Origin of the sequence: Brachybacterium phenoliresistens, assembly GCF_039530785.1 — a bacterium.
GTDB classification, from domain to species: Bacteria; Actinomycetota; Actinomycetes; order Actinomycetales; family Dermabacteraceae; genus Brachybacterium; species Brachybacterium phenoliresistens.
In genome coordinates, this window is the sequence record NZ_BAAAOW010000003.1 from 55,011 (window position 1) to 277,393 (window position 222,383).

Consider the following 222,383-nt stretch of genomic DNA (forward strand, 5'->3'; position numbering starts at 1 on the left):
TCGGCCGGGAGCATCCGGACCAGGACTGATCGGAGCGCGCCGGGCCGGATGGGGGCGGCATCGCCCCTCGCGACATGGGCGAGCGGGCCCACGTCGCTGATCAGCGGATGTCGTGGCCGGGATGCCGGGCGTCATAGTCCTCGCGGGAGCGCGCGATGCCGTCGCGGTGCTCGAGCGACCAGTCCGCCAGAGCTCGGACGAGGTGGGTCAGGCTCGCTCCGGCCGCGGTGAGCCGGTAGTCGACCTGCGCGGGAACCGTCGGGTAGACGGTCCGCTCGACCAGGCCGTCACGTTCCAGGCGCCGCACCGTGAGGGTCAGCATCCGCTGGGAGATGCCGTCGATCGCCCGCTGGAGCTGCCGGAATCGTCGTGTGCCGTTCGCGAGCTCGACGATCACGAGCACCGACCACCTGTCCCCCACCCGATCGAGGACGTCCCGGATCCCGCAGTCGACGTGACCCTCCTGCCCGCATGGTTCCAGCTCCGCGACCTGGGCGGTTACCTCCGTGTGCGTCGCTGACATCGAACTGCCTCCTTGTGGGCCGACCATCACCGGTCAAGGATCTCAGGAGTCACGGACGAGGAACACAACGAGGAGAGTGAACGCGATGATCATGGTGAGCGGCGCGAACGGAGAGCTCGCGAGCCGAGTGCTCCAGGAGCTGGACGACCGCGGGATGCCTGCCGTCGGCGGCAGTCGGAACCCCGTGGACGGACAGCGGCTGCTCGACTTCGACGCCCCGGCCGGTCTGGATCTCACAGGGATCTCGACCCTCGTGCTCATCTCGGCCGGGTACGGAGAGGACGACGAGGTCATCGCCCGGCACCGGAACGTGATCGAGGCCGCTTCCCGCGACGGCGTCGGGCACGTCATCTACACCAGCCTCACCGGCGCCGGGAACCATCTCGGATTCGCACTCGCGCACCGCGCCACGGAAGCTCTGCTCACGGCCAGCGACCTGGAGTGGACGATCCTGCGCAACGGCCTCTACGCCGAGCTCTTCGGCGCGCTGATGACGTGGGCGGGCGATGCCCTGGAGTCACCCTTCGACCACGGCGCCCTCTCCGCCGTGGCACGGCAGGATCTGGCGGCCGCCGCAGCGGTCGTCGCCGGCGCGCCGACGGCACATTCCGGGAAGACCTATGAGCTCGTCGGCGCGCCGATCACCGCCGAGGATGTCGCCGAGCACCTCGGGACCGCCCACCGGAGCATCGGCCTGGGCGAGTACCGCGCCCGGCTCCTCGCCGATGACGCGCTCCTGCCGTTCCAACCGCCGATGCTCGCCTCGATCGCCTCCAGCACCCGGCACGGATTCCTCGAGGGCACCGGCCCCGACCTCGTCGAGCTCCTGGACCGACGGCCCGCGGACGCCGTGGCCGTCGCGGCGGCCACGGCGGCGGCGATGCGCGAGCCGTGACAGCGGCGAGAAGAAGCATGATCGTCCGCCCGGTGCCCACGCGATCACCTCGGCGGAGAGGGCTCCGGACCCGGGGGCTCGCCCGGCCCGCGGGTGCGGACGGGAGCTCGGCGGGGTCGGAGTCGTCATCGCGCCTCCCGCGCCCGTGCCCTCAGGACGTCGAACTCGCATCCGGGGGCGTCCGGATCGAAGCCGTGCTCGATCAGCCAGCGCGCCGCGGTGAGGCTGCGCAGGGACCACCAGGCTCGGATCACGTCGCGGTCCGCATCGTCCCCGTAGCCGGCGAGCAGATCCTCGAGGCGGTCCTCCTGGCCGAGGGTCAGCGTCGCGAGGTCCGCCATCGCGTCGCCGCGGGATGCCTCGGACCAGTCGATGATCCCGACCACCTCGTCGTGGTCGACGAACACATGCGAGATCTGCAGGTCGCCGTGGACGAAGGACAGCGGCCAGGGTCGCAGCGCGGCCGCAGCGATCTCCCGGTTGCGGTGGATGACATCGGCCGGGAGGACGGCATGGTCCAGCAGCCACCGGCACTCGCGGTCCAGATCGGCCGCGACCTCATCCGGATCAGGCCCCGACCAGGGCGGCAGCGGCGCGTCGTGCAGCGTCCGGATGGCCGCGCCTGCGGCCCTCCACGCGGCCGGCGATGCGCTCGAGGGTTCGCCGAGCTTCCCGAGCGCGCGGCCGGGGACGGCGGAGATCGCGAGGGCGGGCGCCTCCCGCCACAGGACGGTCGGCGTGGGCACGGGCGCGAGGCGCATGGCCTGCACCTCGACCTCGGCGTGCTCCCGGTCCCCGTCGACCTTCAGGAACACGTCCCCCACCCGCAGCGTCGCCCGCTGGGAATGCGCGACGATGACCTCCACGTCCTCCATGGCGCCCAGCGTGTCGGAGCAGAGGGCCGCTGTCACCGGAAATAGCGGCGCGGCCGGCGCCGCGACGGGGCGGGGCCCGCCCGTCGGCACCGGCCGCGCGCCGAGGAGGCTCAGCCCTCGCGGATGGTCATCCGGGTCAGCGTGTCGCCGTCGACCTCGAAGTCGAAGCGGGACCTGCCGTTGGCGTGCTGGGAGCGCCAGTCGCCGATCACGGTGATCGTGGTGCCGGAGACCTCGACCTCCTCGACGGCGAGGGTGCCGCGGGCGCCGATGAACTCGCCGTCGCTCCAGCCCTTGATCTGCTCGCGGCCGGTGAACACGCGGCCCCAGTCGTCGACGGCGCCGTCCTCGGCGAAGGCGTCGAGGAATGCGGCCTCGTCATGGCGGTTGACGGCGTCCAGGAAGGAGGCCACGGGTTCGGGAACGGTCTGGTCTGCCATCGTGATGCTCCTTCTCAGCGGGTGGTGTATCCGCCGTTGGCGAAGATCGTCTGTCCGGTGATCCACCAGCCCTCGGTGGCGAGGAACCGCACGATCGGGGCGATGTCCTCGATCCGGGTCAGCCGGCCGCCCATGGCCTGGGATTTGTGGAACTCTACGCGCTCGGGGGTCTCCTGGCCGTAGAAGAACGGGGTGTCCATGGGCCCCGGCGCGACCGCGGTGACGGAGATCCCGCGGTCCGCGAACTCCTTCGCCGCCGCGCGGGTGAAGTGCTCGACCGGGCTCTTGCCGCCGGCGTAGGTGGAGTAGCCGTCGGTGAACGCGGCCAGCAGCGAGGTGACGATCGTGATGATCCGGCCGCCGTCGGCGAGCCGCGTGCCGGCCTCGCGGAGGAAGAAGTACGCGGCCTTCGCGTTGACGTCGAACATCGCGTCGTACTCGTCCTCGGTGGTCTCGACGATCGGCTTGCGCAGCACCTTGCCGACCGTGTTGACGGCGACGTCGATCGTCCCGAGCGCGGCCTCGGCGTCGGCGAACAGACGCGCCACGTTCGCGGGGACGGTGAGGTCCCCCTGGAGGACGACTCCCGTGCCGCCTGCGTCCTGGACCGCGGCGAGCGTGGCCTCCGCATCGGCCCGGGACGGCTCGGAGTTGTAGTGGATCGCCACGTTCGCGCCGGCCTCGGCGGCCTGCCGGGCGATCAGGCCTCCCAGGTTCTTCGCCCCGCCGGCGATGAGGAGGTTCTTTCCCGTGAGCGTGTGCTCGGTCATGCGCAGCTCCTATATCGGTGAAACACTTCGTTGTAGCGGCGCTACATCCGGTAATGTAGCACCATGACAGGCTCGGCGACAGGCGATACACGGGAACGGCTGATCGTCGCGGCGGCCGATCTCATCGCCGCCTCCCCCGGAGAGGACTTCTCCCTGCGCGCGGTGTGCGACGCGGTCGGCGTGAAGATGCCGACGCTCTACCATTTCTTCGGCTCCAAGCAGGGACTCGTCGACGCCGTCATCGAACGGGGCTTCGACCTCTACCTCGGCGAGAAGTCCGCGATGGAGTCCTCCGGCGACCCGATCCAGGACATCCGCGCGGGCTGGGACGCGCACGTCGCCTTCGGCCTGGCCAACCCCGGGTTCTACACCCTGATGTACGGGAAGGTCAGCCCGGGCGTCTCGCCCGCGCCGCAGTCCCGCCCCAGCGCGATCCTGCTGTCGCTGACCACCCGGGCGGCCGAGCAGGGTCGCCTGGTCGTGCCCGCGGAGCAGGCGGCGGCGCACGTGCTCGTGACGAACATCGGCGTCACGCTGCGCCAGATCATCCTCGCGGCCGCGGATCCCGAGCTCTCGGCCGCCGTGCGCGAGGGGACGATCGCCGCGATCACCGGCACCGGGACGCGCCCGGACAACCCCCTGTCCGCGGCCGTCGAGATCGCCGCCTCCCATCCCGAGATCCTGGGCCGCGCCGAGACGCAGCTGCTGATCCAGTGGCTGACGCGGCTCGGGGACCGAGCGCCCGATGCCTCCGAGGAGCGCCGATGACCGTGCCCGCCGGCCTCAGCGCCTTCCCCCTCACCCCGCTGCGGGACGACGCGCTGGACGAGGGATCCTTCATCGGCCTGGTCCGCCGGCTCGCCGCCCACGCGGTGGACTCGATCACCGTGCTCGGCTCGACCGGCTCGTACGCCTATCTCACCGCCGCCGAGCGCTCGCGCGCCGCGCACCTGGCCGTCGAGGCCGCCGGCGAGGTCCCCGTGATCGTCGGGGTCGGGGCGCTGCGGACCAGCCAGGTCCTCGTGCACATCGCCGATGCGGAGGCGGCCGGGGCCCGCGGCGTGCTGCTGGCGCCGATGACCTACCAGCCCCTCGGCGACGACGAGATCCTGGACCTCTTCCGCGCCGCCGTCGAGAGCTCGCCGCTGCCGGTGATCGTCTACGACAACCCCCGCACCACCCACGTGACCTTCACCCGGGACCTGTACGCGCGGATCGCGGAGCTGCCGGGCATCGCCTCGATCAAGATCCCGGGGGTCCCGGCCGATCCGGCGGAGGCCGCCGCGCACGTCGCCGCGATCCGCTCCGTCATCCCGGCGCACGTGAGCATCGGTGTCTCCGGGGACGCCTCCGGGGCGGCCGGCCTGATCGCCGGCTGCGACGTCTGGTACTCCGTGATCGCCGGGACGCTGCCGCGGCCGGCCCTGGAGATCACCCGTGCGGCGCAGCAGGGCCGCGACGACCGGGCGAGCGAGCTCTCCGCGCGCCTCGAGCCGCTGTGGCAGCTGTTCGCGCAGCACGGCGGCAGCCTGCGGGTGGTCGCCGCGATCGCCGAGCAGAGGGGGCTGGCGGGACCGGACTGCCTGCCGCTGCCGGTGCACGGGCTGGCCGCACCGGACCGCGCCCGGGTCGCGGAGGTCGTGGCGCAGCTGGGCCTGGACCGGTAGGCCCCGGCGCCCCTCGGCCCCGGTGACCAGCGCGGCCCGGCGGTCCGATCAGGACGCGCCGAGCAGCTGCGTCATCCGGGCGTAGAACGGGGCGGGATCGCCGGCGAGGGATTCCTTGACCATCGCGGTCCAGTCGTCGACGATCACCTCGATCGAGCCGTCGGCGAGACCGTCCAGCGACCGGCGGGGCACCTCGCGGGGGTCGATCTTCGGGCCGTCGTAGTCCGCCGTGATATCGGTGTCCGCGGCCCCGAGCAGCACCCCCTGCACGAGAGTGCCCTGCGCGGCGAGCTCGAGGCGCACGCCGTTGGTCATGTTCCACTCGGCGGCCTTGGCGGCGGCGTAGGCGCCGGCCCGGGCGGTGGAGAACCAGGACAGCGCCGAGAGCACGGTCACGATGGCGCCGCCGCCGTTGCCGGCGAGGACGGGCGCGAACTCGCGGATCACGGAGAGGGTCCCCCAGAAGTGCGTGTCCATCTCGCGGCGCACCTCGGCCAGGTCCCCGGTGACCAGGGATGCGCCGGTGGAGATGCCTGCGTTGTTCACCAGCACGGTGACGTCCTGCGCGGCCCGGGCTGCGGCGCGCACGGAGTCCGCGTCGGTGAGGTCCAGGTGCAGCGGCACCACGCGCGGGTCGTCGACCGCGATGCTCTCGGGCCGGCGGGCCGTCGCGTACACGCGGCGCGCACCGCGCTCCAGGAGCTCCTGGACGAATTCGCGGCCGATGCCGCGGTTGGCTCCGGTGACGAGGGCGATCTGGTCGGTGATGTCCATGGTGTGGCTGCCTCCTGCTGTCTGTTCCCGCACTTCCGGCGTCGGGTCCGGCCGTCCGCCCTGCCATCGGGGCCGATGCCGAGTACGCTAGAACCTGACGTTGACGTCAAGGGCAAGTCGGGTGTGACGGAGAGGACAGCCATGCGGATCGGGGAGGTCGCGGAGCGCGCGGGAGTGAGCCCGCGGGCGCTGCGCTACTACGAGGAGCAGGGACTGCTGCACGCCGAGCGCGGGCCGGGCGGGCAGCGCGACTATCCGGCATCGGCCGTGGAGCGCGTCGGGTTGATCCAGCAGTTCTTCACCGCCGGGCTCTCCAGCCGCACGATCGCCCAGCTGCTGCCGTGCGTGGACAGCGGCCAGGGATCGCCGGAGGTCTTCGCGATGCTCGGCGCCGAGCGCGAACGCATCAGCGCCGCCATGGCGGACCTCGCCGCCGCCCGCGATGCGCTGGACCGCATCATCGACACGGCCCGTCACCCCACCCCGGAGCACTGCCCGGGCCTGCGCGAACCGGCCTGGTCGCAGTACCCGGGCCCCGGGGCGGCGCCCGCACCGGAGCGTGCCGGTGTCCCCGCCGGGGACTCGTGACCGCCCTCCCGCCCCCTGCCCGCGCCCGTCCTCGAGACGATCGAAGGCGTCGAGATCGCCACCTGCCGCCTCGGCCCGGAGGGACCGCACAGCGCCGGGGACGTCGTGCTCTGCCACGGGACGCCCTGGTCGGCGGCAGCCCGGCCGCCGAGGGCGACCCCGGGACCGGACCGCACGGTGGACTGCGGGGTCAGGAGATGCTGCGGGCGAAGGACCGGAGATCCGCGGCGAGCAGCTCCGGGACCTCCGCCGCCGGGAAGTGGCCGCCCCGGGCGAACTCGCTCCAGTGGCCGATCGCTCCCTGCGGGTCCAGCACCCGCCGCACGAGCGGATGCGCATCGAACACCGCCCATCCCGAAGGGACCTCGGCTGCCATGACGGGGGCGAGGCCGGAGTGCTCGAACTCGTAGGAGAACTGGGCGCTCGAGGCACCGCTGCGGGTGAACCAGTACAGGCTGACCGTCGACAGCAGCAGATCCCGGTCGATCGCGGGCGGGGCGAAGCCGTCCCCGGAGCGGGTCTTGTACTTCTCGGCGATCCACGCGAGCAGGCCGATGGGCGAATCCGTGAGGGACGGCCCGATCGTGTCCGGCCGATGGCTGTGCATGGCGCGGTACCCGCTCTCGGCCGCGCTGATCGCCTGCTGGGTCTCGAGCTCGCGGCGCTCCGGGCCCGCCAGCCCCTCGGGGGCGGGGAACAGATCCCCGGCCAGTCCGAGCACGGCGCGGTCCGCCCCGAGGTGCATGCCGATCACGCGCCGGGGGTGCACGCCGGCGAGCCGTCCGGCGATCCCCGTGCCCATGTCGGTGCCGTGGACGAGGAATCTCCGGTAGCCCAGCCTGGTCATGATCTCGGCGTAGGCGTCCGCGGTGCGCGCCAGCTCCCAGCCGGTCCCGGCCAGAGGGGTGGAGAAGCCGAACCCGGGCGGGGACGGGATGACGACATGGAACGCCTCGGTCAGCAGCGGGATGATCGTCCGGTACTCGAGGAACGAACCGGGCCAGCCGTGGAGCAGCAGCAGCGGCATCGCCTCCGGATCCTCCGATCGGACGTGGACGAGATGGAAGGTCTGGCCGTCCACGACCGTGGTCAGCTGGGGAAGCTCGGCGAGCCGTGCCTCCTGCTCCCTCCAGTCGAAGCCGTCGTGCCAGTGCTCGGCGAGCTCCGCCAGGTACGCCGGGGACATGCCGCGTCGGAAGTCGGGACGGTCTCCGCGTCCCGGCACGGGCAGCGGCCAGCGGGTCCGCGCGAGGCGGTGCCGGAGGTCGTCGAGATCCTCCGGGGAGATGGTGATGCGGAACGGGGCGCGAGCGATGTCCTGGGTCATGGGATCGAGGTTCCTCGCCGATGCGGAAAGGATGCTTCCGCATCGGCGAGGATGATCGGATCCATGCTCCAGACCTCTGCCCGTCTGCTCGACCTCCTCTCGCTGCTCCAGGTCCGGCGGGACTGGACGAGCTCGCAGCTCGCCGTCCGGCTCGCGGTGAGCACGAGGACCGTCCGCGCCGACGTCGCCCGCCTGCGGTCGCTCGGCTATCAGGTCGAGGCGCGACCGGGCGTCGCCGGCGGGTACCGGCTCGCGGCCGGGACGACGATGCCGCCCGTGCAGCTCGACGACGAGGAGGCCGTCGCGGTCGCCCTCGCCCTCGGATCGCTCGCGGCGGCGGGGACCGGGGGCGGGGAGACGGCGCTCTGCGCGCTCGCGAAGCTCGAGCAGGTGCTGCCGGCCCGCCTGCGCCCCCGCCTCGCCGCGGTGCGCGAGGCGACGAGCACGGTCCCCGGGGAGGGCTCCGCGCCGGATCTCCCCCTGCTGGGCGCGATCGCCGCCGCGATCCGAGGCCGGGAGCGGCTGCGCTGCGGGTACACGAAGCCCGGCGGCGAGGAGGAGACCCGCCGCCTCGAGCCGCAGCGCCTGGTGAGCTGGGGTCCGCTGTGGTACCTGCTCGCCTGGGACCTCGACCGCGGGGACTGGCGGGTGTTCCGCGTCGACCGCATCGGACGGGCGGCCGCGTCGGGAGCGCGGTTCCGTGCCCGCGCCGACCCGGCGGACGATGCGGTCGACTTCGTGGTGCGACGCGTCAGCATCGACGCCTGGACCTCCCACGCCCTCGTGCTCGTGCATGCACCCGCCGCGGAGGTCGTGGCGGCGCTCGGTGTCCCCGTGGACGTGGAGACGGTCGACGAGACGTCCTGCCGCGTCGCCGTGGGCTCCCGGGATCCCGACCGGCTCGCCCTGTGGCTCATCGGACTGGGCGTCGATCTCGAGGTCCTCGAGGGCCGCGAGCTCGCGGCCGCGTTCGAGCGCCTCGCCGCGAGGCTGCACCGCGCGACCAGGTGACGGGCGAGGGAGGATCCGTCCCCCGGCCGGTACGGTGGAGCCGTGTGGTGCGTCCCGGAGAACGATCTGCTGCGGGTGGCGCCGTTCGCCGTGGTCGCCGCCCTGTGCCTGTGGGGCCTGATCTCCCCGCGCACGAGCTGGCGGCTCCTGTGGGGCTGGCAGCAGCGGTACCGCCGTGTCGAGGAGCGCGACCGCCCGGCGCTGGTGCGGCGGCAGCTGCTGCTGCCGCTGATCCTGAGCGTGGTGCTCGGCCTCGTGATGTGGCTGTCGTGAGGGCGGCCTCCCATGACAGCGCACTTCAACCACACCATCATCGCGTCCACCGACCCCGCCGAGATGGCCGGGTTCTACCTCGACCTGCTCGAGGCCGACGAAGCCCCCGCCTGGGGCCCGTTCACGAACATCACTATCGGCGGCGGCGTGCTGCTGCAGTTCGCCGCTCCACCGATCGAGTTCCCGCCCCAGCACTACGCCTATCTGCTGGACGACGAGCATTTCGACCGCGCGCACGCGAAGATCCTCGATCGCGGGCAGGACCACTGGGCAGACCCTCAGCGGACGCGGCCCGGGCAGATCAACGCGGAGCACGGCGGGCGCGGGGTCTACCTGCTGGACCCCTCGGGCCACTACCTGGAGCTGATCACCCGCGGGTACCTCTGAGCCCGGCCCGTCGGACCGCCTCCGGGCACCGGGTCCGGGCATCGCGGCGCATACCGGACGGAACCTGTCCGGCATCCCGCGTACGGTCCGGAGCCGGGAGCACGGACGACTCCCGAGACCGCCCCGCCCCATCCGGAGGACCCTCATGCACCTGGCCGCCACCCGCATCCTCACCGACGACGTCGACACGCTCCTGGCCTTCTACGCGGATCTCACGGGGGTCGACGCCGTGCGCCGGCACCCCATGTTCGGCGAGATCCGCACGCCCACCGGCACGCTCGCGATCGCGAGCACCGCCACGATCCCGCTGCTGGGCGAGGGCGTGGCCGAGGCCCGGGCGAACCGCAGCATCATCCTGGACCTGCAGGTCGAGGACGTCGACGCCGTCAGCCGTGCGTTGCCGCGCGGGACCGGCACGGTCGCCGACGCGCCGCGGGACATGCCATGGGGGAACCGTTCGTTCCTGCTCCGCGACCCCGACGGGAACCTGGTGAACGTCTTCACCCCCCTCGGCCGGGCCGCGCAGAAGGGGGTCGACGAGGACGGGGACGCGCGGCCGGTCGAGTCCCGGCCGGTCTGACCCCGCCGTCGGAGCCCGGTCGCCGCAGCGCCGACGGCGGGCCGGGCGCCGCGGGCGGGATCAGCGGTCGACCATCGCCATCCCCGCGGCGTCGTAGCGGCCGCCCTGCACGCCCACGCGCCGGGCGAGGCCGTCGAGGTCGGCGCGCTCGTCGGCGGACAGCGCGACCTGCGCCGCCTCGGCGTTCTCCTGGATGCGGGCGGTGCGCCGGGTGCCGGGGATCGGCACGATCCACGGCTGCTGGGCGAGCAGCCAGGCGAGAGCGATCTGCCCGGGCGTGCACCCCTTGGCCGCGGCCAGCTGCCTCACATGCTCGACGAGGGCCTGGTTGGCCGCCAGGTTCTCGGGCTCGAACCGCGGCACCCGCGTGCGGATGTCCCCCTCCGCGAAGCTCGTGGAGGTGTCGACGGTCCCGGTGAGGAACCCCCTGCCCAGCGGGCTGAAGGGCACGAAGCCGATGCCCAGCTCCGCGAGCGCGGGCAGGACCTCCTGCTCGGGGTCGCGCGTCCACAGGGAGTACTCGCTCTGCACCGCGGTCACCGGCTGCACGGCGTGCGCGGCGCGGATGGTGGCGGCCGAGGCCTCCGAGAGCCCGAAGTGCCGCACCTTCCCCTCGGCGATGAGCTCGCCGACGGTCCCGGCGACCTCCTCGATCGGCACGGCCGGATCGACGCGATGCTGGTAGAGCAGGTCGATCACGTCGGTGCTCAGCCGCGTCAGGGACGCCTCGGCGACGCGGCGGATCTGCTCGGGCCGGCTGTCCAGACCGACCATCGCCCCGTCCCGGATGTCCCAGCCGAACTTGGTGGCGATGACGACCTGGTCGCGGACCGGCTCGAGGGCCTCGCCGACCAGCTCCTCGTTCACGTACGGGCCGTACACCTCGGCGGTGTCGATGAATGTGACCCCGTGCTCGAGAGCGCTGCGCAGCACCGCGATCATCTCGTCGCGGCTGCCGGGGTTGGGTCCGTAGCCCTGGGACATGCCCATCGCGCCGAGGCCGATGGCGGAGACCTCGAGGCCCTGTCCGAGCGTCCTGGTGTGCATGATCAGTCCTCCGGGGTGGTCGGGTGCCCCAGCAGGGGCGGGGTCGGTGCCGCGGTGGCGGCGAGGCTCCCCAGGAGCTTCAGGCGCTCCTCGGACGGGGTGCCGGGGTCTGCGGTGTACGCGAACATGTACCACTCCGGGGCCGCCAGCAGCTCCAGCGCCTCGTACGACAGCTCGAGGTCCCCGACGTCCGGGTGATGGATCCGTTTGATCCCGGTGCGGTGGTGCCGGACGTTGTGCACGGCCCACCGCCGGCGGAACGCGTCCGAGCGGGTGACGAGCTCCCCGATGAGGTCGGTGAGCTTCGTGTCGCGCGGGTTCTGCCCGGCATAGCCGCGCATCGTGGCGACGATGTCGTCGGCCCCCTGCTCCCAGTGCGGGAAGAACGTCCTGGCCGCAGGGCTCAGGAAGAGGAACCGTGCCGTGTTGCCCCGTCCCTCGGGATCCTCGATCACCGGTCGGTACAGCGCCCTTCCGAGCGCGTTGGCGGCGATGATGTCCATCCGCCGGTCCCGCACCCACACCGGTGCCCCGGTGATGGCGTCGAGGAACCGCTGCAGGCTGGGGCGCATGGTCGGCCCCGGCCGGGACCGGCGGCGCGGAGGGTGGGGGTTCGCCGCCGCGGCCAGGTTGTGCAGGTGGTCCGTCTCGGCCTCGTCCAGGCGCAGGGCCTGGACGAGGGCGTCGAGGATCTCCGGGGAGACGCCCTTGAGGTCGCCGCGCTCCATCTTCGCGTAGTAGTCCACGCTGATGTTCGCGAGCATGGCGACCTCCTCGCGGCGCAGGCCCGGGACCCGGCGGCGGCCGCCCCCGATGAGGCCCGCCTGCTCGGGCGTCACCCTGTCGCGTCGGCTGCGCAGGAACTCGCCGACCTCGTGCCGCTGATCCATGGCGACAACGCTAGGCCGGTCCGGAGGCTTCTGGGGCGTACGGGCAGTACACGGTTGCGCGATCCCTTCCTCGCGCGAGGAGGACGGGGTCCGATGGGGCCATGACCATCCCGGCTCCCGCCGCCGCGCCGGCGCCCGCGCGACTGCTCGTCCCCGCCTCCGCCCTGCTGTGGGGGCTCCAGGTCGCCCTGCTCAGCCCGGCGCTCGCGATCATCCTCGCGACGCTGTACGACGCCTCCACCGCGGACATCGGCTGGACGCTGGCGGTCTACCACGCCGGCGGGTTCCTCGCCGCGCTGCTCATCCCCGCGTGGGCCGACAGGAACCGCTCCTATCTGCAGATCCTGCTGGGCTGCGGCGTGCTGACCATCGCCCTGGCCGGCGCCCTCGCGACGGTGTCCTCCCTCCCGCCGGCGACCGTGGCCCTGGTGGTGCTGGGCGGTCCCGCGGGCCTGGGCACCACGATGCTCTTCGCGCATCTGCGCGACGCGGGGACGACCACCTCCCGGATCGTCGGCACGCGCGCGATCGTCTCCGTCGCCTGGGTGGGCGGGCCGCCGCTGGCGACGCTCATCATCGGCGCGGCCGGGGGTCGCGGCATCCTCGCGGCCCTGGTGGTCATCGCCGTCCTCAACATCGCCACCACCGCGGCGATGATGGCCCGTCGCCGGCGGCTCGACCGCGTCGCCGCGCCGGGCCCGGAGGCCCGGGCTCCCGCTGAGGCGCCCGTCCGGCCCGTCTCGGGCCGGGCCGCGACGATCCTCGTGGTGGCGGCATTCGTGCTCTTCCAGGGCTGCAACGCCACGGCCATGTCCTTCCTGACGCTCTACGTCTCCGGGACCGTCGGCCTGGCGATCCTCTGGGGCGGGATCACCCTCGGCGTCGCCGCCGCCCTCGAGGTCCCCGCTCTGCTCATCATCGGCCGGCTCAGCGACCGGATCCCCCACCTGAGGCTCGTGGCCCTCGGCGCGATCGCCGGGGTCGCCTACTACATCGGCCTCGCCGCGGTCACCGAGCCGATCCTGCTGCTGGCCCTGCAGCCGCTGAACGCGATCAGCGTCGCGGCGATCTCCGGGATCGGACTGGCGCTGTTCCAGGACCTCATCCCCGGCGCGGGCGCCGCGACCGGGCTGTACATGAACACCCGGCGCATCGGCGCCGTCGTCTCCGGGCCGATCATCGCGCTCGGCGCCCTGCCCCTGCTGGGCCAGCGCGGCATCTTCCTCGCCTGCGCGCTCCTCACCCTCGCCGGCCTGGGCCTCGTCCACGCCGCCCGCCGCGCCTCCCCGGCTCGGGCCTCCGTGCCCGCCGACGGCTGAGCAGGCGGGCGGCATCGCGCCCGCGACGGACCGTCCCCTCGCATTCATCCGCCCGCCACGAGACGGCCATGCGCGGGGAGTTCACTGGCCCGCATGGAACGCCCCTCCGCTCCGAACCGCCGTACCCTCCTCCAGGGCGCCGCCGCCGCGGCGCTCGCCACGACCCTGCCGGCCGCGGCCCCCGCCGTCGCCGCCCCGACCCGTCCCACCGGCCCGGTCGGCTCGCGCCTCACGCTTCCCTCCGGCATCCAGACCGGCGACGTCACCTCCTCCAGCGCGGTGCTGTGGTCCCGCGCCAGCGGCGTGGGACGGCTGCACGCCGTGCTGCACCCGCTCGACGCCGACGGCGAGCGCATCACCGGCCGCGGCAGGGGACGGGGCAGGGGGCCGATCACCCTGCGCGGCTCCTGGGCGAGCGCGGACACCGACCTCACGGCGCGGATCAGCGCGAAGGGCCTGCCCGCGGGCACCGCCTTCGAGACCGAGATCTTCTTCGAGGACGAGAACGGCCGCAGGGGCGAGATCGGCAGGGGGAGCTTCCGCACCGCCCCGGGCAGGCGCTCCGACGGCGCGCAGACCTTCGTCTGGACGGCGGACACCGCCGGTCAGGGCTACGGGATCAACCCCGATGTGGGCGGGATGTTCGGCTACGAGACGATGCGCTCGCTCGCCCCGGACTTCTTCCTCCACGCGGGGGACACGATCTACGCCGACGGCCCGATCGCCGAGACCCTCGAGGAGCCCGACGGCGCCATCTGGCGCAACGTCGTCACCGAGGAGGTCTCCAAGGTCGCCGAGACCCTGCAGGAGTTCCGCGGCCGCCACGCCTACAACCTGCTGGACGAGAACGTCCGCGCGATGTACGCGGAGGTCCCCGTCATCGCGACCTGGGACGACCACGAGACCACCAACAACTGGTGGCCCGGCGAGATCCTCGAGGACGAGCGCTACACCGTCCGCGACGTGGACACGCTCGCCGCCCGAGGCCGCCGCGCCTGGCAGGAGTACCAGCCCATCGCCGATCCGCGGGCGATGGGACGGGGCTCCGGCTTCGAGCCGGCGCGCATCTACCGCCGCATCGAGCGCGGACCGGACCTGGACGTCTTCGTCCTGGACATGCGCACCGCCAAGGGAGAGAACACCGCCGGCAGGGAGCAGCAGGCCACCTCGATCTTCGGCGAGGAGCAGCTGCAGTGGCTGTTGGAGGGGCTGCGCACCTCGACCGCGACCTGGAAGGTGATCCTCGCGGACCTCCCGCTGGGCGTCATCGTCCCCGACGGCGAGGGCCAGGAGTCGATCTCGAACGCGGAGGACGGCGCACCGCTGGGCCGCGAGCTGGAGCTGGCCCGCCTGCTGTCGGGGATCAAGCACCAGGGCACGCGGAACATCGTCTTCCTCACCGGCGACGTCCACTACTGCGCCGCCCACCACTACTCCCCCGAGCGCGCCGCGTTCACGGACTTCGACCCGTTCTGGGAGTTCGTGGCCGGCCCCATCAACGCCGGCTCCTTCGGCCCCAACGCGCTGGACGGGACCTTCGGCCCCGAGGTCGACTTCCAGAAGGCCGGTCCCCCGATGGGCTCCCCGCGCGACGGCACCGGCCAGTTCTTCGGCCGGGTCGAGGTGGCGCCGCAAGGCGAGGAGTTCACCGTCGAGCTGATCGACGCGAGTGGGGATGTGCAGTACACCCGGACGCTCACCCCGCAGCGATGAGGGTGCCGCCGGGAGGCGCTTACGGTTCTCCTCCCCCGGGACGTCGGGTCTGCCCCGCTGCGGTGCGGGCGCCGGGAGCATAGCGTGGAGGCCATGACACGCATCTTCGACACCCTGCACGGCCTCGGCTTCCGGCGCGGTCCCCGACGTCTCCTCGGCGGCATCGGCGGGGGCATCTCCGAGAAGCTGGGCTTGAACGTGTGGCTGGTCCGCGCGCTGCTGCTCGCCTCCTTCCTGCTCCCGGTGCTCGGGGTCGGCGCCTACCTGGTGGCGTGGATCCTGCTGCCCTGGCAGGACGGCTCCATCCCTGCGGAGCGCCTGCTGGGCGGGCGGTCCGCGCGCTTCTGAGCCGGCGACGACCGGCCCGGGGAACGGCGGCCGGACGTCGCGGGGGCCGAGCGGCACATCGCGTGGCGCTCCCGCGCCCGGGGGAACGGGGCGTCAGCCGATGACGCGCTCGACGAAGGCGATGATCTCCGCGGCGACCTCGTCGCGGATCTCCGGCTCGTTGTGCACCTCGTGGCGGAATCCTGCCCACACCCGGGTGCGGACGTCGGCATGCCCGTCGCGATGAGCCTGTTGGCGACGTGGTAGGCGCCCTCGCCGTAGCCGGTCACGGGGTCCTCGCTGCCGGCGAGGATGAGCACCGGCAGGTCCGAGGGGAGTCCGTCGTAGAAGCCGGGGCCGTTGGCGGCGTCGTACAGGGCCACGAAGCCGCGCAGGAAGCGCACGCTCATCGGGGCGCCGAAGTTGTTCAGCGGGTCGGCGGCATGATCGCGGACCACGTCCGCGCTGCGCGCGACCCAGTCGGTGGGACCGGCATCGGGGCCGTAGCGCTCGGTGAACCCCGCGAACATCTGCTGGACGAGGGCCTCGGGCGCCGGGGCCTCCGGGTCGGGCAGGGCGGCCAGGGCCGCGCGGTCCAGCCGCTGCTCGAGGCCGTCCATCCCGGCGGCGATCCCGCCCAGCACGAGGCCGTCGAGCGCCGTGCCGGGCTCGGCGGCGAGCGCCCGCGCGATCATCGACCCCCAGGAGTGGCCGAAGACGACGTACGGCAGGTCGGGGTGCCGCTCCGCCGCCCGGGCCCGCAGCGCCTGCTCGTCGGCGACGACGACGCGGTCCGCGTCCTCGCCCGCGTCGGCCCAGATGCCGGAGGTCATGGCGGTGCGCCCGTGGCCGGCATGGTCGTCCGCCACGACGACGAAGCCCTCGTCCAGCAGGCGCGCGATGAGGCGGAGGTAGCGCCGCGAATGCTCGCCGAGCCCGTGGACGAGGTGGACGACCGCCCGCGCCGGGACGACGGGCTCGTACATCCAGGCGCTGATCGTGTCCCGCCCGTTGCTCGAGGGGAGGTCCAGTTCGATCAGTGCCATGCCAGGGCTCCTTCGTGCGACGGCGGACGGAGAGATGCGCTGGTCCGCAACCTAGCATCCGCGTCAGGGCGGCCGATGAACCCTCCGGAGGGCTGCCTCGTGTCCTCGGTGAGGCCCGCGTCGCGGGCGCCCGTCACGAGGAAGTGAGCAGCCCATGAACACCATCGCCCGCATCGCCGCGGCCGCGGCCCTCTCGTTCTGCGCGATCGTCGGCGGTGCCGGCGCCGCGAGCGCCGCCCCGGCGATCCCCGTGAACAACGGGCAGGAGACGACCGGAGCCGAGGGCGGAGGCCACGGCAGGTTCCACTACACCATCGACGGCGACCGGTTCTGCTACACGCTCGAGGTCACCGGGCTCACCGCCGGCGCTGTGGCCGCGCACGTGCACGTCGGCGCGCGGGGCGTCGCCGGCCCCGTCCGGATCCCGCTCTCCGTGCCGGATGCGACATCCTTCGACGTCGAGGGCTGCACGACGGTCGACGACCCGGCGATCCTCGCCGGGATCCAGGAGGATCCGCGCGGCTGGTACGTCAACGTCCATACCCCCACCTACCCCGGCGGCGAGGTGCGCGGACAGCTCAAGTAGCCCGCGCCCCGTCGGTCCTCACGCCGCGGCGCGCTCCAGGCGGGCATCGGCCTGCTCGAGCACGGCCGTCAGCGCCTGCGGCGGCTGGCCCCAGAGGATCTCGCCGCGGGCGTTGTGCAGGGCGGGCCACAGGCTTGCGGCCCATGCCGCCTCCGTCTCCTCCCGCGTGAACGCGGCGCCGCGCGCGTCCTGGTAGGCCTCGAGGAACGCCGCGGAGCTCTCCAGCGGGGCGAGGGTCGGGGTCTCGGCGCTGGCGAACGCCCCGGAGGCGGCGCCGACCAGGGCGGCCTCCGGGAGCCAGGCCGTGCTGTCCCAGTCGTGCACGAGGAAGGGGGAGCTCCCGGCCCAGCGCAGGTTCTGCGCCTCCCAGTCCGCATGGCCCAGCACATGCGGCAGGGACGCGGCGGCCCGCAGCCGCCTGCGGGTGCGGGCGGCGACGGCGACCAGGTCCCCGCGCAGCGAGGCCGCGCCGGGGCGCTGGTCGTGGCGAGGGTTGGGCGGCCAGTGCCCCGGCCCGTCGTGATCCCAGCGCACCCACTCCGGGGCGGGCATCGGCGCGGGGTCACGGAGCCGTGAGGTCACCGCGGTGACGGCGGCGTACAGGCGTGCGGACCGCTCGGCCGCGACGGCGTCGGTGCCGCGATCGATCTCCCCGCCCGGCCGCCATTCCTCGGCGTGCACGGTCAGCTCCCCCGCCCGGCGTCCCTCGGTGAGCGGCCGCGCGCACGGCAGGCCGGCCTCCGCGACGGCCCGCTGGACGGCCAGGCACATGTCCACGCGACCGGTGGGGTCGGGCCGTGCCTTGACCACCACCTCCCGCCCGTCCTCGAGCCGGAGCGCTCGCACGTCGGACATCACGGAGGCCGCCAGCAGCAGCTCCACCGGCCTCGCCCCGAGCTCGCGCCGGCACCACTCGGAGAGCCACGGCTCGATGTCCACGGTTCCCTCATGCGCCATGGGGACACTGTGGCATCGGCGGCCGGGGGCGCGGAAGCGGATTTCCGTCCTGCCGCGGGCCGGGCCGGGCGCATCGGGACGGGCGGAGGGCCGTGCCGTGGGACCTCCCGGCGCCCTCGGTTCCCTCATCGCCGTCAGCGCGGGACACTGGTCGTGTCCCTCGGCGGACCCGCCGCCGGGGCGCCCGACCGGGCCACGGGGAGGCCGTCATGCCGTTCTTCGCACCGTCCACCCACGGGAACGAGCCTGCGGAGCTCGCGTCGTTCCTCGACCAGCAGTGCGCGCAGCTGCGCACGACCGTGCACGGACTCACCGATGAGCAGGTCCGTGCCGCACCGACCGTGAGCGGGCTCTCGCTCGCCGGCCTGCTCGCCCATGTCGCCCAGGTCGTCCACGCGAGCCTGTCCAGCGTGGCCATGGCGCCCCGCACGTTCGAGCTGTCCCAGTACGCGGAGCTCAACGAGCGGATCGGGCTCGACGGGATCTTCGGCGGGGCGGAGACCCCGGACCTGTCGCGGGACGAGCTCCTCGCCGTGTACGACCGGGGTACCGCCCTCATCCGGGATCCGACCGTCCGGGACGTCCCCCTCGACCGGGAGATCCCCCTCCCGGACGCACCGTGGGCCCCTCCGGACTTCCACATCGATGCGCGGTGGATGTGGCTGCACCTGTGCACGGAGGTCGCCCGGCACGTCGGGCACGCGGACATCATCCGGGAGACGATCGACGGGGCGACCTCCTTCGACCTCAACGACGCGGTCGATGCCGCGGAGCACACGGCCGAATAGGCACCCGGCCCGCGCGGGCCGCCCCCTCCTGACGCAGCGCCGCGGATCCGCCGGGCGCAGCCGCCGATCTCGAAACTCTCCGAAACCGCTTCCCTGGGCTTTCGTCACCGCACTAGGCTCGCCGCGGAGCGCAGAGATCGCGCTTCCTCGGCGCAGAGCCCGAAGGAGAGCTCATGACCACGACCTCGGCCACCGGCGACGCCCCTGCGGCGCCCGCGCCGCACGGGATGACCCCGATCGAGACCCCCGCCCAGCCCGAGGCGATCGAGCTCGACACGGGGCTGCCGCCGGACGTCTCGGCACCGGAGGCCTGGCACCGCGAGTACGGCAGCGTGTTCGCGCGCAACGTCAGCACCGCCACGCTCACGCCCTTCCTTCCCGACCCGGCGGCGGCCACGGGGACCGCCGTGATCGTGGCCCCGGGCGGTGGGTTCCTGTCCCTGTCCATGGAGAACGAGGGCTGGGACGTGGCGCGTGCGCTCGCGGACCGCGGCGTCGCCGCCTTCGTGCTGAAGTACCGCCTGCGGCCCACCCCGGAGGATCTCGACGGCTTCGCCGCGGCGATCCGGGAGATGCTGGCAGGCCCCCTCCCCTCGCACCGGCACGATCCGGAGGCCGAGCTGGGCGCCCTGGACCTGCAGGTCGCCGACGCCCGCGCGGCGTTCGCCCTCGTGCGCCGCCGCGCGTCGGAGTGGGCGGTCGATCCCGAGCGCATCGGCATGGTCGGGTTCTCCGCCGGCGCCATGCTCACGGTCGCCACCGCCCTCGTCGGCGAAGATGCGAGACCGGCCTTCCTCGGCGACATCTACGGCCCTCTCACCGCGTTCGAGGTCCCCGCGGACGCGCCGCCGCTGTTCATCGCCCTGGCCGCGGACGACGGCCTGATGGACGCGCGCGGGTTCCCCCTCGTCGAGAGCTGGCGCGATGCCGGGCGGCCCGTCGAGCTCCACTTCTACGAGCGGGGCGGGCACGGGTTCGGCATGTATCCGAAAGAGACCACCAGCACCGACTGGTTCGCCTCCTTCGTGAATTGGATGAGGATGCACGGCCTCCTCGACGGGACGGGAGGCGGGCGCGAGGGGTCCGATCCTGCGAGAGTGGGGGCATGACCGATCCGTCGCCGCTCGAGTCCGGCCCCTTCTTCCACGGCACGCGCGCGCAGCTCGCGCCCGGCGACCGCCTCACGCCCGGGCACGCCTCGAACTATCGGCCGGAGGTGATCATGCATCACGTCTACTTCACGGCTCTGCGCGACGGCGCCGGGCTGGCAGCGGAGATCGCGGCGATGCTCGGCCCCGAGGGCGCGCAGCCCCACGTGTACCGGGTGGAGCCGACCGGGCCCTTCGAGGATGATCCGAACGTCACCGACAAGAAGTTCCCCGGCAACCCCACCCGGTCCTTCCGGACGAGCTCGCCGATGCTCGTCCTCGAGGAGATCACGGACTGGACGCGTCAGACCCCGCAGGCCCTGGAGACATGGCGGGCGCGGATCGCGCAGATGCGCGAGAGCGCCGCCGAGATCATCAACTGACCGGCACGGCGGCGCGGCCGTCCACCACGTGCACGAGCTCGTCCAGACACTCGCGGTGCACGAGGTCGTGGGTCACCAGCAGGGTGGCCGTGCCCCGCTCCCGGGTGAGGCGGGCGATCAGCCGCATGATCTCGGCCCCGCGCTCCTGATCCAGGGCGCTGGTCGGTTCGTCGACCAGGAGCACATCGGGCTCGTGGACGAGGGCCCGCGCGATCGCGACCCTCTGGCGCTGCCCGCCGGAGAGCTGGTGGGGCCGCCTGCCGGCATGCTCGGAGAGCCCGACCGCGTGCAGGAGCTCCTCGACGCGGGCGTCGATGCGCGCCCGCCGGCTCGCGCCGCGCCGGCCTCCGAGACGGCCCATCACCTGCAGCTGCTCTCGGGCGGTGAGCGCCGGGAGCAGATGGGACTGCTGGAAGACGATGCCGATGCGCTCGCGCCGCAGCGTGGTCGCATCGCGGGCCGAGAGCTGCGCCGCGTCGATCGCGGACGGCCCGTCGCCGAGGAGGACGCGGCCGGAGTCCGGGCGGATCAGCGTGGCGGCGACGGCGAGGATGCTGGACTTCCCCGACCCGGACGGGCCGGTGATGCCGGTGACGACGCCGTTCTCGCCGCGCAGGCTGGCACGGTCCACGGCGGTGATGCGCCCGGCGCCGTCGGGGAAGGTCAGGGTGACGTCCTGCAGAGCGATCATCGGGTGCTCCCCAGGGCGGTGAGCGGGTCGGCGCGGGTGATCGAGCGCAGGGCCGATGCCGCACCGCACAGCCCGAGCGCGGCCATCACGGCGGCGGGGGCGAGGGTGGTCAGCGGGCTGAGGACGAACGGGAGCGCCCGGCCGGCCAGCGCGCCCAGGCCGAGGACGGCGAGGAGTCCCGTGCCGATCCCGCCGGCGAGGACGAGGAGCGCCTGGCCCAGGGAGTCGCGCACGAGGGACCCGGTGCTCGCGCCGATGGCCTTGAGCACGGCGACGTCCCCGGCGCGCTGCATCGTCCAGACCGTGAAGAACGCGCCGACGACGAGGGCGGAGATGCCGAAGAGCATGGCGATCATCATCCCGAGCGACCCGATCTCGGACCGGAACGCCTCCAGGGCGGTCAGGCTGGACGCCGGGCTCTTCGCGACGGTGCCGGTGCCGGCCCCGACCGCCTCCCAGTCGGGGTCGCCGGTGACGGCGAGGACGGTGGCCTCCCCCGTGCCGCCGAGCCGCATGCTCGCCTCGCGCCATGCCGCGGGGGTCATGGCGATCACGGGCATGTGGCTGTACCAGAGATCCTCCCCGGCCGCGACGACGGTGAGGTCGTGCCCCGCGATGGTGATCGTGTCGCCGGTGCGGACGTCGAGGGCCTCGGCCGCCCCCGCGGAGAGTCCGACCTCGTTGTCGCGGGAGGGCGCGAGGGCGAGCACCGAGCCGGAGGGCGTGCCCGAGGCGCCCTGCGGGAGTCCGAACAGCGCCACCCCGGAGGCGTCGTCGGAGCCTGCGGCCGAGGCCCGCGCCGGGGCGATCCCGACGGGCGTCACGGTCTGCACGCCGTCCGCCTCGGCCCACGCCGCCGCGACGTCCTCGCCGAGGGAGGAGGTCGCGAAGCGGGGCTCGCCGGCGCCGGGCTGCTGGAGCACGAGCCGGTCCCCGGGCAGCTGGAGGACCGCGGAGACGTTCTGCGCGGCGAGGCCCCCGGTGAGGCCCGAGAGGAAGCCGACGAGCAGGGTGATCAGGGCGACGACGGCCCCGATGAGGAGGAACCGGCCGCGGGCGTACCGCAGCTCTCTCCAGGCGACGAACACGATGATGCCTTTCCGCCGACGCACTCTGCGCCGGCTCCTGCCCCACTCTCGCGGCGGAGGGCGAGGCCCGGCATCGCCAGAACCGGCGGTCCGGCGATCGAACTTTCGATGGATGGGGCGGGCGGGCGGCTGGCATAGGCTGAGCCGGCCATGCCGCATTCGACCCTCGCTCCGGTGTTCCTCGGGCTCCGCCTCGGCCTGCACGTCCTCCTCATCGGACTCACGGCCTTCGCCGCCGGCCGCGCCCTCGCCACGCAGTCCCCGGACGCGCCGGCGATGCTGGCCGTCGGCGCCGCGTTCGTCGCGGTCTATCTCCTGGGGGCGCGCGCGGCCCGATCCGGGCGGGTCGTCGGCTCGGCGCCCCGCGCTCCGGTGCTCGCATGGGCTGCCGCCCTCACGGTCCTGTGGGCCGTGCTCGTGTGGCTCAGCCCCGAGGGCGCCTACCTGGTCTTCCCTCTGTTCTTCCTGTATCTCCACGTCATCCCCGGCCGCGGCGGCGTCGCGGCCGTGGTCGTCACCGCAGGCTTCGCGATCCTCGCCCTCGGGCTCCACCTCGGCTTCAGCGTGGGCGGCGTGGTCGGCCCTCTGGTCGCCGCCGCCGTGGCGCTCCTCATCGGCGCCGCGTCGAGAGCTCTGAGGCGGGAGGCCGCCGAGCGCGAGGAGCTGGTCGCGGAGCTCACGCGGACCCGGCAGCAGCTCGCGGAGACCGAGCGCCAGCAGGGGGCTCTGGCCGAGCGCGCCCGTCTGGCCCGCGACATCCACGACACCGTCGCCCAGGGCCTCTCGAGCATCCAGATGCTCCTGCGTGCTGCGGAGCGCGAGATCTCCGGTCCCGGTGCGGAGCATGTGGCGCTGGCCCGCGAGACCGCTGCCGACAGCCTCGCCGACACCCGCCAGATCATCCGCGAGCTCACCCCGGCACGTCTGGACGACGGCCTCGCGGCGGCGCTGCGACGGCTCGGCGAGGAGCACACCCGCCGCGGCCCGGTCCCGGTCGAGGTCTCCGCCACGGACGTCGATCTGGCGATGGGTCCCCAGACCGCGCTGCTGCGCATCGCCCAGGGCGCGCTGTCCAACGTCGCCCGGCACGCGCAGGCCTCGCACGTCGCCGTGGAGCTGACGGCCGACGGGGACGGGGCGACGCTGACGGTGCGCGACGACGGGCAGGGATTCGACGTGGCCACGGCCGTGTCCGACTCCCACGAGGCGGGCTCCTTCGGGCTCCAGGCCATGCGGGAGCGCGTCGAGCAGCTCGACGGCCGCCTCGACATCGCCTCGGCTCCGGGCCGAGGGGCGACCGTGACCGTCCGGCTGCCCCGCCGGCCCGGGCCGGGGAGCCGTCCATGATCCGGATCGTGCTGGCCGACGACCATCCCGTGGTGCGGGCCGGGCTGCGCGCCATGCTCGCGAGCGCCGCCGACCTGGAGGTCGTCGCGGACGCCACGACCCCGGATGACGCGGTCGCCCGCGCCGTCGACCTCGAGCCCGACGTCGTGCTGATGGACCTGCAGTTCGGCACCGAGCAGACCGGTGCCGACGCCACGCGCCGCATCCGCGCCCTCCCGGGGGCGCCGGCGGTGCTGGTTCTCACCAACTACGACACCGACACCGACATCCTCGGCGCGGTCGAGGCCGGCGCGAGCGGGTATCTGCTCAAGGACGCGCCCCCGGACGAGCTCGTCGCCGCAGTGCGCGCCGCCGCCGCCGGCGAGACGGCGCTCGCGCCGGCCATCGCCTGCCGGCTGCTCGCCCGGATGCGGTCCCCGCGGCCCGGGCTCAGCGCCCGGGAGACCGAGGTGCTGCAGCTCGTGGCCGTTGGGGCGTCGAACAGCGACATCGCACGCCGCCTCCACATCAGCGAGGCCACGGTGAAGTCGCACCTGGTGCATGTCTTCACCAAGCTGGGCGTCTCCTCGCGCACGGCCGCCGTCGCCGCGGCGCGGGATGCGGGGATCCTCCGCTAGGCTCCCCGCCGGTCATCGGGGGCGGATCCCGGCCCCGAGGACGGCGAGGACGGCCGCGGCGGCGAAGGCGATGGCCGGGCTCCTCCCGTCGGAGACGGCTCCGACCACGGGTGCGCCCACGGCCTGCCCGACGGCGATGAGGAGGAAGGCCAGCCCCACCCCCGCGGCTGGAGCCTGGGGATAGACCTCGGTCCCCCAGATCAGCAGCAGCCCGCTCAGGGCGATGTAGGAGGCGCCGAAGACGGCGGAGGCCAGCGGCGCCACAGCCAGGACGCCCGGGAGCACCGCGAGGACCACCGTCGAGGCCGCCAGGGCGAGCATCAGGGCCGACCAGCTCGCCCGGATGCCGAACCGTCGGATCAGGTCGCCGGCCGCGGCCCCAGGTGACGCCTTCGGCCTTGACGAGCGGTCCTGCATCGACTCCCCGGCTTGGTAGCGGTCGCCCCACCGCTTCACGGTGGGCCTGGAGACCTGGAATCGGGCGGCGACCTCACTGATCGGCCAGTCGTCATCGACGACGAGGCGGGCGACGATCAGGCGGTGGCGCGGGGTGAGCGCTGCGTTCGTGTGTGACATGCGGATCTCCTTGCGCGGATGGCTGGCCACCCCTCGGCGCTGGTCACTCTGGGTGCTGCCGCGCCGCGTAATGGTGCAGAGCCCGGCTCGCATACTTGGCGGCTTCGGCTCCGCCGAATGCGCGGTGGAAGTCGGGGTTGTTGAGGTAGGCGTCGGCCATGCCGTGGAGCATGTCTTGAGTGTTAACGGCGTCGCCAGAGTGAGCGGGGGTGCCTGGGACCTGCGCGAACCACGCGGCGTGCCTCGCGGCGTGCTCCTGGGCCGTAGTGTCGGACGGGTCGCCTCCCGCTTGCTGCAGGCGGCCCCAGACAGCGAGGAGCTCCTCGGCGTCTGCTTGGAACTGACGTTGCTGGTCGATGCTCTTGGCGTGCCACCACGCGTTGGACTGCTCGAACACGTCGCGGCCCCATCGGCGGGTGACTTCGTCCTCGTAGCGGTCGTTGAAGCCCTCGAGCATCATGTCCATCCGCGGCTGACGGCCCGCGCGGCGCATTTCCAGGGCGTGCTCGACCGCGGTGATGCGTCGCGCGAGGGCGTCGTGATCCCAGTGCAGCTGGGCAAGCTGTGCTTCGAGGGCCCCGACCTCGGAGGCTTGGTCGTCCTCTTCGGCCAGGGCATCGGCGATGGCAGGCAAGGACATCCCTGCCTCGCGCAGTAGCAGGATGCGCTGCAGGCGAGCAACAGCGGTGGGGCCGTAGTACCGGTAGCCGTTGCTCCCGATCCGATCCGGGGTCAAGAGGCCGATCTGGTGGTAGTGGCGCAGGGTCCGCGGGCTGATCCCTGCCCGGGCCGCGAGCTCGCGGACGGTCCACTCCACCATCTCGGTCCTCCTATCAGCCTTCGCCGCGCGTCAGGCTCAACTGTGGCAGAGCGACCTCCAGGATCTGGGCGGACGGCGTGGTTACGCACTCTGCGGCCGTACGGCCCGTCGCGTCCAGGTAGGTCCGGACGATGCGCGCTCCGGCCGCGTACCCGGCACCGGTGGGCAGCCCAACCGGTGTGGAGCCGAAGAGGCGGGCGCTCGTGTCCCCGAGCACCCACGCCGCGAAGTCCTGCATGCCCGTGACGTTCAGCCCCTCGGCGACCCGGCGCAGCACCTCGTCACTTTTGCGAGTCTCATCGGCGACGAAGTGCGTGTACCCGCGTCGCTCGTAGGTGCTCGCGGCGAACAGGTCGGCCAACCCTTCGGCGACGACGTGCTCGCCGACGGTCACGGTTTGCGGGTTCCACACGACACCGCCCGGTGAGTAGCGGACGTTGTGGTGCAGCTCGTGCAGCGCGATCGCCTCCAACCGCCCCAGAACCTCGTCGGTGGGCCAGATGGTGATGGCGATGTAGCTGCTCATCCCGCCGAAAGCCGACAGGCCCTTCACCTCGTCCATGAAGTGCGAGTTGGTCGGGTCGCCCAGCATGAGGAGCACCGTGAGGTCGGGAATCCTGACGTCAGGGCCGGCCGCGGCCAGGTCCCGCGCGCCCTCGGTAAGGGCCCGCTCGACGCGCTGCCAGGCGTCGGCCTGCTCTAGAGCCCGGAGGGCGTCCTCCACCTGCTCGCGTGGCGCGTTCTGGCCGAAGCCGAAGTTCTGGCCGTGGACAGCGACCAGGTCGGGGCCGCCGGGGATGAAGAAGTACATTCCGGCCATCGGTTCCCACAACTGCCGGACCGCCTGCGGCCACCGCCCAGGCCTGCTCGCCAACATTGCGCGCATTCCCGGCGCACTGTCGATCATCGTGATTGTCATGTCAGTGCACGGTAAAGATTGACGCTACGGCAAGGTCAACCCCGCCGTCTCGATCAACGTGTCTGGTCAGCGCAGCTAGCCGCACATGCGAGACCATCGCGACCTCTCGCCCGTCGGCCGGACCATAGGGCGCGGGCCGCTCAGCCGCGCGGAGCGGAGCCTCCCGCCGCGGCCGCGCGGGCGAGCCATGCCGGGGTGCGGCCGGGACGCTGCGGCGGGATGAGCTCGCCGGCCTCGCAGCAGGCGACCAGCTGGCGCGCCCGCCGCTCGCGCGTGGCCTGCTGCTTGGCGGACATGATCCAGTGCCGCACGGCCTTGCGGTACCCGGGGGTCGCCGCGGAGAGGAATGCGAGGGCGCCGGGCGAGGCGTCGAGGACGGCCTGGAGATCGGCGGCGAGCTCCGCCTCCGGGTTCTCGTGCGAGTAGGTGCCCGAGCGGGCGGCCGTGCGGCGCTCGAACGCGGCGATGCCGGCCGGGTGCATCCGCCCGGCCGCCGTCAGCCGCTCGACGTGCGCGATGTTGACGTTCGACCAGGTGCTGGCGGCCTTGCGCGGCGTCCAGCGCTGGCGGCGCGAGTCCGCGTCGATCTTCTGGGAGACCGAGTCGATCCACCCGAAGCACAGCGCCTCCAGGACGGCCTCGCCCCAGGTGAGCCCGCGGTCCGGGACGTGGGCGAGCTTCAGCCCCATCCACAGCTCCGTCTCGGTGGCGTGGTGGCGCTCGAGCCAGCTGCGGAACTCCGCGGCGTCGCGGAAGAAGATCGCGGGGCGCTCCGCGGTGCCGCCGGGGGTTCCGGGATCATCGGACATGCGCCCAGTCTACGAAGCGCCCGGCGCGCGGCGCCGTGCCGCGCAGCCGGCCGCCCCCTGGCCGCCGGCACGAGGAACTCAGCGCAGGACGCGGTAGCGGAGGTGGGTCTCGCTCGCATAGGCCGAGGTCTCGAGGCGCTCGAGCTCGATGTGCCGTCCCAGCCCGGCGAACAGCGGGATCCCCTCCCCCAGCAGGACCGGCGCGACGTCGAGGTGGATCTCGTCGACCAGCCCCAGCCGGAGGCACTGCCGCGCGATGCTCCCTCCGAGCAGGCTGACCCAGCCCTCGCCCGCCGCCTGCTCCGCCGCGGCGACCGCCTGCGCGATGTCGTCGACGACGAAGGTGTAGGTGATGCCGTCGCGCTCGATCGGTGCGTGCTCGGTGCGGGTCATGAGGAACACGGGCACCTTCAGCATGCCGCCGTACGGGATCTCGCCGTCCTCGATCGTCTGCGTCGCGTTCGCTCCCCCGACCACCGCGCCGATGCGTGCGAGGACCTTCTGGACGACCGCGTCGTCCTCGGGGGCGGACGGGCGACCGAACATCCAGTCGACCCCTCCGTCGGATTCCGCGATGTACCCGTCGAGGGTCATCGTCGCGTGGATGATCGTCCGAGCCATGATCGACTCCTGTCCCGTAGATGGTGAGTCACTCGACTCACCTCTCAGACGGTACCGGGCCACCAGTGGTGAGTCAACCGACTCACCTCATGGGATACTCGACCCGTGCCAGCCCAGCCCTCCCCGTACCACCAGGGGATCGCCGCGACGAACCGCGCCGCGATCCTCGACGCGGCGATGCGGCTGTTCCTCGAGTCCGGGTACGACCGCACGTCCCTGGCCCGGGTCGCCCGGGAGGCGGGCGTCTCCCGCGCGACCCTGTTCAAGCAGTTCCCGACGAAGGCCGAGCTGTTCGAGGCGACGGTGCTCGCCGCGGGCGGCTCGCCCGACGCCGAGGTCGTCGACCCTCCGACGGGAGATCTCCTCGGCGGCCTGGTGGAGCTGGGCCGCGCGTACACGGAGCTGCTGACCCGCCCGCGCATGATCTCCCTGATGCGCGCCGTGATCGCCGAGTCGCCGACCTTCCCGGAGCTGCGGGAGCGCACCTTCGACTTCGGGACCCTGCCGGTGCTCGCCGCCCTCGGGCGCTACCTCCGGGCGGAGCACGCGGCGGGGCGGGCCGACATCGAGGATCCGGACCTCATATCGGCCCAGTTCCTGGGGATGATCGCCTCCGCGGTGTTCTGGCCTCGCCTCGTGCACGGCACCTGGACGATCACGGAGGAGGAGCAGCGGCGCGTCGTCGAGGAGGCCGCGCGCACGATCGCCGCGCGCTGCGCCTCCCCCTGACGCGCGCCGCCACGCTCCGGGGCCGTGCCGTTCACCCCATGGTGACGACGATCTTGCCGGTGGTGCGGCCGGTGTCGCCGAGGCGGTGCCCCTCGGCGATCCTCTCGAGAGGGACGGTCTCGGCGATCATCGGCCGCAGCCGGCCCTGCTCGACGAGCTCCGTGATGGCCTGCAGGTCGGCGCGGGAGGAGTCGACGAGCATCCGCACGGCCCGGACGCCGCGCCGCTCGGCCTCCCGGAAGAGGTCCTCGGAGCCGACGGGGAGGATCGAGACGAGGGTTCCTCCCGGCCGCAGGGTGCGCAGGGACCGGGTGGAGGTCTCGCCGCCGATCGTGTCCAGCACGACGTCGACGCCGTCGACGGCCTCGGCGACGTCCTGGCTGGTGTAGTCGATCGCCTCGTCGACGCCCAGCTCGCGCAGGACGTCGTGCTTCGGGGCGCTCGCGGTGCCGATCACGTGCGCGCCGCGGGCCTTCGCGATCTGCACGGCCACGTGCCCGACCCCGCCGGCGGCGGCGTGGATCAGCACGCGCTGCCCGGGCCCCAGATCGGCGTTCTCGACCAGGGCCTGCCAGGCCGTCAGCGACACCAGGGGCAGCGCCGCCGCCTGGATGTGGTCCAGGGCGGCGGGCTTCGTCGCGAAGACCCGGGCGGGGGCGGCGACGTACTCGGCGTGCGCTCCGTGGCCGTACGGGTAGGGGAGCATCCCGAACACCTCGTCCCCCGGCCGGAAGCGGGCCACCCCGATGCCGACGGCCTCCACGACGCCGGAGAGGTCCCAGCCCAGGACGAAGGGCGGGTCCCCGAGGAAGCCGCCGCCGACGCGGTGCTTCCAGTCGGTGGGGTTCAGGCTCGCCGCGCGCACGCGGACGAGGATCTCGTTGGGACGGGGCTCCGGGCGGGAGACCTCGGCGATCTCGAGGACCTCGGGGCCTCCGAGGGAGTGCTGCGTGACGGCTCGCATGGTGTGTGACGTGGTCATGTCCTCCACGATGCCGTCTCCGGAGCGCCGCCGACATGGCAAGAAGGTCATCCTTCGATATGATCGTGCCATGGTCGCTCCGGGGCAGGTCCAGCAGGTGGCGGTGCTCGCGCTCGACGGGGTCTACCCCTTCGAGCTCGGCATCCCCAGCCGCATCCTCGAGGCCGCCCCGGGGCTGTACGAGGTCTCGACGTGCAGCGCCGACGGCGGGCCCGTCCGCACCGCCTCGGACTTCGTCATCGACGTCCCGCACGGGCCCGAGCTCCTGGACAGCGCGGACATCGTGGTCATCGCCTCGATCACGCCGGCGGAGATCCCCGCCGAGCTGCCCGGGGCGCTCACCGGCGCCCTGGCACGCATCCGCGCCGAGGCGCGGATCGTCTCGATCTGCACGGGCGCGTTCATCCTGGCCGCGGCGGGGATGCTGGACGGCCGCCGGGCGACCACGCACTGGAACCTGGCCGACCTCTTCCGCCGCCGGTTCCCGCGGGTCAACCTCGACCCCGACGTGCTCTTCGTCGACGAGGGGCGGATCCTCACCTCCGCCGGGGCGGCCTCCGGTGTGGACGCGTGCCTCCATCTCGTGCGCACGGACCACGGCAGCGAGATCGCCGCCGCGGTCGCACGCCGCTGCGTCGTCCCGCCCTACCGCGACGGCGGGCAGGCGCAGTACATCGAGCAGCCGGTCCCGGATCCCGGGAGCGCCGGCACCGCCCCCGCGCGCAGCTGGGCCCTCGAGCACCTGCGCGAGCCCCTCGACCTGGCCGCCCTCGCCCGCCGGGCGGGGATGAGCCCGCGGACCTTCTCGCGCCGCTTCACCGCCGAGGTCGGCGTGAGCCCCGGGGCGTGGATCATCGGCCAGCGGGTGGCCCGTGCCCGGCATCTGCTCGAGAGCAGCGACCTGCAGATCGACCGGGTCGCCGAGGAGGTCGGCTTCGCCACCGGCACCTCGCTGCGCCGGCACTTCCATGCCGCGATGGCCGTCACGCCCTCGGCGTACCGCCGGACGTTCCAGCGCTCCCGATAGGGTCTTCCGGTGCCCCCTTCTCGCCGCTCCAGCACCCGCCGTCGCCGCAGGTCCTCGCCCCGCACCGGGGCCGGCGGCACGCAGCGGCCGCTGCCGTTCGTCGGCCCCGGCGAGCGCCTGTGGGTGCTCGACGTCCCCTACGGGACCCAGGTCGAGGGGGCGTCCTGGCATCCGGCGGTCTCGATGCACGTGTTCGTCGGCCGCGCGCTGCCCGCGCATCTGGCGCCCTACGCTCCCGGACCGCACACCCTGGGCCGGTTCCTCGAGAACACCCTCAACCCCGACAGCCCCGCCCCGACCCCGGAGCCGGCCGAGGATCTCGAGCCCCGGCAGAACCAGTTCGAGGCGGCCGATGCGATCGCCGCGCACGCCCAGGCCGGCGGGCGGCAGTTCCTGCTGGCCGATGAGCCCGGCGTCGGCAAGACGATCTCCGCCGTGCTCGGGGCCACGGCCGTCGGCTCCCTCCGCGCGGCGCAGCGGGTGCTGGTCGTCGCCGACCGGCCCGCGGCGATCACCATCGGGCACTGGTGCCGCACCATCACGGCGCTGGGCGACGGCGGCCTGACCTGGGTGGTGATCACCTGGGACCGTCTGAAGAAGGTCGTCGAGCACGACTGGGACGTGATCATCGCCGATGAGGCGCATGCGCTGCGCCGCACCACCACGAAACGGTGGAAGCTCTGGGCGACGGTCTCCGGCCATGGTCGCCCGCACGAGGAGGCGCCGTTCGTCATCGCGACGACCGCGACGCCCGGTCATACGCCGCTCGAGCTGCCCTACCTCGCCCCCGCCTACGCGCAGGCCCACGGGGAGCCGATGGCGCGCTGGACCTCCACGAAGCAGCCCGGGGCCGATTTCGCCTCCGCGCTGGAGCGCCACGGGATCTCGCTGGAACGGGGCCGGTACGGCGCGACGTGGACCACCGATGCGACCCGCCGGGCGGAGGATCTCGCGCGGGTGCGCGGCTGGCTCGAGGACCAGCGGCCGACGGCGATGCTGCACCGCGCGGCGCCGTGGGGGCCGGTGCCGATCTCGGGGATGCCGGTGACGCTGACGCCGTCCGAGCGTGCGGCGTACGAGGCGGAATGGGGCGAGTTCTGCCGTGACATGGACATCGCCCGGCGCGGCCGGAGCACTGCCAAGGGCCGGGCGGCGCTGCTGCGCTTCCGCCAGAAGGCCGGGCTGATCCGCGTGGACTCCACCGTCGCCTGGATCGCCCAGCAGGTCGAGGCCGAACGGCAGGTGGCGTGCTCGGTCGAGTTCGTCGCCACCGCCGCCGACCCCATCGCCGAGCGGCTGCGCGACCTGGGCCTCGAGGTCGCCACCATCTACGGTCAGGACCGCTTCGACGTCGAGGCCGAGCGGCTGCGGTTCCAGACCGGGCAGGCGAAGGTCTGCGTGTTCACCACGGTCGCCTCGATCAGCCTGCACGCCGGCGAGACCCTTCCCGGCGGACGGCAGGCCAGCACCGAGCCGCGGGTGGGCCTGTTCCATCAGGCCCGCTTCTCCGGTATCGCGGGCCGGCAGGTCACCGGGCGCACCCACCGCGACCATCAGGTCTCCCCCTGGCACATCGCCTATGCCGAGGGCACCGTCGAGGAGCAGGTCTCCAAGGCGATGGTGGAGCGGATCGCCGCGGCCTCCGACACCGTCGGCGGCGACACCGCCGGCCTCACCGACCTGGCCCGGCTGCTCGGGGCCGACTGGCTTCCGCCCGCCTCGCTGACCGAGGGCGGCGGGTGAAACGAGGCATCTGTGCCTCGGCTCTGCCGGGCCGGCCGTCGAGTCCCCTCGACCGCTCACGGGGCGCGCGCCCGCTATCGTGAAGCCGCCCGGCCCGCGACATGCCCATCTCCTGGAAGCAGGGAAACCCATGGCCCGTCAGACGCCCGTCCCGTATCTCGACCGCGACGACGACGGGCTGTCGCCCGCCACCAGCCACCCGGCCTATGTCGCCGTCGCCCCGGACTGGTTCTGGAGCGAGGACGATCCCCGCGCCCCGTTCGGCACCGACGACGGCCACGACACGCTGAGCACCCTGCACGAGCACTTCGCGCAGGGAGGGACGGACGCGCACGTGCCCGGCTGCATCGCGGCCCTCATCGTCGACTGGGGCCTGGTGCCCGAGGCCGTCTGGGACAGCTCGCAGGAGGAGATCGTCGCCTGGCTCGATGCCCACGCCGACAACGCCCGGTTCCTGCACGGCGAGATCGACGCCTACATCGCGGCCGCGTGCGGGCAGTTCAAGATCTCCGGCTGGATCCACCCGACGCTGCGCTTCTGGGCAGAACGCGCCCTCATGATGCTCGAGCACGTCCTGGCCCCCTGGGAGCTCGCCGCCTCCGCGGTCGATGAGGAGCAGCTCGCCGTCACGCGCGCGGTGATCGCCGCGGCCCCCGAGCCACCGAAGGCGATGCAGCTGGCCCAGTACCGCCTGTGAGGGCCCGGACGAGTTCGCGGCCGCTCCGGGGACGAATCCTCCCCCGCGGAACGCGCCGCGTCCTCGGCAGCAGCACCGGCTGGCGGCCCATGTCCGGGCCGCGCGGCCCGGTCCCGACCGGTGCCGTCCTGCCGGCGCCGGACCGACCGTACCCCTGCTGACGCCCGGGCCCCGCAGACTCACGCGAGTACCGTAGGCTCACCGCCCTCCCGTCGGCGGGGGGCGAACCGAACATGGGAGCCGCCATGCGTCCGCTGATCCTCCGACACAGCCTGTCCCTCGACGGGTACTCCGCGCCGCCCCCGGGGATGCGCGAGGACCTCTTCCCGGAGTACGACGAGGACGAGGAGTTCATCGCCCACATGGCCGCCCTCCTGGGCTCGGCCGGCGTCCACGCGATGGGCGCCCGCACCTACCGCGACATGGCCGGGCACTGGCCCTTCCAGGAAGGGCCCGAGGCCGAGGCGATGAACTCGATCCCCAAGGTCGTCTTCTCGCGCTCGCCCCTCGACACCCCGTGGGAGAGGACCACCGTCTGCTCCGGGGACCTGGCCACCGAGGTCGCCCGGCTGAAGGCCGAGGACGGCGGACCGATCCTCGCGCACGGCGGCGTGCGGCTCGCCCAGGCCCTGGTCCGCGCGGACCTCGTCGACGAGTACCACCTGCTGGTGGGCCCCTTCGCCTACGGCGGCGGCAGCCCGCTGTTCCGCGAGGTCACGCGGCTGAAGCTGATCGACGTGCGGACGTTCCCGAAGGGCAATCTCGCGCTGACGTACTCGCGTCCGGACGCGGCCTCGTCCTGAGGCGGCGCGCCCTGCGGACGGCCGCCTCAGGCCCAGGAGTCGATCTCGGCGTCAAGACGGGGCTCCCTCGCCACCCAGAAGGCACAGTTCGGAGCGTTTACGTCGAAGCTCCACGCCCGTGACCGTGCTCAGCTCGTCATCGCAGCCTACGAGAACGACGACGCCGCCCATCGATAGCAGCTCGCATCTCCGAAGACGACGATGGCGGGGTGGACCTCGACAGACTTTCGTCGTAGACCGTTGCACCCATGGTGGGGCTCCCACTAGGACCGGGGTCCCAGGCCTCGGGGGGCCGCGGTACATGAGGACTTCGGGCGAGGCCCGAAGACGGGACCCAAGTACATGTCGGACCCGGACACCTCGTTTATAGGTTGACGTCGGGGGCGCTGACCAACGCGCCTCCTCCAGATGAGAACAGGGGTATTCAATGTCGAAGAAGTCGATGCTCGGACGGCGCGCGCTTATCGCAGCGTGCATTACGGTGCCTGCAGTGGCAGCCACCGGCGGAGCAGCTCTCGCGGATCCGGCGAAGTCGACGCTTCCCGCGGGGCAGCGGCGTGGGGCGGTCGTCGACACAGACGATGACGGCACGAAGGTCTATGAGGTGCTCGATCAGAAGGGGGAAGTGGTCGGATACACGCTCGACGACGACAAGCTCCGAGAGCTGTCGGCAGCGGGGGCTGCGCTCGATAAGCAGACATCGTCCGGCGCGGATGGTGCGCTCCAGGCCCAGGCCGCATCAGTCTCGGAGGTCGCGCTGTGCGCGGCGGCGATCTCAGGGTTCGTCGTGATGACCGTCTTTCCGGCCGCACGCGTCGCGAAGCTGGCATGGCGGCTCGGCAAGCTCACGGCGAAGTATGGGCCGAAGCTGGTCGCGCGAATCTTCAAAGGGGCGCGCGGCATCGCTGGCCGGACCGTCGAGAAGGAGATCATCGAGATCGGCAAGGAGCTGACGGGGGTCGCGGCGCTGCAGGCCTGCGGCCTGTGAGTCTCAGTGCTCTACGCTGGTTTCGTCGTTCATGAAAGGAGATCCCCGTGAGCTCTCGTGGCAGCCAGCCGCGTCGCTTCCTCGATGAGGCTTCGGACGTGATCTTCCTCGGCTTCGTCATGTTCATCCTGGGCACTTGGGTGCTCGCTGGCGACGTGACGCTGGGATCCATCACCCTCGAGCAGAGCAACTTCTTCGGCGGCGTCGCCCTGGCTGCGGGACTCCTGCTCCTCGTCGGCGGCTCGATGAAGGCTGTTCGATCCCGCAGGAAGAAGCTGCAGCGACGGCAGTGAGCCAGGCGCGTGAGAGGCCCTTCGGAGCATCAGCACCGAAGGGCCTCTTGGTTCGCATCAACCAGGGCGACCCGCCGTTCACCTGATTTGAAGGCTGGTCTTGTCAAGCAGGCAGGGTAAAGCGGGGCATCCGTCCGTCGGCGGCGTTCCCATGACCGTCCTGGGCGTGTGGATGCTCGTCGGCGGGGTGAGCGTCGGCGCGATCGTCATCGAGCGCGACCTGTTCTTCGGAGGCGTCACCCTCGCCGCCGGCGCGCTGAACCTTCTCGCCGCCGTCATGATCACCGTCCGCGAGGTCACGCGAAGGCGGCAATAGCGCCAGCCCCCCGGGGCCCTGCGAAGCATCAACGGCGAAGAGCTCCTACAGGTGCGACAGCCGGCCGCGGGACAGCCGGATTCCCACGGCGACGAGGACAGCGGCGGCTGCGGCCAGGGCGAGGCCCGCCGCGGTGATCGCCGCGTCGAAAGCTCCATGCTGGCGCGCGCCCCAGTCCCCGGCGGTCAGGGCGCCGGTGAACAGCGCGTTCAGGAGGGGGCCCGCGAGGGCGAGTCCGACCGAGGCGCCGACCTGTCCCGCAGTGTCGGCGAGGGCCGCGCCGATGGTGGTGCGGTCCTCGGGGAGGCCGCGCATGACATTCGTGCCGGCAACGACGCTGACGATCCGCATGCCGGCGGCGACGAGCGCGAGGGAGAGGGCGATCCAGACGTAGCCGTGCGTGCCGAGCACCCCGTACAGGGCGAGGCCCACGACGATCCCGGCCGAGGAGTACCGGGCGGCCCTCGTCATCCCGGTGCGGGCGATCAGGGGGCGGATCAGCGTGCCGCCGGCGATGAGCACGATGACCTGCGGCAGCATGCCCAGGGCGGCCTGCCCGGGCGTCCACCCGTAAGCGAGCTGCAGATGCAGCGTGACCAGGTAGCCCAGCGCCCCGATCGCCAGGGACCCGGCCGCCTTGAACAGGAGTCCGCTCGCGACCAGCGGGCGGGCGATGAGGTGCAGGTCGATCATCGGATGCCGGGCGCGGCGCTCGCGGATCACGAACAGCGCTGCGGCGATCGCGGCACAGGCCAGGGCCGCCCACGGCCCGACGGACGCGGCGCCGGTCCCGGCGAACAGCGTCGGGACGAGCAGCACGGCGAGGACGGCGATCGTTCCCAGCAGGGCTCCGGCGACATCGATCGGAGCACGGCGGAGGTCCTCCGGAGCGTCGGCGGGGATCCCGCCGAGGATGCCGATGGCGGCGACGAGCGCGATGGGCACGTTGATCGCCAGCAGCGCCTGCCAGGGGGCGACGGCGAGGAGGAAGCCGCCGGCGATCGGGCCGACGGCCATGCCGACCAGCCCGACCGTGGCGATGACGTTCATCGCCCTCACGCGCTGCTCGTCGGTGCCGTAGCGGCGGAAGGCCAGCGCCATGGAGCCCGGCGCGGTCATCGCCGCGGCGAAGCCGGTGATGGCACGGATCGCGATCAGCTGCCAGACCGCGGTGACCAGCACTGCCGCCAGGCCGGCCACGGCCAGGATCCCCAGGCCGAGGACCATGGTGCGGCGCCTGCCGACGCGGTCGGCCAGCGCGCCGAGCGGGATCATGAACCCGCCGAGGACCAGCGCGTACGAGAGCGTGATCCACTGCAGGGCGATACCCGAGGCATGCAGGTCGCGGCCGATGGTCGGCAGGGCCACGGTGAGGATCGAGGTGTCGAGCATCTCGATCAGGAACACGGCCGACAGACCGGCCAACGGCAGCCAGGACGCGCGCACGGGCGTCCGCCGCGACGACGGGGAGGACAGGATGGGACGGGGCGAGGACATGACACTCCTTCAGTCCGATGAAGGAGTGACGGCACCCTGCGTGTCGTGTCTGCGCGGTGCACGGTGCCGAGCGACTAACTCGCACGACCCGGTGCACTTTTCTACCCCGATGCTCGCAGTCTAGGCCGCGCGGAGACGGACCGCCACGGCGATCCGGTCACACCATCGGGCTGCACGGGCGGCGAGATCCGTTGCCCCGCCGGCCGTGCGCGAAACACCGGATCCCGCTCACGACGTGAGCCGGATCAGCCCCGCCGTCGTCGACCGGAACCCGCATGCCCCCAGGGAGAAGTCGGCGAGGTGTCGATGATCTGCTCGTCATGCAGATGCGCGGAGTCCGGCGACACCGTGCCTCCGTTCGCGACGAGATGGATCTGCACTGGCGCAGCTCCGAGCAGGAGTGGAGGTCTCTCTTTCCGTGCCGTGATCAGGTGACACCGGCGATCAGCTGCGGCAGGAGGGCGCGGGTGGCCTCATCTGCGGGGAAGAATGACTCGATCGCGAGTTCGTCCATGGTGATGTCGCGTGGTGCCCCGAAGACGGTCACTGCATAGAAGAGGGACAGCTCGCCGAGCGGGGTACGCAGCCGCATGGGCACGACCAGTTCGTCAGCCTCGATGTCCTGGTCGGCGGCGGGCGGGATCGGATAGTGCTCGATCTCGGCGATCAGAGCCTTCAGGCCGGAATCGGCGGTGTGTTCGTACTGTCGCCTGGCTCGACGCAGAGCGTTGTCGCGCCAGCGTCCCGGGTCATCCAGCTGGCCGAGCATTCCGTCGGGGTGGAGCGTGGCGCGAAGCATATTCACCGGCGGGCCGGCGACGGTCGCGGGAAGGCTCGACAGCATGGAGGACATGGCCCGGTTCGAGGCCAGGACGTCCCAACGGGCATTGACCGCTACCGCCGGGTTCGGATCATGCCCATCGAGAACCGCCTGGATCGCAGCGCGTGCGAGCCCCAGCTCCGACCAGGGGTGTTCGGTGTGCTCGGGGGCAAGCCCTGCTGCGAGCAGCAGCGTGTTCCGATCGCGGAGCGGGACGTCCAGTTCATCGCAGAGCCGGGCGATCATGGCGCGGCTGGGAGCTGCCTTCCCCGTCTCGAGGTAGCTCAGATGCCGGGTGGACACGTCCGCAGCGACAGCGAGGTCGAGCTGCGAGCGGCGTCGCCGCATCCTCCATCGCCGAAGGAGTGCGCCGACAGGAGCATGGACAGTACTCATGCGGGCAGTCTCGCAGCACCTGGGTGGCCGATCCATGACCTCGGAGGTCATCGACACCGCGCAGCATCTCCAGCGACTCTGGGGGCATCCGAGCCGAAGGAGAAGACAATGATCCTGATCGAGATCTCGTGCCCTGCCGGGCACTTCAGCGAAGCGGACCGCAGCAGGATCGTCGAGCACATCTGGACCATCGCGCTCAGCGATGACCACGCGCCCGCCGAGACGATGCGCCGGGCCCGGCAGATGGCCCATCTGGGTTTTCGGGAGCTTACCGATTGGCACACCGGTGATGGTCCGGTCGACAGCAAGGTTGCGCCGCCCGTGATCGCCTCCGTGTCCGTGCCTCAGGCCTGGCAGGACGAGACCGCTCGCCACATGATCGGAGTGATCAAGGCCGCCGTCCGTCGCGTCGACAACGAGCACGGCTGGTCACGTGCACCCGGCTCTCTGTGGGTGCTGATCAACGGCATCGTCGACGGCAGCATCGGCATGGACGGAAAGTCGTCGACCGCCGACGAGGTCCTGCAAGCAATGGTCGCCGACTATCAGGAAGCCGTGAAAGAAGGCCGCAGCGAACCGGTTCCCGACGGGATGTTGGTCGACCCCATGTGCGGCATGCTGGTCCGTCCAGGACCACGCGCGATCACGCTCGAACACGACGGCGAGACCATCGGATTCTGCGCCGTCGCCTGCCGCGATGCCTACCGGGCCCAGCACGCGCTGGTCTGACCTGACCGGTTCCCCGGCACATAACGCCTCCACGTTGAAGCGGAACTCCACCGAGTTCCCGCGCGGAGAACCATCACTCGGGCCGACGAGATCGACCCGTCATCGCGCACTGCGGAAGTCACGAAACGGCCGATTCCGGAAACGGCGTGCGGCGGCGTCAGAGCTGCGGCTCGCCGCTCACTGATCGCGCCATCTCGAGCAGCTCGAACAGGTCGACATGGGTGCCGACGATCTGCTCGTCAAACAGATGTGCGTTGTCCGGCGGCACCGTGACTCCGCTCGCGATGAGGTGGATCTGCTCTGCCGGATCCGGCAGGTGGCGCAGCCCCGACACGATGAGGCGGGTGACGTTCGCCTGGTCGCGGCCGAGATACGCATACCCCCACGCGCGAGTCCCCACGACCTCGGAAGCCTCGGGCCGACGAGCGAAGGTGCGCTCGTACAGCTCGATATGCGGATACGCGTTCGGACCATCGACGACGTGGACATGCCCGACCACCCAGCGCCTGCGCACCCGGATCGCGAGGAGATCGCCACCGCGGGTGAACGTGATGGTCTCCCGCGTGGTCGGCTTCCTGGTGAGCGGGGCCGGTGAGGACCGCAGCAGCGCGATCATGTCGTCGGTTCGGCGCAGGAAGTCCTCCCCCAGCCACACAGCGTCGTTCAGCTCGTGGATTCCGTCGACGGCCAGCTCCGTGAGCTCAGGATCGGTCAATCCGACCTCGTGCAATGCCGTGGCCAGGGCGATCGCGACCTTGTAGGCATTCATCCGCTCGCTCTCGGAGGCATCCACGCCCGGGCGGGCCGCGTCGAGCGCGAAGTGCCACCGCTCCTTGATAGCGGGCACGACGTCAGCGTGCTGAGCGCCTTCCAGCCCCTGGTGCCGTGCCGAGTAGAAGCTCTTCTGCGCCAGGATCCGCACTTCGTCCCTCGCGGTCGGAGCCACCGCTCCCACCGCGAGCTTGTCGAGGATCTGCTGGTGGCGCACCCGGACAGCCTAGCCAGGGCCGTCGACGTGCACGCCGATCACGGCGCTCCTCCGACCGGACGACGGTGCACGTCTGCGCACCGCTGCCAGGCCGGCCTGAGAACCGACACGTCGTCTCCGTCACTCAGCGCACGGAGACATCGCACCTCCACGACCGGTTGGGCATGGACATCGTCGTCGTCCCAGCGAGAGGAGAACCAGATCTCACTGCTCGGGCTATTGTTGTCCCCGCAGACTGCTGGAATACGTTAGAGCGCGAACCTCCACTCGACCACGTCACGTAGCAGATGAGCATTTCACGGAATTGATCGTCCATGATCGTCGTTGGGGCTTGGAAGTCCTCGACAGCGCAAGTTTGACCGGCGCTGAAGCTCAGTGTGAATGTGCGGCCGCTCGGCGTCCAGGGCGGTACGCTGAGCGTCGTTGACGGGGCGAGGCATCCATCGGACCAGACTGCCGCCCGGAGACGCGTCAGGCCGTTGCGAGGCGCGCCAAGGCCCGAACCCCTGCCGTGAACTGGTCCAGCTGGAGACGAACATGGCCGTTCTGAAGTCCCTGGCCACTCACTCCCAGTTCGTGCAACTTAAGCCCCATGAGCTCGTCTGGCACGAGCCGCGGCCTGGTCCGGTTGATCCACGGCCAGCGGTCAGCAGCCTCCGGGTCATGCTCAGTCGTCCAGACGAGGTAGTCCTCAGGCCGGTACTCGGGGTCGTAGGCGACTTCGACGACCGCGTAGCAGTCGTGGGTGTCCTTGGCGCAGACTACGACCAGGTCTCCCGCGCGGAAGCCCGGCCTGCCCTTCTTGGGACTGGCGAACCATGAGTCTTCTCGCCATCCGTCCAGCGCCGGCTCGCCGTACTCCAACTTCAACCAGAGTCCACGGCCAGGGTCACGCGCGTCGGCAAGCAGCTGCTCGGCAAGCTGAAGAGCCGTCGTCGCGTCGAGGTCGTCGTGCTGCCCGGCGGGCTGCCGCGTGAGTCTCTCGGACTTCGCTAGGAGGCCGACCAGGTCGGATTCGGTGACGACGCAGGCGGGCCACGCCTCGATGGCGTGCCTCGCGTCCTGCGCGTCGTCGGGTGAGAGCTCGACGCCGAGTTCCCTATTCGGGGACGCTGAGCTGCCCAGGCCCGCGCCAGTCAGGTTCGCGGATCCGAGCATGGCACGCGTGCCGACCAAGAAGCACTTTGCGTGGACTCTCTCGGCGTGGAGTACTTCGACGCCGGCTTCGAGTAGTCGTCCGAGGCCCTTGACGGACAGGTAGCCGTTGGCGACGGCACTCGGGTCCAGGGTGGTCAGCAGCACGAACGAGTGCGGGCTGCCCTGGGCCGCAGCCGCGACCTGCGCGCACACGTCGTAGGCCAGGTAGGGACTGGTCAGCAGCACCGGTCCGTCGACACTCGCCAGGGCGGTGCGAAACCAGTCTCGAGCGCTCTCGATAACGCCCTGCGAATCAAGCATGGACCAATAGTAACCAAGAGTGACCCAGTCGCCCCTGCGACAGTCCGGACCGCGCAACCCGCACAAATCCGCGTGGCATTGTCTCAGGCCCCCCTGCGCACGAGGCGCCACTGAGCCGCGCCTCCAAGGTGCGATTCAACACTCTTCGCTCTGTTCAAACGCTGGAGGTGGTCCGGCCGATCTGGCCAAAGTGGGATAGCGGCAGTGGATAGTAGAAGCATGGAGGAACAGCACACAGCCACTGGTAGGCCCCCACGGCAGCCGAAGCCGGTGCCGCCCGATAGCTCGGCGACGACCTTTCCGGACCTGTTGCCATCGCGGGAGCGACTGGACGCGCTCCGGAGGCAGCACCCCGACGTCGCCAACCTGGCTCTCTCCGTGGCAGAGGGCCAGGTGTTTCCGACCGACCTTCTGGTCATTGCGATGATCCAGCGCAGCTACGGCGTCGTCGATGCCTTGATCGACGCGGTCGACTCCTACAACATCCACGCCGCTGCTCCGCTGCTCCGACTCCAACTCGACACACTCTTTCGCGCACACTACGCCGCCAGCGGCAACTCCGACGAGCTAGCCATGAGGTTACTGGAGGGAAAGGAGTTCCGGCGGATGAAGGACTCCGAGGGCAAGACCCTCAACGACGGACGACTGAAGGATCTAGCAGCGGCAGCGCATCCTTGGGCCCCGGAGGTCTATGACAAGACCTCTGGGTGGGTCCACTTCTCCCTCAGCCACATGCTCGCGACCGTGCAGGTCTCCGGCAAGTCCGAGCTCTTCATGGGCGTGCCCCTGCAACCTCACGTCATCCCAGAGTCACTCTGGCAAGAAGTCTACGGGGCTTCGATCCGGGCCACTGAGGAGCTCTTCTTGTACGTGCGCGGATGGGCGGAGCGCAAGGGAATGCCACCGGGAGAGTTTCGAGAGTTGCCGGACTGACGACCAGGGACATGCGACGGCGCTCCGGATACGTCGTCGAGGCGGACCCGCGAAGAACGCGCAAGAACTAAGTGCGGGCAGATGCCCCCGGCGGGCCCTATCCGTCGAAGACGGCACAGCACATGCCGTAGAACGGACGCAACGCCTCTTCCCCGTCCTTCGCGGCGAACGAGTGGACGGCGAAGCGGATGACGCCGCCCAACGGTGGCCGAAGCTGGCTTGGAACCGCTCGGTGAGGACGAGGCTCGGAAAATAATCAACAGCGAGCTCAAGAACCGCGTGGTGTTCCTCTTGACATCTACGGCGAAGGATTCGTGAGGGAAGGCGGAGTGGTCCGATCTCAGAAGGGTACAGGCTGACGCGCCCCCGTAGGCAATCTCGTGCTTTCATGCGTCTTCTGCACGGACGAATTCTGCTACCTCGTCGCGCATTCCCTACAGCGCCTCAGAGGTGTGCAGCATGACCTCGGCGTCGCGGGAGAAGCTCGCCCGGAACCGCGACATCCGCTCAAGGACCTCTTCTTCAGACAGCTGCGCGAGCCACGCCGCGATCTGATCAGCCCCCGGGGACCTGTCCATCTGGTCGAGCGTCTCGACGAACTCGATTCGGACGTACGCCACGCCGAGCCGCTGCAGGTGGCGCCACTTGTCGCGACAACCGATCGAGACAGCTCGAGCGTCAGACCCTTGTGCGACACTCGGCCCATGCAAATGAAGCGACTCGAGTTTGGTGACAGCCTCAGCGGCTTGCTGATCGACGGTGTCGATGGAACTCCCTACGTTGGGGCCACCATTCTGATGACGGAGGAGCGAGGGATAACGGTCGAGGTCCCCTACCTGCCTGATCCGAGCATCGAGCAGTTCAACCACGTGCTCACGTGGTTCCGGGACCAATCGCCGCCGCGCAACATGCTCTTCGCCACCCGAGATGGGACCATTTCGCTCTTTGACATCGCGTGGAGTGGGCAAACTGAGACGTGGGGCGGAAGTCGAACATCCGTTGGCACCCTACGGCCGATGGTCACAGCATTCGGCGTGCGTCCTGGTCCTCTCGAACCTCCGCTGGTCATAGAGGAACTTCGTAGCCGACTGGATGGCTTGAATGAGTGGTCGAGGCTGTCGTGTGTAGAGCAGAAGAACGGTCTCAATGAGGCCAACAAGGTCCGCACTGTCGAAATGCACATCCAGCAAAACGATGGACTGACATGGCGACAGGGCGAAGTGACGATGGCCATCCGAGCAGGATGGCGCTACGCGACCAACGAGGACGGCTACAACCGCCACATTTCCCTGCAGGACTACGCATTTGTTGAGAGTTCTTTTAACTCAGGCCCAATGTCCTTCTTGGATCATTTCGCCGAGCAGCGCAAGGTCGCAAACCTGATGGTCTTCCTGTTCGGCCTACCACTGTCTTTCCGGGAACACAACCTGCGCGATGAACTCTTCGCAACAAGCGCCAGTAAGCGCCCGGAGATCGAAGTTGTAAGCAGTTACAGCTACCGAGAGCGCCGCAATGAGGTCCCCACTACGAAGAAGCTCGGGCACCCCCTTGCACACATGACCCAGATTGGGTCTGAGGGACTCGAGACCTGGTCGGAGAACTACGAGACCTGGAAGCGATTCATCCTGCCTAGCGCCGGCGCTCTGGGAAATCCTGCGAACTTTATTGAGGATCTCATCGTCTCGACGTCGATGAGCATCGAGGCCGCCGGTGGAATTATCGGGGAGCGACCAGGGGAGCGAGAAACATGGAGCAGGGCCCGAAATCCGAAGCCGACTACGGCTACGCATGCCTTCCGTTGCCTTGACGTGCTCGACGCCCGTTGGCCGGATCCCATTGCTGACCGGGTCAGCCTCGCTCGGGCCGTAGCCAACAACTACAACGACGTGAAGCACTTCGATCGCGGCGACTTCCCCCAGCACGACGAGTCTCATGTGGTGAGCGAGGTAAATCAGATGATCGTTCGTCTCCTCGCTATCCGTCTGACGGGCAAGGAGAAAGAACTCCTCGCCCCCTACCGACGAGACGGCGGCTTCCACGAGATTCAGCAGATGCTGGACGCATACACACTCTCCCTGGATAAAGGCGGGAAGTGGAAGCGCAGCTCTGACAAGCAACTCTGAATTGCCCTCCATGCGGACCCAGCCCTTGGCCTTGGCCTCGGCCATGGAGCCGGCCTCGAGGAGCTGGTCGAAGGAGACGATCTCGGCCTTGATGAAGCCGCGCTCGAAGTCGGTGTGGATGACGCCTGCGGCCTGCGGGATGGTCCAGGCGCGGGACTCCTTGGGGCCGGCGGTGAGGTAGGTCTGCAGGCTCAGGGTGTCGAAGCCGACGCGGGCCAGCTTGTCCAGGCCGGACCCCTCCTGGCCGGTCGACTCGAGCATCTCCTTGGCCTCGTCCTCGTCGAGCTCGACGAGCTCGGACTCGAACTTGGCGTCCAGGAAGATCGCCTCGGCCGGGGCACCGGCCTCCCGCAGCTGCTGCTGCATGGCGGTATCGGCCAGGCCGTCTCAGATTGCTCAACTCCAGTCCGGTTAAGCCCCTATCGAGCATGCGGATCGACAAGCAAAGCTTTCGTCTCCCGCTGAGTGAGCTTCGCCCGCCGCTCAGCTTGCGTTAGCGCTTCGCGGAGCTCTCCGACACTTTCGATGGGCAAGTCCCAGCGCTCCTTATCGAGCACCCGCCCAATTCTTTCGTCGAACCGACGCACCGAACCGAGGGCCGCCTTTGCTTCGTACGTTGCTTGAAAATGCCGAGAAAAGAACTCTTCCCGAGACCGCTTTTCGATTGGAGCCATGTCGTCCGGAGATATTCCTGGATACCCCAGACCGAGAGGGCCAGTACGGGTCGCGACCCAGCGCTCTAAAGCCGCACGTGCCTCTCTTAGAAGTCGACGATCTTCACGTCGCTCCGCGACCCAACCTCCAGTAAGTTGCGTAAGGTATCCGCCGAGCAAAGCTCCGGCAAGTGCCGACACGGGTACTACAAGGCTTATCCAGTCCATGCCGCGATCATATCGGCCCGAACGCTTCTCAAGCCATCGAGTGGTCCACCACCTGCCACCCAGTCGAGCTCGCTGAACATCTATCGATGACGTCACCTAGGCTAGACCGACGGACGAGTGCATCTATACGTTGAATCGGAACTCCACCACGTCGCCATCGACCATGACGTACTCCTTGCCCTCCATGCGGACCCAGCCCTTGGCCTTGGCCTCGGCCATGGAGCTGGCCTCGAGGAGCTGGTCGAAGGAGACGATCTCGGCCTTGATGAAGCCGCGCTCGAAGTCGGTGTGGATGACGCCGGCGGCCTGCGGGGCGGTCGCGCCCTGCGGGATGGTCCAGGCGCGGGACTCCTTGGGGCCGGCGGTGAGGTAGGTCTGCAGGCCCAGGGTGTCGAAGCCGACGCGGGCCAGCTTGTCCAGACCCGACTCCTCCTGGCCGGTCGACTCGAGCATCTCCTTGGCCTCGTCCTCGTCGAGCTCGACGAGCTCGGACTCGAACTTGGCGTCCAGGAAGATCGCCTCGGCCGGGGCGACGGCCTCGCGCAGCTGCTGCTGCATGGCGGCGTCGGCCAGGCCGTCCTCGTCGGTGTTGAAGACGTAGATGAACTGCTTCGCGGTCATGAGCTGCAGCTCGCGCAGCTCGGCGACGTCGATGCCGGCGGCCTTCGCGCCCTGGAACAGGGTCTTCCCGGTCTCCAGCAGGGCGGTCGCGGCGTCCATGGCCTCGAGCACGGAAGCCTCGGTGAGCTTGCGCTTGACCTCCTTCTCCACGCGCGGGCGCGCGTTCTCGAGGGTCTGGAGGTCGGCGAGGATCAGCTCGGTGGCGATGGTGTCCATGTCCCCGGCGGGATCCTCGCTGCCGGCCACGCGCATCACGTCGGGGTCGGAGAAGGCGCGGGTGACCTGGCAGATCGCATCGGCCTCGCGGATGTTGGCGAGGAACTTGTTGCCCAGGCCCTCGCCCTCGCTGGCGCCCTTGACGATGCCGGCGATGTCCACGAAGGACACGGTCGCCGGGACCAGGCGCTCACTGCCGAAGATCTCCGCCAGCTGCCCCAGGCGCGCGTCCGGCAGCGGGACGACCCCCACGTTGGGGTCGATGGTCGCGAACGGGTAGTTCGCCGCGAGGACCTCGGCGCGGGTCAGGGCGTTGAAGAGGGTGGACTTGCCGACGTTGGGCAGTCCGACGATTCCGATAGTAAGAGCCACGGGACGCGATTCTACGGGGCCGATGCTCCCGCCGTCCCCCATGGACGGGGAGGCACTGCGCACGTTCCCCTAGGCTGGACGCCATGGTCACGACATCCCCGTCCTCGCCGGGCCGCCGATCGCTGCCGTGGATCATCGGCGGATGCTCCTGCGCCCTCGTGCTCGTCCTCCTGATCGGGGCGGGCATCGGGGTCGCCGTGTTCTTCTCGACGCGCGCCGACCCGGAGGAGACGGCCGCCGACTACTACCTGGCGTGGGTCGAGGAGGACTGCGAGACCTTCCAGGCCGTGACCACCGAGGAGTTCCGGGCCGACGGCCTCGCGACCTGCGAGGACTTCATCGAGAGCGCGCAGAACGTCGATCTCCGCGCCGACGGCTTCACGATCACCGGGTCATGGGTGGACGGCGGCACCGCGATCGTCGCGCTGGAGGAGACCTACGGCGTCGACGGCGAGACGTGGGAAGGGGCCTTCGAGATACAGATGGTCCGCGACGGCGGCCGCTGGAAGGTCGATGCGGTCCAGGAGACCGAGGAGTACCAGCCCGTCTGAACGACGCTCCCCCCGGCGCTCGTCCCGCCGAGCTCTCCGCAGGCCGTCCCGGTCCTTCCCTCCGACCGGCCCGGTGAGCCCTGCCTGCGCTCGTCCGTCCCACCCCCGTGATGTGCTGGGCCCATGGATCCCACCGTGTCGCTCCTGATCGGCCTCCTCCTCGGCGCCGTGCTCGGCGCCGCGCTGACCGTCCTGCTGCTGCGGCGCCGCCCCGAGACTCCATCGGCGGCGCAGCCGCGGGCCTCGGAGGAGCTGCTCGACCTCGCCGATGAGCGCTTCGCGCGGGACGCCGCCCGGCGCGATGCCGCCGAGGCCGCGCGCGAGGCGGAGCTGCAGCGCACCCTCTCCCCCATCGTCGAGTCCCTCGGCCAGCTCGAGCGTGCCATGCACCGCACCGAGCACGCCCGGGTGCAGGCGGACGGCGCGCTGCAGCAGCACCTGCAGGACCTGGCCCGGCGGGCCCACGAGCTCGATCAGGGCACCAGCGCGCTCACCGCCGCGCTGCGCGCCCCCACGTCCCGCGGCCGATGGGGCGAGGTCCAGCTGCGGCGCATCGTCGAGGCCGCCGGAATGGTGGAGCACGTCGACTTCAGCGAGCAGCTCGCCGGCCAGCGCGTCTCCGGCGACGCCGCCCAGCGCCCGGACCTGGTGGTGCACCTGGCCGGGGACCGGCACGTGGTGATCGACGCGAAGGCGCCGATGGACGCCTACCTCGACGCCGTCGAGGAGACCGACCAGCGCCGCGCCCGCACCCGGCGACAGGCGCATGCCAAGGCCCTGCGTCATCACGTGGACCGTCTGGGCCAGAAGGCCTACTGGGCGGGGCTCGGCGACACTCCCGAGTTCACCGTGCTGTTCGTGCCGAGCGACGGCGTCCTCGCCGCGGCGCTCGAATCCGATCCGGGCCTGCTCGAGCACGCCTTCTCCCAGGAGGTCGTCGTCGCCTCCCCGGCGACGCTGGTGGCGCTGCTGCGCACCGTCGCCCACACCTGGCGCACCGACGCCCTGAACCGCGACGCCCGCGCGGTGCTGGACACGGGCCGGGAGCTGCATCACCGGCTGGGGACGATGACCTCGCACCTGGCGAAGCTGGGCCGCTCCCTCGACGGCGCCGTGGCCTCGTTCAACGAGACCGTCGGCTCCCTCCAGTCGCGGGTGATGGTCACCGCCCGCCGCTTCGAGGAGATGGAGCTGACGGCGGGCCGCATCGAGGACGTGGAGCAGCTCACCCGTCGCTCGCGGGCGCTGGACGAGGCGGAGATCGCCGAGCTCGCCCGCGGGCGCTCCGCGGGCGACGGAGAGGCGGGGCGCGGCGACGCGCAGGACGACCGGCAGGGACGCGCGGCCGGCTGAGAGGTCCGGCGCCCGCCGCGGCTATGGCGCCCGCCGGAGCTCCCGCGGCCGCCGGAGCTTCCGCTTCCGCCGCAGTTCCAGCGTCTACCGGCGGCGGATCACCGCGACGATCGCGATGACGACCCCCGCGAGCACGGCTCCGCCCGCCAGCCCGGCGGCGACGGGGAGCAGCATCCGCAGCAGCCCCGGCTGATCCTCCGGGCGCGGCTCGAGGTCCGCTCCGGGCGTCCCGGCGGCATCGCTGCGCCCGCCCTCGTCGCTCGCCCCGGCTCCGCCGGCGGTCCCGCCGGAGCCGCCAGCGGCAGCATCCGCCGGCACCTGCCCCGGGTCCTCGGCGAGCTGGTCCTCGCGCTCCGCCTCGCCCTGCCCGTCCAGCTCCGGTCCCTCGTCGACCTCGCCCACGACGTCCGCGTCCAGCACGAAGGGGACCTCGAACAGCCGGGCGGTGTCGTACGCATCGGGGATCAGCGCGAGCTGGATGTAGTAGTCGCCGGCGAGGAAGGAGGAGCGCGCCTCGGTCCCGCCCTCCTCCCGGTTGCGGAACTGGACCGGGACGGCCTGGTTCAGGTGCATCTGCAACCCGGACCGCGCCGGCGCCGAGGCACCGGACGGTGAGGCGTCCGTGGACGGCGGCGTGGCCGTGTACACCGGCTGACGCAGGGGCGAGATCATCGTGATCCGCGTGGTCAGGGACATGCCCTCGGGCACGGTGACGTCGCCGAGGCCCAGCGAGACCCGGGCCTGCTGGCCGTACTGGACCGGGATGCGGAAGAACTGCACCTCCCCCGGGATGATCGTCCCGCGGATCGGCCCGTCGCCCACCTCCGTGGCCGCCGCGAAGGCGAAGGCGGGAGTCGCGACCTCCCCATCGGCCGCCACCGGCAGCGGCTCCCGCTCGAGCATCCACGGCATGGCCGGCGGGAGGCCCTCCGTGTCGGTCTCCTGCTCGATGAAGATCTGCAGCTCCAGCGGCACCGACTCCTCCTGCGAGGGGGTGCCCGTGCGCTCGACGACGATGACCACCTCGCCGGCGGCATCGGCCCCGAAGCATGCGAGGTTCTGCGTCCGTCCCATCCGCGGCGTCGAGACCATCGCGGTCAGCGGGCCGTCGCCGAGCGCCGCCTCGGTGCGCGCGTTGGTGTCCCCGACCCGGCAGTCGGCCCCCTCGGGGTCCAGGACCCGCAGGGACAGCTGGGCCAGCTTGTTGTCCGCGCCGCCGGCCGCGGGGATCACCATCGTCGCCGCGACGTGCGCGATCTCCCCCTCCGCCAGCCGCAGGCGGTAGTAGCGCTCGGCGCCGTCGCCGTCGTCCGCGGCGGGGCTGCCGTGCTCGAGCACGTCGAGGTAGCTGCCGGGAGCGATCGGCACGGCCGTGGCCGCGTCGTCGCCGCCGGTGATCGCCTGCCCGCTGTCGTCGTAGCCCTGCAGGGCGCGGGTCATGCGCAGCAGCAGCTCCTCGCGGAGCATCTCGGCATCGGTCGCATCGGCGTAGGTGCCTCCGGTCGCCCGGGCGATGCATGCGAGCTCCTCGCGGGCGGCCTCGTCGGTGCGGAAGCCGATGGTGTGGATGCGCACCTCGGGGTGGGCGGCGGCGAGCTCCCCGGCGACCTGGCAGGGCGGGGTGGGGTCGCACTCCTCGATCCCGTCGGAGACCAGCACCACCGAGCGCATCTCCGCCTCCGGCAGGGCGTCCACGGCCACGCGCAGGGAGGCGCCGATCGGGGTGTAGCCGCGGGCGCTCACGCCGTCGACGCCGGCGGCGAGCGCGGCCCGGTCCAGTCCCGTCGGCTCGACCAGCACCGTGATGTCCTGGCAGGCGGCGGCCTTGGCCGCGGCGACCTGCTCGGTGCTGTTGCCGTAGGTCATGAGGCCGACCTGGGCGTCCTCGGGCAGCAGCGGGATCAGGGAGCCCACGGCCTCCTTCGCGACATCCATGCGGGCGCGGCCGTCCACATCGGTCTCCCGCATGGAGCCGCTGGCATCCAGCACCAGCATGGACGGCGCGGTGCGGCCCGTGTTCGTGTCCCCCGGCTCCGCGGCGGCCCGCGGCGCGGCCCACAGCCCGGCCACGACGAACCCGCTGAGGAGGGCGAACGTCGCGAGCAGGGTGAGGGGAGCTGCGATCGGTCGGGGGCGCACGGCCCCATCATGCCGCGTGAGTTCCAGCGGTCGTCGCATCATCCGAGGTGTGGGGATGCGATGCGCGGGAACATGGCGGTGCCGGCACCGCAGGCGGGAAGAAGCAGTCGCGGAGACGCGAGGCATGCTTCCAGCTCCTGAAGCAGGGGTGTAGCAGCCTCAGGTCCTGCCGGATGCTCGGGGTCGGTCACTCGGCGGTGACGGCGCTGATCGCGCCTGTCCGAGCCTCGGCCTCATGGTCGACGGGCTTCCGTGGACCCTTCCGGCGTCCGACGAGCACGAGCAGTGCGAGGAACGAGAGGACGACGCAGGAGACGGTGACGATGCCCAATGGCAGGACTGCCGTCGCGCCGCCGAGGCCGACCAGGGGTGCGGCGATGCCGCCGAGGCCGAAGCGGGCGAAGCCGAGGACCGACGAGGCAGTGCCAGCAAGCTCTGGGTAGTCGGCCAGCGCCAGGGAAGCAGCCGGGGGCGCGGCGAAGGCGACGCCGGAGGCGAGGACGAACAGGGAGACCAGCACGACCGGCAACGGTGCGCCCATCAGCCCGGTGTAGACCAGGCCGAGGGAGCCGAGGCCCGTGATGAGGACGCCGAGGCCGAGAGTTCCGCGCTCGGACCAGCGGTCAGCGGTGCGGCCGCCGATCCAGCCGAAGATCATGTAGCCGGCGGAGTTCGCGCCGAAGGCCATCGCGTACCCCTGCGGGGACAGTCCGTAGCCGTCCTGGAGGATGTAGGTCGCGCCCGCGAGGTAGGCGAACAGCGCCGCATGGGTGAGGCCGCAGATCAGCACCGCGCCGACGAAGAGCTTGTCGGAGAAGAGCGTGCGGAAGTCGCGCATCGACTGGGTCATGCCGGTGGTGCGCATCTCCTTCGGGAGCGTCTCCCGGTAGATTGCGAGGGTGGCGGCCATGATGAGCGCGCCCAGCAGCGCCAGGAAGATGCCGCGCCAGTCGGTGAAGCGTGCGAGCTGTCCGCCGAGGAAGGGACCGATGATCGCTGCGAGGCCGCCGAGGACGGTGACCTTGCCGTAGAAGCGGATCAGCGCGCTGCCGGAGTAGACGTCCCGTCCAGCGGCCTGCGAGATGACGATGCCCACCGCCCCGGCCAGACCTTGGATGAGGCGGGCAGCGATCAAGGTCTCGATCGACGGGCTGACCGCGCACAGCACCGAGGCTGCGATGTAGGCGACGAGACCGACCATGAGCGGGATCTTTCGCCCGAACCGGTCAGACAGCGGCCCCGCGATCATCTGGCCGACGGCCAGGCCGATCAGGCAGGCCGTCAGGGTGAACTGGGCCGCCGAGGTCGCTGTTCCGAGCTCGGCGGTCAGCGCCGGGAGGACGGGGAGGTAGAGGTCCATCGAGATGGGACCGAAGACGGTCAGCAGGAGCAGCAGCGTCGCGAGGGCGGGACCTGCCGTGCGGGCGGTGGTTGTGCCGGTCATGCGGAGGCTCTCCTGAGCATCGGGATCGGAATGGGGACAGGTGCGGGAAGGCAGGCGGGACCGGCCCCCCGGCGATGCGGCCGGGGGCCCGGTGCCAGCCGGGTCAGAGGGTGAGGAGGACCTTGGTGGCGCGGCGCTCGTCCATCGCCCGGTAGCCCTCAGCGGCCCGCTCGAGGGGCAGTTCGAGGTCGAAGACGATGCCCGGATCGATCTGGTCGGTCATGATGAGGTCGATCAGCTCGGGCAGGAACCGGCGCACGGGGGCGGGGCCGCCGAGCAGGCTGACGGTCGCGAAGAACAGGTCGAGCCCGTCGAGGGAGACCCCGTGGGACACGCCCACGTAGCCGACATGCCCGCCGGGGCGGGTGGAGCCGATCGCCTGGAGCATCGACTCCTGGGTGCCGACCGCTTCGATTGTCGAGTGCGCGCCGTAGCCGCCGGTGAGCTCCTTGACCTTCGCGATGCCCGCCTCGCCGCGCTCCTCGACGATGTCGGTCGCCCCGAACTGCTTCGCCAGGGCCTGGCGATCGGCGTGGCGGGAGAAGGCGATGATGCGTTCCGCTCCGAGGCGCTTGGCGGCGAGGATCCCGAGCAGACCGACGGCTCCGTCGCCGACGACGGCGACGGTCTTGCCCGGCCCGGCCTCAGCAGCAACAGCTGCGAACCAGCCGGTGCCGAGCACGTCAGATGCCGCGAGCAGGCTCTTGGCCTGTGCCACGGTGGGCTCGCCGGGGACCGTGACCAGAGTGCCGTCAGCCAGGGGGATGCGGGCCTTCTCGGCCTGGGTACCGATCGCTCCCATCATCACCTGGTCGCGACAGCGGGACTGGAAGCCGGCTTCGCAGATCTCGCAGGTGTTGTCGGATGCGACGAAGGATCCAACGACGTAGTCGCCGACCTGGATCTCCCGGACGTCGGGGCCGATCTGCTCGACGATCCCGACGTACTCGTGGCCCATCGGCGCGTCCTGGACAGGCTCCGCACCGCGATAGGGCCACAGGTCGGAACCGCAGATGCACGCAGCGGTGACGCGAATGATCGCATCCGTCGGCTCCTCGATGACCGGGTCCGGGCGTTCCTGGACGCGGACGTCTCCGGGGGCGTGCATGACGACTCCACGCATAGCTGCGTTCTCCTTCGTGCTGGTACGGGGCGATCTCGAGGATCGGACCGCCGGGCGGGTCGTGCGGCAGCAGCTGCACCGCCGCCGTACGCCGATGCTTCCTGCCTCGTCTCGCGCGCGGGAGCCCCTCTCGAGGGAGGTACCGCGAGGGCCTCCTTCGGCGCGCGCGGTTCGCCTAGCGTGGGCGCATGGACAATCGAGCAGAGGTGCGCGAGTTCCTCACATCCCGGCGCGCTCGGATAAGCCCGGACGAGGTGGGCCTGCCCGCTGGTGCGAACCGACGGGTCGAAGGGCTGCGCCGTACCGAGGTGGCGATCCTGGCCGGGGTGAGCGTGGAGTACTACACCAAGCTCGAGCGCGGCGCGATCAGCGGTGCGTCCCCGGAGGTCCTCGAGGCGATCTCGAAGGCCCTGCGGCTGGACGACGCCGAACGTGCGCACCTGTTCGACCTCGCGCACGCGGCCAGTCCCGTCGCGCGTCCGCGACGACGCCGCAGCGCGAAGTGCTGGCAGCCGCACGAGAGCCTGCAGTGGATGCTCGACGCCGTGACCGCAGGCCCGGCATTCGTGCGCAACGGCCGGATGGACATCCTGGCGGGCAACAGACTGGCGCGGGCGTTCTACAAGGACGTCCACGACATGCCGGGCCGGATCCCGGGCCAGCCGCCGAACATCGCCCGATTCACCTTCCTCGACGAGCGGGCCTCCGCGTTCTACCCGGACTACGACATGTTCGCCGATGTGACGGTGGCGATCCTGCGCACCGAGGCCGGCCGGGACCCGCACAACAAGGAGCTGCACGACCTCATCGGGGAGCTGTCCACCCTCAGCCCCGACTTCCGGACCCGGTGGGGTGCGCACGACGTCCGCCACCACGGCGCGGGCTTCAAGACCTTCCGCCACTCCGTCGTCGGGGAGATGACCCTGGCGTACGAGGGCATGGAGCTGGAGTCCGAGCCCGGCCTGACGATCACCCTCTACGCCGCCGAGCCCGGCTCGGACTCGGAGGAGAAGATGCAGCTGCTCGCCTCCTGGGCTGCCAGCGAATTCTCGACGACGGAGCACGAGCCGGCGCACGAGGAGACCCCAGGGCGCTGAGCGTGCGGTGCGCGGCGAGGAACCGCCCGCGAGCAGGGTCTGTGCCCCTCCTCCCCACCGCGAGGCTCTCCACACTCGGCCGGTCCGTGACCTCGCCTGTCCGCCGCGCATGCCACAGTGGTGCCATGACCGAGCAGACCCGAGCGCCGCTGGCCGCGACAGCCGCGCAGACCACGCCGGAGAACCCGTGGCCGCTGCGGCAGCTGTCGGTGAAGGTCGGGGAGTACGTGGCGCGCATGTCGCCGCTGTGGGTCGAGGGCGAGATGGTCCAGCTCAACCGCCGCCCCGGCAGCGGCCTGGCCTTCATGACCCTGCGCGACGTCGACGTGGACATGTCCTTCTCGGTGCCGATCCGCGAGCACGTGCTGCGTGCCCTCACCGTCGAGCTGGTGCCCGGGGCCCGGGTGGTCATCCACGCCAAGCCGACGTTCTGGACCAAGCGCGGCAGCCTGCAGCTCGAGGCCGACGAGATCCGCCCGGTGGGCCTGGGCGAGCTGCTGGCCCGGCTCGAGCATCTCAAGCGGGTCCTCGCCGCGGAGGGCCTGTTCGACTCCCGGCGCAAGAAGCCGCTGCCGTTCCTGCCGCGCCGCGTCGGGCTGATCTGCGGGCGGCAGTCCGCCGCGGAGCGCGACGTCGTCGTCAACGCCACCCGCCGCTGGCCCGCCGTCGTGTTCGACATCCGGGAGGTCGCCGTGCAGGGCGACAAGGCCGTGCGCGAGGTCTCCGCCGCGCTGCGCGAGCTCGATGCCGCCGAGGAGGTCGACGTCATCATCGTCTCCCGCGGCGGCGGCTCCCTCGAGGACCTCCTGCCGTTCTCCGACGAGCAGCTGGTGCGCCTGGTCGCCGCGGCGAGCACGCCGATCGTCTCCGCGATCGGGCACGAGGTCGACACCCCGCTGATGGACCTCGTGGCCGACGTCCGCGCCTCCACCCCGACCGATGCGGCCAAGCGCGTGGTCCCGGACATCCAGGCGGAGTCGGAGCAGCTCGCCCTGAACCGGTCCCGGCTGCGCACGGCCGTGCGCGGGCGGATCGAGCGCGAGCAGGCCGCCCTGGACGCCACCCGCTCCCGGCCGGTGCTCGACCAGCCGGCGACCATCCTCACCGGCCGCCGCGACGAGATCCGCTCGCGCGTCGCCCTCGCGCGGACCATCATCGGGTCCCGCCTGGACCGCGGCCAGGACGGCATCGACCACCTCGCACGGCAGGTGCGGGCGCTCAGCCCCCTGGCCACCCTCGAGCGCGGGTACGCGGTCGTCCAGACCGCGGACGGCGAGGTCGTCCGCTCCCCCGCGGCGACGCAGGCGGGCGATGCGCTGTCGATCCGCGTCGCCGGTGGCCGCTTCGGCGCCCGGCGCTGCGACGAGGACCCCTACACCCCACCCGCCCTGCAGGACATCCCCGATGCCCCGCACCGCACCGAGGAGGACGCATGACCGACCAGTCCCAGGACCAGCTCCAGGACGCCCGGACCGCTGCGGCGGCCGATGCTCCGCTCCAGCCCGCCGCCGAGGCCGACGAGCAGCCCCTGCCCGAGGACATCGCCGCCCTCAGCTACGAGGCCGCGCGCGACCAGCTCGTCGAGGTGGTGCGGCGGCTGGAGTCCGGGCAGGGCGGGCTCGAGGAGTCCATCTCCCTGTGGGAGCGCGGCGAGATGCTGGCGCGGCGCTGCCAGCAGTGGCTGGACGGCGCCCGGGAGCGCCTGGACCACGCGATGGCCGCCCGCGGCGAGCAGTAGCGCTGCGGCGGGGCCGGAGCGGCTCAGGCCTGGGCGTCGGCGATCGACGCCTCGGCGACCAGGCGCAGCTGGTCGAGGTCCTCGTCGCCGTGGACGAGGATCCCCCATCCTTCGCCCTGGCAGCTCAGCGCGCGCGTGCCCTCGGCCTCGCCGGAGCTGCGCAGCTGCTGGCACGGCACCCCGGAGACGGTGTACTCGTCCTCGACCGTCGGGCCGGGCACGGCCGAGGCGAGCAGGGCCGCATCCACGGTCTCCTGCTCGATCACCGTGACCAGCGCGCCCGAGGGGGCGGTGTACCGCAGCTCCCAGCGCGGGTCCGCGCCGCCGGTGTACTCCGCCAGCCGCGGCGTCCACTGCGCGCTCAGCTCCGGGACGATGACCGGGAACGGGGCGACCCCGGCGGCGCGCTCCGCGCTCGCGGTCACGTCCAGCCGCGAGCTCTCCGGGATCGACCGGTCGGGATCGTTGCCCACCCCGAAGAACAGCATCGCGAGCACGACGACGAACGCCATGATCACTGCGAGCGCCCACACGATGTTGCGCACCGAGGAGTTCTTCTTCGTCATCGCGTAGTGCGACGCCTGCGCCGGACGCTCCGCGTCCGTGCCGTCCGCGCCCTCGACCTCCGGCGAGGGGACGGCCGCCGCAGGGGCGTCGGGCTCCGCAGGGGACGGGGAGGCGGGGGTCGGGCTCATGACGCCCATTGTCGCGTCTGTTCGCCCCTCGACGCGAAAACTGCGATGATCGACGGGTGACCGCGACATACCTCACCGTCGGAGAAGCGCTGACGGACATCGTGACCCGTGCCGAGGACGGCACGTCCGTGGAGTACCCGGGCGGCTCGCCGCTCAACGTGGCCGTGGCCCTCGGCCGCCTGGGGCACACCTCCCACCTCCTCACCCAGATCGGCGGCGATGCCCGGGGTGAGCAGATCCGCCGCCACCTGGAGGAGTCGCATGTGCTCCTGACCGGCGGCAGCATCGGCTCCCATCGGACCTCGAGCGCTCTCGCGCAGCTCGATGCCGAGGGCACCGCCACCTACCAGTTCGACATCACCTGGGATCCCCGCGCCACCGATCTGCCCGAGCCCGTGGACGCCGTGCACACCTCCTCGATCGCCGCCGTCCTCGCACCGGGCGCGGCGACCGTGGTCGACGTGCTCGAGCGCTACCGTCCCACCACCACGATCAGCTACGACCCCAACGCCCGCCCCACCCTCATGGGCTCGGCCGAGGCCACCCGGGCGGCGGTCGAGGCGATCATCGCCCGCTCCGACCTGGTGAAGACCTCCGACGAGGACGTCGCCTGGATGTACGGCACCGACGACGTCGAGGACGTCGTCGCGTCCTGGCGCGAGCTCGGGCCGGCCTTCACCGTGATCACCCGCGGCGGCGAGGGCGCCATCGGCTTCGCCGCGTGCGGCCGCGTCGCCGTCCCGCCGGTGAAGGTCGAGGTCGCCGACACCGTGGGCGCCGGCGACACCTTCTCCGCCGGGCTGCTGGACGCGCTGGACTCCGCCGGCATGCTGCGCGCCGAGAACCGCGAGGCGCTGCGCGCGATCGACGAGGACCAGCTCGAGGCGGTGCTCTCCCGCGCCGCCGGGCTCGCGGCGATCACCGTGTCGCGGCCCGGCGCGAACCCGCCCTGGGCGCACGAGGCCACCGGCATCTGAGGTCCGGGGCGCGGGCGCTCCGCTCCCACGGCCCGACGCTCCCCGCGCTCCGCACCGACAGGTGCCGCCCGCCCCTCACGGCCGGTGCACCTCCGGCTCGCGCCACCACCAGCTCCCCCATCGCAGCGACGCACAGGAAGAGAATCCATGACTGAGACGAACCCCCAGGTCGAGTACCGCATCGAGCACGACACGATGGGCGAGGTCCGCGTCCCCGCGACCGCCCTGTACCGCGCCCAGACCCAGCGCGCCGTGGAGAACTTCCCGATCTCCGGCCAGGGCCTCGAGCCCGCCCACATCCATGCCCTCGCCGAGGTGAAGAAGGCCGCCGCCCGCGCCAACAAGGACCTCGGCGTGCTGGACGCGGCGATCGCCGACGCGATCGTCGCCGCGGCGGACGAGGTCATCTCCGGCGCGCACGACGCCCACTTCCCCGTGGACACGTACCAGACCGGCTCCGGCACCAGCTCGAACATGAACATGAACGAGGTGCTGGCCACCCTCGCCTCGAACGCATCGGGCCTGGACGTCCACCCCAACGACCACGTCAACGCCTCCCAGTCCTCCAACGACGTGTTCCCCACCTCCGTGCATGTCGCCGTGACCGGCGGGGTCGTCGGCCAGCTGCTGCCGGCGCTGGATCACCTGGCCGTCTCCCTCGAGAAGAAGGCCGAGCAGTGGAAGGGCGTCGTGAAGTCCGGGCGCACCCACCTCATGGATGCCACGCCCGTGACGCTGGGCCAGGAGTTCGGCGGCTACGCCGCGGCGATCCGCTACGGCATCGAGCGCGTCGAGTCGGCGCTGCCGCGCACCGCCGAGGTCCCCCAGGGCGGCACCGCCGTCGGCACCGGAATCAACACCCCCGCCGGCTTCCCGCAGAAGGTCATCGCCAACCTCGCCGAGCAGACCGGCCTGCCCCTCACCGAGGCCCGCAACCACTTCGAGGCGCAGTCCGCCCGCGACGGCCTGGTGGAGATGTCCGGCGCGCTGCGCACCATCGCCGTGTCGCTGACCAAGATCAACAACGACCTGCGCTGGATGGGCTCGGGCCCCAACACGGGCCTGGGCGAGATCGCGATCCCCGACCTGCAGCCCGGCTCGTCGATCATGCCCGGCAAGGTCAACCCCGTCATCCCGGAGGCCGTGCTCATGGTGTGCGCGCGGATCATCGGCAACGACGCCGCGATCGCCTGGGGCGGAGCGCAGGGCTCCTTCGAGCTGAACGTGCAGATCCCGCTGATGGGCACCAGCCTGCTCGAGTCGATCCGCCTGCTCGCCAACGCCTCGACCGTGCTCGCGGACAAGACCGTCGACGGCCTGGTCGCCAACGAGGAGAAGGCCCGCTTCTACGCCGAGGCCTCCCCCTCGATCGTCACCCCGCTGAACAAGATCATCGGCTACGAGTCCGCCGCCAAGATCGCCAAGCACGCCGTGGCCGAGCGCATCTCCGTGCGCGAGGCCGTGATCGCCCTCGGCTTCGTCGAGCGCGGCGAGCTGACCGAGGCCCAGCTGGACGAGGCCCTCGACGTCCTGTCGATGACCGCGCCGAAGGCCTGACAGATGCCCGGGACGCCGCCGCATCCCCTCGGACCGCGGCGTCCCGGGTGATGAGCCGATCCGCCGGTGCCCCGCCGTCCGGCGCTCCCGTGCATCCGCTGCCGATGCCGGCGGGGCTCGCGCTGCTGCGCGGGGCCTTCACCGTCTCCGGATGGACGATCCTGACCCTGCCGCTGCTGTCCCTCGCCATGCTCACCCTGACGGCGGTGGAGGCGCTGGCGGCCGTGCTCGACAGGACCGCGTTCTCGGAGACCGAGCGCGGGGACGCCCTCCTCTTCTCGCTGCTGGGCTCAGCGGCGCTCGTCTCCGCCGGTGCCCTCGTCCTGACCTGTGCCCTCTGGGTGGCGATCTCGGCCGCCGAGCTGCGCATCGCCGAGTCCGTCGCCGGCGGTGAGATGCTCTCCGCGCAGGACGCCCGGCGCCTCGGCCCGCCTTCGGGGCGCGTCTGCGTGCTCCTGTCCATCGCGGGCATCCCTGCGCTTCTGCTCGGCGGGATCGTCGCCCTGATCATGGTCATCGAGGACGATCCCGAGTTCGGAGGGTGGCAGGCGGCCCCCTGGATGCTGCTGCCCGGGGTGGTCCTCCTGGCTCTCGCGCTGACGCTGCGCCTCACCGCAGTCCCGGCCGAGATGGACCGTCTCGACGCGCTCCGGGACCGGTGGCCGCCCGCCGCATCCCGCCCCGAGCCGCTGGAGCGTATCGCGGTCCTCCGGCCGGAGGGAACGCCGCAGAAGGCGGACACGCCGCGTCGCGGTCGGCGCCGCGCCGAGTCACGTCGGCCGTTCCGCCTTCCCGCACGGAAGCAGATCCTCGTGGCGACCTTCGGCGCCGCGCTGGTCACGGCGATTCTCGTCGACGTCTTCCCTCTCGGCGAGACCTGGCTGGCGATCCCCCTGCTGCTGTTCGCCCTCGGCGGTCTCACGGCGACGGCCATGCTGCTCGAGGCGGCGGTGCGCGGGGCGCGCGCGTGGACTGCGCTCCAGGCGCTCGGAGTCCACGCGGCGATCCCTCGTGACTACGCCCGTCGCCATCCGGCCCGTGCGCTCGTCGCACTCACGGCGCTCGCGGCGGGAGCTGTCACGACCGCCATGCTGGTGCTGAGAGGGAGCTCGGAGCTCGTCGCCCCGTCCATCTCATCGGACGCCCCCTCCTGCTCGGTGGCCTCGGTGCCACGCTGTTCGTCGCGGCGACGATCCTGGGCGCGTACGAGCACCGGGCCACTCGTCGTTGGCGCGATCGCTACCTCACCGCGCACCCCGCACACGATCCGTGGTGGGAGATCGATCTGCACCACGACGGATTCGAGGAGATCCGCGGCTGGCTGAAAGGCTGAGTCACGGAACGAAACCTGGCATGCACCGATCTCGCCACCCCCCTCCGCCGTGGCCGAGCGCATCTCCGTGCGCGAGACCTTCATCGCCCTCGGCTTCGTCGAGCGCGGCGAGCTGACGGAGGCCCAGCTGGACGAGGCCCTCGACGTGCTGTCGATGACCGCGCCGAAGGCCTGAGGGCCGGCTCCGCATCGAGGGACGCCCCGGACCTGCGAGGGACGGGGCGTTCTCCTGCGTTCGGCGCCTGTGCCGCCCCTGCGCGCACTGCGGTTCTCCGCACCTGGTCGGGTGGCCGGCCGGAGTGGATCGCGCTGCCTGAAGCCCTAGCGTCGATGGCATGACACCGACACCCCCTCCTCTCAATTCCGTCGCGTCCTGGGCGGTCGATCTCATGGAGTCCCTCGGCGCGCCCGGCGCCGGGATCGCCATCGCCCTGGAGAACCTCTTCCCGCCCCTGCCCAGCGAGATCATCCTCCCGCTGGCGGGCTTCACCGCCAGCCGCGGCAGCTTCAGCCTGCTCGAGGCGCTGGTGTGGACCACCGCCGGATCCCTGGTCGGCGCGCTCGTGCTGTACGGGCTCGGCGCCTGGTTCGGCGCGGAGCGTCTCAAGCGCATCGCCGATCGGCTGCCGCTGGTCCGCGTCGCCGATGTCGAGCGGGCCGAGGCATGGTTCGCCCGCCACGGCGGGAAGGCGGTCCTCCTGGGGCGGATGATCCCGCTCTTCCGCAGCCTCATCTCGATCCCCGCGGGGGTGGAGCGGATGCCGCTGGGCCGGTTCACGCTGCTCACCGCCCTCGGCAGCGGCCTGTGGAACACGGTGTTCGTGCTGGCCGGCTATGGGCTCGGCGAGAACTGGCATCTGGTCGAGCAGTACGCTGACATCCTGCAGAAGCTGGTCATCCTCGCCTGCGCGGCCGCTCTCGCCGTGTTCCTCACGATCCGGATCCGTCAGGGCCTGCGGGCGCGGCCAGCACGATGAGCATGTCGACCACGAGGAGGGCCGGGCCGGTCATGGCTGCACCCCGGGTCGCGCATGCGGCACTGCGCCGTGCCGTCGAAGCGGTCGCGATCGTGGCCATGGTCCCTCTCCTGGTCGTCGCTCTGCTGGCACTGCCCGCGAGCTCCCGTCCCTCCCGCGGCGCGCTCGAGGCCGTGGACCGCCTCCATGCCTGGGCCGATGGACGCACCGTGACCGATGGGCTCCCCACGGAGCCGCCGCGACCGCTGCGACGGCCTACCGCGTTCCTCGGGGTGCAGCTCGGGCTCGGCCTCCTCGCTGCGACGATCTGGGCGCTGATCCTCCTGGGTCTGATCACCGGCGCGAGCATGGTGGTCGGCGCCGCGACCGGCGGGCCGGTGGCCGTGTTCGAGGCCCCTGCAGGCGCCGTGACCTGGGAGTCCGTCCTCTGGTTCGGGCCGCCCGGGCTGGTGCTGCTGTTCCTCGCGCTGTGCGGGCTCGCCGGGGCCTGCTGGCTGTCCCGACGCGCACGCACGGCCTTCTCCCGGCCGGCCGCCGAGGACCTGGAGCAGCAGGTCCGCTCGCTGTCCACCACGCTGGAGGACGTGGTCGCGGCGGTGGACGGCGAGCGCCGACGCATCGAACGCGATATCCACGACGGCGTCCAGCAGCGGGTCGTCGCCCTGTCCCTGCTCCTCGCACGAGCAGAACGCACCGTGCCCGGGCAGGATCAGGACATCCTCCTGGGCCGCGCCCGGGACGAGGTCCAGGCGATCCTCGACGATCTGCGGGAGGTGTCCTGGCGCCTGCACCCGGCGATGCTCGCGCGCGACGGCCTCGATGCCGCTCTCGAGGCGCTGCGGGATCGCACCACCCTGCCGGCCGTCCTCCACCTCGATCCCCGGCCGCGGTCCGCCTGTCCCACCGATCTCGCCACGGAGACCGCCGCCTTCTACGTCGCGAGCGAGGCCGTCTCCAACGCGCTCAAGCACTCCGACGCCGCGCGACTGGAGATCCGGCTGACCCGCGGGGTCGACATGCTGTCCGTGCGCGTTGTCGACGACGGCCGTGGGGGCGCGGATCCGAGCGGACCCGGGCTGAGCGGGATCCGCTCCCGCGTCGCAGCGCAGCGTGGAACCATGCAGGTGATCAGCCCTGACGGGGGCCCGACGATCGTGGAGGCACGCTTTCCATGCGCATAGTGCTCGCCGAGGACTCCCTCCTTCTCCGGGAAGGGGTCGCCCAGCTGCTCGCCCTCGAGGGGCATGAGATCGTCGCCGGCACGTCGAACGCCACCGAGCTGCTGCACGCCGTCGTCCGGCACGCACCGGATCTTGCGATCGTCGATGTGCGCATGCCGCCCGACTTCGTGGACGAAGGTGTGCATGCGGCCCTGCGGATCCGCCGCGAGAACCCCGGGACCGCCGTCCTGCTGCTGTCCCAGGTCGTCGAACGGCGCTACGCCCGCGAGCTGCTGGACGGCTCCGGCGGCGTCGGCTACCTGCTCAAGGAGAGGGTCTCCGACATCCGCCGGTTCCTCGACGCGATCGAGGAGGTAGCCAGCGGCGGCACGGCCTTCGATCCCGAGGTCATCCGACAGCTCCTCGCTGCGGGCTCCGGCCCCGATCCTCGGCTCGCCCGGCTGACGGATCGAGAACGGGACGTCCTGGCCCATCTGGCGCAGGGGTTGTCCAACACGTCGATCGCCCAGCGCCTCTACATCAGCCGCAGCGGCGTCGAGAAGCACATCAACACGATCTTCTCGAAGCTGGCCATACCCGTCGGCGGCGACGTGAACCGCCGCGTCCTCGCGGTGCTGCTCTACCTCGGCGCCGCCCCGGGGTGAGGCCGCTCCCGATCCCCCTGGCGGCTCTCAGGTCCGTTCCCGCGCTCCCGCGAGCGCCTCGAGGTCGCGGACGGCGTAGCGGTGGTGCTCCCATCCCTCGTTGAGGATCACGTGGAGGCAGGACCGCACCGTGACCTCGCGTCCGGGGTCCCAGGGACAGTTCCGCGGGGCGTCGAGCAGCTCCGCGGTCGCCTCGGCGAGGAAGGACCGGACCATCGCGAACCTCTCCGCGAGGACGGCGAGGACGTCGTCGAACGCGGGGATCCCGGGAGCGAACGCCGCCATGTCGTGTCCATCGGCCTCGTAGTCCGCATGCGGCTGGCCGATGGGGTGGAGGGCGTCCTCGCGGTGCAGGATCGCGCGGCCCAGCCAGATGTCGATCGCCATGACGAGGTGGCGGAGCGTCTGGGAGAAGGACCATTCTCCGTCGACCTTCGCGTCGACGCTCCCCTCCGGCATGGCCGCCGCCTGGTCGATCGTCCGCCGCCACGTCGTCTCGAGCGCGGTCCACGCCTCCCGCAGGCCATCCGGGTCCTCGGCACGGCGCAGCGCCCGTCCCGGCCATCTGCGGTCGAGCTCCGCCTGCAGATAGGGGACGACGTCCACGCCGTTGATCAGGAGGGTCCCGCCCTCGTCCTCGAGCAGCCACGGCGAGTCGATCTCCGCGCCGGTGACGTCGGCGCCCCGCATCGTGGCGCCGGCGAGGCTGGTGCGTATCAGCCGTGCTCCGGAGAGGTCCACGTCCATGAGCACGGCGCGTCGCAGGTCCTGGGGACCGTCGTAGATGACCATGCGCGGAAGCATGCCACGGGGGTCCCCCGCTCCCCCGCTATCTCGCGGCGCTCGCCGGGGCGGATTCCGACGCCGATTTCCTCGAGCCGGCCGCGCCCTGGCTGGGCATCGCGGAACCCCGGCCCACGACGCTGCGCTCTGCGATCGGGCACCAGATCGAGGAGCTCGCGCGTCATGCCGGGCACATCGACATCATCAGAGAGCAGATCGACGGGCTCAGCGTGCAGGCGCTCGTCCTCACCCGCGCCGGAGTGCCGGCGAACCCCTTCTTCGAGCCCTTCGAGCCCGCACCGGGGACGATCGACGCCTGATCAGGTCCTACGGCAGCGGCTCGTCCAGGACGTGGGTGACGAGCTCGGCGACCTTGGAGCGCTCGGAGCGCTGCAGGGTGATGTGGGCGAACAGCTCGTGGACCTTGAGCGCCTCGACGACGGAGGCGATGCCGTCGTAGCGGCCGATCCGCAGGTTGTCGCGCTGGGCGATGTCGTGGGTGAGGACCACGCGCGAGTTCTGCCCGATCCGCGAGAGCATGGTCAGCAGCACGTTGCGCTCGAGGGACTGCGCCTCGTCGACGATCACGAAGGCGTCGTGCAGGGAGCGCCCGCGGATGTGCGTCAGGGGCAGGACCTCGAGCATGCCGCGGGAGAGGACCTCGTCGATGATGTTCTGGGAGACCATCGAGCCGAGCGTGTCGAACACCGCCTGGCCCCAGGGGCCCATCTTCTCCTGCTGGTCCCCGGGGAGGTAGCCGAGCTCCTGGCCGCCCACCGCGTAGAGCGGGCGGAACACCATGATCTTGCGCTGGGTGCGACGTTCGAGCACGGCCTCCAGACCGGTACACAGGGCCAGGGCGCTCTTGCCGGTGCCGGCGCGCCCGCCCAGGGACACGATGCCGATCGAGTCGTCCAGGAGCAGGTCGATGGCGATCCGCTGCTCGGCGCTGCGCCCGGCGACGCCGAAGACGGTCTGGTCCCCGGGGACCAGCCGCACGGTGCCGTCGCGCGTGACCCGGCCCAGGGCCGATCCGCGGGCGCTGGTGATGGTCACGCCGGTGTGCACGGGCTGGTGCGCGACCTCGGGGATGTCGATGAGCTGGCCGTCGTACAGCGCGGACATCGTCTCGTCGTCCACGGCGGCCGTCACCAGGCCCGTGTAGCCGCGGTCGCGGGCGAGCTCGGCGCGGTACTCCTCGGCATGGATGCCGGAGGCGGAGGCCTTGATGCGCATCGGCAGGTCCTTGGAGACCAGCACCACGTTCTTGCCCTCGAGCTGCAGGTTCTTGGCGACCGCGAGGATGCGCGTGTCGTTGTCGCCCAGGCGGAAGCCGTCGGGCAGGGAGGCGACCGAGCCGTGGTTCAGCTCGACGTGCACATGGCCGCCGGAGCTGCCGATGGGCAGGGGCACGGAGAGGTTGCCGTGGCGGTCGCGCAGGTCGTCGAGGATGCGCAGCGCCTGCCGGGCGAAGTAGCCGAGGTCCGGGTGGTGCCGCTTGGCCTCCAGCTCGGTGACCACGACGATCGGCAGCACGATGTCGTGCTCGGCGAACCGGGTCAGGGACAGCGGGTCCGACAGCAGCACCGAGGTGTCCAGCACGTAGGTGATCAGACCGGTCTCGAGGTCCGGCAGGACGGTCTGCGCCGTGCCGGCTCGCAGGGAGGGGACCACGGGCACCTCCTGTCCGGATCCGATGCCTGCGCCGTCGAGGGCGCTGCGGTCGGTGGTGGTCTCATCCATGGGAGCCTCCGGTTCTCGCGCGGTTGACAGGGACGATATCCCGCCCCGCCAGGTGATCCCGACCACTCCGGCCCGCGCGCCGTGCGCGTTCACCGGATCGTCACCCGGATTTCGCGGTCCGGATCAGGCCCCGAAGCGGCGCTCGCGCTTGCAGAAGTCCCGCAGGGCGCGCAGGAAGTCGACCCGCCGGAAGCCGGGCCAGTAGGTCTCGCAGAACCAGAACTCGCTGTGCACGCTCTGCCACAGCAGGAAGCCGGACAGGCGCTGCTCGCCGGAGGTGCGGATGATCAGGTCCGGGTCGGGCTGGCCGCGCGTGTACAGGTGCTCGCCGATCGCCTCGATGGTGATCCCGTCGGCGATCTGCTCCGCGTCCAGACCGCGCTGGCCCATCTCCCGCACGAGCTCCTGGACGGCGACGACGATCTCCTCGCGGCCGCCGTAGCCGATCGCGAGGTTCACCGCGAGCTCGCGGGTGACCTGGGCGGTCTCCTGCCTGCGGCGGATCCGCTCCCGGACCTCGGCCGGGAGCACGTCGTCGTTCCCCGTCAGGCGGACCTCGTAGCCGGCGTCGGTGAGCTCCTCGAGGGTGTCGGTGATGATCCCGAACAGCGCCTCGAGCTCCTCGGCGGGGCGGCGCAGGTTGTCGTGGGAGAGCATCCACACGGTGACCAGGGGGATGGAGAGCTCCTCGCACCAGGTGAGGAACTCTGCGATCTTGGCCGCACCTTGACGGTGCCCCTCCTCGGTGCTCGCCCCGGAGGCCTTCGCCCAGCGGCGGTTGCCGTCGACGATCACCCCGAGGTGCTGCGGCAGCGGCACCGAGGCCAGCTCCCGCGCCAGGCGCCGCTCGTACACGCGGTAGAGCACACCATCGTCCGCCATGCGCGCCTCCCGAGCGTCCCGTTCCGTGTCGCTGCACCCCGCCCGATCCTCCGGCAACGCCGGCGCCGCGGGCAGGGCGACCTCCCCATTATCGGGCACGGGTCCCGATCGCGCGCACCGATCGGCCGCCCGCCCCGGGGATCCACACCGGATCGTCACAGGTGCCGCACCCGTAAGTTACGGCTTCGTAGGTTACGCTCGGCCGATGAGCTCCACGTCCTCCCCGACGGGCCCGCGGCCCGCAGCGCACGGCCCCCGGCCCGCTCCCCCGGGCCGGCATGTCACGCCCAGCGCCCGGCTGCACCCCTCGCTGGCCCTGCCCAAGCCGCGCCTGCGCGGGATGATCCACCTGATCACCTTCCCCACGGCCCTCATCGCCGGGCTGACCCTCGTCGCCCTCGGCGAGGACCTGGCCAGCCGCCTGGCGTGCATGGTCTTCATCGCCACGGCCGGGCTGCTGTTCGGCATCAGCGCGACCTACCATCGCGGAACCTGGAGCCCCGAGCACGCGATCATGCTGCGCCGCTTCGACCACGCGAACATCTTCCTCATCATCGCGGGGACGTACACGCCCATCGCCGTCGCGACCCTGCAGCCGCGCAGCGCCCTGACCCTGCTGGTCATCGCCTGGGCCGGGGCGATCATCGGGGTCGGATTCCGGGTCTTCTGGACCGGCGCCCCGCGCTGGCTGTACGTGCCGGCCTACGTCGCGCTCGGCTGGGTCGCGGTGTTCTACATGCCGCAGATCATCGCCGGCGGCGGCTGGGCCGTGGCCTGGCTGATCATCGCGGGCGGGCTCAGCTACACGGCCGGAGCCGTCGTCTACGGGATCAAGCGCCCGGATCCGTCCCCGGCCTGGTTCGGCTTCCACGAGATCTTCCACGCCTGCACGGTCGTGGGCTTCGCCTGCCACTTCATCGCGGTGGCGCTCGCCGTCATCTGACGGACGTCATCACAACCGTCCCCGGAGAGCCCGCCGACCCGCCATCGGGAGATCCACGGGACCAATACGGGGACACAGGCCCCAATACGGCCTGTGTCCCCGTATTAGTCCCGTGGTTCCGTGATCCCGTGGGCAGCCTGGGACGGGCGGCATGCCGGGCACGAACCCCCGGCACGGGCACGAGCGCGGGCTGGCGTAGTTCGAGACGCTCGGCGCCGATTCGCGCCTCGGCGCCGCGCTCAGTCCCGTCGATCCCCTGGATGTCCGGGGGCGGCATCGCCGTCATCTCCGTGGTGGCCAGCACGACCGCCGTCCGCCTCCAGGTCGACCTCTCCCCCGGGCCCTTCATGGTCGGGCACCTCGCCCGGCTCGTGGTCGGGCACCTCGCCCGGCTTCGCGGTGCCGGGCTCCTCCCCGTCGGACTCCGCGGCAACATCGTGCTCGGCCTGCGCGGCCTCCTCCTCCAGCCGATGGCGCTCGGCGACGCGCTCGCGCGCCTGGAGGCGACGGATCCGGCGGGTCATGTCGATCGCGAGCAGCACCACCACGGCGGCCAGCAGGAACATGGCGATGAAGCCGGGCAGGCCCGGGGAGACCGTGACGATGTTGAGCTCCCCTCCGTCGGAGGGCTCGGCCCAGATGATGCCGAAGGCGCTGCTGGTCGGATCCGTCACGGTGCTCCCTGGAGGTGGTGGTGGTGCGTTCTGCGGTGCGTGCGCGGCTGCCGACGCCGCGGGGCGGCCGATGCCGCCGCGGTCATCGGATGCCGGCGAACAGGTCGTGCTCGGGCAGCGTGACGCCCACGCGGCTAGTCCTCAGCTCGTAGTCGTCCGTCGGCCAGGCGGCGCGGAGGATCTCGTTGTCGATCGAGAAGAACAGGCCCTCGGGGTCGACCTGCGTCGCATGCGCGCGCAGCGCCTCGTCGCGCAGCTCCATGAAGTCCGCGATGTCGATGAACGTGGTGAGCATGCGGTCGCGCGTCTCGTCGAAGCGCAGGAGCATCTGCTCGATGTCCTCGCTGGGCTGATGGTGGGCGCGCAGATGCCGGGCGACGGCCGCGAACTTCTGCCGGGAGAAGCCGTTGATGTAGTACACCTTCAGCACCTCCCACGGCTCGCCGAGCTCCGGCGCGAACTGCGGGTCCGCGGCCAGCTCGTAGGCGGCCATCGAGACCCGATGGGTCTGGATGTGGTCGGGGTGCGGGTAGCCGCCGTTCTCGTCGTACGTCGTCATGACGTGCGGGCGCAGCCGCCGCAGGGCCTCGACGAGGGGCCGCGCGGCCGTCTCCACGTCGAGGGTCGCGAAGCTGCCCTCCGGCAGCGCCGGCAGCGGATCCCCCTCCGGCAGCCCGGAGTCCTCGAACCCCAGCCACTCGTGGTCCACGCCGAGGATCTCCTGGGCGCGGGCCATCTCGCGGCGCCGCACCGCGGGCAGGTCCCGCAGGGCCTCCTCGTCCTGGAGCATGCGGGGGTTGAGGATGTCGCCGCGCTCCCCGCCCGTGCAGGTGATGACGGTGACGCGCACGCCCTCGCGGACGTAGCGGGCCATGGTCGCCGCCCCCTTGCTCGACTCGTCGTCCGGGTGGGCGTGCACGGCGACCATGCGCAGGCCGTCGGCAGGGCGGGACTCGGGCTCGGTCACGACGCACCTTCCACAGGGTTCGGGCAGGGACCAGGCCCTGCGAGACGGGACCGGACCTGCTCTCGCCGATCCGGGACGCTTCTCGGGCGCGCTCGGCCCGGCGGGACCGGGTCCCGCGCTCGGGCGGGCGCACGCACGGCCGCCCGCGAGCGGCCGCGAAGGAAGCGTACGCCACCGGCCTGGGCACGGGCCCGCGCCGATCGGTCCGATCGGGATCCGCGGCGGATGATCTGCGTCCCACCCCGCGCCGCGCGGGCCCGAGCTCCCAGGCGGCGCCGCGCGCGCCCTGAGACACTGGGTGGCATGAACGAGGTCCCCGAGCATCTGCACGCCCGGTACGGCGGCCCCGTGGTGCCGCCCCGCACGGCCCGGATCCTGCTGATCGCGGCGATCGTCGTCTTCGGGGCCGTCGTGGTGTTCCTGGGCCTGCGCTTCGCCGATCAGCCCGTGCGGGTCGAGACGGTCTCCTACGACCATCTCGACGCCGAGCACACGCAGGTCACGTTCATCGTCACCAAGGACCCGGGCACCCGGGCCACGTGCACCGTGCAGGCGATGAACGCGGGCCGCGCCCAGGTGGGGTTCGTCGAGGTGGAGATCCCCGCCTCCGACGCCCGGCGCACCAGCCACACCGTCGAGATCGCGACGCAGGGGGATGCGGTCTCCGCCGAGGTCCTGGGGTGCGAGGAGGTCTGAGCCGCTGCCGGGGTACTCGGACGCCTCCGTGTACGATGGCTCGATACCGGCCGATCGGCCGGTCGATTTTTTTACCCGCACACGGGGCGCATGCGCACATGTGCCCCGTGTTCCTGTGTCGAGGCCGCCACCGGCGTCCTCGGCCCGATGAGACCGAGGAGTGACACCATGAGCAGCCAGCCGAATGGCGCCTGGCTCACCCAGGAAGCCTACGACCGCCTCACCCATGAGCTCGAGCAGCTCGAGGGCCCGGGCCGCTCGGAGATCGCCGAGCGCATCGCCGCCGCACGCGATGAGGGCGATCTCAAGGAGAACGGGGGCTACCACGCCGCCCGTGAGGAGCAGGGGAAGATGGAGGCGCGCATCAACGAGCTGAAGGTGCTCCTCAAGACGGCCGTCGTCGGCGCCTCGCCGAAGGACGACGGCGTCGTCGAGCCGGGGATGGTCGTGACCATCTCCATGGCCGGCCGGGAGCGCACCTTCCTGCTGGGCAATCGCGAGATCGCGGAGGACGGCGAGGAGCTCGAGGTCTACTCGACCGAGTCGCCGCTGGGGGCCGCGATCCACGGGTCGACCGTGGGACAGACCATCGACTACACCGCACCCAACGGGACGTCGCTCGCGATCGAGATCCTCAAGGCCACGCCCTACAAGGCCTGAGACCCGACCGCAGCCGAAGGGCCCCGCACCAGCCGGTGCGGGGCCCTTCGTCGATCGCGGCGGCGTCGCGGCGCGTCCTGCATGCGGCGCTCCGCCCGCGAGCAGCGCGCCGACGCTCCGCCCGCGAGCAGCGCGCCGACGCTCCGCCCGCGAGCGGCGCGCCGCTCGCGGAGCCGGTCAGCGCAGCGCGGCGCGCCGCTGGGCCTTGGCCTTCGCGACCTTCCGTCGGATCTCGGCGAAGTGCTCGCGGGCCAGGGCGTCGTGCCCCAGGTCGGGTGAGGGGTCCCGGCCGGTGACGTACAGCAGGGTCGCGTTGACGAAGGCGAGCAGCGGGATCGCGAACAGGGCGCCGGGGATGCCGGCGAGGGTCGCACCGGCCGCGACGCCGAGGAACACGGCCAGCGGGTGCAGCTCGACGGCCTTGCCCATCAGGAAGGGCTGCAGGAGGTTGCCCTCGATCTGCTGCACAGCCAGCACGATGCCCAGCATGATCAGGGCGAACACCCAGCTCTTGAGCACCAGCACCAGCAGCACCGCGATCGCCCCGGAGAGGATCGCGCCGACCAGCGGGATGAACGAGAACAGGAACACCAGCAGCCAGATCGGCACCGCGTAGGAGCCCAGGCCCAGGGCGATCATGCCGATGGAGATGCCGATCGCGTCGACCGCGGCGACGAGGATCTGCGTGCGCACGTAGGCCGACAGCGCCTTCCAACCGCGGCGGAACGCCTCATGGGTGGGGATCCGGGACTCCGGCGGCAGCAGGCCCACCACCCAGCGCCAGATCTCCGGCCCGCCGGCCAGCAGGAAGAACAGGGTGAACAGGGCGATGACCAGGCCCGTGAGGATCGACCCGACGACGGCCGCGGTGGACAGCGCGCCGCTGAGCAGCGACTCCGCGTTCTCCTGGATCTTCACCAGCAGCTCGTCCAGCGCCGAGTCGATCATCGGGCTGTCGATGTTGAAGGTCTGCGTCGCCCAGGTCATGACCGTCTGGAAGCCGGTGACGGCCTGCGCCTGGATGTCCACCCACTGCGAGATCAGCTGCCGCCCGGCGAGGGTGAACATGCCGATCACCACCACGACCAGACCGATCATCGCGACCGCGCTCGCGGCGGCCCGGCCCAGGAAGGTGTAGCGGGTCAGCAGGCGCACCAGCGGGGACAGCATCGCGGCCAGCAGGATCGCCACCAGCACCGCGATCACCAGATCGGACACGTAGGACAGCCCGCGCATCAGGATCAGCGCGGCGGCGACGATCACGATCAGCCGCCACGACCAGGCGGAGGCGCGGCGGATCCCGATGGGGATCTCCTCGACCTCCTGGGGCTGCGGAGCATGCCGTTCGCGGGCACGGGGCGTGATCATCTGATCTCCTCACATCGGCCGGATCGGGATGGTCGGCCGAACGTCACGAGCATGACTCTAGACCGACCGGGCCGAGGACGTCAGGTCGCGCCGCCGCAGGCGGGAAGCACCGACCAAAGTCGCATCCCGGGTGATCCCGGGGCGGGAGACCGCGCCGCGCCCCGGCCGATAGCCTCGCAGCATGTCGACCCACGATCAGCCCCCGCAGCCCCCGCAGACCGGCCCCGAGGCGGCCGGGGCCGCCACGCCGGTCCAGGTCCTCTCCCCCGCGGGCGAGGGCCTCACCCGCGACGCCGCCGCAGGCCGCGAGCCGGGCGCGCCCGGCACCGCCTCCGGCGAGGCCGGGGCGCGCACCTCCTCGGCGCCGCTCCCGGCCGATGCCCCCGTCCCCGCCGCGGAGGAGGCCGCCCTGTCGATCCGGGACCTCGCCAAGTCCTTCGACGGCGCCGAGGTCGTGCACGGCATCTCGATGGACGTGCCGCGCGGCTCCTTCTACGGCATCGTCGGCCCCAACGGCGCCGGCAAGACCACGACCCTGTCGATGGCGACCGGGCTGCTGCGCCCGGACCGCGGCACCTCCCACGTCCTCGGCGTGGACATGTGGGCCGCCCCCGAGGAGGCCAAGGCCCGCCTCGGCGTGCTCGCCGACGGGCTGCGCACCTTCGACCGGCTCACCGGCCGGGAGCTGCTGTCCTACGTCGGGCTGATCCGCGGGATGGACGCCGACGTCCTCGAGGACCGCATCGACTCGCTGCTGTCGGCGCTGGACCTCGCCGGGGAGGACGGCAAGCTCGTCGTCGACTACTCCGCCGGGATGACCAAGAAGATCCTCCTGGCCTGCGCCCTCATCCACGCGCCGAAGCTGCTGGTGCTCGACGAGCCGCTCGAGGCCGTCGATCCCGTCTCCGGCCAGGTGATCCGCCAGATCCTGCGCGCCTACGTCGCCGGCGGCGGCACGGTCGTCCTGTCCAGCCATGTCATGGAGCTGGTCGAGGAGCTGTGCTCGCACGTCGCGGTGATCGCCCAGGGGCGGATCCTCGCCGAGGGCACGCTGGACGAGGTCCGCGCCGGCGGCAGCCTGGTCCAGCGGTTCCTGGACCTCGTCGGGGGCGGCCACGTCGCCGAGGGGAGCCTGTCGTGGCTGCAGTCCTGAGCGGAGACCAGCGCCAGGCCGCGCGCATCGGCCACGTCGAGGCCGGGAGCATCGGCCCGCGGCGGCTCGCCGCCGGCCTGGTGCGCTTGAAGTGGACGCTGTGGAAGCGGTCCTACCGCAAGAACGTCGGCAAGCTCGTCGGAACCATCTTCGGCTCGCTCTACGGCGTGGGCGGGCTCGTGGGGGCGACCTTCGCGCTGATCGCGCTCGTGATCGCCGACGGCGACGGCACCTTCCTGGGCCCCTTCGTGCGCGGCGTCGGCATCGCCGCGACCCTGCTGTGGCTGATCCTGCCGGTCTTCGCCTTCGGGATCGACGACACGCTGGATCCACGAGCCTTCGCCCTGTACCCGCGCTCCCCGCGCGAGCTGCAGCCCGGCCTGTTCGCGGCGGCGGCGCTGAGCCTGCCCACCGTCTTCACCGTGGTCGCGATGCTGCTGTTCTCCGTCTTCGAGGGCATCTGGCTGGTCCTGCACGGGGCGGGGCCCGTCGCCGCGGGCCTGGGGCTGCTGCTCCTGCTGCCGGCGAACGTGGCCGGGGTGGCGCTGTGCGTGCTGCTGCCCCGCGCGATCCTCGCCCACGGGGCCGGTCGCTCGAGCTCCCGCCGCGGCCGCGAGCTCGGCTCCATCCTGGGGATGGTCGCGCTGATCGGCGGCATCTATGCCTTCTCCCTGGTGGCGCAGTCCATCGACGGCAGCACCGTCGAGCAGACCGCGGCCGCCCTGCGGCAGGCCGTCGCGATCCTCGCCTGGACGCCGCTGGGCGCCCTGTTCTCGGTCCCCCTGGACCTCGGGGCGGGCGCCTATCTCCCGGCCCTGGTGCGCGCGGTGATCGGGGCGGCGAGCATCGCCGCCCTCTGGCTCTGGTGGCGCCGATCCCTCGGGGCGGCGCTGACCTCCGCGCTGGTCGGCGACTCCTCCTCCGGCACCACCACCGAGAAGCCGCTGGTCCCCCGCCTGGCGCCGCGCACCGCGCTCGGCGCGTCGATGGGCCGGTCCCTGCGCTACTGGCGGCGCGACGCCCGCTACCTGGCGGCGATCGCGATCATGCCGCTCATGCTGGTCTTCTTCGTGGCCATGGGCATGCTGGGGCCCTCCGGCCCGATGATGGGGATCTTCGGCCTGGTCCTCGTCGCCGGGATGGGCGGGATCTCGCTGATGAACGAGATCGGCTTCGACGGGCCGGCCGGCTGGGTGAACATCACCGCCGGGCTGCCCTCGCGCCCCAACCTCACCGGCCGGGTGCTGGCGCTGGCCCTGCTCATGGCGCCGTTCATGGTGGTCGCCTCGCTGCTCGTGCCCGTCCTGCTGGGGCTGCCCGGCCTGATCCCGATGCTCGTCACCGGCACCCTGGGACTGCTGATGAGCAGCCTCGGCGTGTCCGCGATCATCACGGTGCTGCTGCCCTACCCGACCTCCGCCCCGGGCACCAACCCGATGAAGGACAAGTCCGCCTCGTCCTCCAACGCCATGATCGCCATGGCCGTCGCGATGGTCGTCATCTGGATCCCGCAGCTGCCCGCCTTCGGCGTCGCGATCTGGGGCAGCGTCACCGGTTCGGCGCTGCTGCAGACCCTGGGCGGCGTGATCGCCCTGGTCGTCGGGGCCGTCGTGGTCGTGGTCGGCCTCCGCGTCGCCGCGGGGATCCTGGACCGCCGCGCCGTGGACCTGTTCCAGAAGGTCCGCCACCACGTCTGAGCCGGCCGCGGCCGCGGTCAGGGCGCCAGGGCGCGCTCCATGACGATCGCGTCGATCCGGCGGGGGCCGATGCGGTAGTAGCCGCGGCGGCGGTCGATCGCGGTGTATCCCGCCTCCTCGTAGACGCGGCGGGCGCGGGTGTTGTCCTCGCGCACCTCGAGCAGCATGCGCTGGGCGCCGCCGGCCAGGGCCTGCGCCTCGCACCAGGCCAGCAGGGCCCGTCCGATGCCGCGGCCCGGCCGGGTGGTGCCGATGGTGTGCAGGTCCGCCGCGTCGCCCGCGATCATGATCCCGGCGTAGCCGATGATGGTGCGCTCGTCCCCGGCCAGCGCCACGACGTAGCGCCGCGAGGGGTGGGCGATCTCCTCGGCGAGCTGCCACGGCGTCCACGCCTCGTCGGGGAACAGGACGAGCTCCGCCGCCGCGATCTGCTCGACATCGGCCAGGGTCGCCGGGCGCAGGCGCGGTGCGGCGGCGGGATCGCCGTCGGGCGCCCGGGGATCCTGCCCGGGGATCACGGCGCGGAGGGACGGTCGCCCAGGCCGAGCGCGCTCTTGCGCACGGACGGCTTCGCGGCGTCGGGCTCGCGAAGGTACATCGGCTCCGTGTCGGAGAGGTCCTCGCCCTGCGCGGCCAGGCGCGCGGCGACGGCGACCAACGCGCCGGCATCGACGTGCGGGATCCGCGCCGTGGCCGGCAGCAGGTCCGGGTACAGCTCGGTGCCGGATCCGACGAGGAGATCCGCGGAGAACAGCGCCTCGCAGACCTCTGCGGGGGCGGAGACGGCAGGTCCCTCGACGCGGACCACGGCGCCCTCGGCATCGGCCCGGTACCGCGCCCAGTAGACCTCCCGGCGCCGCGCGTCCAGCGCCACGGCGATGCTGCGCCCCTCCGGCGCGGGGCCTGCGGCGGTGAGGGCCTGCAGCGCGAGCGCGTCCAGGGAGCACACGCCGTACAGGGGGATGTCGAGCGCGGCGGCGATGGTGCGGGCGACGACCAGGCCCACGCGCAGGCCGGTGAAGGGTCCGGGGCCGCGGCCGGCGACCACTCCGGTGAGATCGGTGCGGGCGGCGCCCGCCTCGGCGAGCACCTCGTCGACCAGGGTCAGCAGGACCTCGTCGTGGTGGCGGGCGCGCGCGTCGGAGCGGACCGCGAGCACCTCGGGCCCGGGGCTTCCGGCAACGGCCCCGGCGGCGGCCCCGGCGGCGGCCGCTGCCGCGGTCCCGAGGCCGGTGCCCTCGGCGCGCACCAGCGCCACGCTCACGGCGCCGGACGTGTCGATCCCCAGCAGCATCAGCTCTCCTCCTCGGTGCGGTCGCGGTCGGCGGGCGCCGCACCGGCACCGCTCCGGACTTCGGTTCCTGCGCGGGCCTGCAGGTCGGCATCGGCCGCGACGGCCGCGAGCTCCTGCGCGAGAGCGGCCACGGCGGCCTCGTCCCAGCGCGGCCCGGTCGCGGTCAGGGTGAGGGTGCGCGGCTCCTCGGGGTTCTCCGGATCCTCCGCGTCGCCCTCGTCGGGGCGCTGCAGCACCACGCGCAGATGCGAGTCGACCAGGTGCTCGACCCGGTCACGGCCCCATTCGACGACGGTGACGGCGTCGTCCATCTCGGTCTCGAGGTCGAGGTCGTCGATGTCGAACGCGCCGGCCAGACGGTACGCGTCCACGTGCACCAGCTGCGGGCCGCCCACCAGGCTCGGGTGGACGCGGGCGATGACGAAGGTCGGGGAGGCGACGGGACCGCGCACGCCCAGGCCCTCGCCGAGCCCCTGGGTGAAGGTCGTCTTCCCGGCGCCGAGCGGCCCGTCCAGCACCAGCAGGTCGCCGCGGCGCAGGTGCCCGGCGAGGGCGAGCGCGGCGCGGCGGGTCCCCTGGGCGGTGCCGGTGCGCACGACGATCTCGTGACCGGCGCTCATCCCTTCACCTGCCGCGGCACGGAGGCGGAGACGGAGGTGAGGACCTCGTAGGGGATCGTCCCGCCGGCCTCGGCCCAGTCCGCCGCGGTGGGGACGGTCAGGGCGCGCCCCTCCTCGTCGGGCAGCAGCCCGTCGAGCACCTCGCCGAACAGGACCACCTCGTCGCCGGCCTGGGCACGGGACTCGGGGCCGAGGTCGACCACGATCTGGTCCATGCTGATGCGGCCCACCTGCCGGGCGGCCTGGTAGCCGCTGCGGGTCCGCACGAGCACCTCGACCTTCCCGGAGGCGGCGCGGTGCAGGCCGTCGGCGTAGCCGATCGGCAGCAGGCCCAGCCGGGTGGGCTGGTCGGTGGTGTGGATGTGCCCGTAGCCGACGGTCGACCTGGCCGGGACCTCCTTGACCATCGCCACCCGCGTGGTGAGCGTGAGGGCGGGCCGCAGCCGCACCGGCGAGGGCACCGGCGGGTACCCGTACAGGCCGATCCCGATGCGCACCAGGTCGCGGTGCAGCTCGGGGCGGGTCAGGGTGGCCGCGGTCGCGGAGATGTGCTGCAGCGGGACCGGGCCGACCTCCTCGCACAGCTGCGCGAAGGCGGCGTCGAAGGTCTCGACCTGCTGATCGGTCATCGGATCGGAGGGGTCATCGGCCGCGGACAGGTGCGTCCACGCGGCGGCGATGGAGAGGTAGTCGTCGGAGGTCGCGGCGTGGCCCAGCTCGCGCACGCGGGAGGGGACCACTCCCCCGCGGCCCATGCCGGTGTCGATCTTGATGTGCACGCGGGCGCGGCGGTCCGCGGCGCGGGCGGCATCGGCCACCATGCGGAGCATCAGCTCGCTGCCCACCGACACGTCCACGCCCGCCTTGATCACCTCGGGCAGCACGACCTGCGCCGTGGAGGGCTCGAACAGCCAGGTCAGGATCGGCACGTCCAGCCCGGCGCGGCTCAGGGCCAGGGCCGATGCGGGATGCGCCGCCCCCAGCCAGGTCGCTCCCCCCTCCAGGGCCGCGCGGGCCGCGGTGAGCATGCCGTGCCCGTAGCCGTCGGCCTTGACGATCGCCATCAGGGCGGTCTGCTCCTCGAGCACACCGGTGATCTGACGGGTGTTGTAGGTGATGGCGGACGGATCGATCACGGCCCGGTTGGGCACGTGGCGCGGATCCTCCGCAGGAATCGGGACGGTCATCGTTCTCCTCGATCGGTGCCGGCCACGTCAGCGGGCCGTGCTCCCCGCTCGGCGACGACGATCGCCGTGGCGATGTCCCCGTCGTGCGAGAGCGAGAGGTGCAGGTGGGTCACGTCGAGCTGCTCGGCGGCGGCGAGCGCGGCGCCGCTGAGGACGAGATACGGACGCCGGTCGGGGGTCCGCTGCACCGTCACATCCTGCCAGGAGTAGTCGCCGGGTGCTCCCAGAGCCTTGCCGACGGCCTCCTTCGCGGCGACGCGGGCGGCGCGCGAGGCGGCCGGCAGATGCCGCTCGGACGGGGTGAGCAGGCGGTCCCGCAGCGCCGGGGTGCGCTCGAACATGGCGCTCAGGCGCGCCACCGAGACCACGTCGATCCCGACGCCCGCCAGGAGCGCCGAGCTCGCGGGCGGGAAGGCCCGGGCCGCGGGGTCGACGACGGCACGGGGCGCCGGCTCCTGTCCGTGCGCCCCGTGCTCGTCGATCTGTGTCACGCCGTTCACCCCGGCAGTATCACATCATTCGACGGTGACCGACTTCGCGAGGTTGCGCGGCTGGTCCACGTCCAGCCCCTTCGCGGTCGCCAGCTCGCAGGAGAAGATCTGCAGCGGGATGACCGTCAGCAGCGGGGCGAACAGCGCCCGCGTGCGGGGGTAGCGGATGACCTCGTCGGCGTACGGCAGGACCGCCTCGTCGCCCTCCTCCGCGATCACCAGGGTGCGGGCGCCCCGGGCCCTGACCTCCTGGATGTTCGAGACGACCTTCGAGTGCAGCGAGTCGCGCCCGCCCGGCGAGGGGACGATGACGAACACCGGCTGGCCCTCGTCCACGAGGGCGATCGGGCCGTGCTTGAGCTCGCCCGCGGCGAAGCCCTCGGCGTGGATGTAGGCGATCTCCTTGAGCTTGAGCGCGCCCTCCATGGCCGTGGGGTATCCCACGTGCCGGCCGAGGAACAGGACGCTGGTGGCGTCCTTCATCTCCAGCGCGAGGCGCTCGACCTGATCGGAGTTGTCGAGCACCTCCTGGATCTTCTCGGGGATGGCGGAGAGGTCCTCCATCTGCTGGGCGATCTCGTCGGGGTAGAGGTTCCCGCGCACCTGCGCGAGGAACAGCCCCAGCAGGAAGCAGGCGGCGATCTGGCCGAGGTACGCCTTGGTGGAGGCGACCGCGATCTCCGGGCCGACGTGCAGGTACAGCGCGGCGTCGGCCTCGCGCGGGATGGTCGAGCCGCGGGTGTTGCAGATCGCGACGACCTTCGCGCCCTGCTCCTGGGCGTGGCGCACGGCCATCAGGGTGTCCATGGTCTCGCCGGACTGCGAGATCGCCACGACCAGCGTCTTCTCGGTGACGACGGGGTCGCGGTAGCGGAACTCGTGGGCGAGCTCGACCTCGACGGGGATGCGGCACCAGTGCTCGATGGCGTACTTCACCACGGCGCCGGCGTTCGCGGCGGTGCCGCAGGCGACCACGACGATCTTGTCGATCGTGCGCAGCACGGCCTCGTCGATCTTCATCTCGTCCAGCTGCAGCTTGCCGTCCTCGATGCGGCCGCGCAGCGTATCGGCCACGGCCGATGCCTGCTCGTGGATCTCCTTGGCCATGAAGGAGGCGTAGCCGCCCTTCTGCGCGCCCTGGGCGTCCCACTCGATGGTGTAGCGCTTGGCGTCGGTGACCGGGGTCCCCTCGAAGTCGATGATGTCCACGCTGTCGGCGGTGACCGTGACGACCTGGTCCTGGCCCACTTCGAGCGCCTCCTTGGTGGCGTCGACGAAGGCGGCGACGTCCGAGCCCAGGAAGTTCTCCCCCTCGCCCAGGCCCACCACGAGCGGCGAGTTGCGGCGGGCGGCGACGACGGTGCCCGGCGCGGTGCGGTGCACGGCCAGCAGGGTGAAGGCACCCTCGAGGCGACCGGCGGTGCGGCGCATGGCCTCGGTGAGGTCGCCGGCGGTCTCCATCTCGCGGGCGACCAGGTGGGCGGCGACCTCGGAGTCAGTCTCGGACAGGAAGGGGTAGCCATCGGCCTCGAGCTCGGCGCGCAGCGCGGCGAAGTTCTCGATGATGCCGTTGTGGACGAGGGCCAGCTCCTGCTCGCGGCCGCCCAGATGGGGGTGGGCGTTGCCGTCGGTGGGGGCGCCGTGGGTCGCCCACCGGGTGTGGCCGATGGCCACCGCGGAGGGAGTCTCGCGCCGACTCTCGAGGGCCTCGCGGAGGTTGGCGAGCTTGCCGGCGCGCTTGTCGACGCGCACCTGGTCGCCGTCCAGCACGGCGACGCCCGCGGAGTCGTAGCCGCGGTACTCGAGTCGGGCGAGGCCCTGGAGGGCCACGTCGACGGGACGGGGGGACGGGGCGCCGCTGACGGGGCCTGCATATCCGACGATTCCACACATGGTGCTCACCGTAGCGGCGCGGACCCGGATTCCCATGCCTCTCCCGCCACGCGGTGAGAGGTCCTGCTCACTCTTGCCGGGGTCGCTGCGCGCCGCTGGCGGAGCTGTGCGCGGACCTGTCACAAACGCTCAGGGGCGCTCGGGGGCGGGCCCCGCGGCGACCGGCCGCAGCGGCGTGCCGCGACCCTTCCCCGAACCTGCAAGAATGTCGCCCCATGAAGCCTGCTTCGTCATCGGGGACGCCCTCTCCCTTCGACGAGATCCCCCGAGCCGACTGGGCCGGGCTGTCGGACCGCACCCCGCTGCCGCTGTCCGCCGCCGATGTCGATCATCTGCGCGGCCTCGGCGACCGGATCGACCTGCACGAGGTCGACGCCGTCTACCGCCCGATCTCCCGCCTGCTGAACATCCACGTCGCCGCCGCCCAGAACCTGCGCCGCTCCCGCAGCGCGTTCCTCTCCCAGAGCCAGGAGCGCACCCCGTACATCATCGGCGTGGCCGGGTCGGTCGCCGTCGGCAAGTCGACCACGGCCCGCCTGCTGCGGGAGCTGATGGCGCGCTGGCCCGACACCCCGCGCGTGCAGCTGGTGACGACCGACGGCTTCCTCCACCCCAACGCCGTGCTCGAGGAGCGCGGCATCATGCACCGCAAGGGCTTCCCCGAGAGCTTCGACCGGCGCGCCCTGCTGCGCTTCGTCGCCGATGTGAAGGCCGGCATGGAGCGGGTCGAGGCCCCCGTGTACTCCCACCTCGTCTACGACATCGTCCGCGACGAGCGCGTGGTCGTGGAGCGGCCGGACGTGCTGATCCTCGAGGGCCTCAACGTGCTGCAGCCCGCGCGCCCGCGCCTGGACGGACGGCTGGGCCTGGCGGTCTCGGACTACTTCGACTTCTCGGTCTACGTCGACGCCAAGCCAGAGGACGTGCGCCGCTGGTACATCGAGCGCTTCCTGCAGCTGCGCGAGACGGCCTTCACCGACCCGCGCTCCTACTTCCGCCGCTACGCCGAGCTCACCGACGAGCAGGCCCGCGCCACGGCGCAGCGCATCTGGCGCACCATCAACGGCCCCAACCTCGTCGAGAACGTCCTGCCGACCCGCGGCCGCGCCGACCTCGTCCTGCGCAAGGCCCCCGACCACCGCGTCCACAGCGTCCTCCTGCGCAAGGTCTGAGCCGGGCCCTCCTTCTGTCCCCCTCCCCCTTTCTCCTTCCCGACGCCCCGAGCCCGGCCCCGTCCCCTCCCCCTCCCGCGCGCCCCGAGCCCGCCCCAGTCCCCTCCCCCTTTCTCCTTCCCGACGCCCCGAGCCCGGCCCCGTCCCCTCCCCCTTCCCGACGCCCCGAGCCCGGCCCCGCATCCTCTCCCCGCCGGCTCGAGCCGCTCCAGATCCTCCTCCTGGGCGGCTGCCCCCGTACCTCGCCATCGAGCGGATTGACTCCGTCGCATCCCGACGAGGTAGCGACGGATTCACTCCGACCGTTCCCGTAGCGACGGATTCACTCCGATCGTTGTCGCCACGACGGACCTCCTCCGATCGTTCTCGTCGCGACCGACTTCCTCCGATCGGTGTCGCCACGACCGCTTCGCTCCGATCGGAGTCGCCGATCAGACGACTCGTCGATCGTTCCCGGTTGCGAGGCCTCCCCTGTCGATCGTTCCCCCCGAACGCGCCCCGAGTCCCCCGGTCGAGCGGGTCGGCTGCTGGTGTGGATATCGCTGTGACCTGCCCGGTGTGGATGACTTCAGGCCGGTCCGGCACGGGGATGGCACGGTCGTCCCATGCCGCGGCGTCCGAAGCCCCTCCCTCCTGGTCTCCGTCCGGGCGCCTTCACCGTCGCGCAGGCTGCCCGGCTCGGAGCGGGGCCCGAGCGCCTCCGGCGGGCCGATGCGGAGCGCATCGGCTACGGGGTCTATCGCCTCCGCGGCGCGACTACGACGGAGCTCGACCTCGCCGCCGCGCTGCTGGACGATCTGCCGGGCGCCGTCCTCTCCGGCCGCAGCGCGGCGCGGGCGCGGGGCTTCCCTCTGCCCCAGGACCTGCAGGGCTGGTCCGTGGGCGATCCGATCGAGGTGACCATCCCGCCCTGGTGCTCCCCGACGCACCGTGCCGACATCGTGACCCGTCGCGCCGAGATCCCGGAGGCGCATCGGCGGCGATTCCAGGGCGTCCCGATCACCTCGTGCGAGCGCACGTGGCTGGACCTGGCGGCCGATCTGGACCTGCCGGACCTGGTGAGCATCGGCGATCATCTGGTGCGCGTCCCCCGACCCGAGCTCGAAGGGCGGATCGAGCCCTTCAGCACCCCGGACCTCCTCGCCGCCGTCGTCGAGGACGGCGCCGGCCGGCCCGGCGTCCGTTCCGCCCGCGCTGCGCTCGGCCTCGTCCGCATCGGCGCCGACTCACCGCGGGAGACCGAGCTGCGCCTGGCCCTCGGCGAGGCGGGCGTCCCGGAGCCGCTGCTGAACGTGCCGATCGTCGGCCCCGGCGGCCGCCTGCTGCACGAGCCGGACCTCCAGTGGCCGCGGTTCCGCGTCGCCGCGGAGTACGAGGGCGAGCACCATCGCACCCCGGAGCAGATCGCCCGGGACATCGACCGTGCGGAGACCATCCGACGGATCGAGTGGCGCGAGGTCCGCATCGTCGCCCCGCACATGTCCCGGGGCGCCGACGAGGCCGTGCATCGGATCGTCGACGCCCTGGTCGACGGGGGCTGGCACGGACGCCCGTGACCTCGGCCCCAGGGCGCCCGCCGCGGCTGCGCCGGCGCGGTCGAGGTTTCCCCCTGGGCCGCGCTCAGCCTCTTGGGTGCATCTCGGAACGGATGGGAAGGAGTGACGCCCCAGGGCCACGAACGATCGGAGTGATTCCGTCGCTACGCGAACGACCGGAATGAAACCGTCGCTACCTCGTCAGGATGCGACGACTTCAGTCCGCTCGATGCACGGGGCAAGCGACGGGCCGGCGCCGCGGGTGCAGTGGACCCCCGCGACGTCGGCCCATGGAGCATCGGCGCGCCACCGCGGGGGCAGAGGGCCCCTGCGGCGCCGGCCCGTGGAGGATCGGCGCGCCAACCCGGGTGCAGAGAACCCCGCGACGCCGGCCCGTGGAGCATCGGCGCGGCATCGCGAGGGCAGAGAGCCCCCGATGCCCGCCCGTCGGCGGGCGATCGGCCATCGGCCGTGTCAGAGGGCGAGGCGCTCCTCGACGACGGCGGCGAGCCGGTCGGCGATGCGCTGGGCCTGCTCGGCGGTGCCGGCCTCGACCATCACGCGCACCACGGGCTCGGTGCCGGAGGGGCGCAGGAGCACGCGGCCGGACTCGCCGAGCTCGGCCTCCGCGGCCTCGACGGCGTCCCGGACTCCGTGGTCCACGCCGGCACGGGCCTTGTCGACGCCTTTGACGTTGATCATGACCTGCGGGAGGCGCTCGACGACGCTCGCGAGCTCCTGCAGGGTGCTGCCGGTGTCGATCATGCGCTGGAGGAGGTGGAGGGCCGTCAGCTCGCCGTCGCCGGTGGTGGCGTGACGGCTCATGACCACGTGCCCGGACTGCTCGCCGCCCAGCGGGTGGTCGCCGCGGTTCATCTCCTCGAGGACGTACCGGTCGCCCACGGCGGTCTGGATGAGGGCGATCCCGGCGTTGCGCATCGCGATCTTCAGGCCCAGGTTCGACATGACGGTCGCGACGAGGGTGCGGTCGGGCAGCTCGCCGCGGGCGTCGAGGGCGAGGGCGAGGATGCCCATGATCTGGTCTCCGTCCACGACGTTGCCCTCGTGGTCCACGGCCAGGCAACGGTCGGCGTCGCCGTCGAAGGCGACGCCGCAGTCCGCGCCCAGGCGCACGACGGCCTCGGCGAGGCCCTCGAGGTGGGTGGAGCCGCAGCCCTCGTTGATCTGGCGCCCGTCGGTGCGGTCGCCGATCACGTGCACGGTGGCGCCGGCGGCGCGCAGGGCGGCGGGGCCGGTGAGGTAGGCGGCGCCGTTGGCACAGTCGGCGACGACGGTCAGGCCGTCCAGCGGCCGCTCGAGGGTGCCGGTGAGGTGGCCGACGTACTGGTCCACGGCGTGGGGGTACTGCGTGATGGTGCCGACCCGGTCCCCCTGGGGGCGGTCCCACTGCTCGTGCATGCGCGCCTCGATGGCGTCCTCGACCTCGTCGGGGAGCTTGCTGCCGCCGCGGGCGAAGAACTTGATGCCGTTGTCGGGGGCGGGGTTGTGGGAGGCGGAGATCATCACGCCGAGATCCGCGCCGGTGGACTGGACCAGGTAGGCCAGGCCCGGGGTGGGCAGCACGCCCGCGTCCTCGACGTCGATCCCGGCGGAGGCGAGGCCTGCGCTCACGGCGGCGGAGAGGAAGTCGCCCGAGGGGCGGGTGTCGCGGGCGACGATCGCGCGGGCGCGCGGGCCGTCGAAGGCGCCGAAGGAGCCCAGGACGTGGGCCGCGGCCACGGACAGCTCGACGGCCAGCTCCGCGGTGATGTCGTCGTTGGCCCTGCCGCGCACACCGTCGGTGCCGAAGAGTCGTGCCATGGGTCGTTGCCTCCAGTGGATCCTGGGGCGCGCTGCGTCCTGCCTGCCCTCCGCCGGAGGGTCCCCGGCGCAGCGCGTCCCTGTGCTCGTGCGTGCCGCGGCGGGAGACCGGGGGCCTCCCGCGCAGCGGCGTATCGACATGAGCGTAGCGTCCCGGGGCCGGAGCGCCCGTGCACGGCACGGGGCAGGCGGCGCACCGCACACGCGGCAGCCGTCTCAGCCCTGCGCGCTGACCCAGTCGTAGGGCAGGAACTTCCCGTCGATGGTCAGGACGACGCGGTCCCCGCCGGGGTGCTCGGCGCGCCGCAGGTCGATGCTGCAGTTGATGGCGCTCATGATCCCGTCGCCGAACTCCTCGTGGATGAGGGCCTTCAGCGCGGGACCGTACACCTGGATCAGCTCCTGGAACCGGTAGATCGTCGGGTCGCCCGCCGCGGCGGGATCGGCGGTGCGGGTGGGCTGGCGGGTGAGGGCGTCCACCAGCTCCGGGTCCAGGCAGAGGGCCTCGCGGAGCATCTCCGCCTCGGCCGCGGGCACCGGGTGCGATCCGAGCACGGCCGATGCGGTCCACACCGGCGGGCGGCCGATGCGCCCGGCGAGGTCCTCCCAGCTGATCCCGGCCTTCCGGCGGATCTCGTCGATCTGCTCCCCTGCCTCGCGCTTGCCGATCATGTCGCTCCTCCGGCTCTCGGGACGCATCGGCGGGGGCCGATGCGGGACGGGCGTGCGTCCCGGCCCATCCCAGCAGGGCGCACGAGGGCCGACTGTGGCGTCCGGGGGTCGGGCCGTCCGGTCACGATCGGGTCTCGCGCCGGCGGCCGCGCCGTACCGGGGCGCCGACGGGCCGCGCCGTGCCGGAGCGCCGGCGGGCCGCGCCGTGCCGGAGCGCCGCCGTCCGGGCGCTCCGCCGCCTCCGCGCTCCGCCGCCTGCGCGCTCCGCCGCCTGCGGGCCCCCGCCGCGCACGGGAACGGTCCCCGAACGCGCCGGACCCCGGCACCACGAGGGTGCCGGGGTCCGGGGCGTGCGCGGGATCGAGGGTGTCGATCAGCGCTTCGAGTACTGCGGGGCCTTGCGGGCCTTCTTGAGGCCGGCCTTCTTGCGCTCGATGACGCGGGGATCGCGGGTGAGGAAGCCGGCCTTCTTGAGGGTCGGACGGTTGTTGTCCTCGTCGATCTGGTTCAGCGCGCGCGCGACGCCGAGGCGCAGCGCACCGGCCTGCCCCGAGGGGCCGCCGCCGTGGATGCGGGCGATGACGTCGAAGCGGCCCTGGAGGTCGAGCACGCGGAACGGCTCGTTGACCTCCTGCTGGTGCACCTTGTTCGGGAAGTAGTTCTCGAGGGCGCGGCCGTTGATGGTCCACTGGCCGGAGCCGGGCACGAGGCGGACGCGGGCGACGGCCTCCTTGCGACGGCCGGTCCCGTAGCCGGGGGCGGTCACGGACTGGCCGCGGCCGACAGCGGCCTCCTCGGTGGACTCGGTGGTGAAGCTGGAGGGAGCCGACTCGTCGGTGATCTCCTCGAGGGCCTCAGGGGCGGTGGTCTCAGTCACGGGTCTCCTTGAATGTTCCGTGTGGCAGGGCGCGGGCGGGGGGCCCCGCTTACTGCGCCACCTGATCGATGGTGAACGGGACGGGCTGCTGCGCCGTGTGAGGGTGCTCCGCGCCGCGGTACACCTTCAGCTTCTTGATCTGCTGGGCAGCCAGGGAGTTCTTGGGGAGCATGCCACGGATGGCCTTCTCGACCGCGCGCTCGGGCTTGGTCTCGAGCAGCTCCGAGTAGGGGATGCCGCGCAGGCCGCCCGGGTAGCCGGAGTGGCGGTAGGCCAGCTTGGTCTCGCGCTTGTTGCCGGTCAGGGCAACCTTGTCAGCGTTGATGATGATGACGTAGTCGCCTGCATCCACGTGGGGTGCGAAGACCGGCTTGTGCTTTCCCCGCAGCAGCTGAGCAGCCTGGGAAGCGAGCCGGCCGAGGACGACATCCGTTGCGTCGATGACGTACCAGGAACGCTCGACATCGCCGGGCTTCGGGGTGAACGTACGCACTCGTGCCTTCTTCTCTCGTCGTGGTGCCCCGGGCGGTCGCCCGGCGGCACGTTTCGATGGACCGTGGACACGCTTCCTTTGGCATAAAGCATGACCGAGACGTCGCGCCCGCCACCGGCCCTGCGTACCTGGAGGGACGGCCGAGGATGCGAGTGAGGACCTCGTGTCGCGCCGGGTGTGAGGTCCCGGCTGCGGATGAGAGGTGCGCATCGAGGCACGACGACACCCCAGCTTAGGGGCAGCCGTTCGGGACGGTCAATCGAGGAGGGGGCCTGCGGGGTGGGTCTTCGCTCACATCCGCCGTGTCCGCATCGGCCGGGACCGCGCCGGCCGCGCCCCGTCGGCCGCGCTCCCGTCGACCATGCCCGCATCGGCGCGCTCCCGTCGACCGTGCCCGCATCGGCGCGCTCCCCTCGCCCGCAGCCCGACCGGGCCTGCGCGGCTCAGCCGCGGAAGACCCGCGAACGCTCGGACTGCGCGGCGAGCTCGGCGTCCGGCGGGTACGCGACGTGCTCGAGGGTGAGCCCCTGCGGCGGGGACATCGGCGCGGCGCCCACCCCGTCGCGCCCGCCGGAGTCGCGGGTCGCCGCCGCCAGCACCCGGGCGGGCCAGGAGATCTCCCGCCGCCCCTCCCCCACCTGGAGCATCGCCCCGACCAGCGAGCGGACCATGTGATGACAGAAGGCATCGGCCTCGACCGTGGCGACCACGAGGCCGGCATCGGCCCGCCCCGACGCCGGGCGGATCCAGCTGAGCTCCCGCAGGGTCCGCACGGTGCTCGCCCCCTCGCGCGGGCGGCAGAAGGAGAGGAAGTCGTGCTCGCCGTGGAGGGCGGCGCTGGCGGCGGCCATCGCGTCCACATCCAGCTCCCGCCGATGCCGCAGCACGTCGCGGCGCAGCGGATCGTGCCCGCGCGGCGAGTCGGAGATGCGGTAGCGGTAGCGGCGCCACAGCGCCCCGAACCGGGCATCGAACGCCGCTGGGACCGGGCGCGCCTCGTGGACGACGAGATCCGCCGGCAGCACGCCGCCGAGGCGGGTGACGAGCGCCTGGGCGGGGCTGCGGTCGGACCGGCCGGGCAGCGCCGCGAGCGACTCGGGCGGCAGGTCCAGGTGGACCACCTGGCCGCGGGCGTGGACCCCGGCGTCGGTGCGGCCGGCGACGGTGACGCTCACGGGCACCCGCGCCACCCGCGCGAGGGCCTCCTCGAGGACGCCCTGCACGGTGCGCTGGCCGGGCTGCGTCGCCCAGCCGTGGAAGTCGGTGCCGTCGTAGGAGAGATCCAGGCGCAGACGCCGCGGCGCGGCGGCCGCGCCGGGGCGGGGCTCGGGGCGGACCTCGGGATGGGGCATGGCCCGGGACTGTACCGGGCCGGCATGGAGGCCGACCGGCCTCCCCCCGCTGACCAGGGGTTTCGTCCGCCATGTGGACCATGCGGACGGGACGGTCCGATACGCGCACGAATCGGTACAGTGGGCCCGGTGAAGATCCTCGTCATCGGTTCGGGCGGCCGCGAGCACGCCATCGTGCGCCGGCTCGCCCGCGACACCCCTGCTCCTGACCTGCACGCCGCCCCCGGCAATCCCGGCATCGCCGAGCTCGCCGCCTGCCACGACGTCGCCCTCGGCGACCTCGAGGGCCTGGCCGCCCTCGCCGACGAGCTGCGGCCCGACCTCGTCGTCGTCGGCCCGGAGGCCCCGCTCGTCGCGGGCCTGGCCGACCTCCTGCGCGAGCACGGCCACACCGTCTTCGGCCCCAGCGCCGAGGCCGCCCGCCTGGAGGGATCCAAAACCTTCGCCAAGGAGGTCATGGTCGCCGCCGGCGTGCCGACCGCGCGCAGCGTGAGCGTCCAGGACGCCGCCGAGCTCGCCGCGGGCCTCGAGCGCGTCAACCCGCTGGGCGACGTCCCCTTCGTCGTCAAGGCCGACGGCCTCGCCGCGGGAAAGGGCGTCGTGGTCACCGAGGATCGCGCCGAGGCGCTCGCCCACGGCGAGTCCGTCATCGCCGCCGGCGGCAGCGTGGTCCTCGAGGAGTACCTCGACGGCCCCGAGGTCTCCCTGTTCGTGGTCTGCGACGGGCAGCGCGTGGTCCCGCTGGCCCCGGCCCAGGACTTCAAGCGCGCCCTGGACGGCGACGCGGGCCCCAACACCGGCGGGATGGGCGCGTACTCGCCGCTGCCGTGGGCGCCGCCGCGCCTGGTCGAGGACGTGGTGCGCACCGTCGCCCAGCCCACCGTCGACGAGATGGCCCGCCGGGGCACGCCCTTCGTCGGCATCCTCTACTGCGGCCTCGCCCTCACCGCGCGGGGTCTGCGCGTGGTCGAGTTCAACGCCCGCTTCGGCGATCCGGAGACCCAGGTCGTCCTGGAGCGCCTGTCCACCCCGCTGGCCCCGCTGCTGCTGGCCGCCGCCCGCGGCGACCTCTCCGCGCAGGAGGCGCCGCAGTGGTCCGAGGAGTCCGCGGTGACCGTGGTCATCGCGGCCATGGGCTACCCGGCCGCCCCGCGCACCGGCGATCCCATCGGCGGCCTGGACGCCGTCGCCGAGCTCGGCGCCAGCGCGATCCACGCCGGCACCGCCCGGGACGCGGCGGGCACGCTGGTCAGCGCCGGCGGCCGTGTGCTGTCCGTCGTCGCCACCGGCGCGGATCTCGCCTCCGCCCGTGACCTCGCCGGACGGGCGGCCGATGCGGTCGACCTCGCCGGCGCCCACCATCGCACCGATATCGCCCTCGCGGCGGCCGAGGGGACCCTCCACGCATGACCACCGACACCGCCCGCACCGCGCTCGTGGATGCCCCGCAGCTGCCCGGCTGGGACCTCGCCGTCTCCGGCAAGGTCCGCGAGCTGTACGTTCCCGCGGGAACCCCGGTCCAGGAGGCGCAGGAGGTGCTGGTGGTCGCCACCGACCGCATCAGCGCCTACGACTTCTCCCTGCAGCCCGGCATCCCCGACAAGGGCCGGGTGCTCACCGCCATCAGCATGTTCTGGTTCGAGCAGCTCGGGGACCTGGTGCCCCACCACGTCATCTCGGACACCGACGTGCCCGAGCAGGTCGCCGGCCGCGCCATGCGCTGCACCGGCCTGGACATGGTGCCGCTGGAGTGCGTGGCCCGCGGCTATCTCACGGGATCGGGCCTGAAGGACTACCGCGCCGGCGGCGCGGTGGGCGGCCACGTCCTGTCCCCGGGTCTGACCGAGTCCTCGCGCCTGCCGGAGCCGATCTTCACCCCGGCGACCAAGGCCGAGCAGGGCGATCACGACGAGAACATCACCGTGGCCGAGGCCCGCTCCCGCCTGGGCGACGAGCTCGTGGCGGAGCTCGAGGAGCTCACGCTGGCGATCTACCGGCGCGCCCAGGACGTGGCCGCCAAGCAGGGCCTGATCATCGCGGACACCAAGCTCGAGTTCGGGCACGACCGCAGCAGCGGCGCCCTGACCCTCGGCGACGAGGTCCTCACCCCGGACTCCTCGCGGTTCTGGTTCGCCGACCGCTACCGCGAGGGCGTCGTCCAGCAGAGCCTGGACAAGCAGTTCGTGCGCGACTGGCTGACCTCGGCCGCCTCCGGCTGGGACCGCGGCGGCGCCGGCGCCCCGCCGGTGCTGCCCGAGGAGATCGTCGCCGCCACCCGCGACCGCTACATCGAGGCCTTCGAGCGGCTCACCGGTCGCCGCTTCGCCTGACCGCCGACGGGCCGGGGCCGGCCGCTCAGCCGACCTCGACCTGTCGCGTCTCGTCCCAGTCGCGCACCTCGGTGCCCTCGGGGGCGAGCGCCGTCGCCTGGCGGATGTAGATCGCCCGGCCCGCGGCGCTGGCCACGGCGTCGTGCACCGGCAGCGCCAGGCGCGGGGCGACCTCGCGGAGGAAGTCGATGGTCTCGCGCATCTTCGACCACGGCGCGACCAGCGCGAAGGCGAGCACGTCGATGCCCCGCAGCTCCGGCAGCGGCTCGAGGCTGTCCCCGGTCACGCCCAGGCGCGGCTCGCCGGGCCCGGTGAGCACCAGGCCGATGTTGCCGACGCGCGGGATGTCCGGGTGGATCACGGCGTGGTCGCCGCCGATGGCCGACAGCGTGGTCTGGCCGATGGCGAGCTCCTGACCGGCGGCCAGCGAGATGACCTCGGTGCCCGCCTGCCGGGCGGCGGCCAGCTCCTCGGCCCCTTCGAGGTTCTGCGCGGTCTGCGGCTCGGCGATCACGGGGATGCCCGGGTTCGCCGCGAGCACCCGGGCCAGCAGCCCCGGGTCCACGTGATCGGGGTGCTGGTGCGTGATGGCGACGGCGTCCACCCCGGTGGCCTCGCCGGCCGACGGGTCGCTGAAGCCGCCCGGATCGATGAGGAGGGTGCTCCCTGCCGCCTGCACCAGCAGGCACGAATGGCCGAGATGTCGGATCTTCATGGCGTGCTCCTCGATTCCTCCGCGGTCTGGTCCTCCGCGGTCCTCGTCCTGCGCGGTCCCGTGCCCCGCAGCTGTGGTCCTCCGCGACCCCGTCCCCTGCGGTCCGGGCGTGCCGCGGTCCGGCTGTTCCGCGCTCCGGGGTCGCCGCCCCGGACCGATGCGGGCGCACGTCCCCCGCGCTCTGCCTTGCACCGTAGCCCAGTCGTGACCTTCGTGGGGAGCGCACGGCCCGTCGATCCCGGCCGATGCTCCCTGCCGCGTCCGCCGGGACCGCCGGACGCCGACGGGAGCACCGGACGCCGACGGGAGCACCGGACGCCGACGGGCGCGCCGCCGTCCGGACGTCGCCGCGAGCAGTGCCGGCCACCGCCTAGAATGACGGAGCCGCACCTACGAAATCGGCCGAGGCACCCCTGTGCCCTCAGCCCGTCCCCCAGGGAGAATCCATGCCGCGCGTCGTCGTGCACGTGATGCCGAAGCCAGAGATCCTCGACCCCCAGGGCAAGGCCGTCGCCGGCGCCCTGCCCCGCCTCGGCTTCGAGGGCATCGCCTCGGTGCGCCAGGGCAAGCGTTTCGAGCTCGAGGTCGAGGGCGCCGTGACCGACGAGGTCCTCGCCACCATCCGCGAGGCCGCCGCCACCCTCCTGTCCAACCCCGTGATCGAGGACGTCGTCCAGGTCGAGGTCGAGGGCGAGGCGGCGCACTGATGCGCATCGGCGTGGTCACCTTCCCCGGGACGCTCGACGACCGGGATGCGCTGCGCGCCGTGCGGATCGCCGGCGCCGAGGCCGTGCCGCTGTGGCACGGGGATGACGACCTCCAGGAGGTCGACGCCGTGGTCCTGCCCGGCGGGTTCTCCTACGGCGACTACCTGCGCGCGGGAGCGATCAGCCGCTTCGCGCCGGTGATGGAGAAGGTCGTCGACGCCGCCAAGGGCGGCATCCCGGTGCTGGGCATCTGCAACGGCTTCCAGATCCTGTGCGAGACGCATCTGCTGCCGGGCTCGATGATCAAGAACGCGCACCGCTCCTTCATCTGCCGCGACCAGCCGCTGCGGGTCGAGAACAACCGCACCGCCTGGACCACGGCGTACGAGAAGGACCAGGTCATCCGCATCCCCCTGAAGAACCAGGACGGCCAGTTCGTGGCCGATGCGAAGACCCTGGACGAGCTCGAGGGCGAGGGCCGCGTGGTCTTCCGCTACACCGAGGGCGCGACCCACGGTCCGGTCGGCTTCGAGGAGAACCCCAACGGCTCCTGGAACGGCATCGCCGGCATCACCAACGAGTACGGCAACGTGGTCGGCCTCATGCCGCATCCCGAGCATGCCGTGGAGTCCGGCTTCGGCCCCGACGAGCCGGGCCGCGGCACCCGCACCGGCACCGACGGCCTGGGATTCTTCACCTCGGTCCTCACCGCGCTCACCGCCTGAGGCCCTCGACGACTGAGGTCCCCGACGCCGGCTACGACCCGGTCCCGCGACCCGGTCCCACGACCGAGTCCTCCGGTCCGGAACGCCACCGCCGGAATCTCAGGGTCCTGACGCCGACCCGCGCTCGTGTCGGAATCGAGCGGAGTGATGTCGTCGCAACGCCATCGAGCGGAGTGAACCCGTCGCTTCCTGTCCGGGAAGCGACGGGTTCACTCCGCTCGTTCTCGATGCGACGTCTTTACTCCGCTCGTTGCTCCACCCGTGCGCAGTCCCCCGTGCTCGTGGCGCAGCGAGTCCTCCACCTTCCCGTGGCGACGCGGGATGAGAGATCTCCCGACACGGCTGCCGTGCCCCGCTCCGGGACGGCCGACGGAAACGGCCTACGAGCCGGTCCCGGTCGACAGGTCACCCGGATCTGGCTTGCCCGACGGGAACAGCTGGACCGACCCCGCCCGACGAAATAGCCCCGGTCAGGCGCGGGTGGCGACGAGGACCGTGAATCGGCGGTCCCGGGATGCCTGCTGGACCCGGCCCACGCGTCGCTCGAGCTCGGGGCGGTAGCGCAGGTGGGAGTTGTGGACCATCCAGAGCTGGCCGCCGCGGCGCAGCACGCGGGCGGCGGCGTCGAGGAGCTCCTGGACGAGCGTGGCGTCCACCGCGGTGCCGTCGTGGAAGGGCGGGTTGAGCACGAGGAGGTCCGCGCTGGCCGGCTCCTCCTGGGAGAGGGCGTCGTCCCAGCGCACGCTCACGCCGTCCCGGGCGAGGCCGGCCGCGGCGAGGGTGAGCCGGGCCGAGGCGACCGCATCGGCGTCGTCATCGCTGGAGAGCACCTGCGCGTCGGGGAGGGCCGCGGCGAGATAGGCGGTCATCAGCCCGTTGCCGCCGCCGAGGTCGATCGCCCGCTCGACGCCCTCGAGCGAGGCGATGCCGGCGTCGAGGGTCTCCAGCAGCAGCACGCTTCCGGCATCGGCCGAGGCCGATCCGAACACGCCGCCGACGCCGCGCAGCGGGATCTCCCGCTGCTGGCCGCGCACGCGCAGCCGGGCGGCGCCGCGCGCGGGCTCGAGCAGGCGCGTGCCCGGGCGGGGCCCGCAGGCCGCCAGCGCCCGGGACTTGCCGATCCCGCGGGAGGCCGCGACCTCCGCGAAGGTCCTGGCGAGGGTCTCGTTCTGCGAGCGGGACATGTGCTTGACGCGCCCGCCGGCGACCAGCTCGAGCTCGGCGCCGGTGGCGAGGGCGTGGACGGCGAGCTCGCGGGCCCGGGCATCGAGCTCGCGCAGGGCCTTGGGCAGGCGCATCAAGGCGAGGAGGTCGCCGCCAGCGGAGGTCGCCGCGCCGCCATCCGGTGAGGTCGTCGCGTCCGCAGCCGCGTCCGCCGCCGCGGCCGGAGCGCCCGCAGCGGGGACAGATGCGCCAGACGTCGCAGCCGCGAGGTGGTCGACGAGCGGGGTCGGCTCGCCATCGACCGCAGGGAGGATCAGCGACCCCGCGGCGATCTGGGCGGAGAAGCGCTCGCGCAGCGCTGCGGTGAGGCGGCGGGAGGCGCTCCAGCCGAGGACGCGGGCGCCGGGCCGGGCCGCGGCGGCGTCGAGGGCCCGGGCGGTGAGCTCGCCCGAGGCGTCCTCGAGGACGATCAGGTCGCGGCCGGCGCCGCCCTCCGGCTCCGCGAGGGCGTGCTCGAGGATCACGCGATCGCTCTGGTGCAGGGTGGTCTCGGCGGGCTCGGGGGTGCTCATCCCGGGAGTCTATGAGGTCGGCGGGACCATCGGGCCACCACCAGGTGCAGGGCGAGCGTGGCCGTGAGCAGGGTCGCGGCGATCCACGGCAGGTGGACGGCCTCCATGCCCAGGGCGAGGCCCAGGCCCCCGGCTCCGCCGCCGAGGGCGACGCCCAGGGAGATCGCGCTCGCGTTCAGCGCCATCACGACGCTCGCTGAGGCCGGGGCCATCGCGGCCAGGCGCGCCTGCTGCGGGACCGCGTGGGCGCCGTTGCCGATCCCGGCGAGGAGGAACCATGCCAGGGTCGCCGCGGCCATCGCCCCCGCGCCGAGCACCGAGAAGGCGGTGCCGGCGAGGACGGCATCGGCCAGCAGGACGAGGAGGATCGCGGTGAGCACCCGCACCGGGTCGAAGCGGTCCACCAGGCGGCCGCTGACGGCGTTGCCGAGCATGCTGGCCAGCCCGTAGCCGAGCATGATGAGGATGATCGCCCCGGCCTGCGGGTGGACCGGTCCGAGGATCAGCACCGCATAGGTGAAGCAGGTGTAGCTGGCGCAGAGCACGCCGGTGGAGACCAGCAGTCCGGCGACCAGGCGTGGTCGCAGGAGCGGCTGCAGGCGTTCGCGCAGGCGGGTCGGCGGGTAGCGCAGGGCCGGCAGCCGCGCGGCGATCCCGATGAGGGCGAGGGTGCCGACGGCCGCGACCATGAGCAGGGGGACGCGCCAGCTGCTCTGGCCCAGCAGCAGGCCGACGGGCACGCCGAGCGCGGTGGCGGTCATCCAGCCGCCGAGGACGAAGGACAGGGCGCGGCCCCGGGAGCGCTCGGGGACGAGGTGGACGACGTAGCCGGTGACGGCCGCTCCGAGGATGCAGGCGCCGAGGGCCGCGATGATCCGGCCGCCGAGGGCGACCGCGTAGGTCGGGGCGAGGGCGCTGACGACGTTGCCGGCGATGAAGGCCGCGAGGGCCGCCATGATGGTGGCGCGCTGCTCGCGGCCGCTCGTGAGGGCGCCGAGCAGCGGGCCGGCGAGCGCGGCGGTGAGCGCGAAGGCGGTCACCAGCTGCCCGGCGACGGCCTCGCTCACGGAGAGGTCCCGGGCGATGTCCGGGAGCAGGCCCGCCAGCACGTACCCGTCGATGCCGGTGCTGAAGGTGGCCACGGCCAGCCAGATCAGGGCGTGGTACGGGAGCCGGGCGGGCTCGCCGACCGCGAGGTGCGCCGGCGCGTCCCGGCCGGCGTCGGAGCGCGATGCGCTCCCGGGAGGCGGGCCGGCGGAGGGAGGCTCTGCACGGGGTGTCCGATGAGACATCCGATGACTCTACCGGCGCTCGGGTGCTGCGGCGAGGCCTCCGCGGCGCCGGAGCGCCGCGTCGGCAGGGCGCGCAGACCCTCGGGCGATCCGTACCATCGGAGCATGACGATCCCCCTCCTCGTGGACTGCGACACCGGCATCGACGACGCCCTGGCCCTGACCTACCTCGCCTGCCGCGAGGACGTCGAGCTCGCGGGGATCGTCTCGACCGCGGGCAACGTCGACGTGGACGCCGTGACCCGCAACAACCTGATCCTGGCCGAGATGCTGCGCATCCCGGCCCCGGTCGCGCGCGGCAGCGCCGCTCCCCTGGTGGCGGAGCTGATGACGGCCGATGACACCCACGGCCCGCAGGGCCTCGGGCACGCGGTGACGGCGGATCCGAGCCGCCGGGAGGATCCGCGCAGCGGTGCCCGGCTGTGGGTGGACGCCGCCCGCGAGCATCCCGGGGAGCTGGTCGGGCTCGTGCTGGGCCCGCACACCAATCTGGCCCTGGCCCTCGAGATCGAGCCGGAGCTGCCGCGGCTGCTGCGCCGCCTGCACATCATGGGAGGGGCGATCAACCACCGCGGCAACACGGCCCCGACCACCGAGTGGAACGTGGCGGTGGATCCCGATGCGGCCCAGCGCACCCTCGCGGCCTTCTCCGCCGCCGAGCGGCCGCCCGTGCTCGCGCCGCTGGATGCGACGGAGTCCGTCGAGTTCCACCAGGACACCCTCGATGCCCTGGCCGGCACCGCCGACCATCCGGTGATCCCGCTGCTGCTGGAGGCGTTCCGGTGGTACTTCGAGTTCCATCGGGCCGACGGCTTCGGCTGGATGGCCCATGTGCACGACCCGCTGGTGGCGGCCCATGCCCTGGAGCCGCAGCTGGCCCGCACGGTGCCTCTCGCCGTCGACGTGGAGCTGGCCGGCACGCTCACGCGCGGCCAGACCGTCGGCGACCGTCTGGGCCGATGGGGCCGGCCCCCGAACGTGGCCCTGATGGAGGATCCCGACGCCCCTGCGGTGATCGCCCATCTGCTCGAGACCCTGCGGGAGGGCCTGCCGCGCCTGCGGTGACCGCGGCCCGAGGCGCCCCGAGGCACCGCCCGAGGCAGCCTGCTGCGGGGCGCCGCGGCTTACGCTGCGGGCTCTCAGCCGGCGGCGACGATCTCCTCGAGGATGCGCACGCCCTCCCCCAGCCCGTCCTCGGCGCGCAGGCGCTGCCCGACCTCGTCGGCGCGCCGGGCGTAGGCGGGCGTGCCGACCAGCTCGCCGAGGCGGGCGGCCAGGTCCTGTCCCAGGCGGCGCGGCGGCAGCGGCCGCGGGGACACGCCGAGCTCGCGCAGGCGCGCGCCCCAGAACGGCTGGTCGCCGAGGAACGGCACGATGAGGGTGGGCCGGCCGGCGCGCAGGCCGGCGGCGGTGGAGCCGGCGCCGCCGTGATGGACGACGGCGGCGCAGCGCGGGAACAGCGCACCGTGCGGGGCGCCCTCGACGACGAGCACGTCCTCGCGGTCCGAGGCGCCGGGGGTCATGCCGCCCCAGCCGGTGGCCACGATGCCGCGCAGCCCCGTCGCGGCGAGGGCCCCGAGGACGGCGTCGCGCCGCTCCTGGGCTCCCTTGCCGAAGCCCATGGACCCGAACCCGATGTAGACCGGCGCCTCCCCGGCGGCGAGGAACTCCTCGACCTCGGGGGCGAGGGCCTCCTCCTGCTCGGGCAGGAACCAGTAGCCGGGCACGTGCGCCGTGCTCGGATAGTCCGGCGGGACGGGCAGGACGTGCCGGCTGTAGGGATACAGCACGTGCCCGGCGGAGCCGTCGGGGGTGCGCAGGGGGTCCTCCAGCCGCCCCACGCGGCCCGGCAGGCCGATCCGGGCGCGGAACGCCGAGAGCATCGGCGCGTACAGCGCGTTCCCGGCGCGGCCCATCGCGTAGCTGGCGCGGTTGCCGCGAGCCCCCAGGTCCGCTCCGCCGAAGAAGGGCACCGGGTACGCCGAGGTGGGGGTGTAGAACGGCAGCGGCAGGGTGAGCACCGCGGGGATGCCGAGCTTCTCGGCGATGTGGGGGCCGCCGAGGCATTTGGCGTGGTGGACGACGACATCGACGCCGCCGTCCTCGGCCTGCTGCTGCAGCGCGGCCTGCCAGGTCTCCTCGAGGTGCTCGCGCATGGCGCTCTTCATCGCGCGGAAGCTCCGGAGCCCGTCGGCCGCCCCGGACATCTGCGGCATGACGTCGCGGATCATGCGCAGCATCTCGTCACCGGCGGGGCGGACGGTGACGCGGCCCGCCGGGCCGGCCCCGCCGCCGCCTCGCCCCGCAGCGGGGACGAGGTCGGCGAGGGCGGAGGGGACGGCGAGGGTGACCTGGTGGCCGGCATCGGCGAGGGCCGCGGCGAAGGCGGCGTAGGGCTGGACGTCGCCGCGGGTCCCGAAGCTCGTGAGGAGGATGCGCATGCCGCGACCTTCTCACCTCAGCGCGGTGACGTCCACGGTGAAGCAGCGTCGCGCCGGACGGTCGCCCGTCGCGGGGCGCCAGCCGATGCCGCGCGTGCTGCCGGCCTCCCGGTCCTCCTCGTAGCGCACCAGGACGGTCCCGGGCAGGGTGACGGGGGCGCCGAACTCGACGTCCCACCGCAGCGGCCGGGTCAGGTCGGCGCGGGACTCGGTGAAGGCCCGCGAGGCGGTGTACATCCCGTGGGCGATCGCGCGGGGGAAGCCGAACGCCCGGGCGCTGAGCGCGGACATGTGGATGGGGTTGGCGTCCCCGGAGACCTCGGCGTAGCGCCGTCCCGTGTCCGCGCCCAGGCGCCATCGGCCCGTGGGGATCGGGGCGGTGAAGGGGGCGCGCTCCCCCGGCTCCTCCCCGGGGCCCGCGGCGGGCGAGGTCCCGGAGGGGCGCGCCGCTCCCGGTCCGGCGGCGGCCGATGCCGCATCGCCGCCGGGCGTCCCGGACCGTCGGCCCTTGGCGAGATAGGTGGACACGTCGGTCGCGATGATCTCCCCGCCGGAGCTGATGGTGGAGACGGCCTCGAAGGTGCTGCCGCGACGATGGGGGCGCAGGCCGCGGGTGCGGCATTCGACGTCGACCAGCTCCCCCACCCGCACGGGGCGGTGCTGGAGCATCTGGTTGGCGGTGTGCACCAGCCCCAGCAGGGGGAAAGGGAAGTCCCCGCGCGCCATCAGCGCCAGGGAGACGGGGAAGGCGAGCACGTGCAGCACCCCGGGATGGACCAGCTCGGTGGCCGGGCCGCCCATGAGGTGGTCGAAGGCGGCGGCGCGCTGCGCGTCGATCCGCACGGAGGAGACGCCGAGGGCCGTGCCGGGCAGCTCGGTGCTGCGACGCATGCCGGGGCGGGGCCGCAGCGCCGCGGCGTAGATGGCGGGGAAGGACGGCACCTCACGCAGCATGCGGGCCCGCTCCGGGCCCGGCGCGGCGGAGGTCCGGCGGCGGTTCAGCTCGACCACGCCGTCACCGTCCCACCATGTGCTGGCCGCACACGCGCAGCGTCTGCCCGCGCACGCCGCCGGCCGGGCCGGAGGCGAGGAAGGCGACGGCCTCGGCCACGTCGACGGGCAGCCCGCCCTGCTGGAGGGAGCTGATGCGCCGGGCGACCTCGCGCTGCAGCGGCGGGATCTTCCGGGTCATCTCGGTCTCGATGAAGCCGGGGGCGACGGCGTTGGCGGTGCCGCCGCGCTCCTCGAGCTGCCCGGCGAGCGCCTCGACGAAGGCCATCACCCCGGCCTTGGAGGCGGCGTAGTTGGACTGCCCGCGGTTGCCGGCGATGCCGCTGGTGGAGGCCAGGGACACCACGCGCAGCTCGTCCCCGAGCACCGGGGCCGCCGCGGACCGACCCGCCGCGGAGGCATCGGCCGCCGCAGGGGCATCGGCCGACCCGGAGGCCTCGGCGGCCGGGGCATCGGCGGCCAGCAGGTCGCGCATGAGGCTGATCTGGCTGGCGATGTTCACCGCGATCACCGGGTCCCAGCGGTCCGGCGCCATGTTCGCGAACATGCGGTCGCGGGTGATGCCCGCGTTGAGCACCACGATGTCCAGGCGGAGGCCGCGCTCGCGCAGGAAGGCGGCCAGGCGGTCCCCGGCATCGGCCGCGGTGACGTCCAGCTGCACGGGCACGCCGCGCAGCTCGTTGGCCAGGCGCGCGAGCTCGGTGCCCGCCGCGGTCACGTCCAGCAGCACCACCCGGGCGCCGTCGGCGGCGAGGGTGCGGGCGATCGCCGCGCCGATGCCGCGGGCGGCGCCGGTGACCAGGGCCGTGCGCCCGGCCAGCGGCGCCTCCCAGCTCTCCGGGAGCGCGGCGCCGGCGGCGTCGATCCGCAGCAGCTGGCCGTCGACGAAGGCGCTGCGCGCCGAGAGGAGGAAGCGCAGGGCTCCGGTCACCGACGGGGCGTCCAGCGCGACGCCGTCGGCGACCAGCAGGCCGTTGGCGGTGGATCCCCGGCGCATCTCGTGCCCCAGGCTGCGCACGAACCCCTCGACCCCGCCGCGGGCCGCGTCCCGGGCCGGGTCCTGGCCCGCGGCGGGGCGGGAGACGGTCACCACCCGGGCTCCGGCGGCCAGGCCGCGCATGGCCTCGGCCAGGGGCAGCACGAGGGGGCCGATGTCCTCGGGGCGCTCGATCGCGTCCAGCACGATCACGACGCTGCCGGGGTGCTCGGTCTCGGCGAAGCGGCGGCGGACATCGGCGCCCCAGCCGAGCAGGGTGCCGGTGATCTGCTCGGCCCCCTCCCCGGAGCCCAGCACGACGACGGGGTCGAGCACGGGCTGGGGCCGCTCCGCGCGGCGCGGGAGGTGCGGCGGGCGGGGCAGGCCGGTACGGGCGGCGAGGGCGCGCCCGGGGGCGGTGCGGACCAGACGGGTATAGGCGTCGACCACGGTCGTTCTCCTGTTCGGGTGGGGGCTCAGGCGGGGTCGGCTTCGAGCAGGGCGACGGTCCCCTGGCCGGCGGCCGCGCAGATCGAGACGAGGCCGCGCTGGCTGCGCCCGGTCTCGCGGGCGCGCTGGTGCAGCAGCTTGGCGAGGGTGGCGACGATGCGCCCGCCGGTGGCGGCGAAGGGGTGCCCCGCCGCGAGGGAGGAGCCGGTGACGTTCAGCCGCGAGCGGTCGATCGATCCCAGCGGCGCCGTGCGGCCCAGGCGGTCGCGGCAGAAGTCCTCGGACTCCCAGGCGGCGAGGGTCGAGAGCACGGTCGCGGCGAAGGCCTCGTGGATCTCGTACAGGTCGATGTCGGCGAGCGCGAGGCCGTGGGCGTCCAGCAGCTCCGGCACGGCGTACGCCGGGGCCATCAGCAGGCCCTCCTCGCCGTGGGCGAAGTCCACGGCGGCGCTGCGGGCGTCGACCACCCGCGCCAGGGGCGTCAGGCCGCGGGCCGCGGCCCAGTCCCGGCTGCCGAGCAGCACGGCGGAGGCCCCGTCGGTCAGCGGCGTCGAGTTGCCGGCGGTCATGGTCGGCTCGGCGACGGCCGGGCTGCCCAGGCCGAACACGGGCTTGAGCGAGGCCAGCTTCTCCAGGCTCGAGTCGGGGCGCAGGTTCGTGTCCCGGCCGATGCCCCGGTACCCGGTGACGAGGTCGTCGAGGAAGCCGGAGTCGTAGGCGGCGGCCAGGGCGCGGTGCGAGGCGAGGGCCAGCTCGTCCTGCGCCTGGCGGCTGATGCCCCACTGCGCGGTGGTGACGGCCTGGTGCTCGCCCATGGACAGGCCCGTGCGCGGCTCGGAGTTGCGCGGCGGCACGGGCGCCAGGTCCCCGGGGCGCGCGCCCGCGAGCACGGAGAGGCGCTGCGGGAGGCTGCGTGCGGCGTTCAGGCGGTGCAGGAGGCGGCGCAGGCGCGGGGTGACCTCGATCGGCGAGTCCGAGGCGGAGTCCACGCCGCAGGCGATCGCCGAGTCGATCTGCCCCAGGCGGATCCGGTTGCTCACGTGCATGACCGTCTCCAGCCCCGTCGCGCAGGCCTTGGACAGGTCCAGGGTCGGGGTGCGCGGGTCCAGCGGCGTGCCCAGCGCGCTCTCGCGGGTGAGGTTGAGGTCCCCGGCGAGCTTGAGGACGGCGCCGCCGGCGACCTCGCCCAGCATCTCGCCCTGCAGGCCGAAGCGGGCGACGAGGCCGTCGAGGGCAGCGGTCAGCAGGTCCTGGTTGGACACGCCCGCGTAGGCGCCGCCCGCGCGGGCGAAGGGGATGCGGTTCCCGCCGAGGACGTAGGCATCGCGCACCTCGGGGGTGCGCCGCAGGTCCAGGGCGCTGCGGCCCTCGTCGGGGCCGATGCCGCCGGCGGGCTCCGCCGGGCGGCCGGGGGATGCGGGACGGGAGGGCTCGCCCGGCCCGGCGGGCTCGGCGGGGGCGCCGAGGGGCTCGATGGGATCGGCGGAGGAGCTGGCGGGGCTGGTCACGGAACGGGACACCTCTTCGGATCGGACGGCGGATCGGCACCGGCACGTCTGCTGCCGCACCGGATCGGGCGTGACAGAGACTACCTGGAACCGACGGTACTTGATACCCTTGGTCCCGTGAAACCTTCTCCGCCCTCCGGGTCCTCCGCGCCGTCCGCCTCGACGGCGTCCTCCGCGGCGCCCGCGGATCCCCCTCCCGGCATCGCGCCCGGGGATCCCGCCGCGCCGCGCGACGAGGGGCCCGGGCCGCTGGACGGCCTCGCCGCCCCCGGCGAGGGCGCCTCCCCCGCCGCCCCCGCGGTCGACGGCCGCTCTGCCCGCTGGGCGGCGCACCGCGAGACGCGCCGGGCCGAGATGCTGCGCGTGGCCCGCAAGCTCATCCACGCCCAGGGCCCCGACGTCACCATGGAGGACATCGCCGTCGCCTCGGGGACGTCGAAGTCCATCGTCTACCGGTACTTCACCGACAAGGCGCAGCTGCAGCGGGCGATCGGCATGCACATCCTCTCCGACATGCACCGCCAGCTGGTCGAGGGCATCGCCCGCCTCGAGCAGGAGGCCGGCGGCGCCGTCGACGCGGAGGCCCGGATCCGCGTGATGATCTCCGCCTACGTCTCCACGGCGGAGAGCTCCCCGAACGTCTACCGCTTCGTCACCCGGCCCAGCGACGGCCTGAACCACTTCCTGTCCTCCACCGCGCGCCTGGTCGCGGCGGCGGTCCCCGATAGCTCCCCCTCCCCCGAGGTGTGGGCGGCGGGAGCGGTCGGCTTCGTGCGCGGAGCCGTGGACCGCTGGATGACCGACCGGACCTCCGGCCCGGCCGGCGGCACCATCACCGACGACCAGCTCATCGATCACCTCGTCACCTGGCTCATGAAGGGAATGCGACATTGACGTCCACGACCACCTCCACCGCATCCGACCCCCGCGGCATCCCGCGCGGCACCGCTGACCCCACCGGCCCGATCCCCGTCCCCGCGGCCGGCGCGCCGCGCCTGGACGTCGACGCGGTCGCCGAGGCCCTGCTCGGCGACTGGGCCGAGCTGCGCCGGGCGGCGCGCGAGCGGGCCCGCAGCAGCGCCCTGCATCGGCCGCTGGACGCGACCGTGGCCGAGCACCGCGCCCGCGTCTTCGAGCAGCTGCAGACCCTGGCCGACGCCCGGGTCTCCCTGCCCATGCTGCCCGAGTCCCTGGGCGGGCCCAACGACAACGGCGGCAACGTGGCCTCCTTCGAGGAGCTGGTCCTCGCCGACCCGTCCCTGCAGATCAAGGCCGGGGTGCAGTGGGGCCTGTTCACCTCGGCGATCCTGCAGCTGGGCACCGAGGAGCACCACCGGGCGTGGATCCCGGACGCGATGAGCCTCGCGCTGCCCGGCGCCTTCGCGATGACGGAGATCGGGCACGGCTCGGACGTCCAGTCCCTGGCCACCACGGCGACCTTCGACGAGGCGACCGAGGAATGGGTGATCCACACGCCCTTCCGCGCCGCCTGGAAGGACTACCTGGGCAACGCGGCGATCCACGCGCGCGCCGCCACGGTGTTCGCGCGCCTGATCACCCGCGGCGTGGACCACGGCGTGCACTGCTTCTTCGTGCCCGTCCGCGATGCCGACGGGGAGCTGCTCCCGGGAGTGCGCAGCGAGGACGACGGCCCCAAGGGCGGCCTGAACGGGATCGACAACGGCCGCCTGGCCTTCGACCGCGTCCGCGTGCCGCGCACGAACCTGCTCAACCGCTACGGCGACGTCGCGCCCGACGGCACCTACTCCTCGCCGATCGACTCCCCCGGGCGGCGCTTCTTCACCATGATCGGCACCCTCGTCCAGGGCCGCGTGTCCCTGGACGGCTCGGCGATCCGCGCCTCGCAGCTCGCGCTGCACATCGCGATCACCTATGCCTCCCAGCGCCGCCAGTTCACCGCCGCCTCCCCCACCGAGGAGACGGTGCTGCTGGACTACCAGTCCCACCTGGCCCGCCTGCTGCCCAAGCTCGCCGCGACCTACGCCGGCGCCTTCGCGCACGAGGAGCTGCTGCACGCCTTCGACGACGTCTTCTCCGGCCGCGGGGACACCCCCGAGGCCCGGGAGGACCTCGAGACGCTCGCCGCCGCGCTCAAGCCCACCTCCACGCGCCTGGCCCTGGACACCATCCAGGAATGCCGCGAGGCCTGCGGCGGCGCCGGCTTCATGGCGGAGAACCGCCTCGTGGGCCTGCACCAGGACCTCGACGTCTACGCCACCTTCGAGGGCGACAACACGATCCTGCTGCAGCTGGTGGCCAAGCGTCTGCTCACCGACTACCGCCAGGAGCTGCGCAGCATCGACCGGGCGGGGATCGGCCGGTTCATCGCGCAGCGCGCCGACACCCTCGCCCGGCGCCACACCCCCTGGCACCGCCTGGTGCAGACCGCCACCGACGCCGGCCGGGCCGAGCGCTCCTCCCAGAGCCTGCGCGACGCCGAGTTCCAGGAGGCCCTGCTCGCCGACCGCGCGCGCGTGAAGGTCGAGGAGGTCGCCCTGGCGCTGCGCCCGGCGGGCCGCCAGAGCCCGGCCGATGCCGCCGCGCTCGTGAACAAGCACCAGATCGAGATGCTGGACGCCGCCCGCGCCCACGCGGACCTGCTGCGCTGGCGCGCCTTCACCGCCGCGATCGAGCGCTTCGAGGACGAGGGCACGCGCGCCGTGCTCACCGACCTGCGCGACCTCTTCGGGCTCTCCCTCGTCCAGGCCGATCTCGCATGGTTCCTGCTGGACGGGATGCTCTCGGCCCAGCGCGGCCGGCAGGTCGCGGCCGAGGTGCGTCGCCTGCTGTGGCGGCTGCGACCGCACGCCCTGGACCTCGTCGCCGCCTTCGACCTGGCCCCGGAGCACGTGCGCGCCCCGATCGCCCTCGGCGGCGAGGCGCGGCGGCAGGAGGAGGCGGCCGCCTACTTCCGCGCCCAGCGGGCCAGCACCGACTCCCCGCTCAGCGAGAAGGTGCTGCGGGACGCCGCGAAGGAGGCGGCCCGCGAGGAGGCCCGCCGCGCCGCCAAGCGCTGACGCGGCGACCCGATCCGGACGCCGGGGACGGGCACGGGTCGGGGCCGAATAGACTGGCCCCGACCCAGCCCCAGCGTGAATGGACCGAGCGTACCGATGACCGGATCTGATCCCCGCGTGCCCACCGCCTCCCCGCAGGCGACCGCCGGCGACGTCGACACCGTCGAGCATGCCGCAGGCACCCCCGACCAGCAGCAGCCGTACGCGGAGCTGGGCCTGAAGGACGACGAGTACCAGCAGATCCGCGAGATCCTGGGACGCCGCCCCACCAACGCCGAGCTCGCCATGTACTCGGTGATGTGGTCCGAGCACTGCTCCTACAAGTCCTCCAAGAAGCACCTGCGGGTGTTCGGGGAGCGCACCACCGAGCAGATGCGCGAGAAGCTCCTGGTGGGCATGGGCGAGAACGCCGGCGTCGTGGACATCGGCGACGGCTGGGCGGTGACCTTCAAGGTCGAGTCGCACAACCACCCCAGCTACGTCGAGCCCTACCAGGGGGCCGCGACCGGCGTGGGCGGCATCGTCCGCGACATCATCTCCATGGGCGCACGGCCCGTCGCCGTGATGGACCAGCTGCGCTTCGGCGCGATCGACGCCCCCGACACCGCGCGCGTCGTGCACGGCGTGGTGGCCGGCGTGGGCGGCTACGGCAACTCGCTGGGCCTGCCCAACATCGGCGGGGAGACCGTCTTCGACGCCTCCTACCAGACCAACCCGCTGGTCAACGCCCTGTGCGTGGGCGTCCTGCGCCACGAGGACATCCACCTCGCCTCCGCCACCGGACCGGGCAACAAGGTGGTCCTTTTCGGCGCCCGCACCGGCGGCGACGGCATCGGCGGAGCCTCGATCCTCGCCTCGGAGACCTTCGAGGAGGGCGGGCCCGTCAAGCGCCCCAGCGTCCAGGTGGGCGACCCCTTCATGGAGAAGGTCCTCATCGAGTGCTGCCTCGAGCTGTACGCCGCAGGCACCGTCGAGGGCATCCAGGACCTCGGCGCCGCCGGCATCTCCTGCGCGACCAGCGAGCTGGCCGCCAACGGCGGCTCGGGCATGCACATCGACCTCGAGAACGTGCTGCTGCGCGACCCCACCCTCACCGCCGGCGAGATCCTCATGAGCGAGTCGCAGGAGCGCATGATGGCCGTGGTCAGCCCCGAGAAGCTGGCCGAGTTCGAGGCGATCACCGCCAAGTGGGACGTCGAGGCCGCCGTGATCGGCACGGTCACCGGCGACGGCCGCCTGACCATCGACCACTTCGGGCGCCGCATCGTGGACGTGGACCCCTCCACGGTCGCCGTCGACGGGCCGGTCTACGACCGCCCCTTCGCCCGCCCCGCTTGGCAGGACGCTCTCCAGGCCGACCGCGCGGAGGAGCTGGCGCGCCCCTCCTCCCCCGAGGACATCGCCCAGACCCTGCGCACCCTCATCGCCTCGCCCAACCTGGCCTCCGCCGGCTGGGTCACCGATCAGTACGACCGCTACGTCGGCGGGAACACGGCGCTGGCCATGCCCGATGACGCCGGCGTGATCCGCGTGGACGAGGAGACCGGCCGCGGCGTCGCCCTGGCCACCGACGCCAACGGCCGGTACACCAAGCTCGACCCCCGCACCGGCGCGCAGCTGGCCCTGGCCGAGGCGTACCGCAACGTCGCCACCTCCGGCGCGGTGCCGCTCGCGGTGACCGACTGCCTCAACTTCGGCTCCCCGGAGGATCCGGGCCCGATGTGGCAGCTGGTCGAGGCGATCCACGGTCTCGCCGATGCCTGCCAGGAGCTGGGCGTGCCCGTCACCGGCGGCAACGTCTCCCTCTACAACTCCACCGGCGAGCCCGGCCGCATCGACTCCGCGATCCACCCGACCCCCGTGGTCGGCGTGCTCGGCGTGTTCGACGACGTCGCCCGCCGCACCCCGTCGGGCTGGCAGGACGAGGGCCTGGCGATCTTCCTGCTCGGCACGACCCGCGAAGAGCTCTCCGGCTCCGCCTGGGCCGACGTCGCCCACTCCCACCTCGGCGGCCTGCCCCCGCAGGTGGACCTCGCCGCCGAGCGGGAGCTCGCGGAGATCCTCATCGCCGCCTCCCGCGACGGCATGGTCGACTCCGCGCACGACCTCTCCCAGGGCGGTCTCGCCCAGGCCCTGGTCGAGTCCGTGACCCGCTTCGGCACGGGCGCCCGGATCGTCCTGGACGACGTCCTCCAGCGCGACGGCGTGGACCTGTTCACGGCGCTGTTCTCGGAGTCCCAGGCCCGCGCGATCGTCGGCGTGCCCCGCAGCGAGGAGGTCCGCTTCACCGACATGTGCACGGCGCGGAAGTTCCCGCTGGCCCGCATCGGCGTGACCACCGGCGCGGAGCTGGAGATCCAGGGCGTCGGCGCATTCCCCGTCGCCGAGCTGCGCACGCTGCGCGAGGCGACGCTCCCGAAGCACTTCGGCTGACCCCGCCCGTCCACGCCGGTTCCGGCCGGAAACGATCGGAGTGAATCCGTCGTTATCGCATCGATCGGAGTGAACCCGTCGCTTCCTCGGCGGGAAGCGACGGGCTCACTCCGATCGATGGGGGCTCGAGGGCGACGCCGGGCGGCGTCCGATCCATGGAGGCTCGAGGGCACCGCTGGGCGGCGTCCGATCGATGGAGGTTCGAGGGCGCCGCCGGGCGGCACCGGAGAAGCGCCCGAGGCGCCCCGAGGCGCCCCGCCTCAGCGGACGGTGATGGCTCCGGTGCGGGAGTTCCAGTGCACGGTGCCGCCCTGGAAGCGCTGCTCGACGCCGCCGGTCACCGCGACCTCCTCGCCGGCGGGGAAGCCGAGCGGTCCGGCCTCCCAGCGGGTGCGCGCCCAGTAGGCGCCGATCGCTCCCCCGGTGGCGTGGGCGCCGGTGGCCGGGCTGTAGTGGATGTCGCCGTGCTCGAAGACCTGGGTGGCCCCGCCGCTGATGTCCCGCTCGTTCACGCGCGGGAAGCCGAGCTTCCCGGCCGCGCCGCCGTTGGCGATCCAGCGGGTGCCGATGGCGCCGCGGGTGACGAACGCCCCCACGCCGTCCTTCCAGGAGATCAGGCAGTGCGCGAAGGGCTGCTGGCGGCCCCCGGCGACCGAGCGCTCCGGTCCGGTCGGCGCCCCCAGCACGTCCGCCCCGCCGCCCTCGAGCCAGGTGTTGCGGATCGCGCCGTAGACCTCGTACTCCTCGGGGCCGGTGGTGGTGCTCGGCGTGAACACGACCTCGGCGTCCTCCGAGGACCGCGAGGCCGTGCCGCCCTCGAAGCGCTGGGACACGGCCCCGGAGGACCCGGCGACCGCATCGCCCGTGGGCCGTCCCCAGGACGGGGCCCAGGACCGCACGAAGGGCGTCGCATAGGCCGTCGCGGGCTCCTCGCCCTCGGACAGGACCAGGCCGCCGGTCAGGCGGGTCACCCAGGTGTCCCCTTCCCAGTGGGCGATCTGGTAGACGGTGCCCAGCTCCGAGGAGCCGCCGGCGGCCCGGTAGGCGTCCAGGTGGGTGCGCCAGCCCTCGTCGATGGTGGTCTGCGCGATGTCCCGGATGGCGTCGAGCTGCGCGTACAGCCGGTCGCCGGGGCAGTCGGTGTAGTTCACGTCGCGGTGGGCGAAGATGCGCGGGAGCGACACGGTGCTGCCCGTGGCATGGACGACGTTCGAGGCCGTGACGGTGAAGCGGGCGCTGCCGTGGGCGTCGTCGAGGAAGGAGCCCAGCAGCTTCCATCCGGCGATCCGGCCGACGGCGGAGACGACGGCCGAGGGCACGGCGGTGCTCGAGTAGTCCCCCATCACGCTGATGCCGGCGGTGCGGGAGTTGTAGCCGCGCGCGTGGGCGCCCTCGACGACCCGGTGCAGGCCTCCGGCCCGGCCCTCGAAGATCTGGCCGTACTTGTCGATGAGGATGTTGTAGCCGACATCGGCCCAGCCCAGCGTCTGGGTGTGGTACTCGAGGATGCCGCGCAGGATCTGCGCGGACTGCGTCCTGGTGTACGAGTTCGTGCCGGCCGTGTGGTGGACGACCACGGAGCGCATCTCGTCGTGGCCGGTGGTCGCGCGGGTGAGCGTCTCGTCCGCGCCCCAGGTGGCGCGGCGGATGATCGCCGGGGCGCCCATCAGCAGCGGGGTGGTCGGGTCGGTGCTGGAGAGCGTCGAGGCGGTGGTGGCGCGGGTGCTCGACAGGGTCGCCACGGCGTCCTCGGCGTCGGGCCGCATGGAGCTGTCCGTGCTGGCCTCGGAGGTCGTGAGGACATGGGCGGTCATCGCGGCGGTGGCGTCGGAGCCGTCGAACTCGGCGCGGAACTCGAGCGCGTCGACGGGACCCAGCCAGGCGATCTCCGTCCCGGGAGCCTCGTCCCCGGTGTCGGGGTCGATGGCCGGCTCGAGGTCGTGCCAGTCCCCCCAGCCGCCCCCGACGGAGCGGCCGCGCACGCGGGCGGCGACGTCCGCTCCGGCCGCATCGTCCGCGTCCCAGGTCAGGCCGACCATCGTCGCCGGGGCGTCGGAGACCCGGCGGATCACCGCGCCGTCCGCGGTGCGGCGCTCCGCATCGGCCAGGGGGACCCGGCGCCGGCGGGTGCGGCCTCCGGTCACCTCCGGATCGGCCACGGCCGCCGGGGCGGCGAGACCGATGGTCGCCGCCGGGACGACGGCGGCGGAGGCGGCCAGCAGACCGCGCCGGCTGAGGACGGGCCCGCGGGCGCCGTGCGGCGAGGGCGCGGCGGGGCCCCGGGAGCGGTGCATCGACGGACGGGGGAAGCGTGCATCGGTCATGGCAGGATCTCCGGAGGCGAGAAATGGGGAAGACGCCGGGGCGGCTCCGGGCCGCACGCCGTCAGGGGTCACTGTACGCGAAAGGGCCACCGGAATCTCTTCCGGTGGCCCTTTCGGCGTTCTCCTCGAAGGGGTCAGGCCTTCTCGGAATCCTCCGCGGGGGTCTCCTCGGCGGCAGCCTCGGTCGCCTCGGCGGCGGTGTCCTCGGTGGTGGTCTCCTCGGCGGCGGCCTCGGACTCCTCGGCCTTGGCGGCCACCTTGGCGGCGCCCTCGGCCTCCTTCACCACGGCCTGCTTCGGCGAGTACGCCTCGCTGACCAGCTCGATGACGGCCATCGGGGCGTTGTCGCCCTTGCGGGGGCCGACCTTGGTGATGCGGGTGTAGCCGCCCGGACGCTCGGAGAACGTCGGGGCGATCTCCTCGAAGAGGGCGTGGACCACGCCGCGGTCGCGGACCGTGCGCATGACACGGCGGCGCGAGGCGAGGTCGCCCTTCTTGGCCTGGGTGACCAGGCGCTCCGCGAGGGGACGCAGGCGCTTGGCCTTGGTCTCCGTCGTGGTGATGGACTTGTGACGGAACAGCTCGGTGGCGAGGTTCGCGAGGATCATCCGCTCGTGGGCGGGGGAACCTCCCAGGCGCGCGCCCTTGGTGGGTGCAGGCATTGTCGTTCTCCTAGTTCAAGAAATGTCAGTACTGATCGCCGAAGTCGTCGGAGTAGGAGTCCAGAGCGGCCGACGGGTCGAACCCGGCCGGGGAATCCTTCAGCGACAGTCCGAGGTCGGCCAGCTTCGCCTTGACCTCGTCGATGGACTTCTGCCCGAAGTTGCGGATGTCCAGCAGGTCCGCCTCGCTGCGCGCAGTCAGCTCGCCGACGGTGTGGACGCCCTCGCGCATGAGGCAGTTGTACGAGCGCACGGTGAGGTTGAGGTCGTTGATCGGCAGCGCCAGATCCGCGGCCATCGCCTGGTCCGTGGGCGAGGGGCCGATGTCGATGCCCTCGGCCTCCTCGTTCAGCTCGTGCGCCAGGCCGAACAGCTCGACCAGCGTCTTGCCCGCGGAGGCGACGGCGTCGCGCGGGGAGATCGCCGGCTTGGTCTCGACGTCCACGATCAGACGGTCGAAGTCGGTGCGCTGCTCGACACGGGTCGCCTCGACCTTGTAGGTCACCTTGAGCACGGGCGAGTAGATCGAGTCGACCGGGACGCGCCCGATCTCCCCGTCGATGCCCTTGTTCTGCGCGGCGGACACGTAGCCGCGCCCGCGCTCGACGATCAGCTCGATCTCGAGCCGGCCCTTGTCGTTCAGCGTGGCGATGTGCAGGTCGGGGTTGTGGACCTCGACGCCCGCCGGCGGGGTGATGTCCGCGGCGGTCACCTTGCCCTCGCCCTCCTTGCGGAGGTACATCACGACCGGCTCGTCGTTCTCCGAGGAGACGACGAGGTTCTTGATGTTGAGGATGATCTCGGTGACGTCCTCGCGGACCCCGGGGACGGTGCTGAACTCGTGCAGCACGCCGTCGATGCGGATCGAGGTGACCGCGGCGCCGGGGATGGAGGACAGGAGGGTGCGGCGCAGGGAGTTACCCAGCGTGTAGCCGAACCCGGGCTCGAGCGGCTCGATGACGAACCGGGAGCGGTACTCCGACACGACCTCTTCGGTCAGCGTGGGGCGCTGTGCAATGAGCACGATGTGTCCTTTCTGCGAGCGTCCGCCATATGACGCTCTGGAGGGGGCTCAAGAGGGGTGGGGTCGAGACGTGCCGGGGCCGGTCCGCCGCAGCGGCCCGGGTCCCGGGACGGCCTCAGACGCGCCGACGCTTCGGGGGACGGGTGCCGTTGTGCGGCTGCGGGGTGACGTCCTGGATGGAGCCGACCTCGAGGCCCGTCGCGGTGAGCGAGCGGATCGCGGTCTCGCGACCCGAGCCCGGGCCCTTGACGAACACGTCGACCTTCTTCATGCCGTGCTCCTGCGCGCGGCGGGCAGCGGCCTCGGCGGCCATCTGCGCGGCGTAGGGCGTGGACTTGCGCGAGCCCTTGAAGCCCACCTGGCCGGCGGAGGCCCAGGAGATGACGGCGCCAGTCGGGTCGGTGATGGAGACGATGGTGTTGTTGAACGTGCTCTTGATGTGAGCCTGTCCGTTGACGACGTTCTTCTTGTCCTTGCGGCGCGGCTTGCGCGTCGCGGACTGGCGAGTCTTGGTTGCCATGTGGCGGAACTCCTCGGAAAAGTTCAGATGATCGGTGCGCCGTGCTCAGCGGCGCGGAGTGACTGCGATACGGCGCGGACGCCTCTCGCGCGGCACGGGGAGCGCGTCAGCGCGCCTTCTTCTTGCCGGCGACGGTGCGCTTGGGGCCCTTGCGGGTACGCGCGTTCGTCTTGGTCCGCTGGCCGCGCACGGGCAGGCCGCGGCGGTGACGCAGGCCCTCGTAGCTGCCGATCTCGACCTTGCGGCGGATGTCCGCGGCGACCTCGCGGCGAAGATCGCCCTCGATCCGGTAGTTCGCCTCGATGTGGTCGCGCAGCTGGACGAGCTCCTCGTCGGTCAGCTCGCGCACGCGCTTGTCGCCCGAGATCCCGGTCGATGCCAGGGTCTCGAGGGCGCGGGTGCGACCCACGCCGAAGATGTACGTCAGGGCGACCTCGAGGCGCTTTTCGCGCGGGAGGTCGACGCCCACCAGACGTGCCATAGTGCAGTTCTCCTACTTGTTCTCGGAGGCCTGATCCGACTCCTCGCGTTCCACGGATCCGGGGATCCGCCGCGCCGCAGCCTCCGCACTGCGGGTGTCCGATCGGCGGGGCCGATCGGCGGTGTCGTCTCTTCTGTTGTGTGTCCGCGGTGCGGACGGGTGGCCCGGGGGCCGTGTCGCCGTGGCGACGGATGGCGCAGGTGCGACCGGGTCGGGGGACCCGATCAGCCCTGGCGCTGCTTGTGACGCGGGTTGGAGCAGATGACCATGACGCGCGAGTGGCGACGGATCACCTTGCACTTGTCGCAGATCGGCTTGACGCTCGGCTTGACCTTCATTTCTTCCTTCTCACGAGAGGGAGGACGCCCGCTGGGCGCCCCCGATCTTCACCGCCGGGCGGCGTCGATCACTTGTAGCGGTATACGATGCGGCCCTTGTCGAGGTCGTAGGGGCTCAGCTCGACGACCACCCGGTCCTCGGGGAGGATGCGGATGTAGTGCTGCCGCATCTTCCCGGAGATGTGCGCCAGCACCTTGTGCCCGTTGTCCAGCTCGACGCGGAAGCGCGCGTTCGCGAGCGCCTCCGTGACCGTGCCCTCGACCTCGATCACGCCGTCCTTCTTGGCCATGCCTCTCCGATCTCCTCGCCCGTGCCTCGCGGGGCGGGGTCGCTTCGTCTCCGAGCGCGGTCCTGCTCCCCCGGGATCTCCGGGGGGTCTGGGGAACGCGCCGGGGTGGCACCCAGCAGCCCGGACGCTTCACACGCGCAGACAGGACGGAGCACACCCGATCGACCATCCTACACGTGACCGGCCGGAAGGCCGAGAGCAGGAGCGGATGACCCCCATCACTCCTGCAGCGGGTCCGGGGCGATGCGCACGCCGAGCTCGGCGAGCTGCGCGGCCCCGGCATCGGCCGCGGTGAGCACGAGGATCCCCTGCTCGGTCACGGCCACGGAATGCTCCCAGTGCGCGGCCCGGCCGCCGCCGGTGGCCACGACCGTCCAGTCGTCCTCGAGCATCCGCCAGTCGCCGGGGCCCTGGATCAGCATCGGCTCGATCGCCAGGCACATGCCGGCGCGCAGGGCCGGTCCGCGGTCGCGGGTGCGGTAGTTCATGACGTCGGGCGGCTGGTGCATGGCGGTGCCGATGCCGTGCCCGCCGAAGTCCTCGAGATGGGAGAGCTCCTCCCCCGCCGCCGCCTCGACATGGTCCTCGATCGCGGCGCCGATCTCGCCCACGCGCCGGGCTCCCGCGAGGGCGGCGATGCCGGCCCAGAGGGCCCCGCGGGTGACTTCGACCAGGCGGACGTCGGCCTCCGAGCGCGGCGCGCCCACGATGTGGGTGCGGGCGGCGTCGGAGTGCCAGCCCTCGACGATGCAGCCGCCGTCGATGGAGACGACGTCGCCCTCTTCGATCACCCGGGATCCCGGGATCCCGTGGACGACCTCCTCGTTGACGCTGATGCACAGCGTCGCGGGGAAGCCCTGGTACCCCAGGAAGTTCGGCGTCGCGCCCTCGTCGCGGATCATCGTCTCGGCCAGCCGGTCGAGATCCGCCGTGGTCATGCCCGGCCGCAGCTCGGCGGCGAGCATGTCGTGCACGCGGGCGAGCAGCGCTCCGCTGCGGCGCATGATCGAGATCTGCTCCGGGGTCTTCAGCTCGACCTTCGGGCGGCCGCGCAGGGCCATCAGGCGCCGAGCTCCGCCAGCAGCGCCGCGGTGACCTCGTCGATCGATGCCATGCCGTCCACGCGCCGCAGCAGCGAGCGCTCCTCGTACACGGCGATCAGCGGGGCGGTCTGCTCGGAGTACACCTCGATGCGACGACGGATCGTCTCCTCGGTGTCGTCGCTGCGCCCCTGCTCGGCGCCGCGGGCGACCAGGCGCTCCACGACGGCCTCGAGATCGACCTCGAGCAGCAGCACGGCGTCCAGGGACTGCCCGGCGTCCGCGAGGATCGCGTCCAGCGCGCCGACCTGGTCCAGGGTGCGCGGGTAGCCGTCCAGCAGGAAGCCGCCCTGGGCGTCGTCCTGGGCGAGCCGGTCGCGGACCATGTCGTTGGTGACGGAGTCGGGGACGTACTCGCCCTTGTCCATGTAGGACTTCGCGAGCACGCCGAGCTCGGTCTCCTGGGAGACGTTGGCGCGGAAGATGTCGCCGGTGGAGATCGCGGGGATCGACAGGGCCGCGGCGATGCGCTCCGCCTGGGTGCCCTTGCCGGCGCCGGGAGGGCCGACGATCAGCAGCCGGCGCGCCGGGGCGGAGGAGGTGGGGGTGGTCATCGCAGGATCCCTTCGTAGTGGTGCTGCTGGAGCTTCGCATCGATCTGCTTCACGGTGTCGAGGCCGACGCCGATGATGATCAGCAGGGACGCGCCGCCCAGCGGGAAGTTCTGCGAGGCCCCGAGGAACACGAGGGCGAACAGCGGGATCAGCGAGATCACCGCGAGGTAGATCGCGCCGGGCGTCTGGATGCGGTTGATGACGTACTGCAGGTAGCGCTCCGTGGGGCGGCCCGCGCGCACGCCGGGGACGAATCCCCCGTACTTCTTCATGTTGTCGGCGATCTCCTCCGCGTTGAAGGTGATCGAGACGTAGAAGAACGCGAAGAAGATGATGAGGCCGACGTACACCAGCGCGTAGATCCAGGAGAACGACGCCCCCATCACGAGGTGCGTGTTCACCCACTGCACCCACGGGGCGGCCTGGTCGTCGGCGAAGGAGGTGGCCAGCTGCGGCAGGGCGAGGATCGAGGACGCGAAGATCACGGGGATCACGCCGGCCTGGTTGATCTTCACCGGGATGTAGGTGGAGGTGCCGCCGTACATGCGGCGGCCCACCATGCGCTTGGCGTACTGCACCGGGATGCGGCGCTGCGCCTGCTCGACGAACACCATGCCGACCATGACCACGAGGGCCACCAGCACCACGAGGGAGAAGATCATCCAGCCCTGCAGCTGGAAGATCTGGCCCAGGGCGCTGGGGAACGAGGCCGCGATCGAGGTGAAGATCAGCAGGGACATGCCGTTGCCGATGCCGCGCTCGGTGATGAGCTCGCCCATCCACATGATGATCACGGTGCCGACGGTCATGGTCATCACCATGAGCAGCAGGACCGGGATGGACTGGTCGGGGATCACCTCGAGGGCGCAGCCGACGAAGAAGTTGCCCGAGCGCACGAGCGTGATGATGGTGGTGGCCTGCAGGATCGCCAGGCCGATGGTGAGGTACCGGGTGTACTGCGTGAGCTTGGCGGTGCCCGACTGCCCTTCCTTGTGGAGGGCCTCGAACCGCGGGATCACCACGCGCAGCAGCTGCACGATGATGGAGGCGGTGATGTAGGGCATCACGCCGAGCGAGAAGATCGACAGCTGCAGCAGGGCCCCGCCCGAGAAGACGTTCACCATGCCCAGCACGCTGGTGCCGCCCGAGAGCGTCGGCTCCGCGCAGATCATGACGTTCGTGTAGTCGAAGCCGGGGGTCGGGATGAAGACGCCGAGCCGGTAGACGGCGAGAAGGCCGAGGGTGAAGAAGATCTTCGCCCGGAGCTCCGGGGTGCGGAACGCTCTGATGAACGCGTTCACTGGCTAAGTCCCTCCTGGGGTCCGATGGCGGACGAAAGGTCAGTGTGACCGGTCCAGCTGTGGGGCACCGGTGTCGCGCGCGTGCGGCGGCGCTGACCGGCCCCGACCATGACGAAGGGGCACCGCGGCACAGGCTATTCTGCGCCGCGGTGCCCCGTCAAAAGACACTCACGCGGTGGTGACGGACCCGCCCGCCGCGGTGATCTTCGCCTCGGCCGAGGCCGAGAACTTCTGCGCCGTGACGTCGAGCTTGACGCTCACGTCGCCGGTGCCCAGCACCTTGACGGGCTGGTTCTTGCGCACGGCGCCCTTGGCGACGAGCTCCTCGACCGTGACGGTGCCGCCCTCGGGGAACAGCTCCTGCAGGGTCGCCAGGTTCACGACCTGGTACTCGACGCGGAAGGGGTTGGTGAAGCCGCGCAGCTTGGGCAGGCGCATGTGCAGCGGCATCTGGCCGCCCTCGAAGCCGGCCTTCACCTGGTAGCGCGCCTTGGTGCCCTTGGTACCACGGCCCGCGGTCTTGCCCTTGGATGCCTCACCACGGCCGACGCGGGTGCGCGCGGTCTTGGAACCGGGCGCGGGGCGCAGCTCGTGGAGCTTCAGGGGGCTCTGGGAATTGTTCTCAGTCATGGGATTCAGTCCACCTCTTCGACCGTCACCAGGTGGGTGACGGCGCGGATCATGCCGCGGATCTCGGGACGGTCCTCCTTCACCACCACGTCGCCGATGCGCTTGAGGCCGAGGCCGCGCAGGGTCGCACGCTGGGGCTCAGTCCCACCGATGGTGGAACGGACCTGGGTCACCTTCAGCTGCATCACGCACCCACCTTCTCGGCACGAGCGGCGGCACGACCGGCGGCCTGCGCACGCAGCAGGGCGGCGGGGACGACGTCCTCGACCGGGAGGCCACGACGGGCGGCCACGGCCTCCGGCTCCTCCAGCTGCTTGAGCGCCGCGATGGTCGCACGCACGATGTTGATGGAGTTGGTCGAGCCGAGCGACTTGGAGAGCACGTCGTGCACTCCGGCGCACTCGAGCACGGCGCGGACCGGACCGCCGGCGATCACACCGGTACCCGGAGCGGCCGGACGCAGCAGGACGACGCCCGCCGCATCCTCACCCTGGACGGGGTGCACGACGGTGCCCTGGATGCGCGGGACGCGGAAGAAGTTCTTCTTCGCCTCCTCGACACCCTTGGAGATCGCAGCCGGGACCTCCTTGGCCTTGCCGTAGCCGACACCGACGGTGCCGTCGCCGTCGCCCACGACCACGAGGGCCGTGAAGCTGAAGCGGCGGCCGCCCTTGACGACCTTCGACACGCGGTTGATGTTCACCACGCGCTCGAGGAAGGCGGACTTCTCCGCTTCCTGGTTGCGGCCGCCGCGGCCCTCGCCACGACGCCCGCCGCGCTCGCGACCGCCGCCGCTGCGCTCCTCGGTGCTGCTGCTGTTCTCGCCCCGTCGGCCGGTGGCCGCGGGACCGTTGCTTCGCTGCTGTGCAGCCATGTTCAGATCCTCTTCTCGTCCTGGTTCCGGAGGGCGGTCACAGTGCCAGGCCGGCTTCGCGGGCGCCGTCGGCGACGGCGGCCACGCGGCCGTGGTACTTGTTGCCGCCGCGGTCGAAGACGACGGCCTCGATGCCGGCGGCCTTGGCGCGCTCGGCGACCAGGGTGCCGACGGTGCGGGCCTTGTCCGACTTCGTGGCGGACGCGGCGCGCAGGTCCGCCTCCATGGTGGAGGCCGAGGCCAGCGTGACGCCCTGGGAGTCATCGACGACCTGGACGAACACGTGGCGCTGCGAGCGGGTGACGACCAGGCGCGGACGCGCCGGGGTGCCGACCACACGACGACGCACGCGCAGGTGACGACGGCCGCGAGCACGCAGCTTGCTGCCGACGCGACCCTTGGTGTGCTTGAGTGCGTAACCCATGATCACTTACCAGCCTTTCCGGCCTTGCGCAGGACCGTCTCGTCCGCGTAGCGCACGCCCTTGCCCTTGTAGGGCTCCGGCTTGCGCAGCTTGCGGATGTTGGCCGCGACCTCGCCCACCAGCTGCTTGTCGATGCCGCTCACCGAGAACTTGGTGGGGGTCTCGACCGCGAAGGTGATGCCCTGGGGCGCCTTCACCACGACGGGGTGGGAGAAGCCGAGGGCGAACTCGAGGTCCGTGCCCTTCGCCGTCACGCGGTACCCGGTGCCGACGATCTCCAGCTTCTTCGTGTAGCCCTCGGTGACCCCGAGGACGATGTTGTTGATGAGCGTGCGCGTCAGGCCGTGCAGGGCCTTGTTGCGGCGCTCCTCGTCGGGACGGGAGACGACGATGGAGCCGTCCTCCGCACGCTCGACGGTGAGGGGCTCGGGGACCTGGTGGGTCAGCTCGCCCTTGGGGCCGCTGACCGTGACCGTGCGGTCCTCGATCTTGACGTTCTGGACAGAGGCCGGCACTGCGACCGGCAGGCGTCCGATGCGGGACATTTCGCCTCTCCTCTTCCGCTCACCAGATGTAGGCGAGGACTTCCCCACCCACACCCTTCTTGGCTGCCTGCTTGTCGGTCAGGAGACCGCTGGACGTGGACAGGATCGCCACGCCCAGGCCGCCGAGGACCTTGGGCAGATTGGTGGACTTGGCGTACACGCGAAGGCCGGGCTTCGAGATGCGGCGGATGCCGGAGATGGCGCGCTCGCGGCTCTGGCCGTACTTCAGCTCGAGGACGAGGGTCTTGCCGACCTCGGCCTCCTCCTCGTGCCAGCCGAGGATGTAGCCCTCGGCCTTGAGGATGTCCGCGATTCGGCTCTTCAACTTCGAATACGGCATGGACGCGGTCTCGTGGTACGCCCCGGAGGCGTTCCGGATCCGCGTGAGCATGTCCGCGATCGGGTCGGTCATGGTCATGTCTGTAGCTTCTTCCTCACCTGGTTTCCTTCACCGACGTGCGGCTCGGGACCTATGGTGATAGTCCTTACCAGCTGCTCTTCGTGACGCCGGGGAGCTCACCGCGGTGAGCCATCTCCCTCAGGCACACGCGGCACAGCCCGAACTTGCGATACACCGAGTGCGGACGGCCGCACCGCTGGCACCGGGTGTAGGCGCGCACCGCGAACTTGGGCTTGCGCTCCTGCTTCTTGATCAGGGCGGTCTTTGCCATGTCAGTTCTCCTTGAAGGGGAAGCCGAGCAGCTTGAGCAGCGCGCGTCCCTCGTCGTCGGTCTTCGCCGTGGTCACGACCGTGATGTCCATACCGCGGACCCGGTCGATCTTGTCCTGGTCGATCTCGTGGAACATGACCTGCTCCGTGAGACCGAAGGTGTAGTTGCCGTTGCCGTCGAAGTGCTTGGGCGACAGTCCGCGGAAGTCGCGGATGCGCGGAAGCGCGGTCGAGAGCAGACGGTCCAGGAACTCCCACATGCGGTCGCCGCGCAGCGTGACGTGCGCGCCGATCGGCATGCCCTCACGCAGCTTGAACTGGGCGATGGACTTGCGGGCCTTGGTGACCTGCGGCTTCTGGCCGGTGATCTGGGCGAGATCGCGGATCGCGCCGTCGATGACCTTGGAGTCGCGCGCGGCGTCGCCGACGCCCATGTTCACGACGATCTTCGTCAGGCCCGGGACGAGCATGACGTTCTCGTAGCCGAACTGCTCGGTGAGCTGGCCCTTGATCGTCTCGCGGTAGGTGGTCTTCAGACGCGGGGTGGGCGCCTGGGTGGCGGTCTCGGTCATCAGATGTCCTTCCCGGAACGCTTGGCGAAGCGGACGCGCACCTGCTTGGTGCGGCCGTTCTCGAGCTCCACGGTCTCCACGCGGTAGCCGACCTTGGTGGGCTTGTTGTCCTCCGGGTCGACCAGCGCCACGTTCGAGACGTGGATCGGGGCCTCGCGCTGCTCGATGCCACCGGCGCCGCCGGCCTGCGTCGGCTTCAGGTGGTGGGTGCGGCGGTTGACGCCCTCGACCAGCACGCGCTGGCTCTCGGGGAAGACCTGCAGGACCTTGCCCTGCTTGCCCTTGTCGCCCGCCTTCAGGCCGCGCTTGGCGGCCTTGTCCTCGTCGCTGGTGCGACCGGTGATGACCTGGACCAGGTCACCCTTCTTGATCTTGATCTTCGACATGATCAGATCACCTCCGGGGCGAGCGAGACGATCTTCATGAACCGCTTGTCACGCAGCTCGCGGCCCACGGGGCCGAAGATGCGCGTGCCGCGAGGCTCGCCGTCGTTCTTGAGGATCACCGCTGCGTTCTCGTCGAAGCGGATGTAGGAACCGTCGGCACGACGGCGCTCCTTGCTGACGCGGACGACGACGGCCTTGACCACATCGCCCTTCTTGACGTTGCCACCGGGGATCGCGTCCTTGACGGTGGCCACGATGGTGTCGCCGATGCTGGCGTAACGGCGACCGGAGCCACCGAGAACGCGGATGCAGAGGATCTCCTTGGCACCCGTGTTGTCGGCGACCTTGAGTCGCGACTCCTGCTGAATCACTCCGTACTCCTGTCGTCTCGCCGGTTCTCTCACCGGCGTTAATGGGCGGTGCGAGCCTGGCGGAACGGATGGTGGACCGTTGCCCGGCACCCGCCCCGGCGGGGCGGTGGTCGGTGCGGTCGGCCTCGGGCATCAAAAAACCCTCCGGCGGACTCAGGCACACGCCGCAGCATCGGCCGGATGGCCGGTGCAGCACGGGCGGTGCGAGGTCTCCGTCGGGGGATGGACGCTGCCGTCCGCGAGAGCCATGGCACGATACGCCCGCCGCGGACCGGGGTCCGCGCCCGATGGGCACGACGCGTCACGACATCGCAACCGTTCCAGCATACGGGAGGCGGGCGGCAGGCGATAGGGCGGGTGCCGGGAGGGACATGTGTCCTTGCTCATGAACGGCCGAATCGTGCCGATCCCGGTTCCCTCGGCCCCTCCCGATGGGGTAGGGCCTCGCGGGGCTCCGAGGGGCCGGCCCCGAGCGCTGCGGAGGGCACCGGCCCGAGGGGTGGCCCCTCGGGTCTAGGCGCCGGGGGCGACGTACCAGTACGACGTCGCGCCGTCGCAGGCCTCGGGGATGTCCAGGCCCGCGGACGCCTTCCCGGAGCCGGAGCCGCCGAGCCGGACGGCGTCGCCCCCGGCGTAGGTCTCCGGCCGGGGATCGGTGACCTCGAAGATGAGATGGGATCGGGAGCCTCCGTGATCCAGCACCATGCAGCCGTCCTGCTCCGCGATCGTCCCTTCGACGAGCGCGGAATCGCCCATCCCCGTGGCCGGCATCGTGATCCAGGTCAGGCCCGACTCCCCCACCGGGTCCCCCGAGCCGGCGCATCCCATGGCGCCCGCAGCGAGCGCCACCGACAGGACGGCCGAGGCCGCGGCCGCCGCCGGACGCCGCGGCCCTCGCGCTCCGAGCCGCCCCGCCGTGCGGATCGCCGCTCCACGGGCCTCCCGCTCTCGTCTCGCCATCGGCCCAGAGTTCTGGTAGCCGCTGCCGGAGCGGCCTCCCCGCCGCGTCCCGGGGCATCCTCTCCTCCCGGCGGGCGCGTGCCCGCTCCCCCGGCGTCCCCCTCCGTCGGCGCGCCGCCCGGGATTCCCGCCGCCCCACGGCGCTCTCGCGCCTCCTACACTCGACGGATGATCGACATCGACGTCGCACGACGACTCCGAGATGCCGGGCTCTCGTGGGAGCCCTCCGACGGCGACCTGTTCGCCATCGACACCGAGCTGCTGCGGGACGACGCCTTCATGCTGTCCTCCATGGTGATCGAACGGGGCCTGGGCCGACACGGCGAACGGATCTTCAAGTTCAACGGCACCACCGAGTGGGCGCTGGACTCCATCGAGCAGCACGAGGCGATCTGGATCCCCCGCGAGGAGCAGCTGCGCGAGGCGCTCGGCCCCGCGTTCCGGAGCCTCGAGCTGCGCGAGGACGGCCATCACACCGTGCGCTTCCGCGCGGGCCCCGACGGTGCGCAGCAGGAGGTCAGCGCCCCCAGCGCGGAGGACGCCTACGCCGGCGCCCTGCTGGTCGCCCTCACCGCCGCCTGATCGATCCGGCCGTCCGGGTCCGCCGCCCCGGCGGGCACGCCGGGGCGGCCCGCGGCCGCCGGGGACGACGAGACGGGCCGGACCCCCGAAGGGATCCGGCCCGTCTCATGCATCGGGTGCGGTCACGAGGACCGTCCGATCACTTGGCCTTCTCGACGACCTCGACCAGGCGCCACCGCTTGGAGGCGGACAGCGGTCGGGTCTCCATGATGAGGACGCGGTCGCCGATGCCGGCGACGTTCTCCTCGTCATGGGCCTTGAACTTCTGCGTCTTCTTCATGACCTTGCCGTACAGAGCGTGCTTCACGCGCTCCTCGACCTCGACGACGATGGTCTTGTCCATCTTGTCGGAGACGACGAACCCGTTCAGGGTCTTGCGGTACGGACGCTCGTGCGAGGAGGCGTGCGTGCCCTCCTTGGCGAGGCCCTCGGTGGAGTTCTCGTTCATGGTTTCTCAGTTCCTCGCTTCGCGGTCACTCGGCGGAGCCGGGAGCCTGACGGATCCCCAGCTCGCGCTCGCGCAGGATCGTGTAGATCCGCGCGATGTCCTTCTTGACGGACCGCAGTCGTCCGGTGCTCTCGAGCTGCCCGGTGGCGGACTGGAAACGAAGCTTGAACAGCTCGTCCTTGGCCTTCGCCAGCTCGTCGGCCAGCTTGGCGTCGTCGAGCTTGTCGAGCGCTTCAGCGGTGAGCTTGGTCGCTGCCATCAGATGTCACCACCCTCTCGGCTCAGAATGCGGCACTTCATGGGGAGCTTGTGGATCGCGAGGCGGAGAGCCTCCCGAGCCACATCCTCCGGGACGCCCGCGACCTCGAACATGACGCGGCCGGGCTTGATGTTGGCGATCCACCACTCGACCGAACCCTTACCGGAGCCCATGCGGACCTCGGCAGGCTTCTTGGTGAGCGGACGATCGGGGTAGATGTTGATGAACACCTTGCCGCCACGCTTCATGTAGCGCGTCATGGCGATTCGAGCGGCCTCGATCTGACGGTTGGTGACGTAGGCCGGCGCGAGCGCCTGGATGCCGTAGTCGCCGAACGCCAGCTCGGTGCCACCCTTGGCCATGCCGCTGCGGGTGGGGTGGTGCTGCTTGCGATGCTTGGTCCTGCGCGGGATCAGCATGTCGCTCAGGCCTCCGTTCCGGACTCAGCGGGCGCGGACGCCTGCTCGGCAGGGGCGGAGGTCTGCGGGGCAGACTCGGTGCCCTGACGCGCGGCGGCGTTGCGCTCGTTGCGACGACCACGGGGACGCTCGGCACGCGGGCCGCGTCCGCCGGAGCGGGGGGCCTGCGTCGCGGCCTGGGCCGCGAGCTCCTTGGCGGTGACGTCGCCCTTGTAGATCCACACCTTCACGCCGATGCGGCCGAAGGGGGTGCGGGCCTCGTAGAAGCCGTAGTCGATGTTCGCGCGGAGCGTGTGCAGCGGCACACGGCCCTCGCGGTAGAACTCGCTGCGGCTCATCTCGGCGCCGCCGAGGCGGCCGGAGACCGCCACGCGGATGCCCTTGGCACCGGCGCGCTGCGCGGACTGGATGCCCTTGCGCATGGCGCGACGGAAGGACACACGAGCAGCGAGCTGCTCGGCGATGCCCTGCGCCACCAGCTGGGAATCGGCCTCGGGGTTCTTGACCTCGAGGATGTTCAGCTGGATCTGCTTGCCGGTGAGCTTCTCGAGCTCGCCGCGCAGACGCTCGGCCTCCGCACCACGACGCCCGATGACGATGCCCGGGCGGGCGGTGTGCAGGTCGACGCGGACGCGGTCACGGGTTCGCTCGATCTCGACCTTGGAGATGCCGGCGCGCTCGAGCCCCTCGGACATGAGCTTGCGAATCGCGACGTCTTCCTTCACGTAGTCGCGGTAGCGCTGCCCCTCCTTGGTGGAGTCGGCGAACCATCGGCTGGTGTGCTCCGTGGTGATCCCGAGGCGGAACCCATTGGGATTGACCTTCTGGCCCATTCGGGACTCCTTACTTGTTCGCGGGAGCGACCACCACGGTGACGTGGCTGGTGCGCTTCTTGATCTGGAAGGCACGACCCTGAGCACGCGGCTGGAACCGCTTCATGGTCGGACCCTCATCGACGTACGCGGCGGAGACGACGAGCTCGCGCTCGTCGAACCGCTCCCCCGCCTGATCGGCCTTCACGCGGGCGTTGGCGATCGCGGACTGGACGAGCTTGAGGACGGGCTCGCTGGCGGCCTGCGGTGCGAACCGCAGGGTGTCCAGGGCCTCGGCCGTGCTCTTGCCACGAATCAGGTCGACAACGCGCCGGGCCTTCATGGGCGTCATGCGGAGATACCGCACCTGCGCCTTGGCTTCCATTGCTTCCTGCTTTCTCTTCGAGTTCGAGAAGTGCAGTCGCTGCTGACCGGGGTCAGCGACGACGGCCCTTCTTGTCGTCCTTCTCGTGGCCCTTGAAAGTCCGCGTCGGGGCGAACTCGCCGAGCTTGTGGCCGACCATCGACTCGGTGACGAACACCGTGACGTGCTTGCGACCGTCATGCACTGCGAAGGTGTGGCCGAGGAAGTCCGGGGTGATGACCGAACGGCGCGACCAGGTCTTGATGACGTTCTTGGTGCCCTTCTCGTTCTGCACGTCCACCTTCTTCTGAAGGTGGTCGTCGACGAACGGGCCCTTGGAAATGCTGCGTGGCATGTTTCTGACTCCCTATCAGCGCTTCTTGCCCGTGCGACGACGGCGCACGATGAGCTTGTCGCTTTCCTTGCCCGGACGGCGCGTGCGGCCCTCCGGCTGGCCCCAGGGCGACACGGGGTGACGACCACCGGAGGTGCGACCCTCGCCACCACCGTGCGGGTGGTCGACCGGGTTCATCACGACACCGCGGACGTGCGGGCGCTTGCCCTTCCAGCGCATGCGGCCGGCCTTGCCCCAGTTGATGTTCGACTGCTCGGCGTTGCCGACCTCGCCGATGGTGGCGCGGCAGCGGGCGTCCACGTTGCGGATCTCGCCGGAGGGCATGCGCAGCTGCGCGAAGCGGCCCTCCTTGGCGACCAGCTGCACGGAGGCGCCGGCGGAACGGGCGATCTTCGCGCCGCCGCCGGGGCGGAGCTCGATCGCGTGGATGACCGTACCCAGCGGGATGTTCCGCAGGGGCAGGTTGTTGCCGGGCTTGATGTCGGCCTCGGGGCCGTTCTCGATCCAGTCGCCCTGACGCAGCTTCGCCGGCGCGAGGATGTAGCGCTTCTCGCCGTCCGCGTAGTGCAGCAGCGCGATGCGCGCGGTGCGGTTCGGGTCGTACTCGATGTGCGCGACCTTGGCGTTCACGCCGTCCTTGTCGTGACGACGGAAGTCGATCACGCGGTACGCGCGCTTGTGGCCACCGCCGCGATGACGGGAGGTCACACGGCCGTTGTTGTTGCGGCCGCCCGACTTCGACAGGGGGCGCACCAGCGACTTCTCCGGCGTGGAACGGGTGATCTCGACGAAGTCGGCGACGCTCGAGCCGCGACGGCCCGGCGTAGTCGGCTTGTGCTTACGAATTCCCATGGTGGGTTTCCCTCAGACTCTCTACGGCTCTTCGGTGATCAGTCGCCTCAGGCGACCGATCCTCCGAAGATGTCGATGGTTCCGTCGGTCAGGGTCACGATGGCGCGCTTGGTGTCCTTGCGCTTGCCCATCCCGAAGCGCGTGCGGCGCGTCTTGCCCTGGCGGTTGATCGTGTTCACCGAGGCCACCTTGACGTCGAAGATCTTCTCGACGGCGATCTTGATCTCGGTCTTGTTGGCGCGCGGGTCCACCAGGAAGGTGTACTTGCCCTCGTCCATCAGCCCGTAGCTCTTCTCAGAGACGACCGGGGCGAGCAGGATGTCGCGCGGGTCCTTGTTCAGCGAGGTCACTTCGAATCCTCCTCAGCGGATGCCCGGACGGCGGGCACGAAACCGGCGGCCTCAGCGGCCTCCGGGGTCGCGAACCAGACCTCGGCCTTGGTGCGGCCGTACCACGGGGAATCCTGGGTGTGGTACTTCTTCGAGTCCTTGTTGCCCTTGATGGTGAAGCCCTCGGGGGCGGAGCCATCGGCCAGCGGGGACGCGGAGCCCTCACCGAAGGGACCCTCGACCGCAGCGGCCGGAGCGGCCTCGGCGGCGGGAGCCGCCTGCGCGGCGGGGGCGGCCTCGGCGGCCGGGGCGGCGGCCGGAGCAGCCTTCGCGGTGCCGAAGGTGGGCAGGGACAGGGTGGCCTGGGCCACGAAGTCCTCGAGCGCGCCGGAGGTGAACACGACGTCGTCGGAGAGCATGACGTCGTAGGTGTTCAGCTGATCGGCGTACAGGACGTGCGCGGTGGGCAGGTTGCGCGAGCTGAGCGCACCGAGCTCGTCGTCACGACGCACGACCACCAGCAGGTGCTTGCGGTCGGAGACGGCGGCCAGGGTCTTCAGCGCGGCCTTGGTGGACGGGGCGTCCCCCTCGAGGAGGGCGGACACGACGTGCACGCGGCCGTTGCGGGCCCGATCCGAGAGGGCACCGCGCAGGGCGGCGGCCTTCATCTTCTTCGGGGTGCGCTGGGAGTAGTCGCGCGGCACCGGGCCGTGCACGACGCCACCGCCGGCGAACTGCGGAGCGCGGGTCGAGCCCTGGCGGGCGCGACCGGTGCCCTTCTGCTTGTAGGGCTTGCGACCGCCGCCGGAGACCTCGCCACGGTTCTTCGCCTTGTGCGTGCCCTGGCGGGCAGCGGCCTGCTGGGCGACGACGACCTGGTGGATCAGCGGGATGTTGGTCTGCACGTCGAAGATCGACGCGGGCAGCTCGGCCGTGCCGGACTTCTCACCGGCCGGCGAGAGCACGTCAATGGTCAGATTCTCTGCCATCGGTCTCAGGCCTCCTTCACGGGGCTCTTGGCAGCCGAGCGGACCAGCACGAGACCGCCCTTGGGGCCGGGGACGGCACCCTTGACGAGCACGAGGCCCTTCTCGACGTCGACCGCGTGGACGGTCAGGTTCTGGACACTGGTGCGGACGTTGCCCATGCGGCCGGCCATGCGCAGGCCCTTGAACACGCGTCCGGGGGTGGAGGCGCCGCCGATCGAACCGGCCTTGCGGTGGTTGCGGTGCGCACCGTGGGAGGCGCCGACGCCCGAGAAGCCGTGACGCTTCATGACACCGGCGGTGCCCTTGCCCTTGGTGGTGCCGACGACGTCGACCTTCTGGCCGGCGGCGAAGACCGACGCATCGATCTCCTGGCCGACGGTGTACTCGGCGGCGTCGAGGGTGCGCAGCTCGGCGAGGTGACGGCGCGGGGTCACGCCGGCCTTCTCGAAGTGGCCCTTCAGCGGCTTGGTCACCTTGCGGGGGTCGATCTGCCCGAAGGCGATCTGGATGGCGTCGTAGCCGTCGGTCTCGACGGAGCGGACCTGGGTCACGACGTTCGAGCCCGTCTGGACGACGGTCACGGGGACGAGCTTGCCGTTCTCGTCCCACACCTGGGTCATCCCGAGCTTCGTGCCCAGGACGCCGGCGACGGCGCGGGCGCGCTGGCCTGTCAGTTCGTTGCTCATCTCGACCTACCTCAGAGCTTGATCTCGATGTTGACGTCCGCCGGCAGATCGAGGCGCATCAGCGAGTCCACGGCCTTGGGCGTGGGATCGACGATGTCGATCAGTCGCTTGTGCGTGCGCATCTCGAAGTGCTCACGGGAGTCCTTGTACTTGTGCGGCGACCGGATGACCACGAAGACGTTCTTCTCGGTCGGCAGCGGCACCGGGCCCACAACCGTCGCGCCGGCGCTGCTGACCGTGTCGACGATCTTGCGCGCCGAACTGTCGATCACCTCGTGGTCGTACGACTTGAGCCGAATGCGGATCTTCTGTCCCGCCATGGCGTCCTGTCTCTCTCTCGTCTGGACATTCGCGCAGCTCCCTCCCGGTACCCGAGGACGGGCGTGTCGGCCTCGCCGGGGCGATGAAGCCCATGGCGGAGCCGCCGAGGATCGGCTGCGGCTGTGCTGATCTCCCTCATGACGACGCGCATTCGACGCGGGGGCGCCGTTCGCGTCCTGGGGCTGGGCCTCATCCGGTGATCATTCGCCGCGCCGCGAGGCGTGGAGAACGGAACCGGGCATGTCGGCCCGCACAGACAACTCGTCCAGTCTGCCAGAGACCTGGGCGCATTCCAAGGTCGAGGGCTCGTGCACCGGCTCACACCGACGCGGATCACACCCCGGCCCCCGTGGTGACGCGGGGGCCGGGGCGGGGGCTCACTTGCTCGTGCTCGGCCCGACGCCGCCCTGCAGCTGACGCTGGAAGATCACGTAGACGATGAGCACGGGGATGATCGTGATGGTCACCGAGGCGAACATCCCCGACCAGTCCGTCTGGTACCCCTGCTGGGCCTGCATGTTGGCCAGTCCCTGCGCGAGGACGTACTTGTCCTTGTCGGTGTTCAGCACGACCGGGATCAGGTACTGGTTCCACAGGCCCAGGAAGTTGAAGATCGCGACCGAGACCATGCCGGGCTTCGCCATCGGCAGCATGATCTGGAAGAAGGTGCGGAAGTCCCCCGCGCCGTCGATGGCCGCGGCCTCCCCGATCTCGTCCGGGAGCTGGCGGAAGAACGCGAACAGGAAGAACACCGTGAACGGCAGCGCGAACGCCACGTAGCTGAGGATCAGCCCCGTGTACGTCCCCAGCAGGGACATCGACTGCAGGATGAAGAACAGCGGCACGATCGCGAGGAACAGCGGGAAGGTCAGCCCCGCCACCAGGGCGAAGTAGATGATGCTGCGCCCCGGGAAGGAGAACCGCGCCAGCACGTAGGCGCACATCGCGCCCAGCAGCATGACCAGCACCAGCGCGCCGCCCACGACGATCACCGTGTTCAGGAAGTACCTACCGATGCCGGCCGTCGTCCACGCCCGCGCGAAGTTCTCGACATGCCAGGTGGTCGGCAGGGCGAAGGGATCGGCGAGGATGCCCAGGGAGTCCTTGAAGGAGCTGATCACGGTCCACAGCAGGGGCAGGACGACGATCAGCGCCCAGATCACCAGGACAACGTGGCTGACGCCGGCGAAGATGCGGTCCGAGGCCGGCACGGTCGCGCCCCGGGACGGGCTCGGCCCCTCCGGCACGGCGCGGGGATCCTGCTCGCCGCGGAGGTCCGATGCGGCACGGGGACCCGTGGCCCCGTCACGGGAGACGGCGCTCATGCGTCCTCCTTCTTCCGGGTGACGACCTGGACGAGGATCGCCATCATCAGGGTGATCACCGCGAGCACGACGCCCATGGCGGAGGCCCGCCCGAAGTCGGACTTCTGGAACGCGGTCTCGTACAGGTAGCGGGCCACGACCTCGGTGCTCTTGGACGTGCCGCCGCCGGGGGTCATGACGTTGATGAACACGAACATGTCCAGCGCCATGATCCCCATGTAGGTCATCGCGGTGGAGACGTTGTCCTTGATGATCGGCAGAACCACCTGCACGGCCAGGCGCAGGCGGCCCGCGCCGTCCAGTCGCGCGGCTTCGATCACCTCGGAGGGGACCGCCTTGATCGCCGCGACGAACAGCACCATGTAGAAGCCGACCATGTTCCAGACGACGGCGAGCACCACGGCCGCCATGGCGAAGCGGGGGTCGCCCAGCCAGGCGATCTGCGACTCGATGCCCACCAGGCCCAGCAGGCCGTTGAGCAGGCCGCCGCCCGGTGCGTAGATGAAGGCGAACAGGATGCCGATGACCACCGAGGGGATCACGTACGGGAAGAAGCTGATCACCCGGTAGATGTTCGCGCCGCGGATCCCGCGGATCTCCCCGCGCGAGCTGCCGCCGATGGTCACGAGGGTCGCCAGGGCGAACCCGAGGGAGATGACCACGACCGGCAGCACGATCATCAGGACGAGGTTGTTGCGCAGCGCCAGATGGAACGTGCGGTCCTCGAGCAGGGCCCGATAGTTCCCCAGGCCGATGAACTCCTGGTGCGAGGAGACTCCGCGCCAGTCCGTGAAGGAGTAGTAGATGGCCTGCGCGAAGGGGCTCACCACGAACACCACGTAGACGAGCAGGGGGAGCCCCAGGAACAGGGCGAAGAAGAGGACCCTGCCGGGTGTCAGCCGACGGCCCGCCCCGCGGGGGCGCCGGGGCGCCCCCGCGCGGGCATCGGCCGGTGCGCCGCTGGTGGGGACGGCCGTCACGGGACGTCGAACTTCGTGACGGTGTCGTCCTCGCGGACGGCGTCGATCAGCGCCTGCTGCTTCTCGCGGAGCTGATCGGCCGTGGTCCTCCCGTCCAGGAACTCGGTCCACAGGGTCACGTTGTCCGCGCCGAGCCCGTACCACTCCGAGAAGTTGTAGTTGAACGTGTCGGCACCGGCGGCCTCGATCATCGCCAGCGTCGAGGTGAGCGCCGTGGAGGCGTCCGCCGGATCCGGGGCGGCGCCCTGGACCACGGTCGGCGAGCCGGTGAGCGCGGTGAACTGGGTGGCCTGCTCCTGGGAGAGCATGACGCGCAGGAACTCGAGCCCGCCCGCGGCGTTCTTCCCCTGGGACGGGACCATGAAGGGCTCCCCCGCCGTGCCGTGGATCGCGGCCAGGGGCAGCGCGGCCCCCTCGCCCAGGAGCGGGACGGGCGCGCCGGTGAGCGCATAGTCCTCCGGCGTGACGTCCCGCTGCTCGTTCTCGATCCACGATCCGGAGGGGTACATGACCGACTTGCCGGTGACCCAGTCCGTCTGCGCCTGCGTGTGCTTGACGCCGGCCCCGCCGGGCACGAAGAATCCGGCCTTCACCGCCTCCTCGAGAGCGGCGTAGGCCTGCACCACGGCATCCTGCGCGAAGGCGTCCGGCTCGAGGCGGTCGATGTTCTTGGCCACCTCCACACCGCCCTGCTTGACCGCCATCGACAGCGCGAGCTCCTGGTAGTACGTCGAGGCGTTCTGCCCGCCGTAGGAGAACAGGTGGCTGCCGGCCGCCTTCACGGTCTCGCCGAGCGCCATCAGCTCGTCCCAGGTGGTGGGGACGCTCCACCCGTTGTCGTCGAACTGCTTCTGGGAGTACCAGAGGGCGTAGACGGTGTACACGTAGTTCATGGCCAGGAAAGACCCCGAGTACGTCCCCGGATCCGTGGCGCCGGGCAGCAGGCTCTCCCCCACGGTGCCGCCGTCGATGCTGGGCGCCTCGAGCAGCGCGTCGAGCTCGGCCAGCTGCCCCTCGCTGATGAGGGCCTCGGTGTCCATGCTCTGCGCGCCGGAGTTGTCGAAGACATCCGGCGGGTTTCCCCCGACGAAGCGCGGCTGCAGCTCCGGCCCGATGTTGACGGTGGAGTTGACCTCGACCGTCACCCCGGGATGGAGCTCCTCCATGGCCTTGCCGGCCGCGATCGCATACTCGTCGCCGTACCCGCCGTCGAAGATGACCACGTCGACCGTGGATCCCTCGGCCACGCCGAAGGGATTGTCGTCGCTCTTCTCCCCGCCGCCGTCGGCAGGCGCGTCAGGGGCGCCGCCGCCTCCGCCGCCCGCGCAGGCGGAGAGCGCGGCGACCCCGGCCGTCGCGCTCGCGGCGGTCATGAACCGGCGTCGCGACAGCGCCAGACGGTCTGCCGGGGTGAGGAGGGCGTCATCGTGTGCGTGTTCCATGGCTCCTGCTTTCGTCGTTGAACCGGATCCTCCGGGACGGGGCGGGACTGCAAGCACCTCGTGAGCACCCCGTGGCCGCGCCGTCGGCCCAGCGTACCCCCGCCTGGTGACTGTATGTGCTCGCATCGGCCACCTTTCGGTCACAATACGACATTCCGCCGGCCTCCGGTGCGAGGACCGGGCCCTGCCCATGCACGCACTGCCCAGGAGACTGCCGGAAGACATGCGGCCTGCTGATCTACCCTGAGGCCCATGAGCAATCCCCAGACCTCCCCGCTGACCGCGCGGCTGTACGACCTCGAGTACCCCCGCTCGCTCGGCGTCTACAGCACCTACGCCGAGGTGCAGACCGTGGTGGACACCCTCGCCGATGCCGAGTTCCCCGTCCAGCACACCATGATCGTGGGCACGGACCTCAAGCTCATCGAGCGCGTGACGGGCCGGAAGACCTGGGGCCGCACGATCCGCAACGGGGTGCTGTCGGGTCTGTGGATGGGACTGTTCATGGGCCTCCTGTTCGTCCTGCTCACCGGACAGCCGCTCGTCATGCTGCTGACCACGGTGATCATGGGCATCATCTTCTTCACCGTGTGGTCGGCGGTGGGCTATGCGGCCAGCGGCGGGAAGCGGGACTTCACCTCGATGACCGCCACCATCCCGATGCAGTACGAGCTGATGGTCGAGCACACCCACGCCGGCACCGCCCGGGAGATCCTCGCCGCCCACGGCACCGCCGTCCCCGCGGCGCCGCCGCGCCGGCCCCAGACGTCCTCCCCCGGCAGCCCGCCGGTCCCGCCCTCCGCGTCCGTGCCTCCCCCGGCTCCGGGCAGCGGTCCCGGGACGGGAACGGGTCCGGGGGCGTCGCCCCATCGCCCCACCTACGGCCGTCCGGCCGCGCCGCCGGCGGCGACGCCCGCAGCCGCTCCGTCCTCGCCGCGGCCCAGCTACGGCCGCCCCGCCCAGAGCGCGCCGTCCGCCCCTGTCGCTCCGGCGCCCGCCCCGGGAGCGCCCTCCTCGGCGGCCCCCGGACCCTCGGCGCCGATGCCGCCCGCCTCCCCGACGGCGACGCCCGCGCCCCCGGCGCCCTCCGGCGGCCGCAGCTACGGCTACTCCGCCCCTGGACCGTCCGCCTCCGAGGACTCGGAGCAGCCCGCGCGCCCGGCTGCCGAGCAGAGCGAGGACCAGCACCGCTCCTGAGACGCCCTCGCGCGGGGCCGCGCGGGCCGCGGTCACGCAGGACCCGAAGACGCCGTTCCGGATCTCCCGGGACGGCGTCTTCTGCGTCTGCGCAGAGGCGACCGGTCGCCCGATCGCCCGTCCCCCGATCCCGTCCCGGCCGCCTGGTCCCGGTCGCCTCGGCGTGCGTCCGGACCGGTCCTCGCCCCGCGGCGACGGCCCCGGTGGAGCACGCACGCCACCGGGCATGGCAGAAGCCCCGGACCGTTCCCGGTCCGGGGCTTCTGTGCTCAGCATCCGCAGGGCGGACGCGTCACGGCTGCGGGGTCGCCCCCGCGGTGATCACTTGGTGATCTTGGTGACGCGGCCGGAGCCCACGGTGCGGCCACCCTCACGGATGGCGAAGCCGAGGCCCTCCTCCATGGCGATCGGCTGGATCAGCTCGACCGTCATCTCGGTGGAGTCGCCGGGCATGACCATGTCGGTGCCCTCGGGGAGGGTGATCACGCCGGTGACGTCCGTGGTGCGGAAGTAGAACTGCGGGCGGTAGTTCGAGTAGAACGGGTTGTGACGGCCGCCCTCGTCCTTGGACAGGATGTAGACCTGCGCCTCGAAGTCGGTGTGCGGGGTGATCGAACCCGGCTTCACGACGACCTGGCCGCGCTCGACGTCCTCGCGCTTGGTGCCGCGCAGGAGCAGACCGCAGTTCTCGCCGGCCCACGCCTCGTCCATCTGCTTGTGGAACATCTCGATACCGGTGACCGTGGTCTTCTGCGGCTCGCGGATGCCGACGATCTCGACCTCGGAGTTGATGGCGAGCTTGCCGCGCTCCACCTTGCCGGTGACGACGGTGCCACGACCGGTGATCGTGAAGACGTCCTCGACGGGCATGAGGAAGGGCTTGTCCATGTCACGGACCGGGTCCGGGACGGACTCGTCGACGGCGGCCATCAGGTCCTGGACGGACTTGACCCACTGCTCGTCGCCCTCGAGGGCCTTCAGAGCGGAGACGCGGACGACGGGGGCGTCCTCGTCGAACTCCTGCGAGCCCAGCAGCTCACGGACCTCCATCTCGACGAGCTCGAGGATCTCCTCGTCGTCGACCATGTCGGACTTGTTCAGCGCGACCAGCAGGTAGGGGACGCCCACCTGGCGGGCGAGCAGAACGTGCTCGCGGGTCTGGGCCATCGGGCCGTCGGTGGCGGCGACCACGAGGATCGCGCCGTCCATCTGCGCCGCGCCGGTGATCATGTTCTTGATGTAGTCGGCGTGACCCGGAGCGTCGACGTGAGCGTAGTGACGCTTCTCCGTCTGGTACTCGATGTGCGAGATGTTGATCGTGATGCCGCGCTGCTTCTCCTCGGGCGCGTTATCGATCTGATCGAAGTCCCGCTTCTCGTTGAGGTCCGGGTACTGGTCGTACAGGACCTTGGAGATCGCAGCGGTCAGCGTGGTCTTGCCGTGGTCGACGTGACCGATGGTGCCGATGTTGACGTGCGGCTTGTTCCGCTCGAACTTGGCCTTCGCCATGGTGGTGTCCTCCTAGGACTTCTAATCTGGGTACTTCGTGTGGATCGGGATCGGAGACCGCCCGCCGCAGCGAGGGCTCCGCGCGATGCCGGGGAAGCGGGCCGGATGAATCCTACCGGCTTCCCCGGCTTCTCACTCGCCCCGGGTCTTCGCGATGATCTCGTCCGAAATGGTCTTCGGGACCTCCGCGTAGCTGTCGAACTGCATCGTGTACATCGCGCGACCCTGGGTCTTGGACCGCAGGTCGCCGACGTACCCGAACATCTCCGACAGCGGGACGAGAGCACGGACGATCTTGACCCCGCTCGCGTCCTCCATCGACTGGACCTGCCCGCGACGCGAGTTCAGGTCGCCGATGACATCTCCCATGTACTCCTCCGGAGTACGGACCTCGACGCTCATGACGGGCTCGAGCAGCACCGGCGACGCCTTGCGCAGCGCCTCCTTGGTGGCCATCGAGCCGGCGATCTTGAACGCCATCTCCGACGAGTCCACGTCGTGGTAGGCGCCGTCGATGAGGTCGGCCTTCACGTTCACGACCGGGTAGCCGGCCAGCACGCCCGAGGCGAGGGCATCCTTGACGCCGGCGTCGACGCTCGGGATGTACTCGCGCGGGATGCGGCCGCCCGTGACGGAGTTGGCGAACTCGTAGAACACGCCCTCCTCCGCGTCCTCGAGAGGACCGAAGGTGATCTGGACCTTGGCGAACTGGCCGGAGCCGCCGGTCTGCTTCTTGTGCGTGTAGTCGAACTTCTCGACGGTCCGCTTGATGGTCTCGCGGTACGCGACCTGCGGCTTGCCGATGTTCGCCTCGACCTTGAACTCGCGGCGCATGCGATCGACCAGGATGTCCAGGTGCAGCTCGCCCATGCCCTTGATGACCGTCTGCCCGGTCTCCTCGTCGAGCTCGACCTGGAAGGTCGGGTCCTCCTTGGCGAGCTTCTGGATCGCGACCGAGAGCTTCTCCTGGTCGCCCTTGGTCTTGGGCTCGATGGCCACCGAGATCACGGGCTCCGGGAAGCTCATGGACTCCAGCTGGATCGGGTTCTGCAGATCGCAGAGCGTGTCACCGGTGTTGGTGTCCTTGAGGCCGATGAAGGCGTAGATGTGGCCCGCGAAGGCCTCCTCCACCGGGTTCTCCTGGTTGGCGTGCATCTGGAACAGCTTCCCGATGCGCTCCTTCTTGCCCGAGGTGGCGTTGAGCACCGCGTCGCCGGAGGCGACGTGGCCGGAGTAGACGCGCACGTAGGTCAGCGCACCGAAGAACGGGTGCGAGGCGACCTTGAAGGCCAGCGCGGAGAAGGGCTCCTCCGTGGAGGGCTTGCGGGTCAGCTCCTTCTCCTCGTCCTTGACGTCGTGGCCGATCATCGGTGGCACGTCCAGGGGCGAGGGGAGGTAGTCGATGACCGCGTCGAGCATGGGCTGGACGCCCTTGTTCTTGAACGCGGAGCCCGCGAAGACCGGGTAGGCCTCGGAGTTGATCGTCAGGTGGCGGATGCCGGCCTTGAGCTGCTCCTCGGTGAGGTCGCCCTCCTCGAGGTAGGCCTCCATGAGCTCCTCGGTGGACTCGGCGACGTCCTCGACCAGCTTGGCGCGGTACTCGTCGACGGTGTCCTGGAGATCGGCGGGGACGGGGATCTCGACCTGGTACTGGCCGAGCGTCGCGTCGCCCTTCTTCTTGCCGAAGGGGGCGGCGGACTCGTCGTCCGGGAAGACCTCGGGCCACTCGAAGGCGGCCTGCTTGACGAGGTCGACGACGCCGCGGAACTCGTTCTCCGCGCCGATCGGGACCTGCATGACCAGCGGCTTGGCGCCGAGGCGCTCGATGATGGTGCGCACGGTGAAGAAGAAGTCCGCACCGAGCTTGTCCATCTTGTTCACGAAGCAGATGCGCGGCACGACGTACTTGTCGGCCTGGCGCCACACGGTCTCCGACTGGGGCTCCACGCCCTCCTTGCCGTCGAACACGGCGACCGCTCCGTCGAGCACGCGCAGCGAGCGCTCCACCTCGACCGTGAAGTCCACGTGGCCGGGCGTGTCGATGATGTTGATCTGGCTGTCGTTCCAGTAGCAGGTCGTCGCGGCGGACGTGATGGTGATGCCGCGCTCCTTCTCCTGCTCCATCCAGTCCATCGTGCCGGCGCCGTCGTGGGTCTCGCCGATCTTGTAGTTCACGCCGGTGTAGTACAGGATGCGCTCGGTGGTGGTGGTCTTGCCGGCATCGATGTGGGCCATGATGCCGATGTTGCGGACCTTCTTGAGGTCCTTGAGCACTGCGAGTGCCACGGGCTTGTGCCTTTCTGGAGGGCTGCTGGTCAGCTGTGCCGGATGAGGTGAGGTGGGGCCCGCCCGGAGGCGGACCCCACCGGAGCTCACCAGCGGTAGTGGGCGAAGGCCTTGTTGGACTCGGCCATCTTGTGCGTGTCCTCGCGACGCTTGACCGCGGCACCGAGGCCGTTGGACGCGTCGAGGATCTCGTTCATCAGCCGCTCGGTCATCGTGTGCTCACGACGAGCGCGCGAGTAGCCGACCAGCCAGCGCAGAGCCAGGGTGGTGGAGCGGCCGGGCTTCACGTCGACCGGGACCTGGTAGGTCGCGCCGCCGACTCGGCGGGAGCGGACCTCGAGGCTCGGACGGATGTTGTCCAGGGCCTTCTTCAGGGTGACGACGGGATCCTGGCCGTTCTTCTCGCGGCAGCCCTCGAGGGCGCCGTAGACGATCGACTCGGCGACGGTCTTCTTGCCGTCGAGGAGGATCTTGTTGATGAGCTGGGTGACCAGCGGCGAGCCGTAGACGGGGTCGACGACGAGCTGGCGCTTGGGAGCTGCTCCCTTACGAGGCATTACTTCTTCTCCTTCTTGGCGCCGTAGCGGGAGCGCGCCTGCTGGCGGCCCTTCACGCCCTGCGTGTCGAGGGACCCGCGGACGATCTTGTAGCGGACACCCGGGAGGTCCTTCACTCGGCCGCCGCGCACGAGCACGATGGAGTGCTCCTGCAGGTTGTGGCCGACGCCGGGGATGTAGGCGGTGACCTCGATGCCGGTCGACAGGCGCACGCGGGCGATCTTGCGCAGCGCCGAGTTCGGCTTCTTCGGGGTCGTGGTGTACACGCGCGTGCACACGCCGCGACGCTGGGGCGAGCCCTTCAGCGCCGGCGTCTTCGAGGCGGAAGTCTTGGGGTTCCGCCCCTTGCGCACCAGCTGTTGGATAGTAGGCACTTCGTCTCTTCCTCTTCAGCCCCCGGAACTGTTCGCACCGGAGGATCGACTTCTTGCGGCCGCTCGCGCGGCCCGCGACCCCATGCATCCGATCCCACGTCAGGGAACGACAGCGATGCGCAGACCCGCCCGACCGGCGGTGCCGGTCGCGCGTCCGAGAACCGTGAGCGCGGCCCGTCCGGCCGGGGCGTGACGCCGCCTCGGTCGGGTCCGTGGGCCAAGGGCTCCCCGGATTCGGGCACACTGCGAGGATCCGCTCCTCGCGGGGGATTCCTCCGGCTGCTGCTCACGGTCCGGCCGGCCGATGGGCCGTCCTCCCCGCGAGCGCGGGCCGGGACTCATCCCGGTTCACGACCAGAGGGCGCTCCGGACGCTCTGACCAGTCTAGTGACGCACTGTGACTCGGTCAAAGCTCCGGAGGGCATCCGTCGCACATCACACCCTGTGGTAGTCGCGCGCGGGCGAGGGCCGCGCGGGCCGGTTCCTGCGCCCCGCGCGGGAGCAGCGCGGCACGCCGGAGCCCCGCACCTGCGGATCTGCAGGTGCGGGGCTCCGGGCGTGCGGGGGACGGGACGGTCAGGAGATCTTCTGGTACTGGACCGTGATGTGGCCCTGGCCGAGGTCGGCGATCTGGCTGAACGCGCCGGAGGACAGGTCCAGGCAGCGGCCGCCGATGTACGGGCCGCGGTCGTTGATCCGGACCACGACGCTCTTGCCGTTGGAGGGGTTGGTGACCCGGAGCTTCGTGCCCAGCGGGAGGGTCTTGTGGGCCGCGGTCATCGCGTTGCGGTCGAAGGTCTCGCCGCTCGCGGTCGGGCCGCCGTGGGTGCCGTCGCCGTCTCCGTAGTGGGAGGCGCCGCAGGTGCTCACGTTGCCCGACGGGGTGCCGGACTCCTCGGACTGCGAGGACGACTTCCGCGAGGAGGAGCTCGAGGACGACCCGGAGCTCGAGGAGGAGTCGTCGGAGGAGGAGTCGTCGTCCGAGGAGGAGTCGGAGGACGAGCTCGAGCTGCTCTCCTGGGTCTCCTCGGGCTCGGGGGCCTCCTCCTTGGTGCCCTTGAGGACGACCTCGGTGGTGGGCTCGACGGTGACCTTCTCGGAGACGGTCTCGGTGGCGGTGACCTCGCCGTCCTCCTTCGTCTCCTTGATGACCTTCTCGCGGGTGCCGTTCTTGCCCTCGGTCTTGACCTTCGTGGTGCCGGCGGGGAGCGTGTCGTCCTCGACGGTCTTGGTCTCGAAGGGGATCTCCTCGGTGACCGTGCGCTCGCCCTCGCGCAGACGCTGCACGTGGACGACCATGCCGTCCTCGACGGCGCTCTCGCGGGGCACGTCGGTGACGTCGGTGGGCTCGATGTCGGTGAGGACCTGGTCCATAGCATCGCCGACGGTCAGGGCGTTGACGCCGAAGGTGACCTCGCCGTACTGGCCGACGAAGGTGATGTTCTTGCGGGTGATGACCTCGACGGTGTTCGCGTCGTCGGAGAGCTCGGTGTCGGGGGCGGGGGTGACCTTCGCGCCCTCGGCCCGGAACTCCATCCCGGACAGCGCGTCGGAGACGGTGGTCCCCGTGGTCAGCACCTCGGTCGGCTTCCCGTCGATGGTGACGGTGACGGGGCGGCGGGCCTCGATCGTGATCTCGGTGCCGTCGCTCACGGTGCTGTCCAGCGAGGGGGTCACCAGGTCGGTGTCCTTCACGGTGATGCCCTGCGCCTCGAGGACCTCGGCCACGGTCGGGCTGAAGGTGCGCACGGTGCTCTGCTCGCCGTAGGCGTCGACCGCGACCTCGTTGGACATCGCGAACGCGGTGCCTCCGCCGCCTGCGGCGAGGACGCAGACCGTCGCTGCGGAAATGATCCAGGGGGCCTTCTTCGCCATCGTTCACCTTTTCGTATCAGGCGCCGTGGCGCCGCACTCTCACTGCGGACCGTTGCGGCCTCGCGTCGTCTCGAAATGTCGGCCGCCCGGCCGGAGGGGGTCCGAGGATCCTGGCCGGGGCCGGGCGGGAGCACGTGCGCTGCGGACGCACCGCGCGGAGGAAGGGACGCGCTCGATCGAACCGCTGTCCATCGTGCCCGGGCGCGCGCGGGGGCGAAAGGGCGGGGACCAGGCTTTGAGGTTCCCGCTGGCGATCCTTTACCAGTCCGTGACGGTCCTGGTCGCCCAGGTCACGCGGTGAGGGGGCGAGGGGCGCAGAGCGGTGGTGTGGACCTCACCGGTCGGCGGGCGCGGCGGCTCCAGGCCGTTACGAGCGCTCCCGCTCCCGGGCGCGGGCTCGTGGCCTGCGCGCTCCGGGAGCGGGATCGGCGCTCCCCGCATACGCCGGGGAACCTGGTCCTCCCGGCGCCCAACCCCTGGGCACCTGCCATGCTTCCGTGCCGGACCCGCCCGGCGCCTCGCACGATCGGAGGAGATCAGGACTCATTCCGGTAACGGCCGCGGGGTGCGCGCTCCCCGCCGGGGCCCCGGCGCTGCGGCGAGCGGGCTCAGCTCGGCGAGTACAGCCGGTACTGCACGGCCCGCACCACCAGCTGGGCCAGGCTCTGCGCGCCCAGCTTGTCGCGCAGGCTGCGGGCGTGGGTCTTGACGGTGGTCTCGGCGACGTGCTGCCGAGCGGCGATGGTCTGGTAGTCCATCCCCTCGCAGATCAGCTGCAGGGTGGCGTGCTCGCGCTCGGTGAGCGCCGGGAACCGTGCCGGGCTGTCGGGCTGGAGGTCGCCGCTGATGGCGATGTCCGCGGCGAGGTTCTTCAGCAGCGAGGGCGACTCCCCCGCCGCGGCGAGCCGCACGGCGGCCACGAGCGCCTCGGGCGGCGCCGTCTTGGTCACGACCGCCATCGCCCCGGCCTCCAGGGCGCGGGCGATGCCGGGCCCCGGCGAGATGGTCGTGAGGATCAGCACCGTGGCGCGCGGGTCCTCCTGGAGGATCTTCGCCGTGGCGTCGATGCCGCTCATCCCCGGGGCCATGTTCACGTCCATGAGCACGATCTGCGGCCGCAGGGCGCGGAACGCGTCGACCGCGTCCTCGCCGCTGTGCTCGACGCCGAGGACCTGCAGGGACGGATCGGCCTCGAGCACGGCCGCGATCGCGCGCGTCGTCCACCGGTCGTCGTCGACCACGAGCACGGTGATGGGCGGATCGGACGGCGGGGGTGCCTGCGCGCTCACACGCACTCCCGCCGGTAGCGCTCGGGGTCGGTGTACTTCCAGAGCGCGCACCGCCAGTCGCCGAGCGTCTCCTCGGACACGATCCCGGAGATGATCCCGGGGACGGCCCGCCGCTCCCCCGCCTCCCGGTCGGCCGGGGCCCCGCGGGAGGGCGCGTCGGGGCGCGCGGTCCCCGCCGCCCGCATCAGCAGGACCAGCAGCAGCGTGATCATGGTCGGTCTCCCCCTGTCGTCAGGACGATTCCACGGCATGCGCCAGGGGCGGTGCCTCATCCGCGCGGAGGAGATCCTCCGCGGAGATCCCCGGCGGGACCGCGGGGACCGGGGCGCCATCGGCGGGCAGGGGGATGCGCACGAGGACCTCGGCGCTGTCCCCATCCGGGCGGCGCACCTCGCAGCTGCCGCCCAGGAGCTCCGCGCGCCGCGTCAGCGTGCGCGGGGTGAAGCCCGACGGCGAGGCGACGGCGTTGTGCGAGGCCAGCTGCAGGGCGCTCCCGCCCTCCCCCGGGATCACCTCGACCGTGATCACGCAGGGAGCATCGGTGCGGGCATGCTTGAAGACGTTCGTGGCGAGCTCGGTGAGCAGCTTCTGCGCCGCATCCACCACCGGCGCCGGGACCGCGGGCGGCAGCGCACCGAACCGGACGTCCAGGGCGAACCCTCCGGCCACGGCGCCGGCCGTGATCGCCCCGGTGACGGACTTCAGCGCCTCCGAGAGGTCGGTGCTGCGGTCCTGCTCGTCGTCCCCGCGCAGCCGGGACAGCAGCTGGCGCAGCTGGCGCTGGGAGCGGTCGTTGACCATGCCGAGCTCGGAGAGGGTGCGCACATCGGGGCCGCGCCCGGCGGCCGCCTCCTGCCCGAGGACCCGGATGATCGCGGCCTGGGTCGCCAGGCCGTGGGAGACCGTGTCGTGGGTGTCGATGGCGACCTGGATGCGCAGGCGCGACAGCTCGTGCTCGTGGCGGCGCACCGCATCCTCGCGCCGGGCGATCTCCGCCTGGATGCGGGCCTCCCCCAGCCCGGCGCCGAGGCCCAGCACGGAGACGAGCACGGCGACCAGCAGGGTGACCTGCGCATCGCTGGCGGATCCGGAGCTCGCTCCGACCATCCTCCCGACCAGGACCTCCAGGGCGAGGCCCGCCACAGCCACGGCCCAGAGCCGATACCGGCGGTACGTGAGCAGCACCCCGGCGGCGACCAGGACGTCCAGGTTGAACGGGTTGACCAGATCGGGGTCGACCCCCATGAACGCGAAGGTCCCCAGGATGCCCGCGACCAGCGTGAGCCGCGGGAGGAACGCGGAGACGATCACCAGCAGCCCGGCGATCACGCTCAGGGCCACGTAGCCGGGACCGCCGGCGGGATCGAAGCCGGTGGGGAGGATCGTCATCGTCCCGAAGAACACCGTCACGAAGCGCAGCGGCGGGTCGATGAACCGCGGGCCGATGAGGAAGGCGAGCAGGCGCCGCCACCACGGCGCGGAGTCCTGCGGGCGGAGGGAGGGGATCACCGCAGCCATTGTGCCAAGTCGCGGGGCCGGCGCCCAGCTCCCCGTTTCCGGAGGGGCCCGGGAGCGCCGCAGGGGCGGCCCCACCCGGAGGTGGGACCGCCCCTGCGGACGGGGGCCGGACGGGCCGGGGTCTCCCCCGCGCCCGCCCGGTCCGGATCAGCGGAAGTCGCTGCGGAACGGATCGGCGTAGTCGATGTCGTCCAGCGAGACCGAGCCGCCGCCGAAGCCGGAGAAGTCCAGCTCGTCGTAGCCGGGCACCTGGTACATCTGGGCCTTCGCCTCGTCGGTCGGCTCCACCGCGATGCGGCGGAAGCGGGACAGGCCCGTGCCGGCCGGGATCAGCTTGCCGATGATCACGTTCTCCTTGAGGCCCATCAGCGAATCGCTCTTGCGGTTCAGGGCGGCCTCGGTGAGCACGCGGGTCGTCTCCTGGAAGGAGGCGGCCGAGAGCCAGGAGTCCGTGGCCAGGGAGGCCTTGGTGATGCCCATGAGCTCGGGACGGCCGGAGGCCGGCTGCCCGCCCTCGGAGAGGATCTTGCGGTTCTGGCGCTCGAAGTGGACGCGCTCGGAGAAGTCGCCCGGCAGCAGATCGGTGTCCCCGGACTCGATGACCGTCACGCGACGGAGCATCTGGCGCACGATGACCTCGATGTGCTTGGCGTGGATGTCCACGCCCTGCGAGGTGTAGACCTTCTGGACCTCGTCCACGAGGTGCTTCTGCACCGCGCGGGGGCCGAGGATCCGCAGCACCTGCTTCGGGTCCACCGAGCCCTGCGAGAGCTGCTGGCCGACCTCGACGTGATCGCCGTCGAAGACCAGCATGGACACGCGCTTGGAGACCGTGTAGGTCACCGGGTCCGAGCCGTCGTCCGGGGTGATGGTGACCCGACGCTGCTTGTCGTTCTCCTCCACCTCGACGCGACCGGCGGTCTCGGTGATCGGCGCGAAGCCGGCCGGGGTGCGGGCCTCGAACAGCTCCTGCACACGCGGCAGACCGTGCGTGATGTCGCCGTCGGCGCTGGCCACACCACCGGTGTGGAAGGTACGCATGGTCAGCTGGGTGCCGGGCTCGCCGATGGACTGCGCGGCGATGATGCCGACGGCCTCGCCGATGTCCACCAGCTGGCCGGTCGCGAGCGAGCGGCCGTAGCAGGCGGCGCAGGTGCCCACGGCCGAGTCGCAGGTCAGCACGGAGCGGATCTTCACCTCGGTGGTGCCCGCAGCGACCAGCTTCTCGATGAGCACGTCGCCGACATCGGCGCCCGCCGGGGCGAGCTCGTTGCCGTCGGCGTCCAGCACCGCGGTCGCCAGGGTGCGGCCGTAGACCGTGGTCTCCGCGTGGTCGTGCACGCGCAGCGCCCCGGCCTCCTCGACCGCGATCGGCAGGACCAGGCCCTTGGAGGTGCCGCAGTCGGCCTCGCGGACGATGACGTCCTGCGAGACGTCGACCAGACGACGGGTCAGGTAGCCGGACTGGGCGGTCTTCAGCGCCGTGTCCGCCAGGCCCTTGCGGGAGCCGTGCGAGGCGATGAAGTACTCCAGCACCGACAGGCCCTCGCGGTAGTTCGAGAGGATCGGACGCGGGATGATCTCACCCTTCGGGTTCGTCACCAGCCCGCGCATGCCCGCGATCTGACGGATCTGCATCCAGTTGCCTCGGGCGCCCGAGTGCACCATGCGGAAGATCGCGTTGGTGGACTCGAAGTTCTCCCGCATCGCGTTGTCGACCTCGTTGGTCGCTTCGGTCCAGATGTCGATCAGCTCGGAGTTGCGCTCGACCTCGGACACGAGGCCCAGGTCGCGGTTCTCCTGCACCTGCGCGGCCTTCGCCTCGTACTTGGCGAGGATCTCCGGCTTCGACGGCGGGGCGACGACGTCGGAGAACGCGAAGGACACGCCCGAGCGGGTGGACCACGAGAAGCCGTAGGACTTCAGGGCGTCCAGCGACGCGGCCACCTGGCCCTTGTCGTAGCGCTCGGCCAGCTGGTTCACGATCGAGCCCAGGCGCTTCTTGGCGACCTGGCCCTCGACGTAGGGGAAGTCCACCGGCAGCGTCTCGTTGAAGAAGACGGTGCCCAGCGTGGTCGACAGGGTGATCGGGTCACCCTCCTCCCAGCCCTCGGGGGCCTCCCAGTCCGCCGGCGGCACGATCTCCGGGAACCGGATCGACACCGGGGCGTTGAGGTCCAGCTGCCCCATGTCGAAGGCCATGATGGCCTCCGCCACGGAGGAGAAGGAGCGCCCGGCGCCCAGGCCGTCCTCGTGGACCGTCGTCAGGTGGTAGAGGCCGATGATCATGTCCTGCGCGGGCATGGTCACGGGCCGGCCGTCCGACGGCTTGAGGATGTTGTTGCTGGAGAGCATGAGGATGCGGGCCTCGGCCTGCGCCTCGGCGCTCAGCGGCAGGTGCACGGCCATCTGGTCGCCGTCGAAGTCCGCGTTGAAGGCGGCGCACACCAGCGGGTGCAAGTGGATCGCCTTGCCCTCGACCAGCTGCGGCTCGAAGGCCTGGATGCCCAGGCGGTGCAGCGTCGGCGCACGGTTCAGCAGGACCGGGTGCTCGGTGATGACCTCCTCGAGCACGTCCCAGACCTCGGGACGGGCGCGCTCGACCATGCGCTTGGCGGCCTTCACGTTCTGCGCGTGGGAGAGATCCACCAGGCGCTTCATCACGAAGGGCTTGAACAGCTCCAGCGCCATGCCCTTGGGCAGGCCGCACTGGTGCAGCTTCAGCTGCGGGCCGTTCACGATGACCGATCGGCCCGAGTAGTCCACGCGCTTGCCCAGCAGGTTCTGGCGGAAGCGCCCCTGCTTGCCCTTGAGCATGTCGGAGATCGACTTCAGCGGGCGGTTGCCCGGGCCCGTGACGGGACGGCCGCGGCGGCCGTTGTCGAACAGGTTGTCCACCGACTCCTGCAGCATGCGCTTCTCGTTGTTCACGATGATCTCGGGGGCCCCGAGATCCAGCAGGCGCTTGAGGCGGTTGTTGCGGTTGATCACGCGACGGTACAGGTCGTTGAGGTCGGAGGTCGCGAAGCGGCCGCCGTCCAGCTGCACCATCGGACGCAGGTCCGGCGGGATGACCGGCACGCAGTCCAGCACCATGCCCTCGGGCGAGTTGGTGGTGGAGCGGAACGCGGAGACGACCTTGAGGCGCTTGAGCGCGCGGGCCTTCTTCTGTCCCTTGCCGTTGGCGATGATGTCGCGGAGGATCACGGCCTCGGCGTCCAGGTCGAAGTCCTGGAGCCGCTTCTGGATGGCCTCGGCGCCCATGCCGCCCTCGAAGTACGTGCCGTAGCGCAGCTTCATGGCGCGGTAGAGCTGCTCGTCGCCCTCGAGGTCGGCGACCTTGAGGTTCTTGAAGCGGTCCCACACGGCCTGCACGCGGGCGATCTCCGCGTCGTACTTCTTGCGGATCTGGGCCTGCTCGCGGGCCGCGGAGTCGCGGACCTTGCGCAGGGCATCGGCCTTCGCGCCCTCGGCCTCGAGCTTGGAGAGGTCCTGCTCGGCGGAGACGGCGCGATCGTTGATCGCGGCCTCGCGCTCGTTCTCGAGCTCCTTGATCTCCAGGTCGTGACGGGCCTGGAGGTCCGGGAGGTCCTCGTGGCGGGCGTCGACGTCCACGTCGGTGATCATGTACGCGGCGAAGTAGATGACCTTCTCGAGGTCCTTCGGCGCGAGGTCCAGCAGGTAGCCCAGGCGGCTGGGCACGCCCTTGAAGTACCAGATGTGGGTGACGGGGGCGGCCAGCTCCACGTGGCCCATGCGCTCACGGCGGACGGCCGACTTGGTGACCTCCACGCCGCAGCGCTCGCAGACGATGCCCTTGAAGCGCACGCGCTTGTACTTGCCGCAGTAGCACTCCCAGTCCCGGGTGGGACCGAAGATCTTCTCGCAGAACAGGCCGTCCATCTCGGGCTTGAGCGTGCGGTAGTTGATGGTCTCCGGCTTCTTGACCTCGCCGAACGACCAGGTGCGAATGTCATCGGCGGTGGCCAGGCCGATGCGGAGCTCGTCGAAGGTGTTGACGTCGAGCACAGGTGTCCTTCTCTCGAATCGAAAATCGTGGGGTCTGAGGGATCAGGGTCGAGGGAGGGTCCCCGGGGCGGCCGCAGCCGCCCCGGGGACGATCGCTCAGACCTCTTCGATGGAGCCGACGCCCTCGTGAGGACGGCGGGACAGGTCGATGCCGAGCTCCTCCGCCGCGCGGAAGACCTCCTCGTCGCTCTCGCGCACGTCCATGCTGGTGCCGTCCGAGGAGAGCACCTCGACGTTCAGGCACAGCGACTGCATCTCCTTGAGGAGAACGCGGAACGACTCGGGGATCCCGGGCTCCGGGATGTTCTCTCCCTTGACGATGGCCTCGTAGACCTTCACGCGGCCGGAGACGTCGTCCGACTTGATGGTGAGCAGCTCCTGCAGGGCGTAGGCGGCGCCGTAGGCCTCCAGGGCCCACACCTCCATCTCGCCGAAGCGCTGGCCGCCGAACTGGGCCTTACCGCCCAGCGGCTGCTGCGTGATCATCGAGTACGGACCCGTCGACCGGGCGTGCAGCTTGTCGTCGACCAGGTGGTGGAGCTTCAGGATGTACATGTAGCCCACCGAGATCGGCGCCGGGAACGGCTCGCCGGAGCGGCCGTCGAACAGCTGCGCCTTGCCGTTCTCGCGGACCATGCGCACCCCGTCACGGTTGGGGGTGTGGTTCGCGATGAGGGCGTCGAGCTCGTCGGCGCTGAGGCCGTCGAACACCGGGACGGCCACGGGCGTGTTCGGCTCGCCGTGCAGGGCGGCCTCGGGCAGCTCGCGGGCGGCGTCGGAGGCGGGGTCGATGTCCCAGCCGTTCTTGGCCACGTACCCCAGGTGCGTCTCCATCACCTGGCCGATGTTCATACGGCCGGGCACGCCCATCGGGTTGAGGATGATGTCCACGGGGGTGCCGTCCTCGAGGAACGGCATGTCCTCCACGGGCAGGATCTTCGCGATGACGCCCTTGTTGCCGTGGCGGCCGGCGAGCTTGTCGCCGTCGGTGATCTTGCGCTTCTGGGCCACGTAGACGCGGACCATCTCGTTCACGCCGGTGGGGAGGATGTCGGACTCGTCCTCCTCGGTGAACACCTGCACGCCGATCACGGTGCCGGACTCGCCGTGGGGCACGCGCAGCGAGGTGTCGCGCACCTCGCGGGCCTTCTCGCCGAAGATGGCGCGCAGCAGGCGCTCCTCGGGGGTCAGCTCGGTCTCGCCCTTCGGGGTGACCTTGCCGACCAGCACGTCGCCGGGCTCGACCTCGGCGCCGATGCGGATGATGCCGCGCTCGTCGAGGTCGGCGAGGACGTCGTCGCCCACGTTGGGGATGTCGCGGGTGATCTCCTCCTTGCCGAGCTTCGTGTCGCGGGCGTCGACCTCGTGCTCCTCGATGTGGATCGAGGTGAGGACGTCGTCCTGGACCATCCGCGAGGACAGGATGATGCCGTCCTCGTAGTTGTGGCCCTCCCACGACATGAACGCGACCAGCAGGTTCTTGCCGAGCGCGAGCTCGCCCTCCTCCGTGGAGGGGCCGTCGGCCAGGATCGAGCCGGCCTCGACGCGGTCGCCCTCGGAGAACAGGACGCGCTGGTTGTAGCAGTTGCCGGCGTTGGAGCGCTGGAACTTGCCGATCGGGTACGTCTGACGGGTGCCGTCATCGGCCATCACGGAGATGAGGTCCGCGGACAGCGTCTCGATGACGCCGGCCTTCTGCGCGACGACCACGTCGCCGGCGTCGACGGCCGCACGACGCTCCATGCCGGTGCCGACCAGCGGCATCTCGGTCTTCAGCAGCGGCACGGCCTGGCGCTGCATGTTCGAGCCCATCAGCGCACGGTTGGCGTCGTCGTGCTCGAGGAACGGGATCATCGCGGTCGCGACGGAGACCATCTGGCGGGCCGAGACGTCCATGTAGGAGACGTCCGACGGCGGGACCAGCTCGGGCTCGCCGCCGGGCATGCGCGAGAGCACGGCCTCGTCGAGGAAGGTGCCGTTCTCGTCGATCTTCGCGTTCGCCTGGGCGATCACGTGACGGTCCTCGTCGTCCGCGGTGAGGAAGACGATCTCGTCGGTGACGACGCCGTTCACGACCTTCCGGTACGGCGTCTCGACGAAGCCGAACGGGTTGATGCGCGCGAACGTCGCCAGCGAGCCGATGAGGCCGATGTTGGGACCCTCAGGGGTCTCGATCGGGCACATGCGACCGTAGTGCGAGGGGTGGACGTCACGGACCTCCATGCCCGCGCGGTCGCGGGAGAGGCCGCCCGGGCCCAGCGCCGAGAGGCGACGCTTGTGCGTCAGGCCCGACAGCGGGTTGTTCTGGTCCATGAACTGCGAGAGCTGGGAGGTTCCGAAGAACTCCTTGATCGCCGCGGTCACGGGGCGGATGTTGATCAGGGTCAGCGGCGTGATCGCCTCGACGTCCTGGGTCGTCATGCGCTCGCGGACCACGCGCTCCATGCGCGACAGGCCGGTGCGGACCTGGTTCTGGATCAGCTCGCCGACCGCGCGGATGCGACGGTTGCCGAAGTGGTCGATGTCATCGGTCTCGACCCGCAGCTCCTTGCCGCCCTCGGTCGTGTAGCCCTCGACGCCCGCGTGCAGCGACACGAGGTACTTGATGGTCTGGACGACGTCCTCGAGGGACAGCGTGGACTGCGACAGCGGCGACTCGATCCCGAGCTTCTTGCCGATCTTGTAGCGGCCGACCTTCGCGAGGTCGTAGCGCTTGTCGTTGAAGTAGAGGTTGTTCAGCATGGCCTCGCCCGCATCGCGCGACGGGGGCTCGCCCGGGCGCTGCTTGCGGTAGATGTCCATGAGGGCCTCGTCCTGCGAGGTGATGCGGTCCTTCTCCAGGGTGGAGCGGATCGACTCGAACTCGCCGAACTCCTCGAGGATGTCCGAGGGGGACATGCCCAGGGCCTGCAGCAGCGTGGTGACGGACTGCTTGCGCTTGCGGTCGATGCGCACGCCGACCTGGTCGCGCTTGTCGACCTCGAACTCGAGCCACGCACCGCGGGAGGGGATGACCTTCGCGGAGAAGACGTGCTTGTCCGAGGTCTTGTCGATCGACTCCTCGAAGTACACGCCCGGGGAGCGGACGAGCTGGGAGACGACGACGCGCTCGGTGCCGTTGATGATGAAGGTGCCCTTGTCGGTCATGAGCGGGAAGTCGCCCATGAAGACCGTCTGGGTCTTGATCTCGCCGGTCTCGTTGTTCATGAACTCCGCGATGACGTACAGCGGAGCCGAGTAGGTGAGGTCCTTCTCCTTGCACTCCTCGACCGTGTGCTTCGGCTCGTCGAAGGTGTGATCGCGGAAGGAGAGCGCCATGTTGCCGGCGAAGTCCTCGATCGGGGAGATCTCCTCGAAGATGTCGGCGAGACCCGAGGTCTGGGGGACGTCCTCGCGACCGACGGCAGCGGCCTCCGCGGCACGCTCCTGCCAGCGCTCGTTGCCCAGCAGCCAGTCGAAGGACGTGGTCTGCAGGCTCAGGAGGTCCGGGACGTCGAGAGGGTCGCCCAGCTTCGCGAAGGTGACGCGCGGCGAGGCCGTGCGCAGGGCAATATCGGTGGTGATATCGGTGCTCGAGGCAGCCAAGGGGTGGTCCTTCCACAGGCCGATGACAGTGGTGGGGGCGCACGGATCCGGAGGACGGACACAGCGCAAGGACCGAGCATACAAGAATACACGGATGGACACAAGGGGCGCGCGAACGCCCGGGTCCATCCGCGTCGACCGCCATATGCCTGGCGCGGAAGGCGGAGCCTCCTGTCTGACTGTCTCGTCACTCCCGGCGGGACCGCGCCCGCAGTGCGGGGGTCCGGCTCGGGTGATGCGTTCGACAGGAACAGCTCACGTTCAGGATACAGGATGCGCGCCCGGAGCGCCGGAGTCAAGCAGGCGCGCCTCCGCGGGCGTCGGCCGGCCGGCCTTCGAGCACGTCAGGACGGGACCCGCCGCAGCACGTGACCTCCGCACGGAGCGGGAGCACGGAGCAGGGAGCGACCGCACGGAGCAGGGCGCGGCAGCACGGCGCGGAACGCACGGCCGAGCGCCGCGGCGAGGCGTACGCCTCCGCCGCGGCGCCGACAGTCCGATGCCCCTCTCAGCGGCGACGCCCGCGCAGGACGAGAGCAGCGCCCGCACCCAGCAGGAGCAGGGCGAGGATCACGACGCCGGCGACCTCGACGCCGGTGGTCACCAGGGACCCGGAGCCCTTCGCCCCGGCCGGCTCGCCGGCACCGCCCTGGCCGTTCCCAGCGCCGTTGCCGGCTCCGTTCCCGCTCCCGTGGCCGGATCCGTTCCCGTTGCCGTTCCCCGATCCGTTGCCGCTGCCGGCTCCGTCGCCGTTGCCGCCTCCGTTGCCGTTGCCGGATCCGTTCCCGCTGCCGTTCCCCGATCCGTTGCCGTGGCCCGGGCCGTTGCCGTTCCCGTTGCCATTCCCGGGGCCGCCGTCGCCGTCGTCCTCGGGCGGGGAGAGCACCAGATAGGTGGCACGGGAGGTGCCCGGGAAGGTCACCGTCCCGTCGGCCCAGGTCGCGTCGATCGTGACGCGGGTGCCGTCCTCGAGGACGCGCACGACGCGGGAGCCCTCCTGCGCCGGGAGCACGATCACGGCGTCCAGCGCGGCGAACTCCTCCCGGTTGGACAGGACCCAGGACGCTCCCCCGTCCACGTCCGAGCGCACGGCCGAGAGGGCGTCGTCGGAGCGGAAGGTCCCGGTCGCCGAGGCCGGGCCGTCCCGCAGGGTGACCTGGGCCAGGGTGATCGTCACCGTGACGGTGCGCTCGGCGCGGCCGCCGCCGGGGCCTGCGGCCAGGAGCGTCGCCGTGCTCTCCCCCTCGACGAGGACCGTCCCCGGGGCGAGGACGAGGCTCGCGCCGTCGACCGCCCCGCCGTCGGAGGCGACCGTGTAGGCGGCGAGGACCTGCTCGGCCAGCGCGGCCTGGTCGCCCAGCTGCTCGCGGTGGACCTCGAGCTCCACGGCGTCCGGGCCGGTGATCTCGATGGTCTCCACGACGGCGAAGGGCACCGTGCGGGCGGTGACGTTGCCGGCGAGGTCGGTGGACTCCACCGTCAGCGTGTGCGCGCCCGGCTCGAGGGCGGAGAGGTCCACCGCGGAGCTCAGCGTGTCCTGCTGCGCCCGCGTGGAGGCCCCGGTGGCCGTGGCGGCCTCCTCCATCTCGAGGTCGCGGACGTCGATCAGGGCGTCCTCGACGGAGATCTGCTCGGTCTGCAGGTCCGTCTGCTGGGAGTCGACGACCTCGCCGTCCACGCTCACGCGCAGCGTCGCGAGGTTCTCATCGGCCGCCGAGGCGGTGACCTCCTGCTCGGCCGGGACGGACTGGTCCGCGGCGAGGCCCTCCACCGTGACCTCGGGCGCCTCCGCGTCCAGGACGACGGGGATCGCGCCCAGCAGGGTGTTGCCGTTGGCGTCGGACATCTGCACCAGGATCACGTCGCCGTCGGCCACGGAGATGTCCTCGGAGAAGTCCCGCTGGTTGGACTCGGCGCCGAGGCCGGAGTCGTAGAAGACCTCGGTGACCGTCGAGTCGTTCAGGGCGAAGGCGTATCCCCACCCGTCGTCCGAGGCGGTGCCGGCGAAGCGCACCGTCTCCGAGGCGGTGAACAGCGTCCCGCCGTGCAGCACGGGCTCGTCGACCTGCAGGGTCGGGGCGACCACGTCGACGTACAGGGCGAGCCCCAGGTCCAGGACCGTCGTGCCCTGCTCGTCGCGGGCGGCGAGGCGCACATGGTTCTCGCCGGTGGTCACCGGGAGGTCGACGTGGAAGGTCCCGTCGGCGGCGATCGTCGCGGGACGCTCCTCGCCGCCGGTCCAGGCGCCGTCCTCGCCGACGGTGCGCGCGGTGGTGAGCACGACCTCGGTGATCCCCGGATCGACCTGGCCGCGCAGGGTGAAGGTCGTGCCGTCCTCGCTCACGTCCGGGCTGTCCCCCGCCACGAAGCAGGCTCGCTGGGCGAGCTGGCAGTCGAGGTTGGTCAGGACGAGCCCCGGCGGCTGGGGCAGGGCGCTCTCGCGCCCGGCGATCGGCAGGGCGAGCGTCCCGGTGCCTGCTCCGTCGCTCGCCGCCAGGACGATGACGGTCTGCTCCGGCGCGGGGGTGAGCGTCGCGGTGAAGGAGCCGTCGGCCTCGAGGGGCACCTCGGTGCCGTCGGCCGTGAGGCTCAGCGCAGCGCCGGCCCGCTCGTCCTGGACCGTGCCCTCGAGGACGACGTTGCCGTCCTCCCCCAGGGCGACGCGGCCCTGCGGGTCGAGGGTCCCCTCGGCGAGGGCGATCTGCGGGGGCGTCCCGTCGAAGGTGACGTCGACGGCGACCCGCGCGAGCTCGGTCCCGTCCGCGCCGCGGGCGATCGCCGCGATCTCCTGCTGGCCCTCGGCCAGCGGGACCTCGGCGACGAAGCGAGCGCCGTCCAGCGGGACATCGGCCCCGGCGACCTCGACCGTCGCGACGTCGGCGCTGACGTACCCGACCAGGGACAGGACCCCGTCGGTGACCAGATCGGACTGCTCGCCGATCACGGCGCCCTCGGCGCCGAGTGCCTGCCCGTCCGCCAGCACCAGGGCCTCGCCCGTCAGCACCGCGGTGGCGGTCCCGGTGTTCAGGCCGAGGTCCTGCGCGGTGACGGTGACGACCGCGGTCTGCTGCGGGTCCTCGACCTGGACCGTGTAGCGGCCCTCGCCCAGCTCGGTGACGGGAAGGCGGGTGCCGTCGGCGGCGGCCACCAGGGGCGCCTCGAGCAGGCCCGATCCCGCATCGGTGACCGTCAGCGGCAGGGTGGTCCCCTCGAGGCGGCCGATGGACACCTCCGGGGCGGTGGCGTCGACGCCGAAGGGCAGGTCGGTGACCTGCCAGTCCTGGTCCTCGGAGAGGCGGGCGCTGACGCGGTAGATGTACTCCCCGTCGGGGACGGGGACGAAGGTCGCCTGCTGCGGGTCCCAGACGGTGCCGTCGAAGGTCGCGCCGGTCCAGGTCAGGGCCTGCGGATCCGGCACGGCGATGTAGTCCGCCAGCAGCGTCCGGTAGACGGCCTGCTCCATGCCGAGGGTCTTCACGGGCGTGCCGTCGACGCGCAGGATCTCGTAGCGCACGTCCCCGGCGTTGCGCTGCAGGGCCAGCTGCGAGGAGATCGCGTCGAGCTGGCCGTCCCCGTTCGGGGACAGCCGCAGGCGGATGTCGCCGAGCTCCAGGGGGTAGGTCGCGCCGTCCGCGGAGCCGATGAGCTGGGTGGTCACGCCCAGGCCCTCGACGAGCTCCTCCCCGGCCGGGGTGAGGATCCGCTCGGCGTTCCAGTCCCCGACGAAGCCCAGGTAGGGGACGGCGAGATCGGGCTCGTCCGCGGTGGTCGCGGCCAGCTGCGCCCATCCGCCCACGAAGTGGTCGGCGCCGCCCTCGGGGGTGAGGGTGAAGGTGACCTCGGCGGTGCCGTGCGCGGGGACGGTGACGGCCGTGGCATCGGCCGTGAGGGTGCCGGCCGCGGCGCGCACGCCCGTCGGCGCTCCCGGCTCGTTCGTCTCCGCCAGGACCTGCTGCCCGGCGGGGATCTCGTAGGAGCGCTCGGCGTCCCCGGAGTTGGTGAGGGTGACGGTGAAGCTGCGCTCCCCCGTGATCTCGCGCAGGGCGACCGAGGGCCGGCCCTCGACCGTGCCCGTCACCTCGGTGTCCAGGGCACGGTCCACGCGGCCCAGGCCCGCGCCCACCTGGCGCGGCGAGTACGGCATGCCGTCGGCGTCCACCGGGATCTGCGCGGTGTTCATCAGCGCGGCGGTGGCGAGGTCGACCCGCTCCGGGCCCTCGGGCCCGGCCCCGCCGGCGGCCTGGTCCTCCAGCAGCAGGGCCATCATCCCGGCCACGTTCGGCGAGGCCATGGAGGTGCCGCTGCTGGTGCCGTAGGTGTCGTCGTTGTACGTCGAGTACACCGAGCCGCCGATCCCGGCGACATCGGGCTCGAAATCGAGCGTCGGCGTGGTGCCCCAGGAGGTGAAGGAGGAGGGCTGCAGCGCCGTGTCGAGCTCGGTCAGGGAGACGTCGTCGGTCACCCGCACCGTGGTCGGGCCGGCCGCGATGGCCTCCCGGATCGCCAGTCCCCCGGTCCGGGTGGTGACGACGCCCGGGATGGTGACGTCCTCGACGCCGGCCATGCCGAACAGCACGTCGCCGCCGGCGGCCGAGTTGAACACGACCACGCCCCCGGCCCCGTGCTCGATGGCCAGCTGGAACTTGGTCGAGAAGTCGATCTCGCCGCGCTCGATGAGGGCCCAGTCCCCGCCGAGGTCCTGACCGGCGGCGTAGTCCTGCTCGCGGCCGAGGCCGACGTCGACGATCGGGTGGTCGGCATCGTCGAGCGTCCCGGTCGCTGCGGCGTACGGGATCTCCTGGCCGTCGCCGGCCCCGCCGATGACGGCCACGAAGTCGGTGGCCACGGAGTTGTCGATCGACGCGACGGTCAGGGCGCTGCCCTGGCTGCCGGGGGCGCCGAGGGTGCCGTCGTCCAGGACGCCGAGGTAGTCGTCGTCCTCGCCGGTCAGCGAGAAGTTCTGCCCGTCGTTGCCGGCGGCGACGACGGTCACCACGCCCGCGTCCCGCGCGGCCTCGATCGCCCGGGCGGTGCCGTCGGAGGTGTTCTTGAACCCGTTCGGGGAGCCCAGGGACATGTTGATGACGTCCGCGTCGAGCTTCACGGAGTCCTCGATCGCGGCGATGATGTCGGAGTCGCGGGCTCCTCCCCCGCTGTTGGAGAAGACCTTCATCGCCAGCAGCTGCGCGTTGGGGGCGACGCCGTCCACGCGGCCGGTGGCCAGGACGTCGTCCGCCTCGTCGCCCTCGGAGCCGTTGGCGGCGGCGATGCCGGCCACGTGCATGCCGTGCTGGGACGAGGTCGTGTCCTTGATGACCATGTTCTCGTCGGCGTAGTTGTAGCCGGTGGGGACCTTGCAGGTGAACCCTGCCTCGGGCGCCGGGTCGATGCGCTGGATCTTCGCGGCGCCGCAGTCGTCCAGGCGCATGTCCTGGTGGCTCGGGTCGATGCCGGAGTCGATGATCGAGATGACGGTGCCGGTGCCGTCGGTGCCGTGGGCCTCGAATGCCGCCGGGACGCCCTCCAGCTGCCGGGCCGTGTGCTCGACCGGCTCGTACACCCGCTCCCTGCGCACCGAGGCCACCTGCGGCTGGGTCGACAGCGGCGCCAGCTGATCCACCGGCATCGACGCGGAGAACCCGTTGACCAGGTAGCCGAACTGGGCATCGACCTCGATGCCGTAGCGGTCCGCCCAGCTCGCCAGCAGCTCGTCCTGCACGGCGAGGTTGCTGCGCTCGGCGCTCTCGCTGGGGGTGCGGGGCTGGTCGCGGAGCATCACGACGACATCGACGCGCTCCGCGGAGGAATCGGCACCGGCGGCGCCGCCCTCGGTCCCCGGCAGGGCCGGAGCCGTCGTGCCCACGGGGTCGGGATCCTGCGGATCGGCGAGGGCGGCAGGGGCGCTGAGGCCCGTGACGGCGAGGAGGAGCGCGCTCGAGAGCACGCAGAATCTGCGGATGGAACGAGGGGTCACCGATGCTCCCGACTGGTTGTGACACGGGTCTCGGCAGACTATCGGTGATTCAGGGCCCGTACAGTCCCCGGTCAGCTCCCCTTCGGTCACGACCTGATAACACTGCCCTGCGCAGGCCCGTGATCGGATGTCTCCGCAGGCTCGCGCAGGTCCGGGAGGCTCGTCCAGGAATGCGGACGGGCCGCCCCGCAGAAGCGGGACGGCCCGTCACCGGATCGCTCCGGGAAAGCCGGGGGCGCAGGCGCCCCACGCCGCGGACCCGAGGGGCCGCGGCGGGCGGGTCACTTGATGGTGACGGTGGCGCCGGCGCCCTCGAGCTGCTCCTTGGCCTTCTCGGCCGCGTCCTTGGAGACCTTCTCGACGACGGCCTTGGGGGCGCCGTCCACGACCTCCTTGGCCTCCTTCAGACCGAGGGAGGTGAGGGCGCGCACCTCCTTGATGACGGCGATCTTGGCGCTGCCGGCGGACTCGAGGATGACGTCGAACTCATCCTTCTCCTCCTCGGCGGCAGCGGCGTCGCCGCCACCCGCGGCACCGGCCGCGGCAACCGCGACGGGAGCAGCGGCGGTCACATCGAAGACCTCCTCGAACTGCTTGATGAAGTCGGAGAGCTCGATGAGGGAGAGCTCCTTGAAAGCCTCGATCAGCTCGTCGTTGCTGAGCTTCGCCATGATGACGTTCCTTCCTGTTCAGGGCCCGATGTCCCTGGGGCTTGTGTGCGGCGCGGGCGCGCCTGGTCCTGCCGGTCCCTCCGCCGGGGCGGACGGGCCGAGTTCAGCGCTGACGCGCTGTGGGTGCGATGCGGGAGGTCCGAGCCGAGGCTCAGGCGTCCTGCTTCTCGCGCAGCGCGTCCACGGTGCGCACCGTCTTCGACAGCGGCGCCTGGAACACGGCGGCGGCCTTGGACAGGTTCGCCTTGAGGGCGCCTGCGGCCTTGGCCAGCAGCACCTCGCGGGACTCGAGGTCCGCGAGCTTCTTGACGTCGTCCTCGGTGAGGGTCTTGCCCTCGAAGAACCCGGACTTGACGACGAGCTGGTCGTTCTCCTTGGCGAAGTCACGCAGGGTCTTGGCCGGGGTGACCGGCTCGCCCTTGATGAAGGCGATGGCCGTGGGACCGGCCAGCTTGCCCTCGAACGCGTCGATGCCGGCCTCGCGGGCGGCGATCTCCGTGAGCGTGTTCTTCACCACGGCGTAGGTGGTATCGGCTCCCAGTGCACGACGCAGCGTCTTCAGCTGCTGCACGGAGAGACCGCGGTACTCGGTGAGCACCGCTGCGTCGGACTCACGGAACAGTTCCGTGAGCTCGGCAACGGCATCCACCTTCTCGGGCTTCGCCATGGCCCTCCTTCCAGAGGTCTCAGTCGCCGGCTGAGAGAAGCCCTGCGCAGAATCATGCACAACGACGAAAGAGCCCAGACGCGCAGGCGCCTGGGCTCCGATCGCAGCCGCATGGTGCCCCGGAGGGCACAGCGGACCGCGGGGGTCCTTGGGTCACCTGCGCAGGCGCTCCCGTACGGGAATCCTTCGGTCGCTCTCGGTGGCGAGGGCGACGACCGGCGGTCTTCGGTGGTTCCACAGTACCGGTCCGCGCACCCTCCGGTCCACGCGGTATCGCGCGGGATGCGTCACAGCCGGGCGGTCGGCGGCGGGCCGCGCACGGCAGCGCCCCGCCCACCGCAGGGGTGGACGGGGCGCTGCGCGGGGAACCGGCCGAGGACCGGATCGCTGACGGGGCTCAGGCCTCGTCGGTGTCCTCGGTGAGGTTGCGGGTGCGGTTGACATCGACGGGGATGCCGGGGCCCATGGTGGTGGACACCGTGATCTTGGTGATGTAGCGGCCCTTGGAGGAGGACGGCTTCAGTCGCAGGATCTCGTCGAGCGCCGCGACGTAGTTCTCCACCAGCTGCGTGTCGGTGAACGAGGTCTTGCCGACGATGTAGTGGAGGTTCGCCGCGCGATCGGTGCGGAACTCGATCTTGCCGCCCTTGATGTCGTTCACGGCCTTGGTCACGTCCATGGTGACCGTGCCGGTCTTCGGGTTCGGCATGAGGCCGCGCGGACCGAGGACTCGGCCGAGCTTGCCGACCTTGCCCATCAGGTTCGGGGTGGCCACGGCCGCGTCGAAGTCGGTCCAGCCGCCGGCGACCTTCTCGATGAGGTCGTCGTCGCCGACCTCGTCGGCGCCGGCCGCGAGGGCGGCCTCAGCCTGCGCGCCCACGGCGAAGACGATCACGCGGGCCGTCTTGCCGGTGCCGTTGGGCAGGTTGACGGTGCCGCGCACCATCTGGTCCGCCTTGCGGGGGTCGACGCCCAGGCGCATCGCGACCTCGACGGACGCGTCGAACTTCGCCGGGGAGGTCTTCTGAGCCAGACGCAGAGCGTCGAGCGGGGAGTACAGGCGGCCGTCCTCGATCTTGGCGGCGCCGTCCTTGTAAGCCTTGCTGCGGAATGCCATTGTCGTCAGTCCTCCACCGTGATGCCCATGGAACGAGCGGTGCCGGCGATGATCTTCGCCGCGGCATCCATGTCGTTCGCGTTCAGATCAGGCATCTTGGTCTCCGCGATCTCGCGGACCTGCGCCTGGGTGATCTTGCCGACCTTGTCGGTGTGCGGCGTGGCCGAGCCCTTCTGGAGGCCGGCGGCCTTCTTGATGAGCTCAGCGGCCGGCGGGGTCTTGGTGATGAACGTGAACGAGCGGTCCTCGTACACGGTGATCTCGACCGGGATGATGTTGCCGCGCTGATCCGCAGTGCGGTCGTTGTACGCCTTGACGAACTCCATCATGTTGACGCCGGCGGCGCCGAGTGCCGGACCCACGGGCGGCGCAGGGGTGGCCTGGCCGGCCTGGATCTGGAGCTTGATGATGCTCGCGATCTTCTTCTTGGGAGCCATTGCTCTTCCTCACTGTGTCGTGGTTCGGGCGGAGCTCATCAGTGCTCCTCCCACGGGTGGCGCCTCGCGGCGCCGGAGCGGGATGCTCCGATCAGATCTTGGCGACCTGGTCGAAGCCCAGCTCCACCGGGGTCTCGCGTCCGAAGATGGACACGAGGACCCGGAGCTTCTGGTGCACCGGATCGATCTCGGAGATCGACGCGGGCATGGTCTCGAACGGACCGTCCATGACGGTCACGGACTCGCCGATCTCGAACGCCGGCATCTTCTGCTCGGCCTTCTTCGCGGCGGCGGCCGACGAGGAGCGCTTCTTCTCCGGCAGCCCCACCGAGGGCGCCAGGAGCGAGTAGATCTCGTCGAAGTTCAGCGGGGTGGGGTCGGTCGCGTTGCCGACGAAGCCGGTGACGCCCGGGGTGTCCCGCACGACGCGCCAGGACTCATCGGTCAGGTCCATGCGGACCAGCACGTACCCGGGCACCCGCACGCGGCGGACGATCTTCTTCTGGCCGTTCTTGATCTCCGCGGCATCCTCCATCGGGACCTCGATCTGGAAGATGAACTCCTCCATGTTCTGGGTCTCGATGCGGGTCGTCAGCTGCGACTTCACACGGTTCTCGTGGCCGGAGTAGGAGTGCACGACGTACCACTCGCCCGGCGCGGAGCGCAGCTGGCGCTTCAGCGCGACGGTGGGGTCCTCGGGCTCGGGCTCCGCGGGGGCCTCGGCCGCGGCCTCGTCCTCGGGGGCGTCCGCCTCGTCGACGGGCAGCGCGTCGGTCTCCGAGGCGTCGGAGCCCTCGGCGGCGGGCGCCTCGGCGACGTCGGCTCCGGGCTGCTCGGAGAGCTCGGCCGTCTCGTCCTCGTCCGATGCGGACGCCTCGGCGCCGGCCTCGGTCTCGAGGTCCTCCGTCAGGAGGGACTGCTCATCGGCCGCCGGAGCGGACGACGAGAACGCAAGGGTGTCGTCGACGTCGTCGTAGGAGTCCTGGGAGTCAGTGGACTGCTCGTTCGCCACCGTGAACCTGCTTTCCTTGCGGCTGTGGATCGGAACCGGCCCCCTCGGGCCCGATCACGCCCGGCACGGAGGCGGAGGACTCAGAGTCCCTGATCCGGGACCACGAAGGTGAACCGGGCCAGCCAGCCGAAGGCGAAATCGAGGCCGAAGACCAGAAGGATCATCGCGAAGACGAAGCAGAGGACGGTGATCGAGTAGACGACCAGCTCCTTGCGCGTCGGGACGACGACCTTCTTGAGCTCGGCGATGACCTGACGGATGAACAGCCCGATCGCCAGGAAGGGATTCGAGGATCCCTCGCCCCGACCGCGCTCGGCGGTCTCAGGATGCTGCTGGCTGGCACTCACGTGTGGACTGTCCGATCTCGTCGTGGTCATCCGCATCCGGACGGGGCCACCCGACCGGACGAGCAGGGCAGACAGGGCTCGAACCTGCAACCTGCGGTTTTGGAGACCGCTGCGCTACCAATTGCGCCACTGCCCTACGCCGGACCGGAGTCCGGCACGGTCCAGGCGTCCCGGGGTCCCCGTCTCCGAGGCTCCCGACCCGCGCTGGGCCGACGACCAGCATACCCATGCCCGGCCGGGTGCGCGAATCACCCGGCCCCGGATCACGGCGCACATCACATCCGACGCCGGGCGGCGCGGCGCCCGGGAGGCCGGTCGGCGCCGGCGTGGAACGCCTGGCACGGGACCCTGTCCTCTGCGACGATAGTCCTCGTGACCGACAACGACGCATCCGCCAGCTCCCCCGCCGCCGCCCGCGTGTCCCGCCGCGTGGGCTCGATCTCCGAGTCCGCGACGCTCGCGGTCGATGCGAAGGCCAAGGCGCTCAAGGCCGCCGGCCGCCCGGTGATCGGCTTCGGCGCCGGCGAGCCGGACTTCCCCACCCCCGCTCACATCGTCGCCGCGGCGCAGGAGGCGGCGGCCGACCCCCGCAACCATCGCTACAGCCCTGCGGCGGGCCTGCCCGAGCTGCGCTCCGCGATCGCGGAGGCCACCGCGCGGATGGACGGGTACACCCCCGAGGTCTCGCAGATCCTCGTCACCAACGGCGGGAAGCAGGCCGTCTACCAGACCTTCGCGACGCTGCTGGACCCGGGCGACGAGGTCATCCTGCCGGCGCCCTACTGGACCACCTACCCCGAGGCGATCCGTCTGACCGGCGCGATCGAGGTGCCCGTGCTCGCCGGCGCGGACCAGGACTACCTGCCCACCCTGGACCAGCTCGAGGCCGCCCGCACCGATCGCACGAAGGCGATCCTGCTGTGCTCGCCCTCGAACCCGACGGGCTCGGTGATGAGCGCCGCCCAGGTCGAGGAGCTGGGCCGATGGGCCCTCGAGCACGGCATCTGGGTGATCTCGGACGAGATCTACCAGCACCTCACCTACGACGGCGTCCCCTTCACCTCGATCCTCTCCGTGGTGCCGGAGCTCGCGGACACCACGGTGCTGCTCAACGGCGTCGCCAAGACCTTCGCGATGACGGGCTGGCGGGTCGGCTGGATGATCGGCCCGAAGGACGTCGTCTCCGCGGCCGGGAACCTGCAGTCGCACCTGACCTCGAACGTCGCCAACGTCACCCAGCGCGCCGCGCTCGCGGCCCTGACCGGCCCGATGGACACGGTCGACGAGATGCGCGAGGCCTTCGACCGTCGTCGCCGCCTGATCGTCGAGAAGCTCTCCGCGATCGACGGGTTCACGGTCCCCACCCCGACGGGCGCCTTCTACGCCTTCCCGGATGTGAACGGGGTGCTGGGCCGGGAGATCCGCGGCACGCGCGTGGAGACCTCCGTCGACCTGGCGGCGGCCGTCCTCGAGCATGCCGAGGTCGCCGCGGTCCCGGGCGAGGCCTTCGGCGCTCCCGGGCACCTGCGCTTCTCCTACGCCCTGGCCGACGCGGACCTCGTCGAGGGCATCGACCGCCTGGCGGCCCTGCTGGCCGAGTGACCGGTCCCGGCCCCTCGGGCGCGCCCGCCGTCCCCGCGGGCGCCGTGCCTACGGGCGCCGTGCCTGCGGGCGACCGCCCGCAGGACGTCGCGGCGCCGGATGCGGGCCGGCGCGACGGCGGGCGGGATCTGGCCGCGCTCCCGAAGGCGCATCTGCACCTGCATTTCACGGGGTCGATGCGCATCGCGACGCTGCGCGAGCTCGCCGCCGCCCGCCGGCTGCGGCTGCCGGAGAGCCTCGTGGACGACAGGGCCCTGCACGTCGAGCCCACGCACCGGGGCTGGTTCCGCTTCCAGCGCCAGTACGACACGGCGCGCCAGGTCGTGGACTCCGAGGAGGCGATGCGCCGGATCGTGCGCGAGGCGGCCGAGGACGACGCCGCCGAGGGCTCGGGCCGTCTCGAGCTGCAGGTCGACCCGACCAGCTACGCCCCGCACGTCGGCGGGATCACCCCGGCGCTCGAGATCGTCCTGGACGAGGCGGCCGCGGCGGAGGCCGCGACCGGGGTCAGCATCGGCATCATCGTCGCGGCCTCCCGCACCCGCCATCCGCTGGACGCCCGGGCCCTGGCCCGTCTGGCCGTGCGCCATGCCGGGCCGGTGGTGGGCTTCGGCCTGTCCAACGACGAGCGCCGCGGCAGCACCGCCGACTTCGGGCCCGCCTTCCGGATCGCCCGCGACGGCGGCCTGGCCTCCTTCCCCCACGGCGGGGAGCTGCTCGGCCCCGCGCACGTGGCCGAGGCGATCACGCATCTGCGCCCGGACCGGCTGGGCCACGGCGTGCGCAGCGCGGAGGATCCGAGGGTGCTCGAGCAGGTGGTCGAGGCGGGCATCGGCCTGGAGGTGTGCCCCGCCTCCAACGCCTCGCTCGGCGTGATCCCCACCCCCGAGGACGTGCCGCTGCGGCGGCTGGTCGAGGCCGGGGCGCAGGTCGCGCTCGGCGCGGACGATCCGCTGCTGTTCGGCTCGCGGCTGCTGGACCAGTACCGCACGGCGCGGGCGATCGGCTTCGACGACGCCGAGCTGGCGGCCCTCGCCGCCAGCTCCATCCGGATCAGCCGGGCCGATGAGGCGACGAAGGCCCGCCTCCTCGCCGGCGTGGAGGCCTGGCTCGCGTCCTGAGCGGCCCCCGCCCCTCAGGAGTCGGCCTCAGCCCCCGCACCTCAGGCGTCGGCCTCGGCCCCCGCGCCTCAGCCGTCGGCCTCAGGCGTCGATGCCCGCCCCCGCCGAGGGCAGGGCCAGGAAGAACACCGGGGCCGTGAAGCCGTGCTCGGCGAAGGCCGCGGCGATCGCGGCGGCGACGGCCTCCGCCGCATCGGCCTCGACCAGGGCGATGGTCGAGCCGCCGAATCCGCCGCCGGTCATGCGAGCCCCGTGGGCTCCGGCGGCGCGGGCGGCGTCCACGGCGACGTCGAGCTGGGGCACGGTGACCTCGTAGTCCTCGCGCAGGGAGTCGTGGGAGGCGTTCAGCAGCGCGCCGAGCTCGACGACGTTCTCGCGCACGGACCCGGAGGCCAGCACCCGGTCGAACTCCCGCACCCGCTCGATCTCGGTGATGACGTGGCGGGCGCGGCGGCGGATCACCGGGTCCTCGATCCGGGCGAGGTGGTCCTCCAGACCGGCCGCGTCCACGTCCCGCAGGGTCGGCACCTCGAGCAGGCGCGCGGCGGTCTCGCTGTCGCGGCGCCGGGCGACGTACTCCCCGTCGACATGGGAGTGCTCGGCGCGGGTGTCCGTGATGAGCAGGGCGAGACCCTGGCCGGCGAGGTCCCACGGGACCGGCCGGGTGGAGACGTCGCGGCAGTCCAGCAGCAGCGCATGCCCCTCCTCGCACAGCACCGAGGCGGACTGGTCGAGCCCTCCGGTGGAGGCGCCGGCGAACTCCGTCTCGGCGCGGATCGAGGCCTGCACGCGCTCCAGCGGGGTCGTGCCGAGCCCCAGCAGGGAGTCGACCGCCTGCGCCACGGCGCACTCGAGGGAGGCGGAGCTCGACAGTCCCGCCCCGAGGGGGACGTAGCCGTCCACGACGATGTCCAGTCCCGCCCCGCGGGCGCCGTCGGTGCGGGCGATGACGTCCCCGAGCGCCCAGACCACCCCGGCGACGTATGCGGTCCAGCCTCCGGCGGCGGAGGGGTCGAGGTCCGCGACGGCGATCTCCTCGGTCCCCTCGGCCTGCGCCGAGCGCAGGCGCAGGATGCCGGTGTCGGTGCGCGAGGCGGCGACGAAGCAGCGGTGCGGGATCGCCATCGGCAGGCAGAGGCCGTCCTGGTAGTCGACGTGCTCGCCGATGATGTTCACGCGCCCCGGGGCGGAGAACACGCCCTCGGGGGCGGCGCCGAAGGTCTCCTCGAACAGCTCGCGCACGCGCCGCACGGCGGCGGCGCGCTCGGGCGCCGCGGACAGCAGGGCGGCGGCTCCCGAGGGGGCGTCCGGGGCGGGGGTGGTCACGGCGTCGTGGGTCATCGTCGTCCTTCCGGGACGTCAGGCGGGTCCAGGGCGGGACCCAGTATCTCCCGGGCGCCCGTGCGCGCGCGCGTCCGTCCCGCCGGACTGGGTCGGTACGGCGTGCTCGGGCGCCTCGAGGTCGAGGGCGTCGGCGATCTCCGGCGGGAGGCTGGCCATCTCCCCGGTCATGGTGGAGGGCTGGACGATCGGCTCGGTGACGCCGCGGCGCCGGTGGCGGCGGGGGCCGATGGACAGCCGGCGCCGGCGCAGCGTCGTGAACGGCGCGGAGATCACCGGGGTGAAGGACACCGCGGTGCGGGTCCGCGCGACGAACAGGCGGGCCGCCAGCAGCTGCCCGAGCACCGCGCCGCCGGCGATGGCGATGGCGATCTCCGCCGCCCCGAACAGCTCCAGGGCGCCGGCGACGACGTCGTCCCCGAGCCCGAGCAGACCGCGGTAGATGCGGCTGCCGGGCACCAGCGGGATCACCCCGGCCATGACGAACAGCAGCGCGGGCGCGCGCAGGCGCCGGGCGAGGACCACGGCGATCAGGCCCACGAACAGGGAGGCGGCGGCCACGGCCCAGACGCGATCCATGTCCAGGCCCGCGAGGGAGTGGGCGATCACGGCGGAGGCCGCCGCCACGCCCGCGATCCACGCCAGGCAGCGCACCGGCACATGGGTGCCCACGCCGTACCCGAGCCCCATCACGGCCCCGGAGACGGTGAGCATGAGCGCCGAGCCGAGGGTGACCGGCAGCGACCCGGTGATCGAGATGTCCGCGCCGACCCGGTCGGCCAGGAGCATGCCTCCGCGCACCCCGGCGACGACGCCGACGGTGAGCATGATCGTCTCGAGGATCCTGGCCGAGGCGGTCACGTACCAGCCGGTCACCGCGTCCTGCATGGCGCCGATCGACGTCAGCCCCGCCAGCAGCACGATGATGCAGGCGACGACGACGATCGAGGAGTTCACCCCGGGGTGCACGAAGGACACGGCGGTGGCCACGAGCACGCCGGCGAAGCCGCCGACGGCCTGGCCGTAGAACAGCGGCAGCCGCATCCGTGCGAGCCGGTCGCCGATCACGGTGAGCAGCCCGGCGGCGAGCGTCGCGGCGAGGATCACGAGGGTGTCGGCCCCGAAGCTGAGGGCCGCTCCCCCGCCCATCACCGCGAAGCCGGCGACCACCAGCGCGAAGGAGTAGTGCGGCTTCTCCTGGCCGATGGCGGCCGCCCGGGCGCGGGCCTCCTCCAGGGCCACCTCGCCGGAGATGTACCCCTCGGTGACCTCCTCGAAAGCGGTCAGGCGGGCGAAGTCCTGCACGCGGGTGCCGGCGGCACGGATCCTCGTGAACGGCGTGGACACGTCGTCGGGGAGGTACGAGATCGAGACCTCGTCGAAGGTGACCTGCACCGCGACGCTGCGCAGGCCGGCGGAGCTCGTGATGCGCAGCACCTGCGCGGTGACCTCGGAGGCCGCCGCGCCGTTGGTCAGCATGCCCTCTCCGATCCTCATCGCGAGGTCGAAGACGGCGTGCAGGCGGGCGATGTCGGTGGACACGGCTGGAATCGTGTCACACTGGATCGGCCGTCGCGAACCTGCCGGGCATCGCGTCCGCGCGCTGCGACGACCCGCCGAGAACCCGATTCCGGTCGAGACCTGGAGGATTCGCAGAACATGTCCCACCCCGCATCGCCCACGCCCCGCGAGGCCCTCGCCCGCCTGCTGGAGGGCAACGCCCGCTTCACCACCTCGCAGCCGCAGTACCCGAACGTCTCGGCGGAGCATCGCACGCGCCTGCGCGAGGGCCAGAGCCCCTTCGCCGTCGTGGTCGGCTGCTCCGATTCGCGCGTGAGCGTCGAGCTGCTGTTCGACCAGGGCTTCGGCGACCTCTTCGTGGTCCGCAACGCCGGGCACGTGCTGGGCCGCTCCACCCAGGCCTCGGTCGAGTTCGCCGTCTCCCAGCTGGGCGTCGGCGTCGTCTTCGTGCTGGGGCACGAGTCCTGCGGCGCGGTGGCCGGGACGGTGCAGTTCCTCGAGGAGGGCACCACGCTGCCCGGCGAGATGCCGCTGCTGGTCGAGCTGGTCCAGGAGCACCTGGACCCGAGCAGCCCGCGCCAGGACGCGGTGACCCGCCACGTCCGCGGCACCATCGAGGACCTGCTGGAGAAGTCCTCGCTCGTGCGCGAGGCGCGCGAGGCGGGCGAGATCGTCGTCGCCGGCGGCGTCTACGGGCTCGAGGACGGGCACGTCCAGCTGGTCTGGGAGGACACCTCGGCCCCGTCGGAGACCGCGGCCCGCTGAGATCCGGGATGCCCCTCGGCCCGGCACGGCCGGGCCGGGGGCATCGGCCGATCAGAGGCGGGGGCCATCGGCCGATCAGGTTGCGGGCATCGGCCGATCAGAGGTTGGGAGCCCCCGAGAGCGCCGCGAGGCCGATCGCGAGCACGGCGAGGACGGCGACGTCCGTCGCCCGGCCGCGCACGGCCACGGCCCCCATCGCCGTGGTCGGCAGCAGCGCACGCAGCAGGGCCAGCGCCCCGAGCAGTCCGGCCAGCAGCAGCCCTGCCGTCGGCGCCCGCCCCATCAGGCCCAGGACCACGGCCGCGACGAGCACGCACAGGGCGAGCACCAGGACCGCCTGCCGGCGCAGGGCGGCGCGCAGGGTGAAGGGGGATCGCTCGGCAGCCACGGGGACACCCTACGGCCCGCGGCCGGGCGCGCCCGGCACCGTCCCGGCGCGGGGCGACGACGCACTAGGCTGACCGCTGTCACCAGCGTCGTCGACAATCCCCACCAGGAGCCCTTCACGATGAGCACCCCCTCGTCTCCCGTCGCCGCCGTCCGCTCCGAGCACGATCTGCTCGGCGACCGCGACGTCCCCGCCGATGCCTACTTCGGCATCCAGACCCTCCGAGCCCAGGAGAACTTCCACATCTCGGGGGTCCCCCTCTCCCACTTCCCCCGGCTCATCGAGGCGCTGGCGCACGTCAAGCAGGCCGCGGCCATCGCCAACCGGCGCCTGGGCGCGCTGGACGCCGAGCGCGCCCACGCCATCGAGCAGGCCTGCGTCGAGATCGCCGGCGGCGCCCTGCACGAGCACTTCGTGGTCGACATGATCCAGGGCGGCGCCGGGACGAGCACCAACATGAACGCGAACGAGGTGATCGCGAACCGGGCGCTGGAGATCCTGGGCCACGAGAAGGGCCGCTACGAGCACCTCCACCCCAACAACCACGTCAACCTCGGCCAGTCCACCAACGACGTCTACCCGACCGCCGTGCGCCTGGCCATGATGCTGTCCTTCCCGGCGCTGGCCGAGGCGATGGACACCCTCATCCTCGCGCTGCGGGAGAAGTCCGCCGAGTTCTCGGACGTGCTGAAGATGGGCCGCACGCAGATGCAGGACGCGGTGCCGATGACCCTGGGCCAGGAGTTCGCGGCCTGGGCCACCACCATCGCCGAGGACGTCGAGCGCCTGACCCGCACCGCCCAGCTGTTCCGGGAGATCAACCTGGGCGCCACCGCCATCGGCACCGGGATCACCGCCGATCCGCGCTACGCCCAGATGGCCACGGCCGAGCTCTCCCGCATCACCGGCATGCCGTTCGTCGTCTCGGCCGACCTCGTGGAGGCGACCAGCGACACCGGCGCCTTCGTGACCTTCTCCGGGGTGCTCAAGCGCATCGCCGTGAAGATCTCCAAGATCTGCAACGACCTGCGCCTGCTGTCCTCTGGACCGCGCGCGGGCCTGGCGGAGATCACCCTGCCGGCCGTCCAGCCGGGCAGCTCGATCATGCCCGGCAAGGTCAACCCCGTCATCCCGGAGGTCGTCAACCAGGTCGCCTTCGAGGTGATCGGCAACGACCTCACGGTGACCTTCGCGGCCGAGGCCGGTCAGCTGCAGCTGAACGCCTTCGAACCGGTGATCTGCTTCAACATCCTCGAGTCCACCCAGGTGATGACCGCGGCGATGACGACCCTCGCCGAGCGCTGCATCCGCGGCATCACCGCCAACCGCGAGGTGCTGGACGGCTACGTGCGCAGCTCCATCGGCCTGGTCACCGCCCTGGTTCCGGTGATCGGCTACGCCTCGGCGACCGAGATCGCCCGCGCGGCCCTGGAGACGGGACGCCCCGTGGCGGACCTCGTCCTCGAGGCCGGCCTGCTGGACGAGGCGCACCTGCGCACCCTGCTGTCCCCGGAGTCGATGACCACCCCGCACCGGGCCACCCCCACCGGGACCATCCCCGTGGTCCACGATCCCGCCACGGAGTCCGGGGAGATGGCGCATCTCACGATCGACGATCCGGGGTCCACCGTCTGAGGCGGCGCCCCGGGCCTCCCCCGGCCCGTCCTCCGGCATCCCCAGGCGTGGCGCCCCGTGCCCCGGCCCGCGCGCAGGAGTAGCGTGGCGCTCGCCGGATGTCGATGCCGGGAGAGAAGGGGACGATTCGTGGAGCAGAACGCAGGGGGAGGCCGTCACGAGAGGGGCCCGTCGCGGCGGGGACTCGTGATCGGAGCGACCGGAGCGCTGGTCGTCGCCGGGGCGGCCGGGGCCGTCGGGGCCGGCGCGCTCATCAGCGGCCATGATCTGGGGCTCGGCGGGCTGCTGGGCGGCTCCGGCGGCGGCCCCAGCGACGGCGGCGGAGAGGGCGACCCCACCACCCCGCCCCCGCCGGACCCGGCCGGTGACCTGCGCGCCCTCGTCGCCGAGCTGCCGGACCAGGCCGCCCACGTGCCCGAGGCCGCCACGCTGGACCTCAACGGCGTGCTGCAGCGCGACATCGTCGTGCCGCTGGCCCCGGGGGCCCGCGGGCTGAACGAGGCCGTGGACATCTGCATCAACAAGCTCCTTCGCGAGGCGCTGTACGCCGGCGATCCCGCCGCGCTGAGCGTCGCCGGGCGCGTCGTGGCGGCGGGCCCCGGGATCCTCGGCGTGCTGCTGGACGTCACCGATGGGGCCGGCTCCTCGACCGCCCTGGTCTGGTACCGCGCCGAGGGCGACCGCGCCCTCGCCTCCCCCGCCCTGATCGAGTACGCGCAGTGGCACGCCTTCACCCAGCTCGTCGCGCAGGCGGGAGCGGAGGCCGGACTCGACGCCGATCCCCTCGCCGAGCAGCTCCAGCAGCAGCCGCGCCCCTGGGGCAACGGGCCCTCCCTGCTGCCGGCCGCGGACGGCTCGCTGCACGTGCTGTTCCCCGCCGCGAGCGTCGGCGGCACCCGGCAGGAGGCGCTGCTCACGCTGCCGGCCGCGAGCGCGGAGCCGCTGTGGTCGGAGGTCGGCCTGGCCGTCGCCCAGGTCGTCGCCTCCCCTGCCGACTTCGACCCTGCCGCCGTCTCCGTGCCCGGCGGCGACGAGGTCAAGGGCTCGAAGTACTGGGACCTTCCCGACGTCGTCACCGAGGCCCAGCCTGCGCGCGAGAGCGACGGGGCCGGTCCCGTCACCCAGCTCGCCCCGCTCAGCGGCCCGGGGGTGCGCCCCTCGACCGCCGTCGCCCCCGATGCGGGCCGCCTCGACGCGGTCGCCCTGACCTTCGACGACGGTCCCGCCCCGGATCTCAACGAGACGCTGCGGGAGGCGCTGCTGTCCGCGAAGCATGCGGCGACGTTCTTCATGATCGGCCAGTCCGTCGCCGATTGGCCGGACCTGGTCACCCAGACCTCGGCCGACGGCTACGAGATCGGCTCCCACTCCTGGTCGCACCCGCAGCTGACGCGTCTGGGCGCGGAGAAGCTCGCCGGGCAGCTGAGCCGTCCCGCCGAGAAGATCGCCGAGGCCACCGGCCGCAAGCCCTACGTCATGCGGCCGCCCTACGGGGCCCGGAACACCGAGACCGACCGCGCCTGCGGCGTCGAGGGCGAGAGCGTGCACATCTGGGACGTGGACACCCTGGACTGGCAGACGAAGAACCGGCAGAAGAACATCGACGCCGTGGTCAGCGGGACGCGGCGCGGCTCGATCATCCTCATGCACGAGATCCACCAGGCCTCGGTCGACGCGGTCCCGGAGATCCTCGACTGGTTCACCGAGCGCGGCATCACCACGCTGACCTGCGCGGAGCTCGGCCAGAACCAGATGTTCGCCGGGAAGCACTACATGGCGGGGCTGGTCGACGCCGAGACCGAGGAGCGCACCCCGAAGGTCGAGCCGGATCCCTCCGACGGCGGGGGCGAGTCCGGCGACACGGCCGGCGACACGTCCGGCGGCGCCGAGGACGGCGAGGGCTGAGCCTGCTGCGCCCGGGCCGGGCGATCGTGCCCGGGCCGCGCCCGGAACGGGGCGGCCGGGGCCCGGGCCCGGAGAGCACCCGCAGACAGGACGGGGCGGGACCGCGATCGGTCCCGCCCCGTCCTGTCTGCCCGTCTCAGCGGGCGCGTCCCGAGGGGACGCTCACTCGTCGGCCTCCTCGGCCTTGCCGCGCATGACCAGCCGCGGATCCGGGGTGCCCACGACCTCGTGGTCCTTGTCCTCGTACTCGAACTGCGAGAGGAAGTAGCGCATGGCGTTGATGCGGGCGCGCTTCTTGTCGTTGGAGCGGATGATGGTCCACGGGGAGAACTTCTTGTCCGTGCGGCGGAACATCTCCTCCTTCGCCTCGGTGTAGGACTCCCAGCGGTCGAGGGACTCGAGGTCCATCGGCGAGAGCTTCCACCGGCGCACCGGGTCCAGCTGGCGGATCGCGAAGCGCGTGCGCTGCTCCTTCTGCGACACCGAGAACCAGAACTTCGTGACGTGGATGCCGGAGTCGACGAGCATGCGCTCGAAGTGCGGCACCTGCGACATGAACGTCTCGTACTGCTCCGGGCTCGCGAAGCCCATCACCCGCTCCACCCCGGCGCGGTTGTACCAGGAGCGGTCGAACAGGACCATCTCCCCCGCCGTCGGCAGGTGCTGCACGTAGCGCTGGAAGTACCACTGCCCCCGTTCGCGGTCGCTGGGCTTGTTCAGCGCGACCACGCGCGCGGTGCGCGGGTTCAGGTGCTCCGTGAAGCGCTTGATGGTGCCGCCCTTGCCCGCGGCGTCCCGCCCCTCGAAGATGATGATGGCCTTCTGGTCGTTGTCCTCGAGCCAGTACTGGAACTTCAGCAGCTCGACCTGGAGCTTGTACTTCTCGAGCTCGTACACGTCGCGGTCCATCCGCGTGTCGTACGGGTACCCCTCCTGCCAGGTGTACACGGGATTGCCCTGCGGGTCGATGAGGTCGGGGTCCGGCGTGTGGCCGTCCTGGACCGAATAGCCCTCCTCGCGCAGATGCTCGATGTACTCCCGCAGGCTCGTGTTGTCCGGGATCTTCACTGCGCACACTCCTCGCATCCGGGTCGCGGGCGGACCGCTGTGCGGACCGCCCGCGACCATGTCATCGGCGTCAGACTACGGGGCGGAGATGTCGCCGAGGTGAACTCCGCGAAGGTCCCCGCCCGCGGGGATCAGTGCGCGAAGTGGCGCGTCCCCGTGAGGTACAGCGTCACCCCCGCGGCGCGGCAGGCCTCGATGACCTCCTCGTCGCGGATCGAGCCGCCGGGCTGCACGATCGCGCGCACGCCGGCGTCGATGAGGATCTGCGCCCCGTCGGCGAAGGGGAAGAACGCATCGGACGCCGCGACGGCGCCCCGGGCGCGCTCGGGCGCCTCCTCGCCCTCGGCGTGCTCGCCCAGGGAGTTCGCGCGCGAGACGGCCAGGCGGCAGGAGTCCAGGCGGTTGACCTGCCCCATGCCGATGCCGACGGCCGCGCCGTCCTTGGCCAGGAGGATCGCGTTGGACTTCACCGCGCGCACCGCGCGCCAGGCGAAGGCGAGGTCGACGAGGGTGGCCTCATCGGCCGCCTCCCCGGCGGCGAGCGTCCAGGCGCCGGGCTCGTCGCCCTCGGCGTCGATCGCATCGGCGTCCTGGATCAGGCTGCCGCCCCAGATCTCGCGGACCTCGACGGGGCGGCGGTAGGCGCCCTGGAGGCGGAGGATCCGCAGGTTCTTCTTGCTGCGCAGCAGCTCGAGCGCCTCATCCTCGTAGCCGGGCGCCAGGATGACCTCGGTGAACACGGGCTTGACCTGCTGGGCCATCGCGAGGGTGACGGTGCGGTTGGTGGCGATCACGCCGCCGTAGGCGGAGACCGGGTCGGTGCCGTGGGCGCGGGCATGGGCCAGGGCGATGTCCTCGCCCTCGGGGGCCACGGCGATGCCGCAGGGGTTGTTGTGCTTGATCACGGCCACGCAGGGCAGCTCGTGGTCGTAGGCGGCGCGCACCGCGGCATCGGCGTCGACGTAGTTGTTGTAGCTCATGGCCTTGCCGCCGAGCTGCTCGGCGCCGGCGATGCCGGGCTCGTCCTCGTCGGAGACGGCGACGCGGGCCCGCTGGTGGGGGTTCTCGCCGTAGCGGAGGCTGCGCAGCCCGACGGACTCGGCGTCCTCGTCGCTCATGTCCAGGATGTACGTCTCCGGGTCGAGGTCCTCCTCGTCCTGGTCCTCGGCGTCGGCGACCGGCAGGTCGAGCTCCTGGAGCTGCTCGAGCATCCAGTCGCTGATCGCGGAGTCGTACTCGGCGGTGCGGGTGAACGCCACCGCGGCCAGCTCCTGGCGCTCGTCCAGGCTGAACCCGCCGGCCACCACGGCCTCGGCGGCGGTGCGGTAGTCCTCGGGATCGACCACCACGGCGACGGAGGCGAAGTTCTTCGCGGCGCCGCGCACCATCGACGGGCCGCCGATGTCGATCTTCTCGATGATCTCGGCGAAGGTGCCGCCGGCGGCGACGGTCTCCTCGAAGGGGTACAGGTTCACGACGACCAGGTCGAAGGGCGCGATGCCGTGCTGCTCGAGCTGGGCGACGTGGTCCTCCAGGCGGCGGTCGGCGAGGATGCCGCCGTGGACCTTGGGGTGCAGGGTCTTCACGCGCCCGTCGAGCATCTCCGGGAAGCCGGTCACGGCGGCGACGTCGACGACGTCGATCCCCTGCTCGCGGATGGTCGCGGCGGTGGAGCCGGTCGAGACGATCTCGACGCCGGCATCGGCCAGCGCGCGGGCCAGCTCGGGCAGTCCGGTCTTGTCGTACACGGAGACGAGGGCGCGGCGGATGGGCTGCTTGTCGGTCACGATGCTCCTTGGGTGAGGCGGTTCGGCGGGTCGGTCGGCACGGGCGGGCGGTGCGGCGGGATCGGTCAGCGGGGCCGGGTGAGATCGGCGACGACGTCGACGAGCATGCGGCGCTCGAGCACCTTGATGCGCTCGTGGAGGGAGGCCTCGTCGTCCTCGGGCAGCACCTCGAGCGCGGCCTGCGCCAGGATCCGGCCGGTGTCGACGCCGGCGTCGACCTCGATCACGGAGGCCCCGGTCACCTTCACGCCGTAGGCGAGGGCGTCGCGCACGCCATGGGCCCCGGGGAAGGACGGCAGCAGCGCGGGGTGGGTGTTGATGATGCGGCCGGGGTGCGCCTCGAGCACGGCGGGGCCCAGCAGCTTCATGAACCCGGCGAGCACCACCAGCTGCGGCGCGTACCGGGAGATCGCCGCGGCGAGAGCTCCATCCCAGGCCTCCCGGTCGGGGAAGTCGCCGAGCCGGACGATCTCGGCGGGGATGCCGGCGGAGGTCGCGTGCGCGAGGCCCGCCGCCTCCCTGTCGGCGATCACGCCGACGATCTCGAAGCTGCTGTCGCCCGTGCGGGACGCCTCCAGCAGGGCAGCGAGGTTGCTGCCGGTTCCGGAGATGAGGACGACGACGGGTACAGGTGCCACGCTCTCCACAGTAATCCAGGGCCCGGTCACCGGGCCCGGATGGCCGATGGGCGGGCGGGCCCGTCCCGAGGCGTGGATGCTGCGGCGCCGAGGCGTGGACGCCTCCGTGCGGAAGGTCGCGTCGTGGACTCGGCCCACGACCGCGCGCAGAGGGCTCAGCCGCCGACGAGGCGTCCGATCCAGCCCGAGACCGACTGCTGCGCCTGCTGCTCGCACTCCGCGCGCGCCTGCTCGGTGATCGCGCTCTGGCGGCACTCCTGCATCTCGACCATCGGCTGGTAGAAGATCGCGCTGGTCAGCGACGACAGCAGCATCATGCCGACGGCGGGCAGGCCGAAGACCAGAGCGATCACAGCGGTCGTGCGGCGGCCCTCGCGCCAGCCGCGGATCGCCACCAGCACGAGGAAGACCCCGGCCACGAGCCCGGTCACCCCGGCCAGCAGCGCGTACGGCAGCGGGGACATCATCAGCACCCAGGAGGCGAGAAGGCTGATCGTCAGCCCTCCCAGCGCGCGGCGGTACGCGGTGGCGGAGGCGGACGGTTCGGGCGCCGGTTTCGAGGAGGTCACCCGGCCATTGTGCCCTGCGCTCCTGGGGCGGACCCGGGACGGCGACCCGGCGACCGCCCGCGGCGCGGGGCCCTGCGCGGTACACCGGTCCCCCCGGCGGGGCTCCTCTCCCTGACCTCGGTACGGCCGATGGCGCCGGGGGCGGCGTTCTCCTGCACGCCTCGACTGCACCGACTGCACATTCCCGCAAGGAGAGATATGTGCAGCCCAAGACATTCTCGCAATACGGTCGATGCTTGTCACTTCTTCACAATAGATCGGGGGGATCTTCGCCGGTTCTCTGCGCGACGGAACCGGCCCCAGCATGCACGGACCGACTCCGCTTCTCCTCCCCACACCCGCCTTGTCCACAATTCCCAGGAGTTTTCCTCTGAGGCTTGTGGGCGGGCCCGGAAAGGAGGACAATGGACCCATGTACCGCTCCAGCGTCGCCGAGGTTCCGGATTCCGGGAAGACCCGCTCCGGGGATTCCTCGGCGCCCTCGGGTGCGGAGGGCGATGCCCTGCACCGGGCCGCCCAGGCTGTCGCGGCGCTGGATGCCTCCCCGGGGGCGCGGGACGTGCTCGGCGCGGTCCTGACCACCGTCCTCGCCGCCTTCGCCCGGACGCCCGGGGTGCACGATCCCCTGCCGGACACGGCGCCGGGCTCCCCGCAGGAGGCGCTCGCGGTGGTCGGGGGCCTCAGCACCCTCTCCTCGGGGCTCGCGGCGCTCGAGGCCCGGTGGCAGACCACCGCCGCCCGTCGCATCCGCGAGGCCGATGCCGAGCGCGGCGTCGCCCGTGCGCGCCAGGGCGCCGGCGCGGCCCAGGAGCTCGCGCTGGCCCGTCGGGTCTCCCCGGCGGCGTCCTCCTTCTCCCTCGCCGCCTCCCAGCGGCTCGTGACCCAGATGCCGCGGACCCTGAGCGCGCTCGCCGACGGGCGCTGCACGCAGCGGCAGGTCCGGGCGATCTGCCGCGGCGTCTCCCGTCTCGCTCCGGAGGCCTGCCAGCAGGTCGACGAGCAGATCCCGGCCCTCCTGCCCCGCCTCGACGGGATGGGCGAGGACCGGATCACCGCGCTGGTCTCCGAGCTGGTCCAGGAGCTCGCGCCCGAGGGGGCGCGGTTCCGGGCGGCGAGCGCCGCCCGAGGGCGCGGCGTGAGCATGTCACGGCGCGAGGACGGCATGGCCGCGGTGAGCGTCCGGATGCGGGCGGTGGACGCCTCCGCCGTCATGACCGCGCTGCGCGCCGAGGCCGAGTCCCGCCGCGCCGCAGGCTCCACGTACGGGGTCCGCGCCCTCGAGGCCGACGTCCTCGTCGAGTCCGTGCTGGGCCACGTCGCCTCGCTGGGCACCGGTGCCGGCTCCCATCGCCTCGACGTCGGCGTCGAGATCACCGACCGCGCCCTCTTCGATCCCCACGACATGACCTCCACCGCGCGCCTGGAGGGCTACGGAAGCATCCCGGCGCACATCATCCGCGACACCCTGCTCGGCCGGCCTCCCGGCACCTTCGACTCCGACCCGGACCGGGTGCTGGACGGACAGGCCGATGCGATCTTCCGCCGCCTGTACACGCATCCGGCCACCGGCGAGCTCATCGCCATGGAGTCCGTCGGCCGCACGTTCACCTGCGGGCTGGCGCGCATGATCCGGCGACGCGACGCCACCTGCCGGATGCCCTGGTGCAACGCGCAGGTGCAGCACCTCGACCACGTCGAGGAGCACTCCCGCGGCGGCCCCACCAGCTTCGCCAACGGCCAGGGCCTCTGCGCACGGTGCAACCTGCTCAAGGAGCAGGGGCACTGGACCGTGCGCCCTTCCGACGGCGCGATCATCCTCGGGCCGGCCGCGACTGCCGCCGCAGCGGAGGGCTCCTCGACCGCGTCCGTGTGCTCTCCCGTCCCCTCGCTGGCGCCCGGCGACCCGGCTCCGCCCTGCGGGGCTCCGCCCGACGCGGAGCGTCCCTCGGCCGATCCCCCGGCGGAGCAGATCGAGGACGGCGCCGTGCCGCAGCGGCTCTTCCTGGACCGGCGGCCGGGGACGATGATCACCTGGCAGAGCCCGCACGGGGCGATCGGGCAGTCCGCCTCACCGCGCCTGCGCCCGCCGGTGTCGCGGCCGCGGACCCCGTCCATGCGGCCGCCCGGGGAGCGATCGGATCCGGGCCCGGAGACCGGACCTCACGGGACGCAGGAGCTCCCGCCGGGAGCCGAGCCCCCGTCCTGATCGCCGCAGGCGCTGCGGGCGGGCCCTGCCTGTCCTCGGGGTCAGGAGATCACGAGGTCAGCGAGAACGGTCGTCCGACCACACGTCCACGTCCTCCTCCGCGCCGTCGCCCACGGGCGAGGCCGGCGCGGCATCAGCATCAGCATCAGCATCGGCATCGGCATCGGCATCAGCATCAGCAGGATCGTCGTCGCCCGCCGCCTCCGGTTCGGGCTCGTCCTCCGTCGTGCCTCGGCCTCCCAGCCCGATGCGGGACGCGAGGCGGGCGAGGCGGCCTCCGCCGGTCTCCGCCTCTCCGCCGGACGGCTCGCCGTCCTCCTCGGCGTCCTCCCCCGCGACGGCGGCCGCCGGAGCGGGCTCGGACGCGTCCGCATCGCCGCTCTCCTTCGCCTCGGCCGCCTCGACCCGCTCGCGCAGGCGCGCGACGCCGTCCTGCACCAGGGTGACCAGGCCGGTGGCGAGGACGCAGAGCACCAGCCCCGTCGAGGCGACCACGACGATCAGCAGCGGCAGCAGCAGGTCCTGCACCTGCGGCCCGAGATGCACGAGCCTGCCCTGACCGATCGACCCGGTGGAGAGCCCTGCCAGCAGCACCACGCCCACCATCACCACGGCCGGGTAGGCGACGTAGGCCGTGATCCGGTCGCGCAGGTCCTCGCTCTCGAGGTCGCGGACCAGCTGCACCGCACCGACGGCGACGATCGCGGCCGGCAGCACCACCAGCGCCCGGAGCGCCGGCGGCGCCGACCCCGGGTCGGGAAGCGCGCCCAGCAGCGGGAACAGCGGCATCACCCCGGTGTCGAATCCGCCCAGGTCCAGGCCGGTCCCGGTGCCCAGCGTCACCGAGCCTCCCAGCAGCACCGTCAGCGCCCACAGCGCCAGCAGCGGCAGCATCGCCAGCTGCAGCAGCGTCAGCACGAGCCCGCCCCACAGGCCCGCGTCGAGCTGCGCGAACAGGGCCGCGACGTTCCGGAACCGCAGCACCACCATGGCCATCAGGCCGAGCATGCCCAGCGCCGCGAGGCCCAGCAGCGCGATCGCGGAAGACCGGGCCACGGCATCCCAGGGGCGCGGGAACAGGTCGAGGATCCGCACGGCGGGCACGCCGTCGCGCTCCTCCCGGCGGATCGACAGGGCCAGCCCCGACAGCCCGCCGAGCACCGCGACCAGGGCGCCGGAGACCACCGCGGACGTCGCCACGGGATCCATCAGCTGGCCGCGTCCCAGCTCCGCGAGCACTCCCAGCCCGCCCGCATAGACCACGACGGCGGCGCCGAGCGCCGCCCCGGCATCGCGCAGACCGCGGGGCCGCAGCCCGCCGGTGTCCCCCACCAGCTGCAGTCGCCGGCCGGTGCGGAGCATCCCCGCAGCGCAGAGGGCCACGAACACCAGGGTCAGCCCGAGCGGCGTGAGGGTCAGCACCCCGTCGATCACGCCGGTGGACAGCACCGTCCCCCCGCCATGGCCGACGACCAGCACGTTCAGGGCGATGAGGACGGCGTCCAGCACGGTCATCGAGGAGCGCGAGGCCGCGAGCTGCGCGATCAGGGAGGGCACCAGGACGATCGCCACGGCGGAGCCGAGGGCCCCGAGCCCGGACGTCGCGCCGGCGATCATCGGGGAGACGCTGCGCTGGAGGGGATTGCTCACGGGAAGGACCGTCCTCGGGGTGGGAAGCGCTGGGACCTGGACCGCCCAGCCGGAGAGCGACCCCATCGTCGCACCCGCGACGCGCCCGGTCTGGGAGGTCCGTCTGTGTGCTGCGCCGCGACCGCCCCCGTCACGGCCCCGGCCCCAGCTCCCGGGCGCATAATGGCCAGGATGTCCACGATCCAGATCGCCACCGCCGACCAGGCGCGCGAGGTCACGCTGTCCGTGCGCACCCTCCGTCTCGAGGAGCACGTCGACCTCGGAGGCCATGTGCCCCGTGATGCCTCGGCGGCGTGGATCCACCACGGGCAGGGGATGGTCGCCCGGGGTGAGGCGGTGCGGATCGTCGCCTCGGGGCCGGGACGCTTCGCCGATGCCGGCGCGGCCTTCCGCGCGCTGGCCGACCGGGCCGTGGTCGACGACGAGGTGTCGGTGCGCGGCAGCGGTCTGGTGTCCTTCGGCACCTTCTCCTACGCCGACTCCTCCCCGCGGCCCTCGACGCTGACCATCCCCGCCGCGGTGCTGGGCAGCGTGGACGGGGAGGCGTTCCTCACGCTGATCGCAGCCTCGCGCCACCCCGACGCCCCGCCCGCGCTGCCGCCGGCCCGTGACTGGCGCGAGCTGTTCTCCGCCGTCCCCGACGGCCCGCGAGCGCGCATCGACCTGGACCCCGACCACGCCCCCGACGACTACCAGGGGCTCGTGGCACGGGCCGTCGCGCACATCCGCGCCGGGGACGCCGGGAAGATCGTCCTGTCGGAGTCCTCCACCGCCACCGCGGACGTGCCGCTGGAGCCCGCGGTGCTGCTGCGGCGCCTCACCCGGCGCTATCCCTCGACCTGGGTCTACCGGGTGGGCGATGTGATCGGCGCGAGCCCCGAGATGCTCGCGCAGACCGAGGGGGGACGGGTCTTCAGCCGGGTCCTGGCCGGGTCCCGTCCCGTCGCCGACGGCGAGGAGCTCGCCGAGCAGGACCGTCGCGCCTTCCGCTCCGACGCCAAGGAGCGCGAGGAGCACCGCTTCGCGATCGACTCCGTCACCGAGCGCCTCGCGGGCCTCGCCGAGGACGTCGCCGCCTCCCCCGAGCCGTTCGTGCTGCGCCTGCCCGGCATCGAGCATCTCGCCTCCGACGTCTCCGCGCGCCTGCGCGAGAACGTGACGAGCCTGGACGTGGCCGCCCGGCTGCACCCCTCCGCCGCGGTCTCCGGCACCCCGCGGGAGGCGGCCGATCGGATCATCGGCCAGCTCGAGCCGCGCGACCGCGGCGGCTACGCCTCCCCCGTGGGATGGATGGATGCCGCCGGCGACGGCCAGTGGGCGATCGCCCTACGCATGGCGCACCTCGTCGACGAGCGCACCGTGCGCCTGCAGGCCGGCGGCGGGCTGGTCGCCGCATCGGATCCCGTCACCGAGCACGCGGAGGTGCTCGCCAAGTACCGGCCGATGCTCTCCGCGCTGCGCGGAGCCTGAGCCCCGCAGCAGCGGCGCGCGTCCCGGTCAGTCCGCGGCGGTCAGGGTGACCTGGACCTCCCGCTCCTCGCCGTCGCGGAGGAAGCGCACCGTGTGCGTGGAGCCGACCTCGAGGCCGCGCACCACGCCGGTCAGGGCGGCGGCGCCGGTGATGGGCACGCCGTCGGCCTCGGTGATGAGATCCCCCTCGCGCAGCCCGGCCTCCTGCGCCGCCGAGCCGCGCTCGATCCCGACGATCTCCGCCCCGGTGGAGGTGACGTCCCCGGTGGTCGCGGAGCCGTCCCGGGCGGAGACGCCGAGGAAGGCGTGCCGGGCGGTGCCGGAGTCGATGAGCTGGTCGGCGATCAGGCGCACCGTGTTCGACGGGATCGCGAAGCCCAGTCCGATGCTCCCGGCCGTGCCGGACTCGTCCGTCGCCAGCCCTGCGATCGAGGAGTTGATCCCGATCACCTGGCCCTGGGCGTCCACCAGGGGGCCGCCCGAGTTGCCGGGGTTGATGGCGGCGTCGGTCTGCAGGGCGGAGGTGTAGGCGGCATCGGCCTCCGGCTGCTGAGGATCCCCGCCGGACTCGCTGGTGGTGGTCACCGGCCGGTCCACCGCCGAGATGATGCCGGTGGTCACCGTGTTCTCGAGGCCCAGCGGCGTGCCGACGGCCATCACCGCCTGGCCGACCACGACGCCGTCGGAGTCGCCGAGCTGGGCGGGCTGCAGGCCCTCGGGCGGGGAGTCCAGCCGGATCACGGCGATGTCCGTGGACGGGTCGGTGCCCACCACGCTCGCGGTGAGGATGCGGCCGTCGGTGAGGCTGACCAGGATCTGCCCGGCGCCGGCGACGACGTGGTTGTTGGTGATGATCGTGCCGTCCACGGAGTAGATCACCCCGGTGCCCTCGGCGGTTCCCGAGCCCGTGCTCACCTGGATCGCCACGGTGCTGGGCGAGACCGCGGAGGCGACGCTCTCCCAATCCGGGCCGCCCGAGGTGCTGGACACGGGCACGGAGGTCGTGGCCTGCTCGGTCGCGGCGGCGGTCGACGGCGCGGAGGCGCTCGGTCCGGCGAGCGAGGGAGAGAGGAGGGTGTCGTAGGCGACCACGCCGCCGAGCGTCGCCCCGGAGCTGAGCACGGCGCCGGCGAGCACGAGCCCGACCACGCCGCCCCACGTGGGGCCGCGTCGAGCCGGCGGCGCCGCGGCCGACGGCGCGAGCTCCGGCTGCGGGCCGAGGCCGTGCGGTCCCTCGGCCCCGAGCGGCGCGTCCGGGCCGTACCGCGACGGTGCGGCGGTGCTGTGCGGCGCGTCGGCGCCGGGGGCCCGGTCGTCGTCCGCGGAGCGCTGTCCCTGCGTGTTCGGGTTCTCGTCCCAGTTCCACATGCCTGGCATCACACCATCGCAACCCCAGCGTCCCCTTCGACGCAGCTGTGGCTCTGCTGTGCGACCAGCACCCTCCGTCCCGTCGACGCCCCGGCCGGCGCCGGGGCGGTCAGCAGCGCGGGCAGCTCCGAGGCCGCGACGGTGCGGGCCGTGACCCCGAGGGCCCGGGCGGCGGCGGCGATGTCCGTGCCATGGGGGGTGGTGAAGAACCGTCGCATCAGGTCCGCGGGGGCGGCGGCGTGCTCGAGACCGGTGAAGATCCGCCCGCCGCCGTCGTCGACGACCACCACGTCGAGATCCGGTACGGCCTCATCGGGGCCGATGACCAGCCCGGTCAGGTCGTGCAGGGCGGTGAGGTCGCCCATCAGCGCGCGCACCCGGCCCGGGGCGCCGCGGCGCGCGAGGGCGTACCCGGTGGCGGTGGAGATCATCCCGTCGATCCCGGCGAGACCGCGGTTGGCCACGACGGTGCCGCGCATCGGCCCGGCGTGCTGCTCGAGGTCGCGCACCAGGCTCGAGGAGCCCAGCACCAGCACATCCTGCGGCCCCGTCGCCTCCCAGACGGCGAGCGCCGCCCGCACCTGCCAGGGCAGCTCCACGGCGGGGGCGGCGGAGGCGGCCGATGCCTCCTGCCAGGTGGAGAGGTAGGTCTCACGGCCCTCGGGATGCGGGTCCCGGGCCTGCACCGCCGGCACGACCCGGCGGGCGCGGCGGGCGGCATCGGCCCAGCGGTCGGTGGGATCCACGACCAGGACGTCGACGTCCGCGGCGCCCAGCAGGGCGCCGAGGACGGGCCGGGACAGCGTGGGATGCCCCAGCACGATCGCCTGCCGCGGCCGCAGCGGATGGTCCGGCTCGGCCATGGCCTCGGCCAGCAGCCGCGGGTAGCCGGGGATCGCGCAGTCGCCGGAGCGGGCGCCGGAGCTGGGCTCGGCCAGCAGCGGGAGCCGATGGCGGCCGGCGAGCTCGAGGGCCGCCCCGCCGGCGCCGTCCCCGGCGACGACCACGGCGCGCTCGGCGAGCTCGACCGTCTCCGGACGGGGCGGGGCGGCCGGAGCCCTGCGGGTGAGGACGATGCGCTCGCGGGCCCCGTCGATCGGGCCGACGGCAGGGGCTGCGTCGGTGGCAGGGGCGGCGGCAGGGGCGGCGGCGGCAGGGGCGGCGGCGGAGGAGCCGGCGGCGCCGGGCACGGAGCCGCCGCGCGGGACGAGGGGGTCGCGCAGGCCGAGGTTCACGTGCACCGGCCCCGGGTCCGCGCCGGTGGCGATCGCGACCGCCCGGGCGAGGGTGCTCACGGCGGTGCGCAGCTCGACGGCGGTGGCCGCCTCCCGGGTCGGGGCAGGAAGGTCCGCCGACCAGCGCACCGCCTCGCCGTACAGGCCCGCCTGCCGGGTGGTCTGGTTCGCCCCGGTGTCGCGCAGCTCGGCCGGCCGGTCCGCGGTCAGCACGATCAGCGGCACCCGGGAGTGGTGGGCCTCGAGCACAGCGGCGTGCAGATGCGCGGTGGCGGTCCCCGAGGTCGTCGCGACCACGCCCGGATGCGCGGGATCCTGCCGCGAGATGCCCAGCGCGGTGAAGGCCGCCGCCCGCTCGTCGATGCGGACGTGCGCGCGGATCCGCGCCTGCACCTGCGGGTCGGCGAGCCCGTGGACCAGGGGCGCGGACCGCGACCCCGGGGCGAGCACCGCTTCGCGCACCCCCAGGGCCGCCAGCGCCCGCCAGATCGCGACCGCCTCGTCGACCGCCCCGGAGCCGGTGGGGGCGGGAGCATCGATCGAGGTCTCGGGCCACGGAGCGGCCCCGTCCGCGGGGTCGACGGCGTGCGGGGGCACGGAGGGCGAGGTCATAGGAGCCAGCGTAGTGCGCGCGGCGGGGCGTGCTCGGGCCGCGCGGCGCCGGCCCCGTGGGGCGCTCAGGCCGCGAGGCGGGCGGTGCACTCCTCGAGCCGGCGCTGCCACGACCGCGCCCGGACGGCCGATGCCGCGTGCCGCGCGAGCAGCTCCGGGTCGACCGCGGGCCGGGTCACGGGGATGCTGCCGGCCTCGGAGCGCAGTGTCTGCTCCGTGAGGTCCCCGGTGAGCAGGGAGGCGGTCGCCAGGCCGCAGGCCGAGGGCAGCTCGGGCAGGGCGGCGGCGAGGGCGATCCCGGCCCCGATGCCGACGCTGGACTCCAGGGCGCTGGAGACGACCACGGGGAGCCCGGCCTCCTGCGCCAGCTGCAGGCAGCGTCGCACCCCGCCGAGCGGCTGCACCTTCATCACCAGCAGGTCCGCGGCGCCGGCGCGGGCCACGCGCAGGGGGTCCTCCGCCCGGCGCACCAGCTCGTCGGCGGCCAGCGGCACGCCGACCCGGCGCCGCAGCGCGGCCATGTCCTCGAGCGAGGCGACGGGCTGCTCGACGTACTCGAGGCCGCCCGCGGCGCGGTCCAGGACGGGGATCGCGGCGAGCGCCTCCGGGAGGGTCCAGGCGGCGTTGGCGTCGATCCGGATCCGGGCGTCGGGGCCGAGCTCCTCGCGGACGGCGGCCAGCCGCTCGGCGTCCGCGTCCAGGCTCGTCCCGGGATCGGCGACCTTGACCTTGGCGGTGCGGGCGCCGAGGGAGGCGGCGATGCGGCGGGCCTGCTCCGGCGCCACCACGGGGATGGTCGCGTTGACGGGGACGCGCCCGCGCCGCGGAGCGGGCCGCTCGTGGAGGGCGTCCTCGAGGGCCGCGCGCAGCCACGCCGAGGACTCGCCGGCGTCGTAGTCGGCGAAGGGGGAGAACTCCGCCCACCCGGCCGGTCCGTGCAGCAGCACTCCCTCGCGCACCGTGATGCGCCGGAACCGCGTGGTCATGGGGATCGACCAGGCCGCCGCCCCGTCGATCCCGAGCGCGCGCAGGGCCGCGGGGACGCGCAGCCGCGAGGCCTCCGGGTCCGGGGCGGGAGCGGGGGCGGCATCGGCCGCAGCGCCGGGGCCGGGGGCTGGGACGGCACCGGGAGCGGGAGCGGGACACGGGGCGGAAGGGTCGCGATCAGGGGCGGGGTCGGTCACGACGCCACCCTACGGCCGGCCCGCCGGCCGCCGCCGGGAGAGGGCACGGAGAGGTCACGACGCCCGGGGACGCCGGCAGGTCCTCCCCGGTGCCGGGGAGGGGACGTAGTCTGGGCGCATGCGCGAGATCCAGCAGTCCATCATCGAGGAGATGGGCGTCAAGCCCGTCATCGACCCGGAGCAGGAGGTCCGCGACCGCGTCGACTTCCTCGTCCAGTACCTGCAGGCCACCGGATGCGGCGGCTTCGTCCTCGGCATCTCCGGCGGCGTCGACTCGACCCTCGCGGGTCGGCTCGCGCAGCTGGCCGTCGAGCGCCTGGCCGCCGAGGGCGTGGACAAGCAGTTCATCGCCGTGCGCCTGCCCTACGCCATCCAGCACGACGAGGCCGACGCCCAGGCCGCCATGGACTTCGTGGCCGCCAAGCGCGAGGTCACCTTCGACATCGCCCCCGCCACCGACGCCCTGGCCGAGCAGTTCCGTGCCGCGACCGGCACCGAGATCCGCGACTTCGACAAGGGCAACGTCAAGGCGCGCATGCGCATGGTCGCCCAGTACGCGCTCGCCGGCGCGCAGAACCTCCTCGTGCTCGGCACGGACCACGCCGCCGAGTCCACCACCGGCTTCTTCACCAAGTTCGGCGACGGCGGGGCGGACGTGCTGCCGCTGTTCGGCCTGGACAAGGGTCAGGTGCGCGCCCTGCTCGAGCACCTCGGCGCCCCCGAGGCCCTGTGGAAGAAAGTCCCCACGGCGGATCTGCTCGACGGCATCCCCGGCCGCACCGACGAGGACGAGCTCGGCATCACCTACGACGACATCGACGCCTACCTCCAGGGCGAGGAGATCGACGAGGAGGTCGCCGCCTCCCTCGAGCGCCGCCACCGCCTCACCCGCCACAAGCGGACCACGCCCGTGACGATCTTCGACACCTGGTGGAAGAGCTGATCCGAGCGCTCCGCGGCGCGGCGATACCCTGAGCCCATGCCCGCAGATCCGCTCCCGCTCCCCGCCCAGGTCTCCGACGTGTTCGACCCCGCCCGCTGGCGGGACATCGGCGAGCAGGAGCTGGGCGGGCCGCCGCTGCACGATGTGACCTACCACCGCGCCGTCGACCGCTCCGACCCCTCCGCCCCGCGCGACCTGCCCTGCGTGCGGATCGCCTTCGACCGGCCCGAGGTGCGCAACGCCTTCCGCCCCGGCACCGTCGACGAGCTGTACCGGGCGCTGGACCACGCCCGCCTGGACACGGGGGTCGGCGTGATCCTGCTGACCGGCAACGGCCCCTCCCCCAAGGACGGCGTGCACGCCTTCTGCTCGGGCGGCGACCAGCGCATCCGCGGCCGCGCCGGCTACGAGTACACCGAGCAGGAGGATTCCGCCGAGGCCCGCTCCGGCAGCGCGGGCCGCCTGCACATCCTCGAGGTGCAGCGCCTGATCCGCACGATGGGCAAGGTCGTCATCGCGGTCGTCAACGGCTGGGCCGCCGGCGGCGGGCACTCGCTGCACGTGGTCGCCGACCTGTCGATCGCCTCCGCCGAGCATGCGCGGTTCAAGCAGACCGATGCGAACGTCGGCTCCTTCGACGGCGGCTACGGCTCCGCCTATCTCGCCAAGCAGGTCGGGCAGAAGCGGGCCCGCGAGATCTTCTTCCTCGCCGAGGAGTACTCCGCCCAGCAGGCCTGCGACTGGGGCGCCGTGAACCGCGTGGTCCCCCACGCCCGCCTGGAGGAGGAGGCGCTGGCGATGGCCGCGACCATCGCCACCAAGTCCCCGCAGGCGATCCGCATGCTGAAGTTCGCCTTCAACCTCGCCGACGACGGGCTGATGGGCCAGCAGGTCTTCGCCGGGGAGGCGACCCGCCTGGCCTACATGACCGACGAGGCCGTCGAGGGGCGCGACGCCTTCCTCGAGCGCCGCGACCCCGACTGGTCCGCCTTCCCGCACCCCCAGGGATGAGCGGCGCCGCGACCCCTGCCGCCTGGCTGCGGCCCGCCCCGTGGGACGGCACCGCGGCATCCCTCGCCGAGCATGTGCGCGCCATCGGCGCCGTGATGGACGGCTCGGCCCGGCTGTGGCTGGGTCCCTTCGCCCCGCCCGCACGGCTGCCGGAAGGCTTCGAGGAGACGGCCCTGGTGGTGCCCACCTCCGGGTCGACCGGCACGGCCAAGGCGGTGGCCCTGAGCCGCCGGGCCCTGCTCGCCTCCCAGGATGCGACCGCCGCGCTGCTCGGCGCGACCGCGGCGCCTCCGGCCGCGGCCGAGGCGCACGGCCACGGCTTCTGGCTGCCGCTGCTGCCGCCCACCCACATCGCGGGCGTGCAGGTGATCGCCCGGGCGCATCGGACCCGACGGCTGCACGGCCTGGACCGGCCCGCCCTGCCGCAGCCGCTGCCGGATCTGTCCGCCGGCTTCGACGCGGAGCTGTTCGCGCGGCTCGCCGCGCCCGCGCTCGCGCAGGCCGAGGAGGCCGGCCTGCCGGCCCTCACCTCGCTGGTGCCCACCCAGCTGGGACGGGTCCTCGCCGACGACCGTGCCACCGCGCTGCTGTCCCGCTTCGCCGCGGTGCTGGTCGGCGGCGCCGCGACCGCCCCGTCCCTGCTCGCCGCCGCCCGGGAGGCCGGGGTGGCGGTGCGCACCACCTACGGCTCCTCCGAGACGGCCGGGGGCTGCGTGTACGACGGCGTGCCGCTGCCGGGGGTCGAGCTCTCCCTCGCCGACGACGGCACCGGCCGCCTCCGGATCCGGGGGCCGATGCTGGCCCTGGGCTACCTGCGCCCGGACGGCACGGGCGACGGGGCCGGCGTCCTCCACGAGGACGCCCCTGCCCGCCCGGCGGCTCCCGAGGAGTCCGCCGCGTCCGCGGAGCCCCTGCCGGCGCGCCGCGTGCTCACCACGAGCGACCTCGCCCGCCTCGACGGCAGCCGCCTGCGCATCCTGGGGCGGGCCGACGACGTCATCATCACCGGGGGCCGCAAGGTGCTGCCGCAGGACGTCGAGTCCGTCGTGCTCCGCGACCCCGAGCTCGCGCCGCTCGTGCGCGCGGTGGTCGTGGTGGGCGTGGAGGATCCCGAATGGGGGCAGCGACTGGAGGCGCTCGTCGTCCCCGCGGGCGCCGAGGGCGATCCGGCCGCCCTGCCCGCCCGGATCCGCGCCGTGCTGCGCGGGGGTCCGCTGCCCGCCCATGCCGTGCCCAAGACGGTGCACCTGGTCCCGGAGCTCCCGCTGCGGGGCATCGGTAAGATCGACCGGGCCGCCGCCCGCGAGATCGCGCAGGCGTCCTCGCGGTCCTGAACCGCTTCCCCTCCATCGAAAGGTCTGCCGTGGCCACCCTCCAGCAGTGGGTGCAGGGCGCCCGTCCCCGCACCCTGCCCGCCGCCCTCTCCCCCGTCGCCGCCGGTACCGGGGCCTCGATCTGGGTGACCGGGCTGTACTGGGAGCACGTGATCCCTCGCGCCCTGCTGGCGCTGGGCGTGGCCGTGGCGCTGCAGATCGGCGTGAACTACGCCAACGACTACTCCGACGGGATCCGCGGCACGGACGACGACCGGGTGGGCCCGTTCCGCCTGGTCGGCTCCGGGGCCGCGGAGCCGGCCGCGGTGAAGCGGGCGGCGCTGCTCTCCCTCGCCGTCGGGGCCGTGCTCGGGCTGGTGCTCGTGGCGATCTCCGGCATCTGGTGGACGCTGGTCCTGGGGGCCGCGGCGATCGCCGCCGCCTGGTTCTACACCGGCGGGAAGCGGCCCTACGGGTACCTCGGCCTCGGCGAGGTGTTCGTGTTCGTGTTCTTCGGCCTGGTGGCCGTCGCCGGCACCGTCTACGCGATCACCGGCGCGGTGAGCTGGGTGGCGGTCCTGGTGGCCTGCGCGATCGGTCTGCTGGCCGTCGCGATCATGCTCACCAACAACCTCCGCGACATCCCCACCGACCGCGGATCCGGGAAGCGGACCCTCGCGGTGCGCCTCGGGGACCGCGGCACCCGGATCCTGTTCGCCGGGGTCACGCTCATGCCCTTCGTCCTGATGATCCCGGTGATGGTCGCGGTCCCGTGGACGGCGCTGGTGCTGCTCGCGCTGCCCCTGGCGATCCTGCCGGCCCGCGTGGTGCTGCGCGGCGCCGCCGGACGGGCCCTCATCCCCGTGCTCGGCGCGACCGGGCGCCTCGAGCTGGTGTTCTCAGTCCTGCTTCTGCTGGGGTTCGTCCTCTGAGCCGTCCGGGTCCCCGGTCGAGTCCAGCAGGGCGTCCTCCTCGGCGGCGTCCTCGTCCGGCGCCTCCCCGGAGCGGCGCTCCCGGCGGGCCTCATCGGCCGCCTTCCAGCGCTGGGCGGCGCCCTCGCGCGGACCGCGCAGCAGCAGGATCGACAGCAGCATCGCGATCAGCGCGGCCAGCGCGCCGGCGAGCAGATAGTGCATCCCCGCGTAGATGAGCGCGACCCACACGAGCAGGAAGATGCCCAGGCGCAGCACCGAGTAGAGCAGGACGTCTCGCATCGGGCCAGGGTAGCGGTGCCGCCTGGGACGCGCCCAGCACGCTCCCCGGCCCGGAGGGCACAATCGCCCCCATGAGTCTCGTGCCCTCGCAGCTGTCCGCCCGCGCCGTCGACGCGGTCCGTGCCCTGGCGGGCCGGGACGCCGAGGGCGAGGATCTCGACGAGATGCTCAAGCAGATCCAGCGCACCTTCGTCACCTTCCGCCTCGAGTACAAGTTCGGGCTGGACGAGATCACCACGAAGGTCGGGATCCTGCGCGAGCAGTTCGACCTGACCTACGACCACTCCCCCATCGAGCACGTCAAGACGCGACTGAAGTCGGTGGACTCGATGATCGAGAAGACCGTCCGCAAGAACTGCGAGCCGACGCTCGAGGCGATCCGCGCGAACATCCTCGACATCGCGGGGATGCGTGTGACCTGCCCGTACGTCGAGGACGTGTATCTCGTGGCCGATGCCCTGCGCCGGCAGGGCGATCTCACCCTGCTGCAGGTCAAGGACTACATCGCCGAGCCCAAGCCCAACGGCTACCGCTCGCTGCACCTCGTCGTCGAGGTGCCGGTGTTCCTGGCCGACCGCACCGTCCAGGTCCCGGTGGAGATCCAGATCCGCACCATCGCGATGGACTTCTGGGCCAGCGCCGAGCACGAGCTGCGCTACAAGTTCGCCGGGGACGTGCCGCCGGAGCTCTCGCGCACCATGAGCGAGATCGCCGGCACCGCCCGCAGCCTCGACGAGCAGATGACGGCGCTGCGCGCGGAGCTCGCCCCGCCCTCGCCGCGGCCGGGCCCCGACCAGGAGGACCGCTCCCGCGATCGCTGAGCGGACCGGGACCTCCCGCCGTCACCGACCGGTCCTGCGGCGCCTACACTCGAAGCATGCCCCGCGCGATCCTCGCCCTCGTCTCCATCGCCCTGTCGATCTTCGCCCTCGCGGACTGCATCCAGACGACGGACGATCGCGTGCGCGGCATCCCGAAATGGGCGTGGATCGTGCTGATCGTCATCATCCCGTGGATCGGTCCGATCACCTGGCTGCTGGTCGGCACGGACCGGTCCGGACCGGCCGGGGCGGGGCGTCCCGGCCGTCCGCGCCGCGAGGGGCCGATGGCCCCCGACGACGACCCGGAGTTCCTGCGCAGCCTGGACGAGCAGATCCGCCGGGAGCGCCGCGAGCGCGAGAAGGGCTCAGGAGCGGGCGAGGACGGCGACGGCGGGAGCACGCCGTCCGGCGAGGACGGCGAACCGCGCAGCACCTCCTGACCGCCGGCGGCGCGCCCGTCGGCGTCCTGCAGCGGCCCCGGGGACGGCGCCGGTCACAGACCCGAGCAGCCGGTCACGGAGTCGAGCAGCCGGTCACAGACCCGAGTACGAGTGCAGACCGTTGATGACCGTGTTGACGACGGTGTAGTTGAAGATGACGCAGACGAAGCCGGCCAGGGCGAACCAGGCGGCCTTGTTGCCGCGGAAGCCGCGGGTCGCCCGGGCGTGCAGGTAGCAGGCGTAGACGACCCAGGTGATGAAGGTCCACACCTCCTTGGGATCCCAGTTCCAGAAGCGGCCCCACGCCTGGTTGGCCCAGATCGCGCCGAAGATCAGGGTGAAGGTCCAGCCGACGAAGGCGACCGCGTGGATGCGGTAGCTGAGGGCCTCGAGGGGCTTGGCCCCGGGCAGCCGGTCCAGCACCGAGCCGACACGGCCCCAGACCGGGGCACCGGCGCCCGCGTCCTGGCCCTCGGCCTGCGCGGCCGGGGCATCGGACGCCCCCGCGGCCCCCAGCCCGGCGCGCGCCGCCTCGTAGCGGGACTGGATCAGCTGCAGCACGGCGACGAGCGCGCCGAGGCCGAACAGGCCGCTGGACAGCACCGCGATGATCACGTGGATGACCAGCCAGTGGGAGTTCTGCAGGCTCGGGGTGAGGGTGGCGGCCGGGACGATCCAGAAGGTCTGTGCGACGAGCATGACGATCAGGACCGGCAGGATCACGAAGGTACCCAGCAGGCGCAGGTCCCCGCGGCGGATCGAGAAGATGAGGAACATGAGCACGACGACCGCGGCGCCGCTCATGGAGAACTCGTACATGTTCGCCCACGGCACGCGCTGGGTGACGACCCCGCGCAGCACGATGCCGGCCAGGTGCAGCAGCACCGCGACGCCCGTCATGCCGTAGGCGAAGGTCAGCGCGCTCATCGTGCGCGGCGCCGGGGCGCCGCCCCCGTCCCCTGCTCCGGCCGACGGGAAGACCCCGCCGCCGGCCTCCGGGACCGCTGCCGACGCGGCCCCGACCAGCTGCTTCTGCGCGAGGCGCTGATCGCTGCGGCGCTGCGAGGCGGCCGCGAGATCCGCGGAGAATCCGATGAGACCGAGGATGTACACCACGATCGCGACGACGATCAGGAGGTTGGACACCTCCGCGAGCTGCTCGTTCACGATTTCCTGCTCCTTGACGTGGGCGCCGGCGGCGCGGGGGCGGCGAGGCGTGCGGCGAGTTCGCGCACGTCCTCATCCAGTCGGGGGTCCTCGCTGCGTGCGAGGCCGGCCACCTCCAGGATCGCACCATCGGCGTCCGGTCTCACCCGCACCCACACACGGCGGCGCGGCACGAACAGCGACAGGATCAGCCCGCCGGCGGCGGACAGCGCCATCACCAGCGTGAACTTCTGGAAGGGGTCGTGCTTGATGTCGAAGGCCGCGTAGCGGCGCACGCCGTCGAAGGACAGCGTCGAGCCGTCCTCGAGGGCGTACTCCTGGCCCGGGTACAGGCGGATCAGCACGGGGCTGCCGTCCTCGCCCGTCACGGGCTCGAGGCTGGAGACGTCGATCTGGTAGGCGTTCTGCGGGACCCCGGCATCCAGCCCGAGGTCGCCGGTGTACACCGTCAGCGCGAGCTGCGGGTCGATCAGGGCGGGGAACTGGGAATGGGGCCCGGACTCGTCGATCTCCCCGGTGGGCAGGAAGAACCCGACCACGGCCATCTGCTCGGGCTGGGCGTCGGGCGCCTTGAGGACGAGCTGGCTGGTGTAGCCCATGTCGCCCATCGGGATCGTGATCAGCGGCCCTTCGGCGACCACGGCGCCCTCGGCGTCGCGCAGCGTGATCTCCGGGGCGTAGCCGTTGCCCAGCAGGTACAGGCTCGCGCCGGGGACCTCGAGCGGCTGGTTCACCCGCACGGTCTGCTCCGCGGTGCCCGTGTCCGGCGTGGTCACGGTCATGTCGGCCTCGAACAGGGTGGGCTGGCCGAACTGGTGCTCGTTGGTGCTGGTGGAGTACTCGGCGCGGAACTCGTCCAGGGTGAAGCGGAACTCGGGCAGGTGCGAGGCATCGAACCAGGGCCCCGGGTCGAAGGAGTCGTACTGGGTGAGGGAGTTGGAGAACCCCTCCCCCTCGACCACGGTGATCTGCCCGCGGTACTGGGTCAGGTGCCCGCCCGCCACGCCGATCAGGACGCCCAGCAGCGCGATGTGGAAGATCAGGTTGCCGGTCTCGCGCAGGTAGCCGCGCTCCGAGCTCACCGACCGCGCGCGCTTCTCCTCCTGCACGACGGTCCGGTAGCGGCGCCCGCGCAGATCCGCCCGGGCGCGCTCGACGAGCTCGTCGGCATCGACCCCGGGCAGCTGCACCCGGGTATGGCCGACGAAGCGGCCCAGCTTCGCCGGGGTGCGCGGCGGCGCGGCGCGCAGGTGGCGCAGGTGGACCAGGGCCCGCGGGATCACGCATCCGATGAGCGAGATGAACAGCAGCAGGTAGATCGCGCTGAACCACGGCGAGGAGTACACGTCGAACAGGCCCAGGGTGTCCAGGATCTCGGCGAGCTTGCCGTTCTCGGCCAGGTAGGCCTCGGTCTCGCCGGGGTTGACGTTGCGCTGGGGGTACAGCGACCCGGGCACGGCGGCGATCGCGAGCAGCATGAGCAGCACCAGGGCCGTCTGCATGCTCGTGAGCTGCCGCCACAGGAACAGCGCCGTGCCGCGCAGGCCGAGCTTCGGCATCGCCGGCGGGGCGTCGCGGCCCGAGGTGAAGTCCTCTGCCGCTCCGGCCCGGCCGGGACCCGGGGTCCTCGCCCGGGCGGTCTGCTCGCCGCCGTCCGGGCCGCGCTCCGCGGCCGCGTCCTGGTCCTCGCTCTGCGTTCCCACCGTCGTCCCGTCCTCCTGCGCGTCCATCACACCACCGGCTCGAACCCGGCGATGGCGACCTGCAGGGTCGACATCCATGTGCTCCACTGCCCCGTCAGCAGCAGCACCCCGATCGCGATCAGCAGGGCGGCGCTGACCAGGCCGATGGACCGGCGGTGGCGCGCCAGGGCGCGGCTGGCGCCGAGCGCCCGCTGGAACAGCAGGGCGAACAGCACGAAGGGGATCCCCAGGCCCAGCGAGTACGCCAGCGCCAGCACGGCGCCGCGCAGCGCGGAGCCGCCGTCGAGGCTGAGGGCGACCACGGCCGCGTAGGTCGGGCCGATGCACGGCGTCCAGGACAGCCCGAAGACGATGCCCATCAGCGGCGCGCCCCACAGCCCCGCATCGGGCCGGCGGGAGATCCGCTTCTGCGCGGTGAGGGAGGGGAAGACGCCGAGGAAGACCAGTCCCATGAGGATCACCAGCACGCCGCTGACGCGGTTGACCCACACCTGGTGGGCCTGCAGCAGGTGGCCCAGGGCCCCGACGAAGCCGCCGAGGGCCATGAACACCGCCGCGAACCCGGCGACGAACAGGAGGCTGCCCAGGAGCATGCGGGAGGGGTCGGGGCGCGCCGTGGCGCTCGGCCCGGCGACGGCGCCGACCTTCCCGGACCCGCCGGAGCCGGCGACGCCCTGGGTGCCCAGGCCCGAGACGTAGCCCAGGTAGCCGGGGACGACGGGCAGCACGCAGGGCGAGAGGAAGGCGACCAGGCCCGCGGCGGCGGCCACGGCGATCGCCAGCCACAGCGATCCGCCGAGGACCGTCGCCCCGAAGGCCTCTCCGATGGTGTCCAGCCTCATTCGGCCAGGACCGTGTCGATCATGGTGCGCAGCACCGAGGGGTCCGCGGCTCCGGAGATGCGGGCCGCCACGCGGCCCTCGACGTCGATCACGAGGGTCGAGGGCACGGCGTTGGGGGCCACGGAGCCGCGCAGCGCGTACAGGATCGTCGCGTCGAGGTCCGGGAGGGAGGGGTAGGGGATCTGGTACTTCTCCTCGAAGGCCTGCGCGGGCCCGGCCTCGTCGCGCACGTTCACGCCGAGGAAGCGCACGCCCTGGTCGGCGTACTCCTCGGCGATGGCCTTGAGGTCGGGCGCCTCGGCGCGGCACGGAGGGCAGGAGGCGTACCAGACGTTCAGCACGAGCACCTCGCCGCGGGCGTCGACGCTGGAGAACGCCTCGCCGTCGTAGGTGGTGCCGGAGAACTCCAGGGGCTCGCCGCGCTCGTCGGCGGGGATCTCCGCGGTCACGCCGTCCCCGGCGACGTAGCCGGAGTCGTAGCGGCCGGAGGTGTCGGTGCCGCAGGCGGCCAGCAGCAGGGCCCCGCCGGCGGCGCCCGCCGCGGACAGCGCGGTGCGGCGGGTGATCGCGGGGCTGCCGGAGCGCGCGAGGCGCAGGCTGCGGGAGGGGCGCGCGCTCATGCGAGCTTCCCGCCGGTGGCGTCGACGGCCCCGTCCAGCAGCGCGGCCGCGGGCTCGGCGTAGCTCACCTCGGACAGGTGCGGGCCGACGAAGTGCAGGCTGGTCACGGAGCACAGGCTGCACTCGCGGCGGCCCGGGTGGTGCCACAGCGGCCTGCCCTCGGCGCTGCGGCGGATCAGCCAGATCGGCAGCTGGTGCAGGACGAGCACGGCCTCGCGCCCCTCGGCGCGGTCCCGGGCGTCGTGGATGCTCTCCATCACCCGGGCGACCTGGTCGCGGAAGGGCTCGCCCCAGGAAGGGCGGAAGGGGTTGGCGAAGTGGCGCCAGTTGCGGGGGTCCTGGAACCGCGCCGCGCCGTGGCCCATGCGGTGTCCCTCGAAGACGTTGCCGGACTCGATGAGGCGCTGGTCGGCCTCGACGGGGAGATCATGGGCGGCGGCGATGGGGGCGGCCGTCTGCTGCGCCCGCAGCAGCGGGGAGGCGCGCACGAGGGCGACGTCCGCCGGAGCGAGGTGCTCCCCCACGCGCTGCGCCATCTGCTGGCCGCGATCGGACAGGCGGTACCCGGGGAGCCGTCCGTACAGGACCTTCTCCGGGTTGTGCACCTCGCCGTGGCGGACCAGGTGGACGGTCGTCGTGCTCATGCGCCTGTGCTCCTCATCGGCAGGGCTCCTCGACTGCTTCGGGGCCGGCTCACGGTACCAAGCGGAGCTAGGAATTCTCTGGCGGGGTGCCGAGCCTCACGGGAGCCCCCTCCGGAAGGGTCTTGGCGAAGATCCGGCCCAGCTCGAGGAGGTCCTCGCGGCCGATGACGTCGACCAGGTGCGCGCGCACGGACGCGACGTGCACCGGGGCGGCGCTGCGCAGCAGATCCATGCCCGCGTCGGTCAGCCGCGCCTCCCGCCCGCGGCCGTCGGCCACGCAGCGCACCCGCTCGACGATGCCGCGCTTCTCGAGCCGCGCGACCGTGTGGGTGAGGCGGCTGCGGGAGTGGACGACCTGGTCGGCGAGGTCGGACATGCGGATGCGGCGCTCGGGCGCCTCGGACAGCCGGACGAGGATCTCGTACTCGCCCATCGTCAGGTCGATCCGCGGGTCCTGCTCGAGGGCGTCCCCGAGCCGCTCCCACAGGAGGTTGACGCCGTACAGGAAGCCGCGCCAGGCGACCTGCTCCTCGGCGCTGAGCCACCGGGGCTCCTGCTGCTCGCGCGCGCCCTGGCCGTCGGGGGCACCCTGCCCCTCGGCCGCGCCATGTCCTACCATCGCGTCTGTGGTCGCCATCACATCCCACCCTTCATCCCGGACCGACCGTTGCATCGGGCCGATTTATAGTTTAGCTTTCAAGCAACGGCTTGGCGAGTCCGCTGGGCCACCCGATCCGCACCATCATCGAAGGAGCATCCCATGACTGCATTCGACGGACTCACCCCCGGCACCTGGACCCTGGACCCCGCCCACACCGCGGCGGGCTTCACCGTGCGCCACGCCGGCATCTCCAAGGCCCGCGGCCAGTTCGGCGAGGTCGAGGGCACCCTCGTCGTCGGCGAGGGCGCCTCCGAGCTGCGCTTCGAGGCCGTGCTGAAGGTCGCCTCGATCACCACCGGCAACCCCGATCGCGACAACCACCTGCGCTCGGCCGACTTCTTCGACGCCGAGACCTTCCCCGAGATCCGCTTCGTCTCCACCGAGGTCCGCGGCGACTCGCTGGTGGGCGACCTGACCATCCGCGACGTGACCAAGTCCGTGACCCTGGACTTCTCCTACGAGGGCACCGCGACCGATCCCTTCGGCACCTACCGCGCGGGCTTCACCGGCGAGACCAAGATCTCCCGCAAGGAGTTCGGCCTGACCTGGAACGCCGCCCTCGAGGCCGGCGGAGTGCTGGTCTCCGACGAGGTGCGCATCTCCATCGAGTCCGAGTTCGTGGCGCCGACGGCCGCCTGAGTCCTCGCCGACCGCGCGCCCGACGGCGCGAGAAGGCCCCGGGAGCACATGCTCCCGGGGCCTTCTCGCGTCCGCGCGCCCCGCTCGCGCCGGCCGGACGCGGGTACCCTGCCGAGGTGAGCACCCCGACCCCTCCCCCTGCCCGGACCGACGCCCGCGTGCTGTACCTGACGCGCGCAGGATGCCACCTGTGCGAGGTCGCCCTGCCGCGGGTCCAGCAGGAGGCCCGCCGCGCCGGCACCACGGTCGAGGTCCGCGACATCGACGCGGAGGGCGAGCTCACGGCGGACTGGAACGATCATGTGCCGGTCGTCGTCGTCGACGGAGCCGTGCACGCGCGCTACGAGGTCGACGCCGCCGCGCTGCGCGCGGCGCTGGCCCCGCGCCCCTTCTGGAGGCGCTGGCTGGGGCGCTGAGGGCCTGCGGCGCCGCGGCCCGCCCCGGATGCACGAGGCCCCCGGTCGGCGGTGCCGTCCCGGGGGCTCGAGGTCACTTCTTGTTGCGACGCTGGTGGCGCGTCTTGCGAAGCAGCTTGCGGTGCTTCTTCTTCGCCATGCGCTTGCGACGCTTCTTGATGACAGAACCCATCGATGCCTCAGTTCTGCAGGCACGGTGCCTGCCTATGGTGCTGATCGGACGCACGCTGCCGAAGCCCGTGCCACAGTCGACCGCTCATTCTACACGGGCCGTGCTGTGCCTCTACCGGCGGGTGCCGCATGCCACGTCGAGGTCCGCACCCGTCGCGGAGGCCCGCGAGAGCAGGTCGTCCACCGGGTCGACGACGAGCTCCTGGGCGGTGGCGCGGACCCGGGCGCGCAGCACCCGGCGCGCCCTGCCCCGGTGCCAGGCGCCGACAGCGGCGGCGATCCCGGAGCCGGCCACCGCCAGCAGGATCCCCACGGCCACGCCCAGCACGATCATCGCCGTGGGCAGCGGGATCGGGATCCAGAGGTCCTCGATCATCGGCATCGGCGGCGGCGGGATGCCCAGGAAGGCCAGGCCCGCGTTCAGGGCCAGCCATCCCAGACCGATCACCCAGGTCGCCAGGGCGAGCCACTGCAGCACGCCGAGCACCGGCCACCACCACCCGGTGCTGCGGGCCCGCAGATCGGCGCCGGCGACGACCTGGTCCAGCGCATCGGGCAGATCCTCCTCGTGCGAGCGGGCCGTCCGACGTACGGCGGCCCGCCACGGATCGGTGCCGCCGCGGGAGGAGGCGTCGGCCAGGCGCCGCAGCCCGGCGGAGGCCTGGGCGCGGGCAGCGGCGTCGGCGCGGGGCAGGGACGTCCGGGCGAGCGCCTCGTCCGAGGCGTCCGCACCTCGGCCGCCGGCCCGGCCGCTGCGGGCGCCGGAGGTGCCGCCGCCGGCCCCCGCGCCCTGGCCGATCCGCAGGCGCACCAGCGGATCGGCCCGGAAGCGGCGCATCCAGCGCAGCACGGGCCAGCCCACATGCCCGGCGGCGCGATAGCGGTAGGAGGCGCCGACGGCCCGGGCGACGGGCTCGATGCGCGCGGCCACCGCCAGATCGGCGGCGAGCGCGGCCGCGTCGGCGGGTCGCACCGCGGAGGGCAGGCCTGCCGGGTCCGCGGCCTCGCGCAGACCGAGCGCGGCCTCGCGGACGTCGGCGCGGCGGCGCAGGGTGATCGCCTCGTGCCCGCGCGCGATCTCGACGAGCTGGGCGCGCAGCGTCTCCAGGCCCTCGCCGGTCTGCGCGGAGACGCCCACCACGGGGGCGCGCTCGAGCCCGTCGCGGCGCAGCAGGGAGCCCAGGCTCGCCAGCACCGCGTCCCGCTCCCCCTCCCGCACCAGGTCGATCTGGTTCAGCACCGCGAACGTCACGGCGTCGTGCCCCGCGAAGGGCGCCACGAAGTCGTGGTGGAGGACGTCGTCGGCGTACTTCTGGGGGTCGGTGACCCAGACGATGACGTCCACGAGCCCGGTCATCCGCTCGGCGATCTCGCGGTTGCCGCGCTCGACGGAGTCGAGGTCGGGCAGGTCCAGCAGGATCATGCCTCCGGCCGCGGGATCGCCGTCCGTGAGGGCGCCGCTGCCGTCCAGGACATGGCGGTCGGCGACGCCGAGCCAGTCCAGCAGGGCGTCGGATCCCTCCTCGCCGAGGACCGCGGCGACGGGGACGGCCGTGGTCGGCCGGCGCACCGCGGCCCGCGTGATCTCGCGGCCCACGAGGGCGTTGACCAGGGAGGACTTTCCGGATCCGGTGGCGCCGAAGAACCCGACGACGGTGTGCTCGGCCGAGAGCGCGCGGCGGTCCTCGAGCCGTCCGAGCACCTCGTGGGCGCGGTCCAGCACGGGATCGGGGGCGATCTGCGCGAGGCTGCGGGCGGCGCGCTCGAGGGCGGCGGCGCGCTCGGACAGGCCCACGGCATCGCGGCGGCGGCTCATGCCGGGTCCTCGGGGGTGTCGCGGACCGCCGGCGCGGCATCCGAGGGCGCGGCCTCCGAGAGGGCGGCGTCCGAGGGCGCGGCCTCCGAGGGCGCGGCATCCGAGGGCACGGTCTCCGAAGGGGCGGCGTCCGGCGGCGGCGCGGCGACCTGGGCGGCGAGGGCCGCTAGGGCCCGGGCGTCCTCGTGCAGCTGCTCCGCATCGGTGCCGGCGCCGAAGGTCTCCAGGCGCTCGTGGAACGCCTGCGCACGGGAGGCGACCAGGGCGTCGAGCCGCTCGGCGAGGCGCGCGCGAGCGATCCGGGCCAGGCGGCGCACGGCCTCGTCCCCGAAGATCGTCTCCAGCAGCTTCTGGCCGATCACCGCGGTGGCCGCGCCGGTGCCGATCTCCAGCCCGGTGGGGATGAAGGCGGTCGAGGCGAAGACCACCACCATCAGCGCGACGCCCACGGCGTTCACCCCCAGGGAGAGCACGCGGGCCTTCGTGCGGCGGTCCGCGCCCTCCTCGCGTACCAGGTCGAGCACGTCCCCCTGCCAGGCGCGCACCGCGGCGGAGGCCTCCTTCGCGAACCCCTCCGGCAGCCGGGAGAGGTCCTGGCCCTGCGTGAGCAGCCGCCCGGAGGCGCTGGTGCGCCAGGTCGCCTCGACCTGCTCGGCGGCGCGGCCGGCCTCGTCGACGACGACCTGCACGAGCCCGGTCTCCAGGGCGTTCTCGGCGGCGACGGCGGGGGCCGGCTCGCTGCGCAGCATCCGGGCCAGCCCGTCGCGCATCCGCCCCACGAAGGTCTCGACCCCGCGGAAGAACTCCCCCGTGCCGACCACGTCCTGCCAGCGGGCGAGGACCTCCCCGCGCAGCAGGGAGCCGTCGCCCATGACCTCGTCGATCCGCTCGCGGGCCTGGGCGAAGGAGCTCGCCACGTCCGCGCGCAGCCGCTCGCGCTGCTCCTCCTGCTCCCCGACGCGGCCGGCGACCGCATCGGCCGAGCGCCCCAGCGAGGCGATGGCCCCGGCGAGGGTGCGCCGGGCGATCACGGCGCGCGAGCCCGCGTCCCGCGCGAGCTCGGTGACGAAGCCGCGGATCTCGGCGATCGCCGCCGGCGGGATCATCCCCTCGGGATCCACCGCGGACTCCTCCACGAGGAACAGGCGGGAGTCCTCCAGGCCGTCGCGGGCCAGCAGGCCGCGCAGGTCCTCCGCCAGCTCCTCGGCGACCCCGGGGCGCGGGGGGATCCGGTTCATCACGACGGCGACGGTCACGTCGCGGGAGGAGGCGGTGCGCAGCACCTCCCACGGGACGGCGTCGGCGTAGCGGTTGGCGGTGGTGACGAACAGCCACAGGTCCGCGGCGCGCAGCAGCTGCCGGGCCAGCTCCCGGTTGCCGGCGGCGACCGAGTCGATGTCGGGCGCGTCCAGCAGGGCGAGCCCGCGGCCGATGGCGGTGGTCGCGTGCAGGGACAGGCTCGTCGCGGCGAGGTCGTCGGCGCCGTCCGGGGTCGCGGGGGCGGGCTCGTCGGCGCGGACGCGGGCCAGGCCCGGCAGGATGCGCGAGCCCTCGAACCAGGCGGCGTCCTCCGGATGGTGCAGCAGCACCGGCCGGCGGGTCGTGGGGCGGATCGCCCCGGCGCGGCTGACCGGGCGGCCCACCAGGGCGTTGACGAGGGTCGACTTGCCGGCGCCGGTCGAGCCGCCGATCACCACCAGCAGCGGCGCGTCCAGGGCCTCCAGGCGGGGGCGCACATGATCGGCCAGCTGGGTGAGCGCGGCGGCGACCTCCTCGCGGCCCTCCTGCGCCCCGTCCACGGGGAAGGGCAGGCGCACCCCGCGCAGGTGCTCCGCGAGGGCGTCGAGGGCGGCCGTGTCGGGTTCCGGCCCCGGGGCGTGGATCATGGCGCCATTGTGTCAGGGCCGCGCGCGGGACCGGGGCGAGTCAGTCGAGGTAGGGGTCCAGCCCCCATTCGGGGAAGGCCCCGCGGCGGGCCGCCTGCACGGCCCGGTCCACGGCGTCCTCGGGGTCGTAGCCGGCCGACCACGGCCGCCGGGCCAGCGGCACGCCGTCGCCGAAGTGCTCGCCGCGGCGCAGCTCGGCCATGCCCATCGGCCCCAGCAGCTCGCGGGATCCCTCGAGATACGCGGCCGGCAGCGGATCCTGCGGATCCAGCGGCTCGCCGGTGACCACGGCCAGCAGATGCGCCCAGGAGCGCGGCACCACGTCGATCACCGAGTAGCCGCCCCCGCCCAGGGAGAGCCACCGGCCCTGGGTGTGCTCATCGGCGAGGTCTCGCAGCAGGATCATCGCCTCGCGCTGCGCCTCGAGCGTGACCCGGAGATCCGCGAGCGGATCCACGCGGTGCGTGTCCGCCCCGTGCTGGGTGACCAGCAGCGTCGGGCGGATCGCCGCGACCAGCGGCGGCAGCACCGCCTCGATGGCGCGCAGCCAGCCGCTCGCGTCGGTGCGCGGCGGCAGGGGGACGTTGATGGCGCTGCCCGGGGCGCCGGGACCGCCGGCGTCCTGGACGAAGCCGGTGCCGGGGAAGAGATGCTCCCCGGACTCGTGGACCGAGAGGGTGACCGCCCGCGGCTCGTCCCACAGGGCCAGCTCCACCCCGTCGCCGTGGTGGACGTCGAGGTCGACGTAGAGCACCCGCTCCTCCCCCTGCGCGAGGGCATGGGCGATCGCGACCGCCGCGTCGTTGTACACGCAGAAGCCCGCGGCCCGGGAGGGCTTCGCATGGTGCATGCCGCCGGCGAAGTTCACGGCACGGCGCACCGTGCCGGCGCGGATCGCATCGACCGCGGCGAGGGTGCCGCCGACGATGCGGGCGCTCGCCTCGTGCATCCCCGCGAAGGCGGGCACGTCGTCCCCGCCGATGCCGAAGGCGATCAGCTCGTCGCGGGAGGACAGCTCCTCCGGGCGTGAGGCCCGACGCACCGCCTCGAGGTACTCCGGCTCGTGCACGAGGGCGAGCTGGGCGTCCTCGGCCACCTGCGGGGCGATCAGCTGCACCCCGGGCCGGTCCAGCAGTCCCGCGGTGCGGGCGAGCAGCGCGGTCAGGTGCAGCCGGATCGGCGCCATCGGGTGCATCGGCCCGAAGTCGTAGGCCAGGAGGGAGGGATCCCACACCACGCCCGCGGTCCCGGCGGGGGCCGGCGTCCCCCGCCCCGCGGCGTCGCCGGGTCGGTCGATCGGCTCGAGAGCACTCATGCGGTGAGCCTACCCACGTCGTGCTGCGGACCTCGCCCGCCGCGGCCCGTCCTGGACCTGCCCGCTGCCGGACCGCCGTAGACTTCGCGCGGAGCACGGAGGGAACGAGGGAAGCGAGGGACATGAGCCAGGACGATCCGGTCGTGCCGTCGCGCGCCGTGGTCCTGCGCGCCCTGGACGCCTTCCAGGACCGGGTGCGCCGGATGGTCGGCAGCGCCGCCCGATCCTCCTCCTCGCGCCTGGCCCTGCTCGTGTTCACCGCGATCATCGGCGTGTTCACCGCCCTGCTCTCCCTGCCCATCGCGACGGTCGAGGGCACCCGCACCCCCTTCGTGGACGCGCTGTTCACGGCGGTCTCCGCGACCACCGTGACCGGGCTGGTCACCCTCGACACCGGCACCCACTGGTCCACCTTCGGACTCACGGTGATCATGGTGTCGATGAAGGTCGGCGGGCTCGGCGTGCTGACCCTCGCCTCCCTGCTGGGGCTGTCCGTGATGCGGCAGATGGGCCTGGCCCAGCGCGTCATCACCGCCTCCGAGACCAAGGCCGAGAAGCTCGCCGAGGTCGGCAGCGTGCTGCGGACCATCGTGATCACCTCGACGTCCTTCGAGCTGCTGACCTTCCTGGCGCTGGCGCCGTTCATGCTCGCCACGGACCACCCGGTGGGCGAGTCGATCTTCCTGGGCATGTTCTACGCCATCAGCGCCTTCAACAACGGCGGCTTCGTGCCGGAGGCCGCCGGCACCGCCCAGTACGTCGCCGACCCGTCCTTCGGGATCCCGGTGGCCCTGGCCGTGTTCGTCGGCTCCCTGGGATTCCCCGTGATCCTGGTGCTGGTGGCGCGGTGGCGCACCCCGCGGCGCTGGTCCCTGCACGCCAAGCTGACCCTGTCGACCTCGGGCATCCTGTTCGGCGCCGGCTTCCTGGGCTACCTGGTGATGGAGTGGTCCAACCCCGCGACGCTGGGCCCGCACGACGTGGGCACGAAGATCCTCGCCTCGGTCTTCGCCGCGGTGATGCCGAGATCCGGCGGGCTGTCCACGATCGACATCGGCGCCCTGAACGACGACACGCTCCTGTTCACGGACCTGCTGATGTTCATCGGCGGCGGCTCCGGATCCACCGGCGGCGGCATCAAGGTGACCACCTTCGCCCTGCTGATCCTCGCGCTGGTGGCGGAGGCCCGCGGCGACCGCGACGTCGAGGTGTTCGGCCGCAGCATCCCGCAGGAGACCATCCGCCAGGCCATCGGCGTGCTGTTCATGAGCGCCGCGGTGGTGTTCGTGGCCACCTTCGTCATGCTGCGCCTGACCAGCTTCGAGCTGGACGAGGTGCTCTTCGAGTCCCTCTCGGCGTTCGGCACCGTCGGGCTGTCCATGGGCATCACCGCCGACCTCCCGACCTCGGCGAAGTACGTGCTCATCGTGTGCATGTACGTCGGCCGCATCGGGCCGATGTCCCTCGGCGCGGCCCTCGCGCTGCGCTCCCGGGCACGCCGCGTGCGCCTGCCCGAGGAGAGGCCGATCGTCGGCTGATCCCCTCGCCGGGCCCCGGGGCGGCGCCCGCGGCCGCCGTCCCGGCGCTGCGACGTCCCGGCGCGGTGTACGGTTCCCTGCGAGAGAGAGCCGGTCCGGCGCCCCGCAGGATGCCGGACCGGGACGCCGAACCAGGAGGAGGACGCGTGGGAGATCGCAGCGTCGGACGCAGCGGAGTGCTCGTGATCGGCCTGGGCCGCTTCGGAGCGGCCCTCGCCGAGACCCTCGAGAAGCTCGGCACGGACGTGCTGGCCATGGACACCCGCCGCGACCTCGTCCAGGAGTTCTCCGGCCGCCTCACCCACGTGGTCGAGGCCGATGCCACCCAGATGGACGCCCTGCTGCAGGTGGGCGCGGCGGACTTCGCCGTCGCCGTGGTCGGCGTGGGCTCCTCCCTCGAGGACAGCGTGCTCATCACCGCGAACCTCGTGGACCTCGGCAAGCCGGTGATCTGGGCGAAGGCCATCAGCACCGCGCACGGCAAGATCCTCGAGCGCATCGGCGCCCACCACGTCGTCTTCCCGGAGGCCGATGCCGGCCAGCGGGTCGCGCACCTGGTCAACGGGCGACTGATCGACTACATCGAGTTCGACGACGGCTTCGCGATCGTGAAGATGCACCCGCCGCGCGAGACCCAGGGCTACACCCTCGAGGAGTCCGACATCCGGGCGAAGTACGGGGTGACCGTGGTGGGCGTGAAGTCGCCGGGCCGCGACTTCACCTACGCGACCCCCAAGACGATGGTCACGCCCCACGACCTGCTCATCGTCTCGGGGCACACCGAGCTCATCGAGCGGTTCTCCAACCGGCCCTGAGCCGGTCGCCCGGGATCGCTCAGGGCAGGTCGACGACCTGTCCGGCCCAGCTGAACCCGCCGCCGAAGCCCAGCAGCAGCGCGGTGTCGCCCGAGCGCACGCGCCCCTCGGCGCGCAGCTTGGCCAGGGCCAGCGGGATGGTCGCGGCCGAGGTGTTGCCGGAGACGATCACGTCGTCGGCGACCACGGCGTCCTCGCGAAGGCCCAGCGCGGCGGCCAGCGGCTCGATCATCCGCAGGTTGGCCTGGTGCGGGACGAACGCGTCGATGTCCGACATCTCGAGACCGGCGGCGGCGACGACCTTCTTCGCGATCTGGGGCGCCTGGCGCAGCCCCCAGCCGAGGACCTTGCGCCCGTCCTGGGAGAAGTTCCCGCTGGGCGGGGAGATGCGCACCGCATCGGCGAGATCCGGCTCGGTCCCCCACAGCACGGGAGAGAGCCCGGCGGACTCCGCGGGGCGCAGCACCGCGGCGCCCGCCCCGTCCCCCACCAGGATGCAGGTGGTGCGGTCGGTGTAGTCGGTGACGCCGGAGAGCTTCTCCGCCCCGATCACGAGGCTGGTGGTGGAGCTGCCGCAGCGGATCGACTGGTCGGCCACCGCCAGGGCGTGCTCGAAGCCGGAGCAGGCGGCGTTGACCTCGAAGGCGACGGGGCCGGCCATGCCGAGGGCCTCGGCCACGCGGCCGGCGGCGCTGGGCGAGCGCTCCTCGTTCGAGCAGGTCGCCACGATCACCTGGGTGACCTCGCGCGGGTCGATGCCGGCATCGGCCAGGGCGTTGCGGCCCGCCGCGATCGCCATGCTGGCGACGGTGTCCGCCTCCCCCGCGATGCGGCGGGTGACGATGCCGGTGCGCTGACGGATCCAGGCGTCGCTGGTCTCGACCATCGCCTCGAGCTCCTCGTTGGTGAGGACGCGCTCGGGCTGGTGGAAGCCGGTGCCGACGATGCGGCTGCCGGGCTGGTCGCGGAAGGTCATGGGTCTCGGGCTCTCGCTCAGGCGCCGGTCATGGCGCGGGACTTGGCGGCCGCGGCGTCCATGGCCGCGGCGATGCCGGCGCGGACGCCGGCACGGTCGAGGGCGGCGACGCCCTCGGCGGTGGTCCCGCCGGGGCTGCACACCGCGGCCCGGGCGAGCGCCGGGTGGTCCCCGGACTCCATCACCAGCGTCGCGGCGCCGCGGACGGTCTGCTCCACCATGCGCGTGGCGAGATCGCGGGTGAGGCCCTGGCGCACCGCCTCGTCGATCATCGCCTCGAGGATGTAGAAGACGAAGGCGGGGGCGCTGCCGGCGGCGCCGATCACGGCATGCACCTGGTCCTCCCGCACCTCCTCGACGACCCCGGAGGTGGCCAGCAGGGCCCGGGCCAGCTCCCGCTGGGCCGCCGGGACCGCGTCGGCGTGCATGAGGGCGGTGACGCCCTCGCCGATGGCCATCGGCGTGTTCGGCATGGCGCGGGTCAGCCGCTCGTGGCCGGGCAGTAGCGCGGCCAGGCGCTCGAGGGAGACGCCGGCGGCCAGGGAGATCACCAGGGTGCGCGCCTCGAGGTGCTCGCGCACCCCCGGCAGCACGGCGTCGACCTGGTACGGCTTGATGCCGAGCACGAGGACGTCGGCGCGGGCCACGTCCTCGAGGGTCCCGGCGCTCGCGCCGAGCGCGGCGGCGGCGCGCTGCGAGGACTCGGGCGAGGAGTTCACGATCAGGGCGTTCTCGGCGCGGACCCCGGCGGACAGGGCGGCCGTGAGGAAGGCCCCTCCCATGTTCCCGGCGCCCACCATCACGAGGGAGAGCGCGCTGAGGTCCGGTGCTTCGGTGGTGGCTTCGTCCATGACCTCACACTACGGCCGACGGGCCCGCGGCGGCGCGCCCTGCCCGCGCCTGCGCACGAGATCACGCCCGGCCCCCGGGCGCCGGCGCGGCAGCGCGGCAGCGCGGGGCGCCTCAGGCGCCGGTGCCCCAGTGGGGCGGGACGTCCTGCGCCAGGCGCGCGTCGTTGCTCTCGTCGGTCCCGGGCTCGGGGGCGTCCTCGGCCACCCGGTCGGGGAACAGCGGGGCGCTCCGGCCCGGCGCGGAGGCGGGCTCCTCGTCCTCCCAGGGGATCGGCTTGCCGGTGACCGAGGAGATCACGACCTTGCGGCCCGTGCTCACTGGCGCTCCTGGAAGCGGCGGATCGCGCTGGAGACGGAGACGTCCAGCAGCACGGAGCGCTGCTCGAAGCCGAGGAACCCGCGCACCTCCGCGGCGAGCTGCTCCTCGAGCCGCGCCCGTCCGTCCGAGCAGATGTACTCGACGACCTGGTCGAGGTCCTCGCTCGCGTAGAACGAGAGGGGGTGGCCCGCGGGGATCTGCGGCCGCGGCAGCCGGTGCCGGATGGTCGCGGCGCCCTCCGAGGCGCTGCGCTCCCCGTCGGCGCGCAGCTGCGCGAGCGCCCGGTCCACGGCGCGGCGGATCCGCTCGGCCTCGCCGTCGGGGTCGATGAACAGCGCCCACGACCAGACGCGCTCGGTCGCCCAGCCCAGGGCCTCCAGGCGCTCCGCGCGCAGCCGGTCCCGTTCGCGCTGGCTGCGGGTGCCGACGTAGGTCTCCCCGTCGGTGTCCACCGCGACGAGGAAGCGGCCCGGCAGCTCGGGGTGGCCGAGCGCCAGCTCGATCCGGTCCTCGGTGAGCCCGAAGTCGGCCTCGACGTGCAGCCCCAGGCGCCACAGGCGGTCGGCGAGGTCGCCGAGCAGGGCGTCGGTCTCCAGGGCGCGGGCGGTCGGTGCCGACCCGGCCTCGGTCGGGAGGGCGCCGGCCTGCGCCGGCTCCGCCGCGGGGTCGGGCTGCGGATCCTCCCCGGGCTCCGGCTCGGCGTCCGCGCCGTCGGCTGCTGCGGCGTCGGCGGCCGCGTCGTCGCCCTCGCGCGCGGCGGCCTCGGCGGGGGCCTCGGCCTGCTCGGTCCCGTCGGCGGCCGCCGCCGCGGCGGGGTCGGCGTCGCCGTCCGTGGCCGCATCCGGTCCGGGCGCGGGGTCGGTGGGCTCCGCGTCCGCGGCATCGGCGGCGAGCGCGGCCTCGATCTGGGCGTCCAGCTCCTCCTCGGTGAGCTCCTGCGGCTCGTCCGCCGCGGGGTCCTCGTCGGTCTCCGCGGGGGCGGGCTGCTCGGCGGCGGCCGCCGCGTCGACGGACACGACGCCGACGGGCGCCTCGGCGCCGGACTCGGGCAGCACGAGGTCGTCGGGCAGGCCGGCGAGCACGCGCAGCAGGGAGCGGAGGTCGCGGGCTCCGTCGGTGCGCAGCCGCGACGGGTCGAGGTCCTCCGGGGTGATCGAGGAGACCACCGTCGTGCGCCCGCGGGCACGGGTGATGACGGAGGCCAGCGCCTTGCGGCCGGCGGGCTCGGAGAGCGGGCCGAAGCGGTGCAGCAGGCGGCCGTGGGGGGTCTTGCCGAAGCCGATGCTCACGATGACGTCATCGCGCACGACCCCGGTGGCCTGCGCCGCCGGCAGCACCGTGAAGTACTCGCGGGCCCCGGCGTCGAAGAAGGCCCGCAGGTCCGGCACCACGGCGACGGTGTGCATGACCCGCTCCATGACGCGGCGGGCGTGCTCGGCGGTGAGGGTGAGCACGGCCAGGGAGCGCTCGGGGCGCGTGCGGGCATGCTCGATGACGAGGTCCGTCACCCGGCGCAGCTCCGCCTCGGTGCTCTCGACGTACTCCATGCCCGCGGTCACCGGCCCGGTCCCGCCCTCGACGACGACCAGCCGGTCCGGCTCGATGCCGAAGGGGCTGGGAGCGGCGAGGATCCCGGGGACGGGGCTGCGGCGCTGGGCGAAGGCGCGCAGGCCCTCGGTCGCCGGGCGCGCGTCGCGCCGCAGCGGCCGATGCGTGGCCACGGCCAGCATGTCGTCCAGGATCACGGGCGCGGACTGGCCCGAGTACTCCAGCGGGTCGCCGACGACCACGGTCTGCTCGGCGCGGGCGATCGCGCTGAGCGCCGCGGCGGTGGGCAGGCGGCCGCCGTCGGCGATGATCACGACGTCGAAGTGCCGCCCCCGCGGGACGATCTGCGGGACGAGGTACGGGGAGGCGAGCCAGGTGGGGCGGGCCCGGAACAGGATGTCCTCGTACTTCGCGGCGAGGTCGCGCACCGAGACCGTCGCCGAGCGGGCCAGCTCCGCGATCGCGGCGCGGGAGGTGTCCGGGAAGGCCTTCATGGTCTCCACGAGGACGTCGTCGCTCGCGGCGCGCACCCGCGAGGAGGACCCGGCGAGGTGCTCGACGTCCAGCCGACGGAAGCGGTCCGCGACCTGCGACAGCGAGGTGCCGTCGTACTGGGAGATGGTGGGCTCCGCGCCCGCGATGAGCTCCAGGACGCTGCGCCACCAGGCGAGGTCCAGCTCCGCGGCCACGGCATCGGCGCCGACGCGGCGCTCGCGCAGGTCCTCGACCAGATCGCCGAGCCCGTCGAAGCGCAGCCGCCGCTCGAGGGTGGTGCGGCGCGGGAGCGGCTCGAGGTCCTCGCGGTCGGCGTGCAGGCGCTCCAGCCGCTCGGCGAGCACGTCGACGTCGGTCGCGGCGAGGTCGGCGCCCTCCGGCGTGCCCTCGAGCAGGACGTCCAGCTCGTCGACAACGGACTGCAGGGTCTCGGCCAGGTTCTCGGCGGCGGGGAGGGTCTTGGGGACCGAGGGCACGGCGGCGGGATTCGCCGCCGCGCGCCGCCAGCGATCGCGGACCACCTGGATGTCGCGCAGGGCGGTGTGGAGGTCCGGGGCGAGAGAGGCGGGGCGCTGCAGGGAGGCCGCACGGCGGCGCAGCGCACGGCGGGTGCGCCAGCGCAGCTCGATGCCGTGCTCCTGGCGCCAGGGCTTGGTGCCGGTGGCGGCGACCATGTCCTCGAGCTGCGCGTCGAACACGTCGACGTGGAACATGGCGAGCACCTCCCGGACCTGTCCGAGCAGGCGGATCCGGGCCACGAGGTCCTTCAGGGTGCGGGCGTCCTGCAGGCCGATCTGCGACCCGGTCGCGGCGATGGCGCGGCGCAGCGCCGGCACCAGGTCCTCCCGCAGCCGCGTCACCAGCGCGAGGGCGCGCTCGGACTGGGTCGAGGAGCTGATGGAGGCGCCGAACCAGGCGGTGTCCTCCGGTCCGGTGCTCAGCAGGCCGACCGCGGCCGCCTCGCGGAGGGAGTCGGCGAAGGCCTGCCGCTGCTCGCCGACCATGCGGGAGGCGACCTCGGCGTCCAGGCGCACGGCGGTCCGGGGCGCGGGCCGCAGCCGGGTGAGGGCGGCCAGCGCCGACAGCGCGTCGTGGGCGGAGACGCCCCAGGGCTCCTGCACGCGGTGCATCGCCTCGACGTGCCCGGTGAGGGTCTCCCGGGCCTGGACGAGCTCCGGCGGCTCCTCGGCGTCGATGGGCCGATGCACGGAGCCGGCGCCCCGCAGGCTCTGCAGCAGCGCCGCGGAGGCGTTGCGCTGCAGGGCCGGGTCCGGGGAGAGGTCGAACAGCAGGTCGCCGAGGCCCCGGGATCCGGCATCGGCCTTCAGCTGGGAGAGGTGGCGGCGGCGCTGGGAGACGACCAGCACGCTGCGGCCGCGGGCGTTGAGCTCGGCGGCGAGGTCGACGACGAGGTCCAGGACCTCCGCGCCGGGCGGGGTGGTCAGGGCCAGGTGCGCGCCGCCCAGGACGTGCTCGAGGGCCTCGTGGCGGTCGGGGTCGACGGCGGCGACGAGCTCGTGCTCGGGCACGGGCTGCGGGGTCGATCCCGCCTCGGCGAGCTTCCGCCGTGCGTCGGGGTCCCCCGCGAGCGCGGCGACGAGGTCGTGGTCGATCCACTCGGGGCGATCCGCGGCGAGATCATCGGCCAGGGGGCCGGCGGCGTCCATGAGGTTGCCGACGACCAGCGCGTGCGAGACGCGGAAGCCGGGCAGCGGCTGGCCGAGGGCCCGGAAGGCGTCCAGCACCGGGTTGGGGTCGAAGCCGTAGGCGCCGTCGGTCGTGCCCAGCAGCGCGCGGGCGTCCACCGCGACGCCCGCCTCGCGCAGGGCGCGCAGCAGCACCGGGTTGAGGTCCACGGTGGCGTCGAGGTCGAGGTCGACGTCCTCGCGGGCGTTGCCCCGCAGGCGCAGGGTGATGGGTCGCACCAGCACGGGGGCCTGCAGCGGCCGGCCGCCGTCCTCGGGGATCCAGGTGGCCTCGCCGATGCCCAGGTGGCAAGTGGTCAGGCCGACCTCCTCCGCCTGCCGCTGGGCGGTCTCGCGGATCGCCCGGGCGTGGGCGCGCGCGTCGGCCAGCGCCCCCACCTCCCGCACCAGGGAGGACAGCCGGGTGGGGCCGCGGCCGGCCAGCAGCTGCGCCAGGCCGGAGGGGTGGGAGTGGGTGAGGTCCAGGACGTGGTCGCCCTCGCGCATGTGGGTGAGGAAGGAGGTCGCGCGGGTGGTGCCGGCGATCTGCTGGGACCAGCGGTCCAGGGCGTCGCCCACGCGATCGGCGCGGCTCAGCGGCACCAGGTCCGATCGGCGGGGCGGGAGGTCGTCCTCGTCCTGCTCGGGGGCGACGTCGGCGTGCACGGCCCCGGTGTGGTGGCGCACCGCGAACTCGACATCGCCCTCGGGGCGCGCCTCGCCCCCGGGGCGCGCGGCCTGGTCCTCCGGCGCGGCCGGCGTCCCGGCGGGGGCTCCGGCGCCCGGGGTCTCGAGGGTCTTCGCCGGGCCGGCGCTGCGCGGACGCTCCTGGCGCACGGGCTCCGTCGCGGGCTCGGTCCGCTTCCTCGAACGCAGCTTCTTCCACATGGTCACGACGGTACCGGGCCGGGCGCCGCCGGGACCGGAGGCGTGCCGTGGCCGGCGGGAGGTGTACGGCACGCGCCGGATCAGACCTCGTGCAGGCGCACCGAGGTCTCCTGGAGGTGGCGGCGCAGCTCCTCGTCCAGCTCCCCGGCGATCACGAGGTCGGTCAGGGCGCCGATGGGGCAGATCCCGGCCATGGCCCGCTCGCCGATCTTGTCGGCGGTGGCCAGCCCCACCACGCGGCGGGAATGACCGATCATCGTCCGCGTCACCCCGGCCTCCGCATCGGAGTGGCAGGTCAGACCGGCCTGCACGTCCAGGCCGATCATGCCCACGAACATGATGTCCAGCCACAGGTCGCGCATCGTCGCGGTCGCCAGCGGCCCGGTCAGCTCGAAGGAGTGCGGCTCGGCGACCCCGCCGAGGACGACGGTGCGGATCGCGGGCCGCAGCACCGCGTCGATCGCGATGTTCAGGGCCGCGCAGACGACGGTCAGGCCCGGACGGCCGTCGCGGGAGTCCATGTCGGGGCGGGAGACGACGGTGCGGGCCGTCGCGGTCGTGGAGCGGCCGCCGTTGAAGCCGACGATCTGGCCGGGCTCGACGAGCCCGGCGGCGAAGTCCGAGACCCGCTCGCGGGCGTCGGCCGCCTGGTCCCCGGCGCGGGCGTTGATGGCCAGCGAGTAGGCGACGTCGATCGCGACGATGCCGCCGTGGGTGCGGCGGGCCAGCTGGGCGCGCTCCATCTCCACGAAGTCGCGGCGGACCGTCGACTCGCTGATCCCGAGCTCCTGGGCGACCTCGCTGACGCCGAGGCGCTTGTCCCGCGCGAGCATCGCCAGCACCTGGTCCCACCGGGAGCTCTTGTCCATCATCGTCGGGTCCTTCCGCCGTGGTCTGGGTCGATCCTCAGTATGCGGGACACGCCGGATCCGGCCCTTTCGGTTGTCCGAGACCATTTCGTGACCTACGGTGGGTGGCGTCGGCCACAGTCAGGCCGGTGCTTCGACAGGAGGAGACATCCATGAAGTTCGACGACGCGCTGAACAAGGCCAAGGATCTCGCCAGCGAGAACCCGGACCAGGTGGACGCGGTCACCGAGGCCGTGACCGACAAGATCAAGGAGAGGACGCCCGACCAGGTCGACGGCTACGTCGACCAGGGCGCCGACGCCGCTCGCGATCAGCTCGGGCTGGGTGGCGACGAGCAGCAGAACTGAGCCTTCCGGCTCTCCGAGCCTCCGGGCTCCCACTGGATAGAGGAGCGCCCGATGCCGCAGCATCGGGCGCTCCTCGTCGTCCGGAGGGCGGGGCCTCCGCTCAGCGTCGCCCGGAGCGACCCGCCCGCAGCGCGATGACCACGCCGATCACGACGATCACCCCGAGGCCCAGGAAGACCGGCAGCAGCGCGTCGTTCCCCTCCTCGACCTCGGGAGCGGCCTGGGCCGCAGGCTCGGAGCTCGGCGCCGCGGTCGTCTCGGCGGCCGGGGACTCCTCCGCGGGGCTCGCGCTCTCGGTGGGCTCCTCGGTCGCGGCGTCGTTCTGGACGGCGATCGCGAAGGTCCCCTCGATGGGGTGCCCGTCGGAGGAGACCACCCGCCACTGCACCGTGTAGTCGCCCGCGGGGAGCGGCTCGTCGAGCGCCAGGGTCGCCGTGGTCCCGTCGATGGTCGGCGTCTCCTCGAGGACGGTCTGCTCCTGCGCGTCGACGATCCGCACCACCGGGGAGACGTCCATGACGTCTGCGGAGAAGGTCAGTGTGATCGCCTCGGGACTCGCCTCCAGCTGGGCGCCGTCCTCCGGATCGGACGAGACCAGGTGGTCGTGCGCGAACGCGGGCGCCGCGGCGCCGATCACGAGCAGGACGGGCAGCAGCGCGAGGGCGAGCAGCGCCGGCAGGCGACGGAGGGAATGCGGAAGTTCGAGGATCACAGGGCCGCACCCTAGCCCTCGGGGCTGGGATCCCGGGTCAGGAATCTCGCACCGGGGACCGGTCGCGGAGGCCCGTGCCCGCCGCGCCCGGCCCGGACCTGCGGCGGGACCGCCCCGCGGGCGAGGGCGCCGGCGAGCACCGCACGGGGCGACGTGAGGACGGGCATACCCTGCGGCACCACGGCGGCGCGGTGCGGACCGTGGACTACGATGGTGCGCGGCGTGCCGCGAGAGCGGCCCCATGCCCCCGTAGCTCAGGGGATAGAGCACCGCTCTCCTAAAGCGGGTGTCGGCAGTTCGAATCTGCCCGGGGGCACTGATCTGACAACAAGCGCTGCCATTCATAGCGCCCCTTCCGCAGGCAGCCCTTTTACAGGTCCCGCTCAACACCCGCCTGACTGACGATTGCCAAGCTGGCCGACCCAGTCAACCGAGACTCGCTGCCGTTCTGACGCGCAACTCAATAATCCCACGGCTCATTTTCTGGACGAAGGTCAAATTCGTCCAGAATAGCCCTTTGCAAATACGGTCGACGAGGAAGCGATTCCACCCCGGTCAACCAATACTCCACTTCTCCGTTGTCGGCTTGATTGGCGGTAATAAGCGGCGCTGAACTCATTGCGGGACAGACAATCGATCGCGAAAGCGAGCGCTTCCCAGCACTCGATCGATCCACATAACTGATCTCCAATCTCCATTCGACCGAATCGGCTCCAGTTGTTGTGAAGAGTTGAAACGAGTACAACTCCTGCGCCTGCAGGACAACACGTTTCGGCCGGCTTTCAAAATCTAAGCCATCCCACTCTAAATCGCCGCACTCCATCCGCACTTCGCGTACAAGGTGATCGGAGCCAACAGATAGGTCCGCGCCGAGCACGTCCTCTTCTATGATCCCCGCAGGAGGAGAGCGGATCTCGGTAATGTAGTTGACCTGTCGTCGAGCTACAATTACGGCGCGCATAGAGGTGATCTCAATCTGCCGCTGACTGCGATTATACAGCTGGAAACGATCGCCACGGGTACCAAAGAGAGTGCCACCCATATCCGCAATAAGCCAGACACCTTGCTCGGACGGATCTCGGCTTGGGACGCCTTCCGCCCTCTCGGGCGTTAGCTTCCAGCGCAAACCGATATCCCACACACTCCCAGGCGGAAGCTGCTCGTGATAGACAACGACATCCGCAGCCCTCTTTCGCAAGAGCAACTGCCCCAACTGGGTCCAAATCGATTTAAACGTTGACAATGTCCAGCGGATGGCCGATATGCTTAGAATGGATTCCACAATCGCCTCATTATCCTTAGTTCGAAAGAGCAACAATAAGCAACTCGACAAAAGGCCGTCGGACGACAATGCTCATCACTAAGTGCCAGCGTCAAATGCATCCCCACCCCCTACTTCGCGCGCATAGCGCGCAATCATGGTCAGCCAGGTGGATTCCGCTCCGGCCCACATCATCGTGAGGGGCGCTCCGACACACGCCCGCTCAGAGACGCCCTCGTGACACAGATCATACAGTAGCAACGCCAGCTCGGTCTTCGCCCTGTCCACAGCGACACAGGCCCCGGGAGGCGACCAGTCCTTTCCGGGCAAAGACGAATGCAGGCCCTGACGATCCCGACCCATGTCGTGCTATGCGGAGTCTGGGCGCACAGCGGCTGCCACGCGGAAGAATCGCCTACGGAGTTACCCCTCGGGGCGAGAGCTCATCGTCCAAGCAGCCCCAGAGACGACGCTGATCGGAAGGCTCGCACTTCGCTCGACCCGCGAACGAATTAGACTACGCGCCACAAGCAGAACCGGCATCCGGGTACGTTATCCCCCTCTGGGCCTGCTCGATTTGATCTCATTTCGCCAACAACGCTGCGGGCCAGAACCGGGCACCCGGACGCCAGAGATGTACTGCACCGCCCGCGCCCGAGGACGAGAGGCTATCTCCCTCCCGAAACTCGCAATGTCCACTCCGTAACCGACGAACCCTGCAGCTGCCACGAGCGTGAGCACATATACGCAATATATCCCGGTGCCGCCGCCGAACCTCAAGACTCACCTAGATCCTTATCGAAAACGCAACGCGAATAGTCGGGAACGAACCTACTGGCCAGTCGGAACTCGATCACTAAGTTCCTCATCAATGTGCACGGTTCCGCGGCATCCTAGCAGGTGGAATCCGGAGCGGCACATGCGGGCGTGCACTAAACTGCTCGGGGCGCACCGAGGGGCCCCTCGAGCTAGCATGCGTGTTTTCTAAAGTACGGAGGGCTTCGCATCGGCTGACTACATACTTGCCGGGCCGCGCACGCAATGGCACCCCTAGTAAACTTCAAATCATGTGCAGACCTACAAGCTTCTCAATGCCGCGAAAGGAAAGTCATGCTCGAGCTAGTAAGATTCTTTCTGCCCCTTGGCTACTACCTTCCAGTGCCCGAAGATCTTAGGATAACGAACTATTTTCACGATCTCCAGGTTGGCGTATTTTCCAAGTCTCGGTACATACAGGCAACCATCGTCTTTCAACAGCTCCCCGCCGAAAATAGTGGGGGGCTAACGACACGAACTGCCGCCCAGTCGCATGCCGCGCACCGAGCCGGAATCCTGCCCGACCACAAGCTGGCTTCAAACTTCGACACAGAGAAGGAAGCAGTAGAGACGGTAGTTGACATAGTGACCGAGAAGTTGCCGCTTCGGACGCATTCGCCCAGAGAAGATCCTCGCGAATGGCACCCCCTTAGCGACCCAATAATGACTGGTCTCCATGCAGCAAATATTGTGATACGAGATGTAGTCCACTGTACAGAACGCTACTTCCCCACATTGTCGTACGAATCCCTCCCCTTCCTCCTTTTCACCTATAGTGCTCATGTGGCCCCCCTGGATCACATCGCAACTGACGCCAGGTGGGAAATGCCTTCGCCCGACGAATGGAATTCTGATGCCATCATATACCTATCTCATTCAAACCTAGATTTCCAGCTTAGAGACAGGCCCTTGGAAGATAGGGTGACTGAGCACCTCAGCGGCGCAAGGGACAACATTGCGCACCCATTTAGGCTGTATCGCGAAAGGGCAGTAATGGGTCGACATCATTTGCGGGCCGGAAAATACTCCGAGTGCTCCATCGTGTTGAGTACATCGATGGAAGCCATGCTTGTGGCGTTAATCATGCATATCCAGTGGGAAATTCACTGGCCCGCGGTGGACACTAGTTCCGCTATCGTCGATGCGCGCAAACTATATGACACCCTAGAAAATCGTAGTACGGTTCGGGAGGTACTGTCTAAAAGCCTCGGCGGAAACTGGACAACGTCAGCCTCGGCGTGGGAGCGGTGGAATAAGGAGGGCGTCGAGCTTCGAAACAGAGTCGTGCACGGTGGGCACATCCCGAGCTACAGGGAAGCCAAATCCGCCATCGACGCCCATTCCGCGATGGTAGCGTTTCTCGCCGATCGGATCGCCCAAAAAACAAAGTTGTACCCTCGCACCGCACTCAAAGCCGTCGGCGAGGCGAATCTTCGAAAGCGTGAGCGCTGGACGAAGCATATTGCGGACTTCTCGCGAGACATTGCGCCTAGCGAGAATGACTGGGATAGCTCCTTCATTCGCTGGATGGAACACGTGACGCACCGAAATGGATGATATTGCTCGCGCTTCCCTAGGCAGATCCGCCGTTGCGATGGCGCGGCGCAGTGCACCCGCGTGTCCTAGTTCGGTTGCCTGCTGCAGTTCTTCCGTGCGGGGAAACCTTCCTGTGCGCTCCGCCAGAAGATATCCACCGAAGTCTGCCAAGGATCGCTAGGCCAGTAACAGGCTCGAGGCGCGGTAGATAAGGGGCTTCAGGAACTGACGAGCAGCGGGCAACTCGAGGATCTTCAGAAGACCTTCGGTGCTGTAGTTCCGGTCGGGAAGGTCACCCAGACGGGGCAACAGTACTGGGTCGGCGCCCCGGCAAAAGGTGCCTTTCGGATCTTGCCGCTGAGAGCCTCGGCGAGGTCCTTGCCGATGCAATTGCGAGCCGGGTGAAATAACTACCGCGCCGAGCGCCGATACGGGGTGCAGGGGCGCCCTTTCCGGCGAGTGCGCCAGTTTGTGGCTTCTCGTTATGCGGTCGGCATGTCTGCCCTGGCAGCGATGGAAACGTGCGTGTGCGCTGCTAAGTACCCAGGTCTGGTGCGCAGTCTGTTCGCAATGTCGATCATGTGACGGAGTCCGATACTGAGAGCGAATATCCGAGGACTGAGGACTGGAAGACACCCAGTCTTGAAAGACTCAGGAGATCCACAGACTCGGGGGGGGGGGGATCAGAAGTGAGGTCTGCCTGAATACACCAGGGCGCCGGCCTTGGCAACTACGTTCTGCAACGCTAGTAGGAAAGAGCCTTAATCGCTTGACACCGACCCAACCGCCTTCGGGCAACTGGGAGTTTCAGTACGTCGCTGGACTGTAGAGCATCTTGACGTAATTCTTTGGCTGGGAACTCTCGAGCCCATGGGACCAAGGATCACTCGAATCGCGCAGTTTCGTTCTTGGTTTCAAGCGCACTACTCGCATGCCGACGTAGAGCACCTGGATTCGTGCGTGGCAGTGCCGCTGTAACCGCCGCGGCCGCTCGCAGAGCTACTCAGCGCCGAGCGCGGCGACCGGGCAGAAGCGCGAGCGCCAGCGCTCCGGCGACCACCGTCGCCGCCCCGGCGCCGGCGAGGATCATCGCCTGCGGGGCGAGGTCCGCGGCCAGTCGCGCCTCGAACACCTGCAGCAGGGGGCCGATGAAGTCCGCCTGGTCCAGGCGGTCCGGGACCAGGGTCTCGACCTGCACGGTGAGCAGCCAGACCGCCGCCGCGGCGAGGATCGCCGCGACGCCGGCGCCCGCGAGGGCCGCCCGCCGGTGGCCGGCCACCAGCACGGCGAGCACGGCGCAGGCCAGCGCCGCCCAGCCCAGCCGCGGGCCCCACACGTCCAGGACGGCGAGCTTCTCCAGCACGCTGCCGCCGGGGATGGTCGCGATCGTGAACGGCAGCGACTCGGGGGCATCCAGGTCCAGCAGCGGCACCACCTCCTCGACCCGGGTCAGGAGGGCATCGGCCGCCGGGGCGAGATCGACCACCACGTCGTCCGCCCCCGGGGTCAGCAGCGCGTGGTGGACCTGCACCATCGCCGCGCGCCACATTGTGTCGTACGCCTCCGTCTCGGAGAGCCTGGCGGCCTGCTCCTGGGCGACGGGCTCGACGCGGTCCGCGATCCAGCCGGGGATCCGCCCATCGTCCAGCAGGGCCGCGACGGCCTGGTCGGTCAGGGTGGTCCGGAACTCCGGGTCATCGGCCAGCGGCTGGGTGATGGCGAGGAAGCCGTCCTGGTCCACCACATGGTCGGCGATCCAGAGGGCCGGCAGCCACAGGGCTCCCAGCACCGTGGCCGCGAGCAGGAGGAGCGAGGCCAGGGCATCGCGCAGAGAGGTCATGGACGGCACCGTAGCGGCCCCGCCTGGACGGCCCCGGCGCACCCGGCGGCTCGGCCGGGCGGCCGCCGCGACGCGCACGGCCCCGCACCGGGCAGGTGCGGGGCCGTGCGGGATGCGTCGGTGTCAGCGAGGTCCGGTTCAGCCGATCCGGTAGTAGGACCAGTCGCCGGAGTAGATGTCGCGCTCGGTGGTGTCCACGCGGGGGTTGCCCGCGTCGACGAAACGACCGTCGCCGGCGTAGATGCCGATGTGGCCGGGCTTGTACACGAGGTCGCCGGGGCGGGCCTCGGAGCGGGAGATCCTGGTGCCCTGGGCGACCTGCGAGCCGGCGGAGTGCGGCAGCGAGATGCCGTGCTGGCCGTACACCCACTGCACGAAGCCGGAGCAGTCCCAGCCGCTGGGGTCGTCGCCGCCCCACACGTAGGGGACGCCGATGCCCGAGCGGGCGGTGGCGAGGATGCTGCTGCCCTTGGCGGCGGAGGGCGCCGGGGAGGACTTCTCCTTCTCCTCGGACGTGGAGGAGGACTCGTCCTCGGAGTCGGAGGACTCCTCGGAATCGGAGCGGGAGGAGGACTCGTCGGAGTCGGACTCCTCGGAGTCGGAGCTGTCGGAGTCGCGGGAGGACTCGCCGGAATCGGAGGAGGACTCCTCGGACTCGTCGGCCCCGTCCTCGGAGGACTGCTCCTCGGAGGAGTCCTCGGCCTGCTCGGCGTCCTCCTCCGGGGCCTCGAAGACCTCGGGCTCGGGCTCGGGGACGGTCACGGTGAGCGCGGGGGCCTCGAGCGCGACCAGGCCGGTCGCCTCGGTCTCGGCGGCGGCGTCGACGGCGGGGATGTTCACGGGCTCGACGGCGGCGGGGACGATCACGGCCGGCGCGGCGGCGGCATCAGCCTGGACGTCGGCGGTGACGGCGTCGGACTCCCCGTCGGCGGTCGCGGCGGCGGCTCCGCCGAAGAGCATCCCGGCGGCCACGGCGGCACCTGCGGCGGCGCGCCCAGCGCGCACGACCGGCGTCACCGTCCGCATCGGGCGGCGATGGGTGTTCTTCGCAGTATTCGACACGATGTCGCTCCCCTGCCCCGAGCGTTCCGCTCCCGCGCACTGTGCTGATGTGGACCCCAGGCTCGGTGCGCGGTGGGCTGCCGGGCGGGGATGCCCGGACATGGTCCGGGCACGTGCTCGACCCTATGCGGCGCACCCCCGCGCGCCCCGCTCAGGTACAGGGTCTGGGGAAGAGCTTGACGCTTCCTTTACTGCCGGGTGAGCGGCGTCACAGCGAGCTGACCTGCGACGTGATCGGAGACCTCGAGGACCTCGCCGTCGGCGACCTGCAGCGCGTAACCGCGGCCCAGGCGCTCCGCGTCGACGTCCACGCCCGGCCGGAGGCCGTGACGTGCGAGCTCGTCCAGGACCTCGGACTCGCTCTGCGCCCATTCGCCGATCCGGTCGAGCCGGACGGACATGCGGGTGCCGTCGGGCGCATCGCCCAGCAGCACGCTGAGCAGCTTGGGCCGGTCTTTACCCTCGGGGGTGAGGGCCGTCTCCTGCGCCGGGAGGTCGGCCAGGCCGAGCTCCGCCAGTCCGGGGATGGGATTGCCGTAGGGATCGAGGTACGGGGCATCGATGCGCTCGGCGATGCGCTTCTCGACCTCGAGGCTCATCACGTGCTCCCAGCGGCAGGCCTCCTCGTGCACGAGCGCGTACTCCAGGCCCAGGTGGTCCAGCAGGTGGCGCTCGGCCAGACGGTGCTTGCGCATCACCGAGGTGGCGCGCGACCAGCCCAGCTCCGTGAGACGGATGTGGCGCTCCTCGTCGAGGTGCAGCAGGCCGTCGCGCTCCATGCGGGCGACGGTCTGCGAGACGGTCGGGCCGCTGTGCCCCAGACGCTCGGCGATCCGGGCGCGCATGGGCGGGATGTGCGCCTCCTCGAGCTCGAAGACCGTCTTCAGGTACATCTCGGTCGTATCGATCAGGTCGCCGCTCACGTGTGCTCCTCCGCCTGCCGTATCTCGCCGCTCCCGCCGGAGCGCATCACCGACGATCCTACGTCCCCGCGCCGACGCCCGGGCCCTCTCGCGCTCTGCCCGCCGCGAAGCGGCCCGCGGTCGGCCCCGGGGAGGCCCCGGGGAGGCCCTGGAGAGGACCGGGCGTGCACGGGAGGGCCGCTGCCTCGGCCGGCCCGGCCCGGCTCGGCCCGGCTCGGATGCGACGGGACCCCGCCGGCAGGTGCCGACGGGGTCCCGGGTGCGGCGCGCGGCCGCGGAGGATCGGGGCGGGTCAGAGGCCCGCGATGATCTCCCGCATGAGCTCCGCGGTCTCGGTGGGCGTCTTGCCGACCTTGACCCCGGCGGCCTCGAGGGCCTCCTTCTTCGCCTGCGCGGTGCCGGCCGAGCCAGAGACGATCGCGCCCGCGTGGCCCATGGTCTTGCCCTCGGGGGCGGTGAAGCCCGCGACGTAGCCGACCACCGGCTTGGACATGTTGTCCTTGATGTAGGCGGCCGCACGCTCCTCCGCGTCGCCGCCGATCTCGCCGATCATCACGACGCCGACGGTGTCGGGATCGGCCTCGAAGGCGGCCAGCGCATCGATGTGCGTGGTGCCGATGACCGGGTCGCCGCCGATGCCGATGCAGGTGGTGAAGCCGATGTCCGAGAGCTCGTACATCATCTGGTAGGTCAGGGTGCCCGACTTCGAGACCAGGCCCAGCTTGCCGGGACCGGTGATGTTCGCCGGGGTGATGCCCGCGTTTGACTTCCCGGGGCTGATGATGCCCGGGCAGTTGGGGCCGATGATGCGGGTGGCGCCCTTGGCCTGGGCGTAGTTGAAGAACTCCGCGGAGTCCTTCACCGGGATGCCCTCGGTGATCACGATCAACAGCTCGATGCCCGCGTCGATGGCCTCGATCGCGGCGGCCTTGGCGAACTTCGGCGGCACGAAGACGACCGAGACGTTCGCGCCGGTGGCCTCCATGGCCTCGGCGACCGTGCCGAAGACGGGCACGGAGACGCCGCCGTCGAACTCGACCTGCTGGCCGGCCTTGCGCGGGTTCACGCCGCCGACGATGTTCGTGCCCGAGGCGAGCATGCGCTGGGAGTGCTTCATGCCCTCCGAGCCCGTCATGCCCTGCACGATGACCTTGCTGGAGTCGTCAAGGAAGATAGACATGGTGGGAGGAGCTCACTTTCCGTTCGCGGCCAGAGCGGCGACCTGCGCGGCCCCGCCGTCCATGGTGTCGGCCAGGGTGACCAGGGGGTGGTTCGCCTTCTCGAGGATGGCGCGCCCCTCCTCGACGTTGTTGCCGTCCAGGCGGACGACCAGCGGCTTGTTCTCGCTCTCGCCGAGCTTCTCGAGGGCGCCGACGATGCCGTTGGCGACCGCGTCGCAGGCGGTGATGCCGCCGAAGACGTTCACGAAGACCGCCCGGACCTGCTCGTCGCCGAGGATCACCGAGAGGCCGTTGGCCATCACCTCGGCGCTCGCGCCGCCGCCGATGTCGAGGAAGTTCGCGGGCTTGACCCCGTGCTCCTCGCCGGCGTACGCGACGACGTCCAGGGTGGACATGACCAGCCCCGCGCCGTTGCCGATGATGCCGACCTCGCCGTCGAGCTTGACGTAGTTGAGGTCCAGCGCCTTGGCCTTGGCCTCGAGCGGATCCTCGTCCTTCGCGTCCACCAGGGCGGCGTGGTCCTCGTGGCGGAACTCGGCGTTCTCGTCCAGGGTCACCTTGCCGTCGAGCGCGACGATGTCGCCCGCACCGGTCTTGACCAGCGGGTTGACCTCGACGAGGGTGGCGTCCTCCTCGCGGTAGACGTCCCACAGCTTCTGCAGCACGGGGGCGACCTTGGCGCCGGTCTCGGCGTCGAACCGCGCCGCCTCGACGATCTCCTTCGCCTTCGCCTCGTCGATGCCGACGTTCGGGTCCACGGCCACGCGGGCCAGGGCCTCGGGGCGCTCGACGGCGAGCTGCTCGATCTCCACGCCGCCCTCGACCGAGCACATGGCCAGGTAG

Annotated in this window: 214 protein-coding genes, 2 tRNA genes and 3 pseudogenes (2 of these 219 cut by a window edge); 79 read left to right on the plus strand and 140 right to left on the minus strand. The window is 72.1% G+C overall.

Annotated features, from left to right (window positions below):
• A protein-coding gene (locus tag ABD234_RS07780) for a MarR family winged helix-turn-helix transcriptional regulator (RefSeq protein ID WP_344354934.1) crosses the window boundary here: on the plus strand, window positions 1–29 show its final stretch. Its footprint begins 547 nt before the window's first position; the window shows 29 of its 576 coding nt (coding positions 548–576); the start codon falls outside the window, past its left edge; it ends in the stop codon at window positions 27–29.
• Between the two features lie 71 nt (window positions 30–100).
• Here ABD234_RS07780 and ABD234_RS07785 read toward each other — a convergent pair whose 3' ends face one another.
• The gene (locus tag ABD234_RS07785; protein ID WP_344354937.1) at window positions 101–523 is read right to left on the minus strand and encodes a winged helix-turn-helix transcriptional regulator; all 423 of its coding nucleotides are present in this window, start codon (window positions 521–523) and stop codon (window positions 101–103) included.
• Between the two features lie 85 nt (window positions 524–608).
• Here ABD234_RS07785 and ABD234_RS07790 point away from each other — a divergent pair, with 85 nt between their 5' ends.
• Entirely contained in the window at window positions 609–1,418 is an 810-nt protein-coding gene (locus ABD234_RS07790) for an NAD(P)H-binding protein (protein ID WP_344354940.1), read from the plus strand.
• A gap of 125 nt (window positions 1,419–1,543) precedes the next feature.
• On the opposite strand, the gene ABD234_RS07795 is transcribed toward ABD234_RS07790, so the two are convergent.
• From ABD234_RS07795 to ABD234_RS07805, 3 genes are all read right to left on the minus strand, one after another.
• A complete protein-coding gene (locus ABD234_RS07795; protein ID WP_344354943.1) occupies window positions 1,544–2,293 on the minus strand; it encodes a phosphotransferase family protein in 750 nt (249 codons plus the stop codon).
• A gap of 110 nt (window positions 2,294–2,403) precedes the next feature.
• A complete protein-coding gene (locus tag ABD234_RS07800) occupies window positions 2,404–2,733 on the minus strand; it encodes a nuclear transport factor 2 family protein (protein WP_344354946.1) in 330 nt (109 codons plus the stop codon).
• 14 nt (window positions 2,734–2,747) lie between these two features.
• Window positions 2,748–3,503 carry an SDR family oxidoreductase gene (locus ABD234_RS07805; RefSeq protein ID WP_344354949.1) on the minus strand — a complete coding sequence of 252 codons (756 nt, stop codon included), beginning with the start codon at window positions 3,501–3,503 and terminating at the stop codon, window positions 2,748–2,750.
• Between the two features lie 63 nt (window positions 3,504–3,566).
• On the opposite strand from ABD234_RS07805, the gene ABD234_RS07810 reads away from it, so the two are divergent.
• Window positions 3,567–4,271, plus strand: coding sequence for a TetR/AcrR family transcriptional regulator (locus ABD234_RS07810; RefSeq protein WP_344354952.1), 705 nt, complete (start codon window positions 3,567–3,569; stop codon window positions 4,269–4,271).
• The gene (locus tag ABD234_RS07815) at window positions 4,268–5,170 is read left to right on the plus strand and encodes a dihydrodipicolinate synthase family protein (protein ID WP_344354955.1); all 903 of its coding nucleotides are present in this window, start codon (window positions 4,268–4,270) and stop codon (window positions 5,168–5,170) included. Before ABD234_RS07810 ends, ABD234_RS07815 begins: the two co-directional genes overlap by 4 nt.
• A gap of 48 nt (window positions 5,171–5,218) precedes the next feature.
• Here ABD234_RS07815 and ABD234_RS07820 read toward each other — a convergent pair whose 3' ends face one another.
• Window positions 5,219–5,944, minus strand: a complete 726-nt coding sequence (locus tag ABD234_RS07820; protein ID WP_344354958.1) for an SDR family oxidoreductase — start codon at window positions 5,942–5,944, stop codon at window positions 5,219–5,221.
• Between the two features lie 141 nt (window positions 5,945–6,085).
• Between ABD234_RS07820 and ABD234_RS07825 the strand changes: the two genes are divergently transcribed.
• Window positions 6,086–6,532, plus strand: coding sequence for a MerR family transcriptional regulator (locus ABD234_RS07825; RefSeq protein ID WP_344354961.1), 447 nt, complete (start codon window positions 6,086–6,088; stop codon window positions 6,530–6,532).
• A 190-nt stretch (window positions 6,533–6,722) separates the two neighbouring features.
• On the opposite strand, the gene ABD234_RS07830 is transcribed toward ABD234_RS07825, so the two are convergent.
• Entirely contained in the window at window positions 6,723–7,859 is a 1,137-nt protein-coding gene (locus ABD234_RS07830; protein WP_344354964.1) for an epoxide hydrolase family protein, read from the minus strand.
• A gap of 63 nt (window positions 7,860–7,922) precedes the next feature.
• On the opposite strand from ABD234_RS07830, the gene ABD234_RS07835 reads away from it, so the two are divergent.
• The 4 genes from ABD234_RS07835 (at window position 7,923) to ABD234_RS07850 (ending at window position 10,110) form a co-directional block, all read left to right on the plus strand.
• Complete coding sequence (locus ABD234_RS07835; protein WP_344354967.1) at window positions 7,923–8,870, plus strand: helix-turn-helix transcriptional regulator; 948 nt, start codon at window positions 7,923–7,925, stop codon at window positions 8,868–8,870.
• A gap of 42 nt (window positions 8,871–8,912) precedes the next feature.
• Window positions 8,913–9,143 carry a hypothetical protein gene (locus ABD234_RS07840; protein WP_344354969.1) on the plus strand — a complete coding sequence of 77 codons (231 nt, stop codon included), beginning with the start codon at window positions 8,913–8,915 and terminating at the stop codon, window positions 9,141–9,143.
• A 12-nt stretch (window positions 9,144–9,155) separates the two neighbouring features.
• On the plus strand, window positions 9,156–9,530 hold the full coding sequence (locus tag ABD234_RS07845) for a VOC family protein (RefSeq protein ID WP_344354972.1): 375 nt from the start codon (window positions 9,156–9,158) through the stop codon (window positions 9,528–9,530).
• Window positions 9,531–9,675: 145 nt separating this feature from the next.
• Window positions 9,676–10,110, plus strand: coding sequence for a VOC family protein (locus tag ABD234_RS07850; RefSeq protein ID WP_344354975.1), 435 nt, complete (start codon window positions 9,676–9,678; stop codon window positions 10,108–10,110).
• A 60-nt stretch (window positions 10,111–10,170) separates the two neighbouring features.
• Here the strand turns inward: ABD234_RS07850 and ABD234_RS07855 are convergent, their stop codons facing one another.
• Both ABD234_RS07855 and ABD234_RS07860 read right to left on the minus strand, forming a co-directional pair.
• Entirely contained in the window at window positions 10,171–11,157 is a 987-nt protein-coding gene (locus tag ABD234_RS07855; protein ID WP_344354978.1) for an aldo/keto reductase, read from the minus strand.
• A 2-nt stretch (window positions 11,158–11,159) separates the two neighbouring features.
• Entirely contained in the window at window positions 11,160–12,047 is an 888-nt protein-coding gene (locus ABD234_RS07860; protein WP_344354981.1) for a helix-turn-helix transcriptional regulator, read from the minus strand.
• A gap of 101 nt (window positions 12,048–12,148) precedes the next feature.
• Between ABD234_RS07860 and ABD234_RS07865 the strand changes: the two genes are divergently transcribed.
• From ABD234_RS07865 to ABD234_RS07875, 3 genes are all read left to right on the plus strand, one after another.
• A complete protein-coding gene (locus tag ABD234_RS07865; RefSeq protein ID WP_344354984.1) occupies window positions 12,149–13,366 on the plus strand; it encodes an MFS transporter in 1,218 nt (405 codons plus the stop codon).
• Between the two features lie 93 nt (window positions 13,367–13,459).
• The gene (locus ABD234_RS07870) at window positions 13,460–15,079 is read left to right on the plus strand and encodes an alkaline phosphatase D family protein (protein ID WP_344354987.1); all 1,620 of its coding nucleotides are present in this window, start codon (window positions 13,460–13,462) and stop codon (window positions 15,077–15,079) included.
• Between the two features lie 93 nt (window positions 15,080–15,172).
• On the plus strand, window positions 15,173–15,427 hold the full coding sequence (locus tag ABD234_RS07875) for a PspC domain-containing protein (protein WP_038371042.1): 255 nt from the start codon (window positions 15,173–15,175) through the stop codon (window positions 15,425–15,427).
• Here ABD234_RS07875 and ABD234_RS07880 read toward each other — a convergent pair.
• The gene (locus ABD234_RS07880; RefSeq protein ID WP_344354993.1) at window positions 15,340–16,452 is read right to left on the minus strand and encodes an alpha/beta fold hydrolase; all 1,113 of its coding nucleotides are present in this window, start codon (window positions 16,450–16,452) and stop codon (window positions 15,340–15,342) included. The genes ABD234_RS07875 and ABD234_RS07880 overlap by 88 nt on opposite strands.
• 154 nt (window positions 16,453–16,606) lie before the next feature.
• Here ABD234_RS07880 and ABD234_RS07885 point away from each other — a divergent pair, with 154 nt between their 5' ends.
• Window positions 16,607–17,038 (plus strand): CHRD domain-containing protein, encoded by a 432-nt coding sequence (locus tag ABD234_RS07885; RefSeq protein ID WP_038370714.1) that lies wholly within the window; start codon window positions 16,607–16,609, stop codon window positions 17,036–17,038.
• 18 nt (window positions 17,039–17,056) lie between these two features.
• Here ABD234_RS07885 and ABD234_RS07890 read toward each other — a convergent pair whose 3' ends face one another.
• Entirely contained in the window at window positions 17,057–17,995 is a 939-nt protein-coding gene (locus ABD234_RS07890) for an aminoglycoside phosphotransferase/kinase family protein (protein WP_344354997.1), read from the minus strand.
• A 209-nt stretch (window positions 17,996–18,204) separates the two neighbouring features.
• Between ABD234_RS07890 and ABD234_RS07895 the strand changes: the two genes are divergently transcribed.
• From ABD234_RS07895 to arr, 3 genes are all read left to right on the plus strand, one after another.
• Window positions 18,205–18,783: a mycothiol transferase gene (locus tag ABD234_RS07895; protein WP_344355000.1), complete on the plus strand. Its 579-nt coding sequence runs from the start codon at window positions 18,205–18,207 to the stop codon at window positions 18,781–18,783.
• A 173-nt stretch (window positions 18,784–18,956) separates the two neighbouring features.
• Window positions 18,957–19,892: an alpha/beta hydrolase gene (locus tag ABD234_RS07900; protein WP_344355003.1), complete on the plus strand. Its 936-nt coding sequence runs from the start codon at window positions 18,957–18,959 to the stop codon at window positions 19,890–19,892.
• Window positions 19,889–20,314: an NAD(+)--rifampin ADP-ribosyltransferase gene (gene arr, locus ABD234_RS07905; protein ID WP_038370710.1), complete on the plus strand. Its 426-nt coding sequence runs from the start codon at window positions 19,889–19,891 to the stop codon at window positions 20,312–20,314. The genes ABD234_RS07900 and arr overlap by 4 nt, the downstream gene beginning before the upstream one ends.
• Here the strand turns inward: arr and ABD234_RS07910 are convergent.
• Window positions 20,307–21,005, minus strand: a complete 699-nt coding sequence (locus tag ABD234_RS07910; RefSeq protein ID WP_344355007.1) for an ABC transporter ATP-binding protein — start codon at window positions 21,003–21,005, stop codon at window positions 20,307–20,309. The genes arr and ABD234_RS07910 overlap by 8 nt on opposite strands.
• On the minus strand, window positions 21,002–22,093 hold the full coding sequence (locus tag ABD234_RS07915) for an ABC transporter permease (protein WP_344355010.1): 1,092 nt from the start codon (window positions 22,091–22,093) through the stop codon (window positions 21,002–21,004). Before ABD234_RS07915 ends, ABD234_RS07910 begins: the two co-directional genes overlap by 4 nt.
• 150 nt (window positions 22,094–22,243) lie before the next feature.
• Between ABD234_RS07915 and ABD234_RS07920 the strand changes: the two genes are divergently transcribed.
• Both ABD234_RS07920 and ABD234_RS07925 read left to right on the plus strand, forming a co-directional pair.
• Window positions 22,244–23,440, plus strand: coding sequence for an ATP-binding protein (locus tag ABD234_RS07920; RefSeq protein WP_344355013.1), 1,197 nt, complete (start codon window positions 22,244–22,246; stop codon window positions 23,438–23,440).
• The gene (locus tag ABD234_RS07925) at window positions 23,437–24,057 is read left to right on the plus strand and encodes a response regulator (protein WP_344355016.1); all 621 of its coding nucleotides are present in this window, start codon (window positions 23,437–23,439) and stop codon (window positions 24,055–24,057) included. The genes ABD234_RS07920 and ABD234_RS07925 overlap by 4 nt, the downstream gene beginning before the upstream one ends.
• A gap of 351 nt (window positions 24,058–24,408) precedes the next feature.
• On the opposite strand, the pseudogene ABD234_RS19180 reads toward ABD234_RS07925, so the two are convergent.
• The 5 genes and pseudogenes from ABD234_RS19180 to ABD234_RS07950 form a co-directional block, all read right to left on the minus strand.
• Window positions 24,409–24,633 (minus strand): annotated as a pseudogene (locus tag ABD234_RS19180) (helix-turn-helix domain-containing protein); the annotation flags it as partial.
• 43 nt (window positions 24,634–24,676) lie between these two features.
• The gene (locus ABD234_RS07935) at window positions 24,677–25,453 is read right to left on the minus strand and encodes a MerR family transcriptional regulator (RefSeq protein WP_344355022.1); all 777 of its coding nucleotides are present in this window, start codon (window positions 25,451–25,453) and stop codon (window positions 24,677–24,679) included.
• A 13-nt stretch (window positions 25,454–25,466) separates the two neighbouring features.
• The gene (locus tag ABD234_RS07940) at window positions 25,467–26,372 is read right to left on the minus strand and encodes a DUF2268 domain-containing putative Zn-dependent protease (protein WP_344355025.1); all 906 of its coding nucleotides are present in this window, start codon (window positions 26,370–26,372) and stop codon (window positions 25,467–25,469) included.
• Window positions 26,373–26,512: 140 nt separating this feature from the next.
• Entirely contained in the window at window positions 26,513–27,181 is a 669-nt protein-coding gene (locus tag ABD234_RS07945; RefSeq protein ID WP_344355027.1) for a YdeI/OmpD-associated family protein, read from the minus strand.
• Between the two features lie 78 nt (window positions 27,182–27,259).
• Window positions 27,260–27,802, minus strand: coding sequence for a dihydrofolate reductase family protein (locus tag ABD234_RS07950; RefSeq protein WP_344355030.1), 543 nt, complete (start codon window positions 27,800–27,802; stop codon window positions 27,260–27,262).
• Between the two features lie 105 nt (window positions 27,803–27,907).
• Between ABD234_RS07950 and ABD234_RS07955 the strand changes: the two genes are divergently transcribed.
• Window positions 27,908–28,531: a TetR/AcrR family transcriptional regulator gene (locus ABD234_RS07955; protein ID WP_038370702.1), complete on the plus strand. Its 624-nt coding sequence runs from the start codon at window positions 27,908–27,910 to the stop codon at window positions 28,529–28,531.
• Window positions 28,532–28,562: 31 nt separating this feature from the next.
• Here ABD234_RS07955 and ABD234_RS07960 read toward each other — a convergent pair whose 3' ends face one another.
• Window positions 28,563–29,513 carry an NADP-dependent oxidoreductase gene (locus tag ABD234_RS07960; RefSeq protein ID WP_344355035.1) on the minus strand — a complete coding sequence of 317 codons (951 nt, stop codon included), beginning with the start codon at window positions 29,511–29,513 and terminating at the stop codon, window positions 28,563–28,565.
• 70 nt (window positions 29,514–29,583) lie between these two features.
• On the opposite strand from ABD234_RS07960, the gene ABD234_RS07965 reads away from it, so the two are divergent.
• From ABD234_RS07965 to ABD234_RS07995, 7 genes are all read left to right on the plus strand, one after another.
• A complete protein-coding gene (locus ABD234_RS07965) occupies window positions 29,584–30,540 on the plus strand; it encodes a GlxA family transcriptional regulator (protein WP_344355038.1) in 957 nt (318 codons plus the stop codon).
• Window positions 30,541–30,549: 9 nt separating this feature from the next.
• Complete coding sequence (locus ABD234_RS07970) at window positions 30,550–32,283, plus strand: DEAD/DEAH box helicase (protein WP_344355042.1); 1,734 nt, start codon at window positions 30,550–30,552, stop codon at window positions 32,281–32,283.
• A gap of 130 nt (window positions 32,284–32,413) precedes the next feature.
• On the plus strand, window positions 32,414–32,980 hold the full coding sequence (locus tag ABD234_RS07975) for a hypothetical protein (protein ID WP_344355045.1): 567 nt from the start codon (window positions 32,414–32,416) through the stop codon (window positions 32,978–32,980).
• Between the two features lie 245 nt (window positions 32,981–33,225).
• Window positions 33,226–33,783, plus strand: a complete 558-nt coding sequence (locus tag ABD234_RS07980) for a dihydrofolate reductase family protein (protein WP_344355048.1) — start codon at window positions 33,226–33,228, stop codon at window positions 33,781–33,783.
• A 427-nt stretch (window positions 33,784–34,210) separates the two neighbouring features.
• Window positions 34,211–34,771: a hypothetical protein gene (locus ABD234_RS07985; protein ID WP_344355050.1), complete on the plus strand. Its 561-nt coding sequence runs from the start codon at window positions 34,211–34,213 to the stop codon at window positions 34,769–34,771.
• A gap of 47 nt (window positions 34,772–34,818) precedes the next feature.
• On the plus strand, window positions 34,819–35,064 hold the full coding sequence (locus ABD234_RS07990) for a hypothetical protein (RefSeq protein ID WP_344355053.1): 246 nt from the start codon (window positions 34,819–34,821) through the stop codon (window positions 35,062–35,064).
• Between the two features lie 151 nt (window positions 35,065–35,215).
• Window positions 35,216–35,380: a hypothetical protein gene (locus ABD234_RS07995; RefSeq protein WP_344355055.1), complete on the plus strand. Its 165-nt coding sequence runs from the start codon at window positions 35,216–35,218 to the stop codon at window positions 35,378–35,380.
• A gap of 45 nt (window positions 35,381–35,425) precedes the next feature.
• Here ABD234_RS07995 and ABD234_RS08000 read toward each other — a convergent pair whose 3' ends face one another.
• On the minus strand, window positions 35,426–36,877 hold the full coding sequence (locus tag ABD234_RS08000) for an MFS transporter (RefSeq protein WP_344355058.1): 1,452 nt from the start codon (window positions 36,875–36,877) through the stop codon (window positions 35,426–35,428).
• A gap of 427 nt (window positions 36,878–37,304) precedes the next feature.
• Window positions 37,305–38,093 carry a helix-turn-helix domain-containing protein gene (locus ABD234_RS08005; protein WP_344355060.1) on the minus strand — a complete coding sequence of 263 codons (789 nt, stop codon included), beginning with the start codon at window positions 38,091–38,093 and terminating at the stop codon, window positions 37,305–37,307.
• Window positions 38,094–38,201: 108 nt separating this feature from the next.
• Here ABD234_RS08005 and ABD234_RS08010 point away from each other — a divergent pair, with 108 nt between their 5' ends.
• Window positions 38,202–38,822, plus strand: coding sequence for a hypothetical protein (locus ABD234_RS08010; RefSeq protein ID WP_344355062.1), 621 nt, complete (start codon window positions 38,202–38,204; stop codon window positions 38,820–38,822).
• Between the two features lie 157 nt (window positions 38,823–38,979).
• On the opposite strand, the gene ABD234_RS08015 is transcribed toward ABD234_RS08010, so the two are convergent.
• Together ABD234_RS08015 and ABD234_RS08020 are read right to left on the minus strand one after the other, a co-directional pair.
• Complete coding sequence (locus ABD234_RS08015; RefSeq protein ID WP_344355065.1) at window positions 38,980–39,810, minus strand: hypothetical protein; 831 nt, start codon at window positions 39,808–39,810, stop codon at window positions 38,980–38,982.
• 471 nt (window positions 39,811–40,281) lie between these two features.
• Window positions 40,282–41,268, minus strand: coding sequence for a phospholipase D-like domain-containing protein (locus ABD234_RS08020; protein WP_344355068.1), 987 nt, complete (start codon window positions 41,266–41,268; stop codon window positions 40,282–40,284).
• Between the two features lie 219 nt (window positions 41,269–41,487).
• Here ABD234_RS08020 and ABD234_RS08025 point away from each other — a divergent pair, with 219 nt between their 5' ends.
• A complete protein-coding gene (locus ABD234_RS08025; protein ID WP_344355071.1) occupies window positions 41,488–42,201 on the plus strand; it encodes a hypothetical protein in 714 nt (237 codons plus the stop codon).
• 434 nt (window positions 42,202–42,635) lie between these two features.
• On the opposite strand, the gene ABD234_RS08030 is transcribed toward ABD234_RS08025, so the two are convergent.
• Entirely contained in the window at window positions 42,636–43,070 is a 435-nt protein-coding gene (locus tag ABD234_RS08030; protein WP_344355074.1) for a hypothetical protein, read from the minus strand.
• On the opposite strand from ABD234_RS08030, the gene ABD234_RS19185 reads away from it, so the two are divergent.
• A complete protein-coding gene (locus ABD234_RS19185) occupies window positions 42,999–44,324 on the plus strand; it encodes an ApeA N-terminal domain 1-containing protein (RefSeq protein ID WP_486303385.1) in 1,326 nt (441 codons plus the stop codon). The genes ABD234_RS08030 and ABD234_RS19185 overlap by 72 nt on opposite strands.
• Here ABD234_RS19185 and ABD234_RS08035 read toward each other — a convergent pair.
• Together ABD234_RS08035 and ychF are read right to left on the minus strand one after the other, a co-directional pair.
• A pseudogene (locus tag ABD234_RS08035) lies at window positions 44,313–44,711 on the minus strand (DUF933 domain-containing protein); the annotation flags it as partial. The gene ABD234_RS19185 and the pseudogene ABD234_RS08035 sit on opposite strands and share 12 nt — an antisense overlap.
• Before the next feature lie 617 nt (window positions 44,712–45,328).
• A complete protein-coding gene (ychF, locus tag ABD234_RS08040; RefSeq protein WP_344355077.1) occupies window positions 45,329–46,414 on the minus strand; it encodes a redox-regulated ATPase YchF in 1,086 nt (361 codons plus the stop codon).
• 83 nt (window positions 46,415–46,497) lie between these two features.
• Here ychF and ABD234_RS08045 point away from each other — a divergent pair, with 83 nt between their 5' ends.
• Window positions 46,498–46,965 (plus strand): hypothetical protein, encoded by a 468-nt coding sequence (locus ABD234_RS08045; RefSeq protein ID WP_344355080.1) that lies wholly within the window; start codon window positions 46,498–46,500, stop codon window positions 46,963–46,965.
• A 135-nt stretch (window positions 46,966–47,100) separates the two neighbouring features.
• Window positions 47,101–48,318 carry a DNA recombination protein RmuC gene (locus tag ABD234_RS08050; protein ID WP_344355083.1) on the plus strand — a complete coding sequence of 406 codons (1,218 nt, stop codon included), beginning with the start codon at window positions 47,101–47,103 and terminating at the stop codon, window positions 48,316–48,318.
• Between the two features lie 84 nt (window positions 48,319–48,402).
• On the opposite strand, the gene ABD234_RS08055 is transcribed toward ABD234_RS08050, so the two are convergent.
• The 3 genes from ABD234_RS08055 to ABD234_RS08065 form a co-directional block, all read right to left on the minus strand.
• Window positions 48,403–50,457, minus strand: coding sequence for a VWA domain-containing protein (locus tag ABD234_RS08055; protein WP_344355086.1), 2,055 nt, complete (start codon window positions 50,455–50,457; stop codon window positions 48,403–48,405).
• 187 nt (window positions 50,458–50,644) lie between these two features.
• Window positions 50,645–51,901, minus strand: coding sequence for a multidrug effflux MFS transporter (locus ABD234_RS08060; RefSeq protein WP_344355089.1), 1,257 nt, complete (start codon window positions 51,899–51,901; stop codon window positions 50,645–50,647).
• 103 nt (window positions 51,902–52,004) lie between these two features.
• Complete coding sequence (locus tag ABD234_RS08065) at window positions 52,005–53,024, minus strand: zinc-dependent alcohol dehydrogenase family protein (RefSeq protein ID WP_344355092.1); 1,020 nt, start codon at window positions 53,022–53,024, stop codon at window positions 52,005–52,007.
• Between the two features lie 188 nt (window positions 53,025–53,212).
• On the opposite strand from ABD234_RS08065, the gene ABD234_RS08070 reads away from it, so the two are divergent.
• The 3 genes from ABD234_RS08070 to ABD234_RS08080 all read left to right on the plus strand — a co-directional run bounded on the left by ABD234_RS08070 (window position 53,213) and on the right by ABD234_RS08080 (window position 55,859).
• Window positions 53,213–54,121 (plus strand): helix-turn-helix transcriptional regulator, encoded by a 909-nt coding sequence (locus ABD234_RS08070; protein WP_344355095.1) that lies wholly within the window; start codon window positions 53,213–53,215, stop codon window positions 54,119–54,121.
• Between the two features lie 125 nt (window positions 54,122–54,246).
• The gene (xseA, locus tag ABD234_RS08075) at window positions 54,247–55,557 is read left to right on the plus strand and encodes an exodeoxyribonuclease VII large subunit (RefSeq protein WP_344355098.1); all 1,311 of its coding nucleotides are present in this window, start codon (window positions 54,247–54,249) and stop codon (window positions 55,555–55,557) included.
• Window positions 55,554–55,859, plus strand: coding sequence for an exodeoxyribonuclease VII small subunit (locus tag ABD234_RS08080; protein ID WP_344355101.1), 306 nt, complete (start codon window positions 55,554–55,556; stop codon window positions 55,857–55,859). The genes xseA and ABD234_RS08080 overlap by 4 nt, the downstream gene beginning before the upstream one ends.
• Before the next feature lie 23 nt (window positions 55,860–55,882).
• On the opposite strand, the gene ABD234_RS08085 is transcribed toward ABD234_RS08080, so the two are convergent.
• On the minus strand, window positions 55,883–56,554 hold the full coding sequence (locus ABD234_RS08085) for a DUF4245 family protein (protein ID WP_344355104.1): 672 nt from the start codon (window positions 56,552–56,554) through the stop codon (window positions 55,883–55,885).
• 56 nt (window positions 56,555–56,610) lie between these two features.
• Here ABD234_RS08085 and ABD234_RS08090 point away from each other — a divergent pair, with 56 nt between their 5' ends.
• The 7 genes from ABD234_RS08090 to ABD234_RS08120 all read left to right on the plus strand — a co-directional run bounded on the left by ABD234_RS08090 (window position 56,611) and on the right by ABD234_RS08120 (window position 63,223).
• Window positions 56,611–57,531, plus strand: coding sequence for a carbohydrate kinase family protein (locus ABD234_RS08090; protein ID WP_344355107.1), 921 nt, complete (start codon window positions 56,611–56,613; stop codon window positions 57,529–57,531).
• A 147-nt stretch (window positions 57,532–57,678) separates the two neighbouring features.
• Window positions 57,679–59,088: a class II fumarate hydratase gene (locus tag ABD234_RS08095; RefSeq protein ID WP_344355109.1), complete on the plus strand. Its 1,410-nt coding sequence runs from the start codon at window positions 57,679–57,681 to the stop codon at window positions 59,086–59,088.
• 50 nt (window positions 59,089–59,138) lie between these two features.
• On the plus strand, window positions 59,139–60,413 hold the full coding sequence (locus tag ABD234_RS08100) for a hypothetical protein (RefSeq protein WP_344355111.1): 1,275 nt from the start codon (window positions 59,139–59,141) through the stop codon (window positions 60,411–60,413).
• Window positions 60,414–60,470: 57 nt separating this feature from the next.
• The gene (locus ABD234_RS08105) at window positions 60,471–60,596 is read left to right on the plus strand and encodes a hypothetical protein (protein WP_344355114.1); all 126 of its coding nucleotides are present in this window, start codon (window positions 60,471–60,473) and stop codon (window positions 60,594–60,596) included.
• Window positions 60,597–60,756: 160 nt separating this feature from the next.
• Window positions 60,757–61,398, plus strand: coding sequence for a DedA family protein (locus ABD234_RS08110; protein WP_344355117.1), 642 nt, complete (start codon window positions 60,757–60,759; stop codon window positions 61,396–61,398).
• 32 nt (window positions 61,399–61,430) lie between these two features.
• Complete coding sequence (locus tag ABD234_RS08115; protein ID WP_344355120.1) at window positions 61,431–62,579, plus strand: sensor histidine kinase; 1,149 nt, start codon at window positions 61,431–61,433, stop codon at window positions 62,577–62,579.
• The gene (locus ABD234_RS08120; protein ID WP_344355123.1) at window positions 62,570–63,223 is read left to right on the plus strand and encodes a response regulator transcription factor; all 654 of its coding nucleotides are present in this window, start codon (window positions 62,570–62,572) and stop codon (window positions 63,221–63,223) included. The genes ABD234_RS08115 and ABD234_RS08120 overlap by 10 nt, the downstream gene beginning before the upstream one ends.
• 27 nt (window positions 63,224–63,250) lie before the next feature.
• Here the strand turns inward: ABD234_RS08120 and ABD234_RS08125 are convergent, their stop codons facing one another.
• Window positions 63,251–64,015, minus strand: coding sequence for a DinB family protein (locus tag ABD234_RS08125; RefSeq protein ID WP_344355127.1), 765 nt, complete (start codon window positions 64,013–64,015; stop codon window positions 63,251–63,253).
• A 56-nt stretch (window positions 64,016–64,071) separates the two neighbouring features.
• On the opposite strand from ABD234_RS08125, the pseudogene ABD234_RS08130 reads away from it, so the two are divergent.
• Window positions 64,072–64,218 (plus strand): annotated as a pseudogene (locus ABD234_RS08130) (mycothiol transferase); the annotation flags it as partial.
• 115 nt (window positions 64,219–64,333) lie between these two features.
• Here the strand turns inward: ABD234_RS08130 and phoH2 are convergent.
• Entirely contained in the window at window positions 64,334–65,749 is a 1,416-nt protein-coding gene (gene phoH2 / locus ABD234_RS08135) for an RNA 5'-3' helicase PhoH2 (protein ID WP_344355130.1), read from the minus strand.
• 123 nt (window positions 65,750–65,872) lie between these two features.
• On the minus strand, window positions 65,873–66,631 hold the full coding sequence (locus ABD234_RS08140; protein ID WP_038370672.1) for an isoprenyl transferase: 759 nt from the start codon (window positions 66,629–66,631) through the stop codon (window positions 65,873–65,875).
• Window positions 66,632–66,836: 205 nt separating this feature from the next.
• On the opposite strand from ABD234_RS08140, the gene trhA reads away from it, so the two are divergent.
• Window positions 66,837–67,574, plus strand: a complete 738-nt coding sequence (gene trhA, locus ABD234_RS08145; RefSeq protein WP_344355133.1) for a PAQR family membrane homeostasis protein TrhA — start codon at window positions 66,837–66,839, stop codon at window positions 67,572–67,574.
• A 239-nt stretch (window positions 67,575–67,813) separates the two neighbouring features.
• On the opposite strand, the gene ABD234_RS08150 is transcribed toward trhA, so the two are convergent.
• Both ABD234_RS08150 and mca read right to left on the minus strand, forming a co-directional pair.
• Window positions 67,814–68,248 carry a hypothetical protein gene (locus tag ABD234_RS08150; protein ID WP_038370670.1) on the minus strand — a complete coding sequence of 145 codons (435 nt, stop codon included), beginning with the start codon at window positions 68,246–68,248 and terminating at the stop codon, window positions 67,814–67,816.
• Window positions 68,249–68,330: 82 nt separating this feature from the next.
• A complete protein-coding gene (gene mca, locus ABD234_RS08155) occupies window positions 68,331–69,176 on the minus strand; it encodes a mycothiol conjugate amidase Mca (protein WP_038371020.1) in 846 nt (281 codons plus the stop codon).
• A 342-nt stretch (window positions 69,177–69,518) separates the two neighbouring features.
• On the opposite strand from mca, the gene ABD234_RS08160 reads away from it, so the two are divergent.
• The gene (locus ABD234_RS08160; RefSeq protein WP_344355138.1) at window positions 69,519–69,911 is read left to right on the plus strand and encodes a DUF4307 domain-containing protein; all 393 of its coding nucleotides are present in this window, start codon (window positions 69,519–69,521) and stop codon (window positions 69,909–69,911) included.
• A 168-nt stretch (window positions 69,912–70,079) separates the two neighbouring features.
• Window positions 70,080–70,571, plus strand: coding sequence for a transcription elongation factor GreA (greA, locus tag ABD234_RS08165; RefSeq protein ID WP_084148227.1), 492 nt, complete (start codon window positions 70,080–70,082; stop codon window positions 70,569–70,571).
• A gap of 177 nt (window positions 70,572–70,748) precedes the next feature.
• Here the strand turns inward: greA and ABD234_RS08170 are convergent, their stop codons facing one another.
• Window positions 70,749–71,939 carry an AI-2E family transporter gene (locus ABD234_RS08170; RefSeq protein ID WP_051486476.1) on the minus strand — a complete coding sequence of 397 codons (1,191 nt, stop codon included), beginning with the start codon at window positions 71,937–71,939 and terminating at the stop codon, window positions 70,749–70,751.
• 181 nt (window positions 71,940–72,120) lie between these two features.
• On the opposite strand from ABD234_RS08170, the gene ABD234_RS08175 reads away from it, so the two are divergent.
• Both ABD234_RS08175 and ABD234_RS08180 read left to right on the plus strand, forming a co-directional pair.
• Window positions 72,121–73,092 carry an ABC transporter ATP-binding protein gene (locus ABD234_RS08175; RefSeq protein ID WP_344355144.1) on the plus strand — a complete coding sequence of 324 codons (972 nt, stop codon included), beginning with the start codon at window positions 72,121–72,123 and terminating at the stop codon, window positions 73,090–73,092.
• Complete coding sequence (locus ABD234_RS08180) at window positions 73,077–74,789, plus strand: hypothetical protein (protein ID WP_344355147.1); 1,713 nt, start codon at window positions 73,077–73,079, stop codon at window positions 74,787–74,789. The genes ABD234_RS08175 and ABD234_RS08180 overlap by 16 nt, the downstream gene beginning before the upstream one ends.
• A gap of 17 nt (window positions 74,790–74,806) precedes the next feature.
• On the opposite strand, the gene ABD234_RS08185 is transcribed toward ABD234_RS08180, so the two are convergent.
• Genes ABD234_RS08185 through glmS form a run of 6 tightly spaced genes read right to left on the minus strand, consistent with a single transcriptional unit; the run spans window position 74,807 to window position 80,274 of the window.
• A complete protein-coding gene (locus tag ABD234_RS08185; protein WP_344355151.1) occupies window positions 74,807–75,307 on the minus strand; it encodes a GNAT family N-acetyltransferase in 501 nt (166 codons plus the stop codon).
• Window positions 75,304–76,083, minus strand: a complete 780-nt coding sequence (gene tsaB / locus ABD234_RS08190; protein ID WP_344355154.1) for a tRNA (adenosine(37)-N6)-threonylcarbamoyltransferase complex dimerization subunit type 1 TsaB — start codon at window positions 76,081–76,083, stop codon at window positions 75,304–75,306. The genes ABD234_RS08185 and tsaB overlap by 4 nt, the downstream gene beginning before the upstream one ends.
• Window positions 76,083–76,703, minus strand: a complete 621-nt coding sequence (tsaE, locus tag ABD234_RS08195; protein ID WP_344355157.1) for a tRNA (adenosine(37)-N6)-threonylcarbamoyltransferase complex ATPase subunit type 1 TsaE — start codon at window positions 76,701–76,703, stop codon at window positions 76,083–76,085. The genes tsaB and tsaE overlap by 1 nt, the downstream gene beginning before the upstream one ends.
• A complete protein-coding gene (gene alr, locus ABD234_RS08200; protein ID WP_344355160.1) occupies window positions 76,700–77,890 on the minus strand; it encodes an alanine racemase in 1,191 nt (396 codons plus the stop codon). The genes tsaE and alr overlap by 4 nt, the downstream gene beginning before the upstream one ends.
• Complete coding sequence (locus ABD234_RS08205) at window positions 77,887–78,390, minus strand: holo-ACP synthase (protein WP_332248903.1); 504 nt, start codon at window positions 78,388–78,390, stop codon at window positions 77,887–77,889. The genes alr and ABD234_RS08205 overlap by 4 nt, the downstream gene beginning before the upstream one ends.
• A gap of 15 nt (window positions 78,391–78,405) precedes the next feature.
• Window positions 78,406–80,274 (minus strand): glutamine--fructose-6-phosphate transaminase (isomerizing), encoded by a 1,869-nt coding sequence (gene glmS / locus ABD234_RS08210; protein ID WP_344355164.1) that lies wholly within the window; start codon window positions 80,272–80,274, stop codon window positions 78,406–78,408.
• A gap of 215 nt (window positions 80,275–80,489) precedes the next feature.
• On the opposite strand from glmS, the gene coaA reads away from it, so the two are divergent.
• Together coaA and ABD234_RS08220 are read left to right on the plus strand one after the other, a co-directional pair.
• Window positions 80,490–81,446 (plus strand): type I pantothenate kinase, encoded by a 957-nt coding sequence (gene coaA / locus ABD234_RS08215; RefSeq protein WP_038370657.1) that lies wholly within the window; start codon window positions 80,490–80,492, stop codon window positions 81,444–81,446.
• Between the two features lie 605 nt (window positions 81,447–82,051).
• Entirely contained in the window at window positions 82,052–83,002 is a 951-nt protein-coding gene (locus ABD234_RS08220; protein ID WP_344355168.1) for a hypothetical protein, read from the plus strand.
• Between the two features lie 453 nt (window positions 83,003–83,455).
• Here ABD234_RS08220 and glmM read toward each other — a convergent pair whose 3' ends face one another.
• From glmM to truA, 5 genes are all read right to left on the minus strand, one after another.
• Entirely contained in the window at window positions 83,456–84,802 is a 1,347-nt protein-coding gene (gene glmM, locus ABD234_RS08225) for a phosphoglucosamine mutase (protein WP_038371384.1), read from the minus strand.
• 216 nt (window positions 84,803–85,018) lie between these two features.
• Window positions 85,019–85,474, minus strand: coding sequence for a cyanase (gene cynS, locus ABD234_RS08230; RefSeq protein WP_344355173.1), 456 nt, complete (start codon window positions 85,472–85,474; stop codon window positions 85,019–85,021).
• 373 nt (window positions 85,475–85,847) lie between these two features.
• Complete coding sequence (rpsI, locus tag ABD234_RS08235; protein WP_038371382.1) at window positions 85,848–86,351, minus strand: 30S ribosomal protein S9; 504 nt, start codon at window positions 86,349–86,351, stop codon at window positions 85,848–85,850.
• A 49-nt stretch (window positions 86,352–86,400) separates the two neighbouring features.
• On the minus strand, window positions 86,401–86,844 hold the full coding sequence (gene rplM / locus ABD234_RS08240) for a 50S ribosomal protein L13 (RefSeq protein ID WP_038371381.1): 444 nt from the start codon (window positions 86,842–86,844) through the stop codon (window positions 86,401–86,403).
• Between the two features lie 443 nt (window positions 86,845–87,287).
• Window positions 87,288–88,196, minus strand: coding sequence for a tRNA pseudouridine(38-40) synthase TruA (truA, locus tag ABD234_RS08245; RefSeq protein ID WP_344355178.1), 909 nt, complete (start codon window positions 88,194–88,196; stop codon window positions 87,288–87,290).
• Between the two features lie 129 nt (window positions 88,197–88,325).
• Between truA and purD the strand changes: the two genes are divergently transcribed.
• Together purD and ABD234_RS08255 are read left to right on the plus strand one after the other, a co-directional pair.
• Window positions 88,326–89,606 carry a phosphoribosylamine--glycine ligase gene (gene purD / locus ABD234_RS08250; RefSeq protein ID WP_344355181.1) on the plus strand — a complete coding sequence of 427 codons (1,281 nt, stop codon included), beginning with the start codon at window positions 88,326–88,328 and terminating at the stop codon, window positions 89,604–89,606.
• Window positions 89,603–90,526 (plus strand): phosphoribosylaminoimidazolesuccinocarboxamide synthase, encoded by a 924-nt coding sequence (locus ABD234_RS08255; RefSeq protein ID WP_344355184.1) that lies wholly within the window; start codon window positions 89,603–89,605, stop codon window positions 90,524–90,526. Before purD ends, ABD234_RS08255 begins: the two co-directional genes overlap by 4 nt.
• 25 nt (window positions 90,527–90,551) lie before the next feature.
• Here ABD234_RS08255 and ABD234_RS08260 read toward each other — a convergent pair whose 3' ends face one another.
• A complete protein-coding gene (locus tag ABD234_RS08260; RefSeq protein WP_038371377.1) occupies window positions 90,552–91,241 on the minus strand; it encodes an MBL fold metallo-hydrolase in 690 nt (229 codons plus the stop codon).
• 446 nt (window positions 91,242–91,687) lie between these two features.
• Between ABD234_RS08260 and purS the strand changes: the two genes are divergently transcribed.
• A complete protein-coding gene (gene purS / locus ABD234_RS08265; protein ID WP_038371376.1) occupies window positions 91,688–91,948 on the plus strand; it encodes a phosphoribosylformylglycinamidine synthase subunit PurS in 261 nt (86 codons plus the stop codon).
• The gene (gene purQ / locus ABD234_RS08270; RefSeq protein WP_038371375.1) at window positions 91,948–92,673 is read left to right on the plus strand and encodes a phosphoribosylformylglycinamidine synthase subunit PurQ; all 726 of its coding nucleotides are present in this window, start codon (window positions 91,948–91,950) and stop codon (window positions 92,671–92,673) included. The genes purS and purQ overlap by 1 nt, the downstream gene beginning before the upstream one ends.
• A gap of 470 nt (window positions 92,674–93,143) precedes the next feature.
• On the opposite strand, the gene ABD234_RS08275 is transcribed toward purQ, so the two are convergent.
• The gene (locus tag ABD234_RS08275) at window positions 93,144–94,409 is read right to left on the minus strand and encodes a class I SAM-dependent methyltransferase (RefSeq protein WP_344355189.1); all 1,266 of its coding nucleotides are present in this window, start codon (window positions 94,407–94,409) and stop codon (window positions 93,144–93,146) included.
• A complete protein-coding gene (locus tag ABD234_RS08280; protein ID WP_344355192.1) occupies window positions 94,406–95,701 on the minus strand; it encodes an MFS transporter in 1,296 nt (431 codons plus the stop codon). Before ABD234_RS08280 ends, ABD234_RS08275 begins: the two co-directional genes overlap by 4 nt.
• Window positions 95,702–95,806: 105 nt before the next feature.
• On the opposite strand from ABD234_RS08280, the gene ABD234_RS08285 reads away from it, so the two are divergent.
• A complete protein-coding gene (locus tag ABD234_RS08285) occupies window positions 95,807–96,766 on the plus strand; it encodes a nucleoside hydrolase (RefSeq protein ID WP_038371374.1) in 960 nt (319 codons plus the stop codon).
• A 74-nt stretch (window positions 96,767–96,840) separates the two neighbouring features.
• Here the strand turns inward: ABD234_RS08285 and ABD234_RS08290 are convergent, their stop codons facing one another.
• From ABD234_RS08290 to ABD234_RS08305, 4 genes are read right to left on the minus strand one after another with little or no spacing between them, the layout of a single operon-like run.
• Complete coding sequence (locus tag ABD234_RS08290; RefSeq protein ID WP_038371373.1) at window positions 96,841–98,142, minus strand: glycosyltransferase; 1,302 nt, start codon at window positions 98,140–98,142, stop codon at window positions 96,841–96,843.
• 12 nt (window positions 98,143–98,154) lie between these two features.
• The gene (locus ABD234_RS08295) at window positions 98,155–99,153 is read right to left on the minus strand and encodes a MaoC/PaaZ C-terminal domain-containing protein (protein WP_232226220.1); all 999 of its coding nucleotides are present in this window, start codon (window positions 99,151–99,153) and stop codon (window positions 98,155–98,157) included.
• A gap of 4 nt (window positions 99,154–99,157) precedes the next feature.
• The gene (locus tag ABD234_RS08300; protein WP_344355200.1) at window positions 99,158–100,579 is read right to left on the minus strand and encodes an SDR family oxidoreductase; all 1,422 of its coding nucleotides are present in this window, start codon (window positions 100,577–100,579) and stop codon (window positions 99,158–99,160) included.
• A 26-nt stretch (window positions 100,580–100,605) separates the two neighbouring features.
• Window positions 100,606–101,961, minus strand: coding sequence for an acetyl-CoA C-acetyltransferase (locus tag ABD234_RS08305; RefSeq protein WP_425546787.1), 1,356 nt, complete (start codon window positions 101,959–101,961; stop codon window positions 100,606–100,608).
• Window positions 101,962–102,204: 243 nt separating this feature from the next.
• Between ABD234_RS08305 and ABD234_RS08310 the strand changes: the two genes are divergently transcribed.
• From ABD234_RS08310 to purL, 3 genes are all read left to right on the plus strand, one after another.
• Complete coding sequence (locus tag ABD234_RS08310; protein ID WP_344355203.1) at window positions 102,205–102,981, plus strand: TetR/AcrR family transcriptional regulator; 777 nt, start codon at window positions 102,205–102,207, stop codon at window positions 102,979–102,981.
• Window positions 102,978–105,125, plus strand: a complete 2,148-nt coding sequence (locus ABD234_RS08315; protein WP_425546779.1) for an acyl-CoA dehydrogenase family protein — start codon at window positions 102,978–102,980, stop codon at window positions 105,123–105,125. Before ABD234_RS08310 ends, ABD234_RS08315 begins: the two co-directional genes overlap by 4 nt.
• Before the next feature lie 96 nt (window positions 105,126–105,221).
• Window positions 105,222–107,558 (plus strand): phosphoribosylformylglycinamidine synthase subunit PurL, encoded by a 2,337-nt coding sequence (purL, locus tag ABD234_RS08320; RefSeq protein WP_038371369.1) that lies wholly within the window; start codon window positions 105,222–105,224, stop codon window positions 107,556–107,558.
• Between the two features lie 260 nt (window positions 107,559–107,818).
• Here the strand turns inward: purL and ABD234_RS08325 are convergent, their stop codons facing one another.
• From ABD234_RS08325 to ABD234_RS08425, 21 genes are all read right to left on the minus strand, one after another.
• Window positions 107,819–109,882, minus strand: a complete 2,064-nt coding sequence (locus ABD234_RS08325) for an N-acetylmuramoyl-L-alanine amidase (protein WP_344355208.1) — start codon at window positions 109,880–109,882, stop codon at window positions 107,819–107,821.
• Window positions 109,883–110,016: 134 nt separating this feature from the next.
• Entirely contained in the window at window positions 110,017–110,544 is a 528-nt protein-coding gene (gene rplQ, locus ABD234_RS08330; RefSeq protein WP_038371367.1) for a 50S ribosomal protein L17, read from the minus strand.
• Window positions 110,545–110,569: 25 nt separating this feature from the next.
• Window positions 110,570–111,568 (minus strand): DNA-directed RNA polymerase subunit alpha, encoded by a 999-nt coding sequence (locus tag ABD234_RS08335; RefSeq protein ID WP_038371365.1) that lies wholly within the window; start codon window positions 111,566–111,568, stop codon window positions 110,570–110,572.
• A gap of 115 nt (window positions 111,569–111,683) precedes the next feature.
• Window positions 111,684–112,088 (minus strand): 30S ribosomal protein S11, encoded by a 405-nt coding sequence (gene rpsK, locus ABD234_RS08340; protein WP_038371364.1) that lies wholly within the window; start codon window positions 112,086–112,088, stop codon window positions 111,684–111,686.
• A 106-nt stretch (window positions 112,089–112,194) separates the two neighbouring features.
• Window positions 112,195–112,569 carry a 30S ribosomal protein S13 gene (gene rpsM, locus ABD234_RS08345; RefSeq protein WP_038371363.1) on the minus strand — a complete coding sequence of 125 codons (375 nt, stop codon included), beginning with the start codon at window positions 112,567–112,569 and terminating at the stop codon, window positions 112,195–112,197.
• A gap of 224 nt (window positions 112,570–112,793) precedes the next feature.
• Window positions 112,794–112,907, minus strand: coding sequence for a 50S ribosomal protein L36 (gene rpmJ, locus ABD234_RS08350; protein WP_038371361.1), 114 nt, complete (start codon window positions 112,905–112,907; stop codon window positions 112,794–112,796).
• Window positions 112,908–112,975: 68 nt separating this feature from the next.
• Window positions 112,976–113,197 (minus strand): translation initiation factor IF-1, encoded by a 222-nt coding sequence (gene infA, locus ABD234_RS08355; RefSeq protein WP_038371360.1) that lies wholly within the window; start codon window positions 113,195–113,197, stop codon window positions 112,976–112,978.
• 218 nt (window positions 113,198–113,415) lie between these two features.
• On the minus strand, window positions 113,416–114,258 hold the full coding sequence (gene map, locus ABD234_RS08360) for a type I methionyl aminopeptidase (RefSeq protein WP_344355219.1): 843 nt from the start codon (window positions 114,256–114,258) through the stop codon (window positions 113,416–113,418).
• The gene (locus tag ABD234_RS08365; RefSeq protein WP_038371358.1) at window positions 114,258–114,851 is read right to left on the minus strand and encodes an adenylate kinase; all 594 of its coding nucleotides are present in this window, start codon (window positions 114,849–114,851) and stop codon (window positions 114,258–114,260) included. The genes map and ABD234_RS08365 overlap by 1 nt, the downstream gene beginning before the upstream one ends.
• On the minus strand, window positions 114,848–116,152 hold the full coding sequence (gene secY / locus ABD234_RS08370) for a preprotein translocase subunit SecY (RefSeq protein ID WP_038371357.1): 1,305 nt from the start codon (window positions 116,150–116,152) through the stop codon (window positions 114,848–114,850). Before secY ends, ABD234_RS08365 begins: the two co-directional genes overlap by 4 nt.
• A gap of 168 nt (window positions 116,153–116,320) precedes the next feature.
• Window positions 116,321–116,782, minus strand: coding sequence for a 50S ribosomal protein L15 (rplO, locus tag ABD234_RS08375; protein ID WP_038371356.1), 462 nt, complete (start codon window positions 116,780–116,782; stop codon window positions 116,321–116,323).
• Between the two features lie 5 nt (window positions 116,783–116,787).
• The gene (gene rpmD / locus ABD234_RS08380; protein ID WP_038371355.1) at window positions 116,788–116,970 is read right to left on the minus strand and encodes a 50S ribosomal protein L30; all 183 of its coding nucleotides are present in this window, start codon (window positions 116,968–116,970) and stop codon (window positions 116,788–116,790) included.
• On the minus strand, window positions 116,967–117,656 hold the full coding sequence (rpsE, locus tag ABD234_RS08385; protein ID WP_038371354.1) for a 30S ribosomal protein S5: 690 nt from the start codon (window positions 117,654–117,656) through the stop codon (window positions 116,967–116,969). The genes rpmD and rpsE overlap by 4 nt, the downstream gene beginning before the upstream one ends.
• A 37-nt stretch (window positions 117,657–117,693) precedes the next feature.
• Window positions 117,694–118,080, minus strand: coding sequence for a 50S ribosomal protein L18 (rplR, locus tag ABD234_RS08390; protein WP_038371488.1), 387 nt, complete (start codon window positions 118,078–118,080; stop codon window positions 117,694–117,696).
• Window positions 118,081–118,082: 2 nt separating this feature from the next.
• Window positions 118,083–118,625 carry a 50S ribosomal protein L6 gene (gene rplF, locus ABD234_RS08395; RefSeq protein ID WP_038371353.1) on the minus strand — a complete coding sequence of 181 codons (543 nt, stop codon included), beginning with the start codon at window positions 118,623–118,625 and terminating at the stop codon, window positions 118,083–118,085.
• 19 nt (window positions 118,626–118,644) lie between these two features.
• Window positions 118,645–119,043: a 30S ribosomal protein S8 gene (gene rpsH / locus ABD234_RS08400; RefSeq protein ID WP_038371352.1), complete on the minus strand. Its 399-nt coding sequence runs from the start codon at window positions 119,041–119,043 to the stop codon at window positions 118,645–118,647.
• A gap of 67 nt (window positions 119,044–119,110) precedes the next feature.
• Window positions 119,111–119,296 carry a type Z 30S ribosomal protein S14 gene (locus ABD234_RS08405; RefSeq protein WP_038371350.1) on the minus strand — a complete coding sequence of 62 codons (186 nt, stop codon included), beginning with the start codon at window positions 119,294–119,296 and terminating at the stop codon, window positions 119,111–119,113.
• Between the two features lies 1 nt (window position 119,297).
• Window positions 119,298–119,867: a 50S ribosomal protein L5 gene (gene rplE, locus ABD234_RS08410; protein ID WP_038371348.1), complete on the minus strand. Its 570-nt coding sequence runs from the start codon at window positions 119,865–119,867 to the stop codon at window positions 119,298–119,300.
• A complete protein-coding gene (rplX, locus tag ABD234_RS08415) occupies window positions 119,867–120,253 on the minus strand; it encodes a 50S ribosomal protein L24 (RefSeq protein WP_038371346.1) in 387 nt (128 codons plus the stop codon). Before rplX ends, rplE begins: the two co-directional genes overlap by 1 nt.
• 2 nt (window positions 120,254–120,255) lie before the next feature.
• Window positions 120,256–120,624 (minus strand): 50S ribosomal protein L14, encoded by a 369-nt coding sequence (gene rplN, locus ABD234_RS08420; RefSeq protein ID WP_038371345.1) that lies wholly within the window; start codon window positions 120,622–120,624, stop codon window positions 120,256–120,258.
• Between the two features lie 513 nt (window positions 120,625–121,137).
• Window positions 121,138–121,584: a hypothetical protein gene (locus ABD234_RS08425; RefSeq protein WP_344355228.1), complete on the minus strand. Its 447-nt coding sequence runs from the start codon at window positions 121,582–121,584 to the stop codon at window positions 121,138–121,140.
• A 168-nt stretch (window positions 121,585–121,752) separates the two neighbouring features.
• Here ABD234_RS08425 and ABD234_RS08430 point away from each other — a divergent pair, with 168 nt between their 5' ends.
• Entirely contained in the window at window positions 121,753–122,166 is a 414-nt protein-coding gene (locus ABD234_RS08430) for a hypothetical protein (RefSeq protein ID WP_344355230.1), read from the plus strand.
• A gap of 139 nt (window positions 122,167–122,305) precedes the next feature.
• Here ABD234_RS08430 and rpsQ read toward each other — a convergent pair whose 3' ends face one another.
• From rpsQ to ngcE, 14 genes are all read right to left on the minus strand, one after another.
• Window positions 122,306–122,614, minus strand: a complete 309-nt coding sequence (rpsQ, locus tag ABD234_RS08435) for a 30S ribosomal protein S17 (RefSeq protein WP_038371340.1) — start codon at window positions 122,612–122,614, stop codon at window positions 122,306–122,308.
• Between the two features lie 25 nt (window positions 122,615–122,639).
• Window positions 122,640–122,873, minus strand: coding sequence for a 50S ribosomal protein L29 (gene rpmC, locus ABD234_RS08440; RefSeq protein ID WP_038371339.1), 234 nt, complete (start codon window positions 122,871–122,873; stop codon window positions 122,640–122,642).
• Complete coding sequence (gene rplP, locus ABD234_RS08445; protein ID WP_038371338.1) at window positions 122,873–123,292, minus strand: 50S ribosomal protein L16; 420 nt, start codon at window positions 123,290–123,292, stop codon at window positions 122,873–122,875. Before rplP ends, rpmC begins: the two co-directional genes overlap by 1 nt.
• A 5-nt stretch (window positions 123,293–123,297) precedes the next feature.
• A complete protein-coding gene (gene rpsC / locus ABD234_RS08450) occupies window positions 123,298–124,125 on the minus strand; it encodes a 30S ribosomal protein S3 (protein ID WP_344355234.1) in 828 nt (275 codons plus the stop codon).
• Between the two features lie 10 nt (window positions 124,126–124,135).
• Complete coding sequence (gene rplV / locus ABD234_RS08455) at window positions 124,136–124,489, minus strand: 50S ribosomal protein L22 (protein ID WP_038371335.1); 354 nt, start codon at window positions 124,487–124,489, stop codon at window positions 124,136–124,138.
• A gap of 52 nt (window positions 124,490–124,541) precedes the next feature.
• Window positions 124,542–124,823 (minus strand): 30S ribosomal protein S19, encoded by a 282-nt coding sequence (rpsS, locus tag ABD234_RS08460; protein ID WP_038371333.1) that lies wholly within the window; start codon window positions 124,821–124,823, stop codon window positions 124,542–124,544.
• A 15-nt stretch (window positions 124,824–124,838) separates the two neighbouring features.
• Window positions 124,839–125,675 carry a 50S ribosomal protein L2 gene (gene rplB, locus ABD234_RS08465; RefSeq protein WP_038371332.1) on the minus strand — a complete coding sequence of 279 codons (837 nt, stop codon included), beginning with the start codon at window positions 125,673–125,675 and terminating at the stop codon, window positions 124,839–124,841.
• Window positions 125,676–125,722: 47 nt separating this feature from the next.
• Window positions 125,723–126,025, minus strand: coding sequence for a 50S ribosomal protein L23 (gene rplW / locus ABD234_RS08470; protein WP_038371330.1), 303 nt, complete (start codon window positions 126,023–126,025; stop codon window positions 125,723–125,725).
• Complete coding sequence (gene rplD / locus ABD234_RS08475; RefSeq protein WP_038371328.1) at window positions 126,022–126,993, minus strand: 50S ribosomal protein L4, sunset domain variant; 972 nt, start codon at window positions 126,991–126,993, stop codon at window positions 126,022–126,024. The genes rplW and rplD overlap by 4 nt, the downstream gene beginning before the upstream one ends.
• A gap of 5 nt (window positions 126,994–126,998) precedes the next feature.
• Window positions 126,999–127,679: a 50S ribosomal protein L3 gene (rplC, locus tag ABD234_RS08480; RefSeq protein ID WP_038371326.1), complete on the minus strand. Its 681-nt coding sequence runs from the start codon at window positions 127,677–127,679 to the stop codon at window positions 126,999–127,001.
• 11 nt (window positions 127,680–127,690) lie between these two features.
• Window positions 127,691–127,999 (minus strand): 30S ribosomal protein S10, encoded by a 309-nt coding sequence (gene rpsJ / locus ABD234_RS08485; protein WP_038371325.1) that lies wholly within the window; start codon window positions 127,997–127,999, stop codon window positions 127,691–127,693.
• Window positions 128,000–128,377: 378 nt separating this feature from the next.
• Window positions 128,378–129,325, minus strand: a complete 948-nt coding sequence (locus ABD234_RS08490; RefSeq protein ID WP_344355240.1) for a carbohydrate ABC transporter permease — start codon at window positions 129,323–129,325, stop codon at window positions 128,378–128,380.
• Window positions 129,322–130,305: a carbohydrate ABC transporter permease gene (locus ABD234_RS08495; protein ID WP_038371323.1), complete on the minus strand. Its 984-nt coding sequence runs from the start codon at window positions 130,303–130,305 to the stop codon at window positions 129,322–129,324. Before ABD234_RS08495 ends, ABD234_RS08490 begins: the two co-directional genes overlap by 4 nt.
• Window positions 130,302–131,747 (minus strand): N-acetylglucosamine/diacetylchitobiose ABC transporter substrate-binding protein, encoded by a 1,446-nt coding sequence (ngcE, locus tag ABD234_RS08500; RefSeq protein ID WP_344355243.1) that lies wholly within the window; start codon window positions 131,745–131,747, stop codon window positions 130,302–130,304. The genes ABD234_RS08495 and ngcE overlap by 4 nt, the downstream gene beginning before the upstream one ends.
• A 252-nt stretch (window positions 131,748–131,999) precedes the next feature.
• On the opposite strand from ngcE, the gene ABD234_RS08505 reads away from it, so the two are divergent.
• A complete protein-coding gene (locus ABD234_RS08505) occupies window positions 132,000–132,944 on the plus strand; it encodes a general stress protein (RefSeq protein ID WP_198025366.1) in 945 nt (314 codons plus the stop codon).
• A 321-nt stretch (window positions 132,945–133,265) separates the two neighbouring features.
• Here ABD234_RS08505 and tuf read toward each other — a convergent pair whose 3' ends face one another.
• From tuf to ABD234_RS08595, 18 genes are all read right to left on the minus strand, one after another.
• Window positions 133,266–134,453, minus strand: coding sequence for an elongation factor Tu (tuf, locus tag ABD234_RS08510; RefSeq protein WP_038371322.1), 1,188 nt, complete (start codon window positions 134,451–134,453; stop codon window positions 133,266–133,268).
• Between the two features lie 132 nt (window positions 134,454–134,585).
• Window positions 134,586–136,739: an elongation factor G gene (gene fusA, locus ABD234_RS08515; RefSeq protein WP_038371321.1), complete on the minus strand. Its 2,154-nt coding sequence runs from the start codon at window positions 136,737–136,739 to the stop codon at window positions 134,586–134,588.
• 86 nt (window positions 136,740–136,825) lie between these two features.
• Window positions 136,826–137,296: a 30S ribosomal protein S7 gene (gene rpsG, locus ABD234_RS08520; protein ID WP_038371320.1), complete on the minus strand. Its 471-nt coding sequence runs from the start codon at window positions 137,294–137,296 to the stop codon at window positions 136,826–136,828.
• On the minus strand, window positions 137,296–137,670 hold the full coding sequence (gene rpsL, locus ABD234_RS08525) for a 30S ribosomal protein S12 (RefSeq protein WP_038371319.1): 375 nt from the start codon (window positions 137,668–137,670) through the stop codon (window positions 137,296–137,298). Before rpsL ends, rpsG begins: the two co-directional genes overlap by 1 nt.
• A 576-nt stretch (window positions 137,671–138,246) precedes the next feature.
• Entirely contained in the window at window positions 138,247–139,545 is a 1,299-nt protein-coding gene (locus ABD234_RS08530; protein ID WP_051486609.1) for a septal ring lytic transglycosylase RlpA family protein, read from the minus strand.
• Between the two features lie 608 nt (window positions 139,546–140,153).
• The gene (locus ABD234_RS08535; RefSeq protein ID WP_232226216.1) at window positions 140,154–140,834 is read right to left on the minus strand and encodes a response regulator transcription factor; all 681 of its coding nucleotides are present in this window, start codon (window positions 140,832–140,834) and stop codon (window positions 140,154–140,156) included.
• Window positions 140,831–141,046, minus strand: a complete 216-nt coding sequence (locus tag ABD234_RS08540) for a hypothetical protein (protein ID WP_038371316.1) — start codon at window positions 141,044–141,046, stop codon at window positions 140,831–140,833. Before ABD234_RS08540 ends, ABD234_RS08535 begins: the two co-directional genes overlap by 4 nt.
• A gap of 19 nt (window positions 141,047–141,065) precedes the next feature.
• Window positions 141,066–142,343, minus strand: coding sequence for a sensor histidine kinase (locus ABD234_RS08545; RefSeq protein ID WP_156954060.1), 1,278 nt, complete (start codon window positions 142,341–142,343; stop codon window positions 141,066–141,068).
• 156 nt (window positions 142,344–142,499) lie between these two features.
• Window positions 142,500–146,381: a DNA-directed RNA polymerase subunit beta' gene (locus ABD234_RS08550; RefSeq protein ID WP_038371313.1), complete on the minus strand. Its 3,882-nt coding sequence runs from the start codon at window positions 146,379–146,381 to the stop codon at window positions 142,500–142,502.
• Window positions 146,382–146,477: 96 nt separating this feature from the next.
• The gene (rpoB, locus tag ABD234_RS08555) at window positions 146,478–149,966 is read right to left on the minus strand and encodes a DNA-directed RNA polymerase subunit beta (protein ID WP_038371312.1); all 3,489 of its coding nucleotides are present in this window, start codon (window positions 149,964–149,966) and stop codon (window positions 146,478–146,480) included.
• A gap of 508 nt (window positions 149,967–150,474) precedes the next feature.
• The gene (locus ABD234_RS08560) at window positions 150,475–155,940 is read right to left on the minus strand and encodes a S8 family serine peptidase (RefSeq protein WP_344355251.1); all 5,466 of its coding nucleotides are present in this window, start codon (window positions 155,938–155,940) and stop codon (window positions 150,475–150,477) included.
• A 281-nt stretch (window positions 155,941–156,221) separates the two neighbouring features.
• A complete protein-coding gene (gene rplL / locus ABD234_RS08565; protein WP_038371310.1) occupies window positions 156,222–156,611 on the minus strand; it encodes a 50S ribosomal protein L7/L12 in 390 nt (129 codons plus the stop codon).
• Between the two features lie 151 nt (window positions 156,612–156,762).
• Window positions 156,763–157,278, minus strand: coding sequence for a 50S ribosomal protein L10 (gene rplJ / locus ABD234_RS08570; protein WP_038371308.1), 516 nt, complete (start codon window positions 157,276–157,278; stop codon window positions 156,763–156,765).
• A 397-nt stretch (window positions 157,279–157,675) separates the two neighbouring features.
• Window positions 157,676–158,395, minus strand: coding sequence for a 50S ribosomal protein L1 (rplA, locus tag ABD234_RS08575; RefSeq protein WP_038371307.1), 720 nt, complete (start codon window positions 158,393–158,395; stop codon window positions 157,676–157,678).
• Window positions 158,396–158,400: 5 nt separating this feature from the next.
• Window positions 158,401–158,832 carry a 50S ribosomal protein L11 gene (gene rplK, locus ABD234_RS08580; RefSeq protein WP_038371306.1) on the minus strand — a complete coding sequence of 144 codons (432 nt, stop codon included), beginning with the start codon at window positions 158,830–158,832 and terminating at the stop codon, window positions 158,401–158,403.
• A gap of 91 nt (window positions 158,833–158,923) precedes the next feature.
• Complete coding sequence (gene nusG, locus ABD234_RS08585) at window positions 158,924–159,844, minus strand: transcription termination/antitermination protein NusG (protein WP_038371305.1); 921 nt, start codon at window positions 159,842–159,844, stop codon at window positions 158,924–158,926.
• Between the two features lie 80 nt (window positions 159,845–159,924).
• Window positions 159,925–160,191 (minus strand): preprotein translocase subunit SecE, encoded by a 267-nt coding sequence (secE, locus tag ABD234_RS08590; RefSeq protein WP_038371304.1) that lies wholly within the window; start codon window positions 160,189–160,191, stop codon window positions 159,925–159,927.
• Between the two features lie 63 nt (window positions 160,192–160,254).
• Window positions 160,255–160,327: transfer RNA gene (locus ABD234_RS08595), tRNA-Trp, on the minus strand.
• A 236-nt stretch (window positions 160,328–160,563) separates the two neighbouring features.
• Between ABD234_RS08595 and ABD234_RS08600 the strand changes: the two genes are divergently transcribed.
• Complete coding sequence (locus ABD234_RS08600) at window positions 160,564–161,793, plus strand: pyridoxal phosphate-dependent aminotransferase (RefSeq protein WP_038371302.1); 1,230 nt, start codon at window positions 160,564–160,566, stop codon at window positions 161,791–161,793.
• A 59-nt stretch (window positions 161,794–161,852) separates the two neighbouring features.
• Window positions 161,853–162,914 carry an adenosine deaminase gene (locus ABD234_RS08605; RefSeq protein ID WP_051486623.1) on the plus strand — a complete coding sequence of 354 codons (1,062 nt, stop codon included), beginning with the start codon at window positions 161,853–161,855 and terminating at the stop codon, window positions 162,912–162,914.
• Between the two features lie 81 nt (window positions 162,915–162,995).
• Here ABD234_RS08605 and galK read toward each other — a convergent pair whose 3' ends face one another.
• A complete protein-coding gene (gene galK, locus ABD234_RS08610) occupies window positions 162,996–164,255 on the minus strand; it encodes a galactokinase (RefSeq protein WP_051486607.1) in 1,260 nt (419 codons plus the stop codon).
• Between the two features lie 18 nt (window positions 164,256–164,273).
• On the minus strand, window positions 164,274–165,797 hold the full coding sequence (locus tag ABD234_RS08615; protein WP_084148316.1) for a threonine/serine exporter family protein: 1,524 nt from the start codon (window positions 165,795–165,797) through the stop codon (window positions 164,274–164,276).
• A gap of 117 nt (window positions 165,798–165,914) precedes the next feature.
• Between ABD234_RS08615 and ABD234_RS08620 the strand changes: the two genes are divergently transcribed.
• Window positions 165,915–166,541 (plus strand): carbonic anhydrase, encoded by a 627-nt coding sequence (locus ABD234_RS08620; RefSeq protein ID WP_038371301.1) that lies wholly within the window; start codon window positions 165,915–165,917, stop codon window positions 166,539–166,541.
• 97 nt (window positions 166,542–166,638) lie between these two features.
• Here ABD234_RS08620 and ABD234_RS08625 read toward each other — a convergent pair whose 3' ends face one another.
• Window positions 166,639–166,929, minus strand: a complete 291-nt coding sequence (locus tag ABD234_RS08625) for a DUF3017 domain-containing protein (protein ID WP_038371300.1) — start codon at window positions 166,927–166,929, stop codon at window positions 166,639–166,641.
• A 120-nt stretch (window positions 166,930–167,049) separates the two neighbouring features.
• Between ABD234_RS08625 and ABD234_RS08630 the strand changes: the two genes are divergently transcribed.
• Together ABD234_RS08630 and ABD234_RS08635 are read left to right on the plus strand one after the other, a co-directional pair.
• Window positions 167,050–168,564, plus strand: coding sequence for an aspartate ammonia-lyase (locus tag ABD234_RS08630; RefSeq protein WP_084148315.1), 1,515 nt, complete (start codon window positions 167,050–167,052; stop codon window positions 168,562–168,564).
• A gap of 186 nt (window positions 168,565–168,750) precedes the next feature.
• A complete protein-coding gene (locus ABD234_RS08635) occupies window positions 168,751–170,469 on the plus strand; it encodes a polysaccharide deacetylase family protein (protein WP_038371299.1) in 1,719 nt (572 codons plus the stop codon).
• A 162-nt stretch (window positions 170,470–170,631) separates the two neighbouring features.
• On the opposite strand, the gene ppk2 is transcribed toward ABD234_RS08635, so the two are convergent.
• From ppk2 to ABD234_RS08655, 4 genes are all read right to left on the minus strand, one after another.
• Window positions 170,632–171,537: a polyphosphate kinase 2 gene (gene ppk2 / locus ABD234_RS08640; protein WP_038371298.1), complete on the minus strand. Its 906-nt coding sequence runs from the start codon at window positions 171,535–171,537 to the stop codon at window positions 170,632–170,634.
• 131 nt (window positions 171,538–171,668) lie between these two features.
• Entirely contained in the window at window positions 171,669–173,324 is a 1,656-nt protein-coding gene (gene purH, locus ABD234_RS08645; protein WP_051486606.1) for a bifunctional phosphoribosylaminoimidazolecarboxamide formyltransferase/IMP cyclohydrolase, read from the minus strand.
• A gap of 65 nt (window positions 173,325–173,389) precedes the next feature.
• The gene (gene purN, locus ABD234_RS08650; protein WP_051486622.1) at window positions 173,390–173,962 is read right to left on the minus strand and encodes a phosphoribosylglycinamide formyltransferase; all 573 of its coding nucleotides are present in this window, start codon (window positions 173,960–173,962) and stop codon (window positions 173,390–173,392) included.
• A gap of 155 nt (window positions 173,963–174,117) precedes the next feature.
• Window positions 174,118–174,531, minus strand: coding sequence for a hypothetical protein (locus ABD234_RS08655; RefSeq protein ID WP_038371295.1), 414 nt, complete (start codon window positions 174,529–174,531; stop codon window positions 174,118–174,120).
• 412 nt (window positions 174,532–174,943) lie between these two features.
• On the opposite strand from ABD234_RS08655, the gene ABD234_RS08660 reads away from it, so the two are divergent.
• Window positions 174,944–176,737: an HNH endonuclease gene (locus ABD234_RS08660; RefSeq protein WP_051486605.1), complete on the plus strand. Its 1,794-nt coding sequence runs from the start codon at window positions 174,944–174,946 to the stop codon at window positions 176,735–176,737.
• 57 nt (window positions 176,738–176,794) lie between these two features.
• Here ABD234_RS08660 and ABD234_RS08665 read toward each other — a convergent pair whose 3' ends face one another.
• Entirely contained in the window at window positions 176,795–178,387 is a 1,593-nt protein-coding gene (locus tag ABD234_RS08665; protein WP_051486604.1) for a cell division protein PerM, read from the minus strand.
• Window positions 178,388–178,558: 171 nt separating this feature from the next.
• Between ABD234_RS08665 and ABD234_RS08670 the strand changes: the two genes are divergently transcribed.
• A complete protein-coding gene (locus ABD234_RS08670; protein WP_038371294.1) occupies window positions 178,559–179,857 on the plus strand; it encodes an isochorismate synthase in 1,299 nt (432 codons plus the stop codon).
• Window positions 179,858–179,884: 27 nt separating this feature from the next.
• Here the strand turns inward: ABD234_RS08670 and ABD234_RS08675 are convergent, their stop codons facing one another.
• From ABD234_RS08675 to ABD234_RS08685, 3 genes are all read right to left on the minus strand, one after another.
• On the minus strand, window positions 179,885–181,234 hold the full coding sequence (locus ABD234_RS08675) for a S1C family serine protease (RefSeq protein WP_156954058.1): 1,350 nt from the start codon (window positions 181,232–181,234) through the stop codon (window positions 179,885–179,887).
• Window positions 181,234–183,072, minus strand: a complete 1,839-nt coding sequence (menD, locus tag ABD234_RS08680; protein ID WP_084148312.1) for a 2-succinyl-5-enolpyruvyl-6-hydroxy-3-cyclohexene-1-carboxylic-acid synthase — start codon at window positions 183,070–183,072, stop codon at window positions 181,234–181,236. Before menD ends, ABD234_RS08675 begins: the two co-directional genes overlap by 1 nt.
• 65 nt (window positions 183,073–183,137) lie before the next feature.
• On the minus strand, window positions 183,138–184,121 hold the full coding sequence (locus ABD234_RS08685; protein WP_038371469.1) for an o-succinylbenzoate synthase: 984 nt from the start codon (window positions 184,119–184,121) through the stop codon (window positions 183,138–183,140).
• A gap of 253 nt (window positions 184,122–184,374) precedes the next feature.
• On the opposite strand from ABD234_RS08685, the gene nadE reads away from it, so the two are divergent.
• Genes nadE through ABD234_RS08705 form a run of 4 tightly spaced genes read left to right on the plus strand, consistent with a single transcriptional unit; the run spans window position 184,375 to window position 188,455 of the window.
• Window positions 184,375–185,199: an ammonia-dependent NAD(+) synthetase gene (gene nadE, locus ABD234_RS08690; RefSeq protein WP_038371292.1), complete on the plus strand. Its 825-nt coding sequence runs from the start codon at window positions 184,375–184,377 to the stop codon at window positions 185,197–185,199.
• A gap of 36 nt (window positions 185,200–185,235) precedes the next feature.
• Complete coding sequence (locus ABD234_RS08695; RefSeq protein ID WP_038371290.1) at window positions 185,236–186,210, plus strand: 1,4-dihydroxy-2-naphthoyl-CoA synthase; 975 nt, start codon at window positions 185,236–185,238, stop codon at window positions 186,208–186,210.
• The gene (locus ABD234_RS08700) at window positions 186,207–187,544 is read left to right on the plus strand and encodes an AMP-binding protein (protein ID WP_038371288.1); all 1,338 of its coding nucleotides are present in this window, start codon (window positions 186,207–186,209) and stop codon (window positions 187,542–187,544) included. Before ABD234_RS08695 ends, ABD234_RS08700 begins: the two co-directional genes overlap by 4 nt.
• Window positions 187,545–187,573: 29 nt before the next feature.
• On the plus strand, window positions 187,574–188,455 hold the full coding sequence (locus tag ABD234_RS08705; RefSeq protein ID WP_038371286.1) for a 1,4-dihydroxy-2-naphthoate polyprenyltransferase: 882 nt from the start codon (window positions 187,574–187,576) through the stop codon (window positions 188,453–188,455).
• On the opposite strand, the gene ABD234_RS08710 is transcribed toward ABD234_RS08705, so the two are convergent.
• Window positions 188,423–188,737 carry a DUF4229 domain-containing protein gene (locus tag ABD234_RS08710; protein ID WP_051486602.1) on the minus strand — a complete coding sequence of 105 codons (315 nt, stop codon included), beginning with the start codon at window positions 188,735–188,737 and terminating at the stop codon, window positions 188,423–188,425. The genes ABD234_RS08705 and ABD234_RS08710 overlap by 33 nt on opposite strands.
• Before the next feature lie 71 nt (window positions 188,738–188,808).
• Here ABD234_RS08710 and ABD234_RS08715 point away from each other — a divergent pair, with 71 nt between their 5' ends.
• Window positions 188,809–189,558 (plus strand): GTP pyrophosphokinase, encoded by a 750-nt coding sequence (locus ABD234_RS08715; protein ID WP_051486601.1) that lies wholly within the window; start codon window positions 188,809–188,811, stop codon window positions 189,556–189,558.
• 56 nt (window positions 189,559–189,614) lie between these two features.
• A complete protein-coding gene (locus ABD234_RS08720; protein WP_038371284.1) occupies window positions 189,615–189,998 on the plus strand; it encodes a PLD nuclease N-terminal domain-containing protein in 384 nt (127 codons plus the stop codon).
• A gap of 93 nt (window positions 189,999–190,091) precedes the next feature.
• On the opposite strand, the gene ccsB is transcribed toward ABD234_RS08720, so the two are convergent.
• The 6 genes from ccsB to ABD234_RS08750 form a co-directional block, all read right to left on the minus strand.
• Window positions 190,092–191,168 (minus strand): c-type cytochrome biogenesis protein CcsB, encoded by a 1,077-nt coding sequence (ccsB, locus tag ABD234_RS08725; protein WP_038371283.1) that lies wholly within the window; start codon window positions 191,166–191,168, stop codon window positions 190,092–190,094.
• The gene (gene resB / locus ABD234_RS08730; protein WP_332248907.1) at window positions 191,162–192,868 is read right to left on the minus strand and encodes a cytochrome c biogenesis protein ResB; all 1,707 of its coding nucleotides are present in this window, start codon (window positions 192,866–192,868) and stop codon (window positions 191,162–191,164) included. Before resB ends, ccsB begins: the two co-directional genes overlap by 7 nt.
• A 26-nt stretch (window positions 192,869–192,894) precedes the next feature.
• Complete coding sequence (locus ABD234_RS08735; protein ID WP_198025365.1) at window positions 192,895–193,710, minus strand: cytochrome c biogenesis CcdA family protein; 816 nt, start codon at window positions 193,708–193,710, stop codon at window positions 192,895–192,897.
• Entirely contained in the window at window positions 193,707–194,330 is a 624-nt protein-coding gene (locus ABD234_RS08740) for a TlpA family protein disulfide reductase (protein WP_051486600.1), read from the minus strand. The genes ABD234_RS08735 and ABD234_RS08740 overlap by 4 nt, the downstream gene beginning before the upstream one ends.
• The gene (locus ABD234_RS08745; RefSeq protein ID WP_038371282.1) at window positions 194,327–194,974 is read right to left on the minus strand and encodes a histidine phosphatase family protein; all 648 of its coding nucleotides are present in this window, start codon (window positions 194,972–194,974) and stop codon (window positions 194,327–194,329) included. The genes ABD234_RS08740 and ABD234_RS08745 overlap by 4 nt, the downstream gene beginning before the upstream one ends.
• 67 nt (window positions 194,975–195,041) lie before the next feature.
• Complete coding sequence (locus tag ABD234_RS08750; RefSeq protein WP_232226214.1) at window positions 195,042–195,611, minus strand: MarR family winged helix-turn-helix transcriptional regulator; 570 nt, start codon at window positions 195,609–195,611, stop codon at window positions 195,042–195,044.
• A 123-nt stretch (window positions 195,612–195,734) separates the two neighbouring features.
• Between ABD234_RS08750 and ABD234_RS08755 the strand changes: the two genes are divergently transcribed.
• Together ABD234_RS08755 and ABD234_RS08760 are read left to right on the plus strand one after the other, a co-directional pair.
• Window positions 195,735–196,274, plus strand: a complete 540-nt coding sequence (locus tag ABD234_RS08755; protein WP_038371281.1) for a YceI family protein — start codon at window positions 195,735–195,737, stop codon at window positions 196,272–196,274.
• 116 nt (window positions 196,275–196,390) lie between these two features.
• Complete coding sequence (locus ABD234_RS08760) at window positions 196,391–196,690, plus strand: glutaredoxin family protein (RefSeq protein ID WP_038371280.1); 300 nt, start codon at window positions 196,391–196,393, stop codon at window positions 196,688–196,690.
• A 73-nt stretch (window positions 196,691–196,763) separates the two neighbouring features.
• Here the strand turns inward: ABD234_RS08760 and ABD234_RS08765 are convergent, their stop codons facing one another.
• The 4 genes from ABD234_RS08765 to ABD234_RS08780 form a co-directional block, all read right to left on the minus strand.
• Window positions 196,764–196,862, minus strand: a complete 99-nt coding sequence (locus ABD234_RS08765) for a 30S ribosomal protein bS22 (protein WP_003792170.1) — start codon at window positions 196,860–196,862, stop codon at window positions 196,764–196,766.
• A gap of 111 nt (window positions 196,863–196,973) precedes the next feature.
• The gene (locus ABD234_RS08770; RefSeq protein ID WP_038371279.1) at window positions 196,974–198,677 is read right to left on the minus strand and encodes a GTPase; all 1,704 of its coding nucleotides are present in this window, start codon (window positions 198,675–198,677) and stop codon (window positions 196,974–196,976) included.
• A complete protein-coding gene (locus tag ABD234_RS08775; RefSeq protein ID WP_156954056.1) occupies window positions 198,674–200,563 on the minus strand; it encodes a dynamin family protein in 1,890 nt (629 codons plus the stop codon). Before ABD234_RS08775 ends, ABD234_RS08770 begins: the two co-directional genes overlap by 4 nt.
• 40 nt (window positions 200,564–200,603) lie before the next feature.
• Window positions 200,604–201,878, minus strand: a complete 1,275-nt coding sequence (locus ABD234_RS08780; protein WP_084148309.1) for an acetoin utilization protein AcuC — start codon at window positions 201,876–201,878, stop codon at window positions 200,604–200,606.
• Window positions 201,879–202,081: 203 nt separating this feature from the next.
• Between ABD234_RS08780 and ABD234_RS08785 the strand changes: the two genes are divergently transcribed.
• Both ABD234_RS08785 and ABD234_RS08790 read left to right on the plus strand, forming a co-directional pair.
• Window positions 202,082–203,416 carry a TrkH family potassium uptake protein gene (locus ABD234_RS08785; RefSeq protein WP_051486617.1) on the plus strand — a complete coding sequence of 445 codons (1,335 nt, stop codon included), beginning with the start codon at window positions 202,082–202,084 and terminating at the stop codon, window positions 203,414–203,416.
• A gap of 110 nt (window positions 203,417–203,526) precedes the next feature.
• On the plus strand, window positions 203,527–204,231 hold the full coding sequence (locus ABD234_RS08790; protein WP_051486599.1) for a potassium channel family protein: 705 nt from the start codon (window positions 203,527–203,529) through the stop codon (window positions 204,229–204,231).
• Between the two features lie 19 nt (window positions 204,232–204,250).
• On the opposite strand, the gene ABD234_RS08795 is transcribed toward ABD234_RS08790, so the two are convergent.
• From ABD234_RS08795 to ABD234_RS08815, 5 genes are all read right to left on the minus strand, one after another.
• Window positions 204,251–205,207, minus strand: a complete 957-nt coding sequence (locus ABD234_RS08795) for a beta-ketoacyl-ACP synthase III (RefSeq protein ID WP_038371277.1) — start codon at window positions 205,205–205,207, stop codon at window positions 204,251–204,253.
• A 17-nt stretch (window positions 205,208–205,224) separates the two neighbouring features.
• Window positions 205,225–206,058 (minus strand): pyrroline-5-carboxylate reductase, encoded by an 834-nt coding sequence (gene proC, locus ABD234_RS08800; RefSeq protein ID WP_344355304.1) that lies wholly within the window; start codon window positions 206,056–206,058, stop codon window positions 205,225–205,227.
• A 112-nt stretch (window positions 206,059–206,170) separates the two neighbouring features.
• Window positions 206,171–206,377 (minus strand): hypothetical protein, encoded by a 207-nt coding sequence (locus ABD234_RS08805; RefSeq protein WP_038371276.1) that lies wholly within the window; start codon window positions 206,375–206,377, stop codon window positions 206,171–206,173.
• Window positions 206,374–210,993, minus strand: coding sequence for a DUF4011 domain-containing protein (locus tag ABD234_RS08810; RefSeq protein WP_344355309.1), 4,620 nt, complete (start codon window positions 210,991–210,993; stop codon window positions 206,374–206,376). The genes ABD234_RS08805 and ABD234_RS08810 overlap by 4 nt, the downstream gene beginning before the upstream one ends.
• An 80-nt stretch (window positions 210,994–211,073) precedes the next feature.
• The gene (locus tag ABD234_RS08815; protein ID WP_051486597.1) at window positions 211,074–211,865 is read right to left on the minus strand and encodes a DeoR/GlpR family DNA-binding transcription regulator; all 792 of its coding nucleotides are present in this window, start codon (window positions 211,863–211,865) and stop codon (window positions 211,074–211,076) included.
• 149 nt (window positions 211,866–212,014) lie between these two features.
• Here ABD234_RS08815 and ABD234_RS08820 point away from each other — a divergent pair, with 149 nt between their 5' ends.
• A complete protein-coding gene (locus tag ABD234_RS08820; RefSeq protein WP_344355311.1) occupies window positions 212,015–212,209 on the plus strand; it encodes an antitoxin in 195 nt (64 codons plus the stop codon).
• 100 nt (window positions 212,210–212,309) lie between these two features.
• Here the strand turns inward: ABD234_RS08820 and ABD234_RS08825 are convergent, their stop codons facing one another.
• Entirely contained in the window at window positions 212,310–212,921 is a 612-nt protein-coding gene (locus tag ABD234_RS08825) for a copper resistance CopC family protein (RefSeq protein WP_344355313.1), read from the minus strand.
• 243 nt (window positions 212,922–213,164) lie between these two features.
• On the opposite strand from ABD234_RS08825, the gene ABD234_RS08830 reads away from it, so the two are divergent.
• Window positions 213,165–213,237, plus strand: a tRNA-Arg gene (locus ABD234_RS08830).
• 144 nt (window positions 213,238–213,381) lie between these two features.
• On the opposite strand, the gene ABD234_RS08835 is transcribed toward ABD234_RS08830, so the two are convergent.
• Window positions 213,382–214,203 (minus strand): hypothetical protein, encoded by an 822-nt coding sequence (locus tag ABD234_RS08835; protein WP_344355316.1) that lies wholly within the window; start codon window positions 214,201–214,203, stop codon window positions 213,382–213,384.
• Between the two features lie 1,089 nt (window positions 214,204–215,292).
• On the opposite strand from ABD234_RS08835, the gene ABD234_RS08840 reads away from it, so the two are divergent.
• On the plus strand, window positions 215,293–216,555 hold the full coding sequence (locus ABD234_RS08840; protein WP_344355318.1) for a hypothetical protein: 1,263 nt from the start codon (window positions 215,293–215,295) through the stop codon (window positions 216,553–216,555).
• A 982-nt stretch (window positions 216,556–217,537) separates the two neighbouring features.
• Here ABD234_RS08840 and ABD234_RS08845 read toward each other — a convergent pair.
• The 5 genes from ABD234_RS08845 to sucC all read right to left on the minus strand — a co-directional run.
• Window positions 217,538–218,374 carry a hypothetical protein gene (locus ABD234_RS08845; RefSeq protein ID WP_344355321.1) on the minus strand — a complete coding sequence of 279 codons (837 nt, stop codon included), beginning with the start codon at window positions 218,372–218,374 and terminating at the stop codon, window positions 217,538–217,540.
• 138 nt (window positions 218,375–218,512) lie between these two features.
• A complete protein-coding gene (locus tag ABD234_RS08850; RefSeq protein WP_344355324.1) occupies window positions 218,513–219,436 on the minus strand; it encodes a C40 family peptidase in 924 nt (307 codons plus the stop codon).
• A 188-nt stretch (window positions 219,437–219,624) separates the two neighbouring features.
• On the minus strand, window positions 219,625–220,359 hold the full coding sequence (locus tag ABD234_RS08855) for a metal-dependent transcriptional regulator (protein WP_038371271.1): 735 nt from the start codon (window positions 220,357–220,359) through the stop codon (window positions 219,625–219,627).
• A gap of 292 nt (window positions 220,360–220,651) precedes the next feature.
• Complete coding sequence (gene sucD / locus ABD234_RS08860) at window positions 220,652–221,539, minus strand: succinate--CoA ligase subunit alpha (protein WP_038371270.1); 888 nt, start codon at window positions 221,537–221,539, stop codon at window positions 220,652–220,654.
• A gap of 12 nt (window positions 221,540–221,551) precedes the next feature.
• On the minus strand, window positions 221,552–222,383 hold the 3' portion of the coding sequence (gene sucC / locus ABD234_RS08865) for an ADP-forming succinate--CoA ligase subunit beta (protein ID WP_038371269.1). 338 nt of this gene lie beyond the right edge of the window; the window shows 832 of its 1,170 coding nt (coding positions 339–1,170); its start codon lies off the right edge, out of view — the gene reads right to left on this strand; it ends in the stop codon at window positions 221,552–221,554.

Bases quoted from the DNA above. Each gene is read 5' to 3' on its own strand.
- ABD234_RS07785 (WP_344354937.1), bottom strand. From the start codon at position 523: ATGTCAGCGACGCACACGGAGGTAACCGCCCAGGTCGCGGAGCTGGAA.
- ABD234_RS07790 (WP_344354940.1), top strand. From the start codon at position 609: ATGATCATGGTGAGCGGCGCGAACGGAGAGCTCGCGAGCCGAGTGCTC.
- ABD234_RS07795 (WP_344354943.1), bottom strand. From the start codon at position 2,293: ATGGAGGACGTGGAGGTCATCGTCGCGCATTCCCAGCGGGCGACGCTG.
- ABD234_RS07800 (WP_344354946.1), bottom strand. From the start codon at position 2,733: ATGGCAGACCAGACCGTTCCCGAACCCGTGGCCTCCTTCCTGGACGCC.
- ABD234_RS07805 (WP_344354949.1), bottom strand. From the start codon at position 3,503: ATGACCGAGCACACGCTCACGGGAAAGAACCTCCTCATCGCCGGCGGG.
- ABD234_RS07810 (WP_344354952.1), top strand. From the start codon at position 3,567: ATGACAGGCTCGGCGACAGGCGATACACGGGAACGGCTGATCGTCGCG.
- ABD234_RS07815 (WP_344354955.1), top strand. From the start codon at position 4,268: ATGACCGTGCCCGCCGGCCTCAGCGCCTTCCCCCTCACCCCGCTGCGG.
- ABD234_RS07820 (WP_344354958.1), bottom strand. From the start codon at position 5,944: ATGGACATCACCGACCAGATCGCCCTCGTCACCGGAGCCAACCGCGGC.
- ABD234_RS07825 (WP_344354961.1), top strand. From the start codon at position 6,086: ATGCGGATCGGGGAGGTCGCGGAGCGCGCGGGAGTGAGCCCGCGGGCG.
- ABD234_RS07830 (WP_344354964.1), bottom strand. From the start codon at position 7,859: ATGACCCAGGACATCGCTCGCGCCCCGTTCCGCATCACCATCTCCCCG.
- ABD234_RS07835 (WP_344354967.1), top strand. From the start codon at position 7,923: ATGCTCCAGACCTCTGCCCGTCTGCTCGACCTCCTCTCGCTGCTCCAG.
- ABD234_RS07845 (WP_344354972.1), top strand. From the start codon at position 9,156: ATGACAGCGCACTTCAACCACACCATCATCGCGTCCACCGACCCCGCC.
- ABD234_RS07850 (WP_344354975.1), top strand. From the start codon at position 9,676: ATGCACCTGGCCGCCACCCGCATCCTCACCGACGACGTCGACACGCTC.
- ABD234_RS07855 (WP_344354978.1), bottom strand. From the start codon at position 11,157: ATGCACACCAGGACGCTCGGACAGGGCCTCGAGGTCTCCGCCATCGGC.
- ABD234_RS07860 (WP_344354981.1), bottom strand. From the start codon at position 12,047: ATGGATCAGCGGCACGAGGTCGGCGAGTTCCTGCGCAGCCGACGCGAC.
- ABD234_RS07865 (WP_344354984.1), top strand. From the start codon at position 12,149: ATGACCATCCCGGCTCCCGCCGCCGCGCCGGCGCCCGCGCGACTGCTC.
- ABD234_RS07870 (WP_344354987.1), top strand. From the start codon at position 13,460: ATGGAACGCCCCTCCGCTCCGAACCGCCGTACCCTCCTCCAGGGCGCC.
- ABD234_RS07875 (WP_038371042.1), top strand. From the start codon at position 15,173: ATGACACGCATCTTCGACACCCTGCACGGCCTCGGCTTCCGGCGCGGT.
- ABD234_RS07880 (WP_344354993.1), bottom strand. From the start codon at position 16,452: ATGGCACTGATCGAACTGGACCTCCCCTCGAGCAACGGGCGGGACACG.
- ABD234_RS07885 (WP_038370714.1), top strand. From the start codon at position 16,607: ATGAACACCATCGCCCGCATCGCCGCGGCCGCGGCCCTCTCGTTCTGC.
- ABD234_RS07890 (WP_344354997.1), bottom strand. From the start codon at position 17,995: ATGGCGCATGAGGGAACCGTGGACATCGAGCCGTGGCTCTCCGAGTGG.
- ABD234_RS07895 (WP_344355000.1), top strand. From the start codon at position 18,205: ATGCCGTTCTTCGCACCGTCCACCCACGGGAACGAGCCTGCGGAGCTC.
- ABD234_RS07900 (WP_344355003.1), top strand. From the start codon at position 18,957: ATGACCACGACCTCGGCCACCGGCGACGCCCCTGCGGCGCCCGCGCCG.
- arr (WP_038370710.1), top strand. From the start codon at position 19,889: ATGACCGATCCGTCGCCGCTCGAGTCCGGCCCCTTCTTCCACGGCACG.
- ABD234_RS07910 (WP_344355007.1), bottom strand. From the start codon at position 21,005: ATGATCGCTCTGCAGGACGTCACCCTGACCTTCCCCGACGGCGCCGGG.
- ABD234_RS07920 (WP_344355013.1), top strand. From the start codon at position 22,244: ATGCCGCATTCGACCCTCGCTCCGGTGTTCCTCGGGCTCCGCCTCGGC.
- ABD234_RS07925 (WP_344355016.1), top strand. From the start codon at position 23,437: ATGATCCGGATCGTGCTGGCCGACGACCATCCCGTGGTGCGGGCCGGG.
- ABD234_RS07935 (WP_344355022.1), bottom strand. From the start codon at position 25,453: ATGGTGGAGTGGACCGTCCGCGAGCTCGCGGCCCGGGCAGGGATCAGC.
- ABD234_RS07940 (WP_344355025.1), bottom strand. From the start codon at position 26,372: ATGACAATCACGATGATCGACAGTGCGCCGGGAATGCGCGCAATGTTG.
- ABD234_RS07945 (WP_344355027.1), bottom strand. From the start codon at position 27,181: ATGTCCGATGATCCCGGAACCCCCGGCGGCACCGCGGAGCGCCCCGCG.
- ABD234_RS07950 (WP_344355030.1), bottom strand. From the start codon at position 27,802: ATGGCTCGGACGATCATCCACGCGACGATGACCCTCGACGGGTACATC.
- ABD234_RS07960 (WP_344355035.1), bottom strand. From the start codon at position 29,513: ATGACCACGTCACACACCATGCGAGCCGTCACGCAGCACTCCCTCGGA.
- ABD234_RS07965 (WP_344355038.1), top strand. From the start codon at position 29,584: ATGGTCGCTCCGGGGCAGGTCCAGCAGGTGGCGGTGCTCGCGCTCGAC.
- ABD234_RS07975 (WP_344355045.1), top strand. From the start codon at position 32,414: ATGGCCCGTCAGACGCCCGTCCCGTATCTCGACCGCGACGACGACGGG.
- ABD234_RS07980 (WP_344355048.1), top strand. From the start codon at position 33,226: ATGCGTCCGCTGATCCTCCGACACAGCCTGTCCCTCGACGGGTACTCC.
- ABD234_RS07985 (WP_344355050.1), top strand. From the start codon at position 34,211: ATGTCGAAGAAGTCGATGCTCGGACGGCGCGCGCTTATCGCAGCGTGC.
- ABD234_RS07995 (WP_344355055.1), top strand. From the start codon at position 35,216: ATGACCGTCCTGGGCGTGTGGATGCTCGTCGGCGGGGTGAGCGTCGGC.
- ABD234_RS08000 (WP_344355058.1), bottom strand. From the start codon at position 36,877: ATGTCCTCGCCCCGTCCCATCCTGTCCTCCCCGTCGTCGCGGCGGACG.
- ABD234_RS08005 (WP_344355060.1), bottom strand. From the start codon at position 38,093: ATGAGTACTGTCCATGCTCCTGTCGGCGCACTCCTTCGGCGATGGAGG.
- ABD234_RS08010 (WP_344355062.1), top strand. From the start codon at position 38,202: ATGATCCTGATCGAGATCTCGTGCCCTGCCGGGCACTTCAGCGAAGCG.
- ABD234_RS08020 (WP_344355068.1), bottom strand. From the start codon at position 41,268: ATGCTTGATTCGCAGGGCGTTATCGAGAGCGCTCGAGACTGGTTTCGC.
- ABD234_RS08025 (WP_344355071.1), top strand. From the start codon at position 41,488: ATGGAGGAACAGCACACAGCCACTGGTAGGCCCCCACGGCAGCCGAAG.
- ABD234_RS19185 (WP_486303385.1), top strand. From the start codon at position 42,999: ATGACGGAGGAGCGAGGGATAACGGTCGAGGTCCCCTACCTGCCTGAT.
- ABD234_RS08045 (WP_344355080.1), top strand. From the start codon at position 46,498: ATGGTCACGACATCCCCGTCCTCGCCGGGCCGCCGATCGCTGCCGTGG.
- ABD234_RS08060 (WP_344355089.1), bottom strand. From the start codon at position 51,901: ATGACCGGCACAACCACCGCCCGCACGGCAGGTCCCGCCCTCGCGACG.
- ABD234_RS08065 (WP_344355092.1), bottom strand. From the start codon at position 53,024: ATGCGTGGAGTCGTCATGCACGCCCCCGGAGACGTCCGCGTCCAGGAA.
- ABD234_RS08070 (WP_344355095.1), top strand. From the start codon at position 53,213: ATGGACAATCGAGCAGAGGTGCGCGAGTTCCTCACATCCCGGCGCGCT.
- xseA (WP_344355098.1), top strand. From the start codon at position 54,247: ATGACCGAGCAGACCCGAGCGCCGCTGGCCGCGACAGCCGCGCAGACC.
- ABD234_RS08080 (WP_344355101.1), top strand. From the start codon at position 55,554: ATGACCGACCAGTCCCAGGACCAGCTCCAGGACGCCCGGACCGCTGCG.
- ABD234_RS08085 (WP_344355104.1), bottom strand. From the start codon at position 56,554: ATGAGCCCGACCCCCGCCTCCCCGTCCCCTGCGGAGCCCGACGCCCCT.
- ABD234_RS08095 (WP_344355109.1), top strand. From the start codon at position 57,679: ATGACTGAGACGAACCCCCAGGTCGAGTACCGCATCGAGCACGACACG.
- ABD234_RS08100 (WP_344355111.1), top strand. From the start codon at position 59,139: ATGAGCCGATCCGCCGGTGCCCCGCCGTCCGGCGCTCCCGTGCATCCG.
- ABD234_RS08110 (WP_344355117.1), top strand. From the start codon at position 60,757: ATGACACCGACACCCCCTCCTCTCAATTCCGTCGCGTCCTGGGCGGTC.
- ABD234_RS08115 (WP_344355120.1), top strand. From the start codon at position 61,431: ATGGCTGCACCCCGGGTCGCGCATGCGGCACTGCGCCGTGCCGTCGAA.
- ABD234_RS08120 (WP_344355123.1), top strand. From the start codon at position 62,570: ATGCGCATAGTGCTCGCCGAGGACTCCCTCCTTCTCCGGGAAGGGGTC.
- ABD234_RS08125 (WP_344355127.1), bottom strand. From the start codon at position 64,015: ATGGTCATCTACGACGGTCCCCAGGACCTGCGACGCGCCGTGCTCATG.
- phoH2 (WP_344355130.1), bottom strand. From the start codon at position 65,749: ATGGATGAGACCACCACCGACCGCAGCGCCCTCGACGGCGCAGGCATC.
- ABD234_RS08140 (WP_038370672.1), bottom strand. From the start codon at position 66,631: ATGGCGGACGATGGTGTGCTCTACCGCGTGTACGAGCGGCGCCTGGCG.
- trhA (WP_344355133.1), top strand. From the start codon at position 66,837: ATGAGCTCCACGTCCTCCCCGACGGGCCCGCGGCCCGCAGCGCACGGC.
- mca (WP_038371020.1), bottom strand. From the start codon at position 69,176: ATGGTCGCCGTGCACGCCCACCCGGACGACGAGTCGAGCAAGGGGGCG.
- ABD234_RS08160 (WP_344355138.1), top strand. From the start codon at position 69,519: ATGAACGAGGTCCCCGAGCATCTGCACGCCCGGTACGGCGGCCCCGTG.
- greA (WP_084148227.1), top strand. From the start codon at position 70,080: ATGAGCAGCCAGCCGAATGGCGCCTGGCTCACCCAGGAAGCCTACGAC.
- ABD234_RS08170 (WP_051486476.1), bottom strand. From the start codon at position 71,939: ATGATCACGCCCCGTGCCCGCGAACGGCATGCTCCGCAGCCCCAGGAG.
- ABD234_RS08175 (WP_344355144.1), top strand. From the start codon at position 72,121: ATGTCGACCCACGATCAGCCCCCGCAGCCCCCGCAGACCGGCCCCGAG.
- tsaB (WP_344355154.1), bottom strand. From the start codon at position 76,083: ATGCTGCTGGGGATCGACACGTCCGGCGCCGTGAGCGTGGCGCTGGTG.
- tsaE (WP_344355157.1), bottom strand. From the start codon at position 76,703: ATGAGCGCCGGTCACGAGATCGTCGTGCGCACCGGCACCGCCCAGGGG.
- alr (WP_344355160.1), bottom strand. From the start codon at position 77,890: ATGACCGTCCCGATTCCTGCGGAGGATCCGCGCCACGTGCCCAACCGG.
- glmS (WP_344355164.1), bottom strand. From the start codon at position 80,274: ATGTGTGGAATCGTCGGATATGCAGGCCCCGTCAGCGGCGCCCCGTCC.
- coaA (WP_038370657.1), top strand. From the start codon at position 80,490: ATGAAGCCTGCTTCGTCATCGGGGACGCCCTCTCCCTTCGACGAGATC.
- ABD234_RS08220 (WP_344355168.1), top strand. From the start codon at position 82,052: ATGCCGCGGCGTCCGAAGCCCCTCCCTCCTGGTCTCCGTCCGGGCGCC.
- glmM (WP_038371384.1), bottom strand. From the start codon at position 84,802: ATGGCACGACTCTTCGGCACCGACGGTGTGCGCGGCAGGGCCAACGAC.
- cynS (WP_344355173.1), bottom strand. From the start codon at position 85,474: ATGATCGGCAAGCGCGAGGCAGGGGAGCAGATCGACGAGATCCGCCGG.
- truA (WP_344355178.1), bottom strand. From the start codon at position 88,196: ATGCCCCATCCCGAGGTCCGCCCCGAGCCCCGCCCCGGCGCGGCCGCC.
- ABD234_RS08255 (WP_344355184.1), top strand. From the start codon at position 89,603: ATGACCACCGACACCGCCCGCACCGCGCTCGTGGATGCCCCGCAGCTG.
- ABD234_RS08260 (WP_038371377.1), bottom strand. From the start codon at position 91,241: ATGAAGATCCGACATCTCGGCCATTCGTGCCTGCTGGTGCAGGCGGCA.
- purS (WP_038371376.1), top strand. From the start codon at position 91,688: ATGCCGCGCGTCGTCGTGCACGTGATGCCGAAGCCAGAGATCCTCGAC.
- purQ (WP_038371375.1), top strand. From the start codon at position 91,948: ATGCGCATCGGCGTGGTCACCTTCCCCGGGACGCTCGACGACCGGGAT.
- ABD234_RS08275 (WP_344355189.1), bottom strand. From the start codon at position 94,409: ATGAGCACCCCCGAGCCCGCCGAGACCACCCTGCACCAGAGCGATCGC.
- ABD234_RS08280 (WP_344355192.1), bottom strand. From the start codon at position 95,701: ATGTCTCATCGGACACCCCGTGCAGAGCCTCCCTCCGCCGGCCCGCCT.
- ABD234_RS08285 (WP_038371374.1), top strand. From the start codon at position 95,807: ATGACGATCCCCCTCCTCGTGGACTGCGACACCGGCATCGACGACGCC.
- ABD234_RS08290 (WP_038371373.1), bottom strand. From the start codon at position 98,142: ATGCGCATCCTCCTCACGAGCTTCGGGACCCGCGGCGACGTCCAGCCC.
- purL (WP_038371369.1), top strand. From the start codon at position 105,222: ATGACCGGATCTGATCCCCGCGTGCCCACCGCCTCCCCGCAGGCGACC.
- ABD234_RS08325 (WP_344355208.1), bottom strand. From the start codon at position 109,882: ATGACCGATGCACGCTTCCCCCGTCCGTCGATGCACCGCTCCCGGGGC.
- rplQ (WP_038371367.1), bottom strand. From the start codon at position 110,544: ATGCCTGCACCCACCAAGGGCGCGCGCCTGGGAGGTTCCCCCGCCCAC.
- rpsK (WP_038371364.1), bottom strand. From the start codon at position 112,088: ATGGCAACCAAGACTCGCCAGTCCGCGACGCGCAAGCCGCGCCGCAAG.
- rpsM (WP_038371363.1), bottom strand. From the start codon at position 112,569: ATGGCACGTCTGGTGGGCGTCGACCTCCCGCGCGAAAAGCGCCTCGAG.
- rpmJ (WP_038371361.1), bottom strand. From the start codon at position 112,907: ATGAAGGTCAAGCCGAGCGTCAAGCCGATCTGCGACAAGTGCAAGGTG.
- infA (WP_038371360.1), bottom strand. From the start codon at position 113,197: ATGGCCAAGAAGGACGGCGTGATCGAGGTCGAGGGCACGGTCACGGAG.
- map (WP_344355219.1), bottom strand. From the start codon at position 114,258: ATGGCCCTGCGCGGCCGCCCGAAGGTCGAGCTGAAGACCCCGGAGCAG.
- ABD234_RS08365 (WP_038371358.1), bottom strand. From the start codon at position 114,851: ATGACCACCCCCACCTCCTCCGCCCCGGCGCGCCGGCTGCTGATCGTC.
- rplO (WP_038371356.1), bottom strand. From the start codon at position 116,782: ATGACTGAGAACAATTCCCAGAGCCCCCTGAAGCTCCACGAGCTGCGC.
- rpsE (WP_038371354.1), bottom strand. From the start codon at position 117,656: ATGGCTGCACAGCAGCGAAGCAACGGTCCCGCGGCCACCGGCCGACGG.
- rplR (WP_038371488.1), bottom strand. From the start codon at position 118,080: ATGGGTTACGCACTCAAGCACACCAAGGGTCGCGTCGGCAGCAAGCTG.
- rplF (WP_038371353.1), bottom strand. From the start codon at position 118,625: ATGTCCCGCATCGGACGCCTGCCGGTCGCAGTGCCGGCCTCTGTCCAG.
- rpsH (WP_038371352.1), bottom strand. From the start codon at position 119,043: ATGACCATGACCGACCCGATCGCGGACATGCTCACGCGGATCCGGAAC.
- ABD234_RS08405 (WP_038371350.1), bottom strand. From the start codon at position 119,296: ATGGCAAAGACCGCCCTGATCAAGAAGCAGGAGCGCAAGCCCAAGTTC.
- rplE (WP_038371348.1), bottom strand. From the start codon at position 119,867: ATGACCGAGACCGCCACCCAGGCGCCCACCCCGCGTCTGAAGACCACC.
- rplX (WP_038371346.1), bottom strand. From the start codon at position 120,253: ATGTCGAAGATCAAGATCAAGAAGGGTGACCTGGTCCAGGTCATCACC.
- ABD234_RS08425 (WP_344355228.1), bottom strand. From the start codon at position 121,584: ATGGCGAGACGAGAGCGGGAGGCCCGTGGAGCGGCGATCCGCACGGCG.
- ABD234_RS08430 (WP_344355230.1), top strand. From the start codon at position 121,753: ATGATCGACATCGACGTCGCACGACGACTCCGAGATGCCGGGCTCTCG.
- rpsQ (WP_038371340.1), bottom strand. From the start codon at position 122,614: ATGAACGAGAACTCCACCGAGGGCCTCGCCAAGGAGGGCACGCACGCC.
- rpmC (WP_038371339.1), bottom strand. From the start codon at position 122,873: ATGGCAGCGACCAAGCTCACCGCTGAAGCGCTCGACAAGCTCGACGAC.
- rplP (WP_038371338.1), bottom strand. From the start codon at position 123,292: ATGCTGATCCCGCGCAGGACCAAGCATCGCAAGCAGCACCACCCCACC.
- rpsC (WP_344355234.1), bottom strand. From the start codon at position 124,125: ATGGGCCAGAAGGTCAATCCCAATGGGTTCCGCCTCGGGATCACCACG.
- rplV (WP_038371335.1), bottom strand. From the start codon at position 124,489: ATGGAAGCCAAGGCGCAGGTGCGGTATCTCCGCATGACGCCCATGAAG.
- rpsS (WP_038371333.1), bottom strand. From the start codon at position 124,823: ATGCCACGCAGCATTTCCAAGGGCCCGTTCGTCGACGACCACCTTCAG.
- rplB (WP_038371332.1), bottom strand. From the start codon at position 125,675: ATGGGAATTCGTAAGCACAAGCCGACTACGCCGGGCCGTCGCGGCTCG.
- rplD (WP_038371328.1), bottom strand. From the start codon at position 126,993: ATGGCAGAGAATCTGACCATTGACGTGCTCTCGCCGGCCGGTGAGAAG.
- rplC (WP_038371326.1), bottom strand. From the start codon at position 127,679: ATGAGCAACGAACTGACAGGCCAGCGCGCCCGCGCCGTCGCCGGCGTC.
- rpsJ (WP_038371325.1), bottom strand. From the start codon at position 127,999: ATGGCGGGACAGAAGATCCGCATTCGGCTCAAGTCGTACGACCACGAG.
- ABD234_RS08490 (WP_344355240.1), bottom strand. From the start codon at position 129,325: ATGAGCGCCGTCTCCCGTGACGGGGCCACGGGTCCCCGTGCCGCATCG.
- ngcE (WP_344355243.1), bottom strand. From the start codon at position 131,747: ATGGAACACGCACACGATGACGCCCTCCTCACCCCGGCAGACCGTCTG.
- ABD234_RS08505 (WP_198025366.1), top strand. From the start codon at position 132,000: ATGAGCAATCCCCAGACCTCCCCGCTGACCGCGCGGCTGTACGACCTC.
- tuf (WP_038371322.1), bottom strand. From the start codon at position 134,453: ATGGCGAAGGCCAAGTTCGAGCGGAACAAGCCGCACGTCAACATCGGC.
- rpsG (WP_038371320.1), bottom strand. From the start codon at position 137,296: ATGCCTCGTAAGGGAGCAGCTCCCAAGCGCCAGCTCGTCGTCGACCCC.
- ABD234_RS08530 (WP_051486609.1), bottom strand. From the start codon at position 139,545: ATGGCGAAGAAGGCCCCCTGGATCATTTCCGCAGCGACGGTCTGCGTC.
- ABD234_RS08540 (WP_038371316.1), bottom strand. From the start codon at position 141,046: ATGATCACGCTGCTGCTGGTCCTGCTGATGCGGGCGGCGGGGACCGCG.
- rplL (WP_038371310.1), bottom strand. From the start codon at position 156,611: ATGGCGAAGCTCAGCAACGACGAGCTGATCGAGGCTTTCAAGGAGCTC.
- rplJ (WP_038371308.1), bottom strand. From the start codon at position 157,278: ATGGCGAAGCCCGAGAAGGTGGATGCCGTTGCCGAGCTCACGGAACTG.
- rplA (WP_038371307.1), bottom strand. From the start codon at position 158,395: ATGGCATTCCGCAGCAAGGCTTACAAGGACGGCGCCGCCAAGATCGAG.
- rplK (WP_038371306.1), bottom strand. From the start codon at position 158,832: ATGGCTCCCAAGAAGAAGATCGCGAGCATCATCAAGCTCCAGATCCAG.
- galK (WP_051486607.1), bottom strand. From the start codon at position 164,255: ATGACCCACGACGCCGTGACCACCCCCGCCCCGGACGCCCCCTCGGGA.
- ABD234_RS08620 (WP_038371301.1), top strand. From the start codon at position 165,915: ATGTCCCACCCCGCATCGCCCACGCCCCGCGAGGCCCTCGCCCGCCTG.
- ABD234_RS08630 (WP_084148315.1), top strand. From the start codon at position 167,050: ATGAGCACCCCCTCGTCTCCCGTCGCCGCCGTCCGCTCCGAGCACGAT.
- ABD234_RS08660 (WP_051486605.1), top strand. From the start codon at position 174,944: ATGTACCGCTCCAGCGTCGCCGAGGTTCCGGATTCCGGGAAGACCCGC.
- ABD234_RS08670 (WP_038371294.1), top strand. From the start codon at position 178,559: ATGTCCACGATCCAGATCGCCACCGCCGACCAGGCGCGCGAGGTCACG.
- ABD234_RS08675 (WP_156954058.1), bottom strand. From the start codon at position 181,234: ATGCCAGGCATGTGGAACTGGGACGAGAACCCGAACACGCAGGGACAG.
- menD (WP_084148312.1), bottom strand. From the start codon at position 183,072: ATGACCTCGCCCTCCGTGCCCCCGCACGCCGTCGACCCCGCGGACGGG.
- nadE (WP_038371292.1), top strand. From the start codon at position 184,375: ATGCGCGAGATCCAGCAGTCCATCATCGAGGAGATGGGCGTCAAGCCC.
- ABD234_RS08695 (WP_038371290.1), top strand. From the start codon at position 185,236: ATGCCCGCAGATCCGCTCCCGCTCCCCGCCCAGGTCTCCGACGTGTTC.
- ABD234_RS08700 (WP_038371288.1), top strand. From the start codon at position 186,207: ATGAGCGGCGCCGCGACCCCTGCCGCCTGGCTGCGGCCCGCCCCGTGG.
- ABD234_RS08710 (WP_051486602.1), bottom strand. From the start codon at position 188,737: ATGCGAGACGTCCTGCTCTACTCGGTGCTGCGCCTGGGCATCTTCCTG.
- ABD234_RS08715 (WP_051486601.1), top strand. From the start codon at position 188,809: ATGAGTCTCGTGCCCTCGCAGCTGTCCGCCCGCGCCGTCGACGCGGTC.
- ABD234_RS08720 (WP_038371284.1), top strand. From the start codon at position 189,615: ATGCCCCGCGCGATCCTCGCCCTCGTCTCCATCGCCCTGTCGATCTTC.
- ABD234_RS08735 (WP_198025365.1), bottom strand. From the start codon at position 193,710: ATGAGGCTGGACACCATCGGAGAGGCCTTCGGGGCGACGGTCCTCGGC.
- ABD234_RS08740 (WP_051486600.1), bottom strand. From the start codon at position 194,330: ATGAGCGCGCGCCCCTCCCGCAGCCTGCGCCTCGCGCGCTCCGGCAGC.
- ABD234_RS08745 (WP_038371282.1), bottom strand. From the start codon at position 194,974: ATGAGCACGACGACCGTCCACCTGGTCCGCCACGGCGAGGTGCACAAC.
- ABD234_RS08750 (WP_232226214.1), bottom strand. From the start codon at position 195,611: ATGGCGACCACAGACGCGATGGTAGGACATGGCGCGGCCGAGGGGCAG.
- ABD234_RS08755 (WP_038371281.1), top strand. From the start codon at position 195,735: ATGACTGCATTCGACGGACTCACCCCCGGCACCTGGACCCTGGACCCC.
- ABD234_RS08765 (WP_003792170.1), bottom strand. From the start codon at position 196,862: ATGGGTTCTGTCATCAAGAAGCGTCGCAAGCGCATGGCGAAGAAGAAG.
- ABD234_RS08770 (WP_038371279.1), bottom strand. From the start codon at position 198,677: ATGAGCCGCCGCCGCGATGCCGTGGGCCTGTCCGAGCGCGCCGCCGCC.
- ABD234_RS08775 (WP_156954056.1), bottom strand. From the start codon at position 200,563: ATGATCCACGCCCCGGGGCCGGAACCCGACACGGCCGCCCTCGACGCC.
- ABD234_RS08780 (WP_084148309.1), bottom strand. From the start codon at position 201,878: ATGAGTGCTCTCGAGCCGATCGACCGACCCGGCGACGCCGCGGGGCGG.
- ABD234_RS08785 (WP_051486617.1), top strand. From the start codon at position 202,082: ATGGTCGGCAGCGCCGCCCGATCCTCCTCCTCGCGCCTGGCCCTGCTC.
- ABD234_RS08790 (WP_051486599.1), top strand. From the start codon at position 203,527: ATGCCGGACCGGGACGCCGAACCAGGAGGAGGACGCGTGGGAGATCGC.
- ABD234_RS08795 (WP_038371277.1), bottom strand. From the start codon at position 205,207: ATGACCTTCCGCGACCAGCCCGGCAGCCGCATCGTCGGCACCGGCTTC.
- proC (WP_344355304.1), bottom strand. From the start codon at position 206,058: ATGGACGAAGCCACCACCGAAGCACCGGACCTCAGCGCGCTCTCCCTC.
- ABD234_RS08810 (WP_344355309.1), bottom strand. From the start codon at position 210,993: ATGTGGAAGAAGCTGCGTTCGAGGAAGCGGACCGAGCCCGCGACGGAG.
- ABD234_RS08815 (WP_051486597.1), bottom strand. From the start codon at position 211,865: ATGATGGACAAGAGCTCCCGGTGGGACCAGGTGCTGGCGATGCTCGCG.
- ABD234_RS08820 (WP_344355311.1), top strand. From the start codon at position 212,015: ATGAAGTTCGACGACGCGCTGAACAAGGCCAAGGATCTCGCCAGCGAG.
- ABD234_RS08840 (WP_344355318.1), top strand. From the start codon at position 215,293: ATGCTCGAGCTAGTAAGATTCTTTCTGCCCCTTGGCTACTACCTTCCA.
- ABD234_RS08845 (WP_344355321.1), bottom strand. From the start codon at position 218,374: ATGACCTCTCTGCGCGATGCCCTGGCCTCGCTCCTCCTGCTCGCGGCC.
- sucD (WP_038371270.1), bottom strand. From the start codon at position 221,539: ATGTCTATCTTCCTTGACGACTCCAGCAAGGTCATCGTGCAGGGCATG.